General features: G+C 62.7%; 171 protein-coding genes, 3 tRNA genes, 1 other RNA gene, 1 pseudogene and 2 riboswitches (1 of these 178 cut by a window edge). Of the genes and pseudogenes, 91 read left to right on the top strand and 85 right to left on the bottom strand.

From position 1 onward, the window contains the following. A pseudogene (locus tag KKP04_RS02735) lies at window positions 1–510 on the bottom strand (hypothetical protein); the annotation flags it as partial. A 364-nt stretch (window positions 511–874) separates the two neighbouring features. On the opposite strand from KKP04_RS02735, the gene KKP04_RS02730 reads away from it, so the two are divergent. After that, window positions 875–1,096: a zinc ribbon domain-containing protein gene (locus tag KKP04_RS02730; protein ID WP_215026275.1), complete on the top strand. Its 222-nt coding sequence runs from the start codon at window positions 875–877 to the stop codon at window positions 1,094–1,096. 4 nt (window positions 1,097–1,100) lie between these two features. Here KKP04_RS02730 and hrpB read toward each other — a convergent pair whose 3' ends face one another. Beyond that, complete coding sequence (gene hrpB / locus KKP04_RS02725; protein ID WP_215026272.1) at window positions 1,101–3,572, bottom strand: ATP-dependent helicase HrpB; 2,472 nt, start codon at window positions 3,570–3,572, stop codon at window positions 1,101–1,103. A gap of 29 nt (window positions 3,573–3,601) precedes the next feature. Beyond that, window positions 3,602–5,224 carry an ABC-F family ATP-binding cassette domain-containing protein gene (locus KKP04_RS02720; protein ID WP_215026317.1) on the bottom strand — a complete coding sequence of 541 codons (1,623 nt, stop codon included), beginning with the start codon at window positions 5,222–5,224 and terminating at the stop codon, window positions 3,602–3,604. A 745-nt stretch (window positions 5,225–5,969) separates the two neighbouring features. Between KKP04_RS02720 and asnB the strand changes: the two genes are divergently transcribed. The 12 genes from asnB to KKP04_RS02660 all read left to right on the top strand — a co-directional run bounded on the left by asnB (window position 5,970) and on the right by KKP04_RS02660 (window position 18,146). Then, window positions 5,970–7,805, top strand: coding sequence for an asparagine synthase (glutamine-hydrolyzing) (gene asnB, locus KKP04_RS02715; RefSeq protein ID WP_215026269.1), 1,836 nt, complete (start codon window positions 5,970–5,972; stop codon window positions 7,803–7,805). Then, window positions 7,802–8,698, top strand: a complete 897-nt coding sequence (locus KKP04_RS02710) for an ABC transporter permease (RefSeq protein WP_251133854.1) — start codon at window positions 7,802–7,804, stop codon at window positions 8,696–8,698. The genes asnB and KKP04_RS02710 overlap by 4 nt, the downstream gene beginning before the upstream one ends. 3 nt (window positions 8,699–8,701) lie before the next feature. Next, window positions 8,702–9,997, top strand: a complete 1,296-nt coding sequence (locus KKP04_RS02705; RefSeq protein WP_215026266.1) for an ABC transporter ATP-binding protein — start codon at window positions 8,702–8,704, stop codon at window positions 9,995–9,997. Next, window positions 9,994–10,836 (top strand): methyltransferase, TIGR04325 family, encoded by an 843-nt coding sequence (locus tag KKP04_RS02700; RefSeq protein WP_215026263.1) that lies wholly within the window; start codon window positions 9,994–9,996, stop codon window positions 10,834–10,836. The genes KKP04_RS02705 and KKP04_RS02700 overlap by 4 nt, the downstream gene beginning before the upstream one ends. A 38-nt stretch (window positions 10,837–10,874) precedes the next feature. After that, entirely contained in the window at window positions 10,875–11,303 is a 429-nt protein-coding gene (locus tag KKP04_RS02695; protein ID WP_215026260.1) for a hypothetical protein, read from the top strand. 13 nt (window positions 11,304–11,316) lie between these two features. Then, entirely contained in the window at window positions 11,317–12,063 is a 747-nt protein-coding gene (locus tag KKP04_RS02690; RefSeq protein ID WP_215026257.1) for a class I SAM-dependent methyltransferase, read from the top strand. Further along, window positions 12,064–13,182, top strand: a complete 1,119-nt coding sequence (locus tag KKP04_RS02685; RefSeq protein WP_215026253.1) for a DegT/DnrJ/EryC1/StrS aminotransferase family protein — start codon at window positions 12,064–12,066, stop codon at window positions 13,180–13,182. It begins immediately after the preceding gene. Then, the gene (locus KKP04_RS02680; protein ID WP_215026250.1) at window positions 13,175–14,164 is read left to right on the top strand and encodes a hypothetical protein; all 990 of its coding nucleotides are present in this window, start codon (window positions 13,175–13,177) and stop codon (window positions 14,162–14,164) included. Before KKP04_RS02685 ends, KKP04_RS02680 begins: the two co-directional genes overlap by 8 nt. A gap of 64 nt (window positions 14,165–14,228) precedes the next feature. Next, a complete protein-coding gene (locus KKP04_RS02675) occupies window positions 14,229–14,381 on the top strand; it encodes a hypothetical protein (RefSeq protein ID WP_215026247.1) in 153 nt (50 codons plus the stop codon). A 41-nt stretch (window positions 14,382–14,422) separates the two neighbouring features. Then, window positions 14,423–15,562 carry a glycosyltransferase family 4 protein gene (locus KKP04_RS02670; RefSeq protein WP_215026244.1) on the top strand — a complete coding sequence of 380 codons (1,140 nt, stop codon included), beginning with the start codon at window positions 14,423–14,425 and terminating at the stop codon, window positions 15,560–15,562. A 7-nt stretch (window positions 15,563–15,569) separates the two neighbouring features. Further along, window positions 15,570–16,802, top strand: a complete 1,233-nt coding sequence (locus KKP04_RS02665; RefSeq protein ID WP_215026241.1) for a glycosyltransferase family 4 protein — start codon at window positions 15,570–15,572, stop codon at window positions 16,800–16,802. A gap of 177 nt (window positions 16,803–16,979) precedes the next feature. Then, window positions 16,980–18,146 carry a glycosyltransferase gene (locus KKP04_RS02660; RefSeq protein WP_215026238.1) on the top strand — a complete coding sequence of 389 codons (1,167 nt, stop codon included), beginning with the start codon at window positions 16,980–16,982 and terminating at the stop codon, window positions 18,144–18,146. A gap of 66 nt (window positions 18,147–18,212) precedes the next feature. Here the strand turns inward: KKP04_RS02660 and guaB are convergent, their stop codons facing one another. The 6 genes from guaB to KKP04_RS02630 all read right to left on the bottom strand — a co-directional run bounded on the left by guaB (window position 18,213) and on the right by KKP04_RS02630 (window position 24,425). Then, window positions 18,213–19,709 (bottom strand): IMP dehydrogenase, encoded by a 1,497-nt coding sequence (gene guaB / locus KKP04_RS02655; protein ID WP_215026235.1) that lies wholly within the window; start codon window positions 19,707–19,709, stop codon window positions 18,213–18,215. Window positions 19,710–20,079: 370 nt separating this feature from the next. Further along, entirely contained in the window at window positions 20,080–20,400 is a 321-nt protein-coding gene (locus KKP04_RS02650; RefSeq protein WP_215026232.1) for a YbaB/EbfC family nucleoid-associated protein, read from the bottom strand. 101 nt (window positions 20,401–20,501) lie between these two features. Then, on the bottom strand, window positions 20,502–22,208 hold the full coding sequence (locus KKP04_RS02645; RefSeq protein ID WP_215026229.1) for a DNA polymerase III subunit gamma/tau: 1,707 nt from the start codon (window positions 22,206–22,208) through the stop codon (window positions 20,502–20,504). Between the two features lie 174 nt (window positions 22,209–22,382). Next, window positions 22,383–22,479: signal recognition particle sRNA small type (ffs, locus tag KKP04_RS02640), an RNA gene on the bottom strand. A gap of 47 nt (window positions 22,480–22,526) precedes the next feature. Continuing rightward, window positions 22,527–23,540, bottom strand: coding sequence for a CHAD domain-containing protein (locus KKP04_RS02635; protein WP_215026226.1), 1,014 nt, complete (start codon window positions 23,538–23,540; stop codon window positions 22,527–22,529). A 57-nt stretch (window positions 23,541–23,597) separates the two neighbouring features. Beyond that, complete coding sequence (locus KKP04_RS02630) at window positions 23,598–24,425, bottom strand: UDP-2,3-diacylglucosamine diphosphatase (RefSeq protein WP_215026214.1); 828 nt, start codon at window positions 24,423–24,425, stop codon at window positions 23,598–23,600. A 262-nt stretch (window positions 24,426–24,687) separates the two neighbouring features. Between KKP04_RS02630 and argB the strand changes: the two genes are divergently transcribed. Both argB and KKP04_RS02620 read left to right on the top strand, forming a co-directional pair. Next, the gene (gene argB / locus KKP04_RS02625) at window positions 24,688–25,617 is read left to right on the top strand and encodes an acetylglutamate kinase (RefSeq protein ID WP_371818682.1); all 930 of its coding nucleotides are present in this window, start codon (window positions 24,688–24,690) and stop codon (window positions 25,615–25,617) included. 152 nt (window positions 25,618–25,769) lie between these two features. Continuing rightward, window positions 25,770–26,585 (top strand): pyrimidine 5'-nucleotidase, encoded by an 816-nt coding sequence (locus tag KKP04_RS02620; RefSeq protein WP_251133853.1) that lies wholly within the window; start codon window positions 25,770–25,772, stop codon window positions 26,583–26,585. A 3-nt stretch (window positions 26,586–26,588) separates the two neighbouring features. Here KKP04_RS02620 and KKP04_RS02615 read toward each other — a convergent pair whose 3' ends face one another. The 9 genes from KKP04_RS02615 to gatC all read right to left on the bottom strand — a co-directional run bounded on the left by KKP04_RS02615 (window position 26,589) and on the right by gatC (window position 34,181). Continuing rightward, window positions 26,589–26,804: a type II toxin-antitoxin system HicB family antitoxin gene (locus tag KKP04_RS02615; protein WP_215026212.1), complete on the bottom strand. Its 216-nt coding sequence runs from the start codon at window positions 26,802–26,804 to the stop codon at window positions 26,589–26,591. Further along, window positions 26,801–26,998, bottom strand: coding sequence for a type II toxin-antitoxin system HicA family toxin (locus tag KKP04_RS02610; RefSeq protein ID WP_215026210.1), 198 nt, complete (start codon window positions 26,996–26,998; stop codon window positions 26,801–26,803). Before KKP04_RS02610 ends, KKP04_RS02615 begins: the two co-directional genes overlap by 4 nt. Continuing rightward, window positions 26,995–28,515, bottom strand: a complete 1,521-nt coding sequence (gene serS, locus KKP04_RS02605) for a serine--tRNA ligase (RefSeq protein WP_215026207.1) — start codon at window positions 28,513–28,515, stop codon at window positions 26,995–26,997. The genes KKP04_RS02610 and serS overlap by 4 nt, the downstream gene beginning before the upstream one ends. Window positions 28,516–28,641: 126 nt before the next feature. Beyond that, window positions 28,642–29,676 carry a quinone oxidoreductase gene (locus KKP04_RS02600; protein WP_215026205.1) on the bottom strand — a complete coding sequence of 345 codons (1,035 nt, stop codon included), beginning with the start codon at window positions 29,674–29,676 and terminating at the stop codon, window positions 28,642–28,644. 125 nt (window positions 29,677–29,801) lie between these two features. Further along, window positions 29,802–31,277 carry an Asp-tRNA(Asn)/Glu-tRNA(Gln) amidotransferase subunit GatB gene (gene gatB, locus KKP04_RS02595; RefSeq protein WP_215026202.1) on the bottom strand — a complete coding sequence of 492 codons (1,476 nt, stop codon included), beginning with the start codon at window positions 31,275–31,277 and terminating at the stop codon, window positions 29,802–29,804. A gap of 50 nt (window positions 31,278–31,327) precedes the next feature. Next, complete coding sequence (locus KKP04_RS02590; protein ID WP_215026199.1) at window positions 31,328–31,945, bottom strand: DUF2141 domain-containing protein; 618 nt, start codon at window positions 31,943–31,945, stop codon at window positions 31,328–31,330. Window positions 31,946–31,985: 40 nt separating this feature from the next. Continuing rightward, window positions 31,986–32,303: a chorismate mutase gene (locus KKP04_RS02585; RefSeq protein ID WP_215026196.1), complete on the bottom strand. Its 318-nt coding sequence runs from the start codon at window positions 32,301–32,303 to the stop codon at window positions 31,986–31,988. Further along, a complete protein-coding gene (gene gatA / locus KKP04_RS02580) occupies window positions 32,300–33,880 on the bottom strand; it encodes an Asp-tRNA(Asn)/Glu-tRNA(Gln) amidotransferase subunit GatA (RefSeq protein ID WP_215026193.1) in 1,581 nt (526 codons plus the stop codon). Before gatA ends, KKP04_RS02585 begins: the two co-directional genes overlap by 4 nt. A 4-nt stretch (window positions 33,881–33,884) precedes the next feature. Beyond that, the gene (gene gatC / locus KKP04_RS02575; protein ID WP_215026190.1) at window positions 33,885–34,181 is read right to left on the bottom strand and encodes an Asp-tRNA(Asn)/Glu-tRNA(Gln) amidotransferase subunit GatC; all 297 of its coding nucleotides are present in this window, start codon (window positions 34,179–34,181) and stop codon (window positions 33,885–33,887) included. A 219-nt stretch (window positions 34,182–34,400) separates the two neighbouring features. Between gatC and KKP04_RS02570 the strand changes: the two genes are divergently transcribed. Continuing rightward, entirely contained in the window at window positions 34,401–35,792 is a 1,392-nt protein-coding gene (locus KKP04_RS02570) for a class II 3-deoxy-7-phosphoheptulonate synthase (RefSeq protein WP_215026187.1), read from the top strand. A 411-nt stretch (window positions 35,793–36,203) separates the two neighbouring features. Next, window positions 36,204–38,084: an ABC transporter ATP-binding protein gene (locus tag KKP04_RS02565; RefSeq protein ID WP_215026184.1), complete on the top strand. Its 1,881-nt coding sequence runs from the start codon at window positions 36,204–36,206 to the stop codon at window positions 38,082–38,084. A 47-nt stretch (window positions 38,085–38,131) separates the two neighbouring features. Here the strand turns inward: KKP04_RS02565 and KKP04_RS02560 are convergent, their stop codons facing one another. The 7 genes from KKP04_RS02560 to KKP04_RS02530 all read right to left on the bottom strand — a co-directional run bounded on the left by KKP04_RS02560 (window position 38,132) and on the right by KKP04_RS02530 (window position 44,762). After that, complete coding sequence (locus KKP04_RS02560; protein WP_215026181.1) at window positions 38,132–39,211, bottom strand: sulfate/molybdate ABC transporter ATP-binding protein; 1,080 nt, start codon at window positions 39,209–39,211, stop codon at window positions 38,132–38,134. Continuing rightward, the gene (cysW, locus tag KKP04_RS02555; protein WP_215026179.1) at window positions 39,208–40,134 is read right to left on the bottom strand and encodes a sulfate ABC transporter permease subunit CysW; all 927 of its coding nucleotides are present in this window, start codon (window positions 40,132–40,134) and stop codon (window positions 39,208–39,210) included. Before cysW ends, KKP04_RS02560 begins: the two co-directional genes overlap by 4 nt. A gap of 1 nt (window position 40,135) precedes the next feature. After that, on the bottom strand, window positions 40,136–40,978 hold the full coding sequence (gene cysT / locus KKP04_RS02550) for a sulfate ABC transporter permease subunit CysT (RefSeq protein WP_251133852.1): 843 nt from the start codon (window positions 40,976–40,978) through the stop codon (window positions 40,136–40,138). A gap of 67 nt (window positions 40,979–41,045) precedes the next feature. After that, the gene (locus KKP04_RS02545) at window positions 41,046–42,035 is read right to left on the bottom strand and encodes a sulfate ABC transporter substrate-binding protein (RefSeq protein WP_215026176.1); all 990 of its coding nucleotides are present in this window, start codon (window positions 42,033–42,035) and stop codon (window positions 41,046–41,048) included. 179 nt (window positions 42,036–42,214) lie between these two features. Further along, window positions 42,215–42,745 carry a DUF934 domain-containing protein gene (locus tag KKP04_RS02540; protein WP_215026174.1) on the bottom strand — a complete coding sequence of 177 codons (531 nt, stop codon included), beginning with the start codon at window positions 42,743–42,745 and terminating at the stop codon, window positions 42,215–42,217. Next, window positions 42,732–44,390 (bottom strand): nitrite/sulfite reductase, encoded by a 1,659-nt coding sequence (locus tag KKP04_RS02535; protein WP_215026172.1) that lies wholly within the window; start codon window positions 44,388–44,390, stop codon window positions 42,732–42,734. Before KKP04_RS02535 ends, KKP04_RS02540 begins: the two co-directional genes overlap by 14 nt. 21 nt (window positions 44,391–44,411) lie before the next feature. After that, window positions 44,412–44,762 (bottom strand): DUF2849 domain-containing protein, encoded by a 351-nt coding sequence (locus KKP04_RS02530; protein ID WP_215026170.1) that lies wholly within the window; start codon window positions 44,760–44,762, stop codon window positions 44,412–44,414. 361 nt (window positions 44,763–45,123) lie between these two features. Here KKP04_RS02530 and KKP04_RS02525 point away from each other — a divergent pair. Beyond that, window positions 45,124–45,198, top strand: a tRNA-Val gene (locus KKP04_RS02525). A gap of 248 nt (window positions 45,199–45,446) precedes the next feature. Here KKP04_RS02525 and gltA read toward each other — a convergent pair. The 5 genes from gltA to acnA all read right to left on the bottom strand — a co-directional run bounded on the left by gltA (window position 45,447) and on the right by acnA (window position 53,245). Beyond that, window positions 45,447–46,781: a citrate synthase gene (gene gltA, locus KKP04_RS02520; RefSeq protein ID WP_215026168.1), complete on the bottom strand. Its 1,335-nt coding sequence runs from the start codon at window positions 46,779–46,781 to the stop codon at window positions 45,447–45,449. A 396-nt stretch (window positions 46,782–47,177) separates the two neighbouring features. Further along, window positions 47,178–48,836, bottom strand: a complete 1,659-nt coding sequence (gene ettA / locus KKP04_RS02515; RefSeq protein WP_215026166.1) for an energy-dependent translational throttle protein EttA — start codon at window positions 48,834–48,836, stop codon at window positions 47,178–47,180. Window positions 48,837–48,956: 120 nt separating this feature from the next. Beyond that, a complete protein-coding gene (locus KKP04_RS02510; protein ID WP_215026164.1) occupies window positions 48,957–49,646 on the bottom strand; it encodes a hypothetical protein in 690 nt (229 codons plus the stop codon). 270 nt (window positions 49,647–49,916) lie between these two features. Further along, the gene (locus KKP04_RS02505; protein ID WP_215026162.1) at window positions 49,917–50,171 is read right to left on the bottom strand and encodes a hypothetical protein; all 255 of its coding nucleotides are present in this window, start codon (window positions 50,169–50,171) and stop codon (window positions 49,917–49,919) included. A 323-nt stretch (window positions 50,172–50,494) separates the two neighbouring features. Further along, window positions 50,495–53,245, bottom strand: a complete 2,751-nt coding sequence (gene acnA / locus KKP04_RS02500; RefSeq protein WP_215026159.1) for an aconitate hydratase AcnA — start codon at window positions 53,243–53,245, stop codon at window positions 50,495–50,497. 144 nt (window positions 53,246–53,389) lie between these two features. Between acnA and ccmA the strand changes: the two genes are divergently transcribed. Genes ccmA through KKP04_RS02475 form a run of 5 tightly spaced genes read left to right on the top strand, consistent with a single transcriptional unit; the run spans window position 53,390 to window position 56,282 of the window. After that, entirely contained in the window at window positions 53,390–54,025 is a 636-nt protein-coding gene (gene ccmA / locus KKP04_RS02495; RefSeq protein WP_215026156.1) for a heme ABC exporter ATP-binding protein CcmA, read from the top strand. Continuing rightward, on the top strand, window positions 54,022–54,681 hold the full coding sequence (gene ccmB, locus KKP04_RS02490) for a heme exporter protein CcmB (RefSeq protein ID WP_215026153.1): 660 nt from the start codon (window positions 54,022–54,024) through the stop codon (window positions 54,679–54,681). Before ccmA ends, ccmB begins: the two co-directional genes overlap by 4 nt. Before the next feature lie 35 nt (window positions 54,682–54,716). Beyond that, window positions 54,717–55,514, top strand: a complete 798-nt coding sequence (locus KKP04_RS02485) for a heme ABC transporter permease (protein ID WP_215026150.1) — start codon at window positions 54,717–54,719, stop codon at window positions 55,512–55,514. Then, window positions 55,507–55,686: a heme exporter protein CcmD gene (ccmD, locus tag KKP04_RS02480; protein WP_215026147.1), complete on the top strand. Its 180-nt coding sequence runs from the start codon at window positions 55,507–55,509 to the stop codon at window positions 55,684–55,686. The genes KKP04_RS02485 and ccmD overlap by 8 nt, the downstream gene beginning before the upstream one ends. Beyond that, entirely contained in the window at window positions 55,683–56,282 is a 600-nt protein-coding gene (locus KKP04_RS02475; protein ID WP_215026144.1) for a DsbE family thiol:disulfide interchange protein, read from the top strand. Before ccmD ends, KKP04_RS02475 begins: the two co-directional genes overlap by 4 nt. Before the next feature lie 311 nt (window positions 56,283–56,593). Here KKP04_RS02475 and KKP04_RS02470 read toward each other — a convergent pair whose 3' ends face one another. Then, window positions 56,594–58,126 (bottom strand): acyl-CoA carboxylase subunit beta, encoded by a 1,533-nt coding sequence (locus KKP04_RS02470; RefSeq protein ID WP_215026141.1) that lies wholly within the window; start codon window positions 58,124–58,126, stop codon window positions 56,594–56,596. Between the two features lie 163 nt (window positions 58,127–58,289). On the opposite strand from KKP04_RS02470, the gene KKP04_RS02465 reads away from it, so the two are divergent. From KKP04_RS02465 to KKP04_RS02455, 3 genes are all read left to right on the top strand, one after another. Then, window positions 58,290–58,373, top strand: a tRNA-Leu gene (locus tag KKP04_RS02465). A 299-nt stretch (window positions 58,374–58,672) separates the two neighbouring features. After that, the gene (locus KKP04_RS02460; protein WP_215026138.1) at window positions 58,673–59,227 is read left to right on the top strand and encodes a peroxiredoxin; all 555 of its coding nucleotides are present in this window, start codon (window positions 58,673–58,675) and stop codon (window positions 59,225–59,227) included. 90 nt (window positions 59,228–59,317) lie between these two features. Then, on the top strand, window positions 59,318–59,851 hold the full coding sequence (locus tag KKP04_RS02455; protein ID WP_215026302.1) for a carboxymuconolactone decarboxylase family protein: 534 nt from the start codon (window positions 59,318–59,320) through the stop codon (window positions 59,849–59,851). A 112-nt stretch (window positions 59,852–59,963) separates the two neighbouring features. Here KKP04_RS02455 and KKP04_RS02450 read toward each other — a convergent pair whose 3' ends face one another. Then, complete coding sequence (locus KKP04_RS02450) at window positions 59,964–60,314, bottom strand: hypothetical protein (protein ID WP_215026133.1); 351 nt, start codon at window positions 60,312–60,314, stop codon at window positions 59,964–59,966. 178 nt (window positions 60,315–60,492) lie between these two features. Here KKP04_RS02450 and KKP04_RS02445 point away from each other — a divergent pair, with 178 nt between their 5' ends. The 12 genes from KKP04_RS02445 (at window position 60,493) to KKP04_RS02385 (ending at window position 76,383) form a co-directional block, all read left to right on the top strand. Beyond that, window positions 60,493–60,747, top strand: a complete 255-nt coding sequence (locus KKP04_RS02445) for a GlsB/YeaQ/YmgE family stress response membrane protein (RefSeq protein ID WP_215026130.1) — start codon at window positions 60,493–60,495, stop codon at window positions 60,745–60,747. 323 nt (window positions 60,748–61,070) lie between these two features. Next, entirely contained in the window at window positions 61,071–61,910 is an 840-nt protein-coding gene (locus tag KKP04_RS02440; RefSeq protein ID WP_215026127.1) for an outer membrane protein, read from the top strand. A gap of 165 nt (window positions 61,911–62,075) precedes the next feature. Next, complete coding sequence (locus KKP04_RS02435; protein ID WP_215026124.1) at window positions 62,076–64,067, top strand: protein meaA; 1,992 nt, start codon at window positions 62,076–62,078, stop codon at window positions 64,065–64,067. Window positions 64,068–64,160: 93 nt separating this feature from the next. Next, entirely contained in the window at window positions 64,161–64,745 is a 585-nt protein-coding gene (locus KKP04_RS02430; protein WP_215026121.1) for a GNAT family N-acetyltransferase, read from the top strand. Beyond that, window positions 64,745–65,650: a carbon-nitrogen hydrolase family protein gene (locus KKP04_RS02425; RefSeq protein ID WP_215026118.1), complete on the top strand. Its 906-nt coding sequence runs from the start codon at window positions 64,745–64,747 to the stop codon at window positions 65,648–65,650. The genes KKP04_RS02430 and KKP04_RS02425 overlap by 1 nt, the downstream gene beginning before the upstream one ends. Window positions 65,651–65,800: 150 nt before the next feature. After that, window positions 65,801–69,106, top strand: a complete 3,306-nt coding sequence (locus KKP04_RS02420) for a DUF2126 domain-containing protein (RefSeq protein WP_215026115.1) — start codon at window positions 65,801–65,803, stop codon at window positions 69,104–69,106. Window positions 69,107–69,215: 109 nt separating this feature from the next. Further along, window positions 69,216–71,969 (top strand): [protein-PII] uridylyltransferase, encoded by a 2,754-nt coding sequence (locus KKP04_RS02415; protein WP_215026111.1) that lies wholly within the window; start codon window positions 69,216–69,218, stop codon window positions 71,967–71,969. 11 nt (window positions 71,970–71,980) lie between these two features. After that, entirely contained in the window at window positions 71,981–72,553 is a 573-nt protein-coding gene (locus tag KKP04_RS02410; RefSeq protein WP_215026108.1) for an NUDIX hydrolase, read from the top strand. Further along, complete coding sequence (gene rlmB / locus KKP04_RS02405) at window positions 72,550–73,365, top strand: 23S rRNA (guanosine(2251)-2'-O)-methyltransferase RlmB (protein ID WP_215026105.1); 816 nt, start codon at window positions 72,550–72,552, stop codon at window positions 73,363–73,365. The genes KKP04_RS02410 and rlmB overlap by 4 nt, the downstream gene beginning before the upstream one ends. After that, window positions 73,362–73,742, top strand: coding sequence for an ArsC family reductase (locus tag KKP04_RS02400; protein WP_215026103.1), 381 nt, complete (start codon window positions 73,362–73,364; stop codon window positions 73,740–73,742). Before rlmB ends, KKP04_RS02400 begins: the two co-directional genes overlap by 4 nt. A gap of 351 nt (window positions 73,743–74,093) precedes the next feature. After that, window positions 74,094–74,810: a hypothetical protein gene (locus KKP04_RS02390; RefSeq protein ID WP_215026100.1), complete on the top strand. Its 717-nt coding sequence runs from the start codon at window positions 74,094–74,096 to the stop codon at window positions 74,808–74,810. A 43-nt stretch (window positions 74,811–74,853) separates the two neighbouring features. Beyond that, window positions 74,854–76,383 (top strand): substrate-binding domain-containing protein, encoded by a 1,530-nt coding sequence (locus KKP04_RS02385; protein WP_215026096.1) that lies wholly within the window; start codon window positions 74,854–74,856, stop codon window positions 76,381–76,383. A gap of 29 nt (window positions 76,384–76,412) precedes the next feature. On the opposite strand, the gene KKP04_RS02380 is transcribed toward KKP04_RS02385, so the two are convergent. Beyond that, entirely contained in the window at window positions 76,413–78,311 is a 1,899-nt protein-coding gene (locus KKP04_RS02380) for an ABC-F family ATP-binding cassette domain-containing protein (RefSeq protein WP_215026094.1), read from the bottom strand. Window positions 78,312–78,691: 380 nt separating this feature from the next. Between KKP04_RS02380 and KKP04_RS02375 the strand changes: the two genes are divergently transcribed. The 4 genes from KKP04_RS02375 (at window position 78,692) to cowN (ending at window position 82,187) form a co-directional block, all read left to right on the top strand. Then, window positions 78,692–79,606, top strand: coding sequence for an N-formylglutamate amidohydrolase (locus tag KKP04_RS02375; protein WP_215026091.1), 915 nt, complete (start codon window positions 78,692–78,694; stop codon window positions 79,604–79,606). 97 nt (window positions 79,607–79,703) lie between these two features. Beyond that, on the top strand, window positions 79,704–80,720 hold the full coding sequence (locus KKP04_RS02370; RefSeq protein WP_251133851.1) for an SDR family oxidoreductase: 1,017 nt from the start codon (window positions 79,704–79,706) through the stop codon (window positions 80,718–80,720). A 77-nt stretch (window positions 80,721–80,797) separates the two neighbouring features. Next, window positions 80,798–81,532: a DNA-3-methyladenine glycosylase gene (locus KKP04_RS02365; protein WP_215026090.1), complete on the top strand. Its 735-nt coding sequence runs from the start codon at window positions 80,798–80,800 to the stop codon at window positions 81,530–81,532. Between the two features lie 388 nt (window positions 81,533–81,920). Next, the gene (cowN, locus tag KKP04_RS02360) at window positions 81,921–82,187 is read left to right on the top strand and encodes a N(2)-fixation sustaining protein CowN (protein ID WP_215026087.1); all 267 of its coding nucleotides are present in this window, start codon (window positions 81,921–81,923) and stop codon (window positions 82,185–82,187) included. 35 nt (window positions 82,188–82,222) lie between these two features. On the opposite strand, the gene KKP04_RS02355 is transcribed toward cowN, so the two are convergent. The 6 genes from KKP04_RS02355 to KKP04_RS02330 all read right to left on the bottom strand — a co-directional run bounded on the left by KKP04_RS02355 (window position 82,223) and on the right by KKP04_RS02330 (window position 90,153). After that, window positions 82,223–83,392, bottom strand: a complete 1,170-nt coding sequence (locus KKP04_RS02355) for an MFS transporter (RefSeq protein ID WP_215026084.1) — start codon at window positions 83,390–83,392, stop codon at window positions 82,223–82,225. A 136-nt stretch (window positions 83,393–83,528) separates the two neighbouring features. Continuing rightward, the gene (gene mutS, locus KKP04_RS02350; protein ID WP_251133850.1) at window positions 83,529–86,273 is read right to left on the bottom strand and encodes a DNA mismatch repair protein MutS; all 2,745 of its coding nucleotides are present in this window, start codon (window positions 86,271–86,273) and stop codon (window positions 83,529–83,531) included. 149 nt (window positions 86,274–86,422) lie between these two features. Further along, entirely contained in the window at window positions 86,423–87,283 is an 861-nt protein-coding gene (gene rquA / locus KKP04_RS02345; protein ID WP_371818681.1) for a rhodoquinone biosynthesis methyltransferase RquA, read from the bottom strand. A gap of 63 nt (window positions 87,284–87,346) precedes the next feature. Next, window positions 87,347–88,372, bottom strand: a complete 1,026-nt coding sequence (locus tag KKP04_RS02340) for a sensor histidine kinase (RefSeq protein ID WP_251133849.1) — start codon at window positions 88,370–88,372, stop codon at window positions 87,347–87,349. A 309-nt stretch (window positions 88,373–88,681) separates the two neighbouring features. Then, window positions 88,682–89,701 (bottom strand): 16S rRNA (cytosine(1402)-N(4))-methyltransferase RsmH, encoded by a 1,020-nt coding sequence (rsmH, locus tag KKP04_RS02335; RefSeq protein ID WP_215026075.1) that lies wholly within the window; start codon window positions 89,699–89,701, stop codon window positions 88,682–88,684. Then, window positions 89,701–90,153 (bottom strand): division/cell wall cluster transcriptional repressor MraZ, encoded by a 453-nt coding sequence (locus KKP04_RS02330; protein ID WP_215026072.1) that lies wholly within the window; start codon window positions 90,151–90,153, stop codon window positions 89,701–89,703. The genes rsmH and KKP04_RS02330 overlap by 1 nt, the downstream gene beginning before the upstream one ends. Before the next feature lie 494 nt (window positions 90,154–90,647). Between KKP04_RS02330 and KKP04_RS02325 the strand changes: the two genes are divergently transcribed. Further along, on the top strand, window positions 90,648–90,974 hold the full coding sequence (locus tag KKP04_RS02325) for a hypothetical protein (protein ID WP_215026069.1): 327 nt from the start codon (window positions 90,648–90,650) through the stop codon (window positions 90,972–90,974). Beyond that, entirely contained in the window at window positions 90,975–91,403 is a 429-nt protein-coding gene (locus KKP04_RS02320) for a hypothetical protein (RefSeq protein ID WP_215026066.1), read from the top strand. Window positions 91,404–91,412: 9 nt separating this feature from the next. Here the strand turns inward: KKP04_RS02320 and KKP04_RS02315 are convergent, their stop codons facing one another. Further along, the gene (locus KKP04_RS02315; protein WP_215026064.1) at window positions 91,413–93,371 is read right to left on the bottom strand and encodes an acetoacetate--CoA ligase; all 1,959 of its coding nucleotides are present in this window, start codon (window positions 93,369–93,371) and stop codon (window positions 91,413–91,415) included. 112 nt (window positions 93,372–93,483) lie between these two features. On the opposite strand from KKP04_RS02315, the gene KKP04_RS02310 reads away from it, so the two are divergent. Then, window positions 93,484–95,256: a hypothetical protein gene (locus KKP04_RS02310; RefSeq protein WP_215026061.1), complete on the top strand. Its 1,773-nt coding sequence runs from the start codon at window positions 93,484–93,486 to the stop codon at window positions 95,254–95,256. Between the two features lie 59 nt (window positions 95,257–95,315). On the opposite strand, the gene bcsS is transcribed toward KKP04_RS02310, so the two are convergent. Continuing rightward, entirely contained in the window at window positions 95,316–96,113 is a 798-nt protein-coding gene (gene bcsS / locus KKP04_RS02305) for a cellulose biosynthesis protein BcsS (RefSeq protein WP_215026058.1), read from the bottom strand. Between the two features lie 275 nt (window positions 96,114–96,388). Between bcsS and KKP04_RS02300 the strand changes: the two genes are divergently transcribed. The 4 genes from KKP04_RS02300 to KKP04_RS02285 all read left to right on the top strand — a co-directional run bounded on the left by KKP04_RS02300 (window position 96,389) and on the right by KKP04_RS02285 (window position 98,761). Continuing rightward, window positions 96,389–97,318 (top strand): alpha/beta hydrolase, encoded by a 930-nt coding sequence (locus KKP04_RS02300; RefSeq protein ID WP_215026055.1) that lies wholly within the window; start codon window positions 96,389–96,391, stop codon window positions 97,316–97,318. Between the two features lie 236 nt (window positions 97,319–97,554). Then, complete coding sequence (locus KKP04_RS02295) at window positions 97,555–97,725, top strand: hypothetical protein (protein WP_215026052.1); 171 nt, start codon at window positions 97,555–97,557, stop codon at window positions 97,723–97,725. A 166-nt stretch (window positions 97,726–97,891) separates the two neighbouring features. Then, the gene (locus tag KKP04_RS02290; protein WP_215026049.1) at window positions 97,892–98,206 is read left to right on the top strand and encodes a hypothetical protein; all 315 of its coding nucleotides are present in this window, start codon (window positions 97,892–97,894) and stop codon (window positions 98,204–98,206) included. 165 nt (window positions 98,207–98,371) lie between these two features. Further along, complete coding sequence (locus KKP04_RS02285) at window positions 98,372–98,761, top strand: PRC-barrel domain-containing protein (RefSeq protein WP_215026046.1); 390 nt, start codon at window positions 98,372–98,374, stop codon at window positions 98,759–98,761. Window positions 98,762–98,805: 44 nt separating this feature from the next. Here KKP04_RS02285 and metZ read toward each other — a convergent pair whose 3' ends face one another. After that, complete coding sequence (metZ, locus tag KKP04_RS02280; protein ID WP_215026043.1) at window positions 98,806–99,999, bottom strand: O-succinylhomoserine sulfhydrylase; 1,194 nt, start codon at window positions 99,997–99,999, stop codon at window positions 98,806–98,808. A 40-nt stretch (window positions 100,000–100,039) separates the two neighbouring features. Beyond that, window positions 100,040–100,116, bottom strand: a riboswitch (SAM riboswitch). Between the two features lie 308 nt (window positions 100,117–100,424). Here metZ and KKP04_RS02275 point away from each other — a divergent pair. From KKP04_RS02275 to KKP04_RS02255, 5 genes are all read left to right on the top strand, one after another. Continuing rightward, a tRNA-Glu gene (locus KKP04_RS02275) sits at window positions 100,425–100,499 on the top strand. A gap of 362 nt (window positions 100,500–100,861) precedes the next feature. Beyond that, entirely contained in the window at window positions 100,862–101,359 is a 498-nt protein-coding gene (locus KKP04_RS02270; RefSeq protein WP_013418885.1) for a MarR family winged helix-turn-helix transcriptional regulator, read from the top strand. Between the two features lie 343 nt (window positions 101,360–101,702). Next, window positions 101,703–102,983 (top strand): L,D-transpeptidase family protein, encoded by a 1,281-nt coding sequence (locus tag KKP04_RS02265; protein WP_251133848.1) that lies wholly within the window; start codon window positions 101,703–101,705, stop codon window positions 102,981–102,983. A gap of 311 nt (window positions 102,984–103,294) precedes the next feature. Next, the gene (locus KKP04_RS02260) at window positions 103,295–104,275 is read left to right on the top strand and encodes a DUF5996 family protein (protein ID WP_215026037.1); all 981 of its coding nucleotides are present in this window, start codon (window positions 103,295–103,297) and stop codon (window positions 104,273–104,275) included. A 175-nt stretch (window positions 104,276–104,450) separates the two neighbouring features. Further along, on the top strand, window positions 104,451–104,729 hold the full coding sequence (locus KKP04_RS02255) for a hypothetical protein (protein ID WP_215026034.1): 279 nt from the start codon (window positions 104,451–104,453) through the stop codon (window positions 104,727–104,729). Window positions 104,730–104,736: 7 nt separating this feature from the next. Here KKP04_RS02255 and KKP04_RS02250 read toward each other — a convergent pair whose 3' ends face one another. Next, window positions 104,737–107,019 (bottom strand): NADP-dependent malic enzyme, encoded by a 2,283-nt coding sequence (locus KKP04_RS02250; protein WP_215026031.1) that lies wholly within the window; start codon window positions 107,017–107,019, stop codon window positions 104,737–104,739. A 221-nt stretch (window positions 107,020–107,240) separates the two neighbouring features. Between KKP04_RS02250 and KKP04_RS02245 the strand changes: the two genes are divergently transcribed. Next, the gene (locus KKP04_RS02245; RefSeq protein WP_215026028.1) at window positions 107,241–107,726 is read left to right on the top strand and encodes a copper chaperone PCu(A)C; all 486 of its coding nucleotides are present in this window, start codon (window positions 107,241–107,243) and stop codon (window positions 107,724–107,726) included. A 31-nt stretch (window positions 107,727–107,757) separates the two neighbouring features. On the opposite strand, the gene KKP04_RS02240 is transcribed toward KKP04_RS02245, so the two are convergent. Both KKP04_RS02240 and KKP04_RS02235 read right to left on the bottom strand, forming a co-directional pair. Then, complete coding sequence (locus KKP04_RS02240) at window positions 107,758–108,123, bottom strand: ferredoxin (protein ID WP_215026026.1); 366 nt, start codon at window positions 108,121–108,123, stop codon at window positions 107,758–107,760. Between the two features lie 275 nt (window positions 108,124–108,398). Beyond that, entirely contained in the window at window positions 108,399–108,824 is a 426-nt protein-coding gene (locus KKP04_RS02235; protein WP_215026023.1) for a Rieske 2Fe-2S domain-containing protein, read from the bottom strand. Window positions 108,825–109,232: 408 nt separating this feature from the next. Between KKP04_RS02235 and KKP04_RS02230 the strand changes: the two genes are divergently transcribed. Then, on the top strand, window positions 109,233–110,363 hold the full coding sequence (locus KKP04_RS02230) for a rhomboid family intramembrane serine protease (protein WP_215026020.1): 1,131 nt from the start codon (window positions 109,233–109,235) through the stop codon (window positions 110,361–110,363). Window positions 110,364–110,492: 129 nt separating this feature from the next. On the opposite strand, the gene KKP04_RS02225 is transcribed toward KKP04_RS02230, so the two are convergent. From KKP04_RS02225 to KKP04_RS02190, 8 genes are all read right to left on the bottom strand, one after another. Next, window positions 110,493–111,524 carry an alpha-E domain-containing protein gene (locus KKP04_RS02225; RefSeq protein WP_215026017.1) on the bottom strand — a complete coding sequence of 344 codons (1,032 nt, stop codon included), beginning with the start codon at window positions 111,522–111,524 and terminating at the stop codon, window positions 110,493–110,495. Further along, window positions 111,521–113,002, bottom strand: a complete 1,482-nt coding sequence (locus KKP04_RS02220; protein WP_215026014.1) for a circularly permuted type 2 ATP-grasp protein — start codon at window positions 113,000–113,002, stop codon at window positions 111,521–111,523. The genes KKP04_RS02225 and KKP04_RS02220 overlap by 4 nt, the downstream gene beginning before the upstream one ends. Before the next feature lie 178 nt (window positions 113,003–113,180). Further along, window positions 113,181–114,242 carry a homocysteine S-methyltransferase family protein gene (locus KKP04_RS02215; protein WP_215026011.1) on the bottom strand — a complete coding sequence of 354 codons (1,062 nt, stop codon included), beginning with the start codon at window positions 114,240–114,242 and terminating at the stop codon, window positions 113,181–113,183. 9 nt (window positions 114,243–114,251) lie between these two features. Beyond that, window positions 114,252–115,160, bottom strand: a complete 909-nt coding sequence (metF, locus tag KKP04_RS02210) for a methylenetetrahydrofolate reductase [NAD(P)H] (protein WP_215026008.1) — start codon at window positions 115,158–115,160, stop codon at window positions 114,252–114,254. Further along, the gene (locus KKP04_RS02205) at window positions 115,157–116,140 is read right to left on the bottom strand and encodes a metalloregulator ArsR/SmtB family transcription factor (protein ID WP_215026004.1); all 984 of its coding nucleotides are present in this window, start codon (window positions 116,138–116,140) and stop codon (window positions 115,157–115,159) included. The genes metF and KKP04_RS02205 overlap by 4 nt, the downstream gene beginning before the upstream one ends. A gap of 122 nt (window positions 116,141–116,262) precedes the next feature. Continuing rightward, window positions 116,263–117,288 (bottom strand): aminotransferase class I/II-fold pyridoxal phosphate-dependent enzyme, encoded by a 1,026-nt coding sequence (locus KKP04_RS02200; protein WP_215026001.1) that lies wholly within the window; start codon window positions 117,286–117,288, stop codon window positions 116,263–116,265. A 48-nt stretch (window positions 117,289–117,336) separates the two neighbouring features. Further along, window positions 117,337–117,927 carry a methylated-DNA--[protein]-cysteine S-methyltransferase gene (locus KKP04_RS02195; protein ID WP_251133847.1) on the bottom strand — a complete coding sequence of 197 codons (591 nt, stop codon included), beginning with the start codon at window positions 117,925–117,927 and terminating at the stop codon, window positions 117,337–117,339. Between the two features lie 56 nt (window positions 117,928–117,983). After that, window positions 117,984–118,928 (bottom strand): LysR family transcriptional regulator, encoded by a 945-nt coding sequence (locus tag KKP04_RS02190; protein ID WP_215025997.1) that lies wholly within the window; start codon window positions 118,926–118,928, stop codon window positions 117,984–117,986. Window positions 118,929–119,101: 173 nt separating this feature from the next. Between KKP04_RS02190 and KKP04_RS02185 the strand changes: the two genes are divergently transcribed. The 7 genes from KKP04_RS02185 (at window position 119,102) to rpe (ending at window position 126,859) form a co-directional block, all read left to right on the top strand. Then, window positions 119,102–120,136: a class 1 fructose-bisphosphatase gene (locus tag KKP04_RS02185; RefSeq protein WP_215026296.1), complete on the top strand. Its 1,035-nt coding sequence runs from the start codon at window positions 119,102–119,104 to the stop codon at window positions 120,134–120,136. Between the two features lie 9 nt (window positions 120,137–120,145). Then, the gene (locus tag KKP04_RS02180) at window positions 120,146–121,027 is read left to right on the top strand and encodes a phosphoribulokinase (RefSeq protein WP_215025994.1); all 882 of its coding nucleotides are present in this window, start codon (window positions 120,146–120,148) and stop codon (window positions 121,025–121,027) included. Window positions 121,028–121,062: 35 nt separating this feature from the next. Then, window positions 121,063–123,057, top strand: a complete 1,995-nt coding sequence (gene tkt / locus KKP04_RS02175; RefSeq protein WP_215025991.1) for a transketolase — start codon at window positions 121,063–121,065, stop codon at window positions 123,055–123,057. Window positions 123,058–123,119: 62 nt separating this feature from the next. Further along, window positions 123,120–124,577 carry a form I ribulose bisphosphate carboxylase large subunit gene (locus KKP04_RS02170; RefSeq protein ID WP_215025990.1) on the top strand — a complete coding sequence of 486 codons (1,458 nt, stop codon included), beginning with the start codon at window positions 123,120–123,122 and terminating at the stop codon, window positions 124,575–124,577. A gap of 91 nt (window positions 124,578–124,668) precedes the next feature. Beyond that, window positions 124,669–125,091, top strand: a complete 423-nt coding sequence (locus KKP04_RS02165) for a ribulose bisphosphate carboxylase small subunit (RefSeq protein WP_215025988.1) — start codon at window positions 124,669–124,671, stop codon at window positions 125,089–125,091. A 143-nt stretch (window positions 125,092–125,234) separates the two neighbouring features. Beyond that, a complete protein-coding gene (cbbX, locus tag KKP04_RS02160; RefSeq protein WP_215025986.1) occupies window positions 125,235–126,173 on the top strand; it encodes a CbbX protein in 939 nt (312 codons plus the stop codon). 20 nt (window positions 126,174–126,193) lie between these two features. Beyond that, window positions 126,194–126,859, top strand: a complete 666-nt coding sequence (rpe, locus tag KKP04_RS02155; protein ID WP_215025985.1) for a ribulose-phosphate 3-epimerase — start codon at window positions 126,194–126,196, stop codon at window positions 126,857–126,859. Between the two features lie 305 nt (window positions 126,860–127,164). On the opposite strand, the gene KKP04_RS02150 is transcribed toward rpe, so the two are convergent. Then, window positions 127,165–128,085 carry a class I SAM-dependent methyltransferase gene (locus KKP04_RS02150; protein ID WP_215025982.1) on the bottom strand — a complete coding sequence of 307 codons (921 nt, stop codon included), beginning with the start codon at window positions 128,083–128,085 and terminating at the stop codon, window positions 127,165–127,167. Between the two features lie 367 nt (window positions 128,086–128,452). Between KKP04_RS02150 and pnp the strand changes: the two genes are divergently transcribed. The 3 genes from pnp to KKP04_RS02135 all read left to right on the top strand — a co-directional run bounded on the left by pnp (window position 128,453) and on the right by KKP04_RS02135 (window position 132,073). Then, window positions 128,453–130,585, top strand: coding sequence for a polyribonucleotide nucleotidyltransferase (pnp, locus tag KKP04_RS02145; protein ID WP_215025979.1), 2,133 nt, complete (start codon window positions 128,453–128,455; stop codon window positions 130,583–130,585). 125 nt (window positions 130,586–130,710) lie between these two features. Beyond that, window positions 130,711–131,457, top strand: coding sequence for a PD-(D/E)XK nuclease family protein (locus KKP04_RS02140; RefSeq protein WP_215025976.1), 747 nt, complete (start codon window positions 130,711–130,713; stop codon window positions 131,455–131,457). Beyond that, a complete protein-coding gene (locus tag KKP04_RS02135; protein ID WP_215025973.1) occupies window positions 131,450–132,073 on the top strand; it encodes a hypothetical protein in 624 nt (207 codons plus the stop codon). The genes KKP04_RS02140 and KKP04_RS02135 overlap by 8 nt, the downstream gene beginning before the upstream one ends. Window positions 132,074–132,085: 12 nt before the next feature. Here KKP04_RS02135 and KKP04_RS02130 read toward each other — a convergent pair whose 3' ends face one another. From KKP04_RS02130 to KKP04_RS02120, 3 genes are all read right to left on the bottom strand, one after another. Next, complete coding sequence (locus KKP04_RS02130; RefSeq protein WP_251133845.1) at window positions 132,086–133,513, bottom strand: AarF/ABC1/UbiB kinase family protein; 1,428 nt, start codon at window positions 133,511–133,513, stop codon at window positions 132,086–132,088. A gap of 104 nt (window positions 133,514–133,617) precedes the next feature. Next, window positions 133,618–135,483 carry a M3 family oligoendopeptidase gene (locus KKP04_RS02125; protein ID WP_215025970.1) on the bottom strand — a complete coding sequence of 622 codons (1,866 nt, stop codon included), beginning with the start codon at window positions 135,481–135,483 and terminating at the stop codon, window positions 133,618–133,620. 142 nt (window positions 135,484–135,625) lie between these two features. Continuing rightward, complete coding sequence (locus tag KKP04_RS02120; protein ID WP_215025967.1) at window positions 135,626–135,958, bottom strand: hypothetical protein; 333 nt, start codon at window positions 135,956–135,958, stop codon at window positions 135,626–135,628. Window positions 135,959–136,610: 652 nt separating this feature from the next. On the opposite strand from KKP04_RS02120, the gene rplU reads away from it, so the two are divergent. The 7 genes from rplU to KKP04_RS02085 all read left to right on the top strand — a co-directional run bounded on the left by rplU (window position 136,611) and on the right by KKP04_RS02085 (window position 141,698). Continuing rightward, complete coding sequence (gene rplU, locus KKP04_RS02115) at window positions 136,611–137,075, top strand: 50S ribosomal protein L21 (RefSeq protein ID WP_215025965.1); 465 nt, start codon at window positions 136,611–136,613, stop codon at window positions 137,073–137,075. Window positions 137,076–137,105: 30 nt separating this feature from the next. After that, window positions 137,106–137,366 carry a 50S ribosomal protein L27 gene (rpmA, locus tag KKP04_RS02110; RefSeq protein WP_215025962.1) on the top strand — a complete coding sequence of 87 codons (261 nt, stop codon included), beginning with the start codon at window positions 137,106–137,108 and terminating at the stop codon, window positions 137,364–137,366. A 179-nt stretch (window positions 137,367–137,545) separates the two neighbouring features. Beyond that, a complete protein-coding gene (panC, locus tag KKP04_RS02105; protein ID WP_215025959.1) occupies window positions 137,546–138,403 on the top strand; it encodes a pantoate--beta-alanine ligase in 858 nt (285 codons plus the stop codon). A 135-nt stretch (window positions 138,404–138,538) separates the two neighbouring features. Beyond that, window positions 138,539–139,519, top strand: coding sequence for an RluA family pseudouridine synthase (locus KKP04_RS02100; protein WP_215025956.1), 981 nt, complete (start codon window positions 138,539–138,541; stop codon window positions 139,517–139,519). A 126-nt stretch (window positions 139,520–139,645) separates the two neighbouring features. Next, window positions 139,646–140,356 (top strand): HAD-IA family hydrolase, encoded by a 711-nt coding sequence (locus tag KKP04_RS02095; protein WP_215025953.1) that lies wholly within the window; start codon window positions 139,646–139,648, stop codon window positions 140,354–140,356. A 434-nt stretch (window positions 140,357–140,790) separates the two neighbouring features. After that, complete coding sequence (fldA, locus tag KKP04_RS02090) at window positions 140,791–141,273, top strand: flavodoxin FldA (protein WP_215025950.1); 483 nt, start codon at window positions 140,791–140,793, stop codon at window positions 141,271–141,273. Beyond that, window positions 141,252–141,698, top strand: coding sequence for a DUF2023 family protein (locus KKP04_RS02085; protein ID WP_215025947.1), 447 nt, complete (start codon window positions 141,252–141,254; stop codon window positions 141,696–141,698). The genes fldA and KKP04_RS02085 overlap by 22 nt, the downstream gene beginning before the upstream one ends. Before the next feature lie 54 nt (window positions 141,699–141,752). Here the strand turns inward: KKP04_RS02085 and KKP04_RS02080 are convergent, their stop codons facing one another. Next, window positions 141,753–142,646 (bottom strand): LysR family transcriptional regulator, encoded by an 894-nt coding sequence (locus tag KKP04_RS02080; protein ID WP_215025944.1) that lies wholly within the window; start codon window positions 142,644–142,646, stop codon window positions 141,753–141,755. 129 nt (window positions 142,647–142,775) lie between these two features. Between KKP04_RS02080 and KKP04_RS02075 the strand changes: the two genes are divergently transcribed. Further along, window positions 142,776–143,012, top strand: a complete 237-nt coding sequence (locus KKP04_RS02075) for a DUF1127 domain-containing protein (protein ID WP_251133844.1) — start codon at window positions 142,776–142,778, stop codon at window positions 143,010–143,012. Between the two features lie 52 nt (window positions 143,013–143,064). On the opposite strand, the gene KKP04_RS02070 is transcribed toward KKP04_RS02075, so the two are convergent. Together KKP04_RS02070 and KKP04_RS02065 are read right to left on the bottom strand one after the other, a co-directional pair. Continuing rightward, window positions 143,065–143,394 (bottom strand): hypothetical protein, encoded by a 330-nt coding sequence (locus KKP04_RS02070; protein WP_215025941.1) that lies wholly within the window; start codon window positions 143,392–143,394, stop codon window positions 143,065–143,067. 8 nt (window positions 143,395–143,402) lie between these two features. Further along, the gene (locus KKP04_RS02065; RefSeq protein WP_215025938.1) at window positions 143,403–143,744 is read right to left on the bottom strand and encodes a hypothetical protein; all 342 of its coding nucleotides are present in this window, start codon (window positions 143,742–143,744) and stop codon (window positions 143,403–143,405) included. A gap of 163 nt (window positions 143,745–143,907) precedes the next feature. Between KKP04_RS02065 and KKP04_RS02060 the strand changes: the two genes are divergently transcribed. Further along, complete coding sequence (locus KKP04_RS02060) at window positions 143,908–144,600, top strand: hypothetical protein (RefSeq protein ID WP_215025935.1); 693 nt, start codon at window positions 143,908–143,910, stop codon at window positions 144,598–144,600. Window positions 144,601–144,606: 6 nt separating this feature from the next. On the opposite strand, the gene KKP04_RS02055 is transcribed toward KKP04_RS02060, so the two are convergent. After that, entirely contained in the window at window positions 144,607–144,798 is a 192-nt protein-coding gene (locus KKP04_RS02055) for a hypothetical protein (RefSeq protein WP_215025932.1), read from the bottom strand. A gap of 150 nt (window positions 144,799–144,948) precedes the next feature. Further along, window positions 144,949–145,584: a DsbA family protein gene (locus KKP04_RS02050; protein WP_215025929.1), complete on the bottom strand. Its 636-nt coding sequence runs from the start codon at window positions 145,582–145,584 to the stop codon at window positions 144,949–144,951. Window positions 145,585–145,785: 201 nt separating this feature from the next. Here KKP04_RS02050 and KKP04_RS02045 point away from each other — a divergent pair, with 201 nt between their 5' ends. From KKP04_RS02045 to KKP04_RS02030, 4 genes are all read left to right on the top strand, one after another. Continuing rightward, on the top strand, window positions 145,786–147,891 hold the full coding sequence (locus KKP04_RS02045; protein ID WP_215025926.1) for a S9 family peptidase: 2,106 nt from the start codon (window positions 145,786–145,788) through the stop codon (window positions 147,889–147,891). Between the two features lie 184 nt (window positions 147,892–148,075). Then, window positions 148,076–149,110 (top strand): N-acetyltransferase DgcN, encoded by a 1,035-nt coding sequence (gene dgcN / locus KKP04_RS02040; protein ID WP_215025923.1) that lies wholly within the window; start codon window positions 148,076–148,078, stop codon window positions 149,108–149,110. Between the two features lie 2 nt (window positions 149,111–149,112). Further along, window positions 149,113–150,105: an N-acetyl-D-Glu racemase DgcA gene (gene dgcA, locus KKP04_RS02035; RefSeq protein ID WP_215025920.1), complete on the top strand. Its 993-nt coding sequence runs from the start codon at window positions 149,113–149,115 to the stop codon at window positions 150,103–150,105. Window positions 150,106–150,717: 612 nt separating this feature from the next. Continuing rightward, the gene (locus KKP04_RS02030) at window positions 150,718–150,921 is read left to right on the top strand and encodes a hypothetical protein (RefSeq protein ID WP_215025917.1); all 204 of its coding nucleotides are present in this window, start codon (window positions 150,718–150,720) and stop codon (window positions 150,919–150,921) included. A 37-nt stretch (window positions 150,922–150,958) separates the two neighbouring features. Here KKP04_RS02030 and KKP04_RS02025 read toward each other — a convergent pair whose 3' ends face one another. The 3 genes from KKP04_RS02025 to KKP04_RS02015 form a co-directional block, all read right to left on the bottom strand. After that, window positions 150,959–151,426: a hypothetical protein gene (locus KKP04_RS02025; protein ID WP_215025914.1), complete on the bottom strand. Its 468-nt coding sequence runs from the start codon at window positions 151,424–151,426 to the stop codon at window positions 150,959–150,961. A 357-nt stretch (window positions 151,427–151,783) separates the two neighbouring features. After that, window positions 151,784–154,951 carry a PAS domain S-box protein gene (locus tag KKP04_RS02020; RefSeq protein WP_215025912.1) on the bottom strand — a complete coding sequence of 1,056 codons (3,168 nt, stop codon included), beginning with the start codon at window positions 154,949–154,951 and terminating at the stop codon, window positions 151,784–151,786. A gap of 227 nt (window positions 154,952–155,178) precedes the next feature. Further along, window positions 155,179–156,879, bottom strand: coding sequence for a chorismate-binding protein (locus KKP04_RS02015; RefSeq protein ID WP_215025909.1), 1,701 nt, complete (start codon window positions 156,877–156,879; stop codon window positions 155,179–155,181). A 217-nt stretch (window positions 156,880–157,096) separates the two neighbouring features. Here KKP04_RS02015 and KKP04_RS02010 point away from each other — a divergent pair, with 217 nt between their 5' ends. Beyond that, entirely contained in the window at window positions 157,097–158,725 is a 1,629-nt protein-coding gene (locus KKP04_RS02010; protein ID WP_215025906.1) for a GMC family oxidoreductase, read from the top strand. A gap of 52 nt (window positions 158,726–158,777) precedes the next feature. Here the strand turns inward: KKP04_RS02010 and hspQ are convergent, their stop codons facing one another. The 6 genes from hspQ to KKP04_RS01980 all read right to left on the bottom strand — a co-directional run bounded on the left by hspQ (window position 158,778) and on the right by KKP04_RS01980 (window position 165,375). Next, entirely contained in the window at window positions 158,778–159,110 is a 333-nt protein-coding gene (gene hspQ / locus KKP04_RS02005; protein ID WP_215026287.1) for a heat shock protein HspQ, read from the bottom strand. Between the two features lie 73 nt (window positions 159,111–159,183). Next, on the bottom strand, window positions 159,184–160,218 hold the full coding sequence (locus KKP04_RS02000) for a CoA ester lyase (RefSeq protein WP_215025903.1): 1,035 nt from the start codon (window positions 160,216–160,218) through the stop codon (window positions 159,184–159,186). 175 nt (window positions 160,219–160,393) lie between these two features. Beyond that, on the bottom strand, window positions 160,394–161,956 hold the full coding sequence (locus tag KKP04_RS01995; protein WP_215025901.1) for a L,D-transpeptidase family protein: 1,563 nt from the start codon (window positions 161,954–161,956) through the stop codon (window positions 160,394–160,396). Between the two features lie 182 nt (window positions 161,957–162,138). Then, on the bottom strand, window positions 162,139–162,795 hold the full coding sequence (locus tag KKP04_RS01990) for a Pr6Pr family membrane protein (protein WP_215025898.1): 657 nt from the start codon (window positions 162,793–162,795) through the stop codon (window positions 162,139–162,141). 121 nt (window positions 162,796–162,916) lie between these two features. Continuing rightward, window positions 162,917–164,512 (bottom strand): 2-isopropylmalate synthase, encoded by a 1,596-nt coding sequence (locus KKP04_RS01985; RefSeq protein ID WP_215025895.1) that lies wholly within the window; start codon window positions 164,510–164,512, stop codon window positions 162,917–162,919. Between the two features lie 299 nt (window positions 164,513–164,811). Continuing rightward, window positions 164,812–165,375 carry a TIGR00645 family protein gene (locus tag KKP04_RS01980; RefSeq protein ID WP_215025892.1) on the bottom strand — a complete coding sequence of 188 codons (564 nt, stop codon included), beginning with the start codon at window positions 165,373–165,375 and terminating at the stop codon, window positions 164,812–164,814. A gap of 352 nt (window positions 165,376–165,727) precedes the next feature. Between KKP04_RS01980 and KKP04_RS01975 the strand changes: the two genes are divergently transcribed. The 4 genes from KKP04_RS01975 to KKP04_RS01960 all read left to right on the top strand — a co-directional run bounded on the left by KKP04_RS01975 (window position 165,728) and on the right by KKP04_RS01960 (window position 170,851). Then, window positions 165,728–166,696: a GNAT family N-acetyltransferase gene (locus tag KKP04_RS01975; protein WP_251133843.1), complete on the top strand. Its 969-nt coding sequence runs from the start codon at window positions 165,728–165,730 to the stop codon at window positions 166,694–166,696. Between the two features lie 102 nt (window positions 166,697–166,798). Continuing rightward, complete coding sequence (locus KKP04_RS01970; protein WP_215025890.1) at window positions 166,799–168,262, top strand: hypothetical protein; 1,464 nt, start codon at window positions 166,799–166,801, stop codon at window positions 168,260–168,262. A gap of 101 nt (window positions 168,263–168,363) precedes the next feature. Then, window positions 168,364–169,539 (top strand): VWA domain-containing protein, encoded by a 1,176-nt coding sequence (locus tag KKP04_RS01965; RefSeq protein ID WP_215025887.1) that lies wholly within the window; start codon window positions 168,364–168,366, stop codon window positions 169,537–169,539. Between the two features lie 529 nt (window positions 169,540–170,068). Continuing rightward, entirely contained in the window at window positions 170,069–170,851 is a 783-nt protein-coding gene (locus tag KKP04_RS01960) for a TIR domain-containing protein (RefSeq protein ID WP_215025884.1), read from the top strand. 290 nt (window positions 170,852–171,141) lie between these two features. Here the strand turns inward: KKP04_RS01960 and KKP04_RS01955 are convergent, their stop codons facing one another. Then, window positions 171,142–171,849: a hypothetical protein gene (locus tag KKP04_RS01955; RefSeq protein ID WP_215025881.1), complete on the bottom strand. Its 708-nt coding sequence runs from the start codon at window positions 171,847–171,849 to the stop codon at window positions 171,142–171,144. A 127-nt stretch (window positions 171,850–171,976) separates the two neighbouring features. Here KKP04_RS01955 and KKP04_RS01950 point away from each other — a divergent pair, with 127 nt between their 5' ends. Beyond that, complete coding sequence (locus KKP04_RS01950) at window positions 171,977–174,127, top strand: wax ester/triacylglycerol synthase family O-acyltransferase (RefSeq protein ID WP_256437960.1); 2,151 nt, start codon at window positions 171,977–171,979, stop codon at window positions 174,125–174,127. A 90-nt stretch (window positions 174,128–174,217) separates the two neighbouring features. On the opposite strand, the gene mepA is transcribed toward KKP04_RS01950, so the two are convergent. The 12 genes from mepA to KKP04_RS01890 all read right to left on the bottom strand — a co-directional run bounded on the left by mepA (window position 174,218) and on the right by KKP04_RS01890 (window position 187,745). Then, entirely contained in the window at window positions 174,218–175,162 is a 945-nt protein-coding gene (mepA, locus tag KKP04_RS01945; RefSeq protein ID WP_215025874.1) for a penicillin-insensitive murein endopeptidase, read from the bottom strand. A 1-nt stretch (window position 175,163) separates the two neighbouring features. Further along, window positions 175,164–175,931: a hypothetical protein gene (locus KKP04_RS01940; protein ID WP_215025871.1), complete on the bottom strand. Its 768-nt coding sequence runs from the start codon at window positions 175,929–175,931 to the stop codon at window positions 175,164–175,166. Between the two features lie 119 nt (window positions 175,932–176,050). Continuing rightward, on the bottom strand, window positions 176,051–176,680 hold the full coding sequence (locus tag KKP04_RS01935; protein ID WP_215025868.1) for a hypothetical protein: 630 nt from the start codon (window positions 176,678–176,680) through the stop codon (window positions 176,051–176,053). A gap of 247 nt (window positions 176,681–176,927) precedes the next feature. Next, entirely contained in the window at window positions 176,928–178,700 is a 1,773-nt protein-coding gene (locus KKP04_RS01930) for a hypothetical protein (protein WP_215025865.1), read from the bottom strand. 399 nt (window positions 178,701–179,099) lie between these two features. Then, entirely contained in the window at window positions 179,100–179,744 is a 645-nt protein-coding gene (yihA, locus tag KKP04_RS01925; RefSeq protein WP_215025861.1) for a ribosome biogenesis GTP-binding protein YihA/YsxC, read from the bottom strand. Between the two features lie 6 nt (window positions 179,745–179,750). Continuing rightward, the gene (gene yidC / locus KKP04_RS01920) at window positions 179,751–181,886 is read right to left on the bottom strand and encodes a membrane protein insertase YidC (protein WP_215025858.1); all 2,136 of its coding nucleotides are present in this window, start codon (window positions 181,884–181,886) and stop codon (window positions 179,751–179,753) included. A 130-nt stretch (window positions 181,887–182,016) separates the two neighbouring features. Continuing rightward, window positions 182,017–182,415: a ribonuclease P protein component gene (gene rnpA / locus KKP04_RS01915; protein ID WP_215025855.1), complete on the bottom strand. Its 399-nt coding sequence runs from the start codon at window positions 182,413–182,415 to the stop codon at window positions 182,017–182,019. A gap of 23 nt (window positions 182,416–182,438) precedes the next feature. Next, window positions 182,439–182,576, bottom strand: a complete 138-nt coding sequence (gene rpmH, locus KKP04_RS01910; RefSeq protein WP_215025852.1) for a 50S ribosomal protein L34 — start codon at window positions 182,574–182,576, stop codon at window positions 182,439–182,441. Window positions 182,577–182,713: 137 nt separating this feature from the next. Continuing rightward, window positions 182,714–184,033 (bottom strand): sorbosone dehydrogenase family protein, encoded by a 1,320-nt coding sequence (locus KKP04_RS01905; protein WP_215026284.1) that lies wholly within the window; start codon window positions 184,031–184,033, stop codon window positions 182,714–182,716. Between the two features lie 65 nt (window positions 184,034–184,098). Continuing rightward, window positions 184,099–185,328: a TIGR03862 family flavoprotein gene (locus KKP04_RS01900; RefSeq protein ID WP_215025849.1), complete on the bottom strand. Its 1,230-nt coding sequence runs from the start codon at window positions 185,326–185,328 to the stop codon at window positions 184,099–184,101. Then, complete coding sequence (locus tag KKP04_RS01895) at window positions 185,321–186,406, bottom strand: AbrB family transcriptional regulator (RefSeq protein ID WP_215025846.1); 1,086 nt, start codon at window positions 186,404–186,406, stop codon at window positions 185,321–185,323. Before KKP04_RS01895 ends, KKP04_RS01900 begins: the two co-directional genes overlap by 8 nt. Before the next feature lie 142 nt (window positions 186,407–186,548). Beyond that, on the bottom strand, window positions 186,549–187,745 hold the full coding sequence (locus KKP04_RS01890; protein ID WP_215025844.1) for a toll/interleukin-1 receptor domain-containing protein: 1,197 nt from the start codon (window positions 187,743–187,745) through the stop codon (window positions 186,549–186,551). Window positions 187,746–188,076: 331 nt separating this feature from the next. On the opposite strand from KKP04_RS01890, the gene KKP04_RS01885 reads away from it, so the two are divergent. Beyond that, window positions 188,077–189,087 (top strand): alpha/beta fold hydrolase, encoded by a 1,011-nt coding sequence (locus tag KKP04_RS01885; protein ID WP_215025841.1) that lies wholly within the window; start codon window positions 188,077–188,079, stop codon window positions 189,085–189,087. Window positions 189,088–189,182: 95 nt separating this feature from the next. On the opposite strand, the gene KKP04_RS01880 is transcribed toward KKP04_RS01885, so the two are convergent. Next, the gene (locus KKP04_RS01880; protein ID WP_215025838.1) at window positions 189,183–189,854 is read right to left on the bottom strand and encodes a hypothetical protein; all 672 of its coding nucleotides are present in this window, start codon (window positions 189,852–189,854) and stop codon (window positions 189,183–189,185) included. A gap of 413 nt (window positions 189,855–190,267) precedes the next feature. On the opposite strand from KKP04_RS01880, the gene gluQRS reads away from it, so the two are divergent. From gluQRS to bchE, 5 genes are all read left to right on the top strand, one after another. Beyond that, a complete protein-coding gene (gluQRS, locus tag KKP04_RS01875; protein ID WP_215025836.1) occupies window positions 190,268–191,140 on the top strand; it encodes a tRNA glutamyl-Q(34) synthetase GluQRS in 873 nt (290 codons plus the stop codon). A 55-nt stretch (window positions 191,141–191,195) separates the two neighbouring features. Continuing rightward, a riboswitch (cobalamin riboswitch) is annotated at window positions 191,196–191,394 on the top strand. A 62-nt stretch (window positions 191,395–191,456) separates the two neighbouring features. Then, window positions 191,457–192,479, top strand: a complete 1,023-nt coding sequence (locus KKP04_RS01870; protein WP_215025833.1) for an iron ABC transporter permease — start codon at window positions 191,457–191,459, stop codon at window positions 192,477–192,479. Continuing rightward, window positions 192,476–193,255 (top strand): ABC transporter ATP-binding protein, encoded by a 780-nt coding sequence (locus KKP04_RS01865; RefSeq protein ID WP_215025831.1) that lies wholly within the window; start codon window positions 192,476–192,478, stop codon window positions 193,253–193,255. Before KKP04_RS01870 ends, KKP04_RS01865 begins: the two co-directional genes overlap by 4 nt. Then, a complete protein-coding gene (locus KKP04_RS01860) occupies window positions 193,252–194,112 on the top strand; it encodes an ABC transporter substrate-binding protein (RefSeq protein ID WP_215025828.1) in 861 nt (286 codons plus the stop codon). The genes KKP04_RS01865 and KKP04_RS01860 overlap by 4 nt, the downstream gene beginning before the upstream one ends. Window positions 194,113–194,602: 490 nt before the next feature. Next, a protein-coding gene (gene bchE, locus KKP04_RS01855) for a magnesium-protoporphyrin IX monomethyl ester anaerobic oxidative cyclase (RefSeq protein WP_215025812.1) crosses the window boundary here: on the top strand, window positions 194,603–196,194 show its 5' portion. 178 nt of this gene lie beyond the right edge of the window; 1,592 of the gene's 1,770 nt are visible here — the first part of the coding sequence; it begins with the start codon at window positions 194,603–194,605; its stop codon lies off the right edge, out of view.

Below are 196,194 nucleotides of genomic sequence, written 5' to 3'. Positions count from 1 at the left end.
CACAGCTTCCTTCGCGGGCTCGGCGGCGGGCTTCTCAGCGGCGACGGGCTGAACAACCTTCGCAGGCTCGTCCGCCTTGGCGGCCTCGACCGGAGCGGGCTTCTTCGCCTCGTCGGCCTTCACAGCTTCCTTCGCGGGCTCGGCGGCGGGCTTCTCGGCGGCGGCGGGCTGAACAACCTTCGCAGGCTCGTCCGCCTTGACGGCCTCGACCGGAGCGGGCTTCTTCGCCTCGTCGGCCTTCACAGCTTCCTTCGCGGGCTCGGCGGCGGGCTTCTCAGCGGCGACGGGCTGAACAACCTTCGCAGGCTCGTCCGCCTTGGCGGCCTCGACCGGAGCGGGCTTCTTCGCCTCATCGGCCTTCACAGCTTCCTTCGCGGGCTCGGCGGCGGGCTTTTCAGCGGCGGCGGGCTTCGGCGCGGCGGGGTCGGCGCTTTCGGCCGCCGCCGAAACCGTCGGCGCCTTCGCCTCGTCAGGTTCCTGAGCTACCGCCAGCGAAGTGGCGAAGACCATGGCGCATGCGATCCCGAATAGCGCGGGGCGTGGCATAATCCGTGCGTTCATCGATTCGATCCTCGGAGGTTACGGCCGAATTGCTTCGCTAGAGCGTTAGCCTGCGAAAGACGGTCAAATCTTGGCAGCGTTGCCTTGCGCCTGCCGAAATTCAGAAGAAATCGTAAATGGCGTGAGCGATTGGCGTCCTGTGGGCTGCGCGGGCGAGGGAGCGGAGCATCGGCGGACGCCCATCGGCCGCAGTTTCGGCTGGCCCGTTTCATGCAAGCAAGGCGCTTGAATGTGGGTTGCGGAGCGCTTTTCGCTCCAAACCTGTACAAAAATCAAATATTCAGGTCGCGTGACGTGGACCGAGGAGCCTCCAATGCCGCTTTACGGCTTTCATTGTGACAAATGCGACAGCGACGTCGAACTGCTCGTCAGCGCGTCCGCCAAGCCTGCCTGCCCGAACTGCGGCAACGACACCATGTCGCGCCTGATGTCGCGCATCGTCATCCATGGCAAGACAAAGGCCAAGCTCAAGGCGGCGCGCGCTGCGGCCGAGCGCGCAGGCCATCTCAGCAATTTCAGCCCTTCGGAGCGCTGACGCTTCACGTCCCGCGCGGCTTGGCCCGCGCTGTCGGAGCGGCGGAAGCGGGATCGTCGGGCCACGGGTGCCGCGGATAGCGGCCTTTCATCTCGGCCTTGACCGCCGCCCACGATCCCTTCCAGAAGCCCGGCAGGTCGCGCGTGATCTGGATCGGCCGATGCGCGGGCGACAGCAGGTGCAGCGTAAGCGGCAACCTGCCGCCCGCGATGCATGGATGCTGCGTCAGGCCGAACAATTCCTGCACGCGGATATGGAGCGCGGGCGCGCCAGCCGTCTCGTAATCGATGGCGTGGCGGTTGCCGGTGGGCGCCTCGAAATGCGTCGGCGCTTCGTCGTCCATGCGCCGGTTCAGGTGCCACGGCAAAAGCGCGGCGAGCGCCGTGCCCAAATCATCCGCGCCGATTTCGGAAAGCTTCGTCTTGCCGGCGAGGAAAGGCGCGAGCCACGCCGCAGCGGTTTCGCCGAGGGGGGCGTCGGAGAGGTCGGGCCATTCTTCGCCCTCGGCGGCGCGCAGGAAGCCGACGCGATGGCGGAGCTGAAGTTGCGCCTTGCTCCACGGCAGGCGGTCCAGTCCGAGTTTTGCGACGCCTTCAGCGAGCAACCGCGCGGTCGCCTCGCTCACCGCTACCGCGCGCGGCTCGCTTGTCAGCGTGATGGCGTCGAGCCGCCGAACCCGCCGCGCCCGGAGCGCCGCCGCAGCCGGATCGAAGTCGACCTCATCTGCCTCGCGGATGCGGTGTCCTGCGGCTGCGATCACGTCCGCTTCATCGGCCGTCGCCGCGAGCAGGACGCGCGTCGTTGCAGCCGATCCCGACAGCTCGGCCGCGACGATGTAGGGTGAGCGCGCCAGAGGATGCGCGGCGTCCAAGTTGGCGCCGCGTCCGTTGGCGAGGATGAACTGGCCGGGAGCGCCGCGCGCCTTGGCGATCCGCTCCGGAAAGGCGAGCGCCAGCAGCCGCGCGAGCGACAAATTCTCGCGAGGCTGAGTTGGACGGCCCGCGCTTGCCATCCGCCCCCAGCCCGCCGCCAGCTTGCGCATATCGCCCGCGCGCCGCGAGCGGTCGCGGCGGAATGCTTCCAGCCGATGCGCAAGATCGGCGTCGGTGCCGCCAAGCCCGCGTTCCACCATGAGCGCGGCGATTTCGGCCGCATCCTCCGCGTGGCCGAGTTCGGCGGCAGCGATCACCATGCGGGCGAGCCGAGGCGGCAAGGGCAACGACCGGAGCCGCTTGCCCATGTCGGTGATGCGGCCTTTGGCGTCGAGCGCTTCCAACTCCGTCAGTTCTTCGCGCGCGGCGTCGATGGCGGCTGCGGGCGGCGGATCGATCCACGACAGCGAAAGCGGGTCGGTCGCGCCCCATTCGGCGCAATCAAGCAGCAGGCCGGAAAGGTCGGCGGAACGAATTTCCGGCTCGGCGTAAGCGGGCAGGCTCTGGGTCTGCGCCTCGTCCCACAGGCGATAGCAAACGCCGGGTTCGGTGCGGCCCGCGCGACCTCGGCGCTGATCGGCGGCGGCGCGAGACACACGCACGGTTTCGAGGCGCGTCACGCCGACATCCGGCTCGAAACGCGGCACGCGCGCAAGACCGCAGTCGATGACCACGCGCACGCCCTCGATGGTGATCGACGTTTCGGCGATGGAGGTCGCGAGCACGACCTTGCGCGAGTCCGCGCGCGCCGGTTCGAGCGCGAGATCCTGCGCCTTCGCATCCATCGCGCCGTAAAGTGGCGCCACCACGACCACCGGATCGGCGATGCGCTCCTTCAGCCGCTCCTCGACACGGCGGATTTCGCCTTGCCCCGGCAGGAATGCGAGGATGGAGCCCGTCTCGGCTCGCAGCGCACGCATCACTGCGTCCGCCATCTGGTCCTCGATGCGCGCATTGGCGTCGCGGCCGAGATGGCGCGTCTCGACCGGGAATGCGCGGCCTTCGCTCTCGATCACGGGGGCGTCGCCGAGAAGCTTCGCAACCCGGGCGCCGTCTAGCGTCGCCGACATCGGCAGGACACGCAGATCTTCGCGAAGGCCGCGCTGACAGTCGAGCGCCAGGGCAAGGCCGAGGTCCGCGTCGAGCGAGCGCTCATGGAACTCGTCGAACAGCACCGCGCCGACGCCGGAAAGCTCGGGATCGTCGAGGATCATGCGGGTGAACACGCCTTCGGTGACGACCTCGATGCGCGTCTTCGGCCCCGATTTCGAGACCATGCGCGCGCGAAGCCCGATCCGCTCGCCGACGGCCTCCGATAGCGTATGCGCCATGCGCTCGGCCGCTGCCCGCGCGGCGATGCGGCGCGGCTCCAGCACGAGGATCTTGCCGCCCTGAAGCCAGCCTTCGTCGATGAGCGCGAGCGGTACGCGCGTCGTCTTGCCGGCTCCCGGCGGCGCGACGAGCACAGCCGACGCGCGCGCGGCGAGCGCGCCCTGCAACGCGTCGAGAACGTCGTCAATCGGCAGCGGTGTTGCGAACTTCATGGCGTCGTATCGAGCGGGCGCGTTCGCCGTCAGCTATGCAGGCCGGGCGCCTCATGGCCCGTGCGCGCGACATATTCCGTGTAGCCGCCATTATAAATATGCACGCCCTCGGGTGTCAGTTCGAGCACGCGGTTTGACAGGCCAGCGAGAAAATGGCGGTCATGCGAGACGAACAGCATCGTGCCCTCATATTGCGCGAGCGCCTTGATGAGCATTTCCTTCGTTGCCATGTCGAGATGGTTGGTGGGTTCGTCGAGCACGAGGAAGTTCGGCGGATCGAACAGCATGATAGCCATCGCGAGTCGCGCCTTCTCACCGCCCGACAGCACGCGGCATTTCTTTTCGACATCGTCGCCGGAGAAGCCGAAGCATCCCGCGAGCGTGCGCAGCGTCCCCTGTCCCGCCTGCGGGAACGCATGTTCGAGAGACTGGAAAATCGTCGCGTCGCCGTCGAGCGTTTCCATCGCGTGCTGGGCGAAATAACCCATCTTCACACTGGCGCCGATGGTCACCGAGCCCTGATCGGGCTCGCTCGCGCCAGCGACCAGTTTCAGCAGCGTCGACTTGCCAGCGCCGTTGACGCCCATCACGCACCACCGCTCCTTGCGCCGGATCGCGAAATCGAGGCCCTCGTAGATGATCTTGCTGCCGTAGCGCTTGTGAATGGCCTTGAGCGCCACGACGTCGTTGCCGGAGCGCGGCGCGGGCGGGAAATCGAATTGCACGCTCTGGCGCCGCCGGGGCGGCTCGACGCGGTCGATCTTTTCGAGCTTCTTGACGCGGCTCTGCACCTGCGAGGCGTGGCTGGCGCGCGCCTTGAAGCGTTCGATGAACTTGATTTCCTTGGCCAGCATCGCCTGCTGGCGTTCGAATTGCGCCTGTTGCTGCTTCTCGGCGAGTTCGCGCTGCTGCGCGTAGAACTCGTAGTCGCCGGAGTAGCTTGTGAGCGAGCCGCCGTCGATTTCGACGATCTTGTTGACGATGCGGTTCATGAACTCGCGGTCGTGCGAGGTCATCAAGAGCGCGCCGTCGTAGTTCTTGAGGAACTGTTCGAGCCAGATCAGGCTTTCGAGGTCGAGATGGTTGCTCGGCTCGTCCAGAAGCATCGCGTCGGGGCGCATCAGGAGGATCCGCGCGAGAGCGACGCGCATCTTCCAGCCGCCGGAAAGCTTGCCGACATCGCCGTCCATCATCTCCTGGCTGAAGGAGAGTCCGGCGAGCACTTCGCGCGCGCGGGCTTCGAGGGCGTAGCCGTCGAGTTCCTCGAAATGGTGAAGGACTTCGCCGTAGCGCTCGATGATCGCGTCCATCTCGTCGGCGCGGTCGGGGTCCGCCATGGCGGCCTCAAGCTCCCTGAGTTCTTCCGCAACCGCGCTGACGGGGCCCGCGCCGTTCATGACCTCGATCACGGCGCTATGGCCGGACATCTCGCCGACATCCTGATTGAAATAGCCGATGGTGGTGCCGCGATCGATCGCCACCTGACCTTCGTCCGGCTCATCCTGTCCGGTGATCATTCGGAACAGGGACGACTTGCCCGCCCCGTTGGGACCGACGAGGCCAGCCTTTTCGCCTTTCAGGAGCGACGCCGAAGCCTCGATGAACAGCAGGTGATTGCCGTGCTGCTTGCTGATGTTTTCGAGACGAACCATGACCACCGGCGATGCTGAGAAATCCTCGGATGCGCTGTCGCGCTCGGCGCTGCCTGCGCGCGCTTCGCCACTCTTATGCCACGGGAGAGGCGTGGTGCCAGCGAGAAATAAACGGCCGCGCGAACGGACAGGGAGCAGGGACCTTGTCGGCGCTCGGACCCGCTCCGCGCGGCGTCGTCCCGTGGAACCGCGACGTAAAGCCGAAGCGTCGGATTGGAAGGGCATAGCCGAATTATCAACAGGACGTTGAAAAAGCCGATACGAGCATTGCCTATCTTGATATAATCGTCTAGAAGTTCGGAAATTCTTCGGTGATTTCGGTGATCGACGAGCAAAAGACAGTATCGTTCGTGATGTGTTTCAGTGCTGCATAGCTATCCTTCTCTCGTGTCGCATCGGAGACAGATAGCGTGGTACATTAAACGCTTATGTCCAACATTGTTTATTATGTAGTATCTCAGCCAAGTAGTCTAGATCGGAGTGTGGAGTTGAGATATTACCTTATATTCGCATTTTGCATATATGCGGAAACATGATTACTTCGGGTGATCGTATCTGACCCGAAGTGCGGTTTCGGTCTCGGGACACTTGGCGGGTATCCAGCCACCACCTGATCCAAAACAACACTGCACAGCGAGGCGGCTGCATTGGAAGATCGCAGGACAAACCCAGTGGCTTGGCACCGGCCGACATGAAACCGACAGCGCCAGTCGAATATCAACCGAAACACCTCTCGTGACCCGAAATGTGCGGCATTAATGGTATTTTTTCTTACGGCGACTCGGCTGATCCCGTTGATCGAAGCGAGTTGATCCGCACCCGCGACCACATGGCGAAGCGCGGTCCCGACGCGGAAGGGTTTTGGCTGAGAGACGATTGCCGCGTCGGGCTGGGCCACCGCAGGTTGTCGATCATCGATCTCACGGAAGCAGGCGCCCAGCCCATGGTCGGTGCCGACGGGCGGCGTGTCGTGACCTTCAACGGTGAGATATACAATTATCGAGATTTACGCCAGCGGCTGGAGCGACAAGGACACCGCTTCCAAAGCAACTCGGATACGGAGGTTCTGCTGCACCTCTACGCGGAGAAGGGGGCCGCGATGGTGCATGACCTGCGCGGTATGTTCGCCTTTGCGATATGGGATGCCGAGCGTCAGAATCTCTTTCTTGCGCGTGATCCCTATGGCATCAAGCCGCTATATTATGCCGATGACGGTTCGACGTTCCGGTTTGCGAGTCAGGTCAAGGCGCTCCTTGCAGGCAACAATATTTCGAGGGAGCACGATCCGGCGGGTCAGGCGGGCTTTTTTCTCTGGGGTAATATCCCGGAGCCGTTGACCTTATATAAAGCTATACGCGCGCTCCCCGCCGGGACCACACTTACCGTCAGCGGAAAGGGTGTAGCAGGTCCCGAAAGTTATTATTCGATCGCCCGAATCTATGCCGATGCCGAAAGATCGCAGTGTCCGGGCGCGTCCGACTGGCGGGAAGATTTTCGCGAGGCGCTGCTTGACAGCGTGCGTCATCATCTCGTGGCCGATGTCCCCGTCGGCGCATTTCTTTCCGCCGGTGTGGATTCCGGGGCCCTTGTCGGTCTCATGCGGGATGCCGGTCAGGAAGACATTCAGACCGTGACCCTGGCTTTCGACGAGTTCAGGGAGAGCCCGAACGACGAGGCGCCGCTCGCCGAAACAGTTGCCCGGCTTTACGGTACCCGCCACACAACCCGAAGGGTTTCCGAAGCCGAATTCAAGGCAGACCTTCCTCGTATTCTCGACGTCATGGATCAGCCGTCGATCGATGGCGTCAACACGTGGTTCGTTTCGAAGGCAGCTCACGAACTCGGACTCAAAGTCGCGTTGTCCGGTTTGGGCGGTGACGAACTGTTCGGAGGTTATCCATCGTTCCGCGACGTGCCGAGGGCTGTGCAACTGATCGGAGCGCCGTCACGTTTGCCGCGGTTTGGCAGACTTGCCCGCAAGGTCGGCGAGGGGTTCGCAGGACTGCTTGGCCTGAACCCTAAACTGGCCGGGCTTGCCGAATTGGGTGGAACTTACGCGGGAGCATATCTCTTGCGGCGCGGTCTCTTCATGCCATGGGAACTCCAGAACATATTGGGCCGCGATCTCGCCGGCGAAGGTCTACGCCGCCTCGCACCGCTGATGCGTGTCGAAGGTGAGCTTACTCCCTGCCCCCGATCACCCCATGCAAGAGTGGCGATTCTCGAGTCGTCGCTTTACATGCGCAACCAACTGTTGCGCGATACCGACTGGGCGAGCATGGCGCACTCTCTCGAAGTGCGCGTCCCCTTGGTCGACAGCGTCCTGCTGGCCAGACTGGCACAGCACCTGATTGCGCTGCCTTCCGATGGCGTTGCATTCAAGGAAGCCTTGGCGCACAGCCCCTCGACTGCGTTGCCGTCATCGATAACACGGCGTCGAAAGACCGGTTTCTCGACACCTGCGAGCCACTGGATTTCGAGCCTCGATACTATCTCTCCGGCCAACAGCCGGTCAGTCGGCCCGAGTGGCGCCGGTTCGCGCACATGGTCAAGAATCGTACTGGCGGGGGCAACCGTATGAGCCTTGCGGAACAGCATTCGACCCGATCGATGCATGGGGCAGAGCCGCGTGACGCCGGAAGGTCTCACTCGGAACGCCTTGTCATTCTGGAGGCGGGGCGCGCCGAGCGGAATTACTGGTCCGATCTCTGGCACTATCGGGAGTTGTTCGCCATTCTCGCATGGCGCGACGTCGCGGTGCGCTACAAGCAGACGGCGATCGGTGTGCTATGGGCGGTCATACGACCGTTCCTGACCATGGTGGTGTTCACGGTCATTTTCAGCAAGGTCGCCGGCCTGCCGAGTGCGGGCGCGGCGCCCTACGCGGTGATGGTCTTTGCCGGCATGTTACCCTGGTTTCTATTTTCAAGCGTTCTCTCGGAAGCCTCCAACAGCCTGATCGGCAACGCCAACCTGATCTCGAAAGTCTATTTCCCCCGCCTCGTTATTCCGTGTGCATCCGCCGTCGTCGCGCTCGTCGATTTCCTGATAAACCTTGCCCTGCTGGCGCTGATCATGGCCTGGTACGGCTTCTTGCCCGGGTGGCAAATCATCTTCCTGCCGGCTTTCGTTCTTCTAGCCATCGTCGCCAGTCTCGGGCCGGCGCTCTGGATCACAGCCCTCAACGTCAAGTACCGCGATTTTCGCTACATCATTCCGTTTATCGTACAATTCGGCCTTTACGTATCGCCTGTCGGCTTTACCAGCGCGGTTGTTCCCGATGAGTGGCGCTTCCTGTACAGCCTCAATCCGATGGTCGGCGTCATCGACGGCTTCCGCTGGTGCCTGCTCGGCGGAGAAAGCCCGCTCTACATGCCCGGCTTCGTGATGAGCCTGGCTGTCGTCGCCTTCTTCTTGTGGTTCGGCATCCGATATTTCCGGAAAACCGAAAAGACATTCGCGGATATGGTATAGTCTATGAGCGATATTGTCATTCGAGCAGAAAATCTCGGCAAGCACTATCTGATCGGCCATGAGACCGACCGTGAGCGCTACACTGCGCTTCGCGATGTTGTCGGCCGCTCCGTAAAGGGCATGGTTCGCTCGGCCAAGGATATGCTGCGTGGTAGTCAGCTCATAACCGGCGACGAAGTCGAAGAGTTCTGGGCGCTGCAAGACGTCAACTTCGAGGTCCGGCGCGGCGAAGTCGTCGGGATTATCGGGCGGAACGGCGCCGGCAAGTCGACGTTGCTAAAGATCCTTTCACGTATCACCGAGCCGAGCGCGGGGCGTGTCGAGATCAAGGGGCGCGTCGCGAGCTTGCTCGAAGTCGGCACCGGCTTTCATCCCGAATTGACCGGGCGCGAAAACATCTTCCTCAACGGTGCCATCCTCGGCATGAGCCGCTCCGAGATCAAACGCAAGTTCGATGAGATCGTCGCCTTCGCCGAGGTAGAAAAATTCCTCGACACTCCAGTAAAGCGCTATTCCTCGGGCATGTATGTCCGGCTTGCCTTCGCCGTCGCGGCGCATCTCGAACCCGAGATCCTGGTCGTCGACGAGGTACTCGCGGTTGGCGATGTCGAGTTTCAGAAGAAATGCCTCGGCAAGATGCAGTCGGTGGCCGCTGTCGGGCGTACCGTGCTTTTCGTCAGCCACAATATCGGGGCCATAAAGTCCCTCTGCTCCAGCGCAGCCTTGCTTCGCGAGGGGCGTATGGAGTTCCGCGGCTCAACGAGCGAAGCAATATCGATGTATTTGAATATGGCGGCGAACCGTGCCTCGACGAACGATACGCATTGGCGGCGAACCGGTTCGGGTCAGGCGCGCGTCCGCAGCATCGCCATCCGTGACGGCGATGGTAACGACACGTCTACGATCGGAATGGGTGGCACTTTGGAAATTGAATTCAGCGTCGAGTTTCTCGAACGAGTAACGAATCCAATTTTCGGCGTGAATGTGGTCACCGCGACCGGCGTGAGAGTCGCCGACTGCCGTACATCGCATTACGATCTCAAATTCGGCGTTGTCGAGGGTGTCGTCACGGTGAAAATGAGGATGGAAAACGTCCTGCTCTATCCACGACTGTACTTTGTCGACCCATGGGTAACCGACGCGGCATGTCTTAGCAATTTCGATTGGGTTGAAAGCGCGGCTGAGTTCGAAGTTCTTGCGGGGCATCCATCCTATGGCGGGACGACCGTAACGGCCGACCATGGGATCGTCTTCCTACCCACCTCGTGGATGGTCAAGAATGAGGAGTGCCATCAATGATCACGGCAGCGGGCAAGCAGTTCTTCAAAAGCATAACCCCACCTATTCTTGTCGATATTGCGAGGGACTGGCGGCGCGCTCCTGCGGGTGCCGGCGGGTTTGAAGGGCCATTCGGGGATTGGAACGCGGCGGTTGCTAATTCAACTGGCTGGGATGCGCCGGTCATAACCGAAAAGACCCGTGACATCTCGCGGGCCGTCCGGGATGGAAACATCAGGTTCCAGCAGGATACCATCGCTCGCAACTCCGTCGTCTATTCAAGTGCAATACTTGCGTTCCTTGTCATGGCGATCCAGGAGAGCAATGGGGCGGTGGACATCCTGGATTTCGGCGGATCGCTCGGAACGAACTACATTCAAAACAGGGCTATCATAGCCAACGCTGTCTCGGAGCATCGATGCAACTGGGTCATTGTGGAGAGACCCGATATTGTCCGGATCGGGCGGGACGAGTTTGAACGGGACGGCGTGCGCTTTTTCGAAACTCTGGACGAGGCGTCTGCCACATTGGGACGGCTCCCTGCTTCCGTGCTGTTCAGCGGTTCCCTTCAATATCTAGACGCGCCCATGAGCATAATCGACCGGCTTGTCGCATCCGATGTTCGCATCATCGGGATCGACAGGTTGCTCATGTCGGAACAGCCGGAGCATGAAATTTTCGTTCAACGCCCGGATCCAGAAAAGTACTATTCTGCCTCCTACCCGGTCTGGGCGATATCGCGCAAGAGATTTGCGGAAGAGATGTCATCTCGCGGCTACGCCCTGATAGCCGAGTTTCCACAAAGCATGGCCGGGCCATTTCGTCATTACGGAATGATGTTCTCGGCGAATAGACAATAGCTGCACATGGGAATTCCATTATCGAAGCGGTTCGACCGATGATTGAAAGAATAGTATATAATACGCTCGAACTCGCTATCGTCGTTCGGCGATCCTTTACCGCTCAGGGCATCGGTTTCTTTACACCGGACACCTGCTCGCAGCAGCTCGGCTATATGAATCGCGCCGCCGGCCACGTCATCCCCCCGCACGTTCACAATCCAGTTTCACGACAGGTGGAGTACACCACAGAAGTCTTGTTTATCAGGAGCGGCCGTTTGCGTGTCGATTTCTATGGCGAAGACCAGCAATACCTTGAGAGCACGATCCTGGAAGCCGGCGATGTCATCCTGCTCGCTCGTGGCGGCCACGGCTTTGAAATGCTGGAGCCGACCGAGATCATCGAGGTCAAGCAGGGCCCATATGCGGGCGATGCCGACAAGAGCCGGTTCGAGCCGAACCTTCCCACCGAGCTGAAATACCGCTGAGGAGCGCTCGCCGATGGCCGACGTTTTTGATGCATACAGTCGTTACTACGATCTCCTCTACCGAGACAAGGACTACGTCTCGGAGGCAGACTATATCGCACGGCTGCTCAAGGCATACGGCAGTGGAAGAGAACTGCTGGAATTCGGCTCGGGGACCGGGCGCCATGGTCGGCTCTTCGCTGAACGGGGTTATCGAGTCCTGGGGATCGAGCGGAGCCCCGAGATGATCGCGGCGTCCACCGAAACAGAGGGCTTTTCCTGTCGGCAAGGAGATGTCTGCACTCTCGATCTCGGCTATCGATTCGATGCAGTTTTGGCGTTGTTTCATGTTGTTTGCTACCAGACCTCGAACTCGGCTGTTTGCGCCTTGTTCGACCGAGCGGCTTTACACTTGAAGCAAGGCGGGATCTTTATCTTCGATGTCTGGTACAGTCCGGCCGTTTACTCTCAGAAGCCAGCCGTGCGGGTCAAGCGGATATCAGACGCGACGACCGAGATAACCCGCATCGCAGAGCCATACCCGCGCCCGAACGAGAATGTCGTGGACGTGAACTATCTGGTGTTTGTCGAAGACGTCAAATCGGGAGGCGTTCAGAAGGTCGATGAGACACATCCCATGCGTCATTTTTCCCTGCCTGAACTTGACCTTATCGCCGAGCACAGCGGCTTTGAAAGAGTGGCGGCTGAAGAATTTCTGACCGGGCAGAAGCCGGGCGAGAATACCTGGGGCGTTTGTATCGTGATGAAGAAGGTACGCTAGATGGACTTCATTCCGGTCAATGAGCCACTGCTCGATGGCAATGAGAAAGCCTATCTCAACCAGTGCATCGAGACTGGCTGGATTTCATCCGAGGGGCCTTTCGTTCGAGAGTTCGAGGATAAATTTGCGGCGCGGTGCGGCAGAAAACACGGAATCGCCGTGGCTAATGGAACGGCCGCCCTCGATGCGGCTGTCGAGGCTTTGGGAATTGGACCCGGCGATGAGGTCATCCTTCCCGCCTTTACGATCATTTCGTGCATCGCTCAGATCGTCCGGTCCGGCGCAAAACCGGTTCTCGTCGATGCCGATCCCATTACATGGAACATGGACGTCTCTCAAATCGAGAGCCGTATCACGCAGCACACAAAAGCGATCATGGTCGTCCATACCTATGGGTTGCCGGTCGACATGGACCCGGTGCTGGCTTTGGCGCGCCGGCATAATCTGCGTGTCATTGAAGATGCAGCCGAGGCACACGGACAGACCTATCGCGGCAAGCCCTGCGGCAGCTTCGGCGACCTCAGCGTTTTCAGTTTCTACCCCAACAAGCACGTGACGACGGGCGAAGGCGGGATGATCCTGACCGATGACGATGAGCTTGCCGAGATATGCCGCAGCCTCAGGAACCTTTGCTTTCAGCCCCATGCGCGTTTCGTGCACGAACGTTTGGGGTGGAATCTGAGAATGACCAACCTGCAGGCCGCGATCGGCCTCGCCCAACTCGAAAGGCTGGATGGATTCGTCGCCCGCAAGCGCTCGATGGGGCGGTTGTACACGGAACTTCTCGCCGACATACGCGGAATTCAGCTTCCTTTGGACGCAACAGACTACGCCGATAACATTTATTGGGTCTTTGGCTTGGTGATCGAGACATCCAGACAACTGAGCGCGGCAGCGGCGATGAAGGCGTTGGCACAAAAACGCGTCGGCACGCGTCCTTTCTTCTGGCCCATGCATGAGCAGCCTGTATTTAGCCGAATGGGCCTGTTCGCGAAAGACGACCATCCAACAGCCTCCCGTATAGCTCGCCAAGGCTTCTATATTCCCAGTGGCTTGGCTCTCACACCATCCCAAGCTGCGGAAGTCGCCGAACGAGTCAGGGCTGTATTCAATGCTTGAAGTTCCAACTACGCCAAAACGCGTCGTCGTAATACAGTATCGTTGGTGTATCCAGAGTTACACACGCGATCTTATATATTATCTCTCCGACCACGGTTACCTCGTTACGCTTTTCATAGATAAAGCATCCTTGGAACACGGGGTCATCAATAGTGAAAAATTAAGAAACTCCAACGTTGATATTATTGAATTATGCGATCAAAGCTCGCAGAACGTAACCCTTTGGGATCGCTTGAAGTCAAGAGCGAAGAGGGAGGTATTGGCCCGCCTTTCCAACCCATTAAGCCTCCTCGATGGCTCGGATTTCGAATTTGTCTCGCTATGGATGCAAACGCACAGAGACGAAACAATCGCCATTATCGGAATTGAAAAGCTCGGCCTGATTTTTGCGGGCGCAATCGCGGATAAATATAGCGTTCCTTACATTTATTATAGCCTTGAACTATATTTTAGAGAACTTTCAGATGCGAGCATCTTTCAGCAGCAGGTTGCTTTCGAGTGCATGTATCATAAAGGTGCTATCGCAACACTCATTCAAGACGAGTTTCGCGGCGAGGCTCTGTTCAAGCACAACATTGTCTCTTCTCAACCGAAAATATTCATTCCGATAGGTGTGCCGACGCTTCCGAAGGCTGAGTCCAGTTCTTACTGGCATCGAAAATTCGACCTACCAGAAGATAGCCGAATTTTCCTGTATTTCGGAACCCTTGCCTTGCGACCGAGATGTCTCGACGCCTTGATCGACGCATGGGCCGGATGCCCAGCCGCTTACGTTCTTGTTCTGCACGGCGTCGGCGATCCAGCGGAAATAAGGGAATTTTGCGAACAGCGCCGGCTTCGCAATGTGTTCGTTTCCGCAGACGTGGTGCCGGAGGAACAGATCCGGGAATTGGTCGCCAGCGCGGATGTCGGAATCTGCATTTACAAGAACACAACGGTGAATGAAAGGCTGACCGCTTTCTCGTCTCATATCGAGCTTTGATGAAATAGCTACAGTCGCATCTGATATCATAGAAAATCGGGTTGCGTTTTCGAGGGAGGCCAGGATGGCGTTTGACGATATATACGCCAACGAAATATCTTTTCCTAAACTGCTGCATTTTCTGGAGGGACTTGCGACCCATCGTTCAACAGATAATTGCAATTTTATTGAAGAGCGTCAAGTAACGACACCAGTGGTGGCGTCTGCCAAAGTGTGAACATGCCTTAAGCCGAGACAGTAGCCGATAGGGGCGCCGGGATGGTGAAGCCATCTTCACGAATATTGTACGTTACTGATGGTATCGCGCCATGGGTCGTTGGTGGCATGCAAACCGTCGCACGCCGACAGATCGAATGGCTCGGCACAGCCGGCTTCGAGGTCATCGCCGTTGTGAGCCATGCTCGACCGCCTGCGGATGCGGACGTTCCCGCGCAAATTGTCCACATGGAGTGGCCCGTGGGATCGGCGGTCGGCAAGTTTAGCCCTTGGAATTATGCGAAGCAGCTTCAGGCGTTCAGCAGAGCCGTTTCCGACGTGGCCGATGATATCCGGCCAGATCTCGTTTATTCGGAAGGTCCACTGGTGGAGGATTACTTGCGGCGTGAGCGTGGAATCCGCGCGCCTATCATTTTCCACCCTCATGGACTTGAGATGTTTCAAAACACGGGATCGTTCGTGATGAACGCTCGTCTCAGGGCGCTTCGACCGCTCATGCGCCGTCATATCTTCGGGGCGGATGTCACAATCAGCCAAGGCGGGCGGATCAACGATATTCTCGAGCGTATCCGGCCTGACTCATCGCATATCGTTTTTCAGCCAAATTGCGTTCCGGCTGGCTTTCTGCTTGCCGGCGAGCCCCGAGCCCTGCCGCGCGGGCGGTTTCTGTTCGTCGGGAGGGATGCAGGGCGCAAAGGGCTTCCGGTCCTGCTCAGGGCCGTTGCTGCCTGCCCCGATGCCACTCTTGATGTCGTCGGCGTTAACCGGAGCACGCAACAGCCGAGAGTACGTTTTCACGGGGTGATCAAGGAACGCGACAAGCTCCGCGAATGCTTTGATAAAGCGGATTTTCTCGTCGTACCGAGTTACGCCGAGGGCATGCCGACGGTCATCCTCGAAGCTTTCGGCGCGGGCTTGCCGGTAATCGCGACCGATGTCGGTGCAGTCGCGGAACTTGTTCGTCCGGGAAAGAGCGGCTTTCTGTCGGCGCCCGGCGATCACAAGGCGCTTGCCGAAGTCATGATGCAAGCCTGCGCCATGACCCGCGAGCAATACTCCGCCATGTCGGCATATGCATTGCGGCTTGCACGCGACGAATTCGGACCGGATCGGGTCCGTGCATGTTTTCTGGAGCTAATTCAAAATCAGATCGAGCCCGCCCGTGCCCATGAATTCCAATAACGAGCCCATGACTACTTCGCACCCTCGGCTTTATTACCTTGACGATATTCCGACGCCTTATCGGCTCGGACTGCATCGCCGTATCGCACAGGATTGGCCCGGACCATTCAAGATCGCCTTCTCCGCAGAGAGCGAACCCGGGCGTTCCTGGTCGTTCGATTTTTCCGGCCTCGATTGGGAAATTCTTCAGGGGCGTCAGTGGCGGCCGAGCGGGCAGATCAATCCGTTTTCGTTCAAATGGAACCCGGGCGTGGTTCGATCGCTCTCGGCCTTTCGTCCGGATGCAGTTGTGCTTTGCGGTTATGTGCATCCGACCATGATGAGAGCCGCGCGGTGGTGCATTGCTCGAAATATTCCCTATGCCGTTACTTGCGAGACGAGTTGCCGGAGTTCGACAAGCTCCGGCTGGCGATGGCACGCAAAGCGCTTGGCCGTTTCATGGATCGTACGGAATATGTCTTTTGGCCTCCCCGTCGGAAAAGAGGCGGCCGATTACCTGCGAAAGCTCGGTCCTACTGGCGCTCCGATGTATTTCTTTCCAAATACGCCCGACACGACCTTGCATCTCGAAGAGAGTGAGCGAATGAAGGAGCCCGGCGCCGACCTTGCACTGCGGGCGCAACTGGGCATTCCTCAGGGGACGAAGCTCTTTCTCATGGTGGGGCGGCTGATCGAAGCCAAGCGGCCTCTCGACGCAATCCGGTCCTTCCAGCGAAGCGGCCTGGATGATCGGTCCAATCTCGTCCTTGTCGGGGACGGGCCTTTGATGGAGGCCTGCCGATCTCTGGCTGCGGGCGATCCGCGGATCATGTTCACGGGATGGTTGAGCGAGCCGAAGAAACTGGCATCCCTGATGGCAATATCGACCGCGCTGATACTCCCTTCCGAGCACGAGCCCTGGGGGGCAGTCGTCAACGAAGCGATGGCTGCGGGGATTCCGGTCATCGCCTCAGATCAGGTCGGCGCCGCTCTGGAAATTGTCGAGGACGGCGTCGATGGCTTCGTGATCCGTGTGGGCGCCCTCGACGAATACGCCGCCGCAATGAAAGCGCTGGCCGGCGATCCCGACCGCCAGAAGCGTATGGGCGCAGCAGCTCAAGTGCAAGCGTTGAGTAAAGGCGAAGGTTTCGCGGTAGGCAATCTGATCGCGGGCGCGCTGGAAAGTATCCGCGCGGCAAACCCGCCGGTCATAAGCCCAAGGTCCCCGGATATGCCCACATTGCGGTCGCTGCAATCATAGTCGTTATTGCCTGAGGGGAAGCGCCATGCCTGAAAAGTCGTCTTGTTTACGGCTCGGCCAGAACTCTGGGACTGGAGCCCCGCTGTCGGCGAACAGAGACGTATCGCCGATCAATATTATGCGCCCACCCTCCGCTCGCATGCAACCTGATCCAAGTCAATGCGCCCCTGAACTGATATGAAAATCGCGTATGTCACAGAATGGTCGCCGTTCGCGCCCACAGGCGTCCTCCGAAAAATGCTCGGCCAGATATCTTCATGGAAGGCCGCCGGCCATGAGGCGCACATTTTCTCTCTCACCCCCCTCCATCGCAAACCTGGCGCATTCGAATTCGACAGGCATGGCGAGATTATCGGCTGCATCCGGCAGGATCATCTGGAGCGTTTCCGCCACGCGCGACTTGGCTTCGTAAACAAGCTGCTCAGTGCCCCTACGCTCGCCGGCGCTGTCGGCGCTTACCGGCCGGATGTGATCTATTACCGCCAGAACGGACCCTGGTATCCGGGGATCGGCGCGGTCTTGCGTCTCGCCCCGACAGTAGCGGAGCTGAACGGGAACATCGCCCAGGAGGTTGTTTGGGGACGGGCCAATGCGCTCTATCGCTCGTGGACGCAAGGCAGACTGTGGCGACACGTTCACGGCTTCGTTTCGGTCTCGTACGATATCGCATCGGAGTACCGTCAATTCGGGAAGCCGATCGCCGTCATTCCGAACAGCATGTGGGGACCACCGCAGCTAACTAAGGCGAGCGCCAACATGGCGCCCGCCTTCGTGTTTGTCGGCTCCCAGCTCGCCGATAATGGCGCATGGCATGGCGTAGATAAAATCATGCGACTCGCCCGTGCGATGCCCGCCTCCCGTTTCAACATTGTCGGCCTTACGCGCGCCGACACGCCGGATCTTTCGCCTCCGCCAAACGTGTTCTTCCACGGGCCGCTCTTTGGTGAACAGCTTGAAGCGATCTATCGGAATAGCGACGTCGGCATAGGTACGCTCGCCCTGCACCGACGCTTCATGGACACGAATTCGGCGCTAAAGCCGCTTGAATACCTGATGTATGGCCTTCCCGTTATCCTCGGCTATCGCGAGACTGAAGAGCGACTGAACAATGCAGACTACGCGCTTCTGATCGGCAACCACGAGCAAAACGTTACAGACAACCTCGAAGCGATTGCCGCGTTTGCCGAGTTCTGGCGTGGACGCCGGGTAACTGCCGATCTCGGCTACCTGTCAGGTGAGCAGATCGAGCAGCGGCGGCTCGCATTCCTGGCAAGAATTGCGAACGGGGTAAGCCGTCTAGATCAGCCTGCGTTTAATTGGGCTCGATTTGACCAGAAAAGCTGATCGACAACAGAACCTACAGCGTCGTGCCGCGTCTGACTTGCCGCACGACGCTGTAGTCTACTTGGGCTAGTTGTTCCCGATCGGATAATTCGGCGACTCCCGCGTGATCGTCACGTCGTGCGTGTGGCTCTCGCGCAGGCCCGCGTTGGTGATCGGAATGAACTCCGCCTTTTCGTGGAGATCCTTGATCGTTCGCGTGCCCGTGTAGCCCATCGCCGCGCGAAGGCCGCCGACAAGCTGATGCAGCACGCTCGCGACCGGCCCCTTGTAGGGCACCTGCCCCTCGATGCCTTCCGGCACGAGCTTCAGCGTGTCGCTCACTTCGGCCTGGAAGTAGCGGTCGGCCGAGCCGCGCGCCATCGCACCGAGCGAGCCCATTCCGCGATACGCCTTGTAGGAGCGGCCCTGATAGAGATAGACTTCGCCTGGGCTTTCATCCGTGCCCGCGAGCAGCGAACCGATCATCACCGACGACGCGCCGCTTGCGAGCGCCTTGGCGATATCGCCCGAATATTTGATGCCGCCGTCCGCGATCACCGGGATGCCGTGCTTGTCGGCCGCCTCGGCGGCTTCCATCAGCGCGGTGAGTTGCGGCACGCCGACGCCCGCCACGATGCGCGTCGTGCAGATGGAGCCGGGCCCGATGCCGATCTTCACCGCGTCCGCGCCCGCGTCGATCAGCGCCTTGGTGCCGTCCGCTGTTGCGACATTGCCCGCGATGATCTGCACCGAGTTCGTCTGCTTCTTGATGCGCGCCACCGCGTCGAGCACGCGCTGCGAGTGGCCGTGCGCCGTATCGATCACCAGCACGTCGACGCCCGCGTCGATGAGGATTTCGCTCCGCGCGAAGCCGTCTTCGCCGACCGATGACGCCGCCGCCACGCGAAGGCGTCCCTGATCGTCCTTGCTGGCGTATGGATGGCGCTCGGCCTTCTCGATGTCCTTCACGGTTATGAGGCCGATGCAGCGGAATTTATCGTCGACCACGATCAGCTTTTCGATGCGATATTTATGAAGCAGCAGCTTCGCTTCGTCGCGCGGGATGCCGTCCTTTACCGTGATGAGATCTTCCTTCGTCATCAGCTCGTGGATGGGCTGCGAGGGGTTGCTCGCGAAGCGCACGTCGCGGTTGGTCAGGATGCCGACGAGCTTGCCTTCCGGCGCGCCATTGCCGTTCGCGACGCCCTCGACTACCGGGATGCCGGATATGCCGTGCGCCTTCATCAGGTCGAGCGCGTCCTTCAGCGTCGCCGTGGGCGAGATGGTGACCGGATTCACCACCATGCCGCTCTCGAACTTCTTGACCTGGCGGATATGCTGCGCCTGCTCCTCCGGTTTGAGATTCCGGTGGATAACACCGATGCCGCCGGCCTGCGCCATGGCGATGGCAAGCGGTCCCTCGGTCACCGTGTCCATCGCGGAAGAGATGATCGGGATGGTGAGCTTGATCGTGGGCGTAAGGAAAGTGGTGACGTCCGTCTCGGATGGCAGAACCTCGGAGTGTCCGGGCCGCAAAAGCACGTCGTCGAAGGTAAGCCCCGTCTTTTGCCGGATAATGGCCATTCATGAATCCTTGAGCGCCGGGACACCGAGGATCCGGGCGCTATTGTTTTGCGTGGAATTTCCTGCGGTTTAGCATTCCCGCGACGTTCTGTAAAATGGAGCCGCACGCCCCGTTTCCAAGGCAATCGCGACCGCTGTCGCAAGAAGGAGCAATGCATCGATTTCCGATCACCGATTCTTCCCCCCTTTGGACGGCTGGCATCACCGAGCCTTCTTGAAAAACGGCTGTTTCCGGTCGCGACAAGGCAGCGCGCCATTGAAGCAGCCGCGACAAGCGGACCGGCGAAGCGAGAAACGCAGCGCTCGATCGACCCACCGACTCCGCGTGCAGCAATCACCGATGGCGGTTCAATCAGATCGGAACGGCCTGCTAGAACAGCTTCAGGCCCGGAGGCAAAGGCAGACCCGCGGTCAGCGCCTGCATCTTCTCAGCCATGACCTGCTCCGATTTCTGTTTGGCGTCGTTGTGCGCGGCGACGATAAGATCTTCGAGGATCTCGGCCTCTTCCGGTTTGATGAGGCTCGGGTCGATGGACAGGCCAGCCATCACGCCCTTCCCGGTGAGCCGCACCTTGACCAGCCCGCCGCCGGAGGTGCCTTCGACCTGCATGGTCTCAAGCTCGGTCTGTATCTCGGCCATTTTCGTTTGCAGTTCTTGCGCCTGCTTCATCATCGACATGATGTTCTTCATTAAAAGTCTCTCCTTGATTTGATCCCGAAGCCTCGGCCGAAGCCCGGAACCCGTTTCAGCACATCGACCAATCCGCGCCGGACGATTTGTCAGGCCGCCATTCAGTCGAGCTTTCGCACATCCGTTATCTCGGCGTCCGGGAAGTGATGAAGAATGCTCTTCACCGCCGGGTGCCTGCGGATTTCTTCCTTGGCCTGCGCCTTTTCATCTCGCAAGCGCGCGCCGAGCGGGGCAATCCCCCGCTCTTCCGAAAGAGAAACAATCCAGCGTTCGCCCGTCCAGCCTTGCAGCTTCTTCGCGAGGTCGGGTGCGAGAGACTGGGGCGCCCCTTCGAGAAGGCGCAGTTCAAGAAAGCCCGGCCCGAATTTCACCAGTTCGACCTGTTCTTCAAGCGCAATCTTGAGCTTGATGTCGCGGGTGGCCGCCGCCTCGGCGACGATATCCTCGAAACACCCGAAGCGTGGCGCGGTTTCCTCGTGCGCGCTCGCCACACCCTGTCCGCCTGCGCTGCCGCGCGACGAGACGGCGCGGGGACGCACTGCTTCGAGTCCGGCGCTCGGTGAGGGAGCGCCCGACGCCGAATCGCGAATCGGAGCGCGTTCGCCGCCGCCGCGCTTCAACTCGCCGATGACATCCGCCGGGGACGGCAACTGCGCCGTATAGCACATGCGAATAATGAGCATCTCGGCGGCGGCGAAGGGGCGCGGCGCACGCGCGGCCTCGTCGATACCCTTCAGAAGCATCTGCCAGGCGAGGGCGAGGCGGGGAACCGGAAGCGACGCGGCGAGCCGGTCGGCGCGGGCGCTGTCCTCGGCGGACAGGTCCGGTGGATAGGCGCCCGGCAGAACCTTGAGCCGCGACAGAGCATGCACGGCGTCGGCCGCGTCCGAGAGGATAAGCGAGGGGTCCGCGCCGCGTTCGTTCAGCGCGCCGAGCGCCGCGAGCGCGCCCGCCGCGTCGCCATCGAAAATGCGCTCCAGCAGATCGAAGATCGCGGCGCGGCCAGAAAGGCCCAGCATGTCGAGGACGGCGGCGGCGGTAAGGCGGCCTTCCGCCATGGTCAGCGCCTGATCGAGCAACGACAGCCCGTCGCGCACCGAACCTTCCGCCGCGCGCGCGATGAGCGCCAGCGCCGACTCGTCGGCGGCATAGCCTTCCTTTTCGAGGATGCGGGCGAAATGGGCGGACAGAAGCTCCGGTTCGACGCGGCGCAGATCGAAGCGCTGGCAGCGCGACAGGATCGTGACGGGCACCTTGCGGATTTCGGTGGTCGCGAAGATGAACTTCACATGCGGCGGCGGCTCTTCGAGCGTCTTCAGAAGCCCGTTAAAGGCCGACTTCGACAGCATGTGAACTTCGTCGATGATGAACACGCGGTAGCGCGCCGACGCCGGCTTGTAGCGCACCGCCTCGATGATTTCGCGGATGTCGTCGATGCCGGTGTTGGAGGCCGCGTCCATTTCGAGCACATCGACATGGCGGCTATCCATGATCGCCTGGCAGTGGACGCCGAGTTCGGCGATGTCCAGCGTCGGGCGGTCGGGCAGGGCGTCGCGCTCGTAATTCAGCGCGCGGGCGAGAATGCGGGCCGTGGTGGTCTTTCCGACGCCGCGCACGCCGGTCAGCATATAGGCTTGCGCGATGCGGTCCATGGCGAACGCGTTTCGGAGCGTTCGGACGAGGATGTCCTGGCCGATGAGGTCGTCGAGCGTCTGCGGGCGATATTTGCGCGCAAGAACGAGATAGGACTGCGCTTTTTCCGCAGTTTCCGAGATGGGGAGCGCCGGGGCGTTATCGCTGTTGCTCATGTCACAGATCCGGCAGGCGGACCGTCATGCGCCCGAGCATGGAGCCGCGAAGGCGGCATCGAAGGCTGGAGCCGCGAAGGCGGCATCGAAAACTGGTGCCGCGAAGGCAGCATCGAAAACTGGTGCCGCGAAGGCAGCGAGCAGGGGTAGAAAATTGAAGCCGCGCAAAGCGGCAGTGAGAGGCTGGACAGCAACCCGCATCGGATTCGTTAGGGCTGCTTCCTTCCGGACCTGACCCGGTTGGCGAGCGATACGCCTGCGCCAACCTCCCGCCCTTTATATCGCCGTTTCGCGCGTTTCTGGCAAGAGGGCTTTGCGTTACGCTCTGGCCGCCAGCTTCTTTTCGCATTTGCAGCCCGGCCCGCATGGCGGCTTCTTCGTGCATTTCTGCTTTTTCCGGCGCCCACGGCCCTTGTCGTCGGTGCGGCTGACGCTCTTCCAATGGGCGTTCAGCCGCGCATGGAAAGCCTTCGGCTTCTCCCCATAGAGGCATTCGCCGCGCTCCTTCGCGTCGACCAGAAGCGCCGCCTGCTTCTCGTAGATGAAACGGCAGATCGTATTGACGTCGCTGGGCGAGCGAAACACAGCGCGATTTTGTTCGATCATGGCGCACAGAACGGCGAGGTCGTGATGGAGGCCGAGCGCATCCGAAAGTTTCTTGGCAAGTTTCGTGCGGGCTTTCGCTTCCCTTGGCCACGCACTTTGCAGAAGCAGCGTCTGCCGCCAGTGGCGCTGCACCTGCTTGCGCCACTCGTGCATATCTTCGGCGTGTTCGGAGGCGAGCGCCTTCTTCATCTCACGCCGGCCGCGCTTGTAGGTCTGCGCGGCGGAGCCGAGCAAATCCTTCACGGGTGCATCGCCGAAATCGAGCCGGGAAAGGATCGCCTTCGCCTTGGCGACTTCGCCGATGGCGCTTCCGATGTTTTCGGAAGCCGCCCGTTCCTGCACTTGCTCGTGCCGCGCCTGTAGCCACGACGCGAGATCGGAAAAAAGCCGTTCGTGGGAGGCGTCGGCGAACTCGACACGCAGCGTTTCAGCCGCGCCAACGGCCACCTGCGCGTCACGGCTCGCGGAAAGCAGCTTTCCGGCACCTGACAGAAGCTTCTGCGAAGCTCGTGCCGCACCGCCTCTATCGACCGGTTTCACAAGATCGAGGAGCGCGCGCGTTCGTTTGAAATGTCGACGCGCCGCATGGACGGCGGTCTCGTCATGGTCGGCGGTCATGAGCCGCTCAAGCGCGGCGTCCAGTTGTTCGCAGCCGACTGCGGGAACCGACTGGCTCAACGGCTCGAACAGGTTTAGCCGGTAATTCACTTGAGTATTGCTCGTCACAGTGTGATCCGACCCAAGATCGGATTTCGCTGCCGCGCCGTCAAGCGGTAGAAACCGCTATGCCGCCTTGAATATGGGTTCCCTGGCTGCGACGGGTTCGCTTTCGCGGTCGCCCTGAAGCCAGCGCAGGATTTCGATCCGCCCGTCCGTGTGTTCGGCTATGGCGGTGCAGTTTTCGGTCCAGTCGCCGCAATTCAGATAACGCACGCCATCGATCAGGCGGTCGGCGGGGTGGTGGATGTGGCCGCACACGACGCCGTCATAACCGCGACGTTTTGCCTCATGCGCAAGCGCCGTCTCGAACTCGTCGATAAACGCCGCCGCCGCCTTGACCCGCGTCTTCACATAGACGGAAAGCGACCAGTGCCCGAAGCCGAGCTTTCGCCGCGCCCAGTTCAGCGGCCCGTCGCACCAAAGCACGAATTCGTAGGAGCGATCGCCGAGGAAGCGCAGCCACTTCGCGTAACGCACCACCACGTCGAACTCGTCGCCATGAAGCACGAACAGCTTGCGGCCGTTGGCTGTCGTGTGAACGCAATCGCGCGCGATCTCGATGCCGCTGAAGTTCATCCCGCAATAGGCGCGCAGCGCCTCGTCGTGATTGCCGGGCACATAGACGATGCGCGAGCCGGATTGCATGCGCTCCAGCAGGATTTGCAGAATTTCGTCGTTGCCTGCGGGCCAGAGCACGCCGCGTTTCAGACGCCAGAAATCGATGATGTCGCCGACGAGGTAGATCGTCTCTGCGTCGTGGGCTCTCAGGAACTCGATAAGCGCGTCCGTCTTCGCCGCGCGGGTGCCGAGGTGCAGGTCCGAAAGGAAGAGCGTGCGATAACGCTTTTTGCCGAACCGGATCACCGGCACGTTCCGAAAGAAGCCATGCATAAGCGTGTCCCTCATCCCCTTGGCTTACGCTAGAGAAGAAACGGGAAACGCATTGCAACCGTGTGACAGCCATGCGTTTTCGATGACGCACACTGCAACGTGACCGGGTACCGACGAAAACGCCGCAGGTGTCTCGCCGCCCGCTCCCGGCGTGACGCCATCGGCGCGAACGCCCTTGCATCTTCGCGCGCGCGCCGTAATTTTGTGCAAGCGCAAAGCCGACTTCGTAAAGTCCGACTTTGAAATCCGACCTGGAGACCGCATGTCCGCCGCCGAACCCGATCCGAACGAAGAATTCTACCGGGGCCTCAGAAAGCCCAGCATCGCGGCCGAGATCCTTTCGGAAGCGCTTCCCTACATGCAGCGCTACGATCGGGCGACGGTCGTGATCAAATATGGCGGGCACGCGATGGGCGACGCCAAGCTCGCTGAGAGTTTCGCGCGCGACATCGTCATGCTCGAACAGGCGAGCGTGAAGCCGGTGGTGGTGCATGGCGGCGGCCCGCAGATCGCGAAGCTGCTGACCCGGCTCGGCATCAAGAGCGAGTTTTCCGGCGGCCTTCGCGTGACCGATGCAGCCACCGTCGAGGTGGTGGAGATGGTGCTCGCGGGCTCCATCAACAAAGGCATCGTGGCGGAGATCAACGCCCTTGGCGGTCATGCCTGCGGCATCTCCGGCAAGGACGGCAATCTGATGATTGCGAAGAAGCTGACGCGCACCGAGATCGACCCCGATTCGGCCATCGAGCGCGTGGTGGATCTCGGCTTCGTCGGCGACCCGGAAGAGGTGAACCCGCGCATCGTGCAGGTGCTCGCCGAAAACGAGATCATTCCCGTGGTTGCGCCGCTCGGCCTCGCGCGCGACGGCACGACCTACAACATCAACGCCGACACATTCGCGAGCGCGCTTGCGGGGGCGCTGAAGGCGAAGCGCCTGCTTCTCCTCACCGACGTGGCGGGCGTGCTCGATCAGAACAAGAAGCTCATCCACCGCCTCACCGTCAGCCAGGCGCGCGCGATGATCGCGGACGGCACCATCACCGGCGGCATGATTCCGAAGGTGGAAGGCTGCATCAGCGTCATCAAGCAGGGCGTCGAAGGCGTCGTGATCCTCGACGGCCGCGTGCCGCACGCCGTGCTGCTGGAGCTGTTCACCGAACACGGCGTCGGCACGCTGATCGAGCGGGATTAGGGGGCAGCCGGGGCAACCCGTCGGATCAACCCGGCTTTCTCTTTTTCGAGGGGGGGCTCCAACCCGAAGCTTGACAAGTAGCCGGATCGAAACAGGCGCACCATATGTGGCGTGCGGGGCGCGCTGGCGCCGCGCGAAACCGAGTGTAAAAATTGTCCGACAAGTCACTCATTCGAGCGAGCGCAAGCGCTCACACCGCCGACTTACAACGGCTCACGGAGGCGGATAACGCCGCTGCGGCCGCGGCCACGCTCATGGAAGCCGCCGCCGAAGCGGCGCAGCTCGCGCGCGCCTTCGCCGACACGCGGCTGTGGATCTTCGACCTCGACAACACGCTCTACCCGGCCGAGTGCAACCTTTTCGCGCAGATCGATCAGCGCATGTCGGGGTTCATCCAGAAGCTGCTCGGGCTGGACCACGCAGCGGCGCGGAAGGTGCAGAAGGATCTCTATTACCACTACGGCACGACGCTCGCCGGGCTGATGGCCGAATATGGCGTGAAGCCGGAAGCGTTCATGGACTATGTCCACGACATCGACCTCGCGCCTGTCTCGCCGATGCCGGAGCTTGACGCCGCCATCGCGCGCCTCGAAGGCCGCAAGTTCATCTTCACGAACGGCTCGGCGCGCCATGCGGAGCGCGTCGCGGCGAAGCTCGGGGTGCTCGAACGGTTCGACGGCATCTTCGACATCGCGGCGGGCGACTATGTGCCGAAGCCGAAGCCCGAAAGCTTCAGCGCCTTCATGCGCTACTGCGAGGGCGGCGACTGCAAGGCGGCCATGTTCGAGGATCTGCCGCACAACCTCGAAGCGGCGCACGCGCTCGGCATCAAGACCGTGCTCGTCCGCTCCGACTATATCGACCACCCGTCGCAGCACGCGCTCGCCGCCGCGACGGCGCTGCCGCCCTATATCCACTACGAGACGGACGACCTCACGCGCTTTCTCACGCGCATTGTGGGCAAGTAGCGGTCAAGCGGCTCGCGCCTCAACATAAGCGACGGCGCTTTTTGGCTCGGGAACTGGCAAACCGTCCTCAAGCAAGCCTTCGATGTGAAAGCCTATCGCAACAGCGATTTCGGTCTTTGCCTCTTCCGTCGTTGCGCCGGTCGCCACACAGCCGGGGAGATCCGGCACATAGGCGGAAAAATTGCCGTCCGCTTTTTCGATGACAACCGCGTATTTCATTGTTCTTCCGGCCTCAAGCCCGCTTGTTTTAATATACTCCCGAGCGTCTTTGGAGCCAAGTCGTCGGAAGGCTTCCCGGCGATTGTCACACGTCCCGGTTTTTGCGTGTGCTTAAATTGGCGATGGCTGCCTCTGGTCGCAACCAATCGCCAACCATCGCCTTCGATGAGCCTGATCGCGTCGCGGACCTTCATGCCCCGATGCGCGTGACGCCGCCCATATAAGGCAGGAGCGCATCCGGCACGCGGATGGAGCCGTCCGCCTCCTGATAATTCTCGATGACGGCGATGAGCGCGCGGCCGACCGCGAGGCCGGAGCCGTTCAGCGTATGGACGAACTGCACATCCTTCGCGTCCTTGGGGCGGAAGCGCGCCTGCATGCGCCGCGCCTGGAAGTCGCCGCAGTTCGACACGCTCGAAATCTCGCGATAAGCGCCCTGTCCCGGCAGCCACACCTCGATGTCGTGCGTCTTGCGCGCGCCGAAGCCCGTGTCGCCCGCGCACAGCACGACGACGCGATACGCCAGGCCGAGCCGCTTCAGGATCTCCTCGGCGCAACCCGTCATGCGCTCATGCTCGGCGGGGGAGGCTTCGGGCGTCGTGATCGACACCATCTCGACCTTGTAGAACTGGTGCTGGCGGATCATGCCGCGCGTGTCGCGCCCCGCCGCGCCCGCCTCCGCGCGGAAGCACGGCGTCAGCGCGGTGAAGCGCAGCGGCAGGTCGGCTTCGGCGAGGATGCTTTCGCGCACGAGGTTCGTCAGTGGCACTTCGGCGGTCGGGATGAGCCAACGGTTCGTGCTAGTCGTCTCCGCAAGAAACCTAGATTGAGCCCTTTTTACAATCTCCGGCCAGACCTTGTCTTTGATCGCGTTAAAGGTCGTATTAAAGTAGTCTTCAAACTTCCCATCAGCAGCAGCTGACATGAAGAATGCGTTTTTTGTGTTCAAAATCTTACGGAGTTCGGCTGACAATTCCTCGTCCCGCTCCCCAATAATGAAGTTGGCGATGCTGTTCAACGAAACATCAGTCTTGAACAAATCTTCCGCAAACTTCGGCAACTGCGCCGTTCCATAAAGCGCATCGTCCTTCACAAGCAACGGCGGGTTCACCTCGGTGTAGCCGTGCTCGCCCGTCTGCACGTCGAGCATGAACTGGCCGAGCGCGCGCTCAAGCCGCGCGAGGCTCCCCTTCAGCACCGTGAAGCGCGCGCCGGAAATCTTGGCCGCCGCCTCGAAATCCATGAGGCCGAGCGCCTCGCCCAACTCGAAATGCTGCTTCGGCGCGAAGCCCTCGGCGGCGAAATCGCGCGGGCTGCCGACGCGGCGAAGCTCGACATTCTCGCTCTCGTCCTTGCCGTCCGGCACTTCGGGCGCGGGCAACAGCATGTTCGGGATGCCCGCAAGCAGCGCCGTGACGCCAGCGTCAAGCTCGCGCTCCTTCGCTTCGCCCGCCGCAATCGCGCCCTTGAGGTCGGCCACCTCGGCCATCAGCGCCTCGGCCTTCGCCGGATCGCCGCCCTTGCCCTTCGCCTTGCCGATCTCCTTCGACGCCGCGTTGCGCCGCGCTTGGCTGTCCTGCAACGCCTTCTTGTGCGCGCGAAGCTCCTCGTCGAGCGCGAGCACGGTGGACGAAAGCGGCTCCGCGCCCCGGCGTGCGAGGCCCTGATCGAAGTCGGCGGGGTTCTCACGGATCCATTTGAGGTCGAGCACGGAACGTCTCCCAAAGAAGCATGGCCGGGAATGCCCCGGCCATCGAATGGTTTGCGTCAGCTATAGAAGGCTCGCGCGCGGGCGTAAAGACGGGGCGCCGTCGATCCGGCCGAATGCGGCCACGCTTCAGATCATGCCGCTGCCCCGATGCGCCGACGGCACGCGCCGCGCGGCATAATCCGCCAGCAGCACGATGGAACTCGTCGTCTCGCGCGCTTCGAGCGCACGGTGCGCCTCGGCGGCTTCCGACATGCGATAGACCTTCCCGGCGTTGATCCTCACGCGGCCGAGTTGCACCATATCGATGACATCGGTCGCGGCTTCGAGCAGCGCGGCGCGCGTGGCGATGTGCGTGAACAGCGTGGGCCGCGTGACGTAGAGCGAGCCCTTCTTCGCGAGAACGCCGAGGTCGAACGGCGGCACCGGGCCGGACGCATTGCCGAAGTTCACGAACAAGCCGCGCGGACGCAGGCAATCGAGCGAACCGGCGAAGGTGTCCTTGCCGACGGAGTCGTAGACCACGTCGACGCCGCGCCCGCCGGTGATTTCCTTCACGCGCTCGACGAAATTCTCGGTGCGGTAGTTGATGACATGCGTGCAACCATGCACGCGAGCGAGTTGCGCCTTCTCGTCCGTGCCCGCCGTGCCGATGATCGTCGCGCCGATGTGGTGCGCCCACTGGCAGGCGATGAGGCCCACGCCGCCCGCCGCCGCGTGCCACAGCAGCACCGTGTCCTTCGTGACGGGGAAGGTCTCCTTCAGGAGATAGCGCACAGTCATGCCTTGCAGCATCATCATCGCCGCCGTCTCATAGGGAAATTCGCTCGGGATCTTCACGAGCCGGTCGGCCGGTATCAGCCGTTGTTCGGCGTAGCCGCCGAGCGGCCATGCATAAGCCACGTGGTCGCCCACCGCCAGATCGGTCACGCCCTCGCCGACCTCGATCACCTTGCCCGCGCCTTCGCTGCCCGGCGTGAACGGAAAGGACGGCTGCGGATAGAGCCCCGTGCGGTGATACACGTCGAGGTAGTTGACACCCACGGCGTGCTGGCGGATCTTCACCTCACCGGGACCGGGCGCGCCGACCTCCACTTCCTCCCATTGGAGAACTTCGGGGCCGCCATAGGCGTGGATGCGGATAGCGTGGGTTGGACGCGGCATGCCTCACCTCTTGTGCAAAAGCGCACCAGGCATTCCCCCAGGCGCGCCGTCTGGCCTATTTGTCGCGTTTATGCGCCATTTTTGCCGAAAAGTCGACCGAACTTGCCGCAGTCGCGCCGGAAGGATCAGACCTCCTCCGGCACCTGAAGCTTCTGGCGCAGGAGAGCGTTGACCGCGTCGGGGTTCGCCTTGCCGCCCGTGGCGCGCATCACCTGCCCGACGAACCAGCCGAGCGTCTTCGGCTTCGTCTGCACCTGCTCGACCTGCTTCGGGTTCGCCGCGATGATCTCGTCCACCACCTTTTCGATGGCGCCGGTATCCGTCACCTGCTTCAGGCCGCGTTCCTCGACGATCTCGCCCGGCATGCCGCCTTTTTCGAGCATGATCTCGAACACTTCCTTCGCGATGCGGCCGGAGACGACGTCGGACGAGATAAGGTCGATCAACTCCCCGAGTTGCGCCGCCGAAATCGGGCTTTCGGTGATGTCCTTGCCCGTCTTGTTCAGCGCGGCGAAGAAGTCGCCCATCATCCAGTTCGCGGCGAGCTTCGGGTCGCGGCCCCTGGCGACGGCCTCGTAAAAGTCCGCCGAGGCGCGGTCCGAGATGAGCACACCCGCGTCATAGGCCGAAAGCGCGTAGTCGCTCATGAAGCGCGCCCGCTTTTCGTCCGGCAATTCCGGCAATACCGTCTTCAGATCCTCGACGAACGCTTCCGAGACTTCGAGCGGCAGCAGGTCCGGGTCGGGGAAATAACGGTAGTCGTGCGCCTCTTCCTTCGAGCGCATGGAGCGAGTCTTGCCCGATTTCGCATCGAACAGCCGCGTCTCCTGCTTGATGGTGCCGCCGTCTTCGATCACGTCGATCTGGCGGCGCGCCTCGTATTCGATGGCCTGCCCGATGAAGCGGATGGAGTTCACGTTCTTGATCTCGCAGCGCGTGCCGAGCGGCGCGCCCTGCTTCCTCACGGACACGTTCACGTCCGCACGGAGCGAGCCTTCCTCCATGTTGCCGTCGCAGGTGCCGAGATAGCGCAGGATGGTGCGAAGCTTGGTGATGTAGGCCTTCGCCTCCTCCGACGAGCGGATGTCCGGTTTCGAGACGATTTCCATCAGCGCAACACCGGAGCGGTTCAGGTCCACATAGGAATGGTCCGGATCCTGATCGTGCAGGCTCTTGCCCGCGTCCTGCTCAAGGTGCAGGCGCTCGATGCCGACATCGAAGGAATAGTCCTTCAGGTCGACCGTGACGATGCCCTCGCCGACGATGGGAAACTTGAACTGCGAAATCTGATAGCCTTGCGGCAGGTCGGGGTAGAAGTAGTTCTTGCGGTCGAACACCGAGCGGCGGTTGATCTGCGCCTTGAGCCCGAGGCCGGTGCGGATCGCCTGTTTCACGCATTCCACGTTGATGACGGGCAGCATGCCGGGCATGGCCGCGTCCACGAGGCTCACATGGCTGTTCGGTTCGCCGCCGAAAGCCGCCGACGCGCCGGAGAAAAGCTTCGCGTTGGACAGCACCTGCGCATGCACCTCCATGCCCACGATCACTTCCCAGGGGCCTGTCGCGCCGTCGATGAGGTTTTCTTTTCTGGTGTCTGCCATGGGTTTCGTCCAGGTGGTCCGTTTGATTGAGCGGCCTCGCTTGTCGCGCGCTAGAAGCGCGGCGGATAGCGAAGCCCGATGACAAGCGTTCTCGGCGCGGCAAGCGCGAAGCGCGCCTTGTAGAATCCGATCCGCGCCGCGAGTGGATTCACGTCTTCGGGAAGCATCTGGCTGAAGCCGCGCCCCTCGATGGGCCGTTTGAAAAGGCCGGTATCGAAAATGCCATTGCTGTTTTCGTCGTGGAACACAAACACCGCGTAGTCGCCCTCGGGGATATGCGGAAAGGTGTAGGACACGGTGAGGTTCTGCAAGCTGCCGAGCGAGCGGATGCAGACCGGGAAATTCGCGAAGTCGCAGGGCGGATCGTCGGGGCGCTCGTCGCGGAACTGGATCTTGGTGTGTTTCGGATATTTCGACGAGTCGGCAGTGTCGGCCCAGAGCGCGAGGACGACACGGCCCTTGTAGCTGCGCAGGCCCGAAACATCGACGCGCAGATCCGCGAAATCGTCCGCAAGCGCGGGCGCCGCTCCGGCCAAAGCCGCAAGCGCGATACCGACACGAACGCCGAGGCGGGTCGCGCCAACGCCCGCGTGAAAGGTTTCGGGAATGGCCGCCGAACCGCGCGCGCGCCCTTCGCCCCGATCCCGCTGCGGAACAGCGAAGGGCAACGGCAAGCGCCGGAGTATGCGGTCAGGGCGAGCCATCGCGTCAGTCCTTCGGCTCTCCGCGTTTCGCGAGCTTCTCTTCCTCGTACTGAATAAACCAGCCGATCATCTGACGCCAGAGCGCAACGGCGAGTTCCGGCGGCAGGCCGCGATCCTTCGCGCGGGCCTCGACCCTGTCGATCACCTGCCGGATGCGCCACGGCACCGTCGCTTCGTGCGTGTTCTTCTTCAGTTGCCACGCGCGGTCCACATAGGAGAAGCGCTCGGCGACAAGGTCGAGAATCGCGTCGTCCACGCGGTCGATTTCCACGCGAACCTGATCCATGTTCTCGCAATCGGCGGCTTTACGGGGCGTGCTCATTTCTTCCTTTTCGCTTTCTTCTCTGGCGCGTCGGCGGCTTCAACCTTCTTCTTCGCCTTGCCTGCGGGCTTCGATGCCGCACCGGCCCACCATGCATCCGGGATGGGCATGCGGCCCACCGCGTCCTCGATCACCTGACCGGCACGAAGCACCGTCGCCTCGTCGAACGGCTTGCCGATGAGCTGGAGGCCGAGCGGCAACCCTTCGGCGGACAGGCCACCCGGCACCGAAAGACCCGGAAGCCCCGCCATGTTCACGGTCACAGTGAAGATGTCGTTCAGATACATCTCTACCGGATCGGCGTCCTTCTTCGAACCGAGGCCAAAGGCGGGCGTCGGCGTCGTCGGCGTCAGCACCACGTCCACCGTCTCGAAGGCGTCATCGAAGTCGCGCTTGATGAGCGAGCGTACCTTCTGCGCCTTGAGATAATAGGCGTCGTAATAGCCCGCCGAAAGGACGTAGGTGCCGATGAGGATGCGCCGCTTCACTTCCGCGCCGAAGCCGTGGCTGCGCGTCTCCTCATACATGTCCACGATATCGCGGCCGTTCTCGCGAAGCCCATAGCGCACGCCGTCATAGCGCGCGAGGTTCGACGACGCCTCGGCGGGCGCGACGATATAATACGCGGGCAGTGCCGCGTGCGTGTGCGGCAGGCTGATGTCCACGATCTCGGCGCCCGCCTGACGATAGATGTCGATGCCCTTTTCCCAAAGCGCCTCGATCTCCTTCGACATGCCGTCGACGCGATATTCCTTCGGCACGCCGATCCTGAGGCCCTTGAACTTCTGCGTCAGCGCCTTTTCGAGGTCGGGCAGCGGACGGTCGACGCTGGTCGAATCCTTCAGATCGTAGCTCGCCATCGCCTGAAGCATCAGCGCCGCGTCCTTGATGGAGCGCGTGATCGGCCCTGCCTGATCGAGCGAGGAGGCGAACGCCACCATGCCGTAGCGCGAGCAGCGGCCATAGGTCGGCTTGATGCCGACGGTGCCGGTGAAGGCTGCGGGCTGGCGGATCGAACCGCCCGTATCCGAAGCGGTCGCGGCCATGCACAGGCCCGCCGCCACCGCCGACGACGATCCGCCGGACGATCCGCCCGGCACTAGGTTCTCCGTCGAGCCTTTCGCGCGCCACGGGTTCACCGTTTGCCCGTAGTAGCTCGTCTCCGTGGATGAGCCCATGGCGAACTCGTCCATGTTGAGCTTGCCGAGCATCACCGCGCCCGCGTCCCATAAATTCTGCGTGACCGTCGACTCGTAGGGCGGTTCGAAATTGCCGAGGATGTGTGAACCGGCCGTGGTGCGTATGCCGTCCGTGCAGAACAGATCCTTGATGCCGAGCGGTATGCCTTCGAGCGCGCGCGCGTCTTTCGACGTCTTGGCGAGGCGCTCGTCGCTCCTCTTCGCCTGTTCCAGCGCCTTGTCGGCGGTGACGACGAGATAGGCCTTCAGCGCGTCGTTGCCCGCCTCGATGGCGGACAGGCACGCTTCGGTAAGTTCGGTGGCGGTGATTTCCTTGGCGCGGAGCTTGTCGCGCGCTTCGGAAAGCGTCAGTTCGTTCAACGACATGGTGTTCGACATGGGGCTATTCGATGACCTTCGGAACGAGGAAAAATCCGTCTTCGGACTTCGGCGCGTTCTTGAGCACGGCGGCGGGCTTGTTGCCGTCCGTCACCGCATCCTCGCGCATGTGAAGCTTCGCGCCGCCCACACTCGTCAGCGGCTCGACGCCGTCCGTGGGGATCGCGTTCAATTCTTCTACCCAGGAGAGGATGCCGTTCAGTTCGCGCTGAAGGCTCGTCGCCTCTTCCGCAGTAACCTTGACACGGGCGAGATGCGCGATCCGCCGCACCGTCGCTTCATCGATTTCAGTTTTTGCCATTTTGGGATTTTTGCCGACGATTAGGCTGAAAATAGTCGAACTTTTTGTACGCCGGTTCAGCTTCGCTCCGCAACAGTCTATTGCCGGACTGGATTCTGGAATGGCGCATTTGCAAACCGAAATCGTAAAAGTTGTCGGAACGCTTCACAATCCTTATAACACGGCTTGGGAAATGGGACTGTAGGGCGCAAGCGCATGCTCGCGCGAAGGAGCTTGATTATGTCATCGCCGCGTTGGACGCCGGAAAGCTGGAGATCAAAACCTGTCGAGCAGGTTCCGGTGTATCCCGACGAAGCAGAACTTGCCGCGGTCGAGAAGGAGCTTTCCACCTTTCCGCCGCTCGTGTTTGCGGGCGAGGCGCGCGGACTGCAAAAGGGTCTCGCAGAAGTGGCGCACGGGCGCGGCTTCCTGCTTCAGGGCGGCGACTGCGCGGAAAGCTTCTCCGAGCATGGCGGGGATTCCATCCGCGACTTCTTCCGCGTGTTCCTGCAAATGGCCGTGGTGCTGACCTATGCCGGCAGCCGCCCGGTGGTGAAGGTCGGGCGCATCGCGGGCCAGTTCGCGAAGCCGCGTTCCGCGCCGACGGAGAAGCATGGCGACGTCGAGCTGCCGAGCTATCGCGGCGACATCATCAACGACATCGCTTTCTCGCCTGAATCGCGAATTCCCGATCCGCGCCGCCTGCTCAAGGCCTATCGCCAGTCGGCGGCGACGCTGAACCTGCTGCGCGCCTTCGCGCAAGGGGGCTACGCCGATCTCGAACGCGTGCATCAGTGGACGCTCGGCTTCGTGAAGGACAGCCCGGCGGGCGAGCGCTACGAGGAGCTTGCGAACCGCATCTCCGACACGCTGCAATTCATGCGCGCCTGCGGCGTCACGTCGGACAATTCCGAGCGGCTGCGGACGACCGATTTCTACACGAGCCACGAGGCGCTGCTTCTCGGCTACGAACAGGCGTTCGCGCGCATCGATTCGACGAGCGGCAACTGGTATGCCACGTCGGGCCACTTCCTGTGGATCGGCGACCGCACGCGCCAACTCGACCACGCGCATGTCGAATTCCTGCGCGGCATCCGGAACCCCATCGGCGTCAAGATCGGCCCGAGCATGAAGCCGGACGAACTCATCGACCTGATCGACATCCTGAACCCGACGAACGAGCCGGGCCGCCTCACCCTCATCGCGCGTTTCGGCGCGGACAAGGTCGGCAAATATCTGCCGGAGCTGATCCGCGCCGTGAAGAGCGAGGGCAAGATCGTGATCTGGTCCTGCGATCCGATGCACGGCAATACGATCAAGTCGGCGAGCGGCTACAAGACGCGCCCGTTCAATCAGGTTCTGGCCGAGGTGGAAAACTTCTTCGACATCTGCCAGGCGGAGGGCGTCTATCCGGGCGGCCTGCATGTAGAGATGACCGGCAAGGACGTGACCGAGTGCACCGGCGGCGCGCATTCGATCTCGGACGCCGATCTGTCGAACCGCTACCACACCTATTGCGATCCGCGCCTCAACGCCGATCAGGCGCTTGAACTCGCGTTCCTCGTCGCGGAGCGCCTGCGCCGCGACCGCTCGCTTCATGAGGCGAAGGCGGTGTTTTTCGCGGCGGAGTAACGCCGATACGGATGCAAGAAGCCGCCGGAAGGCGCGCCCTCAGACTGCTGACAAACCCCGTCTTTTTGGCGGGGTTTTTTGTTGGTTTGCGTTTTGAATGGGATAAAGGGCTGTCTGGAAAGCGCCTTGCCTGCCCAGGCCGTCAGCGGCGCGGGTTCCGCGAGCGCCAGGGCGATGGGTCGAGGCGGAGCGACCAGTCGACGAGTGGATGCACACGTCGGTAATCGCGAAGGGCAGCCGCTTCCCAAATTCATCTTTCTGTGCTAAAAGCTCCGCTCCAATCGTTGCAGCGAGAGCAAAGAAATCTCCCAAACAATGCGACAGAAGAAATTTTCTGATCGAGCGCGAGCGTCCGCGAACACCTGACTTCGCTTTGCCGCGCAAAATTCAACTCATAGCGCGAGCAAAGCCATGTTTTCCTGGTTTGAAAAGCTTATTGACCCATTCAGGGCGGCCCCAATTGTGCAGCCGCCGCAGACGCTTCTTGCCTTCTACTGGCATTATCTCCGTGGCATGTCCTGGGTTTTCGTCTTCGTGCTTGTCGCCGGCGTGGTCGGCGCCCTTATCGAAGTCGCCCTGTTCACCTTTTTGGGGGAGATCGTCGACCTGGCGAAGTCGGCGGAAAACCCGTCCGCGTTCTTCCAGGAGCACGGCACGACGCTGATTTTCATGGCGATCGTGGCGCTCGTCTTCCGCCCGATTGTGTTCGCGATCCATTCGCTGCTCATCCATCAGACCGTCAACGCGAACGCGCAGGCGCTGGTGCGCTGGAGACAACACCGCTACACGCTTCGCCAGAGCCTCTCCTTCTTTCAAAACGACTTCGCGGGCCGCATCGCCAACCGCGTCGTTCAGACCGGGCAGGCCCTGCGCCAGACGGTTGTCGATGTCGTGGACGCGCTGTGGTTCTTCGCGATCTACTGGCTCACGGCCGCCGTCATCTTCATCGATCTCGACGTCCGCCTTCTGATTCCGCTGCTGCTATGGCTTCTTGGCTATGCGGCGATGGTGTGGTTCTTCGTGCCACGCCTCATTCTGCTCGCAAAGGCGGGAGCCGATGCCCGCTCAACGTTGATCGGTCGCATCACGGACAGCTACACCAACATCCTCACGGTCAAGCTCTTTGCGCATACCGAGGCCGAAGAGACTTTCGCGAAGGATGCCATCTCGGATCACCTGCATAAGTTTCAGGCGCAGCTTCGCCTGATTACGCTGTTCGAAACGGCGCAGCTGGTCCTCACGGGCCTTCTGATCGTTGGCACGACGGGCTTGGCGCTTTGGCTGTGGAGCGTGGGTGCAATCACCCTCGGCGCCATCGCCGTGACGACCGGCCTTGCACTTCGCATCAACAACATGTCCTCGTGGATCATGTGGGTGATCGCCGGAATTTTCGACAATGTCGGCGCGGTTCAGGACGGTATGGAGGCGCTCTCCAAGCCGTGGACCGTTGTCGATGCAGCGGAGGCAAAGTCGCTCGAAGTCACGAATGGCGCGATCGCCTATGAGAACGTTCGCTTCCATTACGGTCATGGCGAGGGGCTGATCCAGGATCTGACGCTCGATATTCGGCCAGGGCAGAAGGTCGGGCTGGTGGGCCGTTCGGGGGCGGGCAAGTCCACGCTCATCAACATCCTCCTTCGGTTCCACGACCTTGAGGCGGGCCGCATCCTGGTCGACGGACAAGATATCTCCCACGTCAGGCAGGAAAGCTTGCGCGAGAATATCGGCCTCGTCACGCAGGACACCTCGCTGCTGCACCGTTCGGTTGCCGACAATATCCGTTACGGAAAACCGGCCGCGACGATGGAAGAGATCGTGGCGGCGGCCAGGAAGGCGCACGCGCATGATTTTATCGTCGATCTTCAGGACTCCCACGGCAACAAAGGTTACGACGCCCAGGTGGGCGAACGCGGTGTCAAGCTGTCGGGCGGTCAGCGCCAGCGCATTGCGATTGCCCGCGTGCTGCTGAAGAATGCGCCGATCCTGATCCTCGACGAGGCGACGGCAGCGCTCGATTCGGAGGTGGAAGCGGCGATCCAGGATCAGCTCTATAACCTCATGGAGGGCAAGACCGTGATCGCCATCGCGCACCGGCTGTCGACGATTTCGGCCATGGACCGGCTGATCGTGATGGACAAGGGCCATATCGTGGAGGACGGCACCCACAAGGAGTTGCTCGGTCACGGCGGCCTTTATGCGAGCCTTTGGGCGCGGCAGTCGGGCGGCTTCCTGCTGGAGGAGCGCGAGTCCGCCGAACCCATCGCGGAGCAGGGCCGATACGCAGCCGAATAGCGAAAGGCGGCATCGGCGGGCGGGAACGAGCCGCTCGCCGTCCAGAGCTACAACGAGGCCGAGGTCAGGGATTCCGCGGCGCCGTCCTCGTAGATGCGATAGCGCCGTGGTGTCAGCCCCACAAGGTCGCCGGGGCTGACCGACGTCTCCGGCGGCAAACTCGCTTCCACCAGAAAGTCGTCGCCGCCGCCGCAGTCGAGACGCACGTCCGCGAAGGACAATGCCCCGATGCGGCGAACCGAACGCACCGAGCCCTGAAGCGGTGCCTCGGAGACTTCGCCGAAGGTGAGATCGTGCGGGCGGACGAAAAGACGGGCCGGGCCTGTGCTCGGAAGTTCATCGTTCGTGGCGAGGCGTCGGGAGCCGATCCAGATGCCGCCGTTTTCGATGCGCACCGGCAGTTTGACGGACTCGCCGATGAAGTCGAACACGAAGGAGTTGGCGGGCTCGTTGTAGATTTCCTCGGGCGACCCGACCTGCTCGATCTTGCCGTTGCCCATGACGACCACGCGGTCGGCCACCTCCAGCGCCTCCTCCTGGTCGTGCGTGACGAGCACGGATGTGACGTTCAGTTCGCCATGCAGGTCGCGCAGCCAGCGGCGCAGCGATTTCCTGACCTTGGCATCGAGCGCGCCGAAAGGCTCGTCGAGAAGCAGCACGTTCGGTTCGATCGCAAGCGCCCTCGCGAGCGCGACACGCTGGCGCTGACCGCCCGAGAGCTGATCGGGATAGCGGTCGGCAAACCCTTCGATATGAACGAATTCGAGGAGCTTCTTGACCCTCTTGACGATTTCGTGTTCGGGCTTGCGCTCCCGTCGCGGCTTGACGCGAAGGCCGAAAGCCACGTTCTCGAACACGGTCATGTGGCGAAACAGGGCATAGTGCTGAAAGACGAAGCCGACGTGCCGCTTTCTGACATCGAGCCTTGCCGCGCTTTCGCCAGCGAACAGCACATCGCCGGTATCCGCCCAGTCCAGCCCCGCGATAATGCGCAGAAGGGTGGTCTTGCCGGAACCCGAAGGACCGAGAAGCGCAAGCAACTCCCCGCTTGCGATATCGAGATTGACATTTTTGAGCGCGACGAAACTTCCGAAACGCTTCGAAAGGTTACGGACATCGATTTTCATCTCTTGCGCTCCAGTTTGCGTTCGAGGACGGCTTTCAGAACGAGCGTGACAAGCGCGAGAAGCGCGAGCAACGACGCCACCGCGAAAGCCGCCGTGAGCTGGTATTCATTATACAGGATTTCGATGTGCAGCGGCATGGTATTGGTCTCGCCGCGAATATGGCCCGAGACGACCGACACCGCGCCGAATTCGCCCATGGCTCGCGCGTTGCAAAGCAGCACGCCGTAAAGCAGCCCCCACTTGATGTTCGGCAGCGTCACCCTGAGGAAGGTTGTGAACCCCGAAGCGCCGAGCGACAGCGCGGCTTCCTCCTCGCTCGTGCCTTGTTCCTGCATCAGCGGGATGAGTTCGCGCGCGACGAAGGGGAAGGTCACGAAGATCGTCGCGAGCAGGATCGCCGGGAAAGCGAACAGGATCTTGATATCGTGCGCCTGAAGCCAGTGGCCGAAAAAGCCCTGCAAGCCGAACAGCAGCACGAAAACGAGGCCGGAAACCACGGGCGAGATCGAAAAGGGCAGGTCGATCAGCGTCACGAGAAGGGTTTTGCCGGGGAAGCGGTATTTCGTGATCGTCCATGCCGCTATGATGCCGAAGAAGAGGTTCACCGCGACGGAACAGGCCGCCACGATGATGGTAAGGCGTATTGCGGAGATGGCGTCGGGGTCGGTGAGCGCCGAGAAATAGGCGGCCCAACCCTTCGAAAAAGCCTGCACGAACACCGCGACCAGCGGTATGACGATGAACAGCGTGAGGAAACCCAGCGCCACGAGGACGAGAAGAACGCGGATCAGCGGCGTCTCGGTGTTCGCCGAAGCGCCTTTCGGTGCGGGCGCGGCGAAATCGCTTCGCCGCGCCGGACCGGAGCTTTCCTCCGCGCCGCCGAAACCGGTTTGTCGGTCTGTAATCGCATCAACGAGTACCATCCTAGCCCCTCGCCTCCGTCCAGCGCTGAAGCCGATTGATTATGAGCAGCATGATGAAGGCCACGAACAGCATGATGACCGCGATCGCGGTTGCATCGGCATAGCGGAATTCCTCAAGGCGAATGACGATGAGGAGCGGCGCGATTTCCGAGATGTTCGGCAAATTGCCCGCGATGAAGATGACCGAGCCGTATTCGCCGACCGCGCGGGCGAAGGCGAGGGCGAAGCCGGTCAGAATCGCGGGCAGCAGCGTCGGCGCAATAACCTTCCGTATCACCTGCCAGCGGGTCGCCCCGAGGGTCGCGGCGGCGAACTCAAGCTCAGGGTCGAGATCCTTCAGCACGGGCTGAACCGTTCGCACCACGAAGGGAATGCCGACGAAGATCAACGCCACCAGAATGCCGAGCGGCGTGAACGTGACCTGGATGCCGAGCGGCGCGAGAAACTGGCCGATCCAGCCTTGCGGGGAATAGAGCGTGGCGAGCGCGATGCCGGCGACGGCGGTGGGCAAGGCAAAGGGGATGTCCACGATGGCGTCGGCGATGCGCCGGCCGGGAAACTCATAGCGGGTCAACGCCCACGCGACGATCAGGCCGAAGATCACGTTGAAGATTGCCGCCGCGAAGGCGATGCCGAACGAAAGCTTGAGCGCGTTCAGCGTGCGCGTGGCCGTGAGGATGGCGATGAACTGGTCGAAGCCCACACGCGACGCATAGAGGATCAAGGCCGCGAGCGGGATCAGCACGATCACAGAAAGCCAGGTGAGGGTCAGGCCGAACGTCAGCCCGAAGCCGGGGATGACGCTCGGTTCCCGAAAGCGCAATGTGTTCGATAAGGAGGCCAAGGCAGGTCACTCTCTTCGTTACGATGATTTGGATTATAGCCCGAGGTGAAGTCCTCGCCTCCCGCTTTTACCTGCCGTAAATCTGATCGAAGACGCCTCCATCGCCAAAATGTTCCTTCTGGGCTTTCTGCCAGCCGCCGAACACGTCATCGACGGTGAAGAGCGCCACCGTCGAGAACTTGTCCGCATATTTGTCGGCGACTTCCTTGGAGCGCGGGCGATAGAAATTCTTCGCGGCGAGTTCCTGGTTTTCCGGAGTGTAGAGCGCCTTCAGATAGGCTTCGGCGGCTGCACGCGATCCGCGCCTGTCGACGACTGAATCCACGATGGCGACGGGCGGTTCCGCGAGGATCGAGACGGACGGCGTCACGATTTCGAACTTGTCGTCGCCGAACTCCTTCACCGAAAGATACGCCTCGTTCTCCCAGGCGAGGAGCACGTCGCCAAGATTGCGCTGAACGAAGGTCACCGTCGAACCGCGCGCGCCCGTGTCGAGCACCGGCACCTGCCTGAAGATCTTCGTGACGAATTCCTTCGCCTTGTCTTCGGAGCCGTATTTCTTCAGTGCGTAACCCCATGCAGCGAGGTAGTTCCAGCGCGCGCCGCCGGAGGTCTTCGGGTTCGGGGTGATGATCGACACGCCGGGCTTGGCGAGGTCGTCCCAGTCCTTGATGCCCTTCGGGTTGCCCTTGCGGACGAGGAAGACGATCGTCGATGTGTAAGGCGCGGAATTGTCCGGGAATTTTTTCTGCCAGTCCTTGTCGAGAAGGCCCTTCTCGGCGATGGCGTCGATGTCGTAGGCGAGCGCGAGCGTCACGACGTCGGCCGCGATGCCGTCGATCACGGCGCGGGCCTGCTTGCCGGAACCGCCATGGCTCGCCCTGATGTTGAGCGTCTCGCCCTTCTCCGCCTTCCATTTCGCGACGAAGGCCTTGTTGAACTCGGAGTAGAACTCGCGCGTCGGATCGTAGGAAACATTGAGCAATGAATCGAGAGCGTAGGCGGGGGCGCCGATCAGAGTAGCCGCCGCCAGTGCCAGCACTGTGCGTCTGAGCATGAAAATCTCCAAAGGTTCTTCTTTTGAATGCAAATGGGTCTGCGACGGTGCCAGCTTACACTGGTCTTCGCCCCTGACTGCGCGCATTTGCGCCTCAGCAGGGGCATCCACATAAGGGACCGCGAAGCGGGCAGACGCCCTTCTTCTCCATGAAGGGCCTGAGGCAAAAGCAAGCTGTCTCACCCATCGCTTTCGCCTTCTTTGCTCGCCGTAGAGAACGGCGGGGAGAAGCGGAACCGGAACCCGCCATCGCGTGCAAGGGAAGGCTGGTAGAAGCCCGAAAACTCCCGAAGCGCCTTCGCAAAGGCCTTTGCATCGTGATCTTTCCTGACTTCGAACGCGTCGAAGCCGGAACGCACCATGAAAAGGAACTGATCGCGCAACACATCGCCCGAGGCGCGGATTTCGCCCGTGAAGCCGTAGGCCTCGCGCAGCCTCCGCGCTTGCGTGAAGGCGCGGCCGTCGCGGTAAATGGGGAAGTCGAGTGCCACAAGCGAGAGGCGCGGCAGATACGGTTCAAGCAGACTCTCCGCCTTGTCGTTCGGCAGCGCCACGCCGAGCGGCACGTTGCGGCTGTCAAGCGATTGCGGCGCTTGCGCGAGCAGCCATTCGAGCGAAACGATAGCGGGTACGTCCGTCGGGACCGGCTCGTCGCCGCCGAGGCGGACATAAGGATCGTCCGCGACCTCGCCTTTCTTAATGTACGGCATGAAGCGCTTCCTTGAATGGCTCGACGCCAAGCCGTTTCACCGTGTCGATGAAAAGTTCGCTCTCGCTCTGCCGAAGGTCGAGGTAGCGGTTCACGATGCGCTCGATGGTGTCCGTCACCTCGTCATAGGGAATGGCCGGGCCGAGCAGATCGCCGAAGCGGGCGTCCTCGTCCGCCTTGCCGCCAAGCGTGATCTGGTAGAATTCGCGGTCGTTCTTTTCCACGCCGAGAATGCCGATATGGCCGACATGGTGATGGCCGCAGGCGTTGATGCAGCCCGAAATGTTCACATGCAGGCGGCCGACCGAGCGCGCCTTGTCGAGGTCGGCGAACCGCTCGGCGATGGCGGTCGCGATCGGGATCGAGCGCGCGTTCGCAAGGCTGCAATAGTCGAGGCCGGGGCAGGTGATCATGTCCGAGATAAGGTTCACGTTCGGCGTCGCGAGACCCGCCGCGTCGAGCTTCCGCCAGAGCGCGTAGAGGTCTTTCTGGCGGACATGCGGCAGCGCAAGGTTCTGCTCGTGGCCGACGCGGATCTCGCCCGCGCTATAGGTGTCGGCGAGGTCGGCGAGCGCGTCGAGTTGGCCCGAGGTCGCGTCTCCCGGCGGCTTGCCGATGGGCTTCAGCGACACGGTGACGATGCCGTATCCCGGCTCCCGGTGGCGGGCGACGGAGTTTGCGTGCCATGTCGCAAAGCGGGCGTCGGCGGCGAGCGCCCGCTTCAGTTCTTCGGGCGCGTCTTCGAGCGGCTCGTATTCCGGATAGACGAAGCGCGACCTGATGTCGGCGAGGAACGCATCGTCGAGCTTCAGATAGCCGTCGCGGATGCGCTCCCATTCCTTTTCGACATCGGCCTTCAGCTTCTCGACGCCGATCTCATGGACGAGGATCTTGATGCGCGCCTTGTAGATGTTGTCGCGGCGGCCGTGCGCATTGTAGGTGCGAAGGATCGCCTCAAGATAGCTGATGAGGTGCTCCCTCGGCACGAAGTCGCGCAGAAACTTGCCGAGGAAGGGCGAGCGGCCGAGACCGCCGCCGACCAGCACTTCGAAGCCGACTTCGCCAGCGTCGTTGCGGACGAGGCGCAGGCCGATATCGTGCACCTTGATCGCCGCGCGGTCGTGTGGGGTGGCCGCAATCGCGATCTTGAACTTGCGCGGCAGGAACGTGAATTCGGGGTGCAGCGAGGACCATTGCCGCAGCACCTCTGCCCAGAAGCGCGGGTCTTCGATTTCGTCCGGCGCGACGCCCGCCCATTGGTCGGTCGTGATGTTGCGAATGCAATTGCCCGACGTCTGGATGGCGTGCAACCCCGCTTCGGCGAGGCTTTCGAGCACGTCCGGCATGTCGGAAAGCTTGATCCAGTTGAACTGGATGTTCTGGCGCGTCGTGAAGTGACCGTAGCCCTTGTCGTAGACGCGGCCGACCTCGGCGATCTTGCGAAGCTGGGTCGAGGACAGCGTGCCGTAAGGGATGGCGACGCGCAGCATGTACGCGTGAAGCTGGAGATAGACGCCGTTCATCAGCCGAAGCGGCTTGAACTCGTCTTCGGTCAATTCCCCAGAGAGGCGGCGCGCCACCTGATCGCGGAACTGCTCGGCCCGCTCCGCGATGAACGTGCGGTCGAATTCGTCATAAACATACATCGCGGAATGGTCTCCGGGTTTTCAGGCTGCGACCTTGCCGGCTTCCTTTGGAAGGTAGGCAGCGGGTGCATCGGAGGGAAGCGGGAATGTGGGGCCGTCGCTGCGAATTTTCTCGCGGAGATTGCCGGGCCTGGCGGAAGCAGCCGCTTCGACGGGCGCGACATAGGGGCCGACCGCGATAAGGCCATCCGCCTGGGCGGCCTTCAGCGCGGCGAGGGCTTCGTCCGCAGCCCGCACAACCTGTGCGTCGTCGAGGCTTTCCGACCAACGGCCTTCGCCTGTGCGGTGGATTACAACGCCATCGGCAAGGCGGTTCGCGGTGATCACCACCGGCCCGTTGATCCTGAGCTTCTGCTGATGAGGATGTGCCATCTGTTCCCCGAAATAACAAAGTGCGCGGCGCAGCCCGCCGCGCGGCTCGCGGACCTCGCTCGCCTTGGGCCAGAGTTTGGCGATCTTTGGAAACTTCTCAAGAAAAAACGCGCGCTTTCTGGAAAATAAGTGCGCAGGAAGGCCGCTTTCGCGGCGAATGATAAAATAATATTGTCGATATGGGTTCGTCGAGAACGAGATGCCATTTTGAAAGCGATTTGGGCAAAATCGCCCTCCACGCCTGACAGAAAGCGTCGGTCGGGGATCCGTCGAACAGGAAAAACCGGAAAAGCGCGCCGAACCCTCTTGATTGCGCGGCCCGCAACGGTAATAAAGGTGGCTCGCTCGCTTATGGCGGCGCGGGCACGTAGCTCAGCGGTAGAGCATTCGCTTCACACGCGAAGGGTCACAGGTTCGATCCCTGTCGTGCCCACCATTTCCGAAGACCGCGAAAAATGCTCAAACCAGCCGCGGCACGCTTCAGCCGCGCCATGCCGCCGCCTTGCTGAAAAACGCGCCGCCGCGAGTCCCGGTTGCTGCGAGGTTTCGCTCAAATGTCAAAGTTAAAAGCTCCACTCGAATCGAATGTTCGCTGGTGGTCCTTGCGATTCCGCCATTTGCTCGCCGGGCGCGATGCAAAGGAGCAAATGTCGGAATCGGACCACAAGAGACGCACCTCTCCAATTATGTGCGCAGGTCCAGCGGCACGTAATCGCGATGCGGTTCGCCGATGTAAAGCTGACGCGGGCGGCCGATCTTCTGCTCCGGATCGGCAATCATCTCCTTCCACTGCGCGATCCAGCCCACCGTGCGCGCCACAGCGAACAGCACGGTGAACATCGAGGTCGGGAAGCCGAGCGCCTTCAGTGTAATGCCGGAATAGAAGTCGATATTCGGATATAGCTTCTTCTCGACGAAGTATTCGTCTTCGAGCGCGATACGTTCCAGCTCAAGCGCCACCTGAAGCAGCGGATCGTTCCTGACGCCGACGATGTCGAGCACTTCCTTGCAGGTCTTCTGCATCACGCGGGCGCGCGGGTCGTAGTTCTTGTAGACGCGGTGGCCGAAGCCCGACAGCCGGAAATTATCGTTCTTGTCCTTGGCGCGCTTGATGAATTCGGGAATACGGTCGACCGTGCCAATTTCCATCAGCATCTTCAGCGCCGCCTCGTTCGCGCCGCCATGCGCCGGCCCCCACAGGCAAGCGATGCCGGCGGCGATACATGCGAAGGGGTTTGCGCCGGACGAGCCCGCGAGCCGCACCGTGGAAGTGGACGCGTTTTGCTCATGATCCGCGTGGAGCACGAAGATACGATCCATCGCGCGGCTGAGTACGGGATTGACCTTGTACTCCTCGCACGGCACCGCGAACATCATGTAGAGGAAGTTGGATGCGTAATCGAGATTGTTGTTCGGGTAGATGAACGGCTGGCCGATGGAGTATTTGAACGCCGTCGCCGCAATGGTCGGCATCTTCGCGATCATGCGTATGGAAGCGAGGTCGCGCTGCACCGGATCGTTGATGTCGATGGAGTCGTGATAGAACGCGGCGAGCGCTCCCACCGTGCCCACCATGACGGCCATCGGATGCGCGTCGCGGCGGAAGCCGGAGAAGAACTTGTTCATCTGCTCGTGGATCATCGTGTGATACGTCACACGATTGCGGAATTGCAGGTATTCCTGCTTGTTCGGCAGTTCCCCGTACAGAAGAAGATGGCAGGTTTCGAGAAAGTTGCCGTTCTCGGCAAGCTGATCGATCGGGTAGCCGCGATAGAGAAGGACGCCCTTGTCGCCGTCGATGAAGGTGATGTCGGATTTGCAAGACGCGGTCGAGGTGAAGCCCGGGTCGTAGGTGAAGGCGCCGGATTGCCCATAGAGTTTGGAGATGTCGACCACGTCGGGGCCGACGGAACCGGAATAGACCGGCAGTTCGAACTGCTTGTTCTGGAGGGTAAGAGTGGCCGAGCCGTTGGGCCTGGCGTCACCCTTGTGATGGGCGGAAGTATCGGTCGAGCTCATGCTCGCCTCCTGGTGACGTTATGCCGCGCGCGGGAGGCGCGTAGGATGTCTTGAGGTTGACATGCCATCGCCTAATTGGCCAGCATATTTTGCGCTGCACACTTTGCGTGCAATCGCACATTGTCGCGAGCATAATCCGCTGTTTTGCATCGGGGCCGCTCGCCGATGTAGCCATCGGCGTTCATGAAACGCAGCGCGGTGAAGCGGTTAAACCAAGTATAGGCGACACGTTCGATCACCTGATCACGCGATGCGGCCCATCTCGCCTGCGAGCCGTTGCCTGCCTTGGGGCCGCGCTGTCATCAACCAGCAAAAGCTTTCTGGACCCACAGGGAGCATAGAGTGATACGTGAACTCCAGCAGTCCCTGAGCGACTGCTGGAGTTTTGATGCCTGCTTAACCCCGCGCAAACCGCGCGAACTTCGCCTTCGGTGTGTCGGCTGCGGCGGCGCCGAGGCGGCGCAACTTGTCTTCTTCGTAAGCCTGGAAGTTGCCCTCGAACCACTCGACATGGCCGTCGCCCTCGAAGGAGAGGATGTGCGTCGCGAGGCGGTCGAGGAAGAAGCGATCATGGCTGATGACCACGGCGCAGCCCGGGAAATCCTCTAGCGCGGCTTCGAGGCTCGACAGGGTTTCCACGTCGAGGTCGTTGGTCGGTTCGTCGAGCAGGATGAGGTTGCCGCCCTCCTTCAGCATCTTGGCGAGATGCACGCGGTTGCGCTCGCCGCCCGATAGCAGCCCCACCTTCTTCTGCTGGTCCGCGCCCTTGAAGTTGAACCATCCGCAATAGGCGCGGGAGTTCACCTCCTTCGTGCCGAGCTTGATCTGGTCGAGGCCGCCGGAGATTTCCTCCCACACGGACTTCTTCGGATCCAGTGCATCGCGGCTCTGGTCGACATAGCCGAGCTTCACCGTCTCGCCCACGCGGAAGGAGCCGGCGTCCGGCTTCTCGTTGCCGATGATCATCTTGAACAGCGTCGTCTTGCCCGCGCCGTTCGGGCCGATCACACCGACGATGCCGCCGGGCGGAAGCTTGAAGTCAAGTTCGTCGATCAGCGTGCGCCCGTTGAAGCCCTTCTTCAGCCCCTCCGCTTCGAGCACGACGCCGCCGAGACGCGGGCCGGTCGGGATCTGGATCTGCGCCTTGCCGACCTGATCGCGCCCCGCTTCCTCCGCCAGCTTCTCATAGGCGGTGATACGCGCCTTGCTCTTGGCCTGCCGCGCCTTCGGGCTCGCCCTGATCCATTCGAGTTCGCGCGCCATGGTGCGCTGCTTCGCTTCGTCTTCGCGCGATTCTTGCGCCGCGCGCTTCGCCTTCTGTTCGAGCCAGCTCGAATAATTGCCCTTGTACGGCACGCCCTGGCCGCGGTCGAGTTCGAGCGTCCATGTGGTGATCGAGTCGAGGAAGTAACGATCGTGGGTGACGAGGATCACGCAGCCCGGATAGTCTTCGAGGAAGTGCTGGAGCCAGTCCACCGTCTCGGCGTCGAGGTGGTTGGTCGGTTCGTCGAGCAGCAGAATGTCGGGCTTCGACAGCAGAAGCTTCGTCAGCGCCACGCGGCGCTTTTCGCCGCCCGAGAGGTTCTCCACGCTCGCATGCGGCGGCGGGCAGTTCAGCGCGGCGAGCGCCTGCTCGACCTGCGCGTCGAGATCCCAGAGGTTATGCCCGTCGATGACGTCCTGAAGCGTCGCCATCTCGTCGGCGGTCTCGTCGGAATAGTTCATCGCAAGCTCGTTGTAGCGGTCGAGCATCGCCTTCTTGTCGGCCACGCCGTCCATCGCATTGCCGAGCACGTCCTTCGATGCGTCGAGATGCGGTTCCTGCGGCAGATAGCCGATGCGCACGCCTTCCGCCGCCCACGCCTCGCCCTGATGCTCCGTCTCGACGCCCGCCATGATCTTGAGCAGCGTCGATTTACCCGAGCCGTTCACGCCCACCACGCCGATCTTCGCATCGGGCAGGAAGGACAGCGAGATGTTGTTCAGCACCTGCTTTCCGCCGGGATAAGTCTTGGAAAGCTTCTGCATCACGTAAACGTATTGCGGCGCGGCCATGGGCTTCTCTTCTTGTGTGCGTCGATGAATGGGGAATCTTGCTCCTTATGTAGCGCGGTTGCGCGTGCTTGTCAGCCTCGGGGTTGGGGCGCTTGCCAGACGACGCTCCCACCGCAACGGCTAGATCACGAGGCGTATCGGCAGGGCATGAATATTCGCCGTTGATCGGTTGTCGACCACAACCGCCTTTTCGCCCCTTTTGGAATCGATGCGCGACAAGGCCATTCCCCTATCTGGAATGTCGCAGAATGGCGGTGAAGCTGAATAGAGAGCGTTCATAACGCCCGCCTCTAGCCGCTTACGCAGGCGGTCCCCTGGACCGAACTCAGCGATGAAAAGGCGCATCGCGCGGCATTGCGCGCTCGACGCTATCGATACCATTCGCCAGTGCTCTGCAAAGGCGATTGCTTTTCTTGTTTGATAGGACGGAATCTCGTTTCCCCAATCGAATGAATAGCCGATGGCACGTTGACGTTCAGCCAGTGCGACCGCGCTGGCGTTTGTTTTCCACCAGTCTGAATAACCATTCCAGACGCGGGAGCGGATACCCTCCTTTATTTTATCGACGTCAAAGACGTTTATCTCATCCCCGACGCGTCGCTTTCTTTCGTGCGTGGCAAACCGAAGTTTGACGTTCTTTGCGTGACCGGCACAGTAAATTATATAGCCGCCATTATATTCGAATGTCTGTAGGTAAACTCCACATATGTCGGGTAGAGGCGGTAGATTGTTATCTATTTCAAATCCGGGCCAACTATGTGGCCCTTGCCAGTTGGCTACCAAAATTTCGCTTTCCGAAGCGTTGAGCATGACTTCAGACCATTCAGCCTACATTGTCAAAATTCGAGAATACCAGTAACGGACGGAAGCTATCATATTGAAGCAAAAAGTCCCGCGAGATAGCTTCAAGGAACACCCGGCGGCGCCATTCCTTCCCCTGTAAAAGGAGTGGCAACATGACAGACCCATCAGCAGCGGGCGGACCGCAGGCGCGGGTTTTGCAGCTTGTGAGAAATCGGATCAATAGCGGTGATACAAAAAGGCCGGGGAAATCCCCGGCCCGATCCGCGGCGTTAACGCCTATTCCGCCGCGCGGAGCGTCGGGCTCTCGACCTCGCCCGCGTGGCGCACAGCGATGCCCGTGAACGCGCCGCAATGGCCGCAGGAGATATAACGCTGCACGCCGCGATCATGGCCGAAGCCGTATTCGACATCGCGCACGCTGAGGGAAGTTGAACCGCAGCAGGGGCAGGCGACGCTGGAGGCGGACTGGCGGCCGAGGCTGTTCGCGGTCTCGACCCATTGATTGAAGGGGGCTTTCGTGCTCTGCGCCATGGCGCTCACTCCCGGTTCCCGGTTTCTTGGCGGCTTTTTTTTTGAAAATGCTTCGCCTGCGCCCGCGAATCTTGAAGCTGCGAGCACCGGCCAGCCTGTGTTTCTTTGATATATGACAAGTGTTGCAGGGGGATTTCGGAGTCGCAAGCGTTTCTTTGTCGCTCCCCACGACTTTGTTAACACACTCGAAACGCTTGGCTTTCTGTCGCAGTCGGACGCGTTTTTCGTGCCGTGGACGGATCATTGCGCACAATCTTGCCGTGATTGCACGAAGAAGCCCCGCAAGGGCGCGAGGCTTGTCGCGCAAACGTGATCGGAATCGATCAGGCCGCTGCAAGTCTCCGCAGCACATAGGGCAGGATGCCGCCCGCGCGGAAATAGGCGAGTTCGTCGACGGTGTCGATCCGGCACAACAGCGGCACGTTCTTCAGCGAGCCATCCGCGAAGACGATTTCCGCCGCCATGCGCTTCTGCGGCGCAAGCTCGCCAAGCCCGCGGATTATCACCGTCTCCGAGCCGGTCAGCCCCAGCGCCTGCCACGACATACCCTCATCGAAGAGGAGCGGCAGCACGCCCATGCCGACAAGGTTCGAGCGGTGGATGCGCTCGAAGCTCTGCGCGATGACGGCGCGTATGCCGAGAAGCCGCGTGCCCTTCGCCGCCCAGTCGCGGCTGGAGCCTGTGCCGTATTCGCGGCCCGCGAAGACGACGAGCGGCACGCCGTCCGCCTTGTACGCCATCGCGGAATCGTAGATCGCCATGCGCTCGCCGTCGGGCTGATGCAGGGTAACGCCGCCTTCCACACCCGGCACCATCTGGTTCTTGATGCGAATGTTGGCGAAGGTTCCGCGCATCATGACCTCATGATTGCCGCGCCGCGAGCCGTAGGAATTGAAGTCGCGAGGCTCGACGCCGTGCTCCATGAGGTAGCGGCCAGCGGGACTCGTGCGCGCGATGGACCCGGCCGGGCTTATATGGTCGGTCGTGATCGAATCGAGGAAGAGGCCCAGCACGCGCGCGTTCTCGATGTCGGCGATGGGCGCGGGCGCGTCGCCGGTCAGGTGCTCGAAATAGGGCGGGTTGCGGACGTAGGTCGAGGCGTCGTCCCAGTCGTAGGTCTTGCCGGTCTGATCGCCGCCGATGGCCTGCCAGCGCTCGTCACCCTGGAAGACGTGGGCATAGCGCGTCTTGAACAGCTCCGGCGTGATGGCCGTGCGCACGATCTCCGCGATCTCCGCCGAATTCGGCCAGATGTCCGCCAGATGGACGGGCTTGCCGTCGCGATCCGTGCCAAGCGGATCGGTGGTGAGGTCGATCTTCATCGAACCGGCCAACGCATAGGCGACGACGAGCGGCGGCGAGGCGAGGTAGTTCGCGCGCACGTCCGGGTTCACGCGGCCCTCGAAATTGCGATTGCCGGAAAGGACGGCGGCGGCGATGAGATCCTTCTCCGCGATGGCCTTCGAGATCGGTTCCGGCAGCGGCCCGGAATTGCCGATGCAGGTGGTGCAGCCATAGCCGACGAGGCCGAAGCCGAGCGCGTCGAGGTCCGCTTGCAGGCCGGATATGGTGAGGTAGTCGGTCACGACCTGGCTGCCGGGCGCGAGCGAAGTCTTCACCCACGGCTTCGGCTTGAGGCCCTTTTCGCGCGCCTTCCGGGCGAGGAGGCCCGCCGCGATCAGCACGCTCGGGTTCGAGGTGTTGGTACAGGATGTGATTGCCGCGATGACAACGTGGCCGTCCGCCATGGAATAATCCACACCCTCGACGCTTATCACGCGATCGAGCAACCCGCCGTTCGGCCCACCTTCCGCGATCATCTCCGCCGCCTCGCTGCCGGGCTGCGGCGCGCGCATCTCCGCCACGGTGTCGAAGAAGCCTGCCGCCGCAAGGCCCAGCGGCACGCGATCCTGCGGGCGGCGCGGCCCGGCAAGGCTCGGCTCCACGGTCGAAAGGTCGAGTTCGAGTATATCGGTGAAAACGGGATCGGGCGTTTCCGTCTCGCGCCAAAGCCCTTGCGCCTTCGCGTAAGCTTCGACCAGCGCCACGCGGTGCGGATCGCGGCCCGTCGCGCGGAGATAGGCGAGCGTGTCCTTGTCGGTCGGGAAAAAACCGCAGGTGGCACCATATTCGGGCGCCATGTTCGCCATCGTCGCGCGATCCTCGACCGAGAGCGTATCGAGGCCGTGGCCGAAATATTCGACGAACTTGCCGACGACGCCCTTCTTGCGCAGGGTCTGCGTCACGGTCAGCACGAGATCGGTGGCGGTCACGCCCTCGTAGAGCTTGCCCGTGAAGCGGAAGCCGATCACCTCGGGGATGAGCATCGAAATCGGCTGGCCGAGCATCGCCGCTTCCGCCTCGATGCCGCCGACGCCCCAGCCGAGCACCGAGAGCGCGTTGATCATGGTCGTGTGGCTGTCCGTGCCGACGAGCGTGTCGGGGAAGGCTTGGGCGATGCCGGCCGCGTCCTTCGTCCATACGGTTTGCCCCAGATATTCGAGGTTCACCTGATGGCAGATGCCGGTGCCCGGCGGCACCACGCGGAAATTGTCGAAAGCCATCGCGCCCCAGCGCAGAAACTCGTAGCGCTCGCGGTTGCGCTCATATTCGAAATCGACATTGATCTCGAAGGCGCGGGCATTGCCGAAACTGTCCACCATCACGGAATGGTCGATGACGAGATCGACGGGCACGAGCGGATTGATCTTCGCGGTGTCGCCGCCGAGTTTTGCCATCGCGTCGCGCATAGCCGCGAGGTCTACGACGGCGGGCACGCCGGTGAAGTCCTGCATCAGCACGCGCGCCGGGCGAAACGCGATCTCTCGCGTCGAGCGGCGCTCGGTGAGCCACGCGGCGACGGCGCGGATGTCGTCGGCGGTGACGGTCTGCCCGTCCTCGAAGCGAAGCAGGTTTTCGAGCAGCACCTTCAGCGAAAATGGAAGCTTCGAGACGCCGGAAAGGCCATTCGTTTCCGCATCGGTGAGCGAGAAAAACTCATAAGGCTTCCCGTCGACGGCGAGCGTTTTGCGGCTGCGGAAGCTGTCGAGGGAGCGCGGAGTTAAGGAAGCCACAGCGATTCTCCATCTGTGCGAAAATGCTTCTTGTGGGTATGCGCCAGAGTACCATAAAGAGAGGTTCGGCCTCCCTTCGACACGAGAATTTCATTTGTGAATATTACCCCGCTCACCCGTTCTGGTTCCGCTTCTGCTCGCGCCATGCCGGTTTCCAGCCTCGCGGCGTTGAAGCTCGCCTGTCAGCGCGGCGGGCGCATCGTGGTGCCCGCACTGTCGTTCAAGGTTGAGGCCGGACGCGCGCTGATCCTCCGCGGACCGAACGGCGCGGGCAAGACGACGCTTCTTCGCACCATCGCGGGCTATCTCCCGGCGGACTCGGGGCGCGTGATTGTTTCGGACGACAAGGGCGAGGGCACCGGCGAAGGCCACTTTCACTACATCGGCCACACGAACGGCATCAAGCCGCGCCTGAGCGTCATCGAGAATGTGAGCTTCTGGCAGCGCTTCTATTCCGGCGCGGACGATGCGGACGCGGCCGAGAACGCGCTCGACGCGTTCGCCCTTCTCGACCTCGCGGAATATCGCGCGGGCCATCTCAGCCAGGGGCAGGCGCGTCGCCTCGGCCTCGCACGCCTGCTCGCGTCGAAGCGCTCGGTGTGGCTCCTCGACGAGCCGTCCGTCTCGCTTGACGCGGCTTCCACGCGGCGGCTCGAAACCGCCATCCGGCATCATCTCGCGCAAGGCGGCATCGCGCTTGTCTCGACGCATCTCGACCTCGCGCTCGGTGACGCCGCGACGGTTCTCGAACTCCAGCATGGGCGGGCGTTTGCGGCATGAATGCCTTCCTCGCGCTTCTCACCCGCGACCTGACGCTTGCGCTGCGCCAAGGCTCGGCCATCGGGACCGCGCTCGGCTTCTATCTCATCGCTGTGTCGATCATTCCGCTTGGCCTTGGCCCGGACCTCGCGCTTCTGTCGCGCATCGCGCCCGGTATTCTGTGGATTTCGTTCCTGCTTTCGGCCGTGCTGTCGGTCGACGCGCTGTTTCAGGAAGACCGCGACGACGGCTCGCTCGATGCGCTCGCCATCGGCCCGCTGCCGTCTGAACTCATCGCCGCGTCGAAAAGCCTCGCGCATTGGCTCACCACCTGCGTGCCGCTCATCGTGGTGACGCCGCTCGCAGGGCTGCTCCTCAACATGGAGCTTAACGCGGTGCCGAAACTGCTCGCCACGCTAGCGGTCGGCACGCTCGGCATCAGCTTCGTCGCGGGCGCAGGCGCGGCGCTGACGCTCGGGCTTCGGCGCGGCGCCCTGCTGCTGCCGCTCTTGATCCTGCCGCTTTTCGCTCCTTTCCTGATCTTCGGCGTCGGAGCCTTGTCCGGCGCGGCCGGGGCATTTTCGCAGAGCATCCTGCTGCTTGGCGCGCTGTCGCTGTTTTCGGTGGCGGCGATGCCATTTGCCGCTGCCCTTGCCCTTCGCCTGAGTTTGGAGTGAGTTATATAAGATACAAAGTGGGGGACGAGACGCTTATGGCAGACCTGACGAACACCGAAACGATACGGCCGGGGTGGTTTTCCACGCTCGCCAATCCGACAACCTTCATGCGGCTGTCGGGCAAGGTGCTGCCATGGCTCGCTGTCGCGACGCTTGTGCTGTTCGCAGTGGGTCTCACGGGCGCGTTTCTGGCGCCGCCGGACTACCAGCAGGGCGAGACGGTTCGCATCATGTTCATCCATGTGCCGTCCGCTTGGCTGGCCATGATGTCGTACACGATCATCGCCATCTCGTCGGCGGGATATCTCATCTGGCGGCACCCGCTGGCTGACGTGTCGGCGAAGGCGGCGGCACCCATCGGCGCGACGTTCACGCTGGTTGCGCTCATTACCGGCTCGCTCTGGGGCAAGCCCATGTGGGGCGCCTACTGGGTTTGGGACGCCCGGCTGACGAGCGTGCTGATCCTGTTTTTCCTCTATCTCGGCCTTATCGCGCTTCGCCAGGCCATCGACGAGCCCGGCCGGGCGGGTCGCGCCGCCGCGATCCTCGCACTGATCGGCGCGGTGAACATCCCGATCATCAAATACTCGGTGAACTGGTGGAATACGCTGCATCAGCCCGCGAGCGTGATCCGCGCCGACGGCCCGACGATTCATTCGTCGCTTCTGTGGCCGCTGCTCGTGATGGCGATTGCGTTCACGCTGCTTTTCGTCGTGTTGCACTTCAAGGCGATGCGGGCGGAAATCCTGCGGCGGCGATGCGATGCGCTGATCGCGCGGCATGTGCGCGGCGATGCGGCGCGCGCGGGCACGGAGGAGGCGGCCAATGCTTGATCTCGGACCTCACGCGGCATTCATCTGGATATCCTACGGCGCAGCGGCGTTCTGCGTTCTGGCGCTTGCGATTTGGGCGTGGGGCGATGAGCGCGGTCAGGCGAAGCGCCTCGCCGATCTCGAACGGCGCGGGCTCAAGCGGCGCTCCGGCCAGGGGCAGGACAAGTCATGACCGACACACCCGATAAACAGACCAAACCGCGCCGTCTCGTGCTGCCTGTCGTCATCGTCGTGGCAGTGCTGTCGCTGCTTTACTACCAGCTTCGCACCGGCGATCCGCAGAACCTGCCGTCCGTGCTGATCGGCAAGCCCGTACCGGATTTCCAGCTTGCCGCGCTTCCCGGCGCGCCGAGCCCCTCGGGGTTGGTCGTGCCGGGCTTTTCGTCCGACGACCTGAAGAAGGGCCGCGTTTCGCTCATCAATGTGTGGGCGTCGTGGTGCGCGCCGTGCCAGGTCGAGCATCCGCTCATCACGGACCTCGCGCGGCAGGGCATTCCGGTTTACGGCATCAACTACAAGGGCGATACGCCGGCAGGCGCGAAACGGTTTCTGGCGCGCCTCGGCAACCCGTACAAGGCCGTGGGCGTGGACGATACCGGCCGCGTGGCCATCGATTTCGGCGTGTATGGCGTTCCCGAGACCTTCGTGATCGACGGCGCGGGACGTATCGCGTTCCGTCACGCGGGGCCGCTCACCGAGGAAGTCATCGCGCAGAAGCTCAAGCCCGCGATGGAGAAGGCCGCGAAGGCGGTGCCGCCACAGTCCTGAGCGGACTGTCGGAAGTGCAGCGCTTCCGATGCTCGCAGGCGCCCCTGTTTGGGCCTATGTCGAACAGGCCGGTAACGATGGTGACGCCGTTCATTGAACTCCCCACAGCGGGAGAGTGTCGGCCGCCACTCTATCCACCCGGCCTGTAGCGGAGCATGCCGGGCGGGGTTTCTCTACCGAGCCGGTGAAGAGAGGATGATCCGGCTCCGGAAGCGCAGCCCACGCCAAGGCGATGAAAAAAGGGCAGTCGCGATGACTGCCCCTCGTGATCTCCCGGGATGCGCCGCCGAATGGCCGCGCCCGATCGCCGCTCAAAGCGGGATGTTATCGTGCTTCTTCCAGGGAAGCTCTTCCTTCTTGTGGCGCAACATGTTGAGGGCGCGCGCAAGCCGGTAGCGCGTGTTGAACGGCATGATCACGTCGTCGATATAACCGCGTTCCGCCGCGATGAACGGGTTTTCGAAGCGCTCTTTATATTCGGCGATGCGGGCGGCGATCTTGTCCTTGTCTCCAAGCTCCGCGCGATAGAGGATTTCCACCGCGCCCTTCGAGCCCATGACGGCGATTTCGGCGGTCGGCCATGCATAGTTCACGTCGCCGCCGATATGCTTCGAACTCATGACGTCGTAAGCGCCGCCATAGGCCTTGCGCGTGATGACGGTGATCTTCGGCACGGTCGCCTCGGCATAGGCAAACAGCAGCTTCGCGCCGTGCTTGATGAGGCCGCCATATTCCTGTGCCGTGCCCGGCAGGAAGCCCGGCACGTCGACAAACGTGATGAGCGGGATATTGAAGCAGTCGCAGAAGCGAACGAAGCGCGCGGCCTTGCGGCTGGCGTCCGAGTCGAGCACGCCCGCCAGCACGATGGGCTGGTTCGCCACGACGCCGATGGGATAGCCGCCGAGGCGCGCGAACCCCGTAATGATGTTCCGCGCGAAGGTCTCCTGAATCTCGAAAAAGTCGCCCTCGTCGGCGATTTTCCTGATCAGCTCCTTCATGTCATAAGGCTTCGTCGCGTCCGGGGGCACGAGCGTCGCGAGCGACGGCTCCTGACGGCGGATGTCGTCATGGGTCGGCAGATGCGGGACGGGCGACTGGTTGTTCTGCGGCAGGAAGTCCATGAGCCGCCGCATCTGGAGCAGACATTCCACGTCGTTGTCGAACGCGCGGTCGGCGATGGATGAGCGGGTCGTATGCACGCTCGCGCCGCCGAGTTCCTCGGCCGTCACTTCCTCGTTCGTGACGGTCTTCACCACGTCGGGGCCGGTCACGAACAGATAGGAGGTGTCGCGGACCATGAAGATGAAGTCGGTCATGGCGGGCGAATAGACGTCGCCGCCCGCGCAGGGGCCCATGATGACGGAAATCTGCGGGATAACGCCCGAGGCCTGGACGTTGCGAAGGAACACCTCGCCATAGCCGCCGAGCGCCGCGACGCCTTCCTGAATGCGCGCGCCGCCCGCGTCGAACAGGCCGATGATCGGGGCGCGGTTCTTGAGCGCCATGTCCTGAACTTTCATGATCTTCTGCGCGTGCGCTTCCGAAAGCGAGCCGCCGAACACCGTGAAGTCTTTCGCGAACACGTAAGTGACGCGGCCGTTGATCGTTCCCCAGCCGGTAACGACGCCGTCGCCGGGAATTTTGGTGGAGCCCATGCCGAAGTCGGTACAGCGGTGCTCCATGAACATGTCGTATTCTTCGAAGGAGCCATCGTCGAGGAGCAACTCGATACGCTCGCGGGCGGTCAGCTTGCCGCGCTTGTGTTGGGCTTCGATGCGTTTTGCGCCACCGCCCTGGCGTGCGACTGCGCGGCGGCGTTCGAGTTCGGCGATGATTTCTTTCATGGTTTTTCCGGTATGCGGGCTGGAAGCATGCTTGCGAATGGCTCACACTAGCGCTGAAGACGGGCTGCCGCAAATTCGTAATTGGAATGTCATGTCGCGGCTTGTGCGGGGGGGAATCTTTTGTTAGACAAGCGGCTCCCCGGCGATTACATCACGGGGCGCTGCGGTCGTGGCGGAACGGTAGACGCGCTAGCTTGAGGTGCTAGTGGGGCAACCCGTGGAAGTTCGAGTCTTCTCGACCGCACCATTTTTCGCTTCCTTCGCCGGGAGGCGGCCCATGCCAGAAGACATGTCACGAGAAGCTTCTCGCCATCCAGATGCTGACAGAGACGCCTTTGCCGCTGTTATCATGTGATCGACGGATACTGACGCAAATCCCCCGCCTCCGACCTTCCTTCGTTCCCATGCAAGAAGCGAAAAATCCTGACAACTGACAGTCCTGCGGTTAAGTCATAGCAGCCATGTTGCACCGCAACGTGATGCCCATGGCACGTGGCTTGCGTTAAATCAAAATCGACAGTTCAAAAACCGGAAGGGAAATTCGCTATGTTGGGAATTGGTGACAAGCTGCCGTCTTTCGAGGTCGTGGGTGTGAAGCCGGGCTTCAACTACCACGAAGAGAATGGTGTGAGCGCGTTCGAGACGCTGACCGAGACCAGCTTTGCGGGCAAGTGGAAAGTCATCTTCTTCTATCCGAAGGACTTCACGTTCGTTTGCCCGACCGAGATCGCGGAATTCGGCCGCCTCTCCAGCGAATTCGCCGACCGCGACGCCATCGTGCTCGGCGGATCGAGCGACAACGAATTCTGCAAGCTCGCCTGGCGCCGCGATCACAAGGATCTGCACAACCTCAACCTTTGGCAATTCGCCGACACGACGGGTTCGCTGATCGATGGCCTCGGCGTGCGCTCGGGTGCCGGCGTCGCCTATCGCTACACATTCGTTGTCGATCCCGACAACGTCATCCAGCACGTTTACGCCAACAACCTGAATGTGGGCCGCAATCCGTCCGATACGCTGCGCGTGCTCGATGCGTTGCAGACCGACGAGCTTTGCCCCTGCAATCGCGCCGTCGGCGGGGATACGCTCAAGGCCGCGTAACGGCGACCATCTTCCGAAGAACACCGGCCCGGATGTCGCGAATGCGACAGTCCGGGCTTTGGCATGTCAACTTTCCAACAGGACCACGCGATGTCGATAGACGCCATCAAAGACCGCCTCGGCAATTTCGCCAAGGACGTGAAGCTCAATCTTTCCTCCGCGCTCAACGACCAGACGCTTTCGGAACAGACGAAATACGGGCTGCTGCTCGCCTCGGCGATTTCTACGCGCAACGCGCAAGTTGCCGCCGCGTTCGAGGCCGAGGCCGCGAAGCACCTTTCGCCCGCCGCGTTCGAAGCCGCCAAGGCCGCCGCGTCCATCATGGCGATGAACAACGTCTATTATCGCTTCGTGCATCTCGCTTCGAACAAGGAATACGGCACGAAGCCTGCGCGGCTTCGCATGAACGTCATCGCCAATCCGGGCGTCGACAAGAACGACTTCGAACTGTGGTCGCTCGCCGTCTCCGCGATCAACGGCTGCGGCATGTGCATCGACGCGCATGAGAAAGTGCTGCGCGAGGGGGGCGTGTCGTCGGAGACGATCCAGACGGCGGTTCGTTTCGCGGCAATCGTGCAGTCCGTGGCCGTGGCGCTCGAAGCGAGCACACCCGCGCAGGCGTGAGGCGCGGCGCCCCAGCCGACATCTCGTTTTGCGGTGAGGGGCGCGCTCCTTATTCTCGATGGAACCTTACGCGTCCGTGTCCTCATCATTTGGGGCTGTCGATGCGCGAGCCTCAGTCCCACCGGCTGAACGGTGAACTGGCCGCCCCGCTCGGCGGGGGGCCGCTTCGAGGCGTTCGCGCAGGCTTGCGGTTGCGCGACACGAAGCTTGCCAGGATTCCGATCAGGAGCCTCATCGCAATCGAGATCCCCACAAGCACGATCTGGTTCGGCTGAAGGAAGATATCGACCCAAACCATGAAGTTATCGGGCAGATAAAGGGACTGCATCTGATCGCGCACGTTTTGCGCGCCCGAGAGAAGATCGCGCATCGTCGTCGGGAAATGGATCGCCGTATAGGTAAACGCGATCAGCGACGCGATCATCGTGAACGTAAAAAGCAAAAGCGACTGGAGCAGCTTCATGATGTGGCCTTTGTTTGCGCCCGCACGCGCTCTCAACTCGCAATGAAGGTGCGTCGCCTTTTAATAAAATCACTTTTATGCGGAGCGGAACGATTTTGTGAAGCGCGTCGTTAACGGGGTAGCGGAATTGCTCCGCCTGCCCGCGAGGAGCGGGTCCGGCTCATCAACGGAGGACACCATGGCCGACGCTTATTCAATTCTTTATATCGTTCTGATCGGTCTCGCAGCGGGCGTGCTTGCAAGCCTCGTCGTGCCCACCGGTCTCGACCTTCTCGGCGCGATCGTCGTCGGCATCATCGGCGCGGCAATCGGCTTCTATCTCTTTCCGGCGCTGGGCGCGCGCGTGACGGGCGATCCGACCGTTGCATCGATCATTACCGCGACGGTGGGCGCGATTTTGCTGCTCGTTGTGTTGCGACTGGTCCGCCGATGAGCGCTCGCGGGAGCCGATGAGCGCGCGGGCGTGAATCGGCGAGGCCGAAGCAGGAAGCGGCCTCGCCGCGTCATTTCGCGATGCAGGACAGCATGCCGATATATTAAACCATTATTCTTCAAATCATTTTCAGAATTTAGCCGTTATTTGATCGTGGCGAAATAGTCACTTACCCACAAAGCAACGCCGGATCACAAGCCGTTGCGCTAGCCAGAAAATCCGCGCGCCGTTAATGAATAGAAAGACGGTCGCGGATCGACTGACTCACCGGTTTGTAAAAGGGCAGTTTCGAACCGGTATCTGAGTGGATTGGGGTGGGAACGATGTCTTCTGTTCGTGAGTCCGCACGCCTTGCGTGTGTTGTTGGTGGCGTTCTGCTTGCTGCAAATCCGGCGCTTGGCGCTGATCTTTACAGCCGTGGCGGGCTCAAGGACGGCCCCGTCTACGAAGCGCCTGCGCTGTGGCAGGGCTTTTACATCGGCGGCCATGTCGGCGCGGGCTGGAGCAAGGCAAAACTTTCCGATACCTATGCCTATAACCGCTACGACCCCCATTATGGAAAGTCCTTCGAGGAAACAAAGTTCACTGGTGGCGGTCAAATCGGATACAACGTGCAGCGTGGAAACGTCGTTTTCGGCGTCGAAGGTGAAATCGGTTATTTGGGCTTCGACGGATCTCAGTCCGCGCAATTGGTAACCGGAAACACGGATAATCTCTACGCCGATTATTCCGTATCCGGTGATCTTTACGGTGCTGTCACGGGTAAGGTCGGCTATGCGGCGGATCGTTGGCTGCTTTACTTCAAAGGGGGCGTCGCCTTTCTCAATGCAGAGTTTGATTCAACTTACGTGGCGAAGAGTTCAAGCGACTGGCCTTTTCCAAACGGCACATTTTACAATGGCGGAAGTGATACGCTTGTTGGCTGGACCATTGGAGCTGGCATCGAATATGCTCTCACGCAGAATTGGGCTTTGCGGGGGGAATACCAGTATTTCGACTTCGGCGATTTGTCGGATTTATACTACTCAAAAAATCTTATGAACAATGGTTATGGTGGATATACGGAACTCGAAAGCTCCAAGAAGCTCGACGTAACGGCCAGCACCCTCAGGGTGGGGCTGAGTTATCGAGTGAGCGGCAGCGGCTACGCCGACCTCAAATAGCCACGCCTTCGCTCGGAACAGCAGGCGCGCTCGCAAGGCCGACGCGCCGAACCGCAGCCGCCGCTACCATTTGGCGGGGCGCTTTGGTCTTTTGGAGGGTGGGGCATTAGCAAAGTGCATGTTATTGTGCACTGCAAACGGATCAAAAAGAACGAGACCGGCCCCATGTCCGACGAACGCAAGCCCGACCAGCCCTGGATCTTCCGCACCTACGCGGGACACTCGACGCCCAAAGCGTCGAACGAGCTTTACCTGAAGAATCTGGCGAAGGGGCAAACGGGGCTTTCGGTCGCGTTCGACCTGCCGACGCAGACGGGCTACGATTCCGACCATCCGCTGGCGAAGGGCGAGGTCGGCAAGGTGGGCGTGCCGGTCGCGCATATCGGCGACATGCGCACGCTGCTCGCGGGCATCCCGCTCGGCAAGATGAACACCTCGATGACGATCAACGCGACGGCGGCTTGGATGCTCTCGCTCTACGTCGCCATCGCCGACGAACAGGGCGTGAGCCGCAATCTGCTCACCGGCACGGTGCAGAACGACATCATCAAGGAATATCTCTCGCGCGGCACTTATGTCTTCCCGCCGCAGCCGTCCATGCGCCTCATCAAGGATGTGACCGTCTTCTGTTACCGCGAGGTGCCGAGGTGGAACCCGATGAACGTCTGCTCCTATCATTTGCAGGAAGCGGGCGCGACGCCGGTGCAGGAACTCGCCTATGCGCTCGCCACCGCGCAGGCCGTGCTCGATACGGTGAAGGAAAGCGGCGAAATCCCGGAGGAAGAGTTCGGCCAGGCGTTGGCGCGCGTCTCCTTCTTCGTGAACGCGGGCATGCGCTTCGTCACCGAGATGTGCAAGATGCGCGCGTTCGTGGAACTGTGGGACGAGATCGCCGAGAAGCGCTACGGCGTCACCGATCCGAAACTTCGCCGCTTCCGCTACGGCGTGCAGGTGAATTCGCTCGGCCTTACCGAGCCGCAGCCGGAAAACAACGTCTACCGCATTCTCGTCGAGATGCTGGCCGTGGTCATGTCGAAGAAAGCGCGCGCCCGCGCCGTGCAGCTTCCGGCGTGGAACGAGGCGCTTGGGCTTCCGCGTCCGTGGGATCAGCAATGGTCGCTGCGCATGCAACAGATCGTGGCCTACGAGACCGACCTCCTCGAATATGGCGACATCTTCGACGGCAGCCGCGAGATCGATGCGAAGGTCGAAGCGCTGAAAGCCGAGGCGCGCGACGAGCTGGCGCGCATCGAGGCCATGGGCGGCGCGATTGCGGCCGTCGATTCAAGCTACATGAAGCAGCGGCTCGTCGAGGCGAACGCGGCGCGGCTCCAGAAGATCGAATCCGGCGAGCAGATCGTCGTCGGCGTGAACCGCTGGACTGAAACCGAGCCGTCGCCGCTGTCGGGCGGCACGGGCGGCTCGATCATGACCGTGCCCGAAGGCGTCGAAAGCGAGCAGGTCGAGGCGCTGAAGGCCTGGCGCGCGGCCCGCGATGCGAAGGCGGTCGAGGCGACGCTCGCCGCGCTTCGCCAGGCGGCGCAGGAAGGCCGCAACATCATGGAGCCGTCGATTGCCTGCGCGAAAGCGGGCGTCACGACCGGCGAATGGGGCGACACGCTTCGGCAGGTGTTCGGCGAGTATCGCGCGCCGACCGGTGTTTCGCGCGCCGCAGCGCAAGGGGCCCGCGCAGACCTCGCCACCATCCGGCTGGATGTGGAGCGCGTCTCCGCGAAGCTCGGCCGCAGGCTGAAGCTCCTTGTCGGCAAGCCCGGCCTCGACGGCCATTCCAACGGCGCCGAGCAGATCGCCGTCCGCGCGCGCGACAGCGGCATGGAGGTGGTCTACGAAGGCATCCGCCTGACGCCCGCGCAGATCGTCAACGCGGCGCTGGAAGAAAGCGTGCATATCGTCGGCCTGTCGATCCTGTCGGGCAGCCATGTGCCGCTCGTGCGCGACGTGATGGACCGCATGCGCGCGGCGGGCCTCTCCAACATTCCGGTGGTCGTCGGCGGCATCATCCCGGTGGAAGACGAGGCGACGCTCAAGGCTTGCGGTGTCGCGGCGATCTACACGCCGAAAGACTTCCAGCTCAACGACATCATGGCTGGGCTTGTCCGGCTCACCGATCCGGATCTACGTGTGCTTGCATCCTGAATGCGGCGCAAGCATAGTAAAGCGTTACCGTAGCGGAACGAGAAAGCCCGGCGGGGGTTCTCTCGCTCGAAGCAACCGGGGCGCTTTCGGCACATGCGGATTTCGACACTTACAAGGCCCGACCTTGAGCGCGCACTGCCGGAACTGGCGCGGCTCAGGATCGAAGTTTTCCGGGCCTTTCCATATCTCTATGACGGTTCGCTCGATTACGAGCAGAGCTATCTCGCGTCTTTCGCAGAAGCGACGGACAGCATCGCCGTCGTCGCGGAAGAAGACGGCCGCATCGTCGGCTGCGCGACCGGCTCGGCGCTCGAAGATCATAACGCGCAGTTCGGGGAACCCTTCCGCGCGCGGGGTATCGATGCGGGCCGGATCTTCTATTGCGGCGAGTCGGTGCTTGATCCGGCTTATCGCGGGCGGGGCATCGGCCACGCGTTTTTCGACGCGCGCGAGGCTTATGCGAGAGCGCGCGGCTACAACTCGTCCGCGTTCTGCGCCGTGGTGCGCCCCGATCATCACCCGCTGAAGCCATCCGACTACTCGCCGCTCGATCCGTTCTGGCGGAAGCGCGGATATCGCAAGGCGGACGGGCTGATCGCCACCTTCCATTGGAAGGACATCGATCAGACCGAGGAAACGGCGCATCCCATGCAATTCTGGATACGGAAACTCGACTGATGGCCCGAACCATTCGCATTGCATCGGCGCAGTATCCAATCGATGAACTGACATCGATGGCGGCGTTCGAGGTCAAGCTCGCTCGCTGGGTGGAGCAGGCGGTCGTTCGGGGCGCGCAGTTGCTCGTCTTTCCCGAATACGCTTCGATGGAGTTGGCGCGCATCGCCGGGCGGCATGTTTCTCGCGATCTCCACGCATCGATCGAGGCCATGCAATATTACATCGCCGATTACGAAGCCGCCTATGCGAGCCTCACGAAACGGCATGGCGTTCATATCCTCGCGGGCAGCGCACCGACGCGCCTTGCCGACGGCACCGTCGTGAACCGCGCCCGCCTTTTCTGCCCGAACGGCGAAACCGGCAGCCAGCAGAAGCTGATCCTCACGCGGTCGGAGGTGGAAGACTGGGGCATCGACGCGGGTTCGGGCCTGTGCGTGTTCGACATCGGCCTCGCGAAGATCGGCATCGCCATCTGCTACGATTCCGAATTTCCGCTGATCGCGCGCGCGCTGTGCAACGCCGGCGCCGAAGTGATCCTCGTACCCTCCTGCACGGAAACGGCCTATGGCTACTACCGCGTGCGCAACGCGTGTGCGGCAAGAGCGCTCGAAAATCAGGTCTACGTCGTGCAATCCTGCACGGTGGGCGACGCGGAGTGGTCGGCTGCGGTCGACCAGAATGCGGGCGCGGCCGGATTTTTCGCGCCATCGGACCCGCTGTTTTCGTCGCCGTCCGGCGTGCTTGAGGAAGGCCCGATGAACGCGAGCCAGTGGGTTTTCGCGACGCTCGACCTCGACCTTCTGACCGAGGTGCGAAAGCACGGCGATGTTTTCAACGCCCGCGACTGGGACTTGCAGCCCGGCGCGCCGGACCTTCCGCAAGCCAAGGTCGTGACTTTCAAATAAGGTGCTTCCCGCCGAAACGCGCCTTCCAATCACCCGAACTTATAGCGTCGCGCAGAAATGCCCTCATGTTCAGGCATGAGGCTTGCACGGTGCGTCAAGGCGAAGCATTGTGCGCCCGCACCCGACTCACGCCTGCCGTCAGGAGAAACGATGGCCATCCATGTCGCGCTGACCCATCGGACAGAATACGATTACGACCGTCTGATCGGGCTGGGCCCGCAGGTCGTGAGGTTACGCCCGGCGCCTCACTGCCGCACGCCGATCCTGTCCTACTCGCTCGGCATCACGCCGGAAGAGCACTTCATCAACTGGCAGCAGGATCCGTTCGGCAACTATCTGGCGCGGCTCGTCTTTCCTGAAAGGACGCGCGAATTCAAGGTGGTGGTGGATCTCGTGGCGGACATGGCCACGATCAACCCCTTCGACTTCTTCGTCGAGGAATCCGCGCAGAGCTGGCCCTTCGACTACGACGCCGCGCTGAAGGAAGAACTCGCGCCCTATCTCAAGGCGGGCGCGCCGGGGCCGCTTCTGAAGGACTATGTCGCCGGGGTGAAGTTCCAAGGGGGAACATCCCTCGATTTCATCTGGGCGCTGAATTTGCAGCTCCAGAAGGATATTGCCTATCTGATACGCATGGAGCCCGGCGTTCAGACGCCTGAGGAGACGCTTGCAAAGCGCTCCGGCTCGTGCCGCGACTCGGGTTGGCTGCTCGTCCACATCATGCGGCAATTTGGCCTCGCCGCGCGCTTCGTGTCTGGCTACCTCATCCAGTTGAAGGCGGATCAGAAGTCGCTCGACGGGCCGTCCGGCACCGAGGTGGATTTCACCGACCTGCATGCCTGGGCGGAGGTATATCTTCCCGGCGCGGGCTGGATCGGCCTCGATCCGACATCCGGCCTGTTCGCGGGCGAAGGCCACATCCCGCTTGCCGCTACGCCCTCGCCGCAAAGCGCCGCGCCCATTTCCGGCGAGCATGACGAGGCGGAGGTGACGTTCGGCTTCGACATGCAGGTGCAGCGCATCTACGAAAGCCCGCGTGTGACGCTGCCTTATTCGGATGACCAGTGGAAGGCCATCGCGGCCGCGGGGCACGAGGTCGACCGGCGGCTCGATGAAGGCGACGTGCGCCTGTCGATGGGCGGCGAGCCGACCTTCGTCTCCATCGACGACGTCGACGGCGCGGAGTGGAACACCGACGCCGTCGGCCCGACCAAGCGCCGCTATGCCGAAAACCTGATCCGTCGCCTGCGCGACCGCTTCGCACCCGGCGGCCTCCTCCATTACGGGCAGGGCAAGTGGTATCCGGGCGAGCAGCTTCCGCGCTGGTCTTTCTCCGTTTACTGGCGCGACGACGGCCACCCTCTCTGGGAAAACGAAGCGCATATCGACCACGAAATTCCCTTGAAGCCGGCGACACAGGAAGATGCGGGCCGCTTCGTGGAAGTGCTGGCGGAACAACTCGGTCTTCCCGTCGATGCTGCCGTCCCGGCGTATGAAGATCCGGCGCATTTTCTCCTCATCGAGCAGAAGCTGCCGATCAACGTCGAACCCGAGGACAACAAGCTCGAAGACCCGCAAGAGCGCGACCGCGTCATCCGCGTGTTCGAGCGCGGGCTCGACAAGCCGTCCGGCTACGTCATGCCGATTCAGGTGTGGCACAGTCAGGCGCGCGGCCGCACATGGGTGACGGAAAAGTGGAACTTCCGGCGTCGGCGGCTCTATCTCATGCCGGGCGATTCGCCGGTGGGCTATCGCCTGCCGCTGTCGTCCACGCCCTACATCGTGCCGTCGAACTATCCGCATGTCATCCCGACCGATCCCTTCGCGGCGCGCGCCTCCATGCCGTCGCGCGAGGTGCTTCTTCGCAGCAGACGCGATGCGGTAACGCTGCTCACGCCTCCTGCTCCGGACGTGCCGCTTGTGCCCACGGAAGTTCTCGGCAGTGTCCGCACCGCGCTCGCCATCGAGCCGCGCGACGGGCATCTGTGCCTGTTCATGCCGCCGCTCGCCGATGCGGAGGACTACGCGGCCCTTGCCGCCGCCATCGAGGAAACCGCGAAGATCACCGGCCAGCCTGTTCACATCGAGGGCTATCATCCGCCGCACGATCCACGCCTCAACGTTATCAAGGTCACGCCCGATCCCGGCGTCATCGAGGTGAACATTCAGCCTGCCTCGAACTGGGACGAGGCGGTGAACATCACCGAAATCCTGTATGAGGAAGCGCGGCTCGCGCGGCTCGGCACCGAGAAGTTCATGATCGACGGCCGCCACACGGGCACCGGCGGCGGCAACCATATCGTGCTGGGCGCGAAGACGCCCGCCGACAGCCCCTTCCTGCGCCGCCCGGATCTGCTCGCCAGCATCATCACTTACTGGCAGAACCACCCGTCGCTGTCCTATCTGTTTTCGGGCCTGTTCATCGGGCCGACAAGCCAGGCGCCGCGCATCGATGAGGCGCGCAACGACTCGCTCTACGAAATGGAAATCGCTCTCAGCCAGATCCCGGACAAGGATTACGGCTGGATCCCGTCATGGCTCGTGGACCGCGTCTTCCGCAATTTGCTCATCGACTCGTCGGGTAACACGCACCGCGCGGAAATCTGCATCGACAAGCTCTATTCGCCGGATTCGGCGACGGGGCGCCTCGGCCTCGTCGAGTTCCGCAACTTCGAAATGCCGCCGCATGCGCAGATGAGCCTCGCGCAGCAGCTTCTGCTTCGCGCGCTGATCGCGTGGTTCTGGGAGAAGCCCTACAAGCGCAAGCTGATCCCGTGGGGCACGGAGCTGCACGACCGCTTCATGCTGCCGGATTTCGTCTGGGCCGACTTCAAGGACGTGATCGCGGACCTGAAGGACGCAGGGCTGCCGGTCGAGGCCGAGTGGTTCGCGCCGCATTTCGAGTTCCGCTTCCCGCTTTACGGCGGCGTGGATTATCAGGGAATCGAGATCGAGCTTCGGCAAGCGCTGGAGCCGTGGCACGTGCTGGGAGAGGAAGGCGCGCCGGGCGGCACCGTCCGCTATGTGGATTCGTCGCTCGAACGCCTTCAGGTGAAGGTGAAGGGCAATCTCGGCAACCGCTATCAGGTGCTCTGCAACGGCGTGACCGTGCCGCTGAGGCCCACGGGGACGCATGGCGAGACCGTCGCCGGCGTTCGCTTCCGTGCGTGGTGGCCCTCAAGCTGTCTCCAGCCGACGATCGCGCCGCATACGCCGCTTGTGTTCGACCTGTACGACAGCCACGCCGGGCGCTCGGTTGGCGGCTGCCGCTATCACGTCGCGCATCCGGGCGGCCGCGCGCACGAAACCTTCCCGGTCAATGCGCTCGAAGCCGAAACGCGTCGCCTCGCGCGCTTCGAGCTTTACGGGCATACGCCGGGCGCATCGCAGCCCCATAATCCGGGGCCGAACCCGAGCTTCCCGCATACGCTCGACCTGCGGCGCGTCGGGTTTTAACTTCGTCGCGGACGGTTATTCCGTCCGCCGTTCATGCGCTTCCCCGAACGCGACCATAGGCCGGAGCGGCGAACCGTTATAAGCTGAGAGCAAACGTGAAGTCGCTCCGATGGACCAGATCAACATCGCCCCGCCGCCATTCTTCGATCCCGCCGCCTTGCGCGATGAGCTTTCATCCTATTGGAAGCAGAGCGCGGACAATCCCGCGCAGATGCGGCCGCGCGTGGTATCCCGCCTGAAGGAGTTGAAGGCGACCGCGCAGACGCAAGCCGAGGCGCTGTTGATGCGCACGGGCGACGGGCGGGCCTGTGCGGCTGCACTCGCGCTTTTTCAGGACGAGCTGATCAAGCTCATCTACGACTTCTCGACACGCTACCTCTATCGCGCGCAGAACCCGTCCGCCGCGGAGCACATGGCACTTGTCGCCACCGGCGGTTACGGTCGCGGGCTGATGGCTCCGAAATCGGACGTCGATCTGCTGTTCCTGCTGCCCTACAAGCAGACGGCCTGGGGCGAAAGCATCGTCGAATCCGTGCTCTATTTCCTTTGGGATCTCGGCTACAAGGTCGGCCACGCGACGCGTAACGTCGACCAGACGCTGAAAGCCGCGCAGTCCGACATGACGATCCGCACGGCCCTGCTCGACGCGCGGCTCATTCACGGCGAGGCGGTGCTTTTCAATCAGATGTGGTCGCGCTTCGTCGCCAGCGTCGTGAGCGGCACGAAGCGGGAGTTCATCGCGGCGAAGCTCGCCGAGCGCGAGGAGCGCCTGAAGCGGGCGGGCCAATCGCGCTATCGCGTCGAGCCGAACATCAAGGAAGGCAAGGGCGGGCTTCGCGATCTGAACGTGCTGCACTGGCTAGCGGTGTACCTCAACCCGGCGCGCAACGGCCAGAAGGCCGAACACGCGATCTTCACGCAGAGCGAGGTCGCTACCTTCAACCACTGCGAAGCCTTCCTTTGGACGGTTCGCTGCCACCTGCATTTTCTCACGGGGAAGGTGGAGGAGCGGCTTTCCTTCGACGTGCAGCCCGACATGGCACGGCGGCTCCGCTATCACGAGCGCCGCGGTCTGCTCGCCGTCGAACGGTTCATGAAACACTACTTCCTGATTGCCAAGGACGTCGGCGATCTCACGCGAACCGTTTGTTCCAGCCTCGAACTGCGGCAATTGAAGAGCGTGCCGACGCTCAGTGACTTCGTCGGCGCGCTGCCGTGGAGCCCGCAGGCCAAGATCGCGGCGACCACCGATTTCCGTCTCGACAACCGGCGTCTGAACGTCAAGCAGCCGGACGCTTTCAGAAAAGATCCGCTGAACCTGATCCGCTTCTTCATCGAGGCCGAACGGGAAAATCTGCTGATGCACCCCGAGGCGCTGCGCCTCATCCGGGCGTCGCTGAAGCTGATCGACGACGACTTCCGCAGGAACCGTGAAGCGAATCGCCTTTTCCTCGATCTGCTCACCTCGCGTGAGGCGCCGGAAACCTCGCTCCGCTACATGAACGAATCGGGCGTGCTCGGTCGCTTCATTCCCGAGTTCGGCCGCTGCGTGGCAATGATGCAATTCAACATGTATCACCACTACACAGTCGACGAGCATACTCTTCAGGCGATCGGCATCCTCTCGCGGATCGAAAATGGCGAATTCGGCAAGGAGCTTCCGCTCTCGACCGAAATCATCAACGACATCCAGAACCGCAACGCGCTTTATGTGGCGCTTCTCATGCACGACGTGGCGAAGGCGGTCGAGGGCGATCATTCGATCGTCGGCGCACAATTGGCCCGGATGCTCGCGCTGCGCCTCGGCCTGTCGGCGGCCGAAGCGGAAACCGCTGCCTGGCTCGTCCAGCATCACCTCGTGATGAGCCAGACGGCGCAGAGCCGCGACATCTCCGACCCGCAGACTATCCGCAACTTCGCCGATCTCGTGCAGAGCCCGGAGCGGCTGAAGCTTTTGCTGCTGCTGACCGTCGCCGATATCCGCGCCGTCGGCCCCGGCGTCTGGAATGGCTGGAAGGGCCAGCTTCTGCGCCAGCTCTATTACGATACCGAGCCGCTTCTCGCGGGCGGCCATACGCGCGTGCCGCGTCAGGCGCGCATCGCGGCCGCGAAGTCGAGGCTCCGGGAGGCCCTGTCCGACTGGGCCGCAACCGATGTCGACCGCTTCATAGAGCGTCACGAGCCCGACTACTGGGTTCGCACGGATCTCGAACGGCAGATCCTGCATGCGAGCCTGATCCGCCGGTTCGAGACGGAAGCCGCGCCGCTCGTCTACGATGTCCGCTGTTGCGACATCGTCCGTCCGATCCCGGAGCTGACCTTCGTCACGGACGACCATCCGCGCCTTCTGATGCAAAGCGCGGGCGCCTGCGCGGCCTCCGGTGCAAGCATCGCGTCGGCCCAGATCGCGACGACGCGCGACGGGCTGGCCCTCGACACGCTGCTGTTCCAGCGGAAGTTCGTCGACGACCACGAGGAAATCTCGCAGTGCGAGAAGATCGGGCGCTCGATCACGGATGTCGTCTCTGGCGCGCGGGTGCTTGACGAGGCGAAGGTTCGCTCGATCCGCAAGATGCCGAAGGTCGACGCGTTCACCGTGCCGCCGGACATCGTGATCGACAATACCGCATCGCGGGAAACGACCGTCATCGAGGTGCATGCGCTGGATCGTCCGGGCCTGCTTTACGACCTCGCGCGGGGCTTCGACGAACTCGGCCTCGACATCGCATCGGCGCATATCGCGACCTTCGGTGAAAAGGCGGTGGACGTGTTTTACGTGACAGGGCCGGGGAACCAGAAGGTGACGGACGAGGAGACCAAGAGCAGGATACGCGCGCAAATTCGCGACCTTCTCGAAGAGTGAGGGAAGACGCCATGCTCCATGCCGACGCGACGGCCGCGCTGGCCGAATATGCAAGGTTATTTCCCGGCGAAGACATCGGCGCCGTGCGAGACTACTTGGCGAGACACCCCGGCGACATTCTCAGGAGCAACGCCGCCGGCCACGTAACGGCGAGCGGCCTCGTGTTTGACGGCAGCGCCCTTCTGCTGATCTTTCACAAGAAGCTTGAGCGCTTCTTGCAGCCTGGAGGCCATGTCGAAAGCGAAGACGCATCCATCCACGATGCGGCAGGGCGGGAGGTGCTGGAAGAGACGGGCCTCACCGTCGCGCCGTCGCCACTGTTTCCGGGCCGCGTCCCTTTCAACATCGACGCGCACATCATTCCCGCGCGTCCGGAGCGCGACCAGCACGAGCACTGGCATTACGACTTCCAATACCTGTTCGCGCCCTGCGGCGGCGACATCTGCATCGATGAAAGCGAGGCCGGGGCGTATCGCTGGGTATCAATCGACGCGGACTTCGAGAACGTCGGCTTGAATAACGCCGCCAGAAAACTGAGAGCGCTCCTCGCGGGCGGGGATGCACCGGAGAAACCCGCATCATGAAAAACGCGAAAGCGCCACGGCACGACGAGACACGGCGCCAGCCCCGCGCCCCTGCCAGAGGCGGGTTTGTGAGGCTCGCGGCGGGCGAAACGCTCTACGGCTTGCATTCTGTCGAAGCGGCGCTGGCCAACCCGAAGCGGAGAATCCTTCATGCGTGGCTGACGGAGAACGCCGCTGCCCGGCTGCGCCCGCTGATCGATGCGCGAAAGATCGCCGTGACGCTCGCGCTGCCCGCCGACCTGGACGGGCTGACCGGACCGGGCGCGGTGCATCAGGGCGCTGTGCTCCATGTCGAACCGCTCGCCCAGCCGGGCCTCGACGATTTTCTCGACGCGCTTGGCGATGCGCCCGCGACGGTGGTCATCCTCGATCAGGTTACGGACCCGCACAATGTCGGCGCGGTGATCCGCTCGGCGGCGGCGTTCGGCATCGGCGCGATGATCGTGCAGGATCGTCATTCGCCGCCGCTGACCGCCACGCTGGCGAAGTCCGCGTCCGGCGGGCTGGAGCATGTGCCGGTGATCGAGGTGGTGAACCTGTCGCGCGTGCTGGAAAAGCTGAAGGAGCGCGATTTCTTCTGCATCGGCTTCGATTCCGAAGGGGCGCAGCCTTTCGATGCGGCGCTCGCGGGCGGGCCGCGCGTGGCATTCGTGTTCGGCGCCGAGGACAAGGGACTGCGGCGGCTCGTGCGCGAGGGCTGCGACGTGATCGCGGCGCTGGCCGCACCCGGCCCGATCAAGAGTCTCAACGTTTCGAACGCCGCCGCCATCGTGTTTCATGCGCGCGCGAAAGAACGGGGGGAAGCGCAATGACCCCGATCATGTACGGCATCAAGAACTGCTCGACCGTGAAGAAAGCGCGCGCGTGGCTCGAAGAGCGCGGCGTGGACCATGCCTTTCACGACTACAAGACTGCTGGGGCGGACGAAGCGCTCGTCCGCCGCTTCGTGAAGGAGCATGGCTGGGAAGCGCTGCTCAACCGCGCAGGGACGACGTTTCGCAAGCTTCCGGACGCCGACAAGGAAAACATCGATGAGACCAAGGCGGTGGCGCTGATGCTGGCGAATCCGTCGATCATCAAGCGGCCGGTGCTTGACCTCGGCGAGAAGACGCTCGTCGGCTTCAAGCCGGAGGTCTATGACGCGGCGTTGCCAGCCACCAGAGACGCGCGAACGTTGTCGGGGGAATAGGGCGGTAAGAACAAGAGCCTTGCCCCGGCCTTGCGGATCGCCTGCCGGACGGCCTTGCCCTCATGGCCGCGGGCGCAAATTGCTGTTCGGTGCAGGCGCGTAAACGCGTTATGTACACCCCGCACGCGGCAAGCTCCGCCTTCCCGGCGTGCAGCGAGAGATGCGGAGTCTGTTTGAGAATTAGATTGTCGTATCATTATCACATAAATATGATCGTATGCAATGAAGCGTAGTCGAGTTCAAGGTGGGACCGAACTCATGAATAGCCGCGCATCGTGGTTCGCGGGCTCTTGTATGGTCGTGTGCCTGTTCGCCGCGTCTTCGCCCTCCCTTGCCGGTTGCGAGCCCAGTGTGAGCGTCGAGCCGGTCAGTGCGGGGCTTTCGCGGATTTCAGTCGCCGCTCCCTGCTTTCCGAGTGGGCGAGTTCAGGTGCGCTACGACAGCCTCACGCTCGTTCGGGCGCTCGACGAAAACGGCGCGCTTACCTTGCTGTTCGACTGTTATCTCGGCGAAAAGCCGCCGCTCAAATTAACTTTTCCCGATGGGTCGGAAGTTCAGACGCAGCTCAGAACGATCGATCTGGAACGCGTGACGAAGGTTGCGCTCCTCTGGCGCGGCCGCGCCAACCTCGATCTCCATGCGTTCGAATATGCCGCCGATTTCAGTGACGTCGGGCATGTCTGGGCGGGCGCGCCTTCGAGCCGATGGCAGGCGGAGGAGCGGCGGAGGCGCGACAACCGCGGTCACGGCCTGATGACGAGCGCTGCGGAAGGCACCGGCGAAGGCGACCAGCTCGAAGTCTACACTTTCATTCACGAAACGGGTCAGGCCTCGGGCGTGGTCAAGCTCGCCCTCGATTACGAAAGTCGCGCGCGGATCCCGCAAGAGCCCGACAGCTGCGGAACCGGGCTTTACGCAGATCTCGAATACCGCGTCACCGTCTGGCGGCCGAACGGCAGCGCTTCGCGCATGCGGGGCTCTTTCGCGCCGCTTCCCTGCGGGCAACCGACCGACCCGAACGCCCGCTACAGTTCCAAGGCCCTCCCGCAACTCATCCTCACCCGCTGATCCAATTCGAAACGCCTATCGGCCCAAGGTTCTCGAGGTTTCCATGTCCATCCGAAATGCTTGCCGAGCCAGCGCATCGGCCCTGGTCCTTGCCGCGTCCTTCGCACCCGTGAACGCGGAGGATGTCACTCTCACCCTTCGCGGCGGCGGCCTGACCGTGATCGGCGAGCTTGTCGCCGCCGACTCTTCATCCTTCGTGATCCGGTCCGACAAATTCGGCATGATGGCGCTGGAAAGCGCGAAGTTCGAATGCACCGGCCCATCCTGTCCGAAGCCTCTGATCGCCACGCTTGGAATTCACGGCTCGAACACCATCGGCGCGCAGCTCATGCCGAGCACCGTGGAACGCTTTGCCGAGGAGGAGGGATTCGTCGCGGAAAAGGTCGTCGGCTCCGATCCGGAGGAAGTGGTGTTCAAGCTTTCCGACGCCAGCGGGAAGGATGTCGCCATCGTCGACCTCAAGTCGCACGGAACGGGCACCGCGCCCAAAGGACTGATCGAAGGCAAGGCCCAGATCGGCGCCATGTCGCGACCCATCAAGGCCGATGAAGCCAAGGCCGTCGCCGCCGCGGGTATCCCGCTCAAGACGCATGTCTTCGCGCTCGATGGCATCGTGGTGTTCGTTTCGCCGAACAATCCGGTGAAGACGTTGAGCCTCGAACAGATCGCCAAGATCTTTTCGGGCGATATCAAGGACTGGAAAGAGGTCGGCGGCAATCCCGGCCCGATCCACATATACGCGCGCGATGCCAAATCCGGCACCTACGACACCTTCAACAGCCTCGTGCTCTCGCCCCTCAAGCTGAAACTGGCGCCAGGCGCCAAGCGCTTCGAATCGAGCCCCGACCTTTCGGACGAGACCGCGCGCGATCCGAACGGGATCGGCTTTTCGGGCTTTGCCTATATCCGCAACGCGAAGCCGCTCGCGGTCGCTTCGAGTTGCGGGATCGTCTCCTCGCCGGATGTCTTTTCGGTGAAGACCGAAGAATATCCCCTTTCGCGCCGTCTCTATCTCTACAGCGGCAAAACCGGGCCGCTCGGCGACAAGCTCCTCGCCTATGCGCTCTCGGACAAGGCGCAGGACATCATTTCCGGTGCCGGTTTCATCAACCAGCACATCGATCTTCAGACGTTCGACCAGCAGGCCGGGCGCGTCTGGCCCGCTTTTCTGGTCGCCGAGAAGGACTTCAGTTTCGCCCTCATGCGCGATCTGACGGGCGACGTGAAGTCGGGCCGGCGCCTGTCGGTGAACTTCCGCTTCAGCAGGAACTCCGCGGCTCTGGACGACAAGGCGATGCAGGACATTCCGCGCCTTGCGCGCTTCCTCAACAGCGAGGTGAGCGGCAAGGATTTGCTTCTCCTCGGCTTCACGGACGGGACAGGCGCTTTCGAGACGAACAAGGCGCTTTCGCTCAATCGCGCGACGAGCTTCAAGAATGCCCTCGTCGCGGAAGGCGTGCCGGCCAACAGGATCACCGTCAAAGGATATGGAAGTCTTCTGCCGGTGGGATGCAACACGTCGGAAGCGGGTCAGAACGCGAACCGCCGCGTTGAGGTCTGGATCAAGGATTGACGCAACGCTGATTCTGAGAGAAGCCGCTGTCAAATGGCGGCGGCGGCCTCTTCATAGGCGAGCGACGCCTCGAACCACGCATCCTCGGCGGCCTTGAGATCCTTCAGCAAGGCCGCGCGGTCGAGCGTGAGATCGCGCGCCTTGTCCGGCTCGCGCTCGTAAAGCGTGTGATCGGCAAGCCGCGCGTCGATGGCCGCCATCTTCTTCTGGAGATCGTGAACCCACTTTTCGAGGTCGGTCATCTGCTTCTTGAGCGGTGCGAGTTCGGCGCGGCGCTGCGCGGTCTGGCGGCGCTCCTCCTCACGGCTCTTCTTCGCCTCCGCCGGGCGCTCGCCGCCGGAGCCGCTCCTTGCGGCCTGCCTCGCCGCAGCAAGGCTTTCCGCGCGATAGCTTTCGAGGTCGCCGTCATAGGGCGCCACCGTGCCGTTGCGGACAACCCACAGGCGATCCACCGTCGCTTCCAGCAAATGCCGGTCATGGCTGATGAGGATCACAGCGCCTTCGTAGTCGTTCAGCGCGTGGATCAGCTCCTCGCGGCTGTCGACGTCGAGATGGTTCGTCGGCTCGTCGAGGATGAGGAGATGCGGCGCGTGGAACGTGGCGAGCGCGAACAGAAGCCGCGCCTTCTCGCCGCCGGACAGCTTCTCCGACGCCGTGTCCGCCTTGTCCGCGCCGAAGCCGATGGACGCCACCTTCGCGCGCTTCTGCGACTCCGTTGCGTCGGGCATGAGTTCGGCGATGTGATCGTAAGCCGAAAGCTTAGGCCGAAGCTCGTCGAGCTGATGCTGTGCGAAATAGCCGTATTCGAGCTTGTTCGACCCGCGCCGCTGGCCTTCGAGGGGGGCGAGCTTGCCGCAAAGCAGCTTCGCGAGGGTCGACTTCCCGTTGCCGTTCGCGCCGAGCAGCCCCACGCGGTCGTCGGCGTCGAGGCGCAAATTGATGCCGCGCAGGATCGGGCGCTCGGGGTCGTAGCCGACGCTCGCGCCCTCGATGCGGATGAGCGGGTTCGCGAGCGGGCGCTCCGGGGACGGAAAGCGGAACGGCACCACCTGCGCGTCGACCTCGGCGGCGATGGGCTGAAGCTTCGCCAGCGCCTTGAGGCGGCTTTGCGCCTGCTTCGCCTTCGTGGCCTTCGCCCGGAAGCGCTCCACGAACGCCTCCATGTGGCGGCGCTGGTCGTCCTGGCTCTTTTTCAGCTTCAGTTGCAGGCGTTGTTGTTCGCGGCGCGTCTCCTCGAAGCGGTCGTAACCGCCGGAATAAAGCGATAGGCGCTTCTCCGTCAGATGCAGGATGCTGTCGACCGCGTTGTTCAGCAGATCGCGGTCGTGGCTGACGATCAGGACAGTATAGGGATAGTTCGCGATGAAATCTTCGAGCCAGAGCACGCCTTCGAGGTCGAGATAGTTTGTCGGCTCGTCGAGAAGAAGGATGTCGGGCGCGGCGAACAGCGCCCCCGCCAGCGCGACGCGCATGCGCCATCCGCCCGAAAACTCGCTGCACGAGCGCTGCTGCGCCGCCTCGTCGAAGCCGAGCCCCGACAGGATGCGCGCGGCGCGAGACGGTGCGGAATGCGCGTCGAGGTCGGAAAGGCGCGTGTGAATTTCGCCGATGCGATGCGGATCGTGCGCCGTCTCGGCCTCGGCGGCGAGCGTCGCAAGTTCGGTATGCGCGGCGAGCACCGTTTCGAGCAGCGTTTCCGGGCCGCCCGGCGCTTCCTGCGAAACATGCGCGAGGCGCGCATTCTTCGGGAAGCCGATGCTTCCGCCATCGGGCGCGATCTCGCCGGCGATCAGGCGCAGAAGCGTCGTCTTGCCGGTGCCGTTGCGCCCGACGAGGCCGACCTTGTGCCCTTCCGGAATCGCCGCCGTGGCGTTCTCGAACAGCGGCCGCCCCTCGATGCGGTATGAAAGTTCATTGATATGCAGCATGCGCAGACCATGCTGCGGTTACGGCGCTTGCGCAAGCCTCTGCTTGCGGGCATGAGCGACCTTCGCGCGTCGCCGTGCCGTTCGGATGCCCCCTACGGGCACGGGGCTTGAACTCCCGCGCGGAAAAGTGGTTTATTGGCCACAGCTAGTGGAGCGAAATTGACATTTGAGTTCCGGTTGCAGCGGGTTCTCGCTCAAATGTCAATTTCTGAAGCTCCACTAGAACTATGGTGTTGCTAGTGGTCCTTTCGATCCCGACATTTGCTCGCAAGCCTGCTGCAAAGGGATGCAAATGTCGGGATCGGACCACTAGAAGCCCACACACGCAAGTTTCGCCGCCGGGGGAGCAAAATCGCTCGGGGCCCACAATATTGAGCGGCATGTTATCTGAGCCTCCATCCATAGAATCGACACCCGGCCCCAAAACGGCAACGAGCGGCGAGCGCTGGAAAAGCTTCGAAGTCTCGCCCGGCGACCCGGACACGCGGTTGCTCGTCCTGTGCGATCACGCGACGAACCTGCTGCCGCCCGAATACGGCACGCTCGGCCTCGACGATGTCCAACTCAACCGACACATCGCCTATGACATCGGCGCGCTCGGCGTCGCGCGCGAGATCGGCCGCCGCCTCCGCGCCACCGTCATTTCGACGCGCTTCTCGCGGCTTCTCATCGATCCCAATCGCGGGGAAGACGATCCGACGCTCATCATGCGCATTTCCGATGGCGCGCTCGTTCCGGGCAATACCCATGTCGACGAGGCCGAGATGGCGCGGCGCATGCGGGCGTATTTCCAGCCCTACCACGCCGCCATTGCCGCCGAGATCGACGCCATGCTTGCGCGCGACAAGATCCCCGTCATCTTTTCCATGCACAGCTTCACGAATGTCTGGCGCGGAATCCCGCGCAAATGGCACGCGGCCGTGCTGTGGGATAGCGATCCGCGCCTGCCCATCCCCACGCTGAAACAGCTCCGCGAGCGCACCGGCCTCGAAATCGGCGACAACGAGCCTTATTCCGGGCATCTGCGCAACGACACCATCTTCCGCCACGCAACGCTGCGCGGCCTGCCGAACGTGCTCGTCGAGGTCCGCCAGGATCTCATCCGCGATGAGGCCGGGCAGATCGAATGGGCCGCGATCCTCGCCGACAGCCTTGCCGCGATTCTCGCCGATCCGGCGCACGCCGAGCCGCTGTCGCGCCTCGAATATCATGAATCGCGCTCGGACATGGAAGCCGACCGCGTCATGGAGCGCGTGGAAAAAGGCGACGTGGAAATCGCAAGCGGCGAGGAATAGTCGTCGACGCTGCCTTCGACTTGCAGCCGGCACGAGCAATCAAATCGCGGTTCCGTGTGTTCTCTTCGAAACCCTGTCATTCGAAGAAGGAGCATTCATGCCGTTGAACGATACGTCACGCCGGGCCGTGGTCGGGGGCGTTGCCGGCGGACTGGCCGCCGCCGTCGCCGGACCGGCATTTGCACAGAAAACGCAGCAGCCTCAGGCGCAGGCGGGGGGCGGATCGCAGCCGCGCGGTCTCGCCGATCCGGTGGGTCTCTATCCAAAGCCGCCTTTCGAAAAGCAGCAGCAGCCATGGCCCGGCCTCAACCGCGACATGACTCCGGTGCCCGATTGCGGCGAGAAGTCCTATCGCGGTTCGGGTCGGCTCTCCGGCCGCAAGGCGCTCGTGACCGGCGGCGATTCCGGGATCGGGAGGGCCGCCGCGATCGCTTTCGCCCGCGAGGGGGCGGACGTCGCCATCAACTATCTCCCTTATGAAGAGCCGGACGCGCGCGATGTGGCCGATCTGATCCGCGAGGCGGGCCGCAACGCCGTGCAGATCCCCGGCGACATAAAGAGCGAGGCGTTTTGCGGGCGTCTCGTCAACGAGGCGGCGGAGAAGCTTGGCGGCCTCGACATCGTTGTGAACAACGCCGCGCGCCAGTTCGCGAGAGAGCGTCTCGAAGACATCACCACGGCGGAGTTCGACGAAACGTTCAAGACCAACGTCTACGCGATGTTCTGGATCACAAAGGCCGCCGTGCCGCATCTGAAGCCGGGTTCGACCATCATCAACACAACATCGGTCAACGCCTACGACCCATCGCCTCACATCCTCGATTATGCGACGACCAAAGGCGCGATCATGATCTTCACGAAAGGTCTGGCGAAGCAGCTTGCGCCGCGAGGCATCCGCGTGAACGGCGTCGCGCCGGGGCCGGTGTGGACGCCGCTGCAAGTTACGGGCGGCCAGTTTCGCGAGGACCTTCCCGAATTCGGAGCGAATACGCCGCTGGAACGGCCCGGACAGCCCGCCGAACTCGCCTCGCTCTACGTGCTGCTCGCGTCAGGGGAGCCGAGCTACTCGACGGGGCAGATCTTCGGCGCGGTCGGCGGTCGCGGTGGCCCGTAAACGCTTCGCTGTCGACCGTCGATCCAAATGGCGCGGAGGGTTGGCGGTCGCCTCGTCTTTTTCTATGATGGCGTTCGATGCAAGTGATCGCGCGCCCGATTTCCCGCGACGAGCTTCCGGCCGACACCGCGAACCTCGCCCGCTTTCTCATAGGCAAGCTCGTGCTGCGCGCGCTTCCCGACGCGCTCGCCGTGGCGCGCATCGTCGAGACCGAGGCTTATCTTGCCGACGACGCGGCGTGTCACGCGTTTCGCGGTCCGACGCCGCGCAACCGCGCGATGTTCGGGCCGCCGGGCCACGCCTATGTGTATCGCGCCTATGGCGTGTGCTGGATGCTGAACGTGACGAACGCTGCCGTCGGTGTCGGCGAGGCGGTGCTTATCCGGGCGGCTGAACCTTTGAGCGGGCTTGACGCCATGCAGCGCCATCGCGGCGATGTGCCGACGCGCGATCTGCTGAGGGGGCCGGGGCGGCTCGCCGGCGCGCTCGCGATCGACCGAAGCCACGACGGCGCAGATCTCTGCGCGCGCGGTGCGCTCTGGCTCGGCGCCGACGGCGGGGCGAGCGGCATTATCGGCAGCGGCGATATCGGCACGAGCACGCGCATCGGCATCACGCGCGACGCGCATCTCCCGCTCAGGTTCTATCTGAAGGGCAGCCGTTTTCTGAGCGGTCCGGCCGCGCTCAACGGACAGGGCAAGCCGCGTTCCGGAAGCGGGCACTCAGCGCCCGTCATGTTCGATGGCGACGTAAAAGGCAAAGGCCGCGCTCATGATCGCAAGGCAGATCGCGAAAACCCACTCGACCGCTGACGCGCGCGCTTCCACGCACGACGCGATATACGCGCCTGTCGTCATGCTTTGCAGGACAGACAAGAAGGCAAGGGTACGCATTACAACCTCGATACAACCGATAGTGTAATGCACGGGCGCTGGGTATCAACCCACCTTTGCGGCGTAGGAGTTCTGCACCTTGGCTGCAAAAGCGCCCGTCTGACACATTGATAAGCTGCGGCGGCGAAAAGTGTCGCGACTTCAGCGCTTCCTGAGAAAACGCAAGCGATGTAGCCCGCGCGATATTTTTTCGGTTGCGGTTGTTGTATGTTGTTGCGCCGGTGGCCCTTCGGTCGCAGTAACGTCGGGTAGCTTGTCATCGTGCCGCGTCCGGGACGCGGGAGTATTCATGCAGGAACAGGACAGGATGTCAGAAGAGATAGACCGCTACGTGAGTTTCAAGAACATCGACTGCAATGCGCGTGCGCAGAAAATGATGGACGCGTTACAGCCTTTGATCGAAGCGGCGGAGAATCCATTCTGGGCCTATTTTCAGCAGAAGCGCGCGGAATTCAACGCCAAGGGCTACGACGATTTGCGCGTGCTTCACAACTACCTGCCGACCCTCAAGGAATTGATCGAGGACGAGGAGACGCTCGCCCAACTGGAAGATCTCGAATACACGTGCATGTGACGGGTGGAGCGGCTCGCGAGCCGTCCGGCGGGCATTCATTCCGCCGGGTGCGCGCCGCGGGGTGACCGCTCCATCGGCTTCAGGCGGCCCGCAAACAGCGCGATGGCCGCGCACATCCCCACGATCAGCATCATCGCCGCCGACATGCCGAAGCCGTGCGCGAGAAAACCGATTACCGATGGCCCAAGCAGCAGCCCGCCATAGCCGAGCGTCGAGATCGAGGCGACGGCAATGCCCGGATCGACGCCCGGATGATTGCCCGCCGCGCTGAACAGCGCCGGTGCGATAACCGACAGCCCGAGGCCCGCGAGCGCGAAACCGGCGATCGCCAGCGCAGGATGCGGCGCCAGCGTGGCCACGGCCATGCCGACGGTGGCAACGACGGCAAGAGCGCGCACGAGCGCGGGCATTGCATAGCGGGCGCGCAAGCCGTCGCCCGCGAGGCGTCCGACGATCATCGTCGCCGAGAAGGCTGCGAAGGCAAGCGCGGCGATGGTGTCGGTGCTTCCATGCGCGGCCTTCATCAGAAGCGCGCCCCAATCCGAGATCGCGCCCTCCGAAAGGAAAGCGCAAAGGCACAGAAGCGCGAGGCCGAGGATGGGCAGCGGCGGCAGCCTGAGGCCGCCTTTCTCCGCGCTTTCGGTTTCGGCGTCGGGAAGGAGAGGGCGCAAGGCGAAGGGCAGCAGCGCGAGGAAAAAGGCGGCAAATGCCGCATACTGAGCGGCGGGCGCGATGTCGCTCGCGGCGGCCGAAACGAGCGCGCCCGCGAGGCAGCCCGTGCTGAACAGGGCGAAGAAGCCCGACATCGCCGGGCGTCCGAGCGCGCGCTCCACCATGACGGCTTGCACGCCGCCGCCCACTTCGAGCGTGCCGCAGGCGTAACCGAAGGCGAAGAAAGCAGCGGCGAGTTGCCACCATTCGGCGGCGAGGCCGATGAGCGGCCATGTAGCCATCATGAGCGCGGTTCCGGCCCCGACGAGATATTTCGAGCCGATGCGCGACTGAAGGACGCCCGCGATTGGAAACGCGCACAGCCCACCGATGCCGAGACACAGGATCGCCTGGCCGATCTGCGCGTCGTTCACGCCCGTCTGCATCTTGAGCGCGGGCATGCGCGCCACGACGCTGCCATAGGCAAGGCCGTTGACGAGAAAGAAAAAGGCGCAGCCGAGGCGGGCGGCTTGTGCGCGGGCGAGGGCTTTCATCGGGTTGAAGCTTTCGAACGAGTTGAGTATGGAGCCATCGGCGACGAGAGCTTTCTGCGATTGGATGCTCCGCGGAAAAAGCTTTAGCGCGCTTTGATGTCGGGCGGGAAACCATCTTCGCGCATGCTTGCAGGATCTAATTCGACGCTTCAGACGCCTCTCTCTTGAGCGTGTAGAGGAGGTCGAGGGCATCGCGGGGGGAAAGGCTGTCCACATCGAGCGCGGCGAGGCGCTCAAGCACCGGATGGGGCGCGTTCGCCGCTCGATCCGCGACGGGCGCGGAAAACAGCGGCATGTCGGTTGGAAGCGTCAGCGGCCCATGCGGCCCCGCCCCCGCTTCGAGTTGGGCGAGGATTTGCTTCGCGCGCGCCACCACCTGCTTCGGAACGCCCGCGAGCTTCGCCGCCTGAACGCCGTAGGAGCGGTTCGCGGCGCCCGCCTCGACCGCATGCAGGAACACGATGGTATCCTTCCATTCCGTCACCGCCATGCGGACATTGCCCGCGCGCGGCAGGTCGTCGGCAAGGCGTGTCAACTCGTGGTAATGCGTCGCGACGAGGCCCCGGCAGCGCGTCGCGTCGTGGAGATGTTCGAGCACGGCCCAGGCGATGGAAAGCCCGTCGAACGTTGCCGTGCCGCGCCCGATTTCGTCGAGGATCACGAGGCTGCGCTCGGTCGCGCGGTTGAGGATCGCGGCGGTCTCCGTCATCTCCACCATGAAGGTCGAGCGCCCGCGCGCGAGGTCGTCAGCGGCCCCGATGCGCGCGAACAGCCGATCCGCCACGCCGATATGCGCCGAGGTCGCGGGCACGTAGGAGCCCATCTGCGCGAGCACCGCGATCAGCGCATTCTGGCGGAGATAGGTGGACTTGCCCGCCATGTTCGGCCCGGTGACGACGAGGAAGCCCGGCGCGCGCTCGCCCGCCCCATCGAGGCGGCAATCATTGCCGATGAAAGCGCCGCCCTCGCGCGTAAGCGCCTGCTCCACCGCCGGGTGCCGCCCGCCCTCCACGAGAAACGCGCGGGATGTGTCGATGCGCGGGCGGACGTAATTCTGCGCCTGCGCGATTTCCGCGAGGCCCGCCACGCAGTCGAGACAGGCAAGCGCCTGCGCCGCGTCTGCGATGGCGCCCTCCTGTTCGAGCACGGCATCGGAAAGCTCGGCGAACAGCGCCTGCTCGCGCGCGAGCGCGTCGCCCTGCGCGGTGAGGATGCGGCTTTCGAGCGCCGCGAGGTCGTCGGTGGTGAAGCGAACCGCGCTCGCCAGCGTCTGCTTGTGCCGGAACAGCGCCGAATGCGGCTCGCCCATCAGCGCGGAGGCCTGGCCGGGGCTCACCTCGATGAAATAGCCGAAGACATTATTATACTGGATTTTCAGCGTCTTGACGCCGGTCTGCGCGGCATAGTCGGCCTGAAGCTTCGCCAGCACGACCTTGCTGCTCGATGCAAGCTCGCGAAGCCCGTCGAGCGCCGCGTCGAAATCGGCGGCTATATAGCCGCTGTCCTTCGTGAGGAACGGCACCACGCCGACGAGCGCGCGGTCGAGCTTCCGCGCGAGGGTGCCGCCGAAACCGTCGCCGGTGAACGCGGCGAGCGCGGTCATCGCGTCCTTCAGATGCGCGGGCTGTGCCGGAGACGCCCCTAGCAGCGCGGCCACGTCGCCGCCTGCCCGCAAGCCATCGCGGATCGCGCCGAGATCGCGCGGGCCGCCGCGCTTCAGCTTCAGCCGCGACAGCGCGCGGCTCATGTCGGGCGCGGTCTTCAGAATGTGACGGATGCGCTCGCGCAAGGCCCAATCCTCGATCAGCGCCGCCACCGCGTCGAGCCGTTCATTGACGAGCGCGGCATCGGCGGAGGGCGAGACGAGGCGGCTCATGAGTTCGCGCGCGCCTGCCGCCGTCACCGTGCGGTCGATGGCGGAGAAGACGGTCGGCGCGCCTTCGTTCTTCGGGCGAACAAGTTCGAGGCTTGCGCGCGTCGCGGCGTCGATGGCCATGAGGCGCGCGGGTTCGTCGCGGCGCGGCGGGCGAAGGGCAGGGCGCTCGCCCATCTGGGTCAGGTCGACATAATGCAGGAGCGCGCCGATGGCGATGAGGTCGCCGTCCGTGAAGTCGCCGAGCCCGTCGAGCGCGGCCACCTCGAACGCGTCTTTCAGCGCGCGCTCGCCCTTCGCGCGGCCGAAGCACGCGCGCGACAGCGGCGACAGCGCGGCGCCGCAAGCCTGTGCGGCGACTTTCGACGCGTCGTCGCCAAGCTCGTCCTCCGCGATCAGCACTTCAGCCGGACGCAGGCGCAGAAGTTCTCCGCCGAGATCCGGCGCGGACGCCTCCGACAGCAGGAACTCGCCCGTCGAGATGTCGAGGGCTGCGATGTGATAGCGCGCGGCAGCGCCCTTGCCCGCCCTGGCCAGCGCGGCGAGGAAGTTGTTGCGGCCCGAGGCGAGGAGCGCATCTTCCGTGAGCGTGCCGGGCGTGACGAGCCGCACAACGTCGCGGCGAACGACGGCCTTCGGCCCACGCTTCTTCGCAAGCTCCGGGTCTTCGAGCTGCTCGGCGACGGCGACGCGGAAGCCCTTCAAGATGAGCTTCTGCATGTAGTCGTCGGCGCGCGCGACGGGCACGCCGCACATCGGGATGTCCTCGCCCGCGTGTTTGCCGCGCTTCGTAAGCTGGATGCCGAGCGCGCTCGCGGCCTTCACCGCGTCGTCGAAGAACAGCTCGAAGAAATCGCCCATGCGATAGAACAGGAGGAAGTCGGGGTTCTTCGCCTTGACGTCGAGATATTGCGCCATCATCGGTGTGGCGCGCGTTTCCAGGGAAACGCTGTCGGGCGTGGCGCGCGCGTCCGGGGAAGCGCTGTCGCCGGGCGCTTCTTTCGCCATGCTTTTGTGCCTGATCGAAGACATCGCCGCCCCTACCGCCGCGACTCACGCGGGCGAGCCGCAAGCTTACCGAAGACGCGAGCCGCAAAAAGGCCGCGCGAAAAGTTATCCCCGCCCGGCCCTGCGTATCGCCAGAAGCTTCGGCGGTTCTATGCAGCAGCGATGGATGCGTCGAGCGCGCGTGGCGAGATGTCCGAGGCGGGCGCCACGCCCTTTTCCAGGACGACCTTCTGATAAAGTCCGCCGAAAAAGGAGGAACGCTGCATCCGCGCATTCCGCCATGCCTCAGGCATGAAGAGGCGAAGATCGTTGCTCCAAAGCTCTTTCGCGAAGGGTTCGAGCCGCCCGATCACCGGATACCAGATCCAGCGCGCCGGGTGCCAGAGGCGCGGCTTCGCGTAGTCCACGATCACGAGTTTGCCGCCCGGCTTCAGCACGCGCAGCGCGTGGGCAAGCGTCGCCTCGCGCACGTCGCGCGGCATCTCATGCAGGAGAAAGAACAGCAGCACGCGGTCGAAACTGGCATCGGCGAAGGCGAGGCTGTCGGAGCTGGAGACGGTGAGGCTGACGGGCGCGTCGTCCGGCAGTTTCGCGCGAAGGTTCTTCAATTGCACCGGTAGTGCATCCACCACGTCGAGCGTGCCGCCGCCCGCCTTCGCCCGCTCCGCGATCCGCGCCGAGAGGTCGCCGTAGACGCAGGCGATCTGAAGCGTCGCGCCGGGAAGCTCCGCGCCGAACTCGTCGAGCGCCGCCTCCCGAAGTGATTCGTAATTGCCCCACAGGATAAGATCGATCAGCCATTGCCGCTCAAATATGCGAACTGCCGCCGGATGGACGTAGGTCCACCAGTAATATTTTTGCAGGTAGGCTGGCGGAGCATAAGCGCCCTCCACCTCGAAGCCCGGAGTTTTCTGATGAAAAACCCCACTGCCGGATACAGCGCGCGGGGTTATTGCCGGCGCTTTCGCGCCCGTGGTGGAGGTGATTGCCATCGCCCAAAATTTAGACACCGGTATGGTTTCCTGCAAGTGAACGCCTTGCGATGCTGTCGCACAGTGTCGAATTTGCCGCAACTAAAGTCGTACGGCGGGGGGAAGCGTCAGCGTAACGCGTGTGCCGGTGCCGGGGGAGGTTTCCATATCGAGCTTCGCTTTCGCGTTTTCCTTCAGCGTCTGCACGATGAGCGCGCCGAGGTTGCCCTTCTCCGGCCAGTTCGTGTCGGGCGGCAGGCCCACGCCGTCATCGGCGACGACCACGCGCCCGCCGTTCTCGTCGCCGAGGCATTCGACCGCGATGGTGCCGCCTTCGCGGCCCTGGAAGGCGTGCTTCAGCGCGTTCGTGAGGAGTTCGTTGACGACGAGACCGACCGGCATCGCGACATTGACCGACACCGGGAAGCCGTCGGCCTTGAGTTCGAGGCGTACGCCCTCGGCAGCGTGGGAGCGCATCACGGCGGTGGCGAGTTGGCTGACATAGGAGCCGAGGTCCACCTCGTCGCCGTCCGGCTTTGCATTCAGGAAGCTGTAGAGAATGGCGAGCGCCTCGATGCGCCCGGCGAGCCGGTTCAGCGGCTCCTTGCCCTCCGGCCAGTGGCGCGACTCGAGGCGGATGAGCGCGGTGATGAGCTGGAGATTGTTTTTGACGCGGTGCTGAAGTTCCAGCAGCGCGAGATCGGTGTCGCCGCGCGACTTCGCAAAGTCGATATCGTCGTCGTCGCCGACATAGGCGCTGACGTCGATCAACGCGACGAGCCGCAACGCGGGCTCCCCGTCGTCGCCGACGATAACAGCGGCATAGACGTCCGCAGGGACCGGCTCGGCATCGGGTCGCGCGATGCGGAAGACGCCGATGTGATCGGCGCTGTCCTCCATGATCGCGGCCAGAAGATCGCGCTCGCCCTTTTCCGAGGCGTCGGCCAGCACATCCCAGGTCTTGCCCAGTACCGAGGAAAGCGCAACTCCGGCGATCTTTTCGAAAGCGGGGTTCGCATAGATGATGCGCTCGTTCGCGTCCATCGCGCCGACGAGAATGGCGATTGGGATCTTGTCGAGGAATTGCTGGAAGCGGTCGTCGTGCAGCGCTTCAGCAAGATCAGGCATATCGAGAAGTTCTTCGACCTGCGTTTTGTCCGCATCCGGCATAATTATTTGAATATCTCCCTTGTCAACGCACCACAGTGAAATGACGCGCCAATGTTTGGGTCAAGCTATCAGGAATAGCGCGCTGGGCGCCGTTCACAGAGGCGATTTAAACGGTAATGCGGATGTTTGCAACTTTCGAACATCTTGGGACCGTTAAAGCGAGCTTGATGGATAGACCTCTTTCATTCTCGAAGCAAATATGAGGCCAAGATGGCGCGCGCCTCCCTCGCCTTCGATGCGACGCGCGGGTCGGCGGCTTGCGCCGGTTCAGGTCGCGGTGGCGTCGGTGCGGACAGCCCAGCGCAGCCGCGCCGACCGCGCGCGGGGGTTGGCGGCCACTTCATCCTCACCCGGTTCAATGCCGTGGCGGTCGCGAAGCTCGAAGGTGGGCGCGGCGCTGTCCCCGGCGTCGGGAATGTAGCGCGATGCTTTCGCGCGCTTGCCGGAGCGCTCCGCGAGGAAGCGCTTCACGATACGATCTTCGAGCGAATGAAAGCTCACCACGGCGAGCCGCCCGCCGGGCCTCAACAGCCGTTCAGCGGCTTCGAGCGCGCGCGTGAGTTCGCCGAGTTCGTCGTTCACATAGAGGCGGAGCGCCTGAAAGCTGCGTGTCGCGGGGTGCTTCGGGTCGCCCGGCTTGTGGCCGAGCACGCGTGCGATGAGCGCAGCGAGTTGGCCCGTGCGCTCGAAAGGCGCCGTCTCGCGGTCCTTGACGATGGCGGCGGCGATGGCGCGCGAGCGGCGTTCCTCGCCGAGCGAATAGAGAATGTCGGCGATGGCGTCTTTTTCGTAGGTGTTGACGACATCGGCGGCGGAAAGGCCGCTGGCCGACATCCGCATGTCGAGCGGGCCGTCGCGCATGAAGGAGAAGCCGCGTTCCGCCTCGTCGAGTTGCATCGACGAAACGCCGAGATCGAGGACGACGCCGTCGACCGCGTCCCAGCCGATGGCGCGGGCGGCGTCTTCCATCTCGGAAAAGGGCGTTTCGGCAAGTTTCAACCGGCCCGCAAAGGCGGTTTCAAGCGCGCAGGCCCCCGCTATTGCGGTCGGGTCGCGGTCGAGGCCGAGCACGTCGCAATGCGCGGCCTCAAGGATGGCGCGGGCATAGCCGCCCGCGCCAAAGGTGCCGTCAATGAAGCGTTCCCCCACCCCTGGATGCAACGCTTCCAGCACTTCCCTCAGTAGCACCGGGATGTGACGGACCGGTCCGCTGTCGGGAAACGGGCCCTCTACCGGCCTCCCGCGATCCGCCACATCCCTGTTGCCCCCACGTCTGCGCCGCTTCATCAGCGGCTCCCCGCGCCGAGCTCTTTGCGAAGCGCAAGCGCCTGTTCGCGCGCGCGTTCACGAAACTTGTTGTAAGCCTCCGGCTCCCAGATCTGAAACTTGTTGCCAAGGCCGACGAAAACCGCCGTCTCTGTAATTCCGGCATGATCGCGCAGCCGCTTCGGCAGGACGGTGCGCCCGTCCGGATCGATCTTGAGCTTTTCGCACTCGCCGAAATAGACGAGTTCGAGTGCTTCGCGAAGGGCGCTGCCTGTTGGCTGCCGCCCGACAATTCCCTTGATTTCCTCGACCAACCGAGAGCCTCCCGCTTCGATCGTAGCGTAGTCGAGATGCGGGTAGCAGTGAATTTCGCTCGTGCCTTCCTGAGCGAGGATGGCGCGGAACGGCGCAGGAATTGCGACGCGCCCGCGTTGGTCCACCTTGCTGTCGATGCGCGAAGCGAATTCATCCATCCCTCAAATCCACGCCTCCGTCCGAAACGCACACGCGACGGCTCGCGCCTTGTGTTGCCGTGGCAAATCTTTAACCGAAACCCGCTACTACCCATAATTACCCATACGACGAAAAACCAGAGTGGCACACGAACTATCGACTTGAACGACCAACGGCGACATAAAATTTCAAAAAATAGCCGACAAAATCTGCTCTGCGCGAAAAATGGATGGATCGGAGGGAGAAACCTTGCCGTGCTGTGGCCTTGCACGACGAAAGCCGTTTTCTCTCCCTCCGAATCGCCCCCTTCCGAACGGGCATTTATGGGATAACATGGGTAAGTGTGGGCGTCAACAGACGGCTATCGCGCGTTGCAGAAAGGTAAGGAAAAGGAAAACGGGACGAGGGGAGCGTTTGCGTGCCCGGTCGTTTGGAAGGGGATTGCCACCTGCGCTCGGGGACTTTTGCTCCCTGGTGTGTTATGTTTCGAAAAGAGTGATTTGAGGAATCCGCGATGAAAAGTACTATTTGGATTTCGTACGATCTCGGAATTCAAGGCGACTATGAGAATCTCTACGCTTGGCTCGATGATAAGAAAGCCAAGGAATGTGGAGATTCGTTCGCTGTTTTAACCTTCGAGTTTACGGATTCTCTTACGAAAGAGCTAAAAAAGGAACTCTCTGAGGTTGTGAAACTCGATAAAAGGGCGAGAGTATATGTCATTTATCGAGACAGGGAAACGAACAAGAATAAAGGAAAATTCATTGTCGGTGGCCGTAAGGCGGCTCCATGGACAGGTTATAGTCATTCATCATCGGATATAGTCGACGAAGAGGTTTAAATGCCAAATATTCTAGTGGATACTGGAATTTGGTTGGCATTATGTGATTCAAAAGATACCTCTCTTGAGAGAGATGAGATTGAAGATCTCTTTGATCGCATCGGCTCCCACACGATCATATTGCCTTGGCCTGTTCTTTTTGAAACGCTCAGAACAAAGTTTGTAAAAAACAGGAATGCGCTTGGACGATTTGAGCAAGAAATAAAGTCTAGCAAAATTAAAATATTCGATGATGCTCGATACAGAGAGTCCGCTTTGGATCATTCGATTCGTTCTTCAAAGGCCGGGCGTCATTTGAGCATGGTCGATTGCTTGTTGAGACTGATGATAGAGGATCCAAGTATAAAGATTAAGTACTTGGCGACACTAAATGTGCGCGATTTTTCTGACGTGTGCAGGACACGCAATGTGGAGATATGGCCCACATAGGCCGTCTCGTTACTTCTGCAAATCCCCGATGTCGCGGTAATGGTCGAGCGCATCGGGGTTCGCGAGCGCCTCGGTGTTCTTCACCGCGCGGCCATGCACGATGTCGCGCACGGCGATTTCGGTGATCTTGCCCGATTTGGTGCGCGGGATGTCCGGCACCTGCACGATGACGGCGGGCACGTGGCGCGGGCTCGCTCCGTGGCGGATCTTCGCCTTGATTTTCTGCTTCAGCCCCTCGTCCAGCACCGCGCCCGCTTTCAGCACAACGAACAGCACGACGCGCACGTCGTTGTCCCAGTCCTGCCCGATGACGATGGCTTCCTTGATTTCCTCAAGCTGCTCCACCTGCCGGTAGATCTCGGCTGTGCCGATGCGCACGCCGCCGGGGTTGAGCGTGGCGTCGGAGCGGCCATGGATGACGATGCCGCCATTCTCGGTCCACTCCGCGAAATCGCCATGGTGCCAGAAGCCGGGGAAGCGGTCGAAATAGGCGTTGTGGTATTTCGTGCCGTCCGCATCGTTCCAGAAATGGACCGGGATCGACGGGAACGGCTTCAGGCACACGAGTTCGCCCTTGCCGTGATCGAGATGCCTTCCCGCGTCGTCGAACACGTCGACGGCCATGCCGAGGCCCGCCCCCTGAATTTCGCCGCGCCACACGGGCGACAGCGGATTGCCGAGCACGAAGCAGCCGCAGATGTCGGTGCCGCCCGAGATCGAGGCGAGATGCACGTCCGGCTTGATGGCGTCGTAGACGTAGTCGAAGCTTTCAGGTGCGAGCGGCGAGCCCGTCGAGGTAATCATGCGCACGCTCGAAAGCCTGTGCGTGTCGCGCGGACGAAGCCCAGCCTTCTTCAGCGAGTCGATGTACTTCGCCGAGGTGCCGAAAATGTCGATGCCGACTTCGTCCGCGAGGTCGAACAGCACGTTGCCGTCGGGGTGGAACGGCGAGCCGTCATAGAGGACGAGCGTCGCGCCGCTGGCCAGCCCCGCGACGAGCCAGTTCCACATCATCCACCCGCAGGTGGTGAAATAGAAGAGCTTGTCGCCCTCGCGCAGGTCGCAGTGAAGCTGATGCTCCTTCATCTGCTGGATGAGCGCGCCGCCCGCCGAATGCACGATACATTTCGGCGTGCCCGTCGTGCCGGAAGAATAGAGAATGTAGAGCGGGTGGGAGAAGGGCAGGCGGGTGAATTCGACGTCCGTCGCGGGATGCGCCGCAAGCACCTCGTCCCAGGCGCGCGCCTTCGGGCACGCCGCCGCCACATCGCCCGCGCGTCCGAGATAGGGCACGATCCACGCCTGTTCTATGCTCGGGATCCTGGCGACGATTTCCGCCACCTTGTCGCCGGTGTAGAGCGTCTTGCCCGCGTAATAGTAGCCGTCGCAGGCGATGAAAAGTTTCGGCTCGATCTGGCCGAAGCGGTCGAGCACGCCCTGCACGCCGAAATCGGGCGAGGCGCTCGACCAGATCGCGCCGAGCGTTGAGGCGGCGAGAAGCGCGACGATGGCTTCCGGCATGTTCGGGATCAGCGCCGCCACGCGGTCGCCTTCGCCGACCCCCGCCGCGCGCATGGCTTGTTGCGCGCTCGACACCGCCGCGTGAAGCTCGGCCCACGACAGCGTGCGCGCCACCTTGTCTTCGCCGCGGAAAATGAGCGCGGGCGTGTCGTCGTCCTTGCGAAGCAGGTTTTCCGCGAAATTGAGCCGCGCTCCCTCGAAGAAGCGCGACGTCTCGAATTTGTCGCCTTGTACGAAGATCGGGCCGTCGCCGCGCTCGCCGATGAGCCCCAGAAAGTCCCAGGCCCGCGCCCAGAAAGCGTCTGTCTCGCGCACGGAATAGGCGTGGATGTCCGCATAGGTGCAAAGATCGAGGCCGCCAGCCTCGTTCACTTCCGCCATGAAGCGTGCGAGACGTGAGTTTTCCACGGACTTTTGCGCAGGGGACCAAAGCGGCGGCAATTTCATGTGCAGTCTCCGATGCAAGGACTCGCCAGCGTCATAAAGTGTTTTTAAACCATAACCCTCACCCGTAAGGGTGAAGCGGCGAAGCTTGTGCTAGGACGCATGAAGCTTCAGCGTGGCTGTTTTCCTCACCTGCTTCAAGATGTATCAGATTACGCAAAAAGTTCGATATGTTTTGAAGATGTTGGCGGCGGCGGCACTGTGCGCCGGGCTGGTGCTGATCCTTTTCGCGGCGGCTCTTCCGCGCTTCCTCGACGGCGATGTCGCGCGCAAGAGCGTCGTGAAGGCGTTGTCGGCATGGAGCGGCGGCAAGGTCACGCTGGAAGGCCAGCTCCGCATCGCGAGTTTCGCCACGCTTTCGGTCGAGGCGAGCGATGTCCGCTTCCACGATGCGCCCGGCCTCGATCCGGTGCAGCGCGGCCATGCCGAAGCAGTGACGGCGGTGGTCAACCTTCCGTCTCTCCTGCTCGGCAATCTCGAATACAGGAAGTTTGTCGTGTCATCGCCGCGCTTCGTGCTGAGGCGCGATGAGGGCGGGCGCGCAACCGACGAGCTAGCTGCGGCGCGGCTCGCATTGACGCTCGTTGAACGCAGCACTCTTCCCGATATCGAACTTCGCGATCCGGTCTTTTATATCGCCGACCGCGCGCTAGGCCCCTACAGGCGCGTCGCCTTCGAACGCATCGGATTGAAGCGGCGGGGGCGTTCGGGAGACGCTGACTTCGCGCTCGGCATTCGCAAGCCCGGTTTCGACCTCGCCTTTCGGGGCGAGCGCAACGGGCAAAGCGTTTCCGGCCAGTTCCGGCTCGCGGCGACGGGAGACCATCCGTTTGCCACTCATCTCCTTTCCGCGCTGACGCCCTGGGAGGCGGCGGGCGGCTTTGCTCTCAAAGGGGATCTCACCTGGTCGCGCGAGCGTGTGTCGTTGGATAATGCGTCTTTCTCGTTCGGGGCCAGGACAGCGACGGGCGTGCTCGCGCTCGATGTTTCGGGAGACCGCGCCCGGCTCGAAGGGACGCTCGCTTACGACACGCTGGATGTGACGCCGATATTGACCGCCGCGCGGGAGCCCGGCGCGGCTTCTCCGGACGCGGTCGAACCGGATCGCTCGCCTGATGATTTTTCCTCCACCGCCGCCAACGCAGCGCGCGCGGTCGACCTCGATATAAGGCTCTCCGCGGATCGGCTGCGCGCTGGCGAATTCGAAGCCGGACCGGTCGCCTTGGCCGTGACGGCGAGGCGCGGGCATCTTTCCGTCGATGTCGCCGAGCTTGCACTTTTCGGCGGCAATGCCGTCGCGAGGGTGGAAATCGACCCGACCCGGCCGGGCGCGATGTTTCTTACCGGCACCGCCAAAAGGCTCGACGCGGGCGCGCTCGCGACCGCGCTGCAATTGCCGCTCTCGGTTCGAGGGCCCGCAACCGTGCGGCTTGGGCTGAACTTTCCATTAGGCGGGCAGGGCGCGCCGCTGGAGACGGGCGCGGCATCGGGAAGTTTCGCGCTTCTCTTTCCGCTTGGCGGATCGGTCGATGGTGTGGCCGGACGCACGCTCGGCGCGGCGGTCGCAGGGTCCGACGTTCCGGCGGGCGGTAGCGAGCGCTTTCCTTTTGCAGCGGCGCGCATCGATGGGAAGTTGAGCGGTGGCGGCGTCGATCTCGACGTCCAGGGGCGCCACAAGGGTCAGAGCATCGAAGGCAAACTCAGGATCGCGCTGCCCGACGCGGCCGTGAGCGGCACGTTGGCCACCCGCCGCGATGAACAGGCCGCCTCGGCAAGCGGCGGCGGGTCAAAAAGCGGCGTCGCGGCTTCGTTTTCCACAAAGCTCGTGCTCTCGGGCACGGCAGAAGCGCCCGTCCTTTCGCCGAACGAGCCCAGCCTGTCCAACTGAGTGCGCGTCCGCCGTGCCGGAGAGCAACGCGAGCGCTCGTCTGCGCCCTCGCCGACGCATCAGAATTTGCGGCCGAAACTCACGGTTGCGTAGGCTCGATAATCCTCGTTCTCGCTGGCTGACGCGCCACCACCCGAAAGCGAGATGTCGTTTGCGCCATAGCGCATGTTGAGAAGCGCACCCGCCTTGGCGTAGGTCTCGTTCTTGCCCGCCCTGTTCCCTTCGCTGAAGTTTTCCTTGTAGCTCGAAAAGGAGCCTTCCACGCCGAGGGACAGGCAGATTGCTTCATCGCGGTGGATTTCATAGGCGGCGCGCCCATAGAGCGAGGCCGTGTTGGCGACCTGCGAATAGGATGCGTTCGCGGACGTCCATATCCGGTCTGCCAAGCGCCACCAGACGTCGATCGAGGCAATTGCACCGAATTGCATGCTCTGTTCGAGCTTGTCCGCGTCCCAGGCGACATGGCCGTCGTCGCTCAGACGATCCGCTCTCGTCGCGTAGGCCGCGCCCACATACGCCTTGACCCACACCGGCCCGCGATTGGCCTGATAACCCGCCGACAGGCTTCCGCCCGAGCCGAGGCGCTGGGCATAGAAATCGTTGGAAAAGACGCCCGCATCCGTTTCGCCGGAGACGCCGACGAGGCCGTCGAGCTTCAGCCGGAATCCCCTGCGGTCGACGGGGCTGAAAGGGCTCCAGACGGTGGACTCCGCAACCGCAGCCGAACGCCCGGCATAATCGACCGTGACGTAGCTCTCGAAGCGGGGGCCACGCGAGGCACCCGCCGCAAGACATGGCATCGACGCAGCCGCCACCGCCGCCAGAATCGGCGCGAAACGCAGGACAAAACGCAACATACTGGAACTCATACGCTTACTGCGCCTGACGCTAGCGCCGGGATGCAGAAATGACGATTCATTTTTTACGAAAAGTTTAAGAAATCTCGCCACAAGTGCGAAACCGGCACACATCCGCTTTCATCTTGACGGTTGCCGTCTGGGGCGGGCAAATGCTCCGTCCGAGACCATTTCCTGCTGCTGGGGCTGAAAATGGCCTCGATTTCCCTTTTCTTTGCGGCTTCCAACGGACAATGCCCCTTCCGAAGCGTTTCGGTCGCGGCGAGCGGGGATCGATGCGACGCAGGCTTTTTCTGCTCGGCTTTGCGCTTTGTGCGGCGCTCGCGGCCTGTGCGCCCGTGATGGTTGCGCAACAGGGAGCGGCGGCGGTCGTCTACAAGACCGTGCGCACGCCAACGGGCCCCTTGCGCCTGGCCGTGACCGAGAGCGGACGCGGCAAGCCGATCCTTCTGCTGCACGGCTTCGCGACATCGAGCTACACCTGGCAGGGCATCATGCCCCATCTCGCCCGGAAAAATCGTGTCATCGCGGTCGACCTGCGCGGCTTCGGGGCTTCCGACAAGCCGCTCGACGACAAATATTCGGTGTTCGATCAGGCCGATGTCATTCAGGCGTTCATCGAGCAGGAGAAGCTCAAGGATCTGACGATCGTCGGTCATTCCTTCGGCGGCGGCGTCACGCTGGCGCTCGCGCTTAGGGCGAAAGGCGTGCTTCGCTCGCGCATCAGAAATATCGTGCTCGTCGACAGCGTCGCCTACAAGCAGCCGCTGCCGATCTTCTTCAGGATGCTTCAGGTGCCGGGCCTCGCCGAGGTAGGCATGGCGCTCGTTCCGCCGGAGGTGCAGTCCGCGCAGGGGCTGAAGCTCGCCTACTACGACCACGAGAAGATCACCGAGCGCGCCATTACGGAATATGCCAGCCCGCTTCATTCACCCGCCGCCAAGCACGCGCTTGTGAAAACGGTCGAGCAGATCATGCCGCCGAATATCGACGAAATCGCGTTGAGCTATCGGACGATTCGCGTACCTACGCTTGTCGTCTGGTGTCAGGAAGACAAGGTCGTTCCGTCGGTGTTCGGGCAGCGGCTGAAGGCCGACATTCCGACAGCGGAACTCGTGATGTTCTCGAAATGCGGGCACATGCCGCAGGAAGAGAAGCCGGCGGAGACGGCGCGCGCGATCGAGGCTTTTCTCGCGCGGCATTAGTTCGGGAGGGGTGGCAGGAAGACCGCGACGGCGAGCACGGCAAGTTCAGGCACCCCGCTCGCAAGGGGCGCATAGCGGCCAAAAGCTATGAAAGTTGGCTTTTGCGGAGTGCCACGGCGAGAGCAGAACTGCGCTTCAGTCATGTTTCGGCCGGTTATTAATGATTTATTCACGTCGCGCTTTGTGGCGGCCGAAGATGGGTTCACCTTGCCGGTTCCATTCGGAGGATGACGACCATGTCGAATGAACACTCGCCCGACACCCTCATTCGCCTCGCAAAGCAGACGCGCGAACAGGCCGATGCGCTCGAAGAGATCTGGCTGAAGAACGCGCTTGAAGATGTGGCGCAGGCTTATGAGTGGCTGGCGTTGAAGCTTGCCGTCGCCCCGACACCCCCAGTCAACTGAACGAGACACATACTTGATAGTCGCAGAGCGAGAGTGGGAGGCGCACGCAAAATGCCGCGGCGGCAGGACTGCCGCAACGTCTCTTTGCACCTGTAAATGAGCGATCCGCTTGCGTCTGCTGGCTGTCGGCATTAGAAAATCTGGGCGAAGGCTGGGATTGGAAGCGATGCTGTTTTTGCGAGCCTCGGGTTTGACGCTCTTGCTCGGCGCCTTCGTGGCGCTGGTCTATGACGGCATCCGCCTTGTCGGAAGTCCGGGACGCAGCCTGCCGTTCACATCGCTCTCGGCTCAACTCGATCGCGCGCCCCATGGACACGATGCGGTGCAGCAGTTCTTTCTCGACAACGCACCCTCTTACCTCTGGACCGGTGTGATCGAGCCGCTGCTTGTGCTGCCGATTTTCCTGCTTTTCGGCGTCGCGGGGACGCTTTTCTTTCTGGCGGGCTATCGAAAGCCGCCGCCCGAAATCGTCGGCGATTGAAATTATTGTATCGAAACGGGGAGAGCCTTTTTGTGTCTTCGCTGTTGCAAGAAACGCGCGTTCAGCCGAACAGACACACGCGCTCAAGGATTCCGTGAGGGACCGATGGTCCGCAGGGAACGAGACCGCCGGACCCTTGTTTCGCGCGAAGGAGGATCGAACATCATGTCAACAGACCGAACGGACAGCATAACCCCGGGCCGGAAACTGATTTCAAGCGACGACGTGGAAGGCGCTTATGTCTACGGCAGCGGCGATGAGCGAATCGGCACGATCGAGGAGATCATGATCGATTGCGTGGGCGGGCGCGTGGCCTACGCCGTGGTCGATTTCGGCGGCTTCCTTGGGATCGGGCGGAGCGAGCGTCCGATACCGTGGTCGGCTCTCAGCTACGACGAGGATCTCGACGCTTTTCGCACGAATATCACAAAGGAGCAGCTTGAGAATTCGCCGCCGCTCGACGACGACAGCTTCGCGAGCACGGATTGGGAAAGCCGAACGCACGAGCATTACACAGTACAGCCCTATTGGTCGAACCCGTCGATCAATCGCTGACACCTAAAAGCCGGAGCCAGCGGCTCCGGTCTTTCATGAGGTGATCAGACCTTGGCCAGCGCCTGCGCGATGTCGGCGACAAGATCGCCCGCGTGCTCAAGCCCGACCGAAAGCCGAAGCGTTCCCGGCGTGATGCCAAGCTCCGCCTTCGCCTCGTCTGACAATTTCTGATGCGTGGTCGTGGCCGGATGCGCGATCAACGATTTCGCATCGCCGAGATTGTTCGAGATCTTGATTACGCGCAGCGCATCCATGAACCGGAACGTGGCGTCCTTGTCGCCGTCGAGCGAGAAGGCCACGAGCGGCCCGCCCGACGCCATCTGCCGTTTCGCGAGCGCTGCCTGCGGGTGATCCGCGCGGCCCGGATACATCACGCGGGCGATTTTACGCTCGCCGCAGAGAAAATCGGCGATCTTCGCCGCGCTGGCGCTTTCACGCTCAACCCGAACGGTCAGCGTTTCGAGGCCCTTCAGCATAACCCAGGCGTTGAACGCGGAGAGCGTCGGGCCGGTCTGACGCAGGAAGCCCTGCACATGCTCCTCGATGAATTTTGTCGTCGAAAGGATGACGCCGCCGAGACAGCGCCCCTGCCCGTCGATGTGCTTCGTCGCCGAATAGATCACGACGTCGGCGCCGAGCTTGAGAGGCCGTTGCAGAAGCGGAGTCGCGAAGACGTTGTCCACCATGAGGATGGCGCCCGCGTCGTGCGCGATCCCCGCCACGCCTTCGAGGTCGACGAGGTCGAGCGTGGGGTTCGCCGGGCTTTCGCAGAAAAGCACGCGCGTGTTCGGCCGGACGGCGGCGCGCCAGGCGTCGAGGTCGCGGCCATCGACCACGGTCGATTCGATGCCGAAGCGCGGAAGGATGTCCTCGATGATGGCGCGGCTCGCGCCGAAGACGGCCTTCGCGCCGATGACATGATCGCCTGCCTTGAGACAGGAAGCGAGCGAAGCGAAGACCGCAGCCATGCCCGTCGCCGTGCCGCGCGCCGCTTCGGCGCCTTCGAGGGCGGCGATGCGCGTCTCGAACATGGCGACGGTCGGGTTGCCGTAGCGGCTGTAGACATAGCCTTCGGCTTCGCCCTTGAAGCGGGCTTCGGCCTCGGCGGCGCTTTCATAGGTAAAGCCGGAGTTCAGATACAACGCTTCGGACGTCTCGCCATGGGGCGAGCGCAGCGTGCCGGAATGGACGAGAAGCGTATCGGGATGAAGGCCGTCAAGGCCCGGTTGGTCGGACATTGTCACTCTCTCATGGGCGCTAAATGCCGTAAGCCTTCAGGAGAGAGGGCGAGCGGCCTTTTAGCAATATGTTTAGCGTGGCTGCAAGCCGGCCGGCAAAGGACCACGTTCGAGGGCAGCTAAAACCCGCGTGCGCTTCCCGTCAAGAGCAACCGCCGAAGAAATATGCCCGGCCTGATGAAAGCGCGCATCTGGAAAAGGCAGGCGCGTTTCCCCCACGGATTGGGGAAAAATTTCATCAATCGCATCGCAGGCCCAGACCCAGCGCTTCGCGCTGTTCGACCGTCGCGCTAACCGGCCCTGCTCGCGGTGACGCGCGAGGGCAACAAGATGGCCAGCGATCGGCGCCCGCTGAATTTTGGTACGCGCGCTCTCGGTTTGCGCTTGATCGATCGCGCGGCGCATCCTAATGTGATGCCTCGCTCGCCCCGTTCGTCTAGCGGTCAGGACGCGGCCCTCTCACGGCTGAAACAGGAGTTCGATTCTCCTACGGGGCGCCAACACTCTCCCAAGTCATTGATTTTGTTGCCCTCTCTTCCCAGTGGAACAGCGGCTAGGACAATGTTCTCCAGGCTCCGCTTGCCGCGAGCTCGATCGTGACAGCCAGTTCGGCCCGCAAGCACGAGCCGTCGCCGCCACCCCTGTTCCAAGGCGAAGCGCGGCTGTGCGCCCGAAACCGCGTTCCCCCGCAGGACTCCTTCAAATTACTTCAAATTCAACCCGGATAGCAAACCGGTTGTATACCCTTCCGATTGCATTGGCTTGCAATATTTCTCGTAAAAGTTGCTACAATTAAGGTGATTTTTACAGATCGCCTCTAAGTTGCGAACGAGGCTTCTATACAACTCAGGATGGTTGGCCAATGATCGCCGATTTCGTACGCGTCCAGCCGGACGACCAGTCGTTGAAATCCAATTATCTGGTGACGCTCCGCATGATCGAGCGCCTGCACCGGCTTCTCCTCGACCTGATCAAGGACGAGTTCGAACGCGTCGGACGGACCGACGTCAACAGCGTTCAGGCGCTCCTGCTTTTCAACATCGGCGACGTCGAACTCACCGCCGGCGAACTGAAGACGCGCGGTCTCTATCTCGGCTCGAACGTCTCCTATAACCTCAAGAAGCTCGTCGAAAGCGGCTACATCCATCACCAGCGCTCGCGCACGGACAAGCGCTCGGTGCGCGTAAAGCTGACGGACAAGGGCAAGGCCATCTCCGAAATGGTCAACCGGCTGCTCGAACGGCAGCTGAACATGCTCGAAAAGGTCGGCGGCGTTTCCGTTCCGGACCTCAAGCACTTCAATCAGATATCGGTGAAGCTTGAGCGCTTCTGGGGCGACCAGATCCGTTACCAGCTTTGATCGCTGGAGCTTCCCGCCGCCCGGATCGACCGGCGAGTTTCGCCTTGGCGCGAACGTTCTCATCCGACTCGGCATCGGCTCGAAGGCACCTTTCCGACACACCGGTCGGCAGAAGTTCCCGAAACGATGACAGGGTGCAGATCCGACCGTTGCGATGACGGACGCTACTGCGCTAATTCGAGGGACAGCGTTCAGCACCGAGCACGCGGTGCGGGCGTTTCGTCGATTTTGGCGCGCCGGGAACCGCGTTATAGACATAATTCGGTGGCACGTACCGCATCAGGGTTAACGGCAGATCGCGTTGCGGTTGCTGTCATATTTGAGTGCTGGAGACGGGATGGGGATGATGAAACCGAGGGTAGTGGCTGCATTCCTTGCGGCCGCCTTCATGGTTGTCGTTGGATCTTGCGATGCGGACGCCCAGCGCAGGGGAAGCTCGATCGACGATTGGCTCGGCTTCGACCAGTCGGACGATTCCTGGGAGCAGCCCTTGCGCGACCGCGCCTTTCAGCGCGAATGGGAAACGCAGCCCGAACGCGGGTTTCCGACCCTAGCCAAGGAAAATCTCGCTACCACCAGGATCGCGATCAAGCAATATGCCGAGATCGTGGCGCGTGGCGGCTGGCCGCAGCTTCCGCCCATCGAACTTCGTACCGGAATGAGCCACCCCGCCGTCGTCCAGCTTCGCACGCGTTTGCAGGTGGCCGGCGATCTTCAGGCCTATGGCGGCTATCCGGAGGTCTTCGATTCCTATGTCGAGCAGGCGGTCAAACGCGCGCAAACCCGTCACGGAATTCCGCCGACGGGGTTCCTCGACCAGACGACAATCGACGCGCTCAACGTTCCCGCCAGTGCGCGACTTCGTCAACTTCGGACCAACCTCGCGCGCCTGCAAGGGTTGGTGCCAAATACGCCCGCCGGAAAATATGTGATCGTGAACATCCCGGCGGCGCAGATCGAGGCTGTGAACAACAATTACGTGGTTTCCCGCCATGCGGGCGTCGTGGGCAAGCCGGACCGGCCGTCGCCGCTCTTGAACTCGGCGATCGAGGAAATAAATTTCAACAAGGAATGGGTGGTGCCGCCCACCGTGTTGAAATACGACCTCGTTCCGAAGGGCCGCGACGGTCTGGATGTGCTCGCGAAGTACAAGATCGACGCTTATGCGACCCACGAGGACTATCAGAAGGGCAAGAAGCTCGACGCCTCTAAGATCGACTGGTCGTCGGACGCACCGCTCCGCTATTTCTATGTGCAAGCGCCCGGCGACGAGAACCCGCTCGGTTTCGCGAAGATCAATTTCGCAAGTCCGCAGGGCGTCTACATGCACGACACGCCCGGCCAGAGCGTCTTCCAGAGGAGCTTCCGCGCGGACAGCTCGGGCTGCATCCGCGTGCAGAACATTCATCAACTCGTTGCGTGGCTGCTTGAAGACAACGGCTGGTCGGTGCAGCAGGTGCTGCGCATGAAGCAGTCGGGCGAACGCCTGTTCGTACGGCTCAAGAAGCGCGTGCCGCTGTACTGGACCTATATCACCGCCTGGGCCACGCCCGACGGAACCGTTCAGTTCCGTCGCGACATCTACCGCAAGGACGGCGTGGAGGCGATTGCCTCGGCTTACTAGATTCGTTGTTCGCGGGCCGAAGGCTTTACCCAATTGAAACGCCGGGCACCTGTCCGGCGTTTTCATTTCCGCGTCGTGAGCCCTTGTCAATTCGAGCGGCCGGGCCTTTGTTCGCGAGCGTCGATCAAGCCTGAGGCAGTTGCGCCGCCTTCGCCGCCTTTTTTAGCTGGATGCGGGCACAAGATCGCGTCTCGTTTGTATGACTCTGCGCGGCCAGCGCGAAATGGGCGCCCGGTGCGGCGGCCTTCGCCCCAAGGACGCAGCTTCGACTTGCGGGCCGCGACCGATCCAAAGCACCCCAGGAGAGACGGATGGACACGCCCTCGGCATCGACCTCGCGCGACTGGCCCGACATCCCCTATCCCGCATGGAAGGACACGGCCGAAACGCTGCAACTGTGGATGCAGATCGTCGGCAAGGTGCGGCTCGCGCTCACGCCGTGGCTCAACCATTCATGGCATGTGCCGCTTTACGTCACGTCGCGCGGGCTCGACACCTCGCCGATCCCCTACGGCGCGCGAACCTTCGACATCGCCTTCGACTTTCAGGACCACCTCCTGACCATCGCGACGAGCGAAGGCAGCCGCCGCGAACTCAAGCTCGAACCGCAAACGGTCGCCGACTTTCAGGCGCGGCTCATGGAGACGCTGGGCAGCCTCAACATCGCGGTGAACATCTACGAGATCCCATCGGAAATTCAGAACGCCATTCCCTTTCGCGAGGACCGGATCCACCGCGCCTACGACCGCGACGCCGCGCAGCGTTTCTGGCGCGCGCTCGTGCAGGTCGACCGCGTGTTCAAGCTTTTCCGCACCGGGTTCATCGGCAAGTGCAGCCCCGTGCATTTCTTCTGGGGCAGCTTCGACCTCGCGGTGACGCGATTTTCCGGGCGGCGCGCGCCGCCGCATCCGGGGGGCGTGCCGGGCGTCGCCGACGAAGTGACCCGCGAAGCCTATTCGCACGAAGTGTCGAGCGCGGGCTTCTGGCCGGGCGGCAACGGCATCGATTACCCCGCCTTCTACTCCTACGCCTATCCGACGCCGAGCGATTTCAAGCGGCAGCCGGTTGAGCCTGACGCCGCCTTTTTCAGCGACGCGCTCGGCGAATTCCTGCTGCCATACGACGCGGTGAGGAGGGCCCGCGATCCGGACTCCAGGCTGATCGCCTTTCTGCAGAGCACCTACGACGCGGCAGCAACAACAGGCGGATGGGACCGCGATGCGCTCGAATGCCCGCTGGGGCGACCGGGCGTGCCGCGTCCGCTCGATGGACGCCGCAGTTGGTCGGCCTGACCGAAGACACTGAGCGTGGATCGCCAGCAATTCAATCCCATAAAATAGAGAGCATAAACGCAGACCTTCCTAAACATCCGGACATTAGCATCCCCCCGAGCACTGCTCGTCCCGCCTCGGTCTCCACGCCGAGGCAGGCCAACGCGCCGCGCTCAACTCGAAGCCGGAGGGCGACATGGACCGGAAATACATGCGATGCATAGGGCTGGGTTTGACGATGGCGGCTTTCGCGGACGGCGCGGTCGCTCAGGAGCGGGGCCGCATCAACGACGGTCAGCCGCTGCGAATCGAGCGCGAACCGAACGGGCTGACGGAGCCTAATCCGGAACGCGGCGGCGTGATCGATGTCGACGAACTCCTCGGAGTCAAGCCCGCGAACAAGCAACGCGAGGAAGCCGAGCGGGAAGACAGAAGGGCGTCCCGGCAAAAGGAAAAAAGTCCCGAAAGGCGCTAACCGGACTCTATTGTTCGGCCTCCCGGCTTTCGCCCGCGCCGACCACAGCCACCGCCGTCATGTTCACAAGGCCGCGCACGGTCGCGGACGGCGTCACGATATGGGCGGGCATCGCGGCGCCAAGCAGGATCGGGCCGATGGAAATGGCCGAGCCCAGCACCTTGATCGCGTTATAGGCGATGTTGGCCGCATCAAGCGACGGCATGATGAGCACGTTCGCCTCGCCTTCGAGCTTCGAATAGGGGAAAAGCTCGCGGCGCACGCCTTCCGCCAGCGCCATATCCGAATGCATTTCGCCCTCGGCTTCCACGCCGGGCTCCCGTTCCCAGAACAGTTGCAGCGCCTCGCGCATCTTCTTCGCGCTCGGTGTGTTGCCGCTGCCGAAATTCGAGTGCGACAGGAAAGCGAGTTTCGGCGTCAGGCCGAAGCGGGCGACCTGCCGGGCCGAAAGGGCGGCGGCTTCGGCCACCTCCTCGGCGGTCGGGTCGTAGTTCACCTGCGTATCGGCGACGAAGAACGTGCCCGACTCGAGCACGAGCGCGTTCAGCGCGGCGAAATTCTTCACGCCCGCGCGCAAGCCGATGATGTCGGAAATGTCCTTCAGATGCCGGTCGAAGCGGCCGGTCGTACCGCAGATCATCGCGTCCGCTTCGCCGCGCTTCAGCAACATCGCGGCGATCACGGTGTTCTGCCGCCGCGCCGCGACGCGCGCATCCGAGCGGGTGATGCCCTTGCGGTCGGTCAGGCGGTGATAGTCGGCGGCGAGATCGTCGACGCTGGCATCTTCGGTCGGATCGAACACCTGGAAATCGACGCCGGGCTTCATCGGCAAGGCCAGATCGCGCAAGCGTTCTTCCATGAACTTGCGGCTGCCGACGAGGATCGGCTGCGCGATACCCTCCGAGAGCACCTGATACGCCGCCTGAAGCACCTTGACGCGGTCCCCCTCCGCGAAAATGACGCGCTTCGGTGCGCGTTTCGCGGCCTCGAACACGGGCTTCATGACGAGGCCCGAGCGGAACACGAAGCGGACGAGCTTTTCGCGGTAGGCGGCGAAATCGGCGATGGGGCGCGTGGCAACACCCGACTCCATCGCCGCGAGGGCGACGGCGGGCGCGAGCCGCGTGATGAGGCGCGGGTCGAACGGCTTCGGGATGATGTAATCCGGCCCGAAATGGAAGCTCTCCGCACCGTAGGCCGTCAGCACAATGTCGTGCGCCTCGGCCTGCGCGAGGTCGGCGATAGCCATGGCGCAGGCTTTCTTCATCGCCTCGTTGATCTCGATCGCGCCCGCGTCGAGCGCGCCACGGAACAGGAAGGGGAAGCACAGGACGTTGTTGACCTGGTTCGGAAAGTCCGAGCGGCCCGTCGCGATGATCGCGTCCGGGCGCACGGCTTTCACCTCGTCCGGCATGATCTCGGGCGTCGGGTTCGCGAGCGCCATGATGATCGGGCGCTCCGCCATGGTCTTCACCATCTCGGCGGAGACGACGCGCGGTGCGGAAAGGCCGAGGAAGATGTCGGCGCCCGCCATGGTTTCGGCGAGCTTGCGGAACTCCGTCGGCTGCGCATAACGCGCGAGGTAGGGGTTCATCTCCTCCGTGCGGCCTTCGTAGACCACGCCGACCCGGTCCGAGACGAAGACGTTCTCGCGCTTGAGGCCGAGGCTCACGAGCAGGTTAAGGCAGGCGAGCGCCGCCGCCCCACCGCCGCAGCACGCAAGCCGCACGCTGCCGATGTCCTTGCCGACGAGCTTCAGCCCGTTCAGGATCGCGGCGGCGACCACGATGGCCGTGCCGTGCTGATCGTCGTGCATCACCGGGATTTTCATCCGCTCGCGAAGCTTCTGCTCGATCTCGAAGCATTCGGGCGCCTTGATGTCCTCAAGATTGATCGCGCCGAAGGTCGGCTCAAGCGCCGCCACCGCGTCGACGAAGCGGTCCGGGTCCGTCGCGTCGACCTCGATGTCGAACACGTCGATGCCGGCAAATTTCTTGAACAGCACCGCCTTGCCTTCCATCACGGGCTTGGAGGCGAGCGGGCCGATATTGCCGAGGCCGAGCACCGCCGTGCCGTTGGTGATGACGCCGATCAGGTTGGCGCGCGCGGTGAGGCGCGCCGCCGCCGCCGGGTCGGCCACGATCTCGTCGCAGGCGAACGCCACACCCGGCGAATAGGCGAGCGACAGGTCGCGCTGTGTGGACAGCGGCTTCGTCGGCGTGACGGCGAGTTTTCCCGGCGGGTCGCTCTCGTGATATTCGATCGCGCTCTGCTTGAAATCCTTCGCCATCGGGGCCGTTCTCCTGCGGGTTTGTCGCCCCAACAGCTAGGCCATTCGCGTTAGCGGTTCAATGCACGCTTGCGCTACGCCACCGGGCGACTATCAGCCATGCGGGAGACGGGCGAAAAGGTCGCTCACAGCGCCCTCGCCCTCCCCGACATTGGTCTTGCATTTCGTTAAGGCGGTCTTAACTTCACGTCTCAGCTACGGAACACATGCCAGAGGTCGACATGAACCGTCTTATCGCCGCCGCCATGTTCGTTTCAGTCGGCGGGGTCGCCGCCAACGCGCATATTTACGCGAACAAGGACATCGCGATCATTCATCCCTGGGCGCGTCCCACGCCTGACGCTGCCGGAAACGCCGCAGTCTATGTGTCGCTCACCAACAACACCGGGGCGGTTGACCGCCTCATCGGCGCGTCGAGCGCGCTTGCCGAGAGGGTCGAGCTTCACGAAACCGTCGCGGATGACGGCGTTATTGCAATGCGCCCCATCGGCAGCATCGCGCTTCAGCCCGGTACGTTGACGGGTTTGAAGCCGGGCGAAAAGCACATCATGCTCGTCGGCCTCAAAACGAAACTGGAGGAAGGCAAGCCGTTCCCGCTTACGCTCTCCTTCGAGACGGCTGGAGACATTCCCATCGAGTTGCAAGTAACGCGCGGGCCGTCAGAAAAACCCGCCGCCGTTACCGGGCAAGGCGTTCACCACCATTAAGCGCCACCCTGCGCGGGGCGGCGCATCGCCTCTACACCTTCGGCACAAAGATGAGCCGTTCGACCGGTTCGCCCTCGCAAAGATGCGACACGCAGATTTCGTCGATGTCCTCGACGGTCCTCGGCGCATACCAGATGCCTTCGGGATAGACGACGACCACCGGCCCCGCCTGGCAGAAGCCGAGGCAGCCCGTCACGGTGACGGCAAGTTCCGGGTCTTGCAGCGCCTGTATCTTCGCGGATAGCCGCTCGATCAGGGGCATCGCGCCGGAAGCCGCGCAACTGCCGCGCGGATGCATGGGCGGGCGCTGTTGCGCGCAGATGAAGACATGGCGCTTGAATACCAGCGGCAGGTCGAAGGGTCTGCCTTCCGGGGCGGTTGTCAGGGCTTCGGACATTCGCTTCTCCTGTGCTTAAGCCGCGAGCGGCGGAAGGGAGATAGCAAGGTTCGTACCGAAAGCGTCGCGCGTGCAAAAAGGCGTATCGCGGGATATGCGCGCTTTCTGCGGCCGGGCGAAGGCTGGAACTGGGCTGGATCAGCCTGCGTTTAATCGGACTCGATTCGACGCAGAGAAGCTGATCGACAACAGAAACCTACAGCGTCGTGCCGCGTCTGATTTGCGGCACGACGCTGTAATTAAACAAAGCGAATGTTCAGTTCCGGCCAAACGCCTTATTCCGAGACGATCATGATCGGCGGCGGCCCGGCATCGTCGTCCTCGGCGAGTTCGACGCCCGCGATGCAGACATCGCCGTCGATGATGGCGACGGGGATGCTTTCAAGGCTCTGGAACTTGCAATCGCCTTCGACGCAAAGCCCGGTATTCGGCTCGAATCGCGCGTCATGCTGCATGCAGTGCAGATGGCGCCGCCCGTCCGAAACGTAATTTTCGGACTCTTCGTAAAGCGGCTTCTTCTCGTGCGGGCAGGCGTTTACGTAAGCGTAGAACTTTCGCGCCTCGTCGCGCACGATCAGGATCGGGAACGGCTCTTCCTTGCCATCCGCGCCCACCTTCGCAAGCGTGAAGGGCTGCACCCAACCGGGCGCGATATTCGCCTCGCAAACCGCGTAGACGATGGTTTCTTTCGTATCGGTCATCTGTCGTCCCTGTGCTGGGTTCGCGCCATGATCTTTCGCGATGTGATGCAAGGAGCATGCCCCGTCGAGCCGACTTTAGAGACATTCCGAAATGGATGCCAGCGGGTCCTCGCGAGAGCGCGCAAGGCTACGCCGCCGCATGGAAGCGAGATCGCGGCTCCAGCGTGCGAATTTTAAGGGGAAAGACACCAAACTTAACACGATTTATATGGCATTCCTCCAAAAGTAGTCATCCAGCGAGCCGGAAGCGACGGAAATACGCCGAAGGCTCATTGAATCTCAACGCGCCCGGCTCAAGTTCCGTGAGCGAATTGGGAGTGGCGGGACGTGAGTTCTGGGCGCGCGGGAGAGCGGGTCGTGCCGCAACGAGGCGACGAAAGACCGGATCAAGGAGCTGAAGGCCGACTGATGCAAGACATCCCCCTTCCAGACGGCCGCGACGGCGTCGATACCTATGAGCGGCCGCCGCTGACCGCCACCTTGAGCCTGATCGGCGTCATCCTCGCCGTCTATCTTTGCGAAGCCGTGTTCCGCATCGACGGAAGCGGCAGCGTTTTCGATCCCAACATTACGACGCTCGTCGCGCTCGGCGCACTCGACAAGAGCCTCGTGGTGGAAGGTGGCCAGTGGTGGCGGCTCTTCTCGGCGCCGCTGCTGCATGGTGGTGTCCCGCATCTCGCGTTGAACAGTCTTGCGCTTCTGTTCGCGGGCGCGGCGCTGGAGCGCGTCGTCGGCCGCGTCTGGTTCGCGGCGATCTTCGTTGTGGGCGCGCTCGGCGGCGGGCTGGCATCGCTCGCGATAAACGCAGCGGATCTTATTTCCGTCGGCGCATCGGGCGCGATCATGGGCTTGTTCGCGGCGGCGCTCGTCATCGCATACCGCTTTCCGCTGCATTCGCGCCAGCGGCGGTTGATGCTGGCGGGCTCGCTCGGCGTGCTCATTCCGTCGCTCATTCCGCTGTTCGACGGGTTGTTCGGGCAACGCATCGACTTCGCGGCGCATATCGGCGGCGCGGTCGCCGGGGGCGTCGTAGGGGCAACGCTGCTCGGTCTGTGGCATCCGGACATCGAGGCGCCGCCGCATCGCAAGACGGCGATCGTCATCGCTTTTCTCGGCCTGTGCGGCGCGATTTTTGCGGCCTTTCAGGTCGTCTCCACCTACAGCTCGCAGACGCTCGCCGTTTACGTCATCCCGGAAGCGCGCCTCCCCAAGGGGATGGACGAGATCCGCGCGCGGTCGGCGAAGCTCCTGGCGGAATTTCCGCGCGATCCTCGCTCGCACATCTACCGCGCCGTCACGCTGCAAGGCGACAACGACAACGCTGGCGCGGAGCGCGAATGGCGCGCGGCGCTTGCCGAACGCGAGATGCTGCGCACATTCTTCAAGCCCGAGCTTGAGCATCTCATCCGCGTCAACCTCGCGCTGCTCATGAAGGAGGGCGGGCGCCGGGCCGAGGCGGCGGAAATGGCAAGGCCCGTTTGCGCCTTGAAGGGCGAGCGTCAGATCGTGCTGGCGAATGCAGGGCTTTGCCCGCGATAAGTGGCTTGTTTTCGATTCCAGTGGGCTGCAAATGTCGGCGTGAGCATCAAGGCTCCGGCTTTTTGTGCGACGACGAAGCGCCGACATGCGTTGAGCCGGCGCGGCCCCCCCGGCACATCACCGTTTAGACTAACGCGCCACCTGCGTTTGCGATTGCGTCTGGCCCATCGCGGCAGCGGGCGCCGGCAACGCGACATCCGCTTCCGGTGCTTTCGCATAACCGAAGAACGCCGAGCCGAGTTCGCCGTTCAGAAGAATGAGGCTCGACTGCACCCAATCGTTGAACCCGTGGAGGTTCTGCAAGAGGTTGTCGTCGTGGCTCGCCGTCTGAAGCCCCTCGATCATCGCTTCGACGCGTTCGGCGGCAGGCCCGGCGTTGCGAAGCCCGAAATTGCGGCGCAGCAATTCGATCATCGCCTGCGTTTCGCTGAGACAATAGGCGATGGATCGCGGCAGACGTGGATCGAAAATCAGGAAGCGGGCAACTTCGCGCGGCTCGATATGACGGGGATGCACGCGCCGATAAGCGTGATAGGCGGACGCGGCGCGCAACAGGATCGACCAGAAGGTGTGATCGTAATGTCCTTCGTCGGACGCCAGCCCCGTCTGCTGCTGGGCGAAGCGCACGTCGAGCAGGCGGCTTGTCTGATCCGCGCGTTCGAGAAACAGCCCGAGCCGGAAGAACGGCCACGTCTCGTCGTGATAGAGCGTATTTTCCGCCACGCCGATCTGCGCATAACAGCCGCGCTTGATCGCGTCGCAGGTGCGTGAAAGGCGCACTTCCGAAAGATCGGCGTTGCTGAAGGCGAAAACGCGATTGCAGAAATCGTTGAGCTGATACCACATGTCGATGGACAGCATCGGCCGCAGCGCGCGCGCATTCTCGCGCGCCGACCGGATAGACGACTGAATCGATCCGGGATTTTCCGTGTGCGCCATGTAGAAGCGGATCACGTTTTCGGAATTCGCCTCCGGAAAGGCTTTCGCGAAAGCTTCCTCGTCGGAGTAGAGCGCCACGATCCACGCCCAGCCATTGTCGTCTTCGCGACCGCGCTGGAAGGACGTTTGCGTCTCGATGATGCGGCCGAGGCTCTCAGTGCGCTCGAAATAGCGCGCCATCCAGAAAACGCTCTCCGCGTGGCGGGAAAGAAGGCTGCTCACGCATTATCCTCCTTCAAAACCCAGGTGTCCTTGGTGCCGCCGCCCTGACTCGAATTCACGACGATGGAGCCGCGCTTGAGCGCGACGCGCGTCAGGCCTCCCGGCAGCACCCACGTTTCCTTGCCGGTGACAGCGAACGGGCGCAGATCGACATGGCGCGGTTCAACGCCCTGATCGGTAAGCGTGGGGCACACGGAAAGCTCGATCATCGGCTGGCTGATGTAATTCGTCGGGTCGGCCTTGAGCTGGCTCCGGCAGAGATCGATCTCTGCCTTCGTCGCTTTCGGCCCGACGCAGATGCCGTAACCGCCGGACTCGCCCACGGGCTTTACGACAAGCTTGTCGACATTGTCGAGCGTATAGCCAAGGCCGTCTTTCTCACGGCAGATGATGGTCTGCACATTCGGCAGAACCGGGTCTTCGTCGAGGTAATATTTGATGATGCGCGGCAGATAGGCATAAACGGCCTTGTCGTCGGCGACGCCGGTGCCGACAGCGTTGGCGAGCGTGACGTTGCCCTTCCGCACGGCGCGCATGAGCCCCTTCACGCCGAGCGCGCTGTCGGGGCGGAACACCTCCGGGTCGAGGAACTCGTCGTTGATGCGCCTATAGATGACATGCACGGGCTTTGGCCCCGACACCGTCTTCATGAACACCTTGTCGTCGTCCACGAACAGGTCGCGGCCCTCGACCAGCGGTATGCCGATCTCACGCGCAAGGAACACGTGCTCGAAATAGGCCGAGTTGAAGACGCCCGGTGAAAGCAGCACGATCTGCGGCTCGCTCACGCCGGCGGGCGCGCATTCGATGAGCTTGTCGCCGAGTTGCGTCCCATATTCCGACACGCTTTCGATGGCGAAGCCGTGCATGAGATCGGGGAAGGCGCGCTGCATCAGGTGCCGGTTCTCGACCACGTAGGAAACGCCCGAAGGCGTGCGGCCATTATCCTCGAGCACGAAGAATTCGCCGCGGGGGTCGCGGATCACGTCGGTGCCGCCGATATGGATATAGGTGCCGCAAGGTGGGTCGTAGCCGATCATCTCCGGCCGGTAGTTGGGGTTGCCGAGCACGAGGTCTTCCGGAACGAGGCCGTCTTTCAGGATCGTCCGGTCGTGATAAACGTCCCACAGGAACAGGTTCAACGCCTTGATGCGCTGCTTGACACCCTTGTCGAGCGTCTTCCAGTCCTCGGCGGTGATCACGCGCGGGATCACGTCGAACGGCAGAATGCGGTCGATGGCCGTGCGGTCGCTGTAGACGGTGAATGTGATGCCGAGGTTGAACAACTCGCGCTCGGCATCCGCCGCACGTTCGCGCAGGTGCATGAGTTCGAGTTGCTGAAGTCGATGCCACAGCGCGGTGAGATGGCGATTGCGATTATCGGGCGAGCCGAGAAGTTCGCAGTGAAACGGCCCCGCACTGTAATTGTCGAGCGGCGCAACGGTGGACGGATTTTTCAGCGCTGTGATAGTCGCCATGCAGAAAGGCCCCCGGAGAACGTCAGCCGTCATCGCCGATGTGAGGAGGGAAGACTCGAGCCAATGTCAGTCACGAGACTATCACAGCACGCTACTGCGCTGGTATATAATTTTCCGATGAAAAACTAGCCAGAATGCATAGTTTCCGCGCATTTCTTCTCGGTTTGACAGTATAGTCTCAACCCTGCACGAATGCTTCGAGCCCGGAAAGCCGCAGACGCGGCTCAAGCGTGGGGATAGGGCGCGGCGGATAGGGCGCAACCGCCTTCGCAATCGCGGCAATGTGATCCGGCGTCGTGCCGCAGCAGCCGCCGACAATGTTCAGAAGCCCGTCCGCCGCCCAGGATGCCATCGCGCGCGCCATCGACTCGGGGGCTTCGTCATACTCGCCCATCGCGTTGGGCAGCCCCGCATTCGCGTAAACGCTCATGTAGGTGTCGGCCGCCTTGGAGAGGAGAGCGACGGGCGCCCGAAGTTGCTCCGCGCCGAAAGCGCAGTTCATGCCGACGGAGAACGGCTTCAGATGGCGGAGCGAATACCAGAACGCCTCCGGTGTCTGGCCCGAAAGGTTGCGGCCTGAAAGGTCCGTCACGGTGCCGGACAACATGAGGGGGAGTTCCACGCCCATCTCGTCGAAAGCCTTCCTGGCGGCAAAACCCGCTGCCTTGGCGTTCAGCGTGTCGAAGATCGTCTCGATCAGGATGGCGTCGGCGCCGCCCTCGATCAGTGCGCGCGTCTGCTCGCTGTAGGCTTCGACGAGTTCGTCGAAGCTGATATTGCGAAAGCCGGGGTTGTTGACATCCGGCGAGAGCGAGGCCGTGCGGTTCGTCGGGCCGATGGAGCCCGCCACGAAGCGTGGTTTCTCCGGCGTCTTCGCGGTGTAGGCGTCCGCCGCCTCGCGCGCGAGCCTCGCCGCCGCGAGGTTGAGTTCCGCCGAAAGCGCCTCCATGCCGTAATCGGCCATGGAGACGCGTTGAGCGTTGAACGAATTCGTCTCGATGATGTCCGCGCCCGCTTCGAGATAGGCTTCGTGTACGCCCTTGATGATGGCGGGCTGCGTCAGCACCAGAAGGTCGTTGTTGCCCTTGACGTCGCTCGGCCAATCCTTGAAGCGCTCGCCGCGATAGTCGGCCTCGGTCGGCTTGTGGCGCTGGATCATGGTGCCCATGCCGCCGTCGAGGATCAGGATGCGCTCTTTCGCGGCGGCTTTCAGGGCTGCGATGCGGTCGGTGCGGTTCATGGCGAAGCCCTATGCGTTGACGGTCTGAGCGGGAGCCGCGTGCGGCTTTATGCCGAGAGTGTGGCATATCGCGTTGACGAGCGGGGCGCGATTCAGCGTGTAGAAGTGGAACTCCGTCACGCCGCCTTTTACAAGGTCCATCACCTGCTCGGCCGCGACCGCCGCCGCGACAAGCTGTGTCGTTTCCGGATCGTCGCCAAGCCCCTCGAAGCGCTCCGCGATACCGGCGGGCATGCTCGTTCCGCAGCGCGCCGCAAAGCCCGCGATCTGCTTGAAATTGTGGATCGGGATCTGCCCCGGCACGATCGGGATATCGATGCCGCGCGCGCGGACGCGGTCGAGATAGCGCCAGTAATGATCGTTGTCGAAGAAGAACTGCGTAATGGCCCGCGTGGCGCCCGCGTCCACCTTCGCCTGAAGCACGTCGAGGTCGAGATCGAAGGAGGCCGACTCCGGGTGCTTCTCGGGATAGGCCGAAACCGATACCTCGAAATCGCCGATGGTCTTCAGCCCCGCCACGAGATCGGCGCTCGATTGATAGCCGCCCGGATGCGCCGCGTAGGCCGTGCCCGCTCCCGCCGGCGGATCGCCGCGCAGCGCCACGATATGGCGCACGCCGACATCCCAATAGTCGCGCACGACGGCATCGATCGCGTCCTTCGTGGCCGCGACGCAGGTCAGATGCGCGGCGGGCTTCAGCGACGTCTCGGCGAGGATGCGCGACACGGTCGAATGCGTGCGCTCGCGCGTGGAGCCGCCCGCGCCATAGGTCACGGACACGAATTCCGGCGCGAGCGGTTCGAGCTTGCGGATCGCCTGCCAGAGAGACGCCTCCATCGCGTCGGTCTTCGGCGGGAAAAACTCGAAGCTCACCGAAATCGGCGCGTGCGCCCGTCTTTGCGTTCCTGCTTCCGTCACGAAGCCGCCCTCCACTTTTGCGCTGCCGCGCCTTTCTTCTTGCCAGACCAGATTGCCACCGTCAGCGCTTTTTCCCTGGCTCGATCGGCCCTGAGTTCGCGATAGGCGGTTTCGCCGAGCCCGCATTCCGCGAGCCAGCCCTTGATTTCGTCGACGCCGAAGCCGAGCCGCACATGGGCGTGCTCCTCGCGCAGGAATTCGAGATTATGCGGCGCGAAGTCCACCACGACGAGGTGGCCGCCGGGTTCGAGCACGCGCACGGCTTCGGCAAGAGCCGCCTTCGGCCAGGCGAGGAAGTGCAGCACCTGATGGACGACGACAGCGCCCGCGCTTCCTTCCGCGAACGGCAGATTATAGATGTCGCCCTGCCGCACGCTGCATTTCGTGGCGCTCGCGCTTTCGAGGCGCACGCGCGCCAATTTCAGCATTTCGCGGTTGGTGTCGATGCCGACGAGGCGCTCGGCGCGATCCGCCGCGAGTTCGAGGATGCGGCCCGTGCCGGTGCCGAGATCGAGCAGCAGCTCGTAAGGGCCGTTGCCGAGCGCGTCGAGGATCGCGGCTTCGACGTCCGGCTCGGGCACATGCAGCGAGCGGATGCGATCCCACTGCACGGCGTTCGCGTCGAAATAGCCTTGCGCAAGCTCGGCGCGGCGCGCGCGGATCTGATCGGCGCGTTCGGCGTCGCGGGCGAATTGCGGATCGTGCGCCGCGACCATTGCCAGCGCCGAGGCGAGGAACCCTTGCACCTGCGCATCGCCGCTCGCCCGCACGAACACGAAGCTGCCTTCCTGATAGCGCTCGATCAGCGCGGCGTCGGCGAGGAGCTTGATGTGTCGGCTCACGCGCGGCTGGCTCTGCCCGAGAAGCTGCGTCAGGTCGGTGACGTTGAACTCGCCATGCTGGAGCAGCCGCAGGATACGCAGCCGCGTCGGCTCGCCTGCCGCGCGCAGTAACCCCACGATGTCATCGAAACTGCCCATATGCTCGTTGCCGCCGCGCGTCCTTTGTGCTTTCGCCCGCTTATAAAGATATGTTTATATGCTTTCAAGGCGCAATGAGGGAAGCCGCAGCGTTATACAGCGTCGCGCGTGAACCGGATCTCTTACGCGAGCGCTGCCTGAAGACGCGCGAGGTCCGCCTCATCCTTCGGCAGCGAGAAGCGGAGCGCGTCGAGCTTGGGGAACGGGCGCGTCAGGATACCCGCGCGGGCAAGCCTGTCGAACAACGAGTGCGGCATGTCGGTGCTCGCCAGCCGGAACAGCGCCGTGCCGCCGACGATGCGAAGCCCTGCCTGCGCGAGCGCTGCTTCGAGCTTGCCGCCCATATCCGCGAGCCGCGCGCGTTGCTCGCCCGCGAAACCCGCATCCGCCAGCGCGGCCCGGCCGAACGCCACGGCCTGCGCGGAAACCGCATTCGGTCCCAGTGCCGCGCGAAACCTCTCCGCGACGGGGTGCGACGTGATCGCGAAGCCGAGCGGAATGCCGCCCGCGCCGTGGAGCGTGTTTGCGGAGCGCAGCACGACCGTCGAATCGAGGCGCGCGACGCAGGGCAACATTGAAGCGGTGTCGTCGGCATCGGCGAGCGTTTCGTCGATGACAAGCAACCCGTCGCGGCGCTTCAGGGCGGGCAGCGCGGCGGCGAGTTCGGCATGAGCCGCTATACGGCCATCGGCATGGCCCGGATTGTCCACGACGAGGATGTCGCCCTTGCCGATCGAATCGAGCGACGGAACTTCCGATGTCGAATGCCCCGCTGCCTCCCACGCGGCGCGGATGCCTGCGGACGCCGGCGCAAGAAACGCCACGCGCTTCGGCGAGCGGAAAAGCCATGGCAGAAGGCGCAAGCCTGCGTCCGCGCCCGGCAGCGGCACGATCTCGACCGAAGGCGGCACGCGGTAGAAGTTTGCAGCGAGCGCGCCAAGCGCGGCGATGGCGTCCCGGTCCATGCCTCGCGCGAACTCGTCGGCGGCAATGTCGGGTGCGGGATAAGGCCACGGCGCCGCTGTGCGCGACAGGTCGAGCCAGGGCTTCGGCGCATCTGGATAGAGCGCGCATGCGACGTCGATGCGGCCGTCGCCTTCAGCGAAGCGGGGATCGATCTTTTCGGCGGGGCGAAAAAGGAAGGCCATGGGTTGCGCACTCGGCTCACCGCTGCGCCGATCTCGGCGGCTGCGGGCTTATAATGTCTGGGCGGGCGACGAAGGCAATCGCGACGGCTCCGGTGAACGGATCGCCTGCCGCTCGCGCTTCAGCAGCGCGGACTTGCGCTCCACGCCCCAGCGATAGCCCGTCAGCGCGCCGCCCTTGCCGATAACGCGGTGACACGGGATCGCAACGGCAATCGCGTTCGATGCGCACGCCCTTGCCACGGCGCGGACGGCGGACGGGCAACCGGCCTTCGCGGCAAGTTCGCCGTAGGTCATCGTTTCGCCCGGCGGAATTTCCCGCAACAGGCGCCAGATCGCTTGCTGAAATGCCGTCCCCCCCACATCGAGCGGCAGCGTGAAGGCGCGCGCCGGTTCCTCGATGAACGCGATAACTTCCGCCACCGCGTGCGAAAATGCCGCACCCGCCGTGCGGCGGGCGTGCGGAAATCGCCGCCGGAAGTCGTCCGCCAGCGCCACGGCATCGTCGCCCGCTTCGATGGCGCAAATGCCGCGGCTCGTCGCGGCGACGAGCACGAAGCCCAGCGAACACGGCGCGACATCTAAGCGACAGGTGCCGTGCGATAGGTCAGGTGCTGCTGTGTCCGGCGCGGCAAGGGTCATGATTGCGTCCTCCCGAATGCATCGTCAGAGGATGCAACATCGTGGGGAAATTTGCATCACGGCTGTTGTTTTCGGGGCGGGTTTTTCCAGTCCGAGATCGGCTGCGGCAGGAAACGGTGGCCTTCGGACGAAAGGAAGGCCCACATCACCTGCGCTGCGGGCATGACCGCCTTTTCCTTCAGCCGCACGACGAACCATTGCCGCATCATGGGCAGCCCCGCGACGTCGAGCATCACGAGTCGCCCATCGGCGATTTCGACCGCCACAGTGTGAGCCGAGATGAATGCGATGCCGAGCCCCGCGATCACCGCCTGCTTGATCGTCTCGTTCGAGCCGATCTCCATGCCCACGATCGGATCGAAGCGCGCCTCTTCGAACAGGCGTTCCATCAGGATGCGGGTGCCGGAGCCGGGCTCGCGGATGAAGAAGGTCTCGTTCGTGAGATCGGAAATGGAGATTTCCTTGCCTGCGAGCGGGTGGGTTGCGGCCGCGACGATGATGTGCGGATGCGGGCCGAGGGTGGCGCTTTCGAGGTCGAGAGTCTCCGGCGGGCGGCCCATGATGGCGATGTCGAGTTCGAGATCGCGGAGCGCGCGGATCGTTTCCTGCCGGTTGCCGACGGCGATCCGGACCTCGACGCCCGGATGACGTTGACGGAACGCCGCGAGCGCTTTCGGCGCGAAATACTTGGCCGTGCTGACGACGCCCGCCGAGACGTGACCTCCCGCCACACCTTTCAACCGCTCCACTTCCTGGCGACACTCGGCGAGCAGGTGTTCGATCCGCTGGGCGGTTCTCAGCATGATCTGTCCTGCGTTCGTCGCGGTGGTCTTGTCGCCGATGCGTTCGAGAAGCGGCAGCCCGACCGCCTGCTCAAGCTGCTGGATTTGCACCGTGATCGCTGGCGGGGTAACGTGAAGGCTCCGCGCGGCACCGGCCATCGACCCCATTTTCGTGACGGCGGACAAAACCCGGAAATGCTTCAGCGTTACGTTTTTCACCCAAATAAGATAGACCGTTAGAAAAAGTTAATCAAAGGGAAAATAAATTAAAATTTACTTTCCTCTGCCGCCCACACATAGTCGCAAAAAGGGTGCTCAAAAAACAGTCGGTCACTCACCAGTGATGAGATAAGAATAATAACGTGTCAACGACCGACAGGGAGGAATTGCGGATGGGCGTTCATGCAAGTCTGCGTGAGCATTTGGCCGAATGGGCGGGAGACGACGCGCAGAAACGCGCTGTCGCAGAAACGGTCGAAAACCTTGCGAAAGCCGGGATCGAGATAGCGAAAATCATCGCGCTCGGGCCGCTCGCCGGCGACATGGCATCCGCGCGCGGCGAAGGCGGCGGCGGCGATACGCAGAAGGAACTTGATTTCCTCGCAAACAAGGTCGTTACCGACGCGCTGAAGGCGTCGCCGGTCGCCTGGCTCGGCTCGGAAGAGGACGAAAAGCCGGTCGAGCTGAACCCCGGCGCGCCGCTCGCGGTCAATACCGATCCGCTCGACGGTTCGTCCAACATCGACACCAACATGTCGATCGGCACCATCTTTTCAATCCTGCCCAGCAAGGAGCAGGCGGCGCTGCTTCAGCCCGGCCGCAACCAGCTTTGCGCGGGCTACATCGTCTACGGTCCGCAGACAGCCATCGTGCTGACGGTCGGACAGGGAACGCACATTTTCTGGCTCGACCCGCGCACGGGCGAATTCGTGCTCGGCAAGGCGAATGTTCAGATCCCCGTCGAGACAAAGGAATATGCGATCAACTCGTCCAATTTCCGGCATTGGGACGACAAGATGAAGTCCTATATCGTCGACTGCAAGCTCGGCAAGGACGGCCCGCGCAAGAGGGACTTCAACATGCGCTGGCTCGGCTCGCTCGTCGCCGACTGCTTCCGCATCCTGACGCGCGGCGGCATCTATCTCTATCCGGCCGACATCCGCAAGGGTTACACCAACGGGCGCCTGCGCCTTCTCTACGAGGCGAACCCCATCGGCATGCTCGTCGAACAGGCGGGCGGCGCCTGCACGCAAGGCAAGACGCGCATGCTCGATCTCGAACCGATTTCGCTGCATCAGCATGTCCCCGTGGTCTTCGGCTCGAAAAGAGAGGTCGAGGAAGTCGCCTATTACTACAATCAGCCCCCGGCGACGGGCGAACATTCCCCCCTGTTCTCGCAGCGCGGTCTTTTCCGCACCCCTCGGTAGGTCACGATCATGTCAGCGAAATATCCCATCATTTCGGTCACGGGCTCGTCGGGTGCGGGCACTTCCACCGTCAAGCACACCTTCGAGCAGATCTTCCGCCGCGAGAACATCAAGGCGGCGTTCATCGAGGGCGATGCGTTCCACCTCCATGACCGCGCTTCGATGAAAAAGGCGGTCGCCGAGGAAGAGGCGCGCGGCAACTTCCATCTGAGCCATTTCGGCCCGGATGCGAACCTCCTGAAAGAGCTTGAGAACACATTCAGCTCCTACGGCAAGACGGGGACCGGCAAGACCCGCCATTACGTCCATGACGAGGCCGAGGCGCAGAAATACGGCGCGCCCGCAGGCACGTTCACAGACTGGAAGGACCTGCCCGAGGGCGCGGACATCCTCTTCTATGAGGGGTTGCACGGCGCGGTGATCCTCAAGGATCGCGGCATCGACATCGCCAGTCACGCGGATCTCAAGATCGGCGTCGTGCCGGTGATCAATCTGGAGTGGATCCAGAAGATGCACCGCGATGCCAAGGTGCGCGGCTATTCTCCCGAAGACGTGACGAAGACGATCCTTCGCCGCATGCCGGACTATGTGCACTACATCACGCCGCAATTCTCGGAAACGGACATCAATTTCCAGCGCGTGCCGACGGTCGACACGTCGAATCCGTTCGTGGCCCGCTGGATCCCGACGCCGGACGAATCGCTCGTCGTGATCCGCTTCAAGGATCCGCGCGGGATTGACTTCGCCTATCTCAAGACGATGATCCAGGACAGTTTCATGAGCCGGGCGAATTCCATCGTCATTCCGGGTGGCAAGCTCGACCTCGCGATGCAGCTTATCCTTACGCCGATGATCCATCGGCTCGTCGATCTCAAGCGGCGCTCGTCCTGAGCGCTCCGAACGCCGCGAACAGAAGAAAGACCAAAATGACAACTTCCGTTTCCACTCCGTCGCAACGCGACCTCGCAAACGCCATCCGCGCGCTGTCCATGGACGCGGTTGAGGCAGCCAATTCCGGCCATCCCGGCATGCCGATGGGCATGGCGGACGTCGCCGCCGTCCTGTTCACGAAGTTCATGAAGTTCGACGCGAGCGCGCCCACATGGCCCGACCGCGACCGCTTCGTGCTGTCGGCGGGCCACGGCTCGATGCTTCTTTATTCTCTCCTCTATCTCACCGGTTCGCCGGATGTGACGATCGAGGAAGTGAAGAAGTTCCGTCAGCTGCACTCGAAGACGCCGGGGCACCCGGAATACGGCCACACCCAGGGCGTCGAGACGACGACCGGTCCGCTCGGCCAGGGCATCAGCACCGCCGTCGGCATGGCCATCGCGGAGCGGCTGCTGGCCGCGCGCTTCGGCGACAAGGTTGTGGATCACCACACCTATGCCATCGTGGGCGACGGCTGTCTGATGGAGGGCATCAGCCATGAGGCCATCGACCTCGCGGGCCATCTGAAGCTCAACAAGCTGGTCGTTCTCTGGGACGACAACTCGATTTCCATCGACGGCTCGACGAGCCTCTCCACCTCCACCGATCAGGTGAAGCGCTTCGAGGCGGCGGGCTGGAACGCGGTTCGCGTCGACGGCCATAACGCCGAAGAGGTGGAAGCCGCCATCGCCAAGGCGAAGACGAGCGACAAGCCGACGCTCATCGCGTGCAAGACCATCATCGGGTACGGCGCTCCGAACAAGCAGGGCTCCGAGAAGACGCACGGCGCGCCGCTCGGCAAGGACGAGATCGCAGCCGCGCGCGAATTCCTCGGCTGGCCCTATGCGCCGTTCGAGGTGCCGGATCCGATCCTGTCGACGTGGCGCGCCGCAGGCAGCCGCGGCAAGGCCGAATACGCGGCGTGGCATGAGCGCCTGTCGCAGCTTTCCGCGGACGAGCGCGCCCATTTCGAGCGGATGATCGCGGGCGACCTGCCTTCGGGCGTGCAAGAAGCGCTTCAGGCGTTCATCGCGAAGAACGTGGCGGAGAAGCCGAAGCTCGCGACGCGCAAATCGTCCGAGATGGCGCTTCAGGTCATCAACGACGCCACCGACATGACCATCGGCGGCTCGGCGGACCTCACGCACTCGAACTACACCATCACCAAGGGCATGAAGTCGATCACGCCCGACGACTTCACCGGCCGCTACCTCCATTACGGCATCCGCGAGCACATCATGGGCGCGGCCATGAACGGCATCGCGCTCCATGGCGGCTTCGTGCCCTATGGCGGCACGTTCCTCGTGTTTTCGGACTATATGCGCGGCTCGATCCGGCTTTCCGCGCTGATGGGCCTTCGCGTCCTTTACGTGCTGACGCACGACTCCATCGGCGTCGGCGAAGACGGCCCGACGCATCAGCCGATCGAACACCTCGCGAGCCTCCGCGCGACGCCGAACGTCAACGTCTTCCGTCCGGCTGACGTGGTCGAGACGGCGGAAGCCTATGAGATCGCGCTCGCCTCGAAGCACACGCCGTCGGTGCTGGCCCTGTCGCGCCAGAATCTCCCCACCGTTCGCACGGAAGCCTCAAGCGAAAATCTCACCGCAAAGGGTGCTTATGTGCTGCGCGGCGACGCCGAGGCTCCGCGCGACATCACGCTGATCGCCACGGGATCGGAAATCGAACTCGCGGTTTCCGCAGCCGAGCAGCTTGCCGCCGAGGGCGTGAAGGCGGTCGTCGTGTCGATGCCGTGTTTCGAACTGTTCGAGGCGCAGCCGGAAGCCTACCGCGCGGCTGTGCTCGGCACCGCGCCGCGCATCGCCATCGAGGCGGCGGGCCGCTTCGGCTGGGACCGCTGGATCGGCGAAAAGGGCGCGTTCATCGGCATGAACGGCTTCGGCGCGTCAGGCCCCGCACCGCAGGTCTACAAGGAATTCGACATCACGGCGGAAGTCGTCGTCGCCGCCGCGAAGAAACTGATCGGTTGAGGCGTGGCCGGGAACTCCCGGCCACCAATAAACAAAGTTCAAATTAGAAGGAAGGTAACCCCATGAATGACAAATCTGAAACAGTCACGGGTAAGGACCGCTACAAAGCGGGCGTAATGTCCTACAAGAAGATGGGGTATTGGGAGCCCGACTATCAGCCGAAAGAGACCGACCTCATCGCGCTCTTCCGGGTTACGCCGCAAGATGGCGTCGACCCGATCGAGGCGTCGGCTGCCGTGGCTGGCGAAAGCTCCACCGCCACGTGGACCGTGGTGTGGACCGACCGTCTCACCGCCTCGGAGAAATACCGCGCGAAGTGCTACCGCGTCGATCCGGTGCCGAATTCGCCCGGCTCCTACTTCGCCTACATCGCCTACGACCTCGACCTTTTCGAGGGCGGCTCCATCTCGAACCTCACGGCGTCGATTATCGGCAACGTGTTCGGCTTCAAGCCGCTCAAGGCGCTGCGCCTCGAAGACATGCGGCTGCCCGTCGCCTATGTGAAGACGTTCGACGGCCCGCCGGCCGGTATCGTCGTGGAGCGCGAGCGCCTCGACAAGTTCGGCCGCCCGCTGCTGGGTGCGACCGTGAAGCCGAAGCTCGGCCTTTCGGGCCGGAACTACGGCCGCGTGGTCTATGAAGCGCTCAAGGGCGGCCTCGACTTCACGAAGGACGACGAGAACATCAACTCGCAGCCCTTCATGCACTGGCGCGAACGCTTCCTCTACTGCATGGAAGCCGTGAACAAGGCGCAGGCCGAAACGGGCGAAGTTAAGGGCACGTACCTCAACATCACCGCCGGCACGATGGAAGAGATGTACAAGCGCGCCGAATTCGCGAAGGAACTCGGCTCCTGCATCGTGATGATCGACCTCGTGATCGGCTATGTGGCGATCCAGTCGATCTCGAAATGGGCGCGCGACAACAACATGCTGCTTCACCTGCATCGCGCGGGGCACTCGACCTACACGCGCCAGAAGAGCCACGGCGTTTCCTTCCGCGTCATCTCGAAGTGGATGCGCCTTGCGGGCGTGGACCACATCCACGCGGGCACCGTCGTCGGCAAGCTGGAAGGCGATCCGCTGACCACTGCCGGTTATTACGACATCTTGCGCGAAGACTTCGTGCCGAAGAACCTTGAGCACGGCGTGTTCTTCGATCAGCCCTGGGCTTCGCTCGGCAAGGTCATGCCGGTGGCGTCCGGCGGTATCCACGCGGGCCAGATGCACCAGCTCATCCACTATCTGGGCGAGGACGTGGTGCTTCAGTTCGGCGGCGGCACGATCGGCCATCCCTACGGTATCCAGGCCGGCGCGACCGCGAACCGCGTTGCGCTCGAAGCGATGATCTTCGCGCGCAATGAAGGCCGCGACTATCTCGCCGAAGGCCCGGAGATCCTGAAGGACGCCGCGAAGACCTGCACACCGCTGAGGCAGGCGCTCGATACGTGGGGCGAGGTGACGTTCGATTACACCTCCACGGATACGCCGGACTTCGTGCCGACGCCGACCGCTTCCTGAGCCAGCGAGTACCATGGCCGGGGTCGCCCGGCCATCCTTTGAATTTCATTCAGGCCTCCGCACGCGGAGAGCAGAATACCGAGGAAACCCAATGCGCATCACCCAAGGACAGTTTTCGTTCCTGCCGGATCTGACGGACGAACAGATCGCGAAGCAGGTGCAGTACGCCATCGAGAACAACTGGGCCGTGAACATCGAGTTCACCGACGACCCGCATCCCCGCAACACCTATTGGGAGATGTGGGGCCTGCCGATGTTCGACATCAAGGACGCGGCTGCGGTCATGACCGAGCTTCAGTCCTGCCGCAAGGTCTATGGCGACCGCTACATTCGTATCTCCGCTTCCGATGCATCGCACGGCTGGGAATCGCTCCGCATGTCGTTCATCGTGAACCGCCCCGCGGAAGAGCCCGGCTTCGACCTCGAACGGCAGGAAGTCGACGGCCGCAATATCCGCTACACCACGCGGTCCTATGCCACGAACAAGCCTTCGGGCCAGCGCTACTCGTCATAAGCCGCGCGGATTGCGGAATCGAAAGCCGACATGGCCGGAAAAATCGGCCATGTCGTTCCCTTGCGGATTGAAACGCGGCCTTCGTTACCATTCTTGACGGATGGGCGGAATGGCAACATTCGCTTGTGCGGGCGTGTCGGCCCATGGAGGAAGACGTGAGCGTGACGGCGGAACAGAATGAAGCGGCGGCGGCGAACGAAACCATCGACCTGCGCCGCGATTATGAGGAATCGGGCGTCGGCGAGGTGCTCGACCAGCTCGACCGCGAACTGATCGGCCTCAACCCGGTCAAGACGCGCCTGCGCGAGATCGCGGCGCTGCTTCTCGTGGAGCGGGCGCGCAAGCGTCTCGGCCTCGTCAACGAAGCACCGACGCTGCATATGAGCTTCACCGGCAATCCCGGCACCGGCAAGACGACTGTCGCGATGCGCATGGCGAACATCCTGCACCGCCTCGGCTATGTGCGGCGCGGCCAACTCGTTTCCGTGACGCGCGACGACCTCGTCGGCCAGTATATCGGGCACACCGCGCCGAAGACGAAGGAAGTGCTCAAGAAGGCGATGGGCGGCGTGCTTTTCATCGACGAGGCGTATTACCTCTATCGCCCGGAAAACGAGCGCGATTACGGGCAGGAATCCATCGAAATCCTGCTCCAGGTGATGGAGAACCAGCGCGAAGACCTCGTCGTGATCCTCGCGGGCTACTCCGACCGGATGGACAAGTTCTTCACGGCGAACCCCGGCTTCCGCAGCCGTATCGCGCATCACATCGACTTTCCGGACTATTCCGACGGCGAGTTGCTTCAGATCGCGGACAAGATGCTGGAGCATCAGAATTATTATCTCTCGCCGGAGGCGACGGTTGCGCTCGCCGACTATATAGAGAAGCGCCGCCAGCAGCCGCACTTCTCGAACGCGCGCTCGATCCGCAACGCGCTGGACCGCGCGCGGCTTCGGCAGGCGAACCGGCTGTTCGCGCACACGGGCGGGGCGTTGACGGCTAACCAGCTTTCGGAAATAACGGCAGAAGACATCCTTGCAAGCCGCGTGTTCAAGGTCGCGGCCGAAAGCCAGAACCAATAACGAAACCACAGGATACGCCCATGTCCTCGCTTCCGCTCATCGCGCCGTCCATCCTTTCCGCAGACTTCGCCCGCTTCGGGGAGGAAGTCCGCGCCATCGACGAAGCGGGCGCCGATTGGGTGCATGTGGACGTGATGGACGGCCATTTTGTGCCGAACATCACGTTTGGCCCGCGCCTTGTGGAATGCATTCGCCCGTGGACGAAGAAGCCGCTCGACGTGCATCTGATGATCGCGCCGTGCGATCCGTATCTCGAAGCCTTCGCGAAGGCTGGCTCCGACATCATCACCGTGCACGCGGAAGCCGGGCCGCATCTCGACCGCTCGCTTCAGGTGATCCGTGGGCTCGGCAAGAAGGCGGGCGTGTCGCTCAACCCTTCGACGCCGGAAAGCGTCATCGAATATGTGCTCGACAAGATCGACCTCGTTTTGGTTATGAGCGTCAACCCCGGCTTCGGCGGACAGGCGTTCCTCCCGTCGCAGGTGGAGAAGGTGCGCCGGATCGCGGCGATGATCCAGGGGCGCCCCATCGCGCTCGAGGTGGACGGCGGCGTGACACCCGAAACCGCGCCCCTTCTTGCTCAGGCGGGCGCAACCGCGCTCGTGGCCGGCTCGGCCGTGTTCAAAGGCGGCGAGTACGCGAAGAATATCGCGGCGATCCGCGATGCGTGCCTGCTGACGGCGTGACCCGAAGGACGGCGCTGGAACCCCTGATCCACGCGTCCTTCCTGCACTCGCGGCTTCTCGGCAGCCCGCCGACGACGGTGTGGTGACGACGTTCGCTTGCACCACATAACGACCGCCTTGCGCTGGGTCACGGTCACGCCGCCAACACTATGTGAGGGCAAGGACGAAGCGCGCTATCGCGAGATCATTGGCCGCCTCTGGTTCCACCGTTAAATGATTGTGGCGGCACCATCGCCGGGGACACATACCGACGATGCCGTGTCGCCGTTCGAACGGATATACAGTCTCTAACGCATTTCGTTGATCTAATTGACTTTCAGGTAGATGGAAGAGGGAAAGTGGCCGTCTGATATACTCAGCCCTTCGTCACGTTTTTGCGGACTATAGAGCTTTATGATTGCTTTCAACTCATCCGATGCCGCGTAATGCAACATCGAGAGCGAGGCAAGGATGGAGAAGCGCTCATTAAATGCCAGAAATGCGTGCAGAAGCACGGATTCGTGCCAGAAAAATAGATCTCCATTCAGAATATTTCCCGCATAATCGTATGGGAACATGACGTCGTGGAAGTGGACGAAAGCTCCCTCCGGAAGACGCGGAAGCATTTCGAGAACAATCCGGCTCACTTCTCCTGCTGGACCCAATGTGTGAGTAGAGTCTACAAAGAAAAGGTCGTTTTTCCTCAAGAAGGCGAGGAAGCCAAGATCCAGCGTTTCAACCGGAACCGGCTTCAGCGTGATGCCGCCTTCCGCTGCGGCGGACGTCAAGAACTTGTTCGGATAAGGTTCAATGCAAATGATGTCAGGCTTGTATCCTGCGAAGGCTGCCGCTGCGAGGCAGACCGCCGTCGAAACGCCGCAGCCGATCTGGATTATCCTTGCAGGCTGATGCGTGCATATAAACGCGTAAAGAAACAGTGCTTCGATCTCGCCGAATCCCGGCTCGCCGTTCCTTTCGCACGCGTGCTTGTAGATTGCGCCAGCGCTCAGTTGCTCTCTAAGTTGAGACGGGATCGTTTCCCGAACGAAGGAGAGTTGAGTGTCGATCTCCTTTCCTCGCACACCGATCATCGAGAAGGGCTTCTTCCAATGATCGGCGCGCCGCAGCTTGGAAATATGTGGGATCTCGGAATAAAAATGCCGGGGAAGAACATCGAAGCCGAGGTTCTGTCCCGCGCGGAAAACCGTTGAGAAGGCTGATTTGAGTAAGTTCCTGGACGAGCGCATTCGGACCACCTTCATTTTCAATTAAAATGAAAAGAACCTACCTCAGGACGCGCATGACTGGCAAACCGTTCCGTATTGCCGCCCGGCGTTATCCGCATCTTCTTGACATCGCGGCGCGGCGCGGCTTGCGCCCGTCAGCGGCGGAATCGTTCGCGCTATGCAAAAAAGACGGCCGCGAACCGCACGGTCCGCCGCCGAAGTTCGAGCGCTTCAGGAGCGAAAGCCACGCACAACCGCAAGCGGTGCACATTTCTCCGCTAGGAACCGAGCGCAAACTGCGGTAAGTGTGGGCTCGCGCACAAAAAAATGACGCAAATGATGAGCCGGGGGAAGGGCCTCCGGCTTGAGCTGTTGGAAAAGAATAAAGATGTTCGATATCTTCCGCGAAGAAGTGGAATGGGGTGGCCGCAAGCTGACGCTCGAAACGGGGCGCATTGCACGGCAGGCCGATGGCGCGGTGCTCGCGCATTATGGCGAGACGAGCGTGCTCGCAACCGTGGTCGGCGAACGTGACGCGGACCCCTCGAAGGATTTCTTCCCTCTCACGGTCAATTATCAGGAAAAGGCATACGCTGCCGGCAAGATCCCCGGCGGCTACTTCAAGCGCGAAGGTCGCCCGACCGAACGCGAGACGCTCATCTGCCGCCTCATCGACCGGCCGATTCGTCCGCTTTTCGCGCACGGCTTCAAGAACGAGACGCAGGTCATCGTGACCGTGCTCAGCCATGACATGGAGAACGATCCCGATATCGTAGCCATGGTTGCTGTCTCGGCGGCGCTGACGATTTCCGGCCTCCCCTTCCTCGGCCCGATCGCCGCTTCCCGCGTCGGCTATTCCAAGGGCGAGTATATCCTCAACCCGACCTCCGACCAGATCAAGGCGAGCGATCTCGACCTCGTGGTTGCGGGAACGGTCGACGCCGTGTTGATGGTTGAATCGGAAGCGAAGGAACTGTCCGAAGACATCATGCTTGGCGCGGTCGTGTTCGGCCAGCAGGGCTACAAGCCGGTCATCGATGCCATTATCGGTCTGGCGGAACAGGCCGCGAAAGAGCCGTGGAACGTTCCCGACGCGAAGAACGAGTTTGAATCCAAGGTTAAGAAGCTTGTCGAGAAGGATCTGAAGAAGGCCTTCCAGATTGCCGGCAAGCAGGAACGTCAGGCCAAGGTCGCCGAAGCGAAGGCCAAGGCCGTCGCCGAATTCGTCACCGCCGAATCGACCGCCGGCGAAAAGAACAAGGTCGCCGAAGCCTTCAAGGAAATCGAGAAGCACGTCGTTCGCACGAACATTCTCAAGACCGGCAAGCGCATCGACGGCCGCGACCTCAGGACCGTTCGCCCGATCCTTTCGCAGGTCGGCGTGATTCCCCGCACCCACGGCTCGGCGCTGTTCACGCGCGGCGAGACGCAGGCGCTGGTCGTCGCAACGCTCGGCACCGGCGAGGACGAGCAGTGGATCGACTCGCTGGAAGGCACCTACAAGGAGTCCTTCCTGCTGCATTACAACTTCCCGCCCTACTCGGTCGGCGAGACGGGCCGCGTCGGTTCACCCGGTCGCCGCGAAATCGGCCACGGCAAGCTCGCCTGGCGCGCTGTTCACCCGATGATGCCGGAAAGCGACAAGTTCCCCTACACGGTGCGCGTCGTCTCCGAGATCACCGAGTCGAACGGTTCGTCCTCCATGGCGAGCGTGTGCGGCGCCTCTCTGTCGCTGATGGATGCGGGCGTGCCGATCAAGGCGCCGGTCGCGGGCATCGCGATGGGCCTCATCAAGGAAGCCGACGGCGTGGCCGTTCTCTCCGACATCATCGGCGACGAAGACCACCTCGGCGACATGGACTTCAAGGTGGCCGGTTCCGCGAATGGCGTGACCGCGCTCCAGATGGACATCAAGATCACGGGCATAACGACCGAGATCATGAAGACCGCGCTGGAGCAGGCCTATGAAGGCCGCCTGCACATCCTCAACGAAATGTCGAAGGCGCTCGGCAGCGCGCGCGGCGAGCTTGGCGAATTCGCGCCGCGCATCGAGACGATCACCATCCCGACCGACAAGATCCGCGAAGTGATCGGCTCGGGCGGCTCGGTCATCCGCTCCATCGTGGAGGAATCCGGCGCGAAGATCGACATCTCCGACGACGGCACGGTGAAGGTCGCCGCCGCGAACCTCAGCTCGATCCAGGACGCGATCAACCGCATCAAGTCCATCGCGTCCGAGCCGGAAGTCGGCGTGATCTACAAGGGCAAGGTCGTGAAGATCGTGGAATTCGGCGCGTTCGTGAACTTCTTCGGTTCGCGCGACGGCCTCGTGCACATCTCGCAGATGGCCGAACGCCGCCTGAAGCACGCGTCCGAAGTCGTCAAGGACGGACAGGAAGTCTTCGTGAAGTGCCTCGGCTTCGACGAGCGCGGCAAGGTCCGCCTCACGATGAAGGGCATCGACCAGACCAACGGCAAGGAAGTCGCCGCCGCCGCTGCGGATGAGCAGCCCGCAGGCTGAGGCTGAACGACATACGAATGCGAAAAGCCCCGGCATTGCCGGGGCTTTTTTGTTTGCCACGCCATCGATTCAATTTTAACTTATGGACTTGAACGTAGCTATTGATCGAGTAACGGAGTTCGTCCGTGTCTGACCGTTCTTTCGACCATGATATTCGGTATTATTTCGACACAGCGGCATTTCTTGTTAAATCCGCGGAAGCCATCGACCGAGAACTTGCGGAGAAGACCGGCAAGAACTTTAATATCTTCGATGCACTCGAACTAAGTTATGAGAATCATATCTCGCGCATACTTCGCAACTTGCTCGATCCAAAGGGCAGTCACGGCCAAGGCACACGCTTTCTCGAAGCGTTTCTTGAGCAATGCAAAGAGCAAGCCCCGGCGATCAGGGGTTGGGCGGGCGATCTATCGGACGTGTCTGTTATTCCTGAATTCAGGACGCTGGCGGAGCGCAGGATCGACCTCGTGGTTAAACTGCCCCCCGACCGATACATCGGGATCGAAAACAAGCCATTTGCATCCGAGGGCAGTGAGCAACTCGACGCCTATGCAGAACACCTTGAGAAAGAAAGCAGAAGTGTGCGTGAGGCCATGGGCGGCGGCACGGGAATCAACTTCTATCTCATTTATCTCTGCGGCCATGCCGGATTGCCTTCGTCGTTGAAGCGCTACGCTTGGTTGAGAGACGAGCACCATTTCGTCGACATGCGTTACAATAGGCGCGATGACGCGCCTTCGCTAAAATCATGGGCAAACCGCTGCGCGCAAATCGCGGAGGCCGACAAGCTGCGGATATTCATGCGCGACTTTTCTCATTGGCTGGCAGCGAAATTCAATGAGTTCTCCGAAGGAGATTGCGCAAATGTATGACGCGGAAAAGCTGGCGCTTGAGGAGTATATTTTAGGCTCTATTGAGAACCGCAATGATCGCGCGCTGAAGATCGCACTCCTGACCCGAGACGTCATGCCGACAGTTGCTAACCAAATAGTTCACAAGTTCTTGCGAACCCTCGACCACGTATTAGGCGAAAAATACAATATGCCTCCTGCAACGGAAATGCCGTCCGCCAACATAGAAAAATGGGGACTGATTGGCTGGCGAAGCAGCCAATGGGGAAAAGGATGGATCGTTGGACTCGAATTCAAACCCGAACTGAGCTATGTGGAGTGGGGCTTCAAAGCACCTAATGTCCGAGCAAAAGATGTGTCGTCGGATTCGTTCGATTTTATTGACGACAAACTTAGATCAGCCATCCAAATCCGCCTTCGTGAGATACCCAGCAGAGGCAGGATACTCGGAGAAAGTGACAAGTGGCCGCTGTACTTTGGTACTCGCGAACTGCAGAAGTCGGATGATACGAGCCGCTTGCTAAAGGTCGCCGGCTTTGAGCAGCACGAGGGGATGCCGCTGGTCGATTGGTTCGCGGACGAGATGGCATTGGTATATCGAACTGTCGATGAGGTCATTTCCGCAAGGGCCTCATAAACCTCCTGCCTCCTAAACCGGCAGTGGAACCCCCGTCGCCTTGAACGCCGCCTCCTGCCGCGCGCCGACTTCGTCGCGGCGGAAATCCTCGATCACCTCATTGAACGCGCGATAGAAATTCATTTCCGTTTGCAGGTGCAGGAACACCGCGCCAAGCCCGATCGCGGCGCGGTCCATGAACACGAACTCGCGCGGCACCTTCACCGGCCCCTTCTCGCGCAAGCCCTGATGCACGCGGAACACCTCGCGGCGGCCATATTCGTTCGGCGCGACGCCCTCGGCCACCGAGCGCACGCGGTCGTCGAGCAGCGGCCCGTAGATGAAGCCCGCCCAGATGTTCAGGATGTCGATGAGTTCGTTCGACAGCCCCTTGAAGCCCCACGTCTCGTAGGCATGCACGATCAGCGCGCGGTCGTTCGTGCGCAGGCCGTTGTACAGGTCGATCACGCCGCCGACGAATTTCGGCTTGAAGGTGCGGATGCAGCCATAGTCGAGCAGGTTGATGCCCGCCGCGCGGCCGTCGCCGTCCTCGAAAATCGTGTAATTGCCGAGATGCGGGTCGCCGTGGATCACCGCGTAATGGCTGAACGGATACCACCAGGCGCGGAAAAGCGCGCGCGCGATGGTGTTGCGCTCTTCGAGTGGGCGCGTCTTGTAGTCGAGGAGCTTCCGCCCGTCGAGCCACGTCATGGTCAGCAGCCGCTTCGTCGACAGGTCCGGCAGAAGCTCGGGCACGCGGATCGTCTTGTCGCCCGCGAAGAAATGCGCGTAAAGCGCCATGTGCCGCGCTTCGAGCGTGTAGTCGAGTTCCTCGCGCAGCCGCGCGCCGATCTCGCCGACCATTTCGGATGGGTCGATGGCCGGGTCCATGCGCTTGTAAAGGTTCATCACGATCTGAAGCTGGTTCAGATCGGCTTCCACGGCGGACTGCATCTCGGGATATTGGAGCTTCGCCGCGAGTGCGCGGCCGTCGAGCGCGCGTGCCTTGTGCACCTGCCCGAGCGAGGCGGCGGCGGCGGCTTCGTGGCCGAAATCGGCAAATTTCGCCTGCCAGTCGGGGCCGAGTTCCGCGCTCATGCGGCGGCGGACGAACGGCCAGCCCATCGCGGGCGCCTGATTCTGGAGCTGCGCGAGTTCGGCGGCGTATTCCGGCGGGATTGCGTCGGGGATGGTGGAAATGAGCTGCGCCACCTTCATCAGCGGACCCTTGAGGCCGCCCAGCGCCGCCGCGAGCGATTGCGCGTTCTTCTGCCGATCCGCGCCGCCCATGAGATAGGCCGCGCCCAGCCGCGCCGCCACGCCGCCGACATTCGTGCCCACGCGCGCGTAACGCTGCACGCGCTGCGAGAGGCGGTTGCCCTCGCGGTCCTCGTCCGGCAGCGCCGTGTCGAGCTTCGGCAGCGCCGTGGCCTCTGTCGGAGTGTCGGGCTTGTCCTGCATCGCCGCTTCGGTTCCTTTTCGCCTTCAAGTGCACCCAGAAGGCAGATAAGGCGGCTTGGCGAAAAGACCAGAGCCGCCTTTCGTTCGGAAGGGCGATGCCGCGTTTAGATGTGCGCGCCGTCCTCCAGCGTCTCAAGCTCGGAGATCATGTCCTCGATCACCGAAAGCCCCATCGACCAGAAGCCGGGGTCCGTCGCGTCGAGGCCGAACGGCGCGAGAAGCTCGGTGTGGTGCTTCGTGCCGCCCGCGCGCAGCATGTCGAGATAACGCCCCTCGAAGCCTTCCGGCGCGCGCTCGTAGGCGGCGTAGAGCGAGTTCACAAGACAATCGCCGAACGCGTAGGCGTAGACGTAGAACGGCGAATGCACGAAGTGCGAGACATACGTCCAATAGGTGTCGTAGCCCTCGTTCATGATGATCGCGGGGCCAAGGCTCTCGGTCTGCACCTGAAGCCAGAACGCGCCGAGTTGATCGGAGGTGAGTTCGCCCTGCCGCCTCGCCTCATGCACGAGCCGCTCGAACTGGTAGAACGCGATCTGGCGCACGACGGTATTGATCTTGTCTTCCACCTTTTGAGCGAGCAGCGCGCGCTTTTCGCGCGGGTTCTCCGTCTGGTTCAGCAGCGCCTTGAAGGTCAGCATCTCGCCGAACACGCTGGCCGTCTCCGCGAGCGTCAGCGGCGTGTAAGCCATGAGCGCGCCCTGCGCATTCGCCAGCACCTGATGCACGCCATGACCAAGCTCATGCGCGAGCGTCATCACATCGCGCGGTTTGCCGAGGTAGTTCATCATGATGTACGGATGCGCGGAAGGCACCGTCGGATGCGAGAACGCGCCGGGCGACTTGCCGTCGCGGACGGGCGCATCGATCCAGTTCTTCTTGAAGAAGCCGTCGGCCACCTCGGCCATCTTCGGCGAGAAGCGGTGATAGGCGGCAATCACGGTCGCATGCGCGTCCTTCCAGGCGATGACCGGCTCCGGGTCGCGGCTGATGGGCGCGTTGCGGTCCCAGTAATTCAGCGTATCCACGCCGAGCCACTTCGCCTTCAGCGCGTAATAGCGATGCGACAGGCGCGGATAGCTCGCGCGCACGGCCTCGACGAGCGCATCCACCACTTCCGGCTCGACGCGGTTCGCAAGGTGGCGCGAGGACGCGACGTCCGGGAAGCCGCGCCAGCGGTCGGAAATTTCCTTGTCCTTCGCGAGCGTGTTCATGACGAGCGTGAACAGCCGCACATTCTCCTTCAGCACCTTGCCGATGGATTGCGCGGCGGCGGCGCGACGCTCGGGGTTTGCGTCGGAGAGCAGATTCAGCGCGGGTTCGAGCGTCAGCGTTTCGCCATCGACGTCGAAACGGAGCGCCGTCAGCGTCTCGTTGAACAGACGGCTCCAGGCGGCGGGGCCGGTCATCGCCTTTTCGTGGAACAGCCGCTCGATGTCGTCGGCAAGCTGGTAGGGCCGCTCCCTGCGCAGGTCCGTGAGCCAGGGGCGATAATGGCCGAGCTTCTCGTTTTCGAGCGCAGCGTCCATCACCGAATCGTCGATGCGGTTCAGCTCCAGCTCGAAGAACAGAAGCTCCGTGCCGATGAATGTGAGCCTGTCGCGCACGTCGCCGAAGAGCTTGGCGCGTGCGGCGTCGCCCGTATCGGTGACGTAATTCAGGTAGGAATACGAGCCGATGCGGCCCATGATGTCGGAAAGGCCTTCATAAGCGGCAAGCGCGCCCGCGAGCGCGGCCGGATCGCTCTCCGCGAGATCGGCAAGCTTCCCCGCGTAAGCGGCCTTGAACTCTGCGGCGCGGGCCTTCGCGGCCTCGATATCGGATGCGAGTTGCCCCTCGCTCGGATAGAGGTCGCCGAGGTTCCAGCCGGGGATTTCCTCAGGCGTTTGCGGCGGGACTTCAAGAAATCCGCGATCCGCCTCAAGAGCGCCTACCGGCCCGATATCCATCGCCCGCAAAGTCGAAAACATGCGCCGTCCTTTTCGTGACCCTTTTCCCCTTTCATTTGGCCATTTGAGCGGGCGGGTCAACCGTCATCGGCGCTTTCGTGACCGAAAACGGATCGCGGCGGCGACGCCGTTCGCCGGCTTCTGATGAAAACCTGCGCGACCCTCAGTGCGGAGCCGGCTCGGCGGCGCGCGCGCGGCTCCTCTTCGGCGTTTCCGCCTTGGCGCTTCGCGACGCAGCCGGTTTCGGTCCCGACGCGGCGGCAGCCTTCGACGCCTTCGCATCGGCCTTCGCGGCGGCTGCGTCGGCTTTCGCCTCGGCCTGCTGCTTCTGTGCGGCCGCCTCTTCCGCTTCTTTCGCCAGTCTCAACGCACGAAGCTTTGCCATTTTTTCAGCGCGAAGCCGGGCGGCAGCCTCGATATCGTGTCTGACGGCCTGATCGCGCCTTTGAAGGGCTGCGAAGCGGTCGGCAGCTTTCGTTTTTGTGGATGCGGCCATGTGGATATCCTTGTTCTTTATCTTGCAGCATAAGGGACATGGGTCGGCGTGATCGCGGTTCGACCGCTCGTGTTATGCGAGGCTCGCGCGCACAGACGCTTCGGCTCACGCCTCAGGCCGACTCGCGGGGGTCAACCGCAAGAGCGGCTGCCGCTTCTTAACGATTACCATGATCTGGTGTCTCGATTCCCTATTCGCAAGCGGGGAAGGTCGTGTAAATGCGTAGATGCACTTCTCCCGCCTATCGAGTTTGCGGACCGGCTAAAGGAACAAGGAACGCCCATTCATGTTTTTCCGATACCTTTCACTACAGGTTAACTAGTTTTATTTCACCACAAGAGGCGCCGAAGACTGTAGACTGCTTGGCAGTTACGAATGCGCGGCGCTGGCGGCTCTTCAAAGCCCAATGTCTATTTCAAGTACCCTGTAAAATCTGGACGACACGGTCCGAATCGGTGCGTGCGAAGCGCGCCGCTCGCCTTAAACCGGCAAGTTGACTTTCCTCTCAAAACGCCGGATATAAGCCCCTTAGCGTTTGATACGTGACATCCGCGCGACCTAAGGCCCCCTCTCATTCGAGAAACCAAGTCCGCCAACCTTGACATTCAGGTGACGCGGCGCCGATCGGTGCGCTTACAACGATAGGGAAACCATGGTCTACGCCGTTATTCGCACGGGCGGTAAGCAATACAAGGTTGCGCCGCAGGACGTGCTTCAGATCGAGAAAATCGAAGGCGCCGCCGGCGATTCGGTGAACTTCGCGGAAGTGCTGGCGCTCGGCGGCGGTGAAGGCGAGCCGAAGTTCGGCGTGCCGCTCGTCAATGGCGCGGCGGTCTCCGCCGAGATCGTCGAGCAGGGCAAGGGCCCGAAGATCATCATCTTCAAGAAGCGCCGCCGTCAGAATTCGCGCCGCCGCAACGGCCATCGTCAGTTCCTGACGACCGTGCGCATCGTCGACATCCTGACGGACGGCAAGGCCGCTCCCGTCAAGGCCGCCGAAGCCGCGCCCGCGGAAGAAGCTCCGAAGAAGGCCGCGAAGGCGAAAGCCGCTCCGGCTGAAGGCGGCGAGGAGGCTCCGAAGAAGCCCCGCGCCAAGAAAACGGACAAGGCCGAGTAGTCGCGGCGAAAGATATAGAGGCACAGGACAATGGCACACAAAAAAGCAGGCGGTTCATCCCGTAACGGCCGCGACTCCGAAGGCCGCCGCCTCGGCGTCAAGAAGTTCGGCGGCGAAAAGGTCATCTCGGGCAACATCATCCTTCGTCAGCGCGGGACCGAGTGGCATCCGGGCGACGGCGTCGGCCTCGGCAAGGACCACACGATCTTCGCGATCCGCGAGGGCTTCGTCGAGTTCAAGGCCAAGCGCAACGGCCGGACCTTCGTCTCCGTGGTCGACGCGGGCGAGTAAGGAAGCGCGCGGCGCGGATCGCGGCGAAAGCCGCGGTGCCGCCGCAGCCGCGCCCTGAACGCGGCCTTGGCCGAGAGGCGCGCAATGTTCGCAGCGTAATTGCTGCGCTACGATAGAGACCTGGCGCCGCCGTGGCGCTTCCCGCTCCGGCGAGCATGCCGCATTTGAGGGCGGGAGACATGAGCAATCGGTTACAGTTGGTCCGGACAGCGGGCGAACTGCGCAAGGCCGTTCACGGCTGGCGCAAGCGCGGCGAGAAGGTCGCGCTCGTGCCCACCATGGGGGCGCTCCACGATGGTCACCTGTCGCTGATCAAGCTCGCCAAAAAGCACGCGGACCGTGTTGTGGTCTCCGTCTTCGTCAATCCGACGCAATTCGCGCCGCATGAAGACTACAATTCCTATCCGCGCACCGAGGAACAGGACTGGCACAAGCTCGCGGGCAGCGGCGCCGATGCGATGTATGCGCCGAACGTGCATGAGATCTACCCGTCCGATTTCGCGACGCGCGTGGAGGTGGCGGGCGTCACACAGACGCTCGAAGGGATTTCGCGGCCGCATTTCTTCTCGGGCGTGACAACGGTCGTCGCGAAGCTCTTTCTGCAATGCCTGCCCGACGTGGCCGTGTTCGGCGAGAAGGACTACCAGCAGCTTCTCGTCATCAAGCGCATGGCGAAGGATCTGAACTTCCCCATCGTCATCGTGCCCGGTCCGATCCTGCGCGAGCCGGACGGCCTCGCGATGTCGTCCCGCAATGTCTACCTGAACGCGGGCGAGCGGGGCCTCGCGCCGCAGCTTCATGCCGTCATGGCGGATATGGCGTTCGATCTCGTGGCCGAGCGTGATGTTGAAGAGACTCTTGCGCAGGGGCGGGCACGGCTCGAAAGCGCCGGTTTCCGTGTCGACTATCTCGAAATCCGCGATGCCGAGACGCTGCTCCCGCTTGAAGGCATCGTGCGCCAGCCCGCGCGCGTGCTCGCCGCCGTCTATCTCGGCAGAGTGCGCCTCATCGACAATTTCGCCGTCATCCCGGAATAACCCCGCCGCCAAGGGTGGGAGCGCACGAAACTCCGTTACAGCTTGTAGTACAAGCCGAAACGCCGGGCGTTTGACCCAAGTTGCCGCTTTACTTAACCCGCGCAGCGCGGCCAAACTGCGCGCGAGGAGCATCAAATGACCATCGAAAAGCGTGCGGTCCGCACCGACGACGACGGCCTTCGTCTCGACCGCTGGCTGAAGAAAAACTACCCGACGCTGCCGCACACGCTTGTGCAGAAGCTTGTCCGCACAGGGCAGGTGAGGGTGGATGGCGGGCGCGTGAAGGCGGACAGCCGCCTTTCGGCGGGGCAGGAAGTTCGCGTGCCGACGCATTTCGCCGAGCCGGAAAACGCGCCGCAGCCGTCGCTGAAGCCGCCGCCGGGGCTTTCCAAGGCCGACCGCGATTTCATCGAGCGCATGATCGTGTTCGAGAACGACGAGATGTTCATTCTCAACAAGCCGTTCGGCATCGCGGTGCAGGGCGGCACAGGGACGACGCGCCATATCGACGGGTTGCTCGCGGGCATGGCGGACCGCTTCGGCGGCGAGCGCCCGCGCCTCGTGCATCGCCTCGACCGCGACACGACCGGCATCCTCGCCGTCGCGAAAGACCGCCAGACGGCTGCGCGGCTTGGCCGCCTCTTCCAGACACGCTCTGTGCAGAAGATCTACTGGGCGATCACGCGCGGCATTCCGAAGCCGCTACAGGGCAAGGTCGAGGCCGCGCTCGTGAAGGCAGCGGGGCCGGATGGCGACCGCGTGCGCAAGGCACGCCCCGGCGAGCAAGAACTCGCGCAGCACGCGACGACGTTTTATTCCGTCATCGACCGCGCTGCGACCATGGCCTGGGTGTCGCTGAAGCCCGTAACGGGGCGCCAGCATCAGCTTCGCGCGCATATGGACATTCTCGGTACGCCCATTCTCGGGGATCAGAAATACGGCGACGGGAGCGAAATCCCCATCGAAGGGATCGAGCGCAAGCTTCACCTCCATGCGCGGCGGTTGACGCTGAAGGATCCAAAGCTCGGCGAAATCGACATTTCGGCGCCGCTGCCGTCGCATATCGCGCAGACGTTCGAGCTTCTCGGCTTCGACGCAGGGCGCTACGGCGACTAATTGTGCATAACAGGCATGAGTCTAACGTTTAGCTTCACGCGACGTTAGCCTGACATAATGTAAATCGTGCAGCGTATGGAGAATATCCGAACGGGGCTGAAACTGAACCTTTCGCAGGTGCGAGATATGGTATCGACTCCTACGCTTATTGTTTTCGACTGTGACGGTACACTTGCCGACAGCCAACACATCATCGTCGAGTCGATGAGGTTTTCCTTTCAGCACATCGGGCTCGCTGTGCCGCCGCGCCATGCGATCCTGCGCACCGTCGGCCTTTCGATGTCGGAAGCCGTGGCAAGCCTCGCGCCCAACCAGTGCGAGGCCACGCGCGACGAGATCATCGCCGCCTATCGCAACAAGTGCATGCAGCTCCGCAACGCCCGCCGGAACGAACCGATGTTTCTCGGCGCAACGCAGGTCCTGTCGAGCCTTGCCGCCCGCGACGACGTGATTCTCGGCATGGCGACGGGAAAATCCCGTCGCGGCGCGCTCCGCTTCATCGAGGAAAACGGGTTCTCGGCGATGTTTTCGACGGTGCAGACCGCCGACGACGCGCCATCGAAACCCCATCCCGCCATGCTGTTTCAGGCGATGCGCGAAACAGGCATCCCGCCGCAGTCGACGATCATGATCGGCGATACCTCCTACGACATGCAGATGGCGGGCTCGGCGGCCTGCGCTGGCGTCGGGGTGACATGGGGGTATCACTCGGTCGCCGAACTGACCCGGGCGGGAGCCCACCTCCTCGTCCATAGCTTCGCATCCCTTGAGAAGGCGCTGTGTCATGCGCTGGAAGGCGGGCGCTTGCGTCCCTTCTGCAGGGAAGTGGTGGCCTGACGCGCCGGGCGACAATAGCCGAAAGCCACGAAGGGTGCTGCGGCAGATCCCGCGCGCTTCCGAATGCGCGTGTCCCATAAGCACAAACTCAGCCGGCTTGCGGCGCTCACAGGCCATCCACTGCACGCGGCCGCAGACAGAAGCGTTGTCTGCTCGCGCCGGAACTTTTTCAGCGCGGGGAGATGATATTCGGCTACTTTGGAATCGTTCTTCAGAACTGTTATTCAAAAACGCCAAGTCCGCAAGAGCACGAATTAGAACTATTATATTTCGATGAAATAATTGCAGAAAGTCGCCGGTCGTCATCGATTTATATTTGAACGCGTTGTCGCCATGCGCTACTTTCTTAAGCGTTGGTGTTCTCTGTTGAACACGCGTGGCGGGTCTTGCCGCTGCTATTCTTATGCTTTGCGACAGGGTGAAAATTCGAGACCATGAGTGTGAACGTCATTTTCGGCTCCGACGGCGGCGCCACCAAAGCGGTCGCTTCCAAGATCGCCAAGAAGCTTTCCGGCAAAGCCATCGACATCAAGGACGCGACAACCGCTGATTTCGAAAGCCCGAGCCTCCTCATCGTCGGCTCGCCGACCTACGGCAACGGCACCCTTCAGACCGACTGGGAAGACAATATCGAGAAGCTGACCTCCGCCAATCTCTCGGGCAAGAAGGTCGCCATCTTCGGCACGGGCGATCAGGAAGGCTATCCCGAGAGCTTCGTCGACGCGATCGGCATCCTCTACGACTATGTCGTCGACACGGGCGCGGAAGTCGTCGGTTTCACCGACACGGCGGGCTACGACTATTCCGGATCGACTGCCGAACGGGACGGAAAGTTTGTCGGCCTGCCCCTCGACCAGGACACGCAGTCTTCCAAGACAGACAAGAGGATCACGGAGTGGATCAGCCGTCTGACGTAAACGAGGGCGTCATCCGCGTCTTCAATCACCACCTCTACGAGCTTTCGCGGGGCATCAGGCCGCTCAGTATGCTGACCATGACGAAGGCGGCGTCGGTTTTCGCGGAGGCGCGGCTCGTGCGCGAAGGTGTTGCGTATTATGTGCATGAAGCCTGCCCCACGAAGCTGAACGTGGTGTTCGGGCGTCCTGCGGCCGTCGAAGCGGCGCGGCGTTTCCTGACCGGGCCGCTCTGCGATCTGTCGCCCGAGCATGATTTCATGCTCGGCATCCTCCTCGGCTACGACCGTGAGCAGCAATGCGTGCGCTATCTCGAACGGTCGGCTGCGGCGCAACCAAGGCAGGCGCTTTCCACGCCGGATTTCGACGACGCGGCGGCAAGCTGGCTCGATGCCGCCGTCGAAGCGAACCCGGAGCGCGCGCACTGAACGCGCGCTCCGCCTCTCAAGTCGCACCGATATGCCCCGACGGCATCCCGCCACTCACGCGCTGATGTTCGTCAGCCGATCGAGGATTTCGGGTATCGCAGGATGTGGCGGCTTGTCCTTATGCACGATCAGCCCGAGCTGCCTGACAAGCGGAGGCGAGAGCGGTCGCGCCACGATGCTGCGCCCGAGATAGAGATCCTCCCTGTCTTCGATGGCGAGGATCGCGACACCAACCCCCGCCGCCACCATCGCCTTCAGCGCCTCTGAATTGCCGAGATACAGCGTCGGCTTCGGATGGAAGCCCTGCGCCTCGAACCAGCCGACCACCAGGCGATGCATCTGCGTCGTCGGCAGGTCCAGCAGGAGCGCCCGCTTTTTCAGGTAGTCGGCGGTGACCATGGCGGGAAGCGCGGAATCTTCATGCGCGGGAAAGACCGCCATAACCGGGTCGTCGCGCACCTTCGTCACCGAGACGGGCGCGGCCTTGTCGATGGGCAGCGCCACGAGGCCGATGTCGAGTTCGTTTGCCGCCACCTTCTCGGCGATGACATGCGACAGGTCGATCTCGATGGAAACTTCGAGTTCGGGATGCGTCAGCCTCAGTTCGCCGAGGAGCCTCGGCAGGAGATATACGCAGACCGTGATGGTGGCCCCGAGCCGGATCGGACTCATCCACCCATCGCGAAAGCGACTCACCGCAAGCACGGCCTCCCCGGCGTCGGCAATGAGTCTGCCCCCGCGTCCGACCAGTTCCTTGCCCGCGTCGGTCGCGAAGGCGCGCTTGCCGAGCCGCGCCACGAGCTGCACGCCAAGCCGCGCCTCAAGCTCCTTTATCTGCTGGCTCACCGCGGGCTGCGTCAGATTGAGCGCGCGCGCCGCCGCTGTGAAACTCCCCCGCTTCACGACTTCGAGAAAAGTCCGCACCTGATCGAGATTGAGATCGCGCATGCGTGGAACCAAAGAGATGCTTATCGTTACGCAAACGATAATCGATTTCATTTATCGAAGGAAGGGGCGCATATCTGGTGTCCGCCAGCGTCGGCGGCAAAGCGGCGCGGGACACTGGAGACTAAAGCGATGACGACGATGAAACACGCTCACCCCCTCAGCCACGCGGCCGTCACTTCGGCCACGGAGACGGGCGGCTTCGTCGACAAGGCGCTCGGCCTGTTGTCGTCGGTCAAACGCCGCTGGAGCGAGGAAGCCGAAATCCGCCACGCCGTCACCGAACTCGAACAGCTCGACGACCACGCGCTCCACGACATCGGCCTTAACCGTTACGACATCGAAGACCGCGTGCGGCGGCATCGGTGAGAGCGTTTCAAGACGAAGGCGGGACAATCGCCCGCCACCGGCTGCGCGAAGCTCACGGATAGCTCGACACCATGCGATGCGAGGCTTCGAGCGTGCGCCAGATGTCGATGGTAAGCCGCGCATGCGCACGCGCCGCCTTCAACTCTTCGAGAGCCGCCGCCGCGCGCGCCTCCTCCGCCACCGCTTCCGCGTAAGCTTCGCTCGCATAGGCTTCGCGCTCCTGCGCGGCAATCGGCAGGTTGGACGCGGCCTTCATCGCCAGCGCCTTCACACGGCGCACCTTGCCTTCCGCGATCAGCGCGCGTTCGATGAGCATGCGAAGGTCTGCGGCGCTCTGCCCGTCGAAGTTGACGGCATTCATCAACTGACGGTCGGTCACCATCGCCTTCTTCACAGGCTACCCGCACGCGAGATGCGTTTCTCTCCGTCGGCGCGTCTGACGGCGGCACTCGAAGGCACGGCGCTCCGGGCGTCATCCGCGAGCATCTCTTCCAGCGCTTCGTATTCGCGGCGGAGAGCCGCGCAGATATTCAGGTGGCGGTTGACGTCGTAGAGCCACGACCCCGCCTGCCCGCGCGCAATCTCGGTGCGCCTCGCAGCCTTGAGCTTCGCGATGATGGAAAGTCGGCCTTCGAGGCTTGAATCGCCCGCTTCGGTTTCGCCGATGCCGAGAAGATAGGCCAGCGCCTTGCGCCGCTTGATCGCTTCCGGCTCGAAAGTGCCGTTCGTCACGCCCACAGAGTGTCTCCCGAACTCGTAACAACTGTTCCGGGTAATAGGAGAAAGCGCTTTAACCTTCGGTGAATCGAAAGCGGGAGGAAGACGGCGCTCACGCAAATTGCGCTTGCGTGCTTCTCCATTTTTAAGAAAATCCGCTTCAACTGTTGGGGACGCCATGTTCGAAGTCATCCGCGACGCGCTCATCTGGCTCATGAGCTGGGTTCTGGACAAGCCGCCTCAGGGCAGCGAGGCGTTCAGGCTCCTGTTCCTGATCGGCTTTTCGGTGTTCGCCACCTGGATCAGCATCTACTGGCGCGACCTCGCCTATCGCTCGCGCACGATCCGCCGGAGACTGAAGCCCGAGGAACGCTATGCGGGCCGCTACTTTCAGGCCGTCTGGCAGAAGGGCGATTTGCGCTATGCCTTCGTGAATATCTTCTTCGACTGGCGGGCGCGGCGGTACAAGGCGGCGGGCCGCGCCTATGGAGCCGACGGGGCGGAACTGGCGTCCTTCAGTTCGTCCTATGTGCGCTTTCCCTCCGAGAAGGACGCCGAAATCGAGTTCATGTGGAAGAGCAATTCCGGCGTGTCGGGCTATACGCGCCTCGCCATCGAGGACTCGGACGAAGATCTGATTCAGGGCGACGGCCTCGTCGTGCATATCGACGGCGAGATTTGCAGCTATCCGATGAAGTTCAAGCACATGCACGACCGCTATGTGCGCGAGGCGCTTGGCGTTCCGGTCCCATCGGCTTCGGCTGAGGAGCCGAATTTCGTGCGTCTCTTCAATGTGCGTTACGGCGCGGTTGTGCGGGGCGGCTTCGTCGGCGCGACAAAACCGGAACCGGCGCCCGCGATGCCGGCATGATGGCTCTCAGCGCGGCGGTTTCGTCGGCTGGCGGATGCCGGGATAGAGCCAGACGAGCGCGAGGAACAGAACGCTGAGGCCGAGGCCGACGATATGCCACACGGAATAGTCCGTGGTCCACGCCTGCACCCACGAATAGAAAACGGCCGCCGCCGTCAGGAGGGCCAGTGCAATCCAGAGAGGGCGGAGCGACTTCATGCGAGAGCCTTTCCTGCGGGCGCGTCTCCCGCGCCACGGAGCGAGCAGCGGGCATCGGCATCCGATCCATCCCCCGCCATGGCGGCTATTATGGTCGACCGGCGCTAACCGCTTATTGATCGGCTCATTACAACGGCATGCGCCGCCATCTTACTCCGCCGCTCCGCGCGCTCTCGCATCGGCGACGGCGCGCTTGAAGCCCGCGTAATCGAGCGTCGACGAGACGAGCGGACCGATCAGATAGGTGGGCGCGCCCTGGAAGCCGACGATGTCGCCCTGTGCGTCGTTGCGAGCCAGCGCCTTGTCGATGTCTTTTCCATGCGCGGCAAGGTCGGCCTCAAGCCGCTTCGTGTCGATGCCCGCATTGCCGAGCGCTCTCAAGAGCTGTGCCTTGGTTGATGAGTGGTTGACCGCGCGCATCAGCGCGTCGTGCGCGGCTTCGTACTTCCCCTGGTAATTGGCGGCGAGCGCGAGCCTGGATCCGAGTCTCGATGCCCTGCCGAGGATCGGCCATTCCTTGTAGATCAGCCGGATCTTGCCATCGTCCTTGACGATACGCTTGAGGTCGCCGACCGACTTCTTGCAATATGGGCAATTGTAGTCGAGGAACGCCACGATGGTCACGTCGCCTTTCGGATTGCCGCTCACCGGCGCGGCGGGGTCTTCGTACATGGCTTCGCGCGATAGCGGATCGTCCTTCGCGGCCGCGCTGTGAGGTGCGAGGAAAAGGGCTGTGGCAGCGGCGAAAGCGAAAGCGGCGGCGAGGCGGGGCGGAGTACGCGTCATGCGGGTTTCATCCGGAAGTTGTTCCTGCTGTTTGTCGTTCTAGCATCGCTGCACGCAATCGTTGATGAAAATGCTGTCAGATTTTCGCGAGGTGCGGTTGAGGCAGGCGATTCTCGCGCGCTTTCCGACATCGCGCCGTTGAGAAGAGAGCCGCCAGCGCTTAATAACAACAAACCGATTTCAGTCACGAAAGGGCATGCCATGGCCACCGACGCGCACGAGACCACCTCCCGCCCGCCCGTTGCCGAGAAGCGGCCCGCGCGCGACATCCATCATGGCATCGAGCGCGTCGACGATTATGCGTGGCTGCGCGTCGACAATTGGCAGGAGGTGATGCGCGATCCGTCCGCGCTCGCGGCAGACGTGCGCGCCTATCTCGACGCGGAGAACGCCTATACCAAGGCGGCGATGGCCGACACCGAAGCGTTGCAGGACACCCTGTTCCGCGAGATGAAGGGCCGCATCAAGGAGGACGACTCCTCGGTGCCCGCGCCGGACGGCGCTTTCGCGTATTTCACGGACTTCGTCGTGGGCGGGCAGCATCCGCGCCTCATCCGCGAACCGCGCGGCGGCGGCGCGCCGCAGGTGCTGCTCGACGGCGACGCGCTGGCGAAGGACAAGCCCTATTTCTCGCTTGGCGCGATCGACTGGAGCCCGGATCACAAGAAGCTCGCCTATGCCTATGACGACAAGGGCTCGGAGTTCTACGCGTTCCGCGTGCGCGATCTGGACACGGGCGAGGACACCGCCGATTTCGTGCCGGACTCGGAAGGCGGCGCGGTGTGGACGCCGGACGCGAGCGCCTTCTATTACATCCGCGTGGACGAGCATCGCCGCCCGCTTCAGGTGATGCGGCACCGGCTCGGCACGCCCGCGAGCGAGGATGAGCTTGTCTATCGCGAGAAGGATCAGGGCTTCTTTACCCGCGTCGGCGAGAGCCTCGACAAGCGTTTCGTCTTCATCAGCGCGGGCGATCACGAGACGGCGGAAGTGCATTTTCTCGACCTCGCCGCGCCGGAGCAGGGCTTGCGCGTGGTGGCGCCGCGCGAGGTGAACCACGATTACAGCGTCGATCATCACGAGGGCCGCTTCATCATCCTGACGAACGCGGACGGCGCGGAAGATTACAAGGTGATGGAGGCGTCCGTCGATGCGCCCGGCCGCGCGAACTGGCGCGATCTCGTGCCCCACAAGCCGGGGCGCCTCATCCTCGACGTGGCGGGCTTCAAGGACTGGATCGTGCGGCTCGAACGCGAGGACGGGCTGCCGCGCATCGTGATCCGCAACGCCGCCGACGGCAGCGAGCACGCCATCGCCTTCGATGAGGAAGCCTATTCGCTGGGCTTTGCCGAGGGCTACGAATACGACACCGACACGCTGCGCTTCGTCTATTCCTCGATGACGACGCCGCGCCAGGTGTTCGATTACAACATGCGCACCCGCGAGCGGACGCTTCGCAAGACGCAGGAAGTGCCGAGCGGCCACAACGCGGCCGACTATGTTACGCGCCGTGTCTACGCGCCGGCAGGCGACGGCGAGACGGTGCCTGTGTCGCTCCTCTACCGCAAGGACACGCCGCTCGACGGCACCGCGCCGTGCCTCCTCTACGGCTACGGCTCCTACGGCATGTCGATCCCGGCGGGCTTCTCGACCACGCGCCTTTCCCTTGTCGATCGCGGCTTCGTCTACGCCATCGCCCACATTCGCGGCGGCAAGGACAAGGGCTATCGCTGGTACAAGGACGGCAAGCTCGCGAAGAAGACGAACAGCTTCAAGGACTTCATCGCCGCCGGGCGCTATCTCGAGGGCGAGCGCTTCACGGGCGAAGGGCGCATCGTGGCGCATGGCGGCTCGGCGGGCGGCATGCTCATGGGGGCGGTCGCCAACATGGCGCCGGAGCTATTCGCGGGCGTGGTGGCGGACGTGCCTTTCGTGGACGTGCTCTCCACCATGCTCGACGACACGCTGCCGCTCACCCCGCCCGAATGGCCCGAATGGGGCAACCCCATCGCGAGCGTCGAGGATTACCGTACCATCGCCGCCTATTCGCCCTACGACAATGTGCGCGCGCAAAATTATCCGCCGCTCCTCATCACGGGCGGGCTCACCGATCCGCGCGTGACCTATTGGGAGCCCGCGAAATGGGCGGCGAAGCTCCGCGCGACGAAGACAGACGGCAATTTGCTGCTTCTCAAGATCAACATGGACGCGGGCCACGGCGGCGCATCCGGGCGCTTCGAGCAGTTGAAGGAGGACGCGCTGGCCTATGCATTCGCGCTGAAGGTGGCGGGCAGGGCAGGGCATTAGCCTCTGCTTACTGAAGGAAGCCAAGCGATGCTTACACACCCTTCGGCAGGCGCGCACCATGATGCGCCCGCCTTTTCCGAGCCCGCGTTTCCTTGAACGAACACATCGCCCGCATCCATCGTGCCGTTGGCACTTTTCGTGCAAAAGGACTATGATCCCGCATCGGATTTCTCAGGGGCGCCCCATGCTCATTCGTCATCCCTATCTGCTTTTTCTCGGCGACGTTCCCGATCAGCTTTCGGCCAAGACCGCGCAAGGCATCGTGGACTGGCGGCGCGACTGGTGCCTCGGCCAGTTCCGTCTGCCGGGATGCAAGGCGGACACGGGCCTCCCCGACATGACCGTTCAGCAGGCCGCCGACGCGGGCGCGAAGACGCTGGTCATCGGCGTGGTGAACGCGGGCGGCGTGCTGGCCGAGCACTGGATCGGCGCCATTCGGGAGGCGCTTGCGGCGGGGCTCGACGTGGCGAGCGGGCTGCACGTCCGGCTATCGTCCATCCCTGCGATTGCGGAGACCGCCCGAGAATGCGGCCGCGAACTCTTCGACGTGCGCCATTCGGACGAGCGTTTCGCCGTCGGCAAGGGCACCAGACGTTCCGGCATGCGGCTTCTAACGGTCGGCACCGATTGCGCGGTCGGCAAGAAATACACCGCGCTCGCGCTTGAGAAGGAAATGCGCGCGCGTGGCTTCGACGCCGACTTCAAGGCAACGGGGCAGACGGGCGTTTTCATCTCGGGACGCGGCGTCGCCATCGACGCGGTCGTCGCCGATTTCATTTCGGGCGCGGTGGAATGGATTTCGCCCGCCGCCGATGTCAATCATTGGGACTTGATCGAAGGACAGGGCTCGCTGTTCCACCCTTCATTCGCGGGGGTGTCGCTCGGCCTCCTGCACGGCGCGCAGGCCGATGCGTTCGTCGTCTGTCACGAGACGACGCGAAAGGCCATGCGCAACGTCGCGCATCCGCTGCCGTCGATCCGCGAGGTGATCGACATGACGGTTCGCCTCGGCGCGCTGACCAATCCCGGCATACGCCCCATCGGCATTTCCGTGAACACGCAGGCGCTCGACGAAAAGGCCGCGACCGACACGCTGAAGCGGCTTCAGGATGAGCACTTCCTTCCCGCGACGGACCCGATCCGCTTCGGCGTCGGGCCTATCGTGGATCGCATCGCGGCGGACTTTCCGTTGACGCGCGGCGCGGTGAAGGTGAGCTAGCGATGCGCAGGCTGACCGTCGCCGTCGAAAGCTGGCCCATCGCGGGCGCGTTCACGATCTCGCGGGGCAGTCGCACGGAGGCGCGCGTGGTGGTCGCCACCGTGGAGGATGGCGGCGCGCGCGGGCGGGGCGAATGCGTTCCTTATCCGCGCTATGGCGAAGCCGTCGAAGGCGTGGCCGCGACAATCGAAAGCCTCTCAAACGCGATTGCGGGCGGGGCGACGCGGGCCGATCTCCAGACGCTGCTCCCGGGCGGCGCGGCCCGCAATGCGCTCGACTGCGCGCTGTGGGATCTGGATGCGAAGCTCGCGGGCAAGCGTGTGTGGGAGCTTGCAGGCATCGCGGCGCCCGGACCCGCGACAACCGCATATACGTTGAGCCTCGGCGATCCTGCTTCGATGGAGGCAGCCGCCCGCGCGGCCAGTAATCGGCCGCTCCTCAAGGTGAAGCTCGGCGGCGCGGGCGACGCGGCGCGCATCGCCGCCGTCCGCAAGGGTGCGCCGGACGCCACCCTCATCGCCGACGCCAACGAGGCATGGGACGAAGCCGTGTTCGCGGAAAATCTCGCGGCCTGCCGCGCCGTTGGCGTCTCGCTCGTCGAGCAGCCGCTACCCGCCGGAGCCGACGCGCGCCTCGCCGATATCGCGGGCGATGAGCGCGGCGCAATCCGTTTCTGCGCCGACGAAAGCATCCACACCGCAGCCGACCTCGACCAGATCGCCTCGCGGTATCAGGCGATCAATATCAAGCTCGACAAGACGGGCGGGCTCACCGCCGCGCTGGAACTCAAGCGCGAGGCCCTCACGCGCGGATTGGCGATCATGGTCGGGTGCATGGTCGGCACGTCGCTTGCCATGGCGCCCGCGCTGCTTCTGGCCAACGGGGCTAACTATGTCGACCTCGACGGCCCGCTGCTGCTGGCGCGCGACCGCGACCCCGGCCTAGCCTTCGAGGGCAGCGTCATCGGCGAGCTTCCCGCCGCGCTCTGGGGATAGGGCGATAGCGCTCCCCGGCGGGCTGCTCCAAGGTACAGCTCAAGACATCGGACGAATTGCTTCATACCTCTTGATTCAAAACTAACCGCCGCCTTGGTTTGGACGTGCCGAACCCTCGCGAAGACCTAACATTATATCGGAGGACGCTTCGCGTTGTCGGGGCCGTCCTCTGGTAGAGCCAGTCAATCTGACGGGCTTTCGTTGCGGCTGCGAGGTATCATGCGTTCCTTTTGTCTGAAGTTCGCCATGCTGTCTGCTGTGCTGACCTGTTCTCCTGTCATCCCCGCCCTTGCCGAGGAAAGCGACAGCTATCTCCCCCCAAAGGAGTTTGTGGCGAAGGCGGCGCCCGTGCCAGCCAGGACGGCGCCGGGAACGGTTACTGTCAGAAGGGAGACACGCGTAAAAAGCGCGCGCGGGGCACAGGTTCGGCGCGGGAGGAAAGCCACTTACCAGCCAAAAAGGCGAAGAATCAGATCCGCGAGAACCAGAAACGCACCCCTGTGGTATGGACCGTACGGCTTTCCGGTGGCAGTGTTCGGCATGGCAAATTAGCGGACACTCCGCTAATATTGACGGCGTCGTTTGATTTGATTGTCATTGGGTGGAGTAGCTATGCCGATCATTGTGAATTTTCGAGAAAGACTATCAATATTTTGGAACAAATATGTTGCTGCCGAGGAAGAGCACGCGGTGAGTGCGCGCGCCCGGCAAAAGCGAATTGACGATGTCTTGCTCGACGTCGTCGCTCGCGAGGCCGTGCGCAAATGGGAGAACGAGCGGCTCGCCGAATTGGACAAGGACAGGCGAGCTTCATGAGCCGTCGACTTGTTGTCGTCTGCCTTGAAGAAGGGCTTCAGTTTTCCAGAACTTCATAGATGGCGGGGGCCTTTGCCGAGCCTGTGCGGGCCGTCTTGATGAAGTTCTTTTTTTCGAGCGACTGAAGAACCGAATGGAGCGATCCCAACGGGATCTTGGCCGCGCCCGCAAGGGAAGCGGCGCGCATCTCGACTTCGTGCTTTTCGTTCATACGGTTGCGAAGAGCCTTCAACACGGAAGCCTGACGTTCGCTCAGGTCCGAAGCCGCGGCGCTTTCCGGGCTGACATCCGCCTGATGAGCGGCTGAACGCCTCGGCTCCGCCCTCGCTTCGGCGCGAACGGGGGACCTGGACGGCTTGCCGCTTTCCTTCGAGGCATAGTCGCGTGCGCGCTCGACGTCGAAGAAAGTCGCCACCACTTCCATCTTTTTCTGATCGTCGGCGTCGATGGAAACCACGGCATAGGTGCCGTCGTCGAATGAGATTGTCTTGAATGTACCACTCATTGCCATGAGTTCCTCACTTGCCCGTCCGCTTGCCTCCTGGTGCACCGTTGCCGATAGCGCCGAGAAGATAGTTGCCGCTTGAGTTCCTGAAATCGAACGCACATTAACCGGCAATTGGTTTCAAATCTGTTCGCGATCCAGTCCGCTTGCCGGCTGATTGCGCGGAAACCTCGGCTGGACAATGATCCGAGCGCAAGAGCGGTGCCGATCAGATTGGGTGCTGTGCCTTCGAACGGCCTCCGGTCAGTGTCAGCGGAATACCAGATACATCTCATATAGTCAGGATCGGCCAGTGGAGAAGCGCGGTCATCCCGGACAGCGGAACGGGCTCTGGCGTCTGCTGCGGCAGCTCGTGCTTCAGGGAATTGGCCCGGAGCTGTTCTCCGCCATGAGCCGGAGCAACTCCGTCTTGAGAACGTCGGGGTGCAGCGGCTTCACCAGCGCGGGCACGCCCTCGAAAGCCGGCGGAAGCTGATCGAGCGAGTATCCCGATACGATCACGAAGGGGATGCCGCGCCGATTGAGTTCGAGCGCGACGGTTTCCGAGGTCTCCGATCCGAGATTGATATCGAGCACCGCAGCACCACAGCGGGAAACCTTCAGGAGTTCAAGAGCTTGCGCTACGCAGCGCGCTGGCCCCAGAACTTCGAACCGGGCCTCCCTCAGGGCGTGCCCGATTTCCAGCGCGACAAGCGCTTCATCTTCCACAACGAGGACGCATCCGCGTCCCGACTGAGGGCTAGCCGGGGGCAGCTTGGTTGGAACGGAGGCTGGCGAGGACTTCCCCTCCACCAAGTTCTTCAGCGGGCAGTTCAGGCGCCAGATCACGCCGGTCGGCTCGAAGTCGAACTGAACCTGTGCATCGAGGCTCATTTCGGTCATCGGCCCGAGAACCGTGGAGCCGAAGCCTTCCCTGGCTCGGATGTTGACGGCGGGCCCGTTTGCCTCGCGCCATTCCAGCTCGAAGCTGTCGGCCTCTTCGCTCGCGTTCCACCCGACAGACCAGCTTACATGGATCGTCCCCGCGCTTGATGAGAGCGCGCCATATTTGCCCGCGTTAGTCGCCAGCTCATGCAGCGCCATCGCGAGCGTCTGCGCCGCCGGAGCGGAAATGAACAGCGGCGGCCCGTCGAGCGATATTCTCTCGCCGATAGCATCGCGAAAGTGCGCAAGCTGCGAACGGATCAGTTCTGTGAGAACGACGCCCTTCCACTCCGACTTGACGAGAAGATCCTGCGCAGCCGCAAGGGCGCGCACGCGCTCTTCGAACCGCTCAAGGAAGTCTTCGGGGTTGGTGGATACCGTCTGCCGCGCGATAGCCTGAACAAGGGCAAGCATATTCTTGGATCGGTGGTTCACCTCCCTCAGCAAAAGCTGAACCTCTTCCTCATGCCGCTTCCGCTCGGTTATGTCGCGAATGGTGCCGGTGAAATAACGCTGGCCGGCCACACGCCATTCCGCAATGGCGAGATCGGCGTTGAACACCGTGCCGTCCTTCCGCCGGTGCAAGAGTTCTCGGCCGCTTCCCATGATTTTTGCCTGGCCGGTCTTCAGGTATTTCAGAATATAATCATTATGTAAGGTAGCGTCCTGCTCGGGCATGAGCAGAGCTATGTTCTTGCCGACGAGTTCTTCCTGGCTGTAGCCGAAGATTCTCGCCCCGGACGGGTTGATCGATTGGATCTCGCCCTTTTCGTCGATGACGATGATGGCGTCGACGGCCGTATCCACGATGGCACGCAGGCGTTCCTCGCTCTCCCGGCGGACTTCATCCGCGCGGCAGCGTTCCAGAAAGTCGGTGGCTTGCCGCACGAAAAGAGCGAGCCGCTGAAAATCCTGCTCCGAAAGCGCATGCGGCTGCGAAAACTGCGTGGACAGCATGCCCAGCACAGTGCCGTCGCGTGAGACGAGCGGGCTGTACTGCGCGGCGCGAAACCCCAAGGCTTCCGCGACTTGCGGGTATTGCGGATCGACGAAGCGCGGATCGTTCAGAACGTCTCTTACGGCGAGCGTCTCTCCCTTTCGCATTGCCTCGGCGAGGACAGGATAGTCGTCGATCCTCGTTTCTTCGAAGGCGGAGACGATGGCCTTGTCAAAGCCGCGGACGGCGGCAACGCGGATGACGCCGCGCTCGGCATCGTATATATGAATACCCCCGCGATCCGCGCCCAGAAGTTCGATCGCCGCGCCGAGCACCTCATCGAGTCCGCTTGCCAGATCGCGCGCGCGCCAGAGCCTCGAACTGGCCTCGTTGAGGCGGTGGAGCGCCGCCGCGTCGCGGGCCAGCGTCGCTTCGCTTTCGCGCAGCGCCTTTTCCGTATTTTTCCATTCGGTGCAATCGAAGAACGCTCCAACGGCACCGCGCACCTCCGCCTTTTCGTCGAAGAGAGGCAGGGCGTTGCCATGAATGAAGCGCGATCGGCCGTCCGGATAGTGAATTTCCATATCCTCGCCGAAAAGCGCCTGTCCGGTCTCGGCTGCTCGATGCAGCGGAGATTGTCCTTCCTCGACCGGGCGGCCGTCTTTCGAAACTCTGACGACTTTGGGAGACCCCGCAATCGAGAACTGGTGCGGCAGCCCGAGAATATCCTGCGCCATGCGATTGAGGCTCAGGCGCGAACACGCGCGGTCTTCCCCGAAGATCACAGCCGCCGGTACGGCCTCAAGAACGGCTTCGAGGTCTTGTCGCCTGAGCCGCTCTCGTCTTTCGCTTTCGCGCAACGCGTCTTCGGCCTGTTTACGCTTCGTTATATTCGTCGCGAGAACCATGGCCCTATGCGGTCCCGCCCCCGCCTCATCGGGCAACAGGGAAATGATCTTGCGCGTCCACACCGGCCGCCCGCTCTTGTGAACATAGCGGCCTTCCACGTCGACGAAGGAGATTTCGCCCGCCTGCATCGCACGCGAGAGTTCTACGTGCTCATCGCACTCATCCGGGTGAAACAGTTCGGAAAAATGCTTTTCGCGAAGCTCGCTCTCCGAATATCCGACCAGTTTGCTGTAAGCCGGATTGCATTCGAGGAAGCGACCGTCGGCGCCGGTGATGGCGATGCCCGCGAGCGAGTATTTATAGATGCTGCGAAAGCGGCTTTCCCAGAGGGCGCGGTCGATTTCGGCCTGCCGCTGTTCCGTGACGTCGATCAGCGTACCGATGGAAAGGGCGACCTTGCCCGTTGCCGGATTGACGGGACCAAGCGATTGCCCTCTATCCAGAATCCATCTTGTCTCGCCGCCTGGACGCAAGATGCGAAATTCGTTGTGATATCGCCCCACCGTGCGCACGACGGCTTTCGCCGCGCGGTGAACACGTTCGCGATCCTCCGGATGGATGCAGGGCAGCACGCTGTCCATGCATGCCTCGCTGTCCTCGGAGATACCGAGGAGACGCCGCATGTATCCGGACCAGCGGACCTTTTCATTGTCGATATCGTATTCGTAAATGCCGAATCCGGCCGCTTCGCTGGCAAGCTCAAAGCAATGAAGCGCGCGTTCTGCCGCTAAAAGCCCCGTTCTCTTGTCGCTCATTCCGTTCATTTCGCTCTAGGAAGCTGCCTTTCAGTCAGACCGCATGTCGCGGTAGCGGGGCGCTTGGAAACACGCTGTCAAAACCATCAAGCTCCGCCAAGCTTCGACAAGACAAAAACAATCTATGACGAGGATATCCACTTGCGAGATGCGAAATGCGAGCCGTGTCGTGACCGCAGAGCCGCTTCAGCGGCAGCGCCGCTGTTCTCCTGACGGAAAAAGGAAGATTACTCATTTCGCAGGCGAACGGAAATCAATCCTCTAAGAGTGTTAAGAAACATAAGGTTGCGCGCTTCGATAATATCATTTCGCGTTAACAGGTCTTCGATCACATCGCCGCGTGCGAGAAGCTCCGCGCGAAGCGTTCCGGGCAAAAGGCCGCAGGTCTCGGGCGGCGTAACGAGCTTTCCGTCGCGCATGATGGCGACATTGCCCCGCGTAAACTCCGTGATTTCTTGGCGCTCGTTGAAAAGGAGCGTGTCGAAGATTGCGGCATCCTTCGGGGCATGCGCATCGTAAACGGCGCGATTCGTCGTCTTGTGCCGCAGGAATTCGTCGTCACTTGAAACGGGCGATTGCGCCAGGACCACGACGGGATTCGTCGGCGTGTGCGGAAGCGGGCCGGGCTCAAGCGTCACGGCTCCGTCGCGCGAAAGCAGAAGCCGCAGACGATGCGTGCCCGCGGCGCGGGTTTCGCATGCTGCGGCAATCGCGCGCCGCACCTCGGACTCGTTGAACGGAAAGCCGAAATGCTCCGCCGCCAGGGCGAGCCTCGCCATGTGGCGATGGAGAAGCGCAATCGCGCCGTCCTCGATCTTCATCGTTTCCAGAAGCTCGAAAGACGCGCTCGCGCGGAGCAGGAAACGGCGCTTCATCCTGCATTCCTCATATTCGTCGGCGGCGCTCGAGTCCCACGTCACGCCGCTCCCCACGCCACAGACGGCGGTGCCGTTCGCGATGGCGACCGTTCGAATGCCGACGCTGAAAATCGCCGCGCCGCCTGGTTCGATGATACCGAGCGCCCCGCAATATGGGCCGCGCGGGCCTGTTTCGAGCGTCGCGACGGATTTCATCGCCGCGATCTTGGGCGCGCCGGTCACGGACCCGCATGGGAACAACGCCGCGAAAATGTCGGCGAGCGCGGTCTTCGGGCGCGCGGTGCCGGTGATTGTCGACGTCATCTGCTGCACGGTCGGCAGCCTTTCGATGGTGAACAGCTTCGGCACGCTGACGCTGCCGCCGACCGCAACGCGCGCGATGTCGTTGCGCAGAAGGTCCACGATCATCAGATTTTCCGCGCGCTCCTTCGGCGAGGCAAGCAGCGCTTCGGGCGGCGCGTCGGCACGAGCGGTGCCCTTCATGGGCCGGGCCATTAGCGCGCGCGTTCGCGGCTCCCACGCGAAGAACAGTTCCGGCGAAACGGACGCGATCTGACACGCTCCAAGGTCGAGATAGAGCGCGTAGGCGTGCGGCTGCGCGCGTCGCAACGCCTCGAACAGGCCGAGCGGGTCGCCCTCGAAGCGCGACGCAAGGCGCATGGTGAGGTTCACCTGATAATGCGCGCCTTCGGCGATGCCGTCGCGGATGCGCTCGATCTTCTCCCCGTAGGCAGCGCGCGTCATGTCGCCGTTCCAGCCCGCGCAGGCGAACGCCGAGGGCGCTTCGCACGGTGGCGTCGGCGCGTCGAACACGGCGAAGGCCGCGAGCGGAAAGGCGGAGTCGGGCGCGAGTGTCTTCAGCGCCGGGTCGAAGGCGGGCGCCGCCTCATAGGCCACGAAGCCGACCGCCCAGCGGCCAGCCTGCGCGTGGCGTTCCGCTTCGGCAAGAACCGGCACGACATCGGCGGCGCGCTCCGCGACGAGCACCGCGCGCGGCCGGGCGAAGCCAAGGCTCAACCTCGGCGCGTCGTCCTTCGGAAAGTCGATCAAGGCGCGGGCGTACAGCGGGCGATCCTGAGGCTTCGGAGATGTTGCTGGAGCGTATCAACGCAACCGGCCGCTGCAAACAGGTTTCGCAAGCGAAGGACACACAGCTCAAGCGAAGAACACAGCTAAAGGCGAAGACGCCGCTCAGGGTGCGGGGGCTTGCGCGCGGCCCGTCCGGGGAGCAATCTGAACGAAAAAGATACATAAGCTCGGAGGAAACATGGGCTACGATTATATCATCGCGGGCGGCGGCTCGGCGGGCTGCGTGCTCGCAAACCGCTTGTCGTCCGACCCGGCCGTCAAGGTGGCGCTTCTTGAAGCGGGCGGGCGCGACAAGAACTTCCTCATCCACATGCCGTCGGGCTATGCGGGCCTGATGCGAACCGGCTGGGTCGACTGGGGCTATCATACCGAGCCGCAGGCGGGCCTTCATGGGCGGCGCCTCTATTGGCCGCGCGGGAAGGTGCTCGGCGGCTCAAGCTCCGTCAACGCCATGATCTATATTCGCGGCGTGCCGAGCGACTACGACACGTGGGCGCAAATCGGCAATCGCGGCTGGGCCTGGGACGACGTGCTGCCATATTTCCGGAAGTCGGAAAACTATGCGGGCGGCGCGAATGAGTATCATGGCGGCGAGGGTCCGCTGAAGGTGTCGCGGCCGGGCGTCGTCAACCCGCTGAACGTGGCGTGGATCGAGGCGGGCCAGCAGGCGGGCCACCCCTACACCGACGATTTCAACGGCGCATCGCAGGAAGGCTTCGGCCCCATCGATTGCACGGTGTCGAACGGACGCCGCGCAAGCGCCGCCGTGTGCTATCTGAAGCCGGTGATCGACCGGCCGAACCTGACCGTGATCACGCGGGCGCAGGCGACGCGGATCATCGTCGAGGGCGGCCGCGCGGTGGGCGTCGAATATGCGCAAGGCCGCGAAAAGCGCACCCTTCGCGCCGCGCGCGAGGTGATCGTGTCGGGGGGCGCAATCAATTCGCCGCAACTTCTGCTGCTCTCAGGCATCGGCCCGGCGGACGAAATCGCGCCGCACGGCATCGAGCCGGTGCATCATCTGCCGGGCGTCGGCAAGAACCTTCAGGACCACATCCACGGAGCGATCAAGCATAATTGCAGGCAGCCCGTATCTTACTACAACATCGTGAAGCCGAGCGCGCTCCTGCGGCACGTCGCCTATTATTTGATGACGCACAAAGGCCCGGCGTCGATCGTGGGGCTCGAATCGCTCGCCTTCCTCAAGACGCGGCCCGAGGTGGTGGCGCCGGACGTTCAATATCACTTCGCGGCGATCCTCTATGCCGATCACGGGCGCAAGATGATCCAGCGCCACGGCTATATGGGCTATTACAACGTGCAGCGTCCGCATGCGCGCGGCGAAATCGTGCTGAAGTCGGCGGACCCGCTGGCGCATCCGGCGATCCAGCCGAACTACCTGCAAAACGACGCGGACCTGCGCACGCTCCGCGACGGCTTCAAGATGCTGCGCGAGGTGTTTGCGCAAGCCGCATTCGACCCGTATCGCGGCGAGGAATTCCAGCCGGGCGACACGGTACGCACCGACGCCGAGATCGACGACTACAATCGCCGCACGGCCGAGACGATCTATCACCCGATCGGCACCTGCAAGATGGGGCAGGACGACATGGCGGTGGTGGACGAAACGCTGCGCGTGCGCGGGCTTGAGGGCTTGCGCGTGGTGGACGCCTCGATCATGCCGCGACTGATCAGCGGCAACACCAACGCGCCGACAATGATGATCGCGGAGAAAGCGGCGGATATGATCCTGTCGGGCGCGGTGGCGTCGTCGTCGGACTCGGACGATGCGGCGATGGCGGCCTGATCGCAGCGCCGCTCCACGCCGCCGGTCGCGCGCGCCGCCCCGACAGGCGGCCTTAGTTCGCGCCAGGCCCACGAAAGCGATAGCCGCCGTTTTCCAGCTCGTCGAACAACTCTTCGAGTTGGGGATGGCGCAGCGGCTCGCCGCTGTCGTCCGGCAGCAGGTTCTGCTCGGAGACATAGGCGACGTATTCGGTCTCTTCGTTTTCGGCAAGCAGATGATAGAACGGCTGATCCTTCTCCGGGCGAATATCCTCCGGAATGGCAAGCCACCACTCGTCTGTGTTGGCGAATTCGGGGTCGACGTCGAAGATGATTCCCCGAAATGGGAAAAAGCGATGCTTCACGACTTCCCCGATGGAAAACCGCGCGCGCCTTTCCTTCACCATGGCGTTATTGAGTTCTTCCCGCATCCTTCAAAAACTTCGCACTCATGCTTCCGGGCTACAAGATGTCACACCGTCACTGGGACGTGCCGTCCTTCGCGTCGACGAGGTTCGCGAGGTCGACGATCACCTTCGCCTGTTTCCACGTCGCATCGTCCTGCATCTTGCCGTCCACCATTACCGCGCCCGTGCCGTCCGGCATGGCTTCGAGGATGCGCCGGGCGAAAGCCGCCTCGGCCGGGTCCGGCGTGAACACGCGACGCGCGATCTCGATCTGCGAGGGATGCAAGGTCCATGCCCCCGCGCAGCCCTGAAGGAAGGCGTTGCGGAATTGCGCTTCGCACGCCGCCGTGTCGGAGAAATCGCCGAACGGGCCGTAGAAGGGCTTGAGGCCGTAGGTCGCGCAGGCGTCGACCATGCGGCCGACGGTGTAGTGCCACAGATCCTGCTGGTAGAAGGCGCGGGCCGCGTCGCCCGCCGCGTCCGCCAGCACGCCGTAGGACGGATGGCCGCCCCCGACGCGCGTCGTCTTCATGGCGCGGCTCGCGGCGAGGTCCGCGGGCCCGAGGCTCATGCCGTGCATGCGAGGGCTGGCGCCCGCGATGAGATCGACATTCGCCACGCCTTCCGCCGTCTCAAGCAGCGCGTGGATCATGACCGGCTTCTTGATGCCGTGCTTCGCTTCGAGCTGGGCGAGCAACTGGTCGAGGTAGTGGATGTCCCACGGGCCTTCCACCTTCGGCAGCATGATCACGTCGAGCTTGTCGCCGACCGCACCCATGATTTCGACGATGTCGTCGAGCACCCAGGGGCTGTTCAGCGCGTTGATTCGCGTCCAGAGCCCCGTCTTGCCGAACTCGTTCTCCTGCGCGAGCTTGATGAAGCCCTTGCGCGCGGCTTCCTTCTCGGTCGCGGGGATCGCGTCCTCAAGGTTGCCGAGAACCACGTCGACCTGCCTGATGAGGTCCGGCACCTTCGCGCGGATCTTCTCCACATGCGGCGCGACGAAGTGAATCATCCGTTCGAGGCGGACGGGCTTTTCGACGAACGGGGCCGGAGCACCCGCCGCGAGCGCCGTGAAAAATTTCGATGGGGTCTTGGTCGCTGCCATGGGAGCCTCCGCGCAATGCTTCCTCTATTTGCCCGCGCTGAATCCGCGGGTCAAGAAGGGGAGAGCCCGCCCGCTCCGAAAGGCGTAATTAGGGGAGGCAATTGACGACCGGACGCGAAAAAAAGCCGCGTGGGACGCACGCGGCTTTCATCGATGCGTTCGCCGGCTGAAAGCGTCAGCGCGTGAGGATGACGAAATCCGTATACTCGCCGGTTTCGTTGCTGATCCCGGAATCCGAAACGATGATCGAGCCGCCGGCCCAGAGCATTTCCGAAATCTTGTCTTCGACCTCTTCCGGGATCTCGATGCGGTCGAGCGCGGCGGAGGCCGAGACATTCGGCGCGGGACGCGGCTGTTCCGCCTTGCCCTTGCGGCGGCGCGTGCGCCGGTCCGCGGGGTCTTCGCTCGACTCGGAAAGCGTCATGGAAAGCCAGCGAAGCTTGGGATCGTTGTCGGCGCTCCCGCTGGCAGGTTGCATGGCCATGTAGAGATGCGTACCGAGCGGTTTGCCGGGATCGCGGATGGTAATCGGCACATCGAACACCTTGATGTAGTTCTGGCGAACATGAAGCCGCTGAGTCTTGCGGCTGATGAAGACGGAAACCGGCGCGAGCCTGCGCTTCCAGAACAGCGTGCCGTTCGCGGCCTGAGAGCGTGTGTCATCCAGTTGGCGGAATGCCTTCATCGCTTCGGCGGCGGCCTCGTCCTTCTCCGCCCTGGCGCGCTCGGCGGCCTCCACCTGCGTCTGCGCCGCGCTGACCTTCGCCTCGGCTTCGGCTTTGGCCGCTTCGGCTTGGGGGCGCTTCGCCTCCGGGACGCGGCTCAGGCGGCGCTCTGCTGCATCGAGACGTCGATTGGCGACGGACAGCGCGACCATCGCCTTGCGAAGGTCTGTCGCGGCAACGCGTTGCTCCTGCACGCGCGCTTCAACCGCGCGGCGGGCGGGGCTCGCCGCGCGTTCGGCATCATCGGCGGTCTTGGCGGCAATCTTCCTCATGGCGAGGGCGTATTCGCGCGGATTGAGAAGCTTGCCGGTTGCATCGGCGTTGTCCGGTGCCTCCGCCTTGACATCGATCCTTTGTGCATCTTCCGAACTGCGTTCCGCCACGTTAACCGCGTTCGCCAGCATGCGGCCGGAAATCGACGCGACCTGCTCGCTCCCCGGAGCCTGCATCATCGCGGGTTCCGGCAGCTTCGCATGGGAGAACGGCATCGGCACCACATCGTCCTTGGCCACGATCACCCGCTCGGTGCCCTCGGTCGCGTTAAACATCCGGCTCGCGAAAGCGTAGGGCAGACGGATACAGCCATGGCTCGCGGGATAGCCCGGCAAAGCGCCCTGATGCATCGCGACGCCGGACCAGGTCAGCCGCTGCATGAACGGCATCGGTGCGCCGCTGTAGATGTTCGAGCGGTGATGCCTGTTTTTCTGAATGATGTTGAAGATGCCGGTTGGCGTCGCGTGTCCGCGCGAGCCCGACGATATCGGCGCCTGTGCATAGATGCCGTCGTTCGAGTACGCGGTGATGCGTTGCTTGCCGATGTTCACGACGAAGAAAAGCGGGCGGTTCAGCGGTGCGGGGGCGGGGACTTCCACCTTCTTCCTCTGACCATCGTAGGACCGGTATCTCTTTCGCGCTTCGGCGGAATCCAGCGGCGCGAGCAAGGCAACGGAGAGGCATGAGAATAGTGCAAGGTCACGCCAGCGGGCGAAGGATGTACGAAGCGGATCATTCATGGGACGGGCCCCCCCAGCCGTAGCTCGACGCGTCATGTTAAGCCTTCTCTTCGTTTCGGCGTCATGATCGGAGCGGCGGATTCGCATCGCGACGTACACAACCAGGGGACGCCTTCACTAAAGGGTTTCTCTATAAGGTCCATAAGGCCGGCGCAGTTACAATTCGGTGTGCGTCTGGATTGTCACGCGGTCGGCACCTCACCCGACCAGCGGTTCTGAAGCGAGCCCATCAGCCAGTCGACTATGATGAGAACCGTCCCCAGTGTCAGAAAAAGTACGGAAAACAATAAGCCGCTCCATAACACGCTGGCGTAACCGCGCTCCGCTGCGTTCAGGAACGGGTAGGGATAGAAGCTCGTCAAAGCTCCGTGAACGAGCGTCCAGACGAAGAAGACCGCCGGGAGGACGAGCCAGCCCAACTGATCCCTGAGCCGAAGCGTTCCCTTGGGAATGAGAATGAACCAGTAGCCGACGAAAAGAGCCGGAATCACGAGGTGAAGCATTCGCTCGGCCAGAAACTCGATGCCCGCTGGCGCGTAGAGATGTCGAAGGAGCGTCGCGTAAACCGTGGCGACGACGATGATATAGACGGCGAGCGCCGTGTTCGCAGATGGCCGGTTCCAGATGCGCGCGTCCGAAGCGTTCGCGGCGGTCGCGCCGAGCAAGGCCGCGATGGCGAGATTGGTCAGGATGGTGAAATAGCTGAGGTAGTTGAGGATTGCGCCGCCGATGCTGTGACCGGTCGGATGAGCGCGCTCGATCGCGAGATGAAGCTGGATGGCGAGCGCTGCCATGCACAAGGCGGCGATGAGGATTGCGGTCAGCCGTCTCACGAGCATCGCCGGGAGTCTCCTTCGCGGGTTTACAGCGAAGGTCGAACAGCCGGGACGCGGCTTTGTGCCCTGTCCCGGCTGCAATTGTTGCGCGGCTCAGGCGAGCGGCGCTCACATTCCGGCGATGTTACGCCGCCGTGCCGCCCGACTGCGCATGCACGCGGTCGCGCTTGATGGCGAGCTTGTTCAGCGCCGACACATACGCGCGTGCCGAGGCGACCATCGTATCCGTATCCGCGCCGCGCCCGGTGACGGTCTTGCCGTTCTCTTCCAGCCGCACGCTGACTTCGGCCTGCGCATCGGTGCCTTCGGTCACGGCATGCACCTGATACAGCGGCAGCCGCGCCTCGTGCGGAACGATGGCCTTGATCGCGTTGAAGGTGGCGTCGACCGGACCGTCGCCCGTCGCTTCCGCCGTTTCCTGCTTGCCGTTGACTTCCAGCGTGATCGTCGCCTTCTGCGGTCCCGTCGTTCCGGCGATCACCATGAGCGCCACCACCTTCACGCGGTCGTGCGCCTGCGCGATTTCCTGATCGACCAGCGCCTCAATGTCCTCGTCGTAGACATGCTTCTTGCGGTCGGCCAGCGCCTTGAAACGCACGAACGCATCCTCGAACGCGTTGTCGCCCAGCTCGTAGCCCAGATCGCGCAGCTTCTCGCGGAAGGCATGGCGACCTGAGTGCTTGCCCATGACGAGCGAGCTTGCGCGCACGCCGACGCTTTCCGGCGTCATGATTTCATAGGTCGACGCGTTTTTCAGCACGCCGTCCTGATGGATGCCGGACTCGTGGGCGAACGCGTTCTTGCCGACGATGGCCTTGTTGTACTGCACCGGGAACGCGGTCACTGCCGAGACGAGGCGCGAGGCGCGCGCGATCATCGTGGTGTCGATGTTGGTCCAGTACGGCATCACGTCGTTGCGCGTCTTGATCGCCATCACGACCTCTTCCAGCGCCGCGTTGCCCGCGCGCTCGCCGAGGCCGTTGATCGTGCATTCGATCTGCCGCGCGCCCGCTTTCACGCCCGCCAGGCTGTTCGCGACCGCCAGGCCCAGATCGTTATGGCAATGCGTGGAGAAGATCACATCGTCAGCGCCCGGAACGCGTTCCTTCAGCATGGTGATGATGTCCACGAACTCGTCGGGCACCGTGTAGCCGACCGTGTCGGGGATATTGATCGTGGTCGCGCCCGCCTTGATCGCGGCTTCAACCACGCGGCACAGATAATCGGGCTCGGTGCGCGTCGCGTCCATCGCCGACCATTCCACGTCGTCGATCAGATTGCGCGCGCGGGTGACAGATGTCACCACGGCGTCGTAGACCTGCTCGGCGCTCATTTGCAGTTGGTATTGCCGGTGCAACGGCGAGGTGCCGATGAAGGTGTGAATGCGGCCGCGCTTCGCGTGGCGTACCGCCTCGCCCGCGCGGTCGATGTCCTTCGGGTTGGCGCGCGCCAACCCGGCGATCACGGCATTTTTCGAGCGCCTCGCGATCTCGGCGACGGATTCGAAGTCGCCCACCGACGCGGCCGGAAAGCCGGCCTCGATAATGTCGACGCCCATCTCGTCGAGAATTTCGGCGACCTGCATCTTCTCTTCGAAGTTCATGGTCGCGCCGGGACACTGCTCGCCGTCGCGCAGCGTTGTGTCGAAGATCAGGATGCGGTCTTTTTCGGAGCGGGGGGCGGACGCGGCCGCGGAAGCGGGGGAATTGGAAACGGTCATATAAAGGAGTCCTTACCTGGATGTGTGGAGCATATCACAAACCGGGCAAGACCTCTAATGGAGCGCCCGGGTTTTAACCCCCAAGCGCTCGCCCGTTCGCCGGACCGTCAGCGCTCAGGGGCAGATAAGGAGAAGAAGGCCGCTCGTCGCGGGGCGCATGCGTGCGCTGGCACGGGCCGGAGCGAAAGCCCGGAAGCCCGAAAAATGCGCGACAGTCATGGCCATTGTGAATTCCATGGTCGTCGTATCGCACACCTTCAGGCTCCGGACAAGCTCTACAAACGATCAATCGCGGCGCTTCAGGATGAAGGGGTGTCCTTGTGGGGCCGATATTTTTCCGCTTCCAACTCTTCCACCTTGTGATGGCTGTCCGACATGCGGTCCATGACGGCGAAGAGAACGCCCGAAACGACGAACGTGAGATGCAGCACGAGCCGCCAGATGATTTCTTCCTGATTGACGTTCTTTATGTTCACGAAGGTCTTCAGAAGCTCGATGCCCGAGATGGCGACGATGGTGCCCATCAGCTTGATCTTGAGGTCGGAAAACGTGATGTGGCCCATCCAGTCCGGCCGGTCCTCGTGGTCCTTGATGTGCATCTTCGAGACAAAAATCTCATAGCCCGCGAAGACGATGATGAGCACGAGATTGGCCACCATCACGATGTCGACGAGAGACAGCACGGTGACGATCACCTTGCCGGTTTCCGCGCCCGCCAATACCTCGGGCGCGAACTTGACGAACTCGCGCACGAACGTCACGAGGAGCAGCGCCAGCGACACCACAAGGCCGAGATAGAAGGGCGCGAGCATCCAGCGGCTCGCAAAAATCCCTGACTCCAGAGCGTTTTCTATGCGCTTCATAAATCCTCCGATGGTGGCGATCCGGGACCGGACCGCAGGTGCGGGAAAACTCACACGCCGACCCGGCAGATGCTTCACAGTGCATCTTGCGGCGACATGGCAATGCCTTAATATTCCTTTTTAGCGATGGCAGAATTTCGTGCCAGAAGCTAGTGTCCCGAACACGGTTCGTCAGGCGTCGCGGCGGGCTTCTGAACGGCTGCGGATTCGGACGGCACAAGCAAAGCCTGGGTTTCTGATGTGGTTTCGGATTTGGGTTTCCAGGCGGCTGTGTGCCGGGTGGTAAAGCTTCCGGTCCGCTTCCACGGGATGGGAACGGCACACATGGCCGTGACTGACACAAAGAGGTTTCATGCGCATACCCTCCAACGGCCGGTCTGGCGGACTGCCTTCGTTCAGATCGAAGCCCCTGTCATTCCTCCGGCTCGCGGCAAAGCGTCGGCGGCGGTTCCCGATCTTCCCGCTCAGGAAGCCGAAGCGGATTTATGGCAAGATCGGCAACCTCGAAGTGCGCCTTGCGCGCTCGGTCGCCGATATCAAGAAGGCGCAGCGGCTTCGTTTCGAAGTCTTCTACAAGGAGATGGCTGCGGTGGCGGACGCGCGCACCCGTATCAAGAAGCGCGACGAGGATGAATACGATCCGATTTGCGATCACCTGCTCGTCGTCGACAAGGCGGTCGAGCGCATGGCGAAGCGGCCTTGGCCGAAGCGGTCGAAGGTGGTCGGCACCTATCGCGTGCTCCTCCAGGATGTCGCCGAGAAGAACCGGGGCTTCTACACGCAGGGCGAATACGACATCGCGCCCCTCATCGAGAGGAAGCGCGCGACGCATACGTTCATGGAACTCGGCCGCTCCTGCGTGCTCAAGCCGTATCGTAACAAGCGCACGGTGGAACTCCTCTGGCAGGGCCTGTGGAACTACATCCGCGAGCAGCGCGCCAATGTCATGATCGGCTGCGCGAGCTTTCCCGGCACCGACCCCAAGGAGCATGCGCTCGCGCTCAGTTTCCTGCACCACTTCTCGCGGGCGCCGGAGGATTGGCTCGTCTCGGCGCATCCCGAGATCAAGGTCGACATGAACATGATCCCGAAGGAAGAGATCAACGCGAAGGAGGCGCTCAAGGGCATGCCGCCGCTGATCAAGGGTTATCTCCGCCTCGGCTGCTACATCGGCGACGGCGCGGTGGTGGACAAGCAGTTCGGCACGACCGACGTGCTGATCGTGCTGCCGATGGAAGCGATCGACCAGCGGTACTTCTCGCATTTCGGCGCGCCCGACGAGACTCCGGCGCAGGGACGCAAGGGCGGCGCGGTTCATTAAGCCCGCGCGCTTGACGTCGTTATTTTCGGCGCCTGGCTCAGAGGCGAAGCGCGCTTCGAGCGATGCGCGGCGCGGGAGGAAGCGGGGACAGAAGGGCACGCCATGAAGGCATTTTCGTCGCTCGGGGCTGTTCTGGCTCTCTGGCTCGGCGTGAGCTTCGCGCTGTGGCTTCTCTATCGTCTTGTCCGCAGTCGCGACGGTTCGCGCCGCAAGGCTCTGGTCGACGACGCGCTTGCGCTGGTGGAAGAGGGCATTGGAACCCTCGCCGCGCTTCGCAGGCGTTCGCCGTCGCCGCGAGCGGCGGCTTTCGAAACCGAAGAAGACGTCCGTGAGGATGTGCGTGGCCTCCTGAACGGCATCGAGGCGAACAGCGCCTATTTCGACCGCGTCGTCGCTGCGAAGAAGAAGATCGAGACCGCGTTCGACGTGGCGGAATTCGCGCCGCTCGCCGAGGTGCTCCAGATCCGGCGCGATTTCTGGGCGGCGTCCGAGATTTTCCTGATCGAGGATATCCGCCTTCTCGGCCCGGAACTGGCCGACGAGCACACGCTCGAAACCTTCCGCGACGAGGCGCATGCGCTCCTGTTCCGGGATCCCGACTCCGACTGGAATCCGAAGATCGCCGACACGGACCCCGTTGCGCTGCGCCTGACGCTTGCGCGGCATGAGGCCGAAGCCTTCGCGGCTCGCGTCGCCGACTTGGTCGCGGCGGAACGCGACCAAGGGCGCCTTCCGCGCCCGTCCGAGATCGCGGCGGTGCCGCTGTCGCTCTTCCGCACCGTCGGCACGGTTTGGCGCGAAGGACGAAGCATCGCCGTCGACGCGGCGGCCACGGCGCGGCGGTTCGCGCGCTCCGTCGGTGAAAAGGGCTTTGCGGCCGCCGCCGAGGAACTGCGCCGCGCGCGCACCGACCTGCCGGAGCAATTCGCGAGCGCCTTCGAGCGCGCGGGCGGTCTTGCGCGCAAGGGCGGCGAGGGGCTGAAGCGGCATTACGAATTCGTGCTCGAAGCGCAGGAGCTTCGCGCGCGCTACGCGGAACTTCTCGCCCGCGCGCCGCATGTCAGCGAGAAGGGGCGGCAGTTCCTCGCGCGGCTCGAACTGGAGCGCCGCGCGGAGCAAGTCCGCGAGACGTCGGGCGGCGCGTCGGACTGGCTGCGCCAGCGCATCGTGATCGGCATCGCGCTTCTCATTCGCGCCCTGCAATATGTTCAGGCGAAGATCACGCCGCAGAAGAACAAGCAGCTTGCCGTGTATCCGGCGACGGGTGAACCGGCGTCGGCGCGCCCCGGAGCCGCCGCCGCGCCCGGGGCAGCGCAGGAGCCGCTGCGCGCTCTGCTTATGCCCTCCGCGGCCTACGAAAGCGGCAGTCGGGGGCGCGCGCAGAAACCGCGATCGAAGCGAAAGGCGGCCGACGCCGAGCCGCCGCTTGGGAAGAAGCGCGGCGATTCGCTGATCGACCGTCTCGAAAGCGTCGGCGCGGAGGCAGAGAACGCGGTCGATGCCAGCACCGCTCCTGCGGCGAAATCGAAGTCCGCAAGGAAAAAGGGCCAACATCTTTTCCGCTGAACAGGAAGCGCCCGTGCCATCCTTTTCCTTGGGGCGGCGGCAGTGATAGAATGACGCGCGACCCAATTCGCGCGAAGCCCCGCGCAGCCCGAGGCGACACGATGTTTCTGAACTTTTTCTACGAGTTGAAAAACGCCGGGCTGCCGGTAAGCGTGAAGGAATATCTCACACTGCTTTCCGCCGTGGACGCGGGCGTCGCGGGCAAGAAGATCGAGCACTTCTATTACCTCTCCCGCGCCTCGCTCGTGAAGGATGAGCGCCATCTCGACAAGTTCGACCGCGTGTTCGGCCATGTGTTTAAAGGGCTCGAAAGCATCGGCGAAGGCATCGAGGCCGAAATTCCCGAGGATTGGCTGCGCAAGCTCACCGAGCGCTTCCTCACCGACGAGGAAAAGGCGCAGGTGGAGGCGCTTGGCGGCTGGGACAAGATCATGGAGGAGCTGAAAAAGCGCCTCGAAGAGCAGAAGGAACGCCACGAAGGCGGCAGCAAGTGGATCGGGACGGGTGGCACCTCGCCGTTCGGCGCGTATGGCTACAATCCGGAAGGCGTACGCATTGGCCAGCACGGCAACCGCAATTTCCGCGCGGTGAAGGTGTGGGACAAGCGCGACTTCAAGGATCTCGACGGTGAGGTCGAACTCGGCACGCGCACCATCAAGCTCGCGCTTCGCAAGCTCCGCCGCTTTGCGCGGGCGGGCGCGGCCGAAGAACTCGACCTCGACGGCACGATCAAGGGCACGGCGCACAAGGGCTATCTCGACATCGCGTTTCGCCCCGAACGGCGCAACACTGTGAAGGTGCTGCTGTTCTTCGATGTCGGCGGCTCGATGGACTACCACATCAAGGAGACGGAGGAACTTTTCTCCGCCGCGCGCTCAGAATTCAAGCACATGGACTATTTCTACTTCCACAACTGCATCTACGAGGGCGTGTGGAAGAACAACGCGCGCCGCCACACCGAGCGCGTGCCCACGTGGGACGTGATTCACACATACCCGTCCGATTACAAGGTCATTTTCGTCGGCGATGCGGCGATGAGCCCGTATGAGATCGCGCTCGCGGGCGGCTCCGTGGAGCACTGGAACGAGGAGTCCGGGCAAGTCTGGATGCAGCGCATGCTCGACACGTTCAAGCACGCGGTCTGGCTCAATCCGACGCCCGAACGCTATTGGAGCGAAACGCCGTCGCTCCAGATGATGCGCCGCATCATGGAAGGCCGCATGTATCCGCTCACGCTCGACGGCATCGAGGCGGCCATCGCGGAACTGCTGCGATAACGCGAGCACGGCAAGCCGAAAGGCAGACCGAGCGCCGGAGCCTCGGAACCTATCCGATTCGGCCCGGTTCGATCCTTATCGAACAATCGCACGCCACGATGGCCGCCCACGCGGGGATGAACCGGCCTCCAGTGTGTCGTTGGTGAACCGGCCCGCGAGTTCCCCGCCCACGCGGGGATGAACCGGCAATTTCGCGTCCACCGCAGGGCAGTATGACGTGTTCCCCGCCCACGCGGGGATGAACCGCTCTATCGCGGCTTGGACTGGACCGGTCTGACGCTTCCCAAGGAACGCCCAAACCGCGACGAGCAGGAACGGCCATTCACGGATGACGAAGTGAGGAAGCTTCTCTCCGGGCAGCCGCGCGAACGGTGAATGGAATACGTGGCGGCTCATCCCCGCGTGGGCTTGTTCGTGTCTGGCTTGTGGGCCGCGGGCCATTCACCGCTGAGGCTGCGATCTTGGGCAGGTCCGCGATGAACCTTCCCGCGACTTTCCGCGTAATGGCCTCGACCATCGGGGCCACCGCATGGGCCCTTGTCCAATCTTCCAGTTACCGCAATGTCCTTTTCTCGTCCCACTTGGTGCGTTCCTTGCGGCTAATAAGCATTTTAACGGTGAAGCTGCCGAAAGCGATAAGACCCTAAATGATCAGGCGGTATGCTTTTTTCAGCTTGCCCAGGCGGCGGATCTCGGCGCGCTCATCATCGGTCGAAAGGGGCAACCGACCCGGTTTGAGTTCAACGAATTAAACGCTCGGGCGATGGTCGAGGCCGAGGACACTCCTTCGGAAGAATGCGAGCCCTCGGATGCTTCCTTGTCGTTGATAAATGGAGTGGAAGCCACGCCCAAGGCCGAAGTTGCGCCGCCCGCTACGCCTCGTCAGGATGACATCAAACGGGTTTTCATAACTCACGGCAAGAACCAGAAAATCCTGGAGCACGTGAAACAGGTCGTACTCTATGGCAAATTTGAGCCTGTCATAGCAGTCCAACGCGAGGCAGCTGCGAAACCGGTACCTGATAAAGTTATGGATGAGATGAGAAGCTGCGACGCCGCGGTCATCCACGTAAGCGTCGAGGAGATTTTGTACGATAAAGAGGGCAAGGAGCGCCCGCAACTAAACGGAAACGTGCTCATCGAAATAGGAGCGGCCATGGCTTTGTACGGACGCAACTTCATTCTGCTTGTGGAAGAAGGGGTCCAACTTCCATCAAACCTGCAAGGCCTCTATGAGTGTCGGTACTCGGGCGATGAGTTGGACGGCTCCTCGACGCTAAAGCTCTTAAAAGCCTTCAACGAGTTTAAGTAAGGAAAAAACGTTGCCGCGACCGTGACCGGGAGCACTGGCCAGAAAGATAGAAAAACATCCGGGGGCGGGCGCGAAGGAACAAACCTCGCGCCTCCGTTTCTCGCCCCTCAGGACGATGCCACCACCCCTGCCAGTCGATAGACGCTGGCGCGGCCTATGCCCAATCTCTTGACGACTTCAGTAGCCCCAAGAACAGCAAGAAGTGGCGCCGGGCCTGCTTGTTCGACGCGGTTCCATGGAAGGCGCGTCGCGTCGCTCGGTAGTTCCGGTCCATCGCAGCCGTCGCCCCATCAACTCGCCGCAGCAGTCTCCTTCGGAAGCCACTCGTTCATCAACTCCGTCTCGCGCTCGGTGACACCGCGCACGAACCCGGCGGAACTGCCCTTCATTGAGCGAAACGCGTCATAGCCGCGCTCAAGGAAGCTCTGTAGGTCGGAAAGTCCCGCGAGTTCTGCCGGCTTTTTCATCATGGAAAGCGCCGTGCCGATGAACGGCTTGCGCGTGAGGCGGTCGAGCGATCGGCCGAGGCTCGCGATCAGCGCGATCTGGCGCTCGCGGTCATCGCGGCGGCCGATCTTCTTGTAAGCAGCAACCCATTTGTCGATGTCGAGTGCGAACACGTCCTGCCCGAGAGCCTCCAGCATGTCGGTGTCGAGCGACTCGGAGATCGTGTTCACCTCGATAGCGTCGGCTACGGTTTCGAGCCCCGCTTCGGGCAGCACAGCTTTCATGACCGGAAGGATGCGCCGCACCTCTTCCTCGTGGCGGCTGAGGTCTTTCGGGCCGTAGATGTCGCTCAGGAAAAACAGCGCCGTCTTCGTGTAACGCGGATTGGCGACGATATCGGCGTGTTCGCGGCGAAGGCGTTCCGCCTGCCACTGCCGCAGGGCGTCGCGCGCGGCTTCGCCCTGCGGGCGGGCGGCCAGCCGCGCTCGAAGCTCGGCCGAAGCATCGAGAAGCGATTCAATCCGTCTGGAAATCTCGTTCCTGGTAGTCAATCGTTTTCCTTTGTGATGTATTTACTAAGAAGCGCTGGCCGTTTTGGACGATTGTTTCATGACGGCGCATGAAGGTTTCGTACAGGACGCATAACCGCCAATCCAGAACCTCAAGGGGTGCCCGCCAATGTCGAAAGCGGAACGCGTCTCAGCGGTAGACACAACGTGGCTTCGAATGGATCGGCCATCCAACCCGATGGTCATTGTAGGAGTCCTTATACTTGAGGGGCCGCTCGATCTCAACACGCTGGAAGACACCGTCGCCGAACGCTTCCTTGCGATCCCTCGCTTTCGGCAGCATATCGAAACCCGCGCGGGCGACTATTGGTGGGTGGACGATCCATGGTTCGACCGTTCGCGGCACATCCAGCGGGCGCGGCTTCCAGGACGCGGCGGACAAGCAGAGCTTCAGCGCTATATCGCGGGCCTCGCCTCGGAGCCGCTCGACAAGTCGCGTCCGCTTTGGCAGATCCGCATCGTGGAGGATTACGAAGGCGGCGCGGCGCTCGTCCTTCGCATTCATCACGCCATCGGAGACGGCATGGCACTCGTGGGCGTCATGCTCTCGATCACCGATGGCGGCGACCGCTCCGTCTGGACGGCAACGCGGGAACGCCGCGCCGGTGTCCGCGTGCCCCTCCCCGGCATCGGGCTTCTGAAGCGCGGCCTCGGTACGGGCGTCGGCCTCTGGAAGGAAGTCGCCGCGCTGGCGCAGAACCCGACGCAGGCCGCGCGCCTCGGCGCGGGCGTGGCGGGCGAACTCGGCTGGCTGCTCATGATGCCGGAAGACAGCCCGACGCGCTTCAAGGGCAAGGCGTCCGGCAACAAGCGCGTGGCCTGGACCGATCCGATCCCCCTGCCTGAGGTAAAGGCGATCAGCCATGCGCTCGGCTGCACGTTGAACGACATGCTGCTCGCCTCCGTCGCGGGCGCGCTCGGCGAATATCTCAAGGCCAAAGGGGACGAGACGGAAGGCGTGGAGATCCGCGCGTTCATTCCGGTCGACATGCGCCAAAGCCACGAGGCGGGCCAACTCGGCAACCGCTTCGGGCTTGTCGGCGTCGAGCTTCCGGCCGGGATCGAGAACCCGCTGGCGCGCCTTGCCGAGGTGCAGCGCCGCATGAAGGCTCTGAAGCAATCGCTTGAACCGCCGGTGACGCTCGGCCTGCTGGAGGTGATCGGTCACGCGCCGCAGATTGTGCAGGACCGGCTTTTCAACATGCTCATGAAGCGCGCCACCGCTGTCATGACGAACGTGCCGGGGCCGAAAGAGCCGCTTTATCTCGGCACCGCGAGGATCTCGCAGATCATGTTCTGGGTGCCGCAATCGGGCGACATCGGCATGGGCGTTTCGATCCTGTCCTTCAACGACATGGTGCAGTTCGGGCTGATCACGGACGCTGCCATGGTGCCGGACCCGGAGGCGATCATCGCGGAGTTCCGGCCGAAATTCGAGCAGCTACTCTACTACGTTCTGATGGACTCATGGGGCGATGCGGACGAGCGGCCATCGCCAATTGCCGCCGCGGCTCCGAAAGCAAAGGCGAGGCGGGCGAAAACGCCTGCATCGGACGCGAAGGGGCAGGACGTCCCGCCCGTGATAAAAGAGGAAACGGCTCGCTCACGCAAGACGCCCAAAGCTTCCGCCACGTCGCGAACGGTCGCGCCCGTTTCCTCGCCCGACAAAACAGCGCCGAGCGCGCTCGCTCGCAGCCGCAAGCGGCATGAAGCATCGCCCGCCACAGAACCGGCGCTCGCGGCGGAAGCGACCGGCGCCGCGCCGCGCCCCCGCAGATCGCCAAGGGCTTTCAAGCTTGATCTTGCCGGGGCACCGGAGGAGACGCCAACCGCCAGCGCCGCGCTCGCAAAGGCAAAGCCGCGCACGCGCGTCAACAGTGCGGATGCGGCAGCCGAAACTGCGACTGCGCGAAAAGCATCAAAACCGGCTTCGGGCGACGCCGGTTCGCGCGAAGCATCAAAGGGAAGTTCCGAAGCCTTTCCAACGTCCGACGAAATGCGCGCCGCTCACGCAAAGGCGTCAGATCGGCCTGCGTTGGATCGGGCTCGGTTGGGCGCGGAGAAGTTGATCGACAACCAGAACTTGCTGCGTCGTGCGGCATCTGATTTGCCGCTCGAAGCAGGTGTAGCAGCCGCGCCGCTGACCCCCGCGCCAAGCCCGAGAAAACCACGCCAGCCCGTGCGCGCTCGGGGTGGCGGCGAAGCTCCGCCTTCACCGGCACCGAAAGTTACGGCTCGTCGCAAGCTGCCGAGAAGCTGACAGCGGCTTTCGAGGGCAGCAATCATGACGAGCGCACTCGCGGCAGATCGCGGCTTGCGAGCGTGCCGCCATGCGGGCGATCTTCAGCCATCAACGCGCGGCAGCCGCCTTCGCCTTTTCGGCACTCTCGGCCATTTGAAGCAACGCCTGGCATTCGCCCGGCAGGTCGGTGACGAGCATGGGCTTCGGCTTGGGCTGAGGTTTCGGCGGCTTGGGCGGTTTCGGGCGCGGCGCACGCAGTTTCCTGAACCACGCGTCGAGTTCCTCGCCGCACCCGTCGTCGGCCTTGATCGCGGGCTGTGAGACGCAGCCATTGCTGCCAGCCGGACAACTCAGCCGCACATGCAGATGGTCGTCGTGCTTGTACCACGGACGAATCTTGTTCAGCCACGCGCGATCGCTACCCGCGCTGTCGCACAGGGCTTTCTTGATGGCGGGATGCACGAAAATTCGCGCGACCTCCGGGTAAGAGGCGGCGCGTTTGACGAGCTTTGTCTGCGCGTCGGTCCAGCGCGCGGAATCGACCGCCAGCGTTGCCTGGTCGACATAGTTGGTTGCGGCGAATTTCTCCCTGTCCTCCGCCGACAGCGTCCGCGTGGGCATGATGTTGTACCAGAGGTCGACGTCGATGCCGCTCTGGTGGCTAGCGTGGCTGCCTGGAAGCGGGCCGCCTATAGGCTGCGCCATGTCGCCGACGAGGATTCCGGGCAGACCGTCGAGGCGCTTCACGTCGCGCGCGAGCGTCTCGATATAGGAGATGAGCGCAGGATGGCCCCAGTAGCGGTTGCGCGAAAGGCGCATCGCCTGCCAGCCATCGCCGTTCATCGCGATCCTCTGCGCACCGGCGACGCAGCCGAGATTGTATCGACCGATGGCTTGCGGCGGGAGAGCGGGCGGAGTCTTGATCGTTCCAAACGCCTTTTTTGCTCCCCGTGGCTCTGCGGTTGGCGCGGCGGCGTTTTCGGCGTGAGCGGCGAAAAAGAGAGCCGCCACCGCAAATGCGCAAAGCGCCGCGCTGGAGAGTTTCCTTGTCATGTCAGCGGCCAAATGGATTCCAGGCGGTGCTGGGCGGCGGCGGCGCAGGCATGGGAACCGCTTGCGGCTGCTCCGGTGCCGGAGCCGGTGCGACTGTGGCAGGTGCAGGTGATGCCTGCTGCTGGGGCGCGGGACGCTGAACAGTCGCAGCCTGATCTGGCTTCGGCTTCTTCGGGGGAGGCGGTGCCTTTTTCTGGGGCTGTTTCGGAGCGGCGGCGCCTGCGGGCTGGTTGAGGTCGATGCGGATCGGCTTCGCCTCGGCAGCGCGCTGCGGCGGAGCCTCGCTCATGGTAGACGCCTGTTGCCCCTCGCCTGGGGGTGCAACGTTGACCGCGATGGCCGCCAGCATCCAATGATCGCCCGCAAGCTGGAACGCGATATCGAAATTCACATGTTCCGGGATTGTCGCGAAAAAGCCGGTCAAGCGGAGCACCTGCCCTTCCAGCATGGTCGGTTTAGCGGTCAGCCTCGGCGGAAAGAACATCACGGGGGAAATGTCGATCCGGCGATTGCGCAAGGTCGCGAACGCCTCGGCAAGTTTTGTCGGGTTGTTCGTCTGCTGAAACGAAGGCGTGCCGAGATCGCGCAGCACCGAATAATTGCCGGTGAGGTTTGCCTGGTTGAGCGCAACGACAGCATTTCGGATCATGAGGATCAGGCGCAATTCGTCGGGCGCCTGCGCCTGCTGGCCAGTGGGCTGCGCCGAAGCCGCAATCGGCGCCAGCGCGAGCGCCACCGCACAAAGAAGGCTCAGGCTGTATTTTCTCACGGGCATCCCTCGACCATCGCCAGTCTGCGAGGCCATTCTTAACGACCGCAAAGCGCGACTTCAAGACGAAACGGCCGCCACCCGGACTTATGCACGCGGCGGTTGCGAGTGCTTCGGCATCAGTTCTGCTGTCGCACCGGCCTTTTTCCGGATTTCGCGCTTGCGGAGGGCCTGCCGGGCGCGGGCGTCTGCGCGGCGAGCGACGGCGCCCCCCGATTCTGTCCGGCCTGTGTCGTCTGAACGGCGACGGCTTCGACCGACACGCCATCGACGCGCCAGACGCTGTCGATCTGCTGGAAGACAAGCTCGTACTTGATTTGTAGCGGTTGGGTCGGGAAATTGCCCATCAACCGAAGCTGCTTGTCTTTCAGTTCGGGCTGCCTCGTCAGGTTCGGCGAGAGCACGAGGATCGGGCTGAGGTTGACGCCTCGGCCCCGCAGGCCCGAAAAGATCGCCGAAAGCTTCACCTGATCGAAGCGCTCGCGAAACAGCGGCGTTCCGAGGTCGCGCAGCACCGAATAATTGCCGGTCTGGTTCGCATGCTGAAGCGCGATGATCGTGGACTTGATCAGCATGGCGAGTTGCACGCCGTCCATGGTGGCGTTCTTCTGAGGTCTCGCCGCGGCCTTGAGGCTGCGGTCGGCGAGGGGGGCTCCCTTCCCTTGCGCAAACGCTTCAGTCGTCCAGATGATGGCGGCAGAGCATAGGACGGCACGGAAAAGTACAACTCGGAACAAGGTGGATTTCATGACATGCCCGTCGGTCGAACGACGTCCCGCATTTGATGCACAGTGGGGTTTGACGCGCCGTTGCCCAGGCGGCGGGTCAAGCTTATGGTTTCGAAGGCTTCGTTTTCGTTAGAGCGTCGAGCCGCAAATCGGACGCGGCACGCTGCGTTGGCTTGGTCGTCGATCAGCTTGCGCACAGAAGGAGCGTTATTGAATCGTGGTTTGTCGAGTGCCGCAAACCGGCCCCTCTTCGCCTCAAACGCCGGCATCACCATCCGAACGTAACGCCCGCCTTGCCCGCCATGACGCCGGAACTGGCGCCGAAGCCGAAACCGCCATCGAGAGCGACGACCGTGCCTTGGCCGAACCAGTCGCGGCCAATGATGCCCGCGCCCGACAGGCCGAACGCGCTTTCGCCTTCGAAATTGCCCCAACCGGCGCGAAACGCGAAGCTCTGGCCCGGCGCGAAGATCGGCTGCTGAAGCGCGAGCGCGATGGCGACGCCCTCCTGCGTTTCGTCGATGCGACGGTTCGCGTTACGCAGGCCCGCGTCCATCTTGTCGTTCAATTCCCGCATTCTGGTGCCGTTATCGTACCAGACGGAGTCGACATAGGCCTTGTTGGCGGCGTCGGTGTCGACCAGAGGCGTCGCCACGTTATGCACGACCGCGCCGCCCATATCCGCGGTGCCCCCGCTTGCAACCTTGAGCGTCGTCACAGTTGTGGTTCCGGTCGCGGTCAGATCCTTGGTGGTGACGCTGTCGGAAGCCGTGATCGCGCCGTCCACGATCCTCGTCGAACTCGATCCATCCGCAGTGGTGACTTCCAGGGTCATGCCCTGGAAGGTCGCCTTGTCTGCCGACGCATTCAGGTCGATGTAGTTGGTTCCCCCGGCGTGCGGAATGTAGATATGGTCCGCGGTCACAGACCACGTCTTCACCGAAGTCGGCGTGACGGTCGTGGTGTTGGTGCCGTCGGAAACCGTGAGGTTCGACGCGCCGAGATTGGCGGCGTTGAAGTTTGTCGTGTTCAATGTGTTCGCCGTGATCGTGTCCGTCGTGATGTTCGTCGCATCGATCGCGCCGGTGGAAAGCGAACCGGACGACAGGGCCCCCGTTGTCGAGATGTTGCCCGATGAGGTAATGCCGGTTGTCGAGATCGCGCCGGTCGAGAGCGAGCCGGACGACAGGGCTCCCGTTGTCGAGATGTTGCCCGATGAGGTAACGCCGGTTGTCGAGATCGCGCCGGTCGAGAGCGATGCCGAACTGAGCGTTCCGGTGGTTGAGATCGACCCCGGCAGTATGGTGCTTGTATTCGTGCCATCCGTCACGGTCAGCGACTGCCCGTTGAATGCGCCGCCGTTGAACGTCGAGGCGTTCACGGTGGTTGCGTTCACGGTGCCGGTATTCACCGAACCGGAGTTGACCGCTCCGGTTGTGGTCAGCGATGTTGCTGAAATGGCGCCCGTCGCATTCATGTTTGTGATCGACAGGTTCGTTGCGCTGAAATTGTCTACGTCGAGTGTGGTCGCGTGCAGTGTGCCCGTGGTGACCGATGTCGGCGTAATTGTGGTGGCATTCGAGCCGTTCGAAACCGAAAGCGACGACGTGCTGACGCTGTCGGTGGAGAGCGAACCTCCGCTGAAAGCGTCCGCGTAGACGGTTCCGGTCGTGACCGAACTCGGGCCGATGGTCGTTACGTTCGTGCCGTTCGACACCGATACGCCGCCGGCGTCGAAAGAAGCGCTCGTGGCGCCATAAGAGGACGTCACGCCCGAACCTTGCAGGATCGTGGTGTGACCCGAGGTATCGGTGCCGATAACCTGGCCGTTATAGAGCTGAGACCTTTTCGTGTAGGTGCTCCCACCGTTCGTTGAATTGGTGGACGTCCAATCCACGCCGGAGGAAGAGATGGTTTGCGCGTGGGCCGGCGACAGGCATACGGCAATTGCGATGGCGCTGACGCTGACGAGAAGGGAAAGGGTGAAGGCGACTGTTACTTCAGTGGGCTCCGCCGTCTTGTTTTCTTTTTGACGTGCCATTACTATCTCACTCAATTTACATTTACTTTTACAGACCACCAGCACGCATTACAAAACAACCTGACTGAGAAGTGCGACGCAACTTCTGATAGAACATTATTGTAAATACCAAGGGAAGGCCATGGCAATTTCGCGCGGAGCGTGTACATGCTGTTCACCCTTAAGGGGCTTCTCCCCCAAGAGAGGCGCGCAAGGGAGCAAATCAGGGTTCGCGCTGATCTCCGCAAACTGCTGTTGTTTTTCAACGGGTTGAACCGATTTCTAGCGCCGCTGGTTCGAAAACGCAGCCGACGGCCTTCCAACCGATTGAAATTCCCGGTTGTAAATAGCCGCGCGTTCACATTTGCGTGATCGCGTTATCTTGAGGGAGGGCAAGACTTCGTAAGTATTAACAAACGGTTAACAAAGTTCTGCGATTGCAGTCCTTAGTTCTTCCATGCCGAAGCCATCGACCGCGGATGTGGTCAGAACAACGGGATGCGCCGCGGGGTGCGAGCGCATCGCGGCCTCTGTCTCGCGCACGACCTGCCCGAGATCGCCGGCCTTCGGCTTGTCGGCCTTCGTCAAGACGCCCTGATAGGACACGGCGGCCTTGTCGAGCAGCGTCATGATTTCCTTGTCGGACGGCTTCAGGCCGTGGCGGCTGTCGATGAGAAGCATCACGCGCTTGAGCTGGGGGCGTCCGCGCAGATAGTCGTGGATGAGCTGGGTCCAGCCCTTCACCAGCGCCTTCGGGGCCTTGGCGTAGCCGTAGCCGGGCATGTCCACGACGTAGAGCGAATCGCCCACGGAGAAGTAATTCACCTCGCGTGTGCGCCCTGGCGTGTTCGAGACGCGCGCGAGGTTGCGGCGCGAGAGCAGCGCATTGAGAAGGCTAGACTTGCCGACATTCGAGCGCCCGGCGAACGCAACCTCGGGTCGATTGCCTTCGGGAAGCGCCGCAACGTCGGTCACGCCGAGCACGAACTCGGCGGGAGCCTTGAACAGCGCCTCCGCGCGAGCCGCAAGCTCGCGCGCGTGGTTTTCCTCGTCGGTCGACGCCATCCGCCGCTACCGGCCGGGGCGGCGATTGCGGTTGCTCTTTCCGCGCTGCTTGACCGACTTCTTGCTCGCGAGGTTGCCTCTCGGCGCGGCTGTAACCGTGCCGGTCGGGGCCTGCGCCGGACGCGCGGTCGCCGGTTCGGTCGGCTGCGGCTTGTCGATGACGGCCTGATCGGCCGCGACCGTGGACGCGGTCTCGTTTTCCGCGACAGTCGCCGCCGGTTCGGCTTTCGCCGGTACCGGCGCTGGCTTGATTTCGGTCGCCTTGCCACCCCGCGCGGGTTCCGTCTTCGGCTTCGGCGCGACCTCATGCGACGCATGCTTCGCGGCGCCATTCGACTTCTTCAGCCCGATCTGCTGAAGGAGGTTCATCGTCTTGTCCTGACGCTTCATGATCAGCGCCTGCTGGGCAAAGGTCAGGATATTGTTCCACGTCCAGTAGAGGATCAGGCCGGCCTGGAATGGGGCCAGAATGAAGGTGAACAGCACCGGCATCCACGCAAAGATCTTCTGCTGGATCGGGTCCGGCGGCGTCGGATTGAGCTTCATCTGAAGCCACATCGACAAGCCCATGATGATCGGCAGCGCGCCGAGCATCAGGAAGTGCGGCGGCGTCCACGGGATCAGGCCGAACAGATTGAACACGTTTGTCGGGTCGGGAGCGGAAAGATCGTTGATCCAGCCGTAGAACGGCGCGTGCCGCATCTCGATGGAAACGAGCAGAACCTTGTACAGCGCGAAGAAGACCGGGATCTGCACGAGGATAGGCAGGCAGCCCGCCGCAGGATTGACCTTCTCCTTCTTGTAGAGGGTCATCATGGCCTGCTGCTGGCGCGGCTTGTCGTCCTTGAAGCGCTCCTGGATCTTCTTCATCTCCGGCTGAAGCATCTTCAGCTTGTTCATCGCCGAATACGATTTGTTGGCGAGCGGAAAGAACAGAAGCTTGACGAGAACCGTGGTCAACAGGATCGCGATGCCGAAATTGCCGACATGCTCATACAGCCAGTTAAGGAGATAATAGAGCGGCTGCGTGAGGAACGGAAACCAGCCCCAGTCGACAAGCTTGTCGAAGCGGTCGATCTTGTTGTCGGCCATATATTGATCTATGAGCGCGACCTTCTTCGCGCCCGCGAACAGCTTGTTCGTAAACGTCTCGGACGCGCCCGGCGCCACCGTCAGCGGGTTCTCGCTGAACTCGACGAAGAAGTCCTTCTGCGGCGTGCCGAAAAGCCGGGCCGTCAGAGGCTTGGACTGATCGGGCACGAGCACCGCCGCCCAATATTGGTCGGTGAAGCCGAGCCAGCCGCCATTGTCGGAGATGATTTCCTTCGACGCGCCCTTGTTGTTATCGGCGGCAGGGTCGAAATTCTTGATCGCGTCGGAATACGTCAGTTCCTTCAGCCCGGCTTCCTTGAAGAGCCCGATCAGCCCCTCATGCAGCACGGCATAGCCGAAAAGATTCGTCGGCTCGTAAAGACGCGCGACTTCTGCGCGTGGCCGAAGCGTGACGGGCTTGCCGGTCTTGTTCTCCACCGTGTCGGTGATGGTGAACATGTAATGCTCGTCGAGCGCGATGGCGCGCTTGAAGACGAGGCCCTTGCCGTTGTCATACGTCAGCGTGACGGGCTTGCCGGGAGCCAGAGCACCTGTGCCTTGCTGCTCCCATTTGGTATCAGGACCCGGAACGGCAACGTCCGCCTGGTCGGAAGACCAGCCGGTATAAGCGTAGTAAGGTTCGGGGCTGCCGGCGGGCGAAAGCAGCGTGACCGGCGGGCTGTTCGGATCGACCGTCTGCCGGTACTGCTTCAGGACGACATCATCGATGCTGCCGCCCTTGAGGTTGATCGACCCGGTGAGGGATGACGTATCGAACGCGATGCGCTTCGACCTGTCGGAGATCGATTCCTCGCGGGACGCGAATTTCTTCGTCGTAGGCACTGGGATCACTGAGGACGCCCGCGGCGGCGCAATCGCCGCTCCGGCTGCGGTCGGACCCGTGCCCTGTTCGGCGGCTGCCCGTTGCTGCGCCTCGATGGCCTGCTGGCGCGCCTGGTCGGCGGCGGGCTTCATGTAGAGGAACTGCCAGCCAAGCAGCACGGAAAGCGAAAGCGCAATCGCGATGATAAAGTTTCTGTTGTTGTCCATGAACCCGCTCAGAAGAACCGTTCGATGCGTGCTACGCCATCGAAGAAAGACTGCCCAATCCGTTCAGCCAAATCGCTTTAGCCGGTTCCTGTCTTCGTGGGAAGACAATCCGGCCTTTCCAGCGCAGCGTTCACGGGGCAGGGTTATTTTCCTTGTCGGAGCGCGCCGGCTGGCCCACTTTATGGAATGCACGCCGCATATCCGCAAGTAGATCTTCGAATTTTCTGCTCAACGCAAAGGCGCGGCCAATTATCACGTAATCCAGATCCGGGCGCGCGGCATCCGAAAAAGTCAGGCGAACGGCTTCCTTCAGGCGACGTCGCGCGCGATTGCGGTCGACGGCCTTGCCTCTTTTCCTGCCGCCTTCGCCTTCAACGGCGACCGACTTCCCCGATACGGTAAACCCGAAGCGCGGACCTTGACTTTCGGCGTCCGCGCGGGCGAGGCCCTGCATGATGAAGGCGGGCGTCACCCATTTGCGGCCCTTTTGCACGCGCTTGAATTCCGCGCGCGTCTTGAGCGTCTCCATCGGGGCCGCGTCGGTCGGACGTTCTACGCGGAAAGCTTCTTGCGACCGCGCGAGCGCCTGCGCGAAAGCACGGCTCTGCCTTGCTTGGTCGCCATGCGGGCGCGGAAGCCATGACGGCGTTTCCGCACGAGATTGCTCGGTTGATAGGTTCTCTTGGTCATAATAACGTACTTTCTCTCTCAAACGCCATAGATAGGGCGTTTTGGAGGCTCGCGTCAATTGCACGATGGGAACAAATGGAATGCCGGGCGGCATTTGCTCACCCGGCACAGCCACTCAACGCAAGAGGTCGCCTCGCCTATTCGGCCCTGGCGCTCTGCTCGCCGGCACCCGTGACGCGCCAGACGACGTTGCCCACGTCATCCGCCACCAGCAACGCGCCATCCTTGTCGAAGGTCACGCCGACGGGCCGCCCGAGCGCCTCGTCGTTCTGGCTGAGGAAGCCCGCCAGCACATCGATGGGCATTCCGTTGGGCTTTCCGTTCTCGAACGGCACGAAGATCACCTTGTAGCCGCTTTTGGGCTTGCGGTTCCACGATCCGTGCTGGCCGATGAACGCGCCGTTCGCGAACGGCTTGGGCAGTTTGCTGCCTTCCGAGAATGTCAGCCCGAGCGAGGCGGTGTGTGCGCCAAGCGCGTAGTCGGGCGTCAGCGCCTTCTCGACGAGGTCGGGCCGCTGCGGCTGCACGCGGCTATCGACATGCTGCCCCCAATAGGAATAAGGCCAGCCGTAGAAGCCGCCTTCCTTCACGCTCGTCAGATAATCGGGCGGGAGGTTGCTGCCGAGTTCGTCGCGTTCGTTCACCGCCGCCCAAAGAACGCCCGTCTGCGGCTCGAAGGCCATGCCGACCGGATTGCGAAGGCCGCTGGCGAACACGCGATGCTCGCCCGTCGCCACATCGACCTCCCAGATCATTGCGCGATCCTTCTCAAGCTCCATGCCGTTTTCGCCGATATTGCTGTTCGAGCCGATGGCGACATAGAGCTTCTTGCCGTCCTTGCTGGCGACGATGTTTTTCGTCCAGTGGTGATTCATCTCGCCCGGCAGGTCGGTCAGCTTTTCGCCGTCAGCCGTGATCTTCGTTTGTCCTTCCTGATAGGGGAATTTCAAGATCGAATCGGCATTGGCGACATAGAATGTGTCCCCGATCAAAGCCATGCCGAAAGGCGAGAACAGGTTTTCGAGGAATACCTCGCGCGTCTGCGCCTCGCCGTTCGGACCGACGCCGCGCAAGAGCGTGATCCGGTTCCCGCTGCCCGTGTTGGAGCCCGCCGCCTTCATGACCTTCCCCTGCACCCAATCCCGAAAGCCCTTGGCGTCCTTGGGCGGCGCGTCGCTCTCGGCAACCAGTATGTCGCCGTTAGGCAGCACATAGATCCAGCGCGGGTGATCGAGATTGCGGGCAAGCGCCGCCACCTGAAGCCCCTCGGCGGGCTTCGGCTTCTGACCCTCGCTCCAGCCCCTGGCGACCGCGATGTTGATGGTCGGAAGCGTCGATTCCTGCGGCGGCGGCAGCTTCGGGTTGGGGCCCATCCCTTCCGAGACGGGCGTGGCGGTCTGGCTCTCGCAGGCGGAGAGCGTGACAACGGCAAGACCCATGGCGAAAATCGTCCTCATCGGCTTCACGGCATGACTCCATTATCCTCTTGCGAGAACAAGGGTGCGGAAGCCGCGATGTTCCGTCAGTGGCGCGTAATGAACGCGAGCGCGCCCCGCGCCGCCGCCGCTCCGGTCGAGAATGCGGCTTGCAGCAGATAGCCGCCGGTCGGCGCTTCATAGTCGAGCATTTCGCCGGCAATGAAGACGCCCGGCTTCTTGTGAAGCATGAAACCGTCGAGTTCCGCGAAGGGCACGCCGCCCGCCGACGAGATGGCGCGAGCGATGGGCGCGGGCGCGATGAGCGGCACGCGAACATCCTTGATGAGGCGCACAAGTGCCGCCGCGTCGAGGTCGGAAAGAGGCGAACCGTGCCGAATGGCTTCTTCGTGAAGGAGACCGATGGCGACGGGCGCGAGCTTCGCCGCCTTGCGCAGGTGCGTTGACTGCGTTTGCTTGCCGCGCGGCCTCGACAGCGCCGCCTCAAGCGCCTCGCCTTCGATGCCCGGCCGCAGGTCGATGACAAGATCGGCCGCGCCGTCGCGCTCTATGGCTTCGCGCAGTGTTGCCGACAGTCCGTATATCGCGCCGCCCTCGATCCCGGCCTTCGTGATGGTCGCGTCGCCGCGCACGCTTCGCCCGTCGAACGAAAACGCAGCACCCTTCAGCGGCTCGCCCTCGAAGCGCGCGAGAAAGATGTCGGAGAGGTCGGCCAGAAAGCCGCAGTTCGACGGTTTCAGCGGCGCGACGTCGATGCCCTCGCGCGCGAGGATCGGCACCCAGCCGCCATCGGAGCCGAGGCGCGGCCAGCTTGCGCCGCCAAGCGCGAGGATCGTGGCGTCGGCGCGAACACTCGCCGGTCCGTCTGGCGTGTCGAACACGAGCGCGCCAGCTTCGTCCCAGCCCCGCCAGCGATGGCGCTGCCGAAACGCAACACCAAGCCCCCGAAGCCGCACGAGCCACGCTCGCAACATCGGCGACGCCTTCATCGCCTTCGGAAACACGCGCCCGCTTGTGCCAATGAAGGTTTCCTGCCCCAGGCCCTCGCACCACGCGACGAGCGCGGACGGCCGAAACGCCTCGACGGCGCCGCGCAAATGCGGCTCCGCCGCGCCGTAGCGGGCGAGAAACTGCGGAAGTTCCTCGCTGTGCGTGAGGTTCAGCCCGCCACGCCCCGCGAGCAGGAACTTGCGCCCCACGCTCGGCATCGCATCGTAAACCGTCACGGCGACGCCCGCGCCCGCCAGCACTTCCGCCGCCATCAGCCCCGCCGGGCCGCCGCCGACGATAGCAACCGTCTTTCCCGTATCAGCCATAGCGCCCGCTCACCTCCATGTGCCGCGCGACAAGGCGCGCGAGCGGCGGCCCGATCATGATGATGATGAGGAAACGAATCGTTTGCAGCGCCATGACGAAGGGCATGTCGACATTTGTCGATGCGGCGATGATCGCAATCGAGTCCATGCCGCCGGGGCTTGTGGCGAGATAGGCGGTCAGCGCGTCGATGCCGAGCGTTTCGGTGAGGAGCCAGGCGAGCACCGCCGAAAACGCGATCAGCGAAGCGACCGAAAGCAGGATTTTCGGCAGCGCGCGGAACGCATGGGCGAGAATGTCCGGCGTGAAGCAGAGCCCGACATTCCAGCCGAGCAGCGCATAGGTCGCCGCCATGAGCCATTTCGGCAGTTCGATATGGATCAGCCCGGCGAGGTTAAGCGCGGCCCCCGCGATAAGCGCGAGCAGCATCGCGCCGGATGGAAAACGAGAGGCGTGGCCGACGACGGCGCAAACGCCCGCAAGCGCCAGCGTCACGGCGAAGGCGCGTTCGTCCACAGCGGGGAACCACGGGATTTCAGGGTGCGGGATGCCGGTCGAATGCGCCCAGAACGTCGCCACCACCGAGGCGAGGCTCGCCACGCAGGCCACGCGAAAATATTGCATGAAGGCCACGAGCCGCGCGTCCGCGCCGAATTCGCCGGCCATGATCACCATCGCGCCCGCCGCTCCGGGCCACGATCCCCAGATGCTTGTCGTCCCCGGCATTGCACGCCAGCGGCTCATGGCCCAGCCGAGAAGCGTCGACGCGGCGATGATCGAAAAGACGACGCCGAGGATGATCGGCCATTCCTTCGCGAACGACTGGAGGATCGAGGGCGTGATCGCGCTCGCGATGAAAAGCCCCATCAGCGCCTGCGCGCCGATATAAGGCGCGCTCGCCACCCGGATCGTCGCGCCCTTGACACCGAGCACCACGCCCGCTGCCATCGGCCCGAGAAACACCGCCGCCGGAATGCCCGCGAGGGCGAGAAGCGCGGCGAACGCCGCCGAAAACAGCGCGAGCAACAGCCACTGCCGGGCATGAGGCAGCGACTCGAGGGGGCGGAAGAAAGGCTTCAAGTGCGGACTCCGGGGCGGCATCGATGCGGCCGATGTCCCGCATCTATCCTGCACGCGACGCAAACGCAATCCGGCGTTGGGGGAAAGGCGGCACGTACAGAACGCTATCCGGCGGGCTGAGTCTCCCAAGGAGTTCGCTCTCTCAAAGTGAGAGTAACTCGTCATTGCGGGATAATGCGCTAAGACTATCAATCAACTTCGATAGTTCGCTTAGTCCTATTGCAATGGCTAATCCTATAAGTATGTAGGTCATCCGTCTGATAACATCTACTGATCTAACAATCAAAAGAGGCATAAACGTAGTTAGCGTTGTTAGAAAAACACTCGCATTTTCTCCAAGTTGACTAATTTTGATTGAAAAATAAAAATATTTATCTCCAATAAGAACTAATATAATAGTATACACCATTGCGCCATATACACGAAAAACAAATCGGCCGTATATCATGTGGAATATAAATATAAATAGTATCGCAATGCCAAACAATTGCAGAGGAATTTCTGGTAACGCGAGATTTATAGAAAAATACGAATGAGGTATATAGTTAATAATATCTACATGGAATACATTCCTCATTATAGACCACGGAATAAGTATTGGAGACGCAATAACCACTGAAAAAATTATAGCTTTATAGAAAATAAATAGTGCCCTGAAAAAACCTAATGATGATGAAAAATAGAATCCACAACGAAATCCGCATCCGATGGCGATTGACGACATGAATAAGAAAAAGGACAGTGCATATGATGTGTCTCTGTCAATTACGATGCCGATAAATGAAAACATCGCCGCGAATGATAAATATACAAGTTCGTTGAAGTTGTCGACGGCGATACGTACCCAATGCGCGAGTTTTATGAAGTTCTGCCAGTGCCCGACAAGCGTCAAAACGCTGCCGATGATGCCGAACCACATCAATGCTTCGTACCTGACTACCTTCCCGATGCCAGCAGGAGATGGCGGTTTCGCCAGTTGCGCTGCGACGGCGGAAAGAACCGCTTCGTGATTATCGAAGTTGGTCGTATGCAGATTATTGAAAGGGGGAGGAATGCGGTCGTAAGCCAGCAAACGCGTCTTGAGCGGGACGACCTTGCGATCCGAGTGGGCGGCATCGGCTTCCGCCTGAACCCAATCGGAATCGACGGAATTCTCGGTCCACAGGACGACAACGGCCTTGGCCGCAGCCAATTCCTTCATGATGACTTTTCGAAACTGATCGCCCGCTTCAAGGTTCGGGTCCCACCAAACCGAGTAACCCTCCGCTTCCAGCAACGCCGCAATAACGCGAGCTTGCTCTATATCCTTCTTGGAATAGCTTATGAAAATGTCTGCCATATCGCGCGCCCCCTGCGATACAGATACCGATAAGACTGGATGCTTAAGTCCGCAAGCCGTAACCGCACTCGATGCAAATAAAGAGGTTGCCTAAATCCTGTGGCTGCACGCGTCCGGGCAGCAGCCATGCGCTCCGTCCCCAATTCTTTTTCGCGGTGTTGAAAAGGCCACGCAACTCTCGCGAAGGTTCACAGGCAGCGTTAACCTAGGCCGAAGTGATTCTCGGCATGCACTCTGCCTTCGTGGCGTCTCATCCCGCTGCGATTGTGCATTGCACAATGAGCCGCTATCCTGCTCAAGCATGGCGCCCGCGCGCCGGAAGTGGAATTCGATGTCAGAGAAACCGCGTCTTTGCAGCTTTCAAAGCCTCGGTCCAAACGGCTTTCACGAGGTCGCCTATACGGAGTGGGGCGACCCGCAAAGCCCTCATCTGGTTTTCTGCGTGCATGGTTACACGCGCAACAGCCGAGACTTCGATGTTCTCGCGGAGAGTCTCGCCGAGGAATGCCATGTCGTCTGCATGGACGTTGCCGGGCGCGGGCGAAGCGAGTGGCTGCCGAAAAAAAGCGATTATTCCTTCTCGCTCTACCTCACCGACGCGGCCGCGCTTCTGGCGCGCGTCACCGCGCCGCCGCCGCCGCCGTCGGGTCTCAGGCGCGTATTCAGCCGGACGCAGCCGAAGCCGAAGCGGCATATCGACTGGATCGGCACGTCGATGGGTGGCCTCATCGGCATGATGCTTGCCGCGCGGCGGAATTCGCCGATACGCCGTCTGATCCTGAACGACGTGGGGCCGCTCGTGCCGTGGCCCGCGCTCATGCGCATGAAAAAAGCGCAGACCGGGCTTGGCCGCTCCTTCTCAAGCCTCGAAGAGGTGGAGTTCCATCTCCGCGAAACATGCGCTTCATTCGGTCCGCTCACCGAAAGCCAATGGCGCAACGTGACGACAAACAGCGCCATCGAACAGCGTAACGGGTCCTATATCCTCGCTTTCGATCCGGCGATCATTACGCATATGCGCTCGGGCGGCGTGACCGGCGTCGCCTTCGGCAGCGAGTTTCTCGCCGGCGTCGACCTCTGGCCGACCTATGAGGCGATCCGCTGTCCGACGCTGGTGCTGCGCGGCGCGGAGAGCGACCTTTTGCTCGGCAAGATCGCCGATGACATGATGCGGCGCGGGCCTCGCGCAAAAATCATCGAGTTCGAGGGCATCGGCCATGCGCCATGGCTGATGGCGGACGATCAGATTGCGGCGGTGCGCGATTTTTTGTTCGCGAGCGCCATAAGGGCACCGGCGGCTGAACCGGTGCGGCGGGAAAAAGTCGCGCTGCACCCGGCGTGAGGTCAGGAGCGAACCGCGCCCCGTCTCGCGATGAATTCGGGCGCCACGCCCGGAGAAGAGCCCGCGACCGGCTGGACGACCGCGAGCACGCATTTTCATCGCGCGGCGGCGATGTCGAAGCCTTCTTCCTTGCACTTGACGCCAAGGAAGGCGTTGATCTCCTTCACGACGCCGCTCGCGATCACGCTGAAATTCGCGTCGACTGCGGTCGCCGACCAGATTGCGGTCTTGGCCAGAAGCGGCGCCTCGATGGTGCCCCAGTTCAACTCGGCTTTCGTCGCTCGGCCGTTCTCGAACGTCACCACCGGCTGGATCGATAGCTTGACGTCGTAGGCGGTGCCTTCGCTCGTGTTCTTGTTATCGAGCTTGCAGGCGATGTCGTGCTTCTTCAGCTTGAGCGTGGCGGATGGCTTCGAGGCGGCTTCGGCGATCGTGTCGCGGTCGAGATCGATCTGCGCCGAACACTGCGCATGGCCCCATGGCCATGTCAGCCTGTCTCCGAGGTAACTCGACTGGATTTCGGAGGCGAGCCATGTTTTTGTCACGGAGCATGAGATCGGCTCGCCGCTCTTCGCCTCCGCGAACGCCTTGCAGATTTCGCGCTTGCACGCCTTACGGTCTTCCTTCTCCTTGCCCATGCGCTCGGCGAGTTCCGGCGCGATGGCCGGTGCGGGCGCGGCGTCTTCGGCCCACGCGGGGACAGACACAGCCAAGGTCAGGGCGGCTGCGCCTGCGAGACGCGCGGAATAATGCATCCAGAGGGTCATGGTATCTCCGTGGATTGTGGGGCTGCATGCAGTATGGTTTGGCGGGTGGCGCAAGCGAGCCCGCCCAGCGTGACCGCGCGATTTCGTATGAGAGAATGCGGCGCGGGGCCGGTTCCGGCGGGACGATGCGCCGACTGGTGGTCGGATGGCGTATCGCGCCTCCCCGACTACGCCTGATCTAAAAAACAACATCGACATGCGACCGAACTCGATGAACGAAAGCGCGACAGTTAACACGGTCTGCCTAATTGGATTAACCGCGAAGCGCAACCGGAGCGCGAAGGTTTTCCACCTTGGGTTTAGGTAATCCCCGTTATTCGCATTCATGTCGTCGCCGCCGCCGGTCGCTATGCCTGATGACGTGAGCGTGCACGGAGGCTTGCGCCCGTCCCGGCACTGATGGAAAAACGCGCATGACCTATGTCGGCCGCTTCGCGCCCTCGCCCACGGGGCCCTTGCATTTCGGCTCGCTCGTCGCTGCGGTGGCGAGCTATTGCGATGCGCGCGCCGCCGCTGGCCGCTGGCTCGTGCGCATGGAAGACATCGACCCGCTACGCGAGATGCCGGGGGCGGCGCGGCGCATCCTCGACCAGCTCGCCGCGTATGGTTTCGAATGGGATGGCGGCGTGTTGTTTCAGTCGACGCGGCTTGAAGCCTATCGCGCGGCGCTGGATGCGCTCCGGCTGGGCGGCAAAGTGTTTTGGTGCCGCTGCTCACGCGCCGAACTCGCGCGGATCGACAGCGCGGTCTATCCCGGCACATGCCGCGCCTTCACCGCTCCGCGCGACGATGCCGCCATGCGTCTTCGCGTGGCGGATGGCGTCGTGGAATTCTACGACCGCGTCTTCGGCCCGCAGCGGGAGGACGTCGCCGAGACCGTGGGCGATTTCGTCGTGCAGCGCCGCGACGGGCTGTTCGCCTATCAGCTCGCCGTGGTGGTAGACGATGCCTTTCAGGGCGTGACCGATGTCGTGCGCGGCGCTGATCTCCTCGACAACACGGCGCGGCAGATCGCGCTGCAACGGCTGCTCGGCCTACCGACCCCGCGCTATATGCATCTGCCGCTCGCGCTCAACGCCGACGGCAGCAAGCTTTCGAAGCAGACGCACGCGCGGGAACTGCCCACGCCCGCCGACAGCGGCCTCTTGTGGCAGGCGCTCGCGTTTCTCGGGCAGGCGGTGCCGCCGGACATGCCGCCCGCGACATGCGCGGAAATCCTGCGCCACGGCGTCCGGCATTGGAGCGCCGCTGCCGTGCCGCGTTCAAGCAGTGTGCGTCTCGCGTAATCGCCCCACCGCGCGACGCGAAGCCCGTCGCATTGCCGCCGCTTTCCCTTTATGATAGTCCGCGTCAAGCGCCGGTGCCCGCGCAAGCGGGTGAAACGGGAACGCGGTGAGGGTCGTTCGATCCCAATTCCGCGGCTGCCCCCGCAACTGTAAGCGGCGAGCCGACATCGAAGCCACTGAACGCGAGCGTTCGGGAAGGCGGTGGCGGCCACGACCCGCGAGCCAGGAGACCGGCCGGCGCTTCAACGTAACGTGCGGCGGCGGGTCGGCGGAGGATGTCATTTTACAGGTTCCCCATACGGATTCGGCCGTAACGGTGGCCGAGCACGCGCCGCGCCGCCGATGGCCGGTGGCGACACTGGCGCTCTTTTCGCTGGCGGCGCTGCTGGCCGTGCTTTCGCTGGGCGCGGGGCCGGTCGCGCTTGCGCCTGACACGGTTACGGCTGCGCTGTTCGGCGCGGGCACCGAGCCGCATCGCATCATCGTGCAGGAAATCCGCCTGCCGCGCGCGGTGCTGGCGCTGGCCATCGGGGCGATTCTCGGGCTTTCCGGCGCGGCGCTGCAAGGGCTGTTGCGCAATCCGCTCGCCTCGCCCGCTCTGTTCGGCGCGCCGCAGGCGGCGGCGTTCGGCGCGGTGGTGGTGATCGCCACGGGGTTGGCCGACGCGCTGTCCTTCGCGCTGCCGGTGGCAGCCATCGCGGCGGCGTTCGTGTCCGTTTTCGTGCTGCTCGCGGTGGCGGGGCGCAACGCAAATCTGCTGATCCTCATCCTCGCGGGCCTCGCGCTGTCGGCGCTGGCGGGCGCTGGAACCTCGCTCGCGGTCAACCTCGCGCCGAACCCTTATGCCGCGCTTGAAATCACCTTCTGGCTGCTCGGCTCGCTCGAAGACCGGAGCTTCCAGCATGTCGCGCTGGCGCTGCCCTTCATATTGGCGGGCGCGGCGATCCTCTTCGCCAATCGCAACGCGCTTCGCACGTTGAGTCTCGGCGAAGAGGCTGCGCAAAGCCTTGGCGTGGATGTGGGGCGGCTGCGGCTCGCGGTGATCGCGGGTGTAGCGCTCGGCGTCGGCGGAGCGGTGGCTGTATCCGGCACTATCGGCTTTATCGGCCTCGTTGCGCCGCATCTTGCGCGCCCGCTCCTCGGGTACGACCCGGCGCGGCTGCTGCTGCCGAGCGCGGCCATCGGCGCGGCGCTGCTTCTGGCGGCGGACATCGCCGTGCGCCTCATACCGGCGACAACGGATATAAAAGTCGGCGTGTTGACCGCGATCATCGGCGTGCCGTTCTTTCTTTATCTGATCGTGCGCGACCGCCGCTCGCTGACGGGCGGTCTCTCATGAGCGCGGCTTATCTCTCGGCGCGCGGCCTCGGCGTCCGGCTCGGCGCGCGCGATCTCATTGCGGGTGTTTCCTTCGACCTGCCGCGCGGCTGCCTCGCCGCCGTGATCGGGCCGAACGGTGCGGGCAAGACGACGCTGCTTCGCGCGCTCGCGGGGCTGGTGCCGTCGCGGGGCGAAATCCGTGTCGGCGGCGGCGATGCGGCCGCGCTGTCGATCCGCGAGCGCGCGCTTCGCTTCGCCTATCTGCCGCAGGGCCACGCGGTGCATTGGCCGCTGCCGGTGCGCGACGTGGTGGCGCTCGGCCGCTATCCGCACGGCGCGACCGATCCCGCGAACCTTCCGCGACGCGACGCCGAAGCCGTCGCCCGCGCCATCGCCGCCGCCGATCTCGGCGCGCTCGCCGACCGCCCCGTGACCGAGCTTTCCGGCGGCGAAAAGGCGCGCGTGGCGCTTGCCCGCGTGCTCGCGGTGGAAGCCCCGGTCGTGCTGGCGGACGAGCCTATCGCTTCGCTCGACCCGCGCTACCAGCTCGACGTTATGGCGCTTCTGCGTGAGACGGCGCTCGGCGGTGCGCTGGTGCTCGTGGTGACGCACGATCTCGGACTCGCGGCGCGGTTCGCCGATCGCGTGCTTGTGCTGAAAGACGGACGCCTCATCGAAGCGGGGGCGCCTGCCGCCGCGCTGTCGCCCGAGGTGCTGGCGCATGCCTTCCACATCGGCGCGTTTCGGGCCGAGCATGACGGCGCGCCGGTGCTGGTGCCGTGGGTCGCGCCGTGATCCGCATTTTCGCCGCCTGCGTGCTGCTCGTCGCCTCACTCGCGTCCGCGCGCGCCGCCGACGCCCCGCGCCGCATCGTTTCCATCAACCTTTGCACCGACCAGCTTCTTCTCACGCTCGCCGACAGCGACCAGATCGCCGGCCTCAGCCCCTACTCGCGCGACGCCTCGCAAAGCTGGCTCGCGAAGGAAGCGCGTGCTTTCCCGAAGATGTCCGGCGGGGCGGAGGACGCGCTCGTCGCGGAACCCGACCTTGTGCTCGCGGGGCGTTTTACCAAGCTCGCCACGCGGCAGATGCTGAAAGCGAAGGGCGTGCCCGTTGCGGAGTTCGACGTCGCCCGCTCTCTCGACGACGCGAAAGCGGAACTCCGCCGCATGGCCGCCCTCGTCGGCCATCCCGAACGCGCGGAGCCGCACATCGCGCGGATCGACGCCGCGCTGGCGCGCGCCCAAGCCGCCGCCTCTCGTACGCATCCGCGTGTGCTTGCCGTGTCCCGGCGTGGCTGGGTGTTCGGCGGGGAGTCGCTGACGACGTCGCTGCTGGCTGCGGCCGGTCTCGCGAATGCCGCCGGAGACATGGGCCTTGCTCATGGCGGCTTCGCGTCGCTGGAAGCCATCGTGATGGCGCGGCCCGACTTCATACTCGTGACAAATGTTCGTGATCGGCCGCAGGATCAGGGCGAAGCGCTGCTCGTGCATCCCGCGCTGCAAAAGCTGTATCCGCTTGCGCGCCGCATTGTCATCCCCGAGCGCTTCACGACATGCGGCGGACCGATGCTCGCGGATGCGCTCGACAGCCTCGCCGCCCAGGTTTCGGCAGTCGAGACGAGTATAGCCACGCCTGCGTTTTCGCGGTGAGATTCAACGCGCATCGGGTCAGAACGCCGCGCAAAGCGCCGCGAAAGGCCGCTTGCATTCGTCTCAAGCGGGTGCAATAAGTCGAGTTTGATGGTGCTTCGATGGTCTTGATCATCGAAGATGACAGGTAATCCGGCTGACATTCCATCCACGACATAGAAGGATGGATACTTGGCTTTGCTCGCGCAGGAAAGTTTCCGCGACGAAGCGGCAAGTTTGCCCAACTATTACCTGCCATCGGAACAGACCGAATCCGCTGGAGGGTGGTTCAGAAGCTATGATGACCTTCAACTCTAACGGCCGGTTTCTGATTTGTCGCGGAATCGCCGACGCTTTCTAGGGAGCGTTACTGATGTCGCCGCGGCATTATCGGACAACGGCTTAAATCGGATCATGGCGTAGCTCACGCTTCCGGCTTTGTCCACCCCGCGACATCATCACCCTCATCGAAAGGCGTAGACGGGACAGCGGCCCCCCAAGGAGGCGATGCATGCGGATTGTACTTATCCATCCTAATTATCATTCGGGCGGCGCCGAAATCGCGGGCCGATGGTCCCCCGCATGGGTGGCCTATCTCGCCGGTTATCTGAAAGCGGGGGGCTATTCCGATATCCGCTTCATCGACGCGATGACGGACAACCTCACCGAGGACGAACTTCGCGCGATCCTCGCCGAGGAAAAGCCCGACATCATCGGCTCGACCGCCATCACGGCTTCCATCTATAAAGCCGAGCGCGTGCTTCAGATCGCCAAGGAAGTGCACCCGGACGTGGTGACGGTGCTGGGCGGCATCCACGGCACGTTCATGTATTCGCAGATCCTGCACGAAGCGCCGTGGATCGACGCCATCATCCGCGGCGAAGGCGAAGCGGTGATGCTCAATCTCGTCAAGGCGATCGATCGCGGCGAATGGCCCGACAGCCGCGGCCAGGTGAACGGTATCGCCTATCAGGAAGGCTCGAAGGTCGTCGCCACCCCGGCGGAGCCGCCGATCCGCGACGTCGACACCATCGTCGCCGACTGGAGCGTGCTCGAATGGGAAAAATACATCTACATCCCGATGAACACGCGCGTCGCCACGCCGAACATGGCGCGCGGCTGTCCGTTCACCTGTAGCTTCTGCTCGCAATGGAAATTCTGGCGCGACTATCGCGTGAGAAAGCCGAAGCTCGTCGTCGATGAAATCGAGACGTTGGTGCGCGATCACGGCGTCGGCTTCTTCATCCTCGCCGATGAAGAGCCAACCATCAACCGCAAGGCGTTCGTCGCGTTCTGTGAAGAACTGATCGAGCGCAAGCTGCCCGTGCTCTGGGGCATCAACACGCGTGTGACCGACATCCTGCGCGACGAAGACCTGCTGCCGCTGTACCGCAAGGCGGGCCTTGTGCATATCTCGCTCGGCACCGAAGCGGCGGCGCAGCTCAACCTCGACCTGTTCAACAAGGAAACGACGGTTGCGCAGAACAAGAAGGCCATCGATCTCCTGCGCGAAAACGGCATCGTGACCGAAGCGCAGTTCATCGTCGGCCTCGAAAACGAGACGCTCGAGACCCTCGAAGAAACCTACAAGATGGTTCGCGAGTGGAACCCGGACATGGCCAACTGGTCGATGTTCACGCCATGGCCGTTCTCGGACCTCTATCGCGAACTCGGCGACAAGGTCGAAGTTTTCGACTTCGAAAAATACAACTTCGTGACGCCGATCATGAGGCCGAAGGCGATCGACCGCGGCGAACTGCTCGACGGCGTGATGAAGAACTATCGCCGCTTCTACATGAACAAGGCGCTGTGGGGCTATCCGTGGGTGCGGGGCGACAAGGTTCGCCGCAAATACCTGCTCGGCTGCTTGAAGGCGTTCCTGCTCTCGGCCTACCAGCGGCAGTTCTACGATCTCGGCAAGCGCGGCTACTGGGGTCCGCAGACGAAGAAGAAGCTCAAGTTCGACTTCGACACGTCGCGCACGCTGGAAAAGACGCCCGAGCTTCAGATTTCGTCTAACGCATGGAAATCCGCCCCGAAGCGCAAGGCTGACGCCTCTCCGGTGGCTGCGGCTGCCGCGAAGGTGCGCGGTGACGACGCTAA

This window comes from Rhodomicrobium sp. Az07, from assembly GCF_018619475.1.
Classification (GTDB): Bacteria; Pseudomonadota; Alphaproteobacteria; order Rhizobiales; family Rhodomicrobiaceae; genus Rhodomicrobium.
The sequence above is the reverse complement of the archived record's forward strand: the minus strand, read 5'-3'. Positions and strand labels throughout refer to the sequence as shown.

What these genes read in the sequence shown, in the direction of transcription:
- KKP04_RS02730 (WP_215026275.1), top strand. Translation starts at nt 875, where the DNA reads ATGCCGCTTTACGGCTTTCATTGTGACAAATGCGACAGCGACGTCGAA.
- hrpB (WP_215026272.1), bottom strand. Translation starts at nt 3,572, where the DNA reads ATGAAGTTCGCAACACCGCTGCCGATTGACGACGTTCTCGACGCGTTG.
- KKP04_RS02720 (WP_215026317.1), bottom strand. Translation starts at nt 5,224, where the DNA reads ATGGTTCGTCTCGAAAACATCAGCAAGCAGCACGGCAATCACCTGCTG.
- asnB (WP_215026269.1), top strand. Translation starts at nt 5,970, where the DNA reads ATGTGCGGCATTAATGGTATTTTTTCTTACGGCGACTCGGCTGATCCC.
- KKP04_RS02710 (WP_251133854.1), top strand. Translation starts at nt 7,802, where the DNA reads ATGAGCCTTGCGGAACAGCATTCGACCCGATCGATGCATGGGGCAGAG.
- KKP04_RS02705 (WP_215026266.1), top strand. Translation starts at nt 8,702, where the DNA reads ATGAGCGATATTGTCATTCGAGCAGAAAATCTCGGCAAGCACTATCTG.
- KKP04_RS02700 (WP_215026263.1), top strand. Translation starts at nt 9,994, where the DNA reads ATGATCACGGCAGCGGGCAAGCAGTTCTTCAAAAGCATAACCCCACCT.
- KKP04_RS02695 (WP_215026260.1), top strand. Translation starts at nt 10,875, where the DNA reads ATGATTGAAAGAATAGTATATAATACGCTCGAACTCGCTATCGTCGTT.
- KKP04_RS02690 (WP_215026257.1), top strand. Translation starts at nt 11,317, where the DNA reads ATGGCCGACGTTTTTGATGCATACAGTCGTTACTACGATCTCCTCTAC.
- KKP04_RS02685 (WP_215026253.1), top strand. Translation starts at nt 12,064, where the DNA reads ATGGACTTCATTCCGGTCAATGAGCCACTGCTCGATGGCAATGAGAAA.
- KKP04_RS02680 (WP_215026250.1), top strand. Translation starts at nt 13,175, where the DNA reads ATGCTTGAAGTTCCAACTACGCCAAAACGCGTCGTCGTAATACAGTAT.
- KKP04_RS02675 (WP_215026247.1), top strand. Translation starts at nt 14,229, where the DNA reads ATGGCGTTTGACGATATATACGCCAACGAAATATCTTTTCCTAAACTG.
- KKP04_RS02670 (WP_215026244.1), top strand. Translation starts at nt 14,423, where the DNA reads ATGGTGAAGCCATCTTCACGAATATTGTACGTTACTGATGGTATCGCG.
- KKP04_RS02665 (WP_215026241.1), top strand. Translation starts at nt 15,570, where the DNA reads ATGACTACTTCGCACCCTCGGCTTTATTACCTTGACGATATTCCGACG.
- KKP04_RS02660 (WP_215026238.1), top strand. Translation starts at nt 16,980, where the DNA reads ATGAAAATCGCGTATGTCACAGAATGGTCGCCGTTCGCGCCCACAGGC.
- guaB (WP_215026235.1), bottom strand. Translation starts at nt 19,709, where the DNA reads ATGGCCATTATCCGGCAAAAGACGGGGCTTACCTTCGACGACGTGCTT.
- KKP04_RS02650 (WP_215026232.1), bottom strand. Translation starts at nt 20,400, where the DNA reads ATGAAGAACATCATGTCGATGATGAAGCAGGCGCAAGAACTGCAAACG.
- KKP04_RS02645 (WP_215026229.1), bottom strand. Translation starts at nt 22,208, where the DNA reads ATGAGCAACAGCGATAACGCCCCGGCGCTCCCCATCTCGGAAACTGCG.
- KKP04_RS02630 (WP_215026214.1), bottom strand. Translation starts at nt 24,425, where the DNA reads ATGCATGGCTTCTTTCGGAACGTGCCGGTGATCCGGTTCGGCAAAAAG.
- argB (WP_371818682.1), top strand. Translation starts at nt 24,688, where the DNA reads ATGTCCGCCGCCGAACCCGATCCGAACGAAGAATTCTACCGGGGCCTC.
- KKP04_RS02615 (WP_215026212.1), bottom strand. Translation starts at nt 26,804, where the DNA reads ATGAAATACGCGGTTGTCATCGAAAAAGCGGACGGCAATTTTTCCGCC.
- KKP04_RS02610 (WP_215026210.1), bottom strand. Translation starts at nt 26,998, where the DNA reads ATGAAGGTCCGCGACGCGATCAGGCTCATCGAAGGCGATGGTTGGCGA.
- KKP04_RS02600 (WP_215026205.1), bottom strand. Translation starts at nt 29,676, where the DNA reads ATGCCGCGTCCAACCCACGCTATCCGCATCCACGCCTATGGCGGCCCC.
- gatB (WP_215026202.1), bottom strand. Translation starts at nt 31,277, where the DNA reads ATGGCAGACACCAGAAAAGAAAACCTCATCGACGGCGCGACAGGCCCC.
- KKP04_RS02585 (WP_215026196.1), bottom strand. Translation starts at nt 32,303, where the DNA reads ATGAGCACGCCCCGTAAAGCCGCCGATTGCGAGAACATGGATCAGGTT.
- gatA (WP_215026193.1), bottom strand. Translation starts at nt 33,880, where the DNA reads ATGTCGAACACCATGTCGTTGAACGAACTGACGCTTTCCGAAGCGCGC.
- gatC (WP_215026190.1), bottom strand. Translation starts at nt 34,181, where the DNA reads ATGGCAAAAACTGAAATCGATGAAGCGACGGTGCGGCGGATCGCGCAT.
- KKP04_RS02570 (WP_215026187.1), top strand. Translation starts at nt 34,401, where the DNA reads ATGTCATCGCCGCGTTGGACGCCGGAAAGCTGGAGATCAAAACCTGTC.
- KKP04_RS02565 (WP_215026184.1), top strand. Translation starts at nt 36,204, where the DNA reads ATGTTTTCCTGGTTTGAAAAGCTTATTGACCCATTCAGGGCGGCCCCA.
- KKP04_RS02560 (WP_215026181.1), bottom strand. Translation starts at nt 39,211, where the DNA reads ATGAAAATCGATGTCCGTAACCTTTCGAAGCGTTTCGGAAGTTTCGTC.
- cysW (WP_215026179.1), bottom strand. Translation starts at nt 40,134, where the DNA reads ATGGTACTCGTTGATGCGATTACAGACCGACAAACCGGTTTCGGCGGC.
- KKP04_RS02545 (WP_215026176.1), bottom strand. Translation starts at nt 42,035, where the DNA reads ATGCTCAGACGCACAGTGCTGGCACTGGCGGCGGCTACTCTGATCGGC.
- KKP04_RS02540 (WP_215026174.1), bottom strand. Translation starts at nt 42,745, where the DNA reads ATGCCGTACATTAAGAAAGGCGAGGTCGCGGACGATCCTTATGTCCGC.
- KKP04_RS02535 (WP_215026172.1), bottom strand. Translation starts at nt 44,390, where the DNA reads ATGTATGTTTATGACGAATTCGACCGCACGTTCATCGCGGAGCGGGCC.
- KKP04_RS02530 (WP_215026170.1), bottom strand. Translation starts at nt 44,762, where the DNA reads ATGGCACATCCTCATCAGCAGAAGCTCAGGATCAACGGGCCGGTGGTG.
- gltA (WP_215026168.1), bottom strand. Translation starts at nt 46,781, where the DNA reads ATGAGCTCGACCGATACTTCCGCCCATCACAAGGGTGACGCCAGGCCC.
- ettA (WP_215026166.1), bottom strand. Translation starts at nt 48,836, where the DNA reads ATGGCCGCGCCGCAATACGTTTACGTGATGCAGAAGCTTTCCAAGACT.
- KKP04_RS02510 (WP_215026164.1), bottom strand. Translation starts at nt 49,646, where the DNA reads ATGCTCAACGCTTCGGAAAGCGAAATTTTGGTAGCCAACTGGCAAGGG.
- KKP04_RS02505 (WP_215026162.1), bottom strand. Translation starts at nt 50,171, where the DNA reads ATGGCGCAGAGCACGAAAGCCCCCTTCAATCAATGGGTCGAGACCGCG.
- ccmA (WP_215026156.1), top strand. Translation starts at nt 53,390, where the DNA reads ATGCCGGTTTCCAGCCTCGCGGCGTTGAAGCTCGCCTGTCAGCGCGGC.
- ccmB (WP_215026153.1), top strand. Translation starts at nt 54,022, where the DNA reads ATGAATGCCTTCCTCGCGCTTCTCACCCGCGACCTGACGCTTGCGCTG.
- KKP04_RS02485 (WP_215026150.1), top strand. Translation starts at nt 54,717, where the DNA reads ATGGCAGACCTGACGAACACCGAAACGATACGGCCGGGGTGGTTTTCC.
- ccmD (WP_215026147.1), top strand. Translation starts at nt 55,507, where the DNA reads ATGCTTGATCTCGGACCTCACGCGGCATTCATCTGGATATCCTACGGC.
- KKP04_RS02475 (WP_215026144.1), top strand. Translation starts at nt 55,683, where the DNA reads ATGACCGACACACCCGATAAACAGACCAAACCGCGCCGTCTCGTGCTG.
- KKP04_RS02470 (WP_215026141.1), bottom strand. Translation starts at nt 58,126, where the DNA reads ATGAAAGAAATCATCGCCGAACTCGAACGCCGCCGCGCAGTCGCACGC.
- KKP04_RS02460 (WP_215026138.1), top strand. Translation starts at nt 58,673, where the DNA reads ATGTTGGGAATTGGTGACAAGCTGCCGTCTTTCGAGGTCGTGGGTGTG.
- KKP04_RS02455 (WP_215026302.1), top strand. Translation starts at nt 59,318, where the DNA reads ATGTCGATAGACGCCATCAAAGACCGCCTCGGCAATTTCGCCAAGGAC.
- KKP04_RS02450 (WP_215026133.1), bottom strand. Translation starts at nt 60,314, where the DNA reads ATGAAGCTGCTCCAGTCGCTTTTGCTTTTTACGTTCACGATGATCGCG.
- KKP04_RS02445 (WP_215026130.1), top strand. Translation starts at nt 60,493, where the DNA reads ATGGCCGACGCTTATTCAATTCTTTATATCGTTCTGATCGGTCTCGCA.
- KKP04_RS02440 (WP_215026127.1), top strand. Translation starts at nt 61,071, where the DNA reads ATGTCTTCTGTTCGTGAGTCCGCACGCCTTGCGTGTGTTGTTGGTGGC.
- KKP04_RS02435 (WP_215026124.1), top strand. Translation starts at nt 62,076, where the DNA reads ATGTCCGACGAACGCAAGCCCGACCAGCCCTGGATCTTCCGCACCTAC.
- KKP04_RS02430 (WP_215026121.1), top strand. Translation starts at nt 64,161, where the DNA reads ATGCGGATTTCGACACTTACAAGGCCCGACCTTGAGCGCGCACTGCCG.
- KKP04_RS02425 (WP_215026118.1), top strand. Translation starts at nt 64,745, where the DNA reads ATGGCCCGAACCATTCGCATTGCATCGGCGCAGTATCCAATCGATGAA.
- KKP04_RS02420 (WP_215026115.1), top strand. Translation starts at nt 65,801, where the DNA reads ATGGCCATCCATGTCGCGCTGACCCATCGGACAGAATACGATTACGAC.
- KKP04_RS02415 (WP_215026111.1), top strand. Translation starts at nt 69,216, where the DNA reads ATGGACCAGATCAACATCGCCCCGCCGCCATTCTTCGATCCCGCCGCC.
- KKP04_RS02410 (WP_215026108.1), top strand. Translation starts at nt 71,981, where the DNA reads ATGCTCCATGCCGACGCGACGGCCGCGCTGGCCGAATATGCAAGGTTA.
- rlmB (WP_215026105.1), top strand. Translation starts at nt 72,550, where the DNA reads ATGAAAAACGCGAAAGCGCCACGGCACGACGAGACACGGCGCCAGCCC.
- KKP04_RS02400 (WP_215026103.1), top strand. Translation starts at nt 73,362, where the DNA reads ATGACCCCGATCATGTACGGCATCAAGAACTGCTCGACCGTGAAGAAA.
- KKP04_RS02385 (WP_215026096.1), top strand. Translation starts at nt 74,854, where the DNA reads ATGTCCATCCGAAATGCTTGCCGAGCCAGCGCATCGGCCCTGGTCCTT.
- KKP04_RS02380 (WP_215026094.1), bottom strand. Translation starts at nt 78,311, where the DNA reads ATGCTGCATATCAATGAACTTTCATACCGCATCGAGGGGCGGCCGCTG.
- KKP04_RS02375 (WP_215026091.1), top strand. Translation starts at nt 78,692, where the DNA reads ATGTTATCTGAGCCTCCATCCATAGAATCGACACCCGGCCCCAAAACG.
- KKP04_RS02370 (WP_251133851.1), top strand. Translation starts at nt 79,704, where the DNA reads ATGCCGTTGAACGATACGTCACGCCGGGCCGTGGTCGGGGGCGTTGCC.
- KKP04_RS02365 (WP_215026090.1), top strand. Translation starts at nt 80,798, where the DNA reads ATGCAAGTGATCGCGCGCCCGATTTCCCGCGACGAGCTTCCGGCCGAC.
- cowN (WP_215026087.1), top strand. Translation starts at nt 81,921, where the DNA reads ATGTCAGAAGAGATAGACCGCTACGTGAGTTTCAAGAACATCGACTGC.
- KKP04_RS02355 (WP_215026084.1), bottom strand. Translation starts at nt 83,392, where the DNA reads ATGAAAGCCCTCGCCCGCGCACAAGCCGCCCGCCTCGGCTGCGCCTTT.
- mutS (WP_251133850.1), bottom strand. Translation starts at nt 86,273, where the DNA reads ATGGCGAAAGAAGCGCCCGGCGACAGCGCTTCCCCGGACGCGCGCGCC.
- KKP04_RS02340 (WP_251133849.1), bottom strand. Translation starts at nt 88,372, where the DNA reads ATGCCTGATCTTGCTGAAGCGCTGCACGACGACCGCTTCCAGCAATTC.
- rsmH (WP_215026075.1), bottom strand. Translation starts at nt 89,701, where the DNA reads ATGAAGCGGCGCAGACGTGGGGGCAACAGGGATGTGGCGGATCGCGGG.
- KKP04_RS02330 (WP_215026072.1), bottom strand. Translation starts at nt 90,153, where the DNA reads ATGGATGAATTCGCTTCGCGCATCGACAGCAAGGTGGACCAACGCGGG.
- KKP04_RS02325 (WP_215026069.1), top strand. Translation starts at nt 90,648, where the DNA reads ATGAAAAGTACTATTTGGATTTCGTACGATCTCGGAATTCAAGGCGAC.
- KKP04_RS02320 (WP_215026066.1), top strand. Translation starts at nt 90,975, where the DNA reads ATGCCAAATATTCTAGTGGATACTGGAATTTGGTTGGCATTATGTGAT.
- KKP04_RS02315 (WP_215026064.1), bottom strand. Translation starts at nt 93,371, where the DNA reads ATGAAATTGCCGCCGCTTTGGTCCCCTGCGCAAAAGTCCGTGGAAAAC.
- bcsS (WP_215026058.1), bottom strand. Translation starts at nt 96,113, where the DNA reads ATGTTGCGTTTTGTCCTGCGTTTCGCGCCGATTCTGGCGGCGGTGGCG.
- KKP04_RS02300 (WP_215026055.1), top strand. Translation starts at nt 96,389, where the DNA reads ATGCGACGCAGGCTTTTTCTGCTCGGCTTTGCGCTTTGTGCGGCGCTC.
- KKP04_RS02295 (WP_215026052.1), top strand. Translation starts at nt 97,555, where the DNA reads ATGTCGAATGAACACTCGCCCGACACCCTCATTCGCCTCGCAAAGCAG.
- KKP04_RS02290 (WP_215026049.1), top strand. Translation starts at nt 97,892, where the DNA reads ATGCTGTTTTTGCGAGCCTCGGGTTTGACGCTCTTGCTCGGCGCCTTC.
- KKP04_RS02285 (WP_215026046.1), top strand. Translation starts at nt 98,372, where the DNA reads ATGTCAACAGACCGAACGGACAGCATAACCCCGGGCCGGAAACTGATT.
- metZ (WP_215026043.1), bottom strand. Translation starts at nt 99,999, where the DNA reads ATGTCCGACCAACCGGGCCTTGACGGCCTTCATCCCGATACGCTTCTC.
- KKP04_RS02270 (WP_013418885.1), top strand. Translation starts at nt 100,862, where the DNA reads ATGATCGCCGATTTCGTACGCGTCCAGCCGGACGACCAGTCGTTGAAA.
- KKP04_RS02265 (WP_251133848.1), top strand. Translation starts at nt 101,703, where the DNA reads ATGATGAAACCGAGGGTAGTGGCTGCATTCCTTGCGGCCGCCTTCATG.
- KKP04_RS02260 (WP_215026037.1), top strand. Translation starts at nt 103,295, where the DNA reads ATGGACACGCCCTCGGCATCGACCTCGCGCGACTGGCCCGACATCCCC.
- KKP04_RS02255 (WP_215026034.1), top strand. Translation starts at nt 104,451, where the DNA reads ATGGACCGGAAATACATGCGATGCATAGGGCTGGGTTTGACGATGGCG.
- KKP04_RS02250 (WP_215026031.1), bottom strand. Translation starts at nt 107,019, where the DNA reads ATGGCGAAGGATTTCAAGCAGAGCGCGATCGAATATCACGAGAGCGAC.
- KKP04_RS02245 (WP_215026028.1), top strand. Translation starts at nt 107,241, where the DNA reads ATGAACCGTCTTATCGCCGCCGCCATGTTCGTTTCAGTCGGCGGGGTC.
- KKP04_RS02240 (WP_215026026.1), bottom strand. Translation starts at nt 108,123, where the DNA reads ATGTCCGAAGCCCTGACAACCGCCCCGGAAGGCAGACCCTTCGACCTG.
- KKP04_RS02235 (WP_215026023.1), bottom strand. Translation starts at nt 108,824, where the DNA reads ATGACCGATACGAAAGAAACCATCGTCTACGCGGTTTGCGAGGCGAAT.
- KKP04_RS02230 (WP_215026020.1), top strand. Translation starts at nt 109,233, where the DNA reads ATGCAAGACATCCCCCTTCCAGACGGCCGCGACGGCGTCGATACCTAT.
- KKP04_RS02220 (WP_215026014.1), bottom strand. Translation starts at nt 113,002, where the DNA reads ATGGCGACTATCACAGCGCTGAAAAATCCGTCCACCGTTGCGCCGCTC.
- KKP04_RS02215 (WP_215026011.1), bottom strand. Translation starts at nt 114,242, where the DNA reads ATGAACCGCACCGACCGCATCGCAGCCCTGAAAGCCGCCGCGAAAGAG.
- KKP04_RS02205 (WP_215026004.1), bottom strand. Translation starts at nt 116,140, where the DNA reads ATGGGCAGTTTCGATGACATCGTGGGGTTACTGCGCGCGGCAGGCGAG.
- KKP04_RS02200 (WP_215026001.1), bottom strand. Translation starts at nt 117,288, where the DNA reads ATGGCCTTCCTTTTTCGCCCCGCCGAAAAGATCGATCCCCGCTTCGCT.
- KKP04_RS02195 (WP_251133847.1), bottom strand. Translation starts at nt 117,927, where the DNA reads ATGACCCTTGCCGCGCCGGACACAGCAGCACCTGACCTATCGCACGGC.
- KKP04_RS02185 (WP_215026296.1), top strand. Translation starts at nt 119,102, where the DNA reads ATGGGCGTTCATGCAAGTCTGCGTGAGCATTTGGCCGAATGGGCGGGA.
- KKP04_RS02180 (WP_215025994.1), top strand. Translation starts at nt 120,146, where the DNA reads ATGTCAGCGAAATATCCCATCATTTCGGTCACGGGCTCGTCGGGTGCG.
- tkt (WP_215025991.1), top strand. Translation starts at nt 121,063, where the DNA reads ATGACAACTTCCGTTTCCACTCCGTCGCAACGCGACCTCGCAAACGCC.
- KKP04_RS02170 (WP_215025990.1), top strand. Translation starts at nt 123,120, where the DNA reads ATGAATGACAAATCTGAAACAGTCACGGGTAAGGACCGCTACAAAGCG.
- KKP04_RS02165 (WP_215025988.1), top strand. Translation starts at nt 124,669, where the DNA reads ATGCGCATCACCCAAGGACAGTTTTCGTTCCTGCCGGATCTGACGGAC.
- cbbX (WP_215025986.1), top strand. Translation starts at nt 125,235, where the DNA reads ATGGAGGAAGACGTGAGCGTGACGGCGGAACAGAATGAAGCGGCGGCG.
- rpe (WP_215025985.1), top strand. Translation starts at nt 126,194, where the DNA reads ATGTCCTCGCTTCCGCTCATCGCGCCGTCCATCCTTTCCGCAGACTTC.
- KKP04_RS02150 (WP_215025982.1), bottom strand. Translation starts at nt 128,085, where the DNA reads ATGCGCTCGTCCAGGAACTTACTCAAATCAGCCTTCTCAACGGTTTTC.
- pnp (WP_215025979.1), top strand. Translation starts at nt 128,453, where the DNA reads ATGTTCGATATCTTCCGCGAAGAAGTGGAATGGGGTGGCCGCAAGCTG.
- KKP04_RS02135 (WP_215025973.1), top strand. Translation starts at nt 131,450, where the DNA reads ATGTATGACGCGGAAAAGCTGGCGCTTGAGGAGTATATTTTAGGCTCT.
- KKP04_RS02130 (WP_251133845.1), bottom strand. Translation starts at nt 133,513, where the DNA reads ATGCAGGACAAGCCCGACACTCCGACAGAGGCCACGGCGCTGCCGAAG.
- KKP04_RS02125 (WP_215025970.1), bottom strand. Translation starts at nt 135,483, where the DNA reads ATGTTTTCGACTTTGCGGGCGATGGATATCGGGCCGGTAGGCGCTCTT.
- KKP04_RS02120 (WP_215025967.1), bottom strand. Translation starts at nt 135,958, where the DNA reads ATGGCCGCATCCACAAAAACGAAAGCTGCCGACCGCTTCGCAGCCCTT.
- rplU (WP_215025965.1), top strand. Translation starts at nt 136,611, where the DNA reads ATGGTCTACGCCGTTATTCGCACGGGCGGTAAGCAATACAAGGTTGCG.
- rpmA (WP_215025962.1), top strand. Translation starts at nt 137,106, where the DNA reads ATGGCACACAAAAAAGCAGGCGGTTCATCCCGTAACGGCCGCGACTCC.
- panC (WP_215025959.1), top strand. Translation starts at nt 137,546, where the DNA reads ATGAGCAATCGGTTACAGTTGGTCCGGACAGCGGGCGAACTGCGCAAG.
- KKP04_RS02100 (WP_215025956.1), top strand. Translation starts at nt 138,539, where the DNA reads ATGACCATCGAAAAGCGTGCGGTCCGCACCGACGACGACGGCCTTCGT.
- KKP04_RS02095 (WP_215025953.1), top strand. Translation starts at nt 139,646, where the DNA reads ATGGTATCGACTCCTACGCTTATTGTTTTCGACTGTGACGGTACACTT.
- fldA (WP_215025950.1), top strand. Translation starts at nt 140,791, where the DNA reads ATGAGTGTGAACGTCATTTTCGGCTCCGACGGCGGCGCCACCAAAGCG.
- KKP04_RS02080 (WP_215025944.1), bottom strand. Translation starts at nt 142,646, where the DNA reads ATGCGCGATCTCAATCTCGATCAGGTGCGGACTTTTCTCGAAGTCGTG.
- KKP04_RS02075 (WP_251133844.1), top strand. Translation starts at nt 142,776, where the DNA reads ATGACGACGATGAAACACGCTCACCCCCTCAGCCACGCGGCCGTCACT.
- KKP04_RS02070 (WP_215025941.1), bottom strand. Translation starts at nt 143,394, where the DNA reads ATGGTGACCGACCGTCAGTTGATGAATGCCGTCAACTTCGACGGGCAG.
- KKP04_RS02060 (WP_215025935.1), top strand. Translation starts at nt 143,908, where the DNA reads ATGTTCGAAGTCATCCGCGACGCGCTCATCTGGCTCATGAGCTGGGTT.
- KKP04_RS02055 (WP_215025932.1), bottom strand. Translation starts at nt 144,798, where the DNA reads ATGAAGTCGCTCCGCCCTCTCTGGATTGCACTGGCCCTCCTGACGGCG.
- KKP04_RS02050 (WP_215025929.1), bottom strand. Translation starts at nt 145,584, where the DNA reads ATGACGCGTACTCCGCCCCGCCTCGCCGCCGCTTTCGCTTTCGCCGCT.
- KKP04_RS02045 (WP_215025926.1), top strand. Translation starts at nt 145,786, where the DNA reads ATGGCCACCGACGCGCACGAGACCACCTCCCGCCCGCCCGTTGCCGAG.
- dgcN (WP_215025923.1), top strand. Translation starts at nt 148,076, where the DNA reads ATGCTCATTCGTCATCCCTATCTGCTTTTTCTCGGCGACGTTCCCGAT.
- dgcA (WP_215025920.1), top strand. Translation starts at nt 149,113, where the DNA reads ATGCGCAGGCTGACCGTCGCCGTCGAAAGCTGGCCCATCGCGGGCGCG.
- KKP04_RS02030 (WP_215025917.1), top strand. Translation starts at nt 150,718, where the DNA reads ATGCCGATCATTGTGAATTTTCGAGAAAGACTATCAATATTTTGGAAC.
- KKP04_RS02025 (WP_215025914.1), bottom strand. Translation starts at nt 151,426, where the DNA reads ATGAGTGGTACATTCAAGACAATCTCATTCGACGACGGCACCTATGCC.
- KKP04_RS02020 (WP_215025912.1), bottom strand. Translation starts at nt 154,951, where the DNA reads ATGAGCGACAAGAGAACGGGGCTTTTAGCGGCAGAACGCGCGCTTCAT.
- KKP04_RS02010 (WP_215025906.1), top strand. Translation starts at nt 157,097, where the DNA reads ATGGGCTACGATTATATCATCGCGGGCGGCGGCTCGGCGGGCTGCGTG.
- hspQ (WP_215026287.1), bottom strand. Translation starts at nt 159,110, where the DNA reads ATGGTGAAGGAAAGGCGCGCGCGGTTTTCCATCGGGGAAGTCGTGAAG.
- KKP04_RS02000 (WP_215025903.1), bottom strand. Translation starts at nt 160,218, where the DNA reads ATGGCAGCGACCAAGACCCCATCGAAATTTTTCACGGCGCTCGCGGCG.
- KKP04_RS01995 (WP_215025901.1), bottom strand. Translation starts at nt 161,956, where the DNA reads ATGAATGATCCGCTTCGTACATCCTTCGCCCGCTGGCGTGACCTTGCA.
- KKP04_RS01990 (WP_215025898.1), bottom strand. Translation starts at nt 162,795, where the DNA reads ATGCTCGTGAGACGGCTGACCGCAATCCTCATCGCCGCCTTGTGCATG.
- KKP04_RS01985 (WP_215025895.1), bottom strand. Translation starts at nt 164,512, where the DNA reads ATGACCGTTTCCAATTCCCCCGCTTCCGCGGCCGCGTCCGCCCCCCGC.
- KKP04_RS01980 (WP_215025892.1), bottom strand. Translation starts at nt 165,375, where the DNA reads ATGAAGCGCATAGAAAACGCTCTGGAGTCAGGGATTTTTGCGAGCCGC.
- KKP04_RS01975 (WP_251133843.1), top strand. Translation starts at nt 165,728, where the DNA reads ATGCGCATACCCTCCAACGGCCGGTCTGGCGGACTGCCTTCGTTCAGA.
- KKP04_RS01970 (WP_215025890.1), top strand. Translation starts at nt 166,799, where the DNA reads ATGAAGGCATTTTCGTCGCTCGGGGCTGTTCTGGCTCTCTGGCTCGGC.
- KKP04_RS01965 (WP_215025887.1), top strand. Translation starts at nt 168,364, where the DNA reads ATGTTTCTGAACTTTTTCTACGAGTTGAAAAACGCCGGGCTGCCGGTA.
- KKP04_RS01960 (WP_215025884.1), top strand. Translation starts at nt 170,069, where the DNA reads ATGGGCCCTTGTCCAATCTTCCAGTTACCGCAATGTCCTTTTCTCGTC.
- KKP04_RS01950 (WP_256437960.1), top strand. Translation starts at nt 171,977, where the DNA reads ATGTCGAAAGCGGAACGCGTCTCAGCGGTAGACACAACGTGGCTTCGA.
- mepA (WP_215025874.1), bottom strand. Translation starts at nt 175,162, where the DNA reads ATGACAAGGAAACTCTCCAGCGCGGCGCTTTGCGCATTTGCGGTGGCG.
- KKP04_RS01935 (WP_215025868.1), bottom strand. Translation starts at nt 176,680, where the DNA reads ATGAAATCCACCTTGTTCCGAGTTGTACTTTTCCGTGCCGTCCTATGC.
- KKP04_RS01930 (WP_215025865.1), bottom strand. Translation starts at nt 178,700, where the DNA reads ATGGCACGTCAAAAAGAAAACAAGACGGCGGAGCCCACTGAAGTAACA.
- yihA (WP_215025861.1), bottom strand. Translation starts at nt 179,744, where the DNA reads ATGGCGTCGACCGACGAGGAAAACCACGCGCGCGAGCTTGCGGCTCGC.
- yidC (WP_215025858.1), bottom strand. Translation starts at nt 181,886, where the DNA reads ATGGACAACAACAGAAACTTTATCATCGCGATTGCGCTTTCGCTTTCC.
- rnpA (WP_215025855.1), bottom strand. Translation starts at nt 182,415, where the DNA reads ATGGAGACGCTCAAGACGCGCGCGGAATTCAAGCGCGTGCAAAAGGGC.
- rpmH (WP_215025852.1), bottom strand. Translation starts at nt 182,576, where the DNA reads ATGACCAAGAGAACCTATCAACCGAGCAATCTCGTGCGGAAACGCCGT.
- KKP04_RS01905 (WP_215026284.1), bottom strand. Translation starts at nt 184,033, where the DNA reads ATGAGGACGATTTTCGCCATGGGTCTTGCCGTTGTCACGCTCTCCGCC.
- KKP04_RS01900 (WP_215025849.1), bottom strand. Translation starts at nt 185,328, where the DNA reads ATGGCTGATACGGGAAAGACGGTTGCTATCGTCGGCGGCGGCCCGGCG.
- KKP04_RS01890 (WP_215025844.1), bottom strand. Translation starts at nt 187,745, where the DNA reads ATGGCAGACATTTTCATAAGCTATTCCAAGAAGGATATAGAGCAAGCT.
- KKP04_RS01885 (WP_215025841.1), top strand. Translation starts at nt 188,077, where the DNA reads ATGTCAGAGAAACCGCGTCTTTGCAGCTTTCAAAGCCTCGGTCCAAAC.
- KKP04_RS01880 (WP_215025838.1), bottom strand. Translation starts at nt 189,854, where the DNA reads ATGACCCTCTGGATGCATTATTCCGCGCGTCTCGCAGGCGCAGCCGCC.
- gluQRS (WP_215025836.1), top strand. Translation starts at nt 190,268, where the DNA reads ATGACCTATGTCGGCCGCTTCGCGCCCTCGCCCACGGGGCCCTTGCAT.
- KKP04_RS01865 (WP_215025831.1), top strand. Translation starts at nt 192,476, where the DNA reads ATGAGCGCGGCTTATCTCTCGGCGCGCGGCCTCGGCGTCCGGCTCGGC.